Below are 229,534 nucleotides of genomic sequence, written 5' to 3'. Positions count from 1 at the left end.
GTCGTAACCTCACTTTTACCTAAAATTATGGGGGGTGGCAATTTTTTTGCTCAAAAATCCCTCTATCAAGGTATTTTATAGCCTATTTAATATAAAAGTTTTGACAATACGAAACAAGAAGGTGGAGATAAAAAATGGAAGCATTGATGATTGTCGCTATAAATATAGGTACTTTTTTTATGCCAATTTTATGTATTATCTTCTGTGTAAATTTAGTCTCTATATTAAAAAAAGTGAAAAATGATGAAAATACTGGAACTAATACATTTTGGTTGACTTCATCATTCACAATGATTATTTGGATCATAACATTTATAGGAATTGCAGGAATTTATTGAATTAGATAGTTTTGTGTTTTTAGGAAGGGAATGAGGTTAATATGAAGTTAATTAAGTTTGATATTTTCATAGTTGTATCTATGCTTATTTTAGATGTTTTTACTAACGTAAATAGAAATTTCCTGATCATTTTCGCTTTGATATTTACTGGTCGAGCTATTGGAATCTTGTACAGAAATCGAAAAACCAATTAGATGTTTTACTAGTGCGAATACATAAGTAGGTTCACAGTTAATATTGATGAAACCTTTTTTTATTGGCATCGTAAAATAAAGTAAAGTCACAGTATAAGAGCTACTCTATGAATATTGATCGAAAAAAATATCTAATTCTAATGCTACCAGCCCTTATCATTGCAACAACATTATTTATTTACCTACCTACTGACAAAAAAGGCTTCTCTACTTTTGTAATCTTAGCAGCTTGGGTTATTTACTATAGCTGGTTATATATTAAAAAAAGAGAAACCACTAAGTAAGTAAAATACAATAGAGCCCTATTTAAATTGTTGGATAGTTGTTATAAATGAAAAACACTTCATGATTTCTTTGTTTTTCAAAAAAGAATTTTAAGTAGGAAGAAGAATGGAAAACTAGAGGAGTAGACAATATGACTAAAGAAATGTTTGTACATATTAGTGGTGGAATGATCTATGCCAAATTAGTAGGAGAAAACAACAGAAAGCCAACAGTCATAATGGATGCTGGATATGGAGACTTTTCAAAGGCGTGGGATTCAGTTATTGGAGATGTTTCAAGACTCAGTCGTGTCTTAGTATATGATAGAGCTGGTCTTGGGAAAAGCGATAAAAATTCGAACCCTAGAACCACCCGTGAGATGGTAACAGAATTGAAGAAACTGCTTATTGAAGCTAAGGTTAAACCTCCCTACATATTAGTTGGACATTCATTTGGTGGAGTGAATATGCGGATGTTCGCAACCGAGTATCAAAATGATGTTTGTGGTCTCGTCTTGGTTGACTCCACACCTGAAGATTACAGACAAAGATTTCTCCCAACGATGTCAACAGAGTTTCAACAAGCCTATAACAATCAATTCATCATTGAAGGCAATTATGATGAATTTATGGAGAGCCTGAAGCAGGTAAAAGAAACGAAACGTTTATTAAATATCCCAGTTATTGTTCTTTCAGCTGGTAAGAAAGATCTTTATTCTAAGGAATCACAAGAATTATGGAATGCAATGCAGAGGGAGATACTTGAAATATCCACAAACGGTGAATTGATAATTGCTGAAAAAAGTGCTCATTATATACAAAATGATGAACCGGAATTGGTTGTCGACGCGATTAAAAAGCTGATTGACATCAATCATTGCTCTCTCAACTACTAAAGCAAGAAACAAAGAGAAGTAGTGTTGATGATTTTTTGAGGTTCTACAAACTTGGTAAAGCAGGAGGAAGAAATAATGAATAACTATGGCACTCTACATAAGTCAAACGGTCGGTATGCTTTAAGATTCGAACGAGTTTTCTCACATAATCCAGAAAAGGTTTTCCGTGTTATTACTAATCCTAGTGACTTCACCCAGTGGTACCCTTTTGCAACCGGAGAGATGGACCTTAGACTAGGTGGCAAGATTGCCTTCAACGACGGTGAAGGCACAACATATGAGGCAATCATCACAGAATTAGAACAGCCTTCTGTGATTGGATTTCGTGAAGTTGATGATTTGATCAACATTTCATTACAAGAAAAGGATCAGGGGTGCCTAATGACCTTCACCCATACCTTTGACGATGATTCATGGGCTGTTCAAACCGCAGCAGGTTGGCATAGATGTCTAGATGTCCTTCAGCAAATCGTCAACGGACAGACAGTTGAATGGAAAGATAATGCACCTGAATTAAGGGACTATTATCGAGAAGAATTTGAGCGAACCAGTTAAATTAGGATGGAAATGCTTCGTTAGAGACGATCAAAGATAATATAGGCATTTATAACAAATAAGGCGTATTTCTTATATAAGAGATGCGCTCTTTCTTTAGGAGTATATCTATTTAGCAGAACATAGAATGATATATAGTATTTTGGTATGCAAAGAATTTCAATTATATTTATTGGAGGAATGGCAGATGGATCATAGATATCCAATTGGAACGTTCGAATTTGAAGGTGAGATCACGAATGGTGTGATAAATGACTGGATAGATCAAATTGAAGAATTACCAAAATTATTAAGAGAAGCTGTGAAAGAGTTAAATAATGAACAGCTTGATACCCCCTACCGATCAGGAGGCTGGACTGTTCGACAAGTCATACACCATATTTCAGATAGCCATATGAATGCCTATGTTCGTTTTAAATTAGCCCTAACAGAAGAAAATCCTGTGATTAAACCATATGATGAAGGAAAATGGGCGGAATTATCTGATTACACAATGCCAATTGATCTCTCCCTCTCGCTTCTCGAAGCATTGCATAGTCGCCTAACGAACCTTTTGCGTAGCCTAAATATTGAAGATACAAAGAAGACATTTATACACCCAGATTCAGGTGAAGTTTCAATAGGATTAAATATAGGTATCTATGCTTGGCACGGTCGACATCACCTTGCACATATTACTTCCTTAATTAAGCATAAAGGGTGGTAAAGAAAGAACGCGAGGACAGCAATAATCATAGATAGAGGTGTTGGTATGAAATTCGTAGTTTCTCTAAATGCGCATCAACCGAATATGTGGGCTTATCAAGAAGGTTTTATCGAAGGCGATTTGAAGATTTATCTTCATGAGAGATTATACTTCCATGATCCCTACATCAATGTTGCTGAATTCGGGAATCAACTGGGAAAATGGCTGAACAAGGTTCAACAAGGTCTTCTGGAACAGATGAATTACACTTCGATTGATCATGATGAAGTCATTATGAGCTTTACTTATGAAAGAGCAGACACATGGAGGATTCACTCCATTTGGCAAGAATTCGAGTCTGATAAATTAATATCTACTGAGAATCTAGTAGAAGGCGTTAAGAATTATTTAGTCGATTTGAACCATGAACTGCATAAGATTAAGTACTGTATAAAAATGGATAAGTATTTGCGTTAGTTTTGAAGACCAAAGGGACTGTCCCTCCGGGGATTATTAGGGGGAGATTATTTGAACGTAGTAGAAAAACAGCTTCATTTCTCAAAAGAGTATGTAGATATTGATGGACATAAAAATGGACTTTTCATTGAGTCAACGAACGTTGAAAATCCTGTCCTCTTGTTTGTCCATGGAGGACCTGGATTCCCAGAATACTCTATCATAAAAAAATCAGGACTTGCATGGGCTGATGATTTCACCGTTTGTTATTGGGAACAACGAGGTTCAGGCATGTCTTATGATTCAAAGACTCAAGGTGAACTGACATTAGAAAGATTGATATCTGATACATTGTTCATCACAAATTATCTCAAGAAAAAGTACAACAAAAAGAAGATTTACCTTTGCGGACACTCTTGGGGCACATTACTTGGAAGTATCGTTGTTAGTCGAAGCCCTCAGGACTTTCATGCTTTCATTAGTATTGGACAGTTTGGAAGGCACTTTGAATCAAACAAGGATACATATGACTTTTTACTAGAAACAGCCATTAACCAAGGCGATAAAAAAGCCGAGAAAGATATACGTTCTGTCACCTTCGATCAAGATTTCTATAAAAGTCAGGGCTATCGTAGAATTCTAGGAAGGTATCTTAATACATACGGTGGTGGCATGAAAAGAACGGGATATTCTAATTGGCAAGCCATCAAAGATATTTTCACTTGTAACCACTATACATGGAAAGAACGTTTCAACGTACCTAAGGGAAGCTTTTTTAACTACGATTCATTAGCAGAAACAATGGCAAAAGCAGATGCTTCATTAATGGCACCTCGTTTTGACGTTCCTGTTTTTATTATGCATGGTGTGTTTGATTATCAAACCTCATACAACGAGGCAAAACGTTTTTACGAAAAGATCGAAGCTCCATTGAAAAAATTCTATACATTTGAGAACTCTGCTCATTCACCTTTCTTAGAAGAACAAGAGAAATTTATTCATATTCTAAGAAGTGAAGTTCTCAGTTCTTAGTGGTATCTTTTAGACCAAGGAGACTGTTCCTCGGTCCTATCTTTGCGATTGTGTATTGCAATTTAATTTTTTTTTGTTAATATCGTTTCATAGCTAACGATTTTGAAAACAATAAGGTGGTGGCTACTATTCATTCTTTTGATGATGATGGCGAATTGTTACCTGATGAAAAGGATACAATTAATCTATTAGCCAAGCTTCCTTTAGATTCACTTAACTTAGATGCTATTTCAGTCGTGACGAATATGTATCGTGTGGCTCAAGGGTTAAGAAACAAAATGGAGCGCGAAGTTTTATCCGAGTATGGGTTATCCTGGACTTCTTTTTCATTGCTATATGATTTGTGGATTTGGAAATCGGTAGAGACAAAGAAATTAGCAACCTCTGCTGGAGTGACTAAATCAACAATAAGTAATATTACAAAAACCCTAGAACGAAAAGAATTTTGTTATCGAAAGGTTGATAACAGAGATCGTCGGATCACTTACGTTACGATAACAGATAAAGGAAAAGAAGTCATGGAAGCATTATATCCTCAATTTCATCAAGCGGAAGTTGAGATTGTTTCAAGTTTAAGTTTGAATGAGCAAAAAAACATGTCAAAGCTATTAAGAAGAATCATAAGGGAAAATGATTTTTAAGATACAAAAATAAATAGGTAAAATGTGATGACAGGAAATTCAGTAGTAGTTATCTCACTGCAGACAGAGAGTCGATGGATGGTGCGAATCGACGCAAAGATAACTACGAATTACATTCCTTGAGCTTTCTTTGCAAAACGAACAGATAGCAAAGAACGGACGAGCCGTTAATCGTTGAGTGGAAGGATTCAATCCTTCAATTAGGGTGGTACCGCGTGCACAAGTTAAACCACGTCCCTTGTTTAAGGGATGTGGTTTTTTTATATTTAATTTTAGGAGGAAATGGGAATGAATCAGTTATTAGAGAAATTAAGCAAAGAGCAATTACATGAAGTGCAGCGACAAATGACACTTTACAGCCAGGGAGTTCAAGAAATTATTCCAACTGAAGAACTAGAGTACAAGGTAGCAAAATCCATTCTAGAGAACAAACCACTTAAGATTAAATTAGGCTTAGATCCTTCTGCCCCAGATGTTCACCTTGGTCATACCGTTGTTCTAAACAAGATGAGACAATTTCAGGAAAATGGTCACATTATTCAACTGATCATCGGAGATTTCACTGGTAAAATCGGCGATCCTACAGGTAAATCAATTGCCCGAAAACAATTAACAGATGAAGAAGTAAAGCATAATGCCCAAACCTATTTCGAACAATTTGCAAAGGTCATCGATATGGAAAAGGTTGAACTTCATTATAACTCCAAATGGTTGGCTGAATTAAAGTTTGAGGATGTCATCCAACTGGCTGGAAAGATTACTGTAGCAAGGCTATTAGAAAGAGATGATTTTGAAGAACGGATTGCATTAGGCAAGCCCATCTCACTCCACGAATTCTTCTACCCATTGATGCAAGGTTACGATTCGGTCAACCTGGAATCAGATATTGAACTTGGTGGGACCGATCAGCATTTCAACATTCTGATGGGAAGACACTACCAAGAGAAGTTTGGGAAGGAAAAGCAAGTGGCGATGCTCATGCCATTACTAGAAGGCCTTGATGGCGTTGAAAAGATGTCAAAATCCAAGAAAAACTACATCGGTATTGATGAAAGCCCGAACGAAATGTACGGGAAAGCAATGTCCATTCCTGATGAATTGATGATCAAATACTTCGAATTAGTGACAGATTTCGCACCTGAACAAATTCAAACCATGAAGAAGCAGCTTGAAACAGGAGAACTTCATCCAAGAGATGCTAAAATGCTACTAGGTAAGACCATTGTAAGAATGTACCACGGTAATGATGCAGCAGAGCAAGCAGAACACCATTTTATCTCTGTCTTCCAAAAACGTGTTATGCCTGTTGATATTCCTGAGATGGAGTGGAAAGGAAATAAAGAAATCTCAATCGTCGAGCTTCTAGTTGACCTAAACATGTTATCCTCTAAGAGTGAAGCCAGAAGAATGATTAGTAACAAAGGTGTAAGAGTGAATGGGGAACAAGTGGAAACTCCTGACCTACAGCTAACTATTACTGATGGCTTAATCATACAAGTAGGGAAACGTAAATTTATTAAATTAAAAATATAGATTGCTATAGGGTCGGGGGATAATCTCTCGACCCTTTTATACTTGTGATACGCACCCATTTCCGCACGAAAATGGGGCAATTTCATACTAGGTGAGTATACTGTAGTGAAAATACACATTATACAGAAAGGAAGTATGAATATGGACGCTAACAATGCGGCACCTTATATGAACAATTATGCAAATTCTGCACCTATCATGGGAGCTCACGATAACATGGCACCAGTAATGGGCGCTAATATGCCACCGCAGCCAACTTATACTGCACCTAGCTATGATCAAATGGCACCACAGCCAACCTACACTGCACCAATGTATGACCAAATGGCTCCTAGCTTCGGATATGCTGCACCAAGCTATGGTCACGCTTGTCCTGGACCTAGCAACAATTCATTTGTGTTAATTGTAGTCTTGTTTATCCTATTAATTATCATCGGTTCTTGCTACAATCCTAAGTGCTAGTGCCTTTTTAAGAAAAATATCTTCTTTACTATTGCCAATCAAAAACGCTTGGATCTGATATGATCCAAGCGATTCTTCATTTGCCTAATACCCCGATTGCCTTCCATAATTCCTCACAAGCATCCCGTTAGATTTCATCATCCCAAACCTCTCATAATAAGGAACTAACTCATCATCACAGCACAAATCGACCATGTAGATATCCTCAAGTTGCTTTAACATTCGCTCAACTAATTCCTTACCAATCCCTCTCCCCTTATACTCAGACAGAACTTCCAACAATGGAATATAAGCAGAGAGAACCCCATCACTTATCGCAGTAATAAATCCAACAACTTGATTCGTCTCATCATCTAACGCAATAACCACTTTACTGCTATTTTCTAACAATCTCAAATGCGTTTCCGGACTCGGTGGTTCCGGCCAACCCACGAAAAATCCATTCAACATCTCAGATGTAATATCATCAAGAGTATTTTTGTATATCATTTTATATCAACTCCATATTTATATTAGGCTGTTTTCGTAAACTTTGTTGCTATTAAACATATAAGAAAAAAACAAAGGAAAAAAATTACTTTTAATAGTATAATTATCATAATATTCGTTTAACCAACTTAATTAAATGTCAAAAAGAAATGAGGAAGAATAGAAATGTTATTACACACAGACATATTTGGCGAAGGAGAATCAATCATTTTTCTACATACAGGATTACAAACTGGTATGACTGATTTTGAAGAGCAAAGAGAATACTTCAAAGCGACACATAGAGTAATCTTGCCAGACTTAAGGGGGCATGGTAAATCTAAATCAAATGATGTTTCAAACTATTATTTGGACTCTGCTAGTGACTTATCAGAAACTTTAAATTATCTCGGGGTCCCATCCGCTCATATAGTAGGGTGTTCACTTGGTGCTCTTGTTGGATTGATTTTCGCCAAAAAATTTCCCGATAGGGTAAAAACATTGACTCTTTCAGGCATTTTGCCAGAAAAACCTTCTAATTGGTCAGAAATCCAAAGGATTGAATTCGAACGCTATACTTCGCTCCTTGAGAATAAGGAAATAGAAAGTTATTTCAATCAAGTTCATGGAGAAGGTTGGCAAGAACTTATTTACATGGCAAGAAAAGAGGATTCATATCCATTTGAAGAAACAGTTAATTTAGCAGATTTAAAGATGCCAGTTTTATTTGTAGTTGGAGAAGGGAACATAAACGAAACAAAAGGGGCTATTATTTATCCTCAAACTAATAAACTGATTCACGTCTCTATTATTCCTTTTGCTGCACATTTAGTCCATTCAGAACAGCCACAAATATACAATCTGATACTAAAAGATTTCTTGTCTAGGACCAGTAGTTAATATATGAGAAGTGAACCATTTGAAAGTCATATCATTGATATGGCTTTTTTGTGCAATCTAACACTATGTTTATACCTCTCGCAAATAATTTACGGTAATGTAATTCACCTTTTGACAAGCACTCAAAAGAAACCCCTTTACTCTTTCGTTTGTTGGTAACTTTTTATTCTGTTGTAAAAATTTGAACCAGTATAGGTAGTTGTCGAGATATTTAGTGGCTACTCCATTAAATCTATCCATCCAATTACCAAGGCGTTTATGAAAATTATTGACATGCTGAACATGGTATATGCCTTTTTTGACATACCCTTCTTTGCTAACGTTAATTGTTTCGTGCTTTAGACCTTTAACCAAAGCAAACTTTTTATAGTTTGTAGCTGTATCAGTACATAACAAAGCAGAGGGGTCTATATATTCCCCAATTACAGCATCTATTTCTTCTGCTCTTACACGACCACGACCAGCTTTTTGAACAACTACTTGACCGTTGCGGTCTTGTGCAACGACAACAGCAATTTTAAGACCACTAATACCTCTTTTTGGGTCTCTCCCACCACGTTCTTTGGGTTCTCTACCTTCAACCTTACGTCCCTTAAAAGACTCTTTGAAAAAGGTTTCATCACTTTCAACAATTCCCTTCAACCCTTGGAACCCTAACGAACGTAATGCAAATAAAACCTTGTGTCTCCAATAGAAACAAGTAGATATGTGAATTTTAAGTTCCTCAGCAATCTTGGGTAGGGTATAGCCCTCAACCATCATACGGAAGTATTTCGACCATTTCCCCAGATAACGTGAACCTGAAATAGGGGTATTGGTTAAGTCATTAAATGACTTATTGCAATCATGGCAGAAGTAACGCTGTCTCCCACGGTATTTACCATTACGCTTGACCTTAACACTTCCGCAATGAACACAACCGAGACCTTCGCTAAAACGTGTTTCTCTAATCGTAGTATATGTTTCTTCCATGCCATCTTCTTCGTTAGAGAAGAACTCTTCTTTTAAGCGATTAAATAGTGCAATTTGGTCTTTTTTCGGTAAATCCGTAAAGTCAGCATAAACATCTTCCAACATTCTAGACACCTCCCAAATCAGTATATTAGCACCTTTTAGGAGTATGGTTAAAATAGCAACAATCTATACGAAAAGAGCCTTATATTAAAATGGTAAGTAGTTGATATCGATCAATTGTAAAGTAACAAAATAGTGACCTCCAAACTGAATCTAATACACTAGGTATTCGACTTGAAATTTGGAAATCCTTTTATTTTCGTTTTAAACCACAGAGACTGTCCCACAAACCTACTTAACCGACCGTGCAATTTCAATCATTTCTTCTTTAGTGATTCGATGACTAGTCATTTCGATATAGGTACCATCCTGCTTCCAGCAAAGAATCCCACCTAATGGTTCATTCGCCCATTCTTGAAAATAGGCCGGTTGTTCATTAATAATAATACCATCCGTTCCCTTATAGGATTGAAATGGAGAGGCTGAACCTCTTTGATCCATCCCTAAAAACATGACTTCATCATTTTCATCCATATAGTGTAAACTAAAGCTTTGCACCACATTTGAATTTGGATAGGTTTTAATTTCTAAGGTCCAACTCTCTGGAATCCCTTCAGGAGCTAATACCTTAAAGGATACTTTCTCCTGAATCTCATCAATCGTCATACTATCATGATTATATTTTATTTCTCTCGCATGAATGTTCGCTGGGAAACAAATGACTAGCATAATAGCACTGATAAAATAAACCTTAAAAGCCATCTCAAAACCTCATTTCGATTGGAAATTTAAGAATAGTATATCCTTCCTTTTATACACTTATTAAAAGCGAATAGAAATCTATTTCATTGATTAAAATGATGCTATGATAATAACCATGGTGGTGCTAAAAATGAAGATTCCCGTTAGAGAACTCTACTATTTTGACGTCATTCAGAAATTGCCTTATCGAACAAAGACTATTTTAGGAGAATTGATTTTTCGAGGATCAAAGGATGGATTTATTGTTTTGAAAAAGAGGACAAGGGAGATTCAGCAATTAATCGAGTTAGGCTTAATAATAGATAACCCGATTTATCGTGGAAAAGGATTTAGTATATCGATCCTACCCATAGCCCCTCATCTTCACCGAGCTTATAAAAGGAAGTTCCAACGAGAAGGTGGAGTGGTGGTTGAGAAGGAGTCTGTTTGAAACACTTTAGACATTTATGTAGTTCTTATAAATAAAAACAAGCCTGTCCAAAGTAGCATGGGCAGGCCTTCCTATTATTTAAATGTAACATTTACCGTATAACCAATATTCTTAAAAAATTCCTTTAACACTTTTTCTGCATTTCTCTCAGCTGTATCTAGTAAACCAATAGATATCGCTTCTTTACGGATTTTTTCTTGTACCTCAGCGACCTTCTCTAAGCCCTCACCCATTTTAATATCAGCACGGAATAGCCCACCATGATCAACGGCATGTATTTTATCCATTTTTATTGAGGGGTCCTGGATGAGCTCTGCACGAGGAAGGGTAATATCAATTTCTTTTGTTTCTTCATTAATAACCATATCCTCAGAAGTAATTCCTTTCAAATCAACTCCAGCAATAACAGTCGCAGGTACAACTAATAATAGTTCTCGCTTTGTTCCTGGCAGATCAATCGAGATATCTTTCCCGAAAATCTTATTATCCTCTTCGTGTAGAACCTCTTTCATATGAGCTTCAACTGTGGCCAATGTGGCTAGCTCTTGAACTTGTTCGACAAACGTGACAGACTCTTGTTTGAAGGTACTGCCCGCAAATAGCCAAATTCCTCCTGAAGTTGCTACTAAACTAACAAGGATGGCCATGGCAAACATCATCTTCAATCTACCAGCTGCTTTAAAGAAAGACTTAACGATTCCTTTCGGTGGAGCCAAAGATTTTGAGTTATGATCTATCGCAATAGTTACAGCCGTTTGCTGTTGTACTTCGATTAATTCTTTTAATTGTCTTTCTAGCTGAGCAATTTTCTCGTCTTTTTCTTCTAAAATTTCTCTATTTGTATTCATTTTTTCACCTTTCATTTTAACCATTACATTGCTTATCCTATTAATCTACTAATTTGTTATGTGAGGAATTACTTAAATAATAGCACATCTATAGATATTTTTTACTAAAAAATAATATTGAGCCTAGGAACTCCTACCTCCTGTAGTTCATTATAACTGTTGGATTAAATAAATTGGAAAAGGGAAATCAGTTGATTTCCCTTTTTCTTTAATCCTTCTTAAAGTGATAAATCGCTTCTGAAATGATTTCAAGCTGGTTAACTATATTCGTTTTAGAATCAATAGTAGGGGCAACAATTTGGTCTGTAGGTAGATTAATTAGATGGATTAAGATTTGGCGGATTAATTTATCTCTTTTAATAGTGGGTTCAATTGTCATATGTAACAGAGTGGCATATTCTCTCATCTCGGATATCTTCATCATCTTTGTATCCCGAATAATTGCTTCAATTTTTTTAATCACTTTATATTTTTCTTCATCTTCCTTACGAACCTCTGATAATGCTTTTTTCAGATTCACCTGTTTTGTTGGCTTTTCTGGTTTGGATGACTCTGTTTGACTTATAGGTTGTTTGTCAGTAGTAGACTGATTAAGTTTATTTAATGCCAGTAAACAGTCCAACACCCCTTTATCGTCTGTAATTGAATCTTTAACACTATTAATCTCTTCAACTGTATATCTCTCATGAAGCAAAAGAATTTCAAGCAGTAACTGTTTTGTTTTCATACACCAATTCTCCTTGCAAAGGCTTCAGCAAAATCTGTAAATTCATCTTTGGTCCCACTCTTTGCATATTTTGTATTCAGAATGGAACTTACCTCTCTCACACTTCTTGAATAGGAATCACTGTGACTTATTTCTTCATCAAACACGAACAAATCATACTTCGCTGCTAGATCCTTTATTTCCCGCTTAGACTCTATTGATTCCCTTCCTGTTGTTACTACGTTAAATACAATACCTGCTACCTTTAAATCACTTCTGTCATACTCCATTTTAAATTCTTCAAGTGAACTCGATATGAGGGGGAGACCAATTGTAGATAGAAACTCTGGTTTCATTGGTACTAATACAAACTGACTAGCACGATAAGAAGCATCAGTAAACATCGACTCCGTTGGTGGACAATCAATAAGAATAAGGTCATATTGGTCTTTTACATATGAGAGGAAAACATCTAAGGCATGTTCTTTTCCACGTGGATTCTTTTGCATCTTAGAAAGCTTTAGGGAAGCTGGGATTAAATCAAGTGTTGTATCAAACTCTGACTGTACACGGTAAATAAACTTTTCCGGTGAATGAGTATCTGACGGCGGTGTCTTGACAGGTGTTGAATACACTTCAAACACATCTTTTGTGGTATACCTATTCTCATTTATGTAGTTCTTATACTTATCAGGTCCCATTAAATAATGACTAGCATTTGATTGTGGATCTAAATCAACTACAAGCACCCGCTTATCTTTTTGTGACCTCATGTACCATGCTAATTGTACTGTTAAGGTTGTCTTGCCGACTCCGCCTTTCATGTTGAAGACTGACACAGTAGTGGCCAAATGAATCCCCCCATTCATATATTCATCTAAGTTTATGTTGTAGATAATGGAAAATTCTTGAATGTAATAGTTGTGGTGGGTTTATGGTTTCAAAAAAAGGTAAATACGGCAAATTTTACGGTTGTACTAATTTCCCTAAATGTAAGAACACCATAAAAGCTGATAGCAATAGAAAAACGAGTTACTATTAAGTAGCTCGTTTCTTTGTTATTAATAAGCTTGAATTCCAAACTTCAATAGTTTCTTTGGCAAGATATCATCAAGGTTTTGTATATCACTATCTTCTACTTCAATTAAGTTAAAGCCATATTTTTCATAGATTGATAACTTGACCTTTTTTCTTTCGCGATATCTTTCATCATTCTCTAAACCCCAGTACTCTATGTATACTTTCCCTACTGGAAGATAAAAGTCACAGTAGACATCTTCTTCAATAGGTAACTTTCTCTCATAAGCATGAACAATTTCAGACATATATAACCAATTGTCTATTAGCATCTCAGCTCTTGAACGAACATAATGTCCATCTGCCGTTCTTAGCTTTGCCTCAAACTTCTCCCTGAAGCCTGTTTTTTCTTGAGTTTGTTCTGGCTTTTCCTCTGGTGTAGCTTCTCCCTGTACTTCTTTCATCGTTTCAATAATACGCTTATTAGTTAAAATAGCTTCATTCCAACACACAAAAGGAATACCCGTTTTATCATGTTCAAACTGCTTCCCACCAGCACTTTCTCCTAGCTTCGTGAGCACCCAGCCTTTTAAACTTTTTTGAATTAATCCAATTTCAGAAAGAATCGGGTTAATCCTAAATCTAGAAACACCAAAGTGAGTACTTAAGGCAGTAGCGGTTAATAAATTTTTATCTTCTTCAAGCTGTTTTAAGATACTATCAAACTTAAGGTTTTCATTCCAGGCAATATATTGTCCATGCTGGGGGTGTGTCTTCGTAATTCCCCCTTTAGCCTTTCCTTGCTCTGTTAGCGCCCATGTAGAATTTTCTTCTCTCCTAATTAATCCAGTACTCTCTAATAAACCAAATAGTTCCTTAGTAGGTATTTTCATTTCTTTGGAAAGTGCTGTCGTAGATAAAAACTTTGCCAAAATCCTTCATCCTTTCCCATTACACTGTAACTAACTGATCATACAAAATAATTTTACAGTATCTTACAAGACAAAGGAATACGAAAGTCGTAATTTCATATGAATGATTCCGTAACTTTTTACCTATGAAAAACCTAATCAAAAATTTTAACCCCTTGACTCCTTACATGATTAAAGAATTCCAAACCTTTTTACACGTTCACCTGCAACCTTAATACCTTGATAACTCGCTTGTCCTTGACCAAAGAAAGGAGTAGTTAAAAAGTACAAGTCTCTCATTTTAGAGATAGAAACCTTATATAGTACATATTCTTTACCTCGTGGGTCATTCCATTTTTCAACTACTTTGCTCGTAAAGTGGTTATTAAACTTTTTGGAAAATTTCCGATCATATGATACCAGTAATTTAACTTTTTGATTTTCTAACAGAGTTTTTTCAATGAGGTCGAATCTCTTAGAACCCACGTTCTTTATATACTCATTGCTTGTTGACCAAATGGAATTGTATACATCTATGGCTACATTTGACTTACGAGGTATTGGCAAAAACTCACATATAAAATGGTTGCTGTTTAATTTTCCTAGTTTCTTATCTTTAAATACATAAGATCTAATAGTTTCAGTTGTTGGTTCTATTCCTTCCAAAGTTAATAAAAAGGCAGCAATATAATTCCATACATTGGCCCCCTTAAAAGATTCTAAAGGAATACTATATAACTCCTCCCAAACATATTGAAAATCCATACTAGGTTTGAAAGTAGACCTTAACTTCAGACTATCCTCCAACGACTTTGTTTTTTGACGCCAGATTTCTGCTCCACCTTCCTCCATTCCCATGAACCATACAGGACCATTAATATTTCCATACCCTAACCAATTATAGAGACACATTTCTACTAATCTATTAAAATTCATGCGAACAAACCTCCACTTTTCTTTTTGTCACGTACTAGAAGACGAGCAATTTCTAGAATGGATTGCTTCTAAGCGTAATAACAAGCGTATATTAAAGCAATTGGAGATCGAAGAAGACGAATTGGAGGAACTTCGTATTGTCTAAATTGAAACGTTTGGCAACAAAAGAAGATGTGATTGTTGATATAGTAAATCCTCTAACAGACAAAGAAATTATTGACCGTCAAGAACAATACGACTTATTAGAACCTAAGAAGTTTGCAACTAGATATAACGATATGCTTTATAGACCTGTTTCATTTAACTGGATCGGAAAAACATTCACGATTCAGTACAACCACTGTAACGAACCTTTTTGTAAATGGCTTGGCGAAAACCAACACAAGTTTGAAGAGGTTAAAGGAAAGCCGAAGCGATATAAACTAGAAGGTAGTTCAAAAAGCAGAAGCAAAGTTATTCGTTGTAATCCAGATCCAATACACCCGACAAAAGGGAAGCCAACGCTTAATTGCAGTACCATTCCTCTTTCTAATTGGTCTATTGCAGAAGAAATTAAGCGATTAATACAAATCGAAACGGTACAAGATATTGAACCTGAATATGATTTTCATAGAGATAGTTGCCTGAATAATGGTATCACTCCTTTTGAAACCAAAAAGTTATTTTACAAGCAAGGAAAGAGTACCGCTGGTTCTCAAAGATGGCAATGTAAAACCTGTAAGAAAATCACTAATGTCCTTCCAACTAGAAAGCAATCGACAACCTACAACCAAAAGAGAAACGATGTCCTTCCGATGTTTGCTAAACTCCTCGTCAATAAAGTTCCTATCAATCGTGCTTGTGATATTTTAGAGATTGGTGCAGGAACCTATTATGACAAGTTAGAATGGTTGTATCGCAAATGTATTGAATTTCTTGACCGCCACGAAAGACCTGCATTTGAAAAGAAAGAATTCAAAGAGATTTGGCTTAATACAGACAAAATGCACTATTATCTCAATAATGTTCGTAAGAAAGGTCAAGGAGCAGAAAAATTTAGGGGATTGGAAGATTTGGTATTACCAACTTATATTGTCGTGACAGGTGACGTTCATTCACGCTATATTTTCCGTTCTGATATTGCCTATGACTGGGAGAAGTCATTTGATGAACTAAACATTGACACCAGACAATTCAAAGAGGATCATCTAAATGATTTTTGTAAGAAAAATGCCCGTTTAGATTTTCAACACTATCCGCAAGAACCATCTAAAAATGATATAGAAACAAAATTTGATTTCAACAAAGAAATGCGTGAAATCAAGAAAAGAAAGCAATATGTCAGTGGTTTGCACGTTAATTCAACTTATACCACTGTTGCCCATTATTGGCTTATTAAACGACTTGTGGGAGCTTCAGAATGGCGAATGATAAGTGATGATGACCGTTCCATTATGACCGCTTTCTATCGTGTTTTTGCGAAGGAAATCAAGCAATCTGACGCTCATCACTTTTTATGTTTAACAGACAGAAACAAAACGAAGAAAGATGCGTTAGAAGAATTCGATGATGCCAAGAAAGATTTATTAGATTGGGGGTTTCATAATGGTTACGATACGAAGAATATCGTGAAATTAGCAAAGTATCAGTTGACTGAACACTTTAATACTCATTCCTTCCATAAAACAATAACAACGCCAGGTTATTCGTATAATGAATGGGCGAATATTCCTATCGAACATCCACTTGCATCTAAAGACAAAGGGTTTCATAAAGTAGATTGCACAACCGACTTATCATCATATGAACCAAACGAGGTAGCAGAATTAATTATGAATGTGAATGATAATGCGATCAGTTCTTTCTTACAACAACTTCGTCGGAGGTTGAGCATCTTAGAAAGACCGATTGTGTCTGCTCGTAAAGATGGGAAAAGTTATATTTATGCGAACTTTAACCCTAAGTACGCTCAGATGGCAATTACGATTATGAGAACCTATTACAACTTTTGTTTGACCTATAATACAAAGCAAAGTGGAGAAACCGTTTCTAAAACCCCAGCTCAAAGACTAGGCATCACTGATAAAGAGTTCGATTGGAATGACATTATCTATTTAAGATAAACCAAGTACAAAATGCTTGGTTTATTTTTTTGAATTTTTCGAAGGTTTATGGGATTTTATGTTAAAATAATTGTATGAATGTTTGTTACAGCTTATTCAACTAACGAAGCAGGTTAGTGAAACTTTTTATGTCTGTATTCGCAACTATAAATAATAAGGGGGAGTAGTAGTTGAAAAAAATTGTAGGAATTACCATCACAACTATCATTGTGATTATTGGTGCTTTTTATCTATTAAATTCAAGAAGTAACACAACTTTTAATGAGGTTGTACTTGAAATGCCAGAAATAACATCTATCGAAATCATTAAGTCTTCCGCTGAAAAGGAAGTATTTATTGAAAATGAAAATGTTATTACGCAATTACTAAAACACTTCTCTGAGGCGGAATTAAAGGAAGATGAAGTGGGGTCAATTAACTTTGATGAATCCTACTGGCTAACTCTAAGAACAAATGGTGAGAGAAAATTGGGAATAACAGTTTACGACGAAAATTATTTAATGATATTCGATTATAGCACAAGTAATCAAACTAGTTACCGAATAATCAGTGGATTTGATTCGTCCAAAATAGAACAATATTTTGATTAAACGCTTAGTTTGTGAATGATTGTACTTAAAGGGAGCTTTAGTTGAAGAACAGGTCATTAGAATATAAAAACGCAGAGGAATGTTAAAACCTCTGCGTTTTCTTTTGTGATTTTGTTGTCTAAAATTATGTGATTTACACTGTTAATTCGTTTGTTATTTTGTGTTTTCTACTTCACAACAGAACTACTTACATTTAAATGAATGCTCCTTTTAACTAGTCTAATTCCCTTTCCTCTCAAAATGCCAATGCAGCCTATATTCACAAATTTCCTTAATCCACCCAAACAAGATTTCTTGTTCATCTGGATTCACGTCAATATTAAAGGAGAACTGATTATCTTCAAACTCCACAAGCCCCTTTGAACTTCCGCTCCATTTTATCATCGGCATTTTTACAATGAGCTTGCTTATCTTGTCCTCATCGTATTCCCAAAGACTCTTTGTTTCTTTATCGGAGAAATCGATACGTTTTCTGAACTCTTTTTCTGTTAAATATTGATGAAAGAACGGAGCAACTTCTTCTGGTGTAATTGGGTTATACCAATCTGCAGGTCCTCTAGTTAGCATCGCAAGTAAGACAACCATTTTATAACTTTTCGCCATCCCCGTTTTTTCAACTTCAATTAATAACTCCTCAAAACGGCGTAACACTACACTTTCCATTTCAGTTAACTCTTCCGCCCAATATAAAAACGAAATATACGATTTGAACTCCTGTTTATACTGAGTGGAATTTGACTCGCCTTTCAAATGTAATTCAAGATAGGTTGGACGTCTCCCTAACTCTAACTTCAAATAAAGATAATCCTGATGAAGCTTTTCTTTACGGGGCTGTTTTTTTCTAGCCAACTCTTTCAGGAGGTTAATGACATTGACCTCAAGTTTCACAGAACAGATCTCAGGGACACTCGGTGTAATATTCTTCTTCGTTCCTTCTCCACCAGCTGCATCGAATAAGGAAAGCTTAATATCCGCATTACGATAATTACCGATTAAATCAATAATTACACAACTCTCTTTATTCTCATTCAATCGCAGTCCTCTCCCAACCTGCTGGGTGAACACCGTTAATGATTCCGTCGGTCGAACAAATAGAAGGGTATCAATAACTGGGATATCTACTCCTTCATTAAATAAATCCACTGTAAAAATCGCATCAAGCTCTCTATCCTCAATCATTTCAATTGCTCGTTTGCGGCTGATGGATTGTTGCTTTGAATGCAAGCTAACTGTTCGATAGCCACTTTTATTAAAATGGGCCGAAAGAAAATCAGCTTGTTTAATAGAGGAACAAAAAACAATCGTTCTTGTTTGCTTATATTTATTCCATGCTGCAAGAATCTTATCTGCCATTTCATCACGAAGCTGAACCTTTTGCAATTCTTCCTCTGAATACCTATTCCCTAACCAGGTTATTTGCGAGTAATCCGTATCATCATACACCCCATAATACTGAAATGGAGCTAACCAACTGCGTTGAATCGCCTCTAGAAAATCTATACGATACGCGACATTCCCATCACATAACGCATAGACATCCTTGTTATCATTACGATCTGGAGTAGCTGTGATACCTAGAAGAAACTTCGGCTGAAAGTACTCTAACACACGCTGATATGAATCCGCAGCCGCATGGTGAAACTCATCAACTATGATTAAATCAAAATCTTCTCGATCAAACACCTCTAAATGCTGCTTCATGCTTAATGTATAAATCGAGGCAAACACGCCATCAGCCTGTCCATCCTTTTGCTTGCCATTATAAATCCCATACGTTCTATCAGGCATAATCTTCTGAAATGATCTTAGCGCTTGATGAAGGATTTCCTCACGATGAGCAATAAACAAAATCCGTGAAAACCTCTCTGCAAAGAACCCCGCTAAATATGTCTTCCCTAGTCCAGTCGCCATCACTACCAATGCACTTGTGTAATCCTCTTCAAACGTTTTCTCCAATTCATTCAATGCATCGATTTGAGCAAAACGAGGCTGGATTGTACCATAAGGGGCCTGATCTTCTTTTATAAGATCAACCCCGTCAATAGGTTGATCTTCAGTTGATAGCATGAGTTCAATTTCTTCTTGCTCCGTCCATTTATTCACTAGATTCGGGTACTTCTGATGGTACCTTTCATATTCTTTTTCATATAATTTGATTGTTTCATCATTTACTGAAATCGTCTGATCATGGTAAAACAACTTCGTGAACTGATCCAACGCTTCCAGATATCCCTCTTTCGAAGTTGACTCTCCAACTAACAGATTCCATTCCACTCCAGTCGTCATAGCAGACCTCGATAGATTCGATGAACCGACAACTAACATTCCATCCTGACCATCTTGAAAGATATACGCCTTTGGATGAAAGGATACGCCATTACTCCTCCATAACCGCACTTCAATATTGTTATGAATACTCGCCAATTCTTTCAATGCATCTGGTTGAGTCACAAATAAATAATCTCCCGTACAAATCTTAATATCTGCCCCTCTCTCAGCTGCTTCCCGAAGAGATTCACGTAACAAATGAGCACCTGACTTCATAGCAAAGGAAGTAAGGATAAAAATCGTGTTGGATTGATTAATCTGCTCAAGCAAATGTCCCCGAAGATTAGATGTAACAAGCCTTACCTCACTCATCTTCAACCTCAATCAAGAAAATCTTCTCATTAAATCCGCCTCTACTCTCAGCCTTCTCCTTACGAATTCTCTCTACCTCATCAATCGAAGAACCATGCCCTTCAGCTAAAGCATGAAGAATCTCCAGCACATCAGCAAGCTCCTCAAGAGCACTATCTCTATCAGTCGTGTTCATGTATTCCTCTAACTCTTCGTATGTTTTCTTTCTTAACTCTTCCATGTACTCATCATTTGATAGAATTCTTGTCGTGAATGTCTTTCCCGTTTTTCCAATGATTTCTGGGATTCGGTCGCGTACTAGTTTATTGTATGTTGGCATATGTACCTCTCCTTGTTATCTTCCTTATGTTTCCATTATAGCTAGAAAGAGACTCGAATGAAAATAGAGAATTTAGATAACTCTTTGTGATGATCACTGAATACCTAATTAACTAAAAATAATGATATGATAATAAAAAGAAGCTTTAGGAGGATTACCTTGAAAAAACTAGTAAAAGTTGTAGCTGCAATCGTAGAAAATGACCAAAATGAAATACTATGCGCACTAAGATCACCAAAAATGTCCATACCAAACATGTGGGAATTCCCAGGTGGAAAAGTTGAAAAAGATGAAGATATTTATTCTGCTTTAAAAAGAGAAATACAAGAAGAATTAAATTGTACAGTTGAAACAATTGATTTATTTCATGATAATACCCACGAATACGATACTTTTATCATTAATATTCTTTGCATTACATGTAAAATCACTGATGGTATACCTGTACCAAATGAACATTCGAAGCTAATTTGGCTAAAAAGAGAAAACCTTGAATCACTTAAATGGGCACCGGCCGATATTCCTGCTGTTGAAAAACTTGTTTATGAAAAATAGTCCTCTCATTATCGAGAAGACTATTTTCCTATTCTTTCGTTAGATAATTAAACAGCTTTGTCTCAATTGAATGCTCTAACACCAATTCAAGAGTAACTACAGGAAGCTCTTTACCATTTTCATTGTACATAACTGTTTGTTCAGCGGTTTCCTTTTTAGGATATGCCTCACCTAAGTAATAAAAGTCCGTTCCCTCAGCATCATCTTTCTTCACGAAAATATGTATATCAAAGCCTCTTTCATCAGCAAAGATGATCTTTTTTACTTCTTCTGATTCTAGAGTTCGATTACTCTTTGTAAAATACTTAATTAATGTTGGATTTAAGAACTCATCTCCATACTTTACACTTGAATCAATATCTTCGTCTTTGTGGTACGTAATGAAGATTGGGCATGTCCCATGCTTAGGCTTGTAGCCATACATAGTAGAACTTTCATCATTTTCCCAATTCAATAACTTACATGCATCCTTTCGAGAGTACTTCTGATACAATGTCAATGGATGTTCACAGGTGTAGTTTGAAGCTTTTTCTTTTGCAGAATGAAGAAGATCCTCAATAAGGAATCGGAAATAATCATTATCCAAACTTTGAATGATCGATTCATTAAATCTAAACACACCATTTTCAATAGTCGCAACAGGACGTTCCCCGTACTTCTTTTTATATCCTTGTGTAAAAAAGTCAAGACTATAAATTCTGATTACAGAGTTCAATGTTTCTTCATCTATGTAACATCCTATAGACTCTAGTTCATTTCGATAATCGTTTATTATAATTTCATCTCTTTGAAGTAAAAACTCTAGTAATACAATTTCATGTTTTCTTTTTCCATTAAGAACCTCTAATGAAAGAAATGTTAGAACCTGATTTTCATATGTTGAAATGCTTGGCACTTCTTCTTTTATCCTTAATAAAAATTGATAGTAATTAGAGTGCTCTTCAACTATAACAACCGGATCGATTGAGTTATGTTTTAAGAAATCAGCTAGATATGGGACTCGACCAATTCTATTTTTCAACTCTAAATACGCATCTCTCAACACTTTTAAAGAAGTTAGCTTGCTGTCATTTATTGCTTTAAAGACTTGCTTAGCTGCAATTTCCTCAAAATTAATTGTTGAAACACCCTTTATATAACTAGTGTCCTTCATACTTCGACGAACATTATCCTTATTCTGTGATTTATCTCCTGATAATGCAACAGGAATTAAATAGTTGTTACGATAGTTTCCTATGAAATCAATAATCGTTACAAACTGCTTCGAATCATGCTTTCGTAAACCTCGTCCTAATTGTTGAATGAAAATAATACTTGATTGAGTCTGTCTAAGCATGACCACCTGATTAACACTGGGAATGTCGATCCCTTCATTAAAAATATCAACCGTTATAATGTAGTCTAGCATTCCTGACTCTAACCGATTTACTTGACGAATTCGTTCATCTTGAGAATCGTCTCCAGTTAATGCAACGGTACGAAATCCTTTTTCATTCAAGGCTTGTGATAGCTTTTTTGCTTCTTCTTTTCCACTACAGAACATTAACCCTTTAACACTTGAACCTGAATGTCCATAATAATGAACCTTCTCAATGATATGATTCACTCTTTCCTCAGTTATAAGCTTTGATAATGTCATCGTATCATCAATCAACTCACCATTATATTCAAAATCTGTGACTCCAAAATAATGGAACGGACAAAGCATGTCCTCTTCAAGTGCCTCCTGAAGGCGTATTTCATAGGCAATGTTATAATCAAACAGCTCATAAATATTGAAATTATCTGTCCGCTCAGGTGTGGCAGTCATCCCCATTAAAAATTTCGGCTGAAAGTAATCAATCACTCTCAAATAAGAATCCGCACCAGCTCGATGAACCTCATCAATGAGCACATAGTCAAATTCAGTGGGGTCAAATTGATGTAACACACTTTCTTTTGAAATTGTTTGGATCGTTGCAAATAAGTACCTTACATCCGATTGCTTAGATGTTCCAGATAATATTCCGAAGTCCTTACTTAGACCACCTAATATTCTTTGAAAATCTGATTTGGCTTTTTGCAAAATTTGCTCTCTATGGACAATAAAGAGCATTCGCTTTGGAGCAAATCGACGAACATCAAATGCAGACAAGTATGTTTTTCCAGTCCCTGTTGCCGAAATTACTAGACCTTTATTGTTATTTTCCCGTACCATTTGAATGCTTTTCAATGCAGCTTCCTGCATTTTATTCGGGTTAATTTCTAATGCATCTTTTAGCGTGTTGAGCCGATACTCATCAGGAATTTCAATTACTTTTTCTAGATCAGGTATATACTCTCGTTCTATATAAGCCTGTTCGTATTGGTCAATCCATTCAGTAGTTAACTGTATCGAATTATCCCAAACATCCTCAAATTGTTGAATAAAATGATGAATAATTTCACCATTCTCATGAGAAGTTAGCTTCACATTCCATTCATAGTTTACCTTCAATGCATGAGCAGTTAAATTAGAACTCCCCACGATTAGAGAATAATGTAAATCATGCTGAAAGATATATCCCTTAGAATGAAATCCTTTCAAATCAGTTAGTCTTACCTCTACATTCGTAATCTTCTGAAGTTCTCGGAACACCTTTGGCTGATTAAATTGAAGAAATGTAGATGTCAGTATCCTCCCTTTAATCCCCTTTAGCTTCAAATCCCACAAATGAGATTTTAACGTAGCTAACCCGCTTTCAGTTATAAAAGCAACCGAAAAGAAGAAATCCTGACAGTTATTTAGTTCCTCAGTAAGAGACGTTAAGACGTTCTCACTCTTTTCTAAGTTATTAACAAGTAGCTTTGGTTTAAAAGTATCCGCTTTATTATGGAACTTATCAATAAATCCCTTGTATAAAGACTCTTTCAAGTTTTCTACGAAGTTTGCCATAATTACTCCAATCTCTTACAAATGTTCTAATATTTTCAACTTTTTTATTATACTTCAATTAGTTAAGAATTAATTAGGTAAATTGTAAGTTTGAATTATAGTATCTTTATCTAAGTGTATAACCAACCCCAAAAACAGCTTGAAGCTATTTTGAAATAAATCGAGATTATTCAATAGAAAATCAATAATACTAACCTTAATGGCTTTCACATATAGTATCATCAATTATTTTTGTTTATAGATAAAGCGAATTTATAAAACTACGAAAAAAATTGATTGGCATATGCTAATAAGTCTTCCTTTATGTCGTTAAAATTTTGTTGTAAATCAAGAGACACAACAAAAATTTGATTACCTTTAATGCGATAAGTATGGTTAGGTTGATTTAATGCGGTTGTTTTCGCATAAAGTAACATGCCTGCAACCGTTTCATCCGGCTCTTTTTTCCAATTATTTATATATGTAAATATTTGATAAAGGTTCCCGGATTTTTGTTTTGCAGCTCCGCCTTCAAACCTTGCTACCATATTCTCAGTATAAAATTTTCCATCCACAATCAATGTTTTTTTATTTTTTCGAAGTACAAGATCAGTTTGCATAATTGGTAATGCATCTGTGAACGCATCATCAACACTCCACTGAATTTGAGGACGAGATACATTGTATTTCGTTTCACGTTTAAAAAATGCATAAATGAACTTTTCATATAAAGACGATAATCTTTGTTCGTCGTGAACCTCTTTCATCATTTGAGATGAAGAGCTTTCATCAAATAATAACTGCTCATAGAGATATCTACAAACATCTACAATAAATTGATAGCGAATGTTTTGGCGGTTATATCTAACCTTTTTCCATAACTTCAAATCTAGCTCTACATCCGATACCTCTGTAAAATAAGGCAACAAACCGTAAAAAAATCTACGTTTTTTTTGATTTATCATATTTGAGCGAGATAGATAAACGAGTGTCGCTTTAATAATTTGATTTAACAATATATTTTCAGAGAACTCATCATAAACCACTGCAACTTTTTTATTTACCAGCGCATTTTTCTTTATCGTAGAATTGATGTCAATTTTCCCCTTAATAACATTGGAAGTCTCTTCAACACTTATATATTCTTTACTTAATCCTCCGCGAACCAAAACAGGTATACCCAACGATAAAATTTCTGAGTAAAGCTCTATGACGTGCTCAAACTTTTCTGTTCCGATTTGTTTATAATCGGAAATATGTAACGTTTGATATGCATAGGAAAGCATATAGTATATATTACGAATTGGAATATGATTATTTCTCTCCATCGTAACAACCTCTTAGTCGGTCAGCCCAATCGTTTGCCTTCTGTTCATCATCAAACCAATATTCGAATAACTGTGGAATAATTTCATATTCGATTACTTCCTCTACTCGATTTGCAGTAGATACTTTATAAGCATCACCTACAAAGTAGCTATGTCCAATTTGGAAGCCTGTACCTAGCTCTTCAACAATTTGATTATTTAAGCTTTTAATCTCATCAATAATACGATTTAAAGAATCTGGATTATCTAATTCGTTTACATATGACTTAAATGTCTCATTTTCGAACGCTGGTTTAACTTCAAAGAACGAAAATCTTCTTCTAAGTGCGTAATCTAATAATGCTAAGCTTCTATCTGCAGTATTCATCATTCCAATGATGTATAAATTCGATGGCACAGAAAACTTATCATTAGAATAAAGAAGATTGATTTTCTCTCCTCGCTTATCCGCTTCGATCAGCATCATTAATTCCCCAAATATTTTACTCATATTCCCGCGATTAATTTCATCAATAATAAAGAAGTAGTCTCGTTCTAGGTCTCGTTCTGCCTTTCTAGCAAACTTCACAAACGGACCTTGTTTCAGCTCAAACCCATCTCCTTCAGCTTTTGGACGGAACCCTTCAATGAAGTCCTCATAACTATAGCTTTGGTGGAACTGAACCATATGGATACGCGTTTCATCCTTTTCTTCCATCATTACATACGCTAACCGCTTGGCAATAAACGTTTTACCTACTCCCGGTGCACCTTTCAAAATAAGGTTCTTCTTATTTTCAAGTAGAGAAATTTGACGCACAAGCTCCTTCTTCTCAATAAAAACATCCTTAAGAAAATCCTCCAATGTAAAGGATTCATTTTCTTGTACAGTAGGCTTAGATTCAATAAAACGAATGTAGTAGTCAATTGAACTTCCCGATACGCCTTTATATTTTTTGTAGGATTCATCTGATAAAACAGCATCTTTCAACTGCTTTAGTTGCTCAATATCTGTTTCACCAAAAATTGGAGTATCAAAATGGTGCTCTATATCCTTTAATGCACTTACTTTTTGCGTAACAGTTTTATCATTCAAGCTAGCACCTGTTTCAGTAACTTGCTTGGATAACCAATTTCGAAATTCATTTACTTCAGCAATTTTTGGTTCAATAAAATCTTCATTCATTACTTGATCAATTTCTCGAATAAGAGTTGGATAAGGATTTAGACATGTTAACGTTTTTTGAGCAAAAGTCTGATGTAATTCCCACTTACCAACTTGAACCCATTCTACTTTTCTTCTATGTTTATACTCTGATGCTTCATCATCGAAATAATAATCTCCCGTAACAACTCCGCGTGCGAGGATTTTTTTAATTCCTTCTTTCACATATACAACGTCGCCTGTTTGAATTTCACGATAGAAATCCCACACAGCCTTTGTATCATTAACAGGGCGCACACCATCAGCTCTTTGCTCAGCTATTTTTCGTTCAATAGCTTCCTTTGAATCATAGTTATTTAAATCCCCTAAATAGTCCCAACCAAGTGCAATCATATTTTCTGAGTGGAACTGATCCCATAACCTCGAATATTCACCTGGTGAAATTACCCAATAATTAATGCTGTTATCAATTTCATCTTCTTGATTCGCAATTTTCTTCTCTTTTTTAGGGTAAGTTAAACTAGCATTTTCATCATAATATAGAAAAATTAAATATGATCGCATTAAAACGCCCCAGTCAGGTATCCCACCTAAATTATCAGGCTTACTTCTTACGCCACGATTAAATTCATCTTCCGCATATTTTTTTCTAAATTGAATTCTCGTCGTACCAAACTTTTTCGGATATCGAGGTGTGCTTTTACCAGTTACTAATCTCTCAATATCCTCATCACTTTGTTCCGTCATTTTTTGATAGATATTTTTAAATTCCGAATATGATTGATAATCAAAGAAATTTTCCTTATAGCCACTACCTAATCCAAACTTTTCTAACAGATGACCAAGTTTTTCAAGATATGGCGCGTACCACATACCTGTTTTTTCACCTAAATTTTCCGTAACCCAAGCTTTATATTTTTCTTTTTGATTATTTACAACATCATTCATAGCGTACCTCCAAAAAAGTGATTATTGCCATAAATTATAACACTGTACTACATTAAAAATGCATTTACTTCCATTTTTGTTCTCTAGCATATACTAGATGTAACTATGCTCGGAACAAAAAAATGAGGTTAGATCTACCAGTGAAGTATCGCTTTACTTCACTGGTGGATCTGACCCAAAACAAAATCGGCCTAAGCCCTATGGAATATAGAGCTAAAGCCGATTAGGTCATTTTTTATTATTTGCATCTACCTGACAGAGGGCAGTTAACCAGGCAGGGTGAGTTGTTTTTTGTTTAATGAGTATAGCTCGTGCATGTTTAGTAGAATTAGAAATATGCTGTAGTGTTGAAATTAAACTTCCCAACTACTAATAATCTCAGATACCTTACTTCCTTCTACGAAAAATACTGCAATATCAATAGAATCAAGAAATGGTTTGATTTTGTTTATTAATTCTCGATGATCTTTATTATCTGGAATTGCAATGGCTGTCTAATATATATATTCATCTAACTTGGGCATAGAGAGTGTCTCGGCTGTGGCAAATAGGAGTTCCGATATATGAACCTTTATTTGACTTCTATCAAATGGTATTCCGTACCTTTTTGAAGAAGAATCGGAACTAGTTTCTCCTATTGCCTCTATAAAAAGTCTTATGTCCTTGTTAGAGTTAGTTTTCTTAGCTATTACATCCTTTCCGGAATGCTTAATTTCTTTCTTTCGATTTATGATCACATATCCTCTTTCTTCTAAATCTTTGCATACAGCATCAATGACATCTATTTCTAATAACAAGGAAAACACGACCTTTCTCTTTTCATTTTCAGATATTATATGTAAGGGTTGATTAATATATTTTATTCTAGAAAATCGAAGACATATCCTTTTTCAGCCCCTTTATAATGGGCTTTTAATATAGTTATAGCAAACAGTCCCTCTAGTAAATTACCCACCTGCTGATCACTATCTTCAGATAAGCTTATTTCTCCCAGCCAAAGTATCTTTGTATTTTTTTCATTGAGATCTTCAACTTGGTAACCGATATCATTTAATAGTTGATATACATCATCCCAATGTGTTTTTGGTAGTCCTTTTGCATTAAACTTTAGTTCATAATAGGGCAGGAGTTCTTTTTTATTGGTGTTCAAATATTTATGGAACCCGTATTGTGTTGTTATTTGTTTCTTTCCCTTCCCAATTCTAGTAACTAGAAATCGAGATCTTTCATCAGCAAATGTTGATTTGTTGCCACGATACCCTATCGTTCCTAAATAAATCTCGCAAGGTATAGTATGCTGTTTGCTTATTAGTTCGTATTGAACTATATATCCTTGCCACGCCCCTTTAGCAGTTACACTCCATTCAGCTGGTTTTCCATCAACTCTTTTTATATGAACTTTACCATCATATAATGTTCTATCAAATTGATGGTTCTTGATTAAGGTCATAAACTCATCAGCTACTGATTGATTTTCTATGTTATTATTACTTAAACTAGGGCTAGCATCTATTGGTGCAAAGAATTGATAAGATGTATATGGGCCACCAAGTGGAGATGATGTTGCATTCAAATAATCTTGAAAACTCAATTTAGGGACCCCTACTGCTTTTTTATGTAATTTTCCTTCAATAAAAATAGATTCATACAAATTGAGATTATTTTTCATCAAATAATTGAATAACTCTTCCGTTTTAATCTCTTTCCACTCTATATTATTAGATAAACAAATGTCTTGTATGTCATCAGGAACTTCTTGAGCAATCAACACAGCTCTAATGTGTTTATCAACCTGTTTCTTTAGCCTTTCCCTATAATCTAGGATTTGTTCTACACTTTCCAATGTAATAAAATCCCTTTTCAACTCCGCTAATAAGAGATTACCACCTTTGTCAGCGAAGATTAAGTCCGTACGCCTGTTTTCTAATTGTCCCTGTCTCTCTAGTAGAACCAGTCCCTCATCAATTAATTCTGGGTGTATAACTAATATATCTTCAAACTCCTTTTCAGAAAGGATATACATATTGGGCTCCTCCTTACTTTGTAATATTTGTGTATATCATAATTATTATTTCAATTGGAATGTTATCCGGAATATTACAATTAGTTCAGTGGTATGTTTTATCTGTATCTTCTGGAATCAGAGGGTACTATTCAGCTTATGAACCTAAATATGAAATTTCAATAGAACTGAGGGGTGATTCTATATAGAAAAAGATAATAACTTCCTAGTTATTACTTCTGATGCATTAAACGATTATTTTAACAACTGGGAAAACTCGTTCACCAAATGTTTGTTCATTCTGAATACTTTTTAGCATACTTAGGAAGTACTCTATGTTATATACCCATAATTCTAGTATTAGATATCATAATGTAAATGACATTCATTTTTTTACGAATCTTTCCTGTAACAAGCTAGAGAAAATACTACAGCAGTAGTTCTAGAGTGGATATATTAAGGAAAGAGGGATCCACCAATAGTGCCAATCACTTTCTATGTGGTTTAAATATAGATAAAGTGACACCACGCTTTGTATGAGTTTTACCTATAATCTTATCCAGGTTATTTTCTATGTAGTTTAGTTGGTGGTGATTGATTTTTTCTGTAGCAACAATTTCATAACTCCATTTTGGAGGTTTTACAACATTTACATATTGTTTACCTATTCGAACGCGTTTGAAAACAAGGCGTATGGGTTCCCATAAAATAAAATGCTTTTCATACTTACCCTCATGTTCATTCTTTAAACGAGGCAATATTATATAAACATCACCTTTTATCCCGTTAGCTCGTTGAGAATTTATGTCTGCAGTTGCGGTTTTCCACGTAATATATGCCTTAAGATTCTTATAATCAAAATCAGTATCTTCTATCTTTTTCTTAGGATAATTCGGCTTTAATTTCCTCTGAAATAACTCCACTATTATAAAAGAAAAATCCCTATCTAAATCTGATAGAAAACGCCTTTCAAGCATTCTCACATCAACCCACCTATCCTTGGTATCTATCGTCTTTATTAAATCTCGAACTATTATAACAGCTACTGATTCACTACGTTCTAAATAAGCTATGTATGCTTCGTCATATGATTGTTGATTTCTTAAATTTTTCTGCTTAATTGCATAGCTACCATTCTTCTCTGACTTATCCGTGGCATACTCAATATACCTTTGGACATAGTGATCTCGGAATGATTCAGGAGGTACTTGTTCTTTTTTCTGCTGTTTGAAGCTTCTATTCAATGTACTTTTATGATTTTTTACTTTATCCGATGCTAGCATGTCATTTGTATATTTCTCACTACAGCCATAACATATTTTCCATTCTTTAATCCATTGGTGTTTTAAATCTAGCTGTCTGTTTTTTTTGAAGAAATCACGCACTTTGTTTTGCAATCTATTATTTTCATTTACTATTCGGTTTCCACAAATGATACAGTCCATAATAGCCTCTTTATCCTCTCTATTAGTTAAATAAAAAATATTACTATATAAAAACAGGGTCAGACCCCACTGAAGTACCGCTATACTCCACCGGAGGACTGACCCCAAAACTAAGGTCTGACTCATTTCGCAGTTCAAAATATGTAAATCCCTACAAGCCCAAAAAAAAGTTTAAAATGTTAAATCAGATGAGTTGGCTTTTCTATGTAAAGTAGTTATTTTTTCAAGTTTTCTTCATACATATCTTTTATCATTTTAGCAATTTGTTCGTTATCATAACTTTTACCTTGATATTCTGCTTCAGCTACTTTAGCCATCACTTCTATGTAAGATATTGCAAGTGCAGTTGTTAACATTGAAGCTGTACCACCACTAATTAGTCCTCCTGCAACAGTACCAACACCCGGGATCAATTTAAGTAAATTTGATACAATATATCTTCCTAAAAATGCTGCTCCACCACTACCTCCTATTGAGGCAACAATTCCACTTATTAGTGCCTTGTCTAAAGAAATCCCGAATATAGCAGTAATATGAGCTAACATACCTACTTGTATTGGAACTAACACAGCAGCATCAGAAAATGGTATTGGTGTAAATCCCGCTCCAAAACTACTAGCAATATAACCTGTTGACCATACTCTTGCTTCTTTTACCTTTTTATCTATATCTACTTTTTGGGCATTATTAAAAGACTTTTTTACTGATTCTGGTAATACTTCGTATGTTTTACCAACTAACTCTTTTAAACCATAAGAAGGAATAGAAATATCCTTAGATATCTTAAATTCTTCTGCTAGCACAGTCTGAACAGCTTTGACATTTAGGTTTAGTTCTTCAATTACCTTTTTGAATTCAAAAGAACTCTCACCAAAACTCTGTGTTAACACAAGGATTACAGGTACATTTTCAGCAAATGAATTTATTAGTTCTATTTCAGATTCTTCAATTCTATTGGAGTTTGAATTTATACAATACCAAATAGCATGTATATAATCCTTTTCATTACCCTTAAGATAAAGTTCCTTTATTTTCCCATTAATTTCATTAATAATTTCACCTTGAACTTCCTCTTTCAATTCTAATCCCTTGGTATCATAGATAGTAAGAGGAATATCAGTTTTTGTAATTTTTCTCAGATGTTGAGTTACTGGTTGTCCAATACCAGTTTCTGCTAGGTTTTCTCTAAATACGTTATTAATTAAGGTACTTTTTCCTATTCCTGTTTTGCCAATAATCATTATATTAACAGGCATTAGCTTCTTAATTTCTTCTTTAGTCTTATTAAATATTTCATCAATAATGTTAAAACCAGTTTGTGTTACCATATAAGCACCTCATATAATAAATATAGGAATTTTAAATTATAGAAATTTTACCATTATTTAAATATTCAATGATAAGTTTCTGTAAGTCAATAAGTTTGTTGCTAAGAAGTGATTAATTTCGAAATTTATTGAATAACTAACAAACTTTATTTTTTGGATAAAAAAAACGTGTTTTGAAAAATTGATTGTTCAAAACACGCTTTACATATATTTCAATTACACCATTCTTTTATAAATAAGTTTGATTATTTCATAATATTTGGCACATGATTGTTGAATATCATTTATTTATTGAATAGTATAGTTGTACTACGCAGTAAATAGAGCTGTTTTATTTTTGCTTATTCAATAAAAGCGCCCTTTTGTGGAAAATCCTATATGTTGTCAAAATAAGCAATCCTTTAGTTAAAGGGAAACAATTCATAAATAAGTTTTACTTTCGATAGCGAAACTCAATAATAGCCGTATACCAAGTCTTCATCCGAAAATTTCAGAACACACGTTTACCTAAAAAAAGCTCCCCTATATTTATCTCTAATGTTATTGTATTCTTTTTCACTTAGCACTGTAAGATGCTCAGGAGTTATTATCTGGGGATGGCATAATTCAAAATTTGTTTGTTGGGTCATTACGTCAAACTCTTCCATATCTAAAGATTGAATCCATTCAAATTGACTATCGATAGTTTTATTTTTTCTCTCTGGTTTTAGCCAAGGAACCTGTATTCCTGAAGCCATAATTACCACTGGTTGGTACGAACGATTTTTTATATGATTTAGAAAATCATTGTCCAACTCAACTGGAACTGAATACTCCTTTAAATAAAGATATAGGTTGATAGTATTTGAAATGTGTTCAGACCCATATTTGTTTCTTGAATATTTAACTGCTGTAATTTTGCTTGGCGATAAATAGACACTACCATATCTATAATTAAAATTTCCTGATGGTTGATTAACATATATTTTACAATGATTTAAATATATATGACCGGATATTACCCCCGGAATGTTCTTTGGCAAATACTCAATATACTCAAAACCTTTATGAATTAGTTTTTCAAGAGTTTCCATAGTGCCATACTTTTTTATTGGATCAACTGCACCTAATCCTTTTGTTAAAATCTCATCCAAAAATAAGGTAGAAGTTCCATGGAATAACGGAATTGTAAGTAGCCCATCTTTAATAAGTTGCATAACATTGTCCCTTCAATAGCATAAAATTTATATTTTTCAATTTATTATTCTTTTCCTTTTGTGTGATGACGGTTGATCCCTAGTGCCGTTTTACAAAACATTTGATATTTGTATTTTGTCTATAAGTTCTATATTTTTATTCAAGAAAATGGCCCTATTGTTGCACAGTATAAAGTCTACTCTGTAATAAAACAGTTACCCTAGAATCTGACCTTTCAAACTACCCCGAAACTACTTAACCAATTACTGCATTAGTCTCACTAAAACCAGTCGCTACTTCAATTACAACCTACCTCCTAAAAACCCCACCCACCACAGGAAACCCCACAAACTCCTTCCTCATCTCCCGAAACGAAACAACCCCATTCCCCCTAACAACCTCAAAATCTAGCGGATACTCATGACAATTCATAGGCTGATGCTGATATGTCTCCACATAAAAACGAGTCGCCTCTTCCGGACTATGCGCACAGATAAAAACAAATTCACGTGGATTCACTTTCAAAGAAAATAGACATTAAACCGATGAAATACCAACACATTCTTTTCTATCATTTCCGCTACCTTCTGATGATCCGCTTTATTCAGATCTAGTTGTGAGATATCATCCTGCAATGAAACCTTTTTATCTGATAGCAAATGGTATATGTAATGAGCCAACGTCGATTCTTCACTAATTAAACAATCATGGTACACATCTTTCACTAACATAATTAATCACCTCTATATATAATATGTTTTTTCTGTTTTACGGGTAATAAAGCTGGAACACGTAACTATATATGATTGGACCGGAAGGTCCGAGACTCCTGCGGGATATGCTACGATAGGTTCATCCCTGCACCAAGGAAAGATTGTACCTGGAGTGGAAATCATTTAATACCCCATGTATCAATTTGGACTTTCCACATAATCCTCAATCCTTTAATCGTACCCACTGGACCATTACGATTCTTTGAGACGATGATTTCTAGAGAGTGGTTGTCTGATTCTGTGTCATAGTACTTTTCTCGGTATAAGAATAGGATGACGTCGGCTTCTTGTTCAACACTTACTGATTCGCTGATATCTGACATCATTGGGCATTTGTTGTCTCTTGATTCGACTGATCGATTTAGTTGTGCTAAGCAGATGACAGGGCAGGCGAAGTCTTTGGCGAATGTTTTTAGGTTTCTTGATATTTCGGTTACTTGTAGGTGAACATTGCCGCCATAGAATTCGCTGGATTGGATCAGTGATAGGTAGTCGATTAGGATGAGTAGTTTTGGGTTGGATATTGGTACATGACTTTGCATGTTTTGGCTCTCACTTCAGCAACCTTTTGTGCGGCACGGTCGAAGATTTGGAAGTGAGTTTCACCTAGATTGCCTAGACGTTTGGCCATATTTCTTTTTGAGGTCGGCTTAAGAGTTCTTTTTGGTTTTTCATTTTTGCGCGAGTGAAAAAATGATTGGGGTATAATCTGCCCATCCTGATGATTTGACAAGGTTTAGCATGACATCGGTTTTCCCCATTGAATGACTGTATCTTTGATTAGATTCCCTCTTTCATCAAGCTTCCTAACAACGACTTTTCTTCAATACTCGCCAATCCTCACCTGCCATTAGATTTATTTCGAATTCTGTAGGTACATCTCGTCCCTTGATAGATTGCGATTGCTCGTCACTGGATTCTTATTGTTAGAGAGGTCAATTTCCTCAACCGTCAACAAGGATTCATTTTCCCAGTTCCTGAGAATGCCAATAACATAGTTCAATTTCCGTTTGTTATTCATACAAGCAATTTGCAGTGCCTTCATGATTACATCTTTTGGGTTTAGGAATTTAGAGTCATCTAACCACGACAACAACTGTTCTTTGCCATTGACGTTTGAGTAGCCAAAGCCATTTTGATCCCAGAATTCGATGATTTCGCTGACCGATTCTTTTTGTTGTTGTTTTTTATTTTCTTTTTGTTTTTCTTTTTCTTTTTGCCCACTTATCGTGTTACGAGTCGTTAATGTATCGTTAGTGGCTTCATCAATGTATGATGGGGAATCGTCTAGGGCAGAAATATCCTCGAAATCCTCTGCATCAATTTTAAAGAAAGATTTGAATAGAGCTTGAATATCTCCCTTCATAATGTGAGCTGCGACATATTCGATGAGTGATGTGTCCTCGACCTCCTTCAATTCAGAAAAAATACAATCCATGACTGGTTTGCCACCTTTATGCAGGTTATACTTTCCCCAGTTCTTGATCGCAATTTCTCTTGTTTCAGGGTTATAGCGAATCATTTGATGATGACGAATCATTCGGTCCATCAACGCATGAATCGTTTCAATTGAATAACCAGTATCAAAGGCCATTTGTTTTTTTGTGATTTTATAGATTCCTATTTGAGTAGTATGGGGATTTGTTAGGAGATAGAGAAAGAAGTATTTATCCTCAGGGGTCATTTCCTCCGACACAATCGGATTCTTCCAGAAATCAGTGCGAACCATTCTGTATTTTGCCATAACTAACACGATCCTTTCGTTTCCTTATAATTTGGTTTCATAGTAGTTATAGAGAATGACAGTGAGAAAAGGGACAGAGATGGTTAGTATTTTTGAAAATCAAAAAAAAATCACCTTCGCACAAAAGTGTGTAGGTGATTGATTGTTTCTAAAGTTTAATCTACTTCCTCATTCCAAAAAAATGATCACAAAAGATATGATTCTATAAATCTATTTCGAAATTTCCCTTTAGAATCATAGTGATGTAATAACTGTTGAAAATCACTAAGTTTTTCATAGCGTGATTGAACATCTTTAGGTGACATCGTGAATAGCTTTCCCCAATGTGGTCTAGGGTTAAAAGGTGCTAGTTGTTTCTCGATAACCGGGAGTATCGTTTCGACTAATGCCCAGTCTCGTTTCCAGGTAAAGTGGAACCCAACAGAATCTTGCTTGTAGAATGGACTCATCCACAAGTCATCTTTCGCAATTGTTCGAACCTCAGAAATGAGTAATGCTGGAGCCATCTGTTCCCTGATCTCATTCAATGCACATAACGCTTCATATCCATGTACCCTAGGAATCATGTACTCACTTTGCAACTCCTCACCTGCACTAGGCGTAAAACCAATTCTGAAATGTGGTAAGCGATCAAACCATGGACCTGATTTCCCAAGTTGTTCTGTACAATTTTCCGCCCCCATCCCCACTGGGTGTAGATTCTTTGTTGCAAGAGGTGCCCCGAAAAACGTAGGTTCCATGTTGACAGGCTGATCATCCATAACATAGTGTTTGAGCCAAACTTGATTCATTGTTTCATTCCGCCAATCAGTAAAGGAGCTGACACTATAAGCACTTGAATAGATATCGTTAAAATGCTCCTTATACTCAGTTAAAGGTACATTTTCATAAACGAATTGTTGTATGTCAAAAGCCGGTACGATGTCTAACGTTAAACGAGTAACGACGCCTAATCCACCAAGATTGACGACAACACCATCGAACTCTTCAGGATTGTGCTCCCTTGAAAAAGAAACAAGGTCTCCCTCAGCCGTTATAACGTCCATTTCTTGTACAGCTGTTGCTAGACAGCTGTTATCATTCCCCGAACCGTGAGTAGCGGTGGCACATGCTCCAGCTATCGATATATGCGGTAACGAAGCCAGATTTTTCAATCCATACCCTTCTTTTGCAAGGTAAAGGCACAAATCACTGTACTTGACTCCAGCCTCTACTGTCACCAGTTTCCGTTCGTGATCCAGTTGCACGATGTTGTTTAGATGTTGTAACGATATCATCATCGTAGATGAGTCTGCAATGCCATTGAAAGAATGACGGGAACCTACGACTTTTAGATGTTTGCTGCTAGCCACCAGTTGCTGTACCTGTTCCATTCTCTCTGGAAAATGCCAATTCGATGTACTATATGTATAATTACCTGCCCAGTTTCGTTGCTCGACCATTGGTTATTCCAATCTCCTTTTTAAGCTAAATTTACTTAAACCATACTAAGCTCTTTTTGTTCTATTATTAATATTCTAGTAGATGGTACGAAACCCTTCCGTATTTCTTAATTCTCTATAAATAAACGAAACATCCTGCTATGATTAAACGTATCAATAAGAAGATCTTAATTAAACTTGACCTTAAGTCTCAAACGTTACTAATTTAAAATTTGTCAGTGAGGTGTTCAACATGAGATATGTTATTGCTTTTATACTCAGCTTTTTTAGTTTTTTCACATTGCAATATTTTGATATTACAAATGTATTTACAATCGGGCTTGTATTTCTCTTGATCCTAGCTATTGTCTTTTTACCCGTTCTTCATACTGTTCTCTTTGAAACAAATATGGATAAAATTGAACGGTTTTTATTGAAAAATAAGAAGAATCCTAACTTTTATATGATTTATGCTTTGGCAAATGAGATCGATGATGAAGTTAAGGACATTACAGAAAAGCTTGTAAAGAAGTCTAAACAAGAGTCACGTCAAGCCATGTATAAGGTCGTTCAAGCTTTGTATTTCAAGGATGTAGCCGAGGCTAAATTACATATAAATCAAATCAAACCAGTGCATTATCGCTTATACTATCAAGCTAGCATCCTCTTAGAAGAAGGTGATTTGGATGGTGCCGTTGAGTTAATGGAAAAACTCCCAAGCCAATGGATGAAAGATGCCATCTTAGCCGAACATGCAAAGAAGCTTAACAACCTAGCAACAGCAAAGGATTATGCGAATAAGGCGATGTTACATTCAAAGGGATTACAACGGTATTTATTACACAAAACGTATGAACGAGAGTTTGGAACATAGATCCAAACGCAACAGACATACAAGTTCCATAACTTAGTTAGTTTATGAAAATAAAGTTTAATCAAAAAAGAATACATATTTGTATACATAGAAAAAACTCCCTCTAAGGATAAACAGATTTTTTATTAAACCTGTCTACCTTAAAGGGAGCATATTATAGTGTCAGGCACTCGAAACATTAAGCACTTTTGCTCATATCCTCATTTGTTGTCGTACTTTTTGATTTAGATAATTTATTTACTACTAGAGTAATCATAAATGCTGTTAAGAACGGAACAACCATTGCAATGATAAAACCAATCGCATTGTTTGCTAATAATGGTGCTGTAAATGTTGGTACATAAGCGGTTCCTCTTACATCAAACATCCCAACTAATGCGCCACCAATTCCAGCAGACACTAATGCACCAGCAAATATCCACTTACTTGAGAACATGAATGGATACGCAGATTCAACAAATGTACCAAACCCCATATTAATCGCAAATCCTGGTGCTGCAACAGCTGCTTCCCCTTTATCACGAGGGGAAATAATGTTTGCTAAGTTAATTCCCGCAGCCACCATCACAAGCCCTACCATGTCAACTGCCCCTAAGAAACTATTGCCAGTCTTCTCCATTTCGAGCAAGACAATGGGTAGAATTGCCGCATGATAAACACCGCCAAGAATAGCTGGCCAAATCAGGACGCCAGCAATTATCCCTGCCAAAATCGGATTAAACGCCACTGTTACCTCAATTGCTTGTTTAATAAGATCTCCTAATGTAAGTGCTAATGGACCAATTAAATAATAGATTAATAAACCTGATATGAGACCTGCAAACCCACCTGCTGCAATATTTACAGTCGTCATTGGAAATTTCCAACCGACAAACAATTGGAATAAAAATCTAACAAGTAGTCCTGCAATAATACCACCGATCATTCCACCAATAATCCCACTATCAACGGACAGCACACCAGCAATGACCCCTGCTACAATGGACACTTCATCTAATTCAGAAATTTGTTTTGCCGCAATGACTGCAATCACAACTGGCAAGGCACCAATTAGTACAGTAAATACATCACTAAGTATACCTAAGCCAGGAATTTTACTAAATGCCAAAACAAGAGCCAATGCAATAAATCCAGGAAGTGCGGACATCATGATCCCACGGATATTTATGTTCTTTATCCCTAAACCTTTTGTTGAATGAGCGCTATTTGTGCTATTTCCCAATATCGGTTGATAACTAACACCAAAATGCTTACTTAATGAAGTGACAAAAGATACAGCTCTTGTTCTATTCGTTGTTCCTGTTGTTCCAGATGTCGCAATCACGTTACCACCCTGTGAACTTACAAGAGCCATGGACGTCCCACCTGTTCCAACAATCGGAATCTTTGTCTCAGCTGCTGCAGCAAGAGCATGCTTATTCGCACCTTTTGGATCACCGCTCATGATAATCATTCCATCAATCTTGCCGTTCCTGATTTGATCTGCAATCTCTTTATCTACCGTTTCTACCTTTTTATTAATCTCTTCTAATGTTTGAACATCACTTTCAATAAATGATTGCCCTTTATCTACAGTCCAAAGAGAAGCTTTCGTAGTAGGTTTTGCTTTATCCATCGAATCTTGTGCTGCAATAAATTGTGTCGCAACAATTTCCATCTGTGCAGAGGTAGCTTGTAATTTCAATTCATGTAGCAACTTACTAGGATTTTTCCCACCAAGATTGTATAAATTGCCTCCGCTACTTCCTAAAATAACGATTCTCATTACCGAATCCCCCCACTTATCTATGTAATCTCTGTGAATGATTATCTTTTCTTTATTACTCTACCATAATAAAGTGATAAAATAAAAAGATTTTTTTGATAATTCATTTTTAACAAAATAAAAAGAACGCTTGGAGTTAAAACCAAACGTTCTTTTTTCTATTTGTAGAGCGATTTTTTGCTGCTAAAACCTCTGTGATTTAGCTTGATAGCTTTTCCACAGCATTGAACTACTTATTCCAAATTAAAGAAAACATACCCACCTAATAATCCTTCATAACGTAGTTGTGCTTTTTCTCCTGTTTTCACTAGATAAGCGATATACCCTTCTTTTTCATTTCCTACGTACATTTCAAAACTGAATTCAGGATCAGTTGTTCCATAAAGATTCCCACTATAAATATCTCCACTTTCACTAACCATATCAAAATTCATTATACCATCGATAAAAAAAGATAGGTCCTCGGTTTCTGATTCAACAAAATTCACTTTTGATTTTGCTAACACCCATTCATATCCTTCAGGAGCAGGCTCATTGAATTCATTCATGTCTAGTAGAAGTTGATATGCATTCTCTCCACGAATAACTTCTAGAACTGTTAAATCAAATTTAATTTTAAAAGCTTCACCTTCGTCATTGTATAATTCATCATCAACTGTAGCTGTTTTCTGAAAAGGTACAGGATTACTTCTTGAACCTATTTTAGACGCTTCTGATTCTTCTTGTTCTTGTTGCTCTTCTTGAGTCTCTTCTTGTTGTTGACTATTACCATCATTAACTGTTATATCTTTTGTATCTTGACCACAACCACTAAGTAATACTATCAGTGTTAACATAAAAGTAAATATTATTTTATTTGTACCTTGTTTCATTTTCCGATTCTCCCTTATATTCAGGATATTACTCTGAACCATCTTCTAAATCGTCTGGGTAAACAATCTGATCAAATATCTCTTCAGTTTCTTCATCCTTAACAAGGATTGTTACCTCATACTCATCAGGATTAACTCCATTATACAGTTGATAAATCATACCAGTTATCCCTAGGCTAAATACTCCGAAACCATCCATACTATTTTCATACTCAGTCTTGTCCACAACTAATATGAACTCCGAAAATGTGTTGTTATAAGTAATGTCTTTAATCGATGAGTATTCACCACTACTTTTCATATCTTCAAGGGAAAGAATCAAATCTTCTTTTAAGCCCTCCATCATTTCTTTATGCTTTGCTTTTGACATTTTGTATGTCAGAGAACCGTCCTCATTCAATGTAACTTCGTCTACCCCTTCAGCTTTTGCATCTGCGATTACTTTCTCTATATCTTCCCCTTCAAACAAAGAAGCTGGTAATGTAATTTCTACATTAAAAAGGCCTTTATCAACATTCACTTGGTCTTCTTTTCCATTTTCTGATTGACCTTCTGTTTCTTCTACCGAATTTTCATTCTCGACACTTTCTTCCCCATTTGTCCCACAAGCGGCCAAGAAACTTAACATTAGTACAAGCCATATGTAAATATACTTTTTCACATTATCATCTCCTAATCATTCAGTCATGTTATAGCTATTAAAAGTATAAAGGCTATATATTTCTTAATTTGCTAAAAATGTAACTTTTTATTCATTTTAAAAAAACAAAAAGCCGTCTTCTTCAATAATTGTAACGGTTCTTATGAATATTAGAATGATGAGTATAATTAAAAAAAGTCTCTGAAGCTTCTGAAGCAATTAAATACTATATCTTTATCTCGTGAAAAGTATTGCTCCCCTATTCCCATAACAACCTCAAAGGATTATGCGAATAAAACGGTATTATGTTTGAAGGGATTACAACGATATTTACTACAAAAATGTATGACAGATGCTTTAAAACAAGTGAAAATGATTCAGGATGGGAAGTTACCTAAGAAATCTGCAAGGGATTTTTTAAAAGAGTCTCGCAAAAGATAGTTGGTTATGTCAAAATATACGAGTGCACAAAAAGGACTTTCTGGTGGATTTAGAATAATAGAATACCTAGTAACAAGTGAGAATAAGGTCTACTTACTCGATATCTATTCTAAATCAGCAAAAGAGGACATTTCTAAAAACAGAATAGGCAATCTTATAAAAAATAATCCAGTTTTTAAAAAGTATATTAAAAAATAATCTCCAACAGTCTGTAGTTGTTCAGACTGTTTTTTATTTTTATAAAAGTGCCTGTCTCCTGCTTGGAAGAGACCCCGCTTTTTCCAATGGCAAAAGTACATTATAAAAATGCTGTATAAGATCGTTCAAGCATTGTATTTCAAGGATATAGCCGAGGCAAAATTACATATTAATCAAATCAAAGCAGTACATTATCGCTTATACTATAAATCTAGCATCCTCTTAGAAGAAGGTGATTTGGATGGTGCCGTTGAGTTAATGGAAAAACTCCCAAGCCAATGGATGAAGGATGCCATTTTAGACGAACATGCAAAGAAACTGGGCAACTTACCAACCGCAAAAGATTACGCGAATAAGGCGATGTTAAGTTAAAAAGGGTTACAACGGTATTTATTACATAAGACGTATGAACGAGAATTTGGGATATAGATCAAACAAGAACAAGCATTACTTTATGAAAAAAGGTGCCTGAAAAAGGTGCCAGTCACCCAAGTCATTAAAGCTTTAACGTACTAGGGGACTGCACCTTTTTTGCAAAGCTTCACTAATTGCAGTTTAAATTTAGGAGTAAAAGTACGACTCTGACGTGACATCATAGCATACTCTATAATACTTCCAAGTCTCTACTTTACTAACCGACCTTATTAATCAAACCTTCAATTTCTCAATAATACGATCAGCTACCTCTTGAGTATTTGATCTCCCTCCAATATCAGGTGTCTTAATTCCCTCTTCTATCGTTGACTCAATCGCACTCATTAATATATTCCCGAGCTCATGCTCGCCTATATGGTCAAGTAACATTTTCCCCGTCCATATCTGACCGATTGGATTGGCGATTCCTTTTCCATAAATATCAGGTGCTGAACCATGTACTGGCTCAAACATAGATGGAAATTTCCCATTAACATTGATATTGGCAGCAGGGGCTATCCCAATGCTCCCCATGATAGCCGCACTAATATCTGTCAAAATATCGCCAAATAAATTACTCGCTACGACGACATCAAAGTTTGATGGTCGTGTAATAAAGAATGCCGATAACGCATCTATATGGAATGAATTAGTCGATACTTCTGGATAATCAGTTGATACCTCTGTAAATACCTTATCCCAAAATGGCATCGTATGAACGATTCCATTCGATTTGGTCGCACTTGTTACAAGACCCTTTCTCGTTTTTGCTAGTTCAAATGCGTGTCTCATCGCTCTTTCTGAAGCTTTTCTTGTAAAAACAGCATTCTGAACGACAATTTCATCATCACCCTTATGAATCGATCCACCGATTTCACTATACTCACCTTCACTATTCTCACGCACCACGATGATATCAAAGTCATCTGGTGTTGAGATAGGCGAGTCAATCCCTCTGAAACGTTTTGCATGACGGATATTTAAACTTTGCTCAAACTCTCTCCTAATATTGATCAGTAAGCCCCACAGAGAAATATGATCAGGGACAAGCTTTGGATTTCCAACAGAGCCTAAGAAGATAGCATCACTATCTTTCAATTGATGAAGTCCGTCTTTAGGCATCATTTCTCCATGCTCTAAGTAATACTCACAACTCCACGGATGATGGACTTTTTCAAAGGAAAGTCCACCATGAATGTCAGCAACTTTATCTAGTACCCTTAGGGAATGTGGCATGATTTCCTTCCCTACACCATCACCAGGTATAACTGAAAGTTTAATCTTCTTCATTCTTCCTCATCTCCTTCATTTCTAATTCATATTCTAGTAACCTAGTTACTTACTAGTCTTAAATGAATGTTATTGAATTTTCGGATCAAAGATGTGTAGAGCTTTAATTGTGTACTTACTTCTATGATAAACTTTTTTGTTCTTGCTGGAATAAGGATTGTTGACCCTTTTCCACTCTTTTTTCTATTCCATTCGCCATAATCTTCCCAATTCCTTCTAAATAGATATAAAACAGATAAATTATCGTTTACCTTTAACTGAATGCTTTTTGTTATCTTCAACTTAAAATATTCCGTATCTGTGTATTTGATTAACTCCGTGATTGTATCATCGTCTTTTTCTTGTATGACATGAGGTTGAATAAAGCATTTAGAAAAAACTTCTTCTTTTGTAAACCTTTTTTAGTTAAAACAATCAGACATCTGATCATAGTCCACACCTAGATAACACATATTGTCATCCACTTTAAATCCTAACGAGGTTCTTTTTTTCAACAAACTTTGGGCTAGCCGCGTATTTCTTTACAGAGTCTCTATCAAGAGGGACAAAAATCGCTGAAGAATTAGAATATGGGGTTGTTGGCTGGAATGATGGAGCCCCATCAACAGCAGAAGCACCATTTGGTGGGTTGAAAGAAAGTGGAATCGGCCGCGAAGGTGGAAAGGAAGGCCTTGATGCTTTCTTAGAGACTAAATTTCTTTCTATTGCATTAAAACCATAGCTTTTAATAATAGCCACCCCTTTAATTGGTGGCTATTATTATTATTATTATTAATTCAAAACAAGTCCTGTCATTAGTCCTTCTGTATGCCATACTCAGCCTACTCAATATCCCGTCGTCTCTCCCCAAAATCCCTCTCAATCCCAACCTTCCAACTCCGATCAATCTTCTTCCCTTCACGAAGATTCGAAACGGCGTCGCTTACACTCTCGTAATTTAATTTAGTTCCGATGTTGTCGGCATGGTAGTCGACGGCGAAGTCTTCGTCGATTCCGAATTGGGCCGCTGTTGAGACTGCGTCAATATTTGCGCCTAGGAAGATAAAGTCCCAGCCGTATTTTTCTTTTTGATGCTTGATCATGTTCTTAATTTTCGTAGGAGTAAATTCTCGACTAGCGTTTTCCATTCCATCGGTTGTGATGACGAACAGGACTTTTTCTGCTCGCTCTGTTTCACTTGTGTATTTTTGGACGTTGGCTATTTTTTGAATAGAGAAGCCGATTGCATCCAATAAGGCGGTCGTTCCTCCTACCTCATAGTCCTCTTCTGTAATGGGAGAGATCCCTCTAGCGTTGATTCTGTCATGGACTAATTCAACCTGGTGATTAAATAGGACAGTCGTGACATATGCTTCCCCTGCTGCTTTTCGTTGCTTGTTCAGCATTGAATTATAGCCACCAATTGTGTCAGCTTCCAACCCAGCCATGGACCCGCTTTTATCTAAAATAAAGACAACTTCTGTTACATTCTTTTTCATTTTTATTTCCTCCACTCATCGTTTGATTAAGTGTAGGATACCAAGATTTCAACTGGTCATGGTCGCTTTGAAAGCGACATTTTAAGCACCAAGTAAAGGTTGTTCATAAGCAAATAAAGCTTCGTTAATTTCGTGAATATTATAGTTTCCTTGATTGATAAAAAACTCAATGATGATATCGAATTTACTACTATGTGACAAGGTATATCCTGCAGACGATAGCAATTCGTTTGTTTCATCCACATCTAATTTTAAAGCAATCGCAAAGGCTAGAGCGGTTTTCTTTTTGGGCGTGTACTCCATATCATTTCGTATCTTTGAAAACAAACGTCGATCAAGATTTGCCCTTTTATATGTCTCCACATCCGTCATTTCTTTTTCATCATTTAATGCAGCAAGCGTGTTGAAAAGGACTCATCCAGAGCCGCTATCAGATGCATTAAACTATCATTTGTAATGACTTCACTCTGTTTTTCATCGGCCCATGTCGACTCAATTTCTTGTAGTTGCTCCATGGCAAAACGCTCTTTGCGACGTTGAAATGTGAATTCTACTTCCTCAACATAATGCTCATCAATATATTCATCTATTGATGTGAATAGCTTTTTACTTAACCCGAAGGATGATTGATCAAACACAACTAAATAAACAAGCATGTCATGCTGTAATAAAAATGAACTAATAGTTGAAACTGCAATATGTAATGCCTCTTCTTTCGGATAGCCGTAGATACCAGTCGAAATCAACGGAAATGCGATTGATTCACATTGATATTTTTTTGCTAGCTCGAGAGAATGATCATACGAATTCCTTAACTGCTCTGCTTCCTTGTATGAGCCATCTTTCCAAATCGGTCCTACTGTATGAATAATGTATGTTGCCGGTAAGTTAAATCCATCGGTGATGACAGCTTGTCCCACTGGGCATTCACCTATCTCATCGCATGCATGCTGCAGCTCATTTACACCAGCAGCTCGGAAGATAGCACCACAAACACCGCCACCCATTTTCAACTTCTGATTGGCAGCATTTACAATCGCATCTACCTTCATTTTTGTAAGATCGTTACGGATGATTTCTAATGGCATGGTTTTGGGCTCCTTTCATTGGCTTTGGACAGTTCCTGTGGTACTTCATGTGTACTTTGATTTTATCATTTTAGGATTTATTGATGTATATTTTTGTAAATAAAAAGACAGAGTGAGTACTCAGGTTATGGTGCTGAGTTTTTTTTGACTGTGTTGTCATAGCCCATGAGAGCCTGTTCCTCTTGATTCGGAGGACCACGAGAATACTTTATCAGCATTCGAACAAAATAATCGTAATTTATCTGTATCCACAAACACATTGGAGGTTACCATATGACCATCATTTGGATTGCTTTAGTCAGCTTAGTAGCAACATTTCTGTTCGATTTTATAATCTTTAAAATTGAACATGAACGAGCAGTAGAAAAATCATGGCAAGAGCTTAATGATCGACTTGAAAAAGAAGGCAGACCGCGGTTAGATAAGAAGAAGAAAAAGCGTGGGAAGTAACACTCGGGGACGTTCCTCAAGTTCAATACAAGCTTGATCGTGGTCTGTCATGCATCGTATTGACAAGAATCAAATATATAAGGACGTTAGCAGGTAAAAAAATAAAAATAAGTCTGACTGCCAAGGATGAAATACCGAAAAATTCAGCAATCCCTCCACAAACTCCAGAAATAGACTTATCAGTTGATGATTTCGTTAATTTTTGTTTCACACTGTCCCCCCCTTATTTTCCATTTTATTCTATCATTCATTTGTGTTGATTAAACGATGAAAATTGTGAACACCTTGGGCAAATTGGGCAGTGTAAGAACCGTCCCTGATTCACTATGTTTGCTTTTAAAATTAAAAAGAGCTAGAATGAAATTATAAATCGTAATGATTACGTTTTAAATAAAGAAAATAAACAAAGGAGAGTATTAATGGCAAAAAAATCAAAAGTAGCAAAAGCAAAACAACGTCAAGAAATGGTTGAGAAATATGCTGCATTAAGAATGGAGTTAAAAGCAAAAGGTGATTATGAAGCATTACGCAAATTACCGCGGGATTCCTCCCCTACTCGTTTACATAATCGTTGTGAACTAACAGGAAGACCTAGAGGCTACATGAGAAAATTTAATATGTCTAGAATTGCCTTCCGAGAGTTGGCACATAAAGGCCAACTTCCAGGTATCAAGAAATCTAGTTGGTAATCTTTTTTTAGACACTTCTTTGAGAAAGAAAACTATAAAACAATTATCGATTGCAAATCGTAATGATTTTGATTTAGTGGAGGGGAATTAATTATGGCTACATGGGATTTAGGAAAAACAGAGCATCACGTTCTCATTTGTAATGGAAGTAGCTGCAATAAAGTAGGGGCTGAGGAACTCACGCAAGCACTTCGAAAAGAAATCTCCGCTCGTGGAGTAGATGAGACTATTCACACAACTCGGACTCGTTGTAATGGAAGATGCCTAGATAAGTGTGTTGTCATCGACTATCCAAAAGGAACATGGTATAAGGATTTAACCCCTGATGATGCCGCTCCTTTTATCGATTCATTACTAAACGATATAGACTACACTGTCAAAGTAAGTCATACCTTCTGTGGGCAAGGTTTTGAACGTGCAAACGGAGTTGCCACCGGAATAAGTAAAGACAAAGAAAAAGTAATCAAAGTATCAAAAATCATGTAAATGAAGGAGCAGAATGACAATGATAAACTCAAACAAAATTCCCGTTACGATTCTTACTGGATATTTAGGTGCAGGGAAAACAACCCTATTAAATCGGATTCTAACAGAAAAACATCATCAAAAGGTTGCAGTAATTGTTAATGAGTATGGTGAAGTTGGGATTGACAATCAATTAGTCGTTGATGCAGATGAGGAAATATTGGAAATGAACAATGGGTGCATCTGCTGTACGGTTCGAGGTGATTTAATTCGTATTCTGAGAACTCTTGTGTTTTCAATGGAGCAAGGGAACGTCAAATTTGATCGTGTATTAATTGAAACGACAGGTCTCGCTGATCCAGCACCTGTTGCTCAAACATTTTTTATGGATGAGTTACTATCAGAAATGTTTTATGTAGATAGTATTCTTACCGTAGTAGACAGCAAACATGTCATCAAACACCTTGATATCCATGATGAGGCTCAAGAGCAGATTGCATTTGCTGATGTCATTATCTTAAATAAAACAGATCTTGTGTCAGAAGATGACCTGAACTCTCTGGAGAAAAGAATCATCAATATGAATCCGGCGGCAAAGAGAATTCATGCTCAAAACTGTAATGTGCGGTTTTAGACATATTGGGCATCAATACATTTGATGTGAATCGCAAACTCGAAATCGAGCCACACTTTCTAGAAGATCATCACCATCATCATCATGATGATAAGGTATCCTCTGTTGCTTTCCGAGAAGAGAAGCCACTTGATTTAGAAAAAGTAGATCATTGGATGAGTTACCTCGTACGGGAAAAAGGAGAAGATTTATTACGGTACAAAGGCATTCTTCATATTAAAGGAATGGAACAACGTATTGTCTTCCAAGGTCTTCATATGTTGTTTTCAGGTACCCCAGATCGAAAATGGAAAGAAAATGAATCTAGGTTGAGCGAACTTGTTTTCATAGGGAAAGACTTAAAGAAAGATGAGTTGGAGAAACAATTTAAAAACTGTATCGCAAACTAACCCTTCTAAATATTCGATACTTAAAATGAGCTTTTGGACGTAATGAAAGGGGAAATGTGCAACTATGCTCGATCATCTGTATAGGCAAGTGATTATGGATCATTATAGACAAAAGAGAAATTTTGAGGAATTAAAGGGAGACCATATTCGTAAAGTTCATTACAAAAACCCTACTTGTGGTGATATCATGACATTATTTTTGCACCTTGAACAGGACCTAGTCCAACATGCAGCCTTCATTGGTGAAGGCTGTAGTATTAGTATGGCCTCTGCCTCCATGATGACCGAACTAATAACAAACAAAACATTAACAGAAATTACTGCCCTACGAAAAGCAATGGAGGAATTAATTCAAAATGGAACAATCACAGAAGAAGTCGACTTAGGAGATAGCTGGTCTTTACAAGGAGTTCATAACTTAAAAGCAAGACATAATTGTGCACTCATGACATGGCAAGCTTTAGATAAATTATTATCTGATGAAGAAGATTACCATTTTTCCTAATTTAATAGTTCATAAAAGCTGCTTCAATTGAAGAAACAGCTTTTATGAAATGATGACGTAATGCTTGATATCTCTATTATCATTTTTATTTAATTTATCAGTGCAGTCAATCCATTGGTACCTCCTTAGTTTCTCTTCTAGTTTCAAGTTAATTTCATCTTCAATCTGATGCATAAGATTTACAGTCTCTTCAATTGTCATAGAAAAGCGGTTGGCTGCTTGAAGGTGTGGAGAATGCTCTTTAAGAAAAGTTAAAAACTGCTCCTTTGTCTCAGATTGCTGTGCCAAGCTTTCCTCAATACTCTCAATAAATTGATATACCACTCTCTTCTTGTCAGGAAGGGAAGCTACGATACTTTTAACAAATATATCCATCATTTTATCATTTACCATCACAACCACCCTTTTTTCTTCATCTAATTTTAAGCTACGACTTATTGGGATCTACATTCGCTCATATAAATCATAATGGTTACGATTTATATGGATTATAATCTGTTCCTTTACTATGTCAAATCATGATGTATTACTCTTTATTACGCTATCCCCCTTCCAATGTGGAACTTGTGAACCGTTCTATTTCTAAGATTTGTGCAAAAACATCTTAAATTATAATTATGTAAGTAAATTTTAAAAAGAAGCAATTAAATGATCCCACGAAAAAAGAAGCGTCAAATGATCGCTTCTACTCCTAGTACTTATTTATCTAAATCATGTAACCCAGGGCTGTGTTCGTTAGGCATTTCTGGAAGTTCTGGTACAGGATACCCTTTTGGTGGTGGAACCACTTGAAGCGTGCCATCATTACGACTTGGAGTTTCACCTTGGAAGATTTGGCCCATTAAAGTTTCATCTAATCTGAAATTAAATTGAGCATTATGGAATCCCATTTCGACATATTTACGACATTCTGGATATTTATTAATATCATAATTTGGGACTGGGAAAAGTTTTGCCCAATCTACTCCTAATGTTTCCAACGCTTTTGCAAATGCATTCTGGTGTGCGTTATCTCTTACAATTAAGAAAGCTAATGTTTCTCTGAAGGTCTTATTTGAACTCATCTCATAAATACGTGATTTTTGAAGGACACCGGTTGATTCTAAAACGAGGTTGTCCAATAAATCGCTGATTAAATTACCATGACTGTACACATAGTTTCCATTCCACGGATTTCCAGCCGCATCTACCGGTAATGAAGATTGAGCCCCCATGATAAAGTGGTGTGGGTTTGCATCTTTAATGGCATCCTCAAGTGGCGCACCTGAAGGACCTTCAGAACCAACCGCATCTTCTCCAGAACCATTTAATAGTTGGTTAATCGTGGTTTGCACTAATTCCACATGGCTAATTTCTTCTAGAAATACACCTCTAATTAAATCACGGTACTGTTTCTGTTTTCCGCGGAAATTAGAACTTTGGAAGAAGAACTGCATCATCGTCCGCATTTCACCAAATCTCCCACCCAAAGCCTCCTGTAACACCTTAGCTGCAACCGGGTCTGGCTTATCAGGAACAATCATATTAATCAAATCTTCTCGATAAAAATACATGAATAACTCAACCTCCTTTTATTGTGATTACTTAGGTAGAATACCCATTCAAAAAAGAGGTTATTCGCAGAACCAATGGTGGTTTTGCCATCTTGTAGCTAATTGGGGCGGCTCTCATACTGTGGCTAATTGGGGACGGTTCTCATTTTAACATTTCATCTCACAATGGAGACGTTAAATATGTCCCTAACTACGGTCCATAAAATGGATTTTCTTCCATTTTATCATGAGATATAAATTCAATTGTTTTAGCTTGATACATCTTATCTTTGTATTCATACACAATAATAATATCACCAATGAACTCTGCGGGGGTTATTTGTGCACTTACTCTTACCATTAGTTTCTGATCAATTACCGCGTAATCAAGAATGCCACCAAAAGCGATATCCTCAAATAAATGTGAAGGATCAAGTGATTTAGTTTCTACAGTAGAAATTTTGTCATTAATGATGATTTCAGCTTTTTTCGTAGTTAATTTTGTCTTTGTGTTTTTATAAATAATTGCTAATGGGTGATCAACAAGAACTTCAATCAATCCATTTGTATATCTATAGACATATACCTCTTCGTCTCTAACACCTGTACCATGTCCTTTTGTTAACGCAATAATTAATTCCTTTTTTCTATCTTGGTCGATGTCTTGATAATATAATTCTGGGGCATAGGTTGGATTTGTCACATTCAACCAAAAAGGTCTTGAATAACGGTGACCTTTGAAAACTAATTTAAAATCTCTGTATAAGCCATCCATTTCCTTTGCATATAACGTTATATTTTCATCAACTAACTCTGAAACGACCTTATACTCACCTACCTTAGCCTCTGCTCTAGTAGACAAAAGGAAAAACACTAATAACAAGAAATAGCATTTCTTCATCGACAACACCTCGAACATAGCATTCCCTAATTTGGGACGGTTCTCACTTTGCCAATTCGCATTTGGCAGAGTGAGAACCGTCCCCGATTTGTTTATGAGATTTATGGGTAATATACAAAAAAGGAGGTGGACTTAGTGAAGAAAAATATCCTACTCACAATGCTGATATTATTCATAGCAGGAAGTTCTGCAGCCGCAGCTTCACAATCAACAAATGAAGACCAATCTCCTTTTGAGAAGGCGCTAGTTTCTTTGATGTTCGAGGATATCTATAAAGCGGTTGAAGAGAACTACGAATTCGATGGTGTTCAATCTTGGCAACATAAGGTAGTAAATTTAAAAATGAAAAACGATATAGAATTCGTTATAACCATTCAAATTGAAACGTTTATCGGTGCTCATAATATTATAGGAACTGATTATCTAACTTTTAAACGGGATGACGATGGTCTACAGCTAATTAATTATAAGCACGTCCCATCAAAAGACAAAAAGGAAATACTAGAGTGGTACTTTAATCGCTAATTGGGGACGGTTCTCATACTGCATTAATTGAATTTGCAATATAAGAACTCCCCCTCCTTGCCTCAAGAAGGAAAATACTCCATCGGTTCTGTACAATGCTTGTAACCATTTTTCTTATAATATTTAATGCTGTCATCACTTGGCCATACAATCACAAATTCATATTTATTTTCTTTCGTCCACTCATTTATCGTAGTAAGTAACCTGCTCCCAATCCCCTTGTTTCTATATTCTTGAATCGTATACACATTTGTCATATAAGCAAAGGGATACGTAACCCTACCAGGACGGGGTACTTTTTGTATTAATTCTATATAGATATGAGATACAATTTCTTCATTTTCCTCTGCAACCCAAATAAACCATCGATCACTTTTCAGTGCATTCTCTAAAAACTCTCTACATTCTTTATCAAACACATCAAATGAAGTATATCGAACTTGATTGCTTTCATCATGTTCAATCGTAAAATCCCATCTCATTCTGACTAATTGCTTTATGTCTTTTTCTTCTGCAAGTCTTATTTTCATCACTAATTCCTCCTTAGGGACGGTTCTTACTCGATATATTTCATATTTCCCCAATAGTGAAGATAATTTTTTATGTAGCTGAGTAAGAGCAAGACCCATCATCAATTTGTTATTTTATCGCACATTATACAAATGACATGTATGTATTCTGCTTATATCGAAGGGATTACAACTGCATTACAAGCTTTTTCATAAAATTCAATTGGGCCAGCTCCGCCAATAATTGCATATTCATAACCTATCTCACTCATATCCCTCAAACAGTGATGAAGAAGTGCATATCCAATTCCTTTCATTCTATTAGACTTGGATACTCCCATAGGTCCAAAATAACATTTTTTATTTTTATATATGTCGAAAGCAGCAAAACCTATAATATTATCATTCGCATCACATGCAAGATAAATTGAAGATTTATTTAATAAGAACCCATCACTAATGGTTTGAGACCATTCAGTTGAAAAATTATTTTTAACATACTCTATAAGACTTCTTGTATCTTCACTATTTGCTCTACGTACTAGATTTGTATTTATGTTTGGGAAAGTGTAGTTACCAAGGTGAGTAATCATATCTCTTGATGTTGTACCGAGGGTTAAAAGTAGTAATTTATCTTCTTCTGATAGATAGCCGTTTAAACTCCGACTTTTTACTAAAGCTTTCAGTAAATGTCCTTCATTTACATAAATTTGCTTATATCTTTCCATATATGTAATTGCCTCTCTAAAAATTTTTACAACTTCTTCAGTCACAGCAATATTGACATATTCTATTTCAGAAAAATCTATACTACTTTCATTTATGTTCTCGGCCAAATTCCTTAAATCGGACTTGTTCAGCTGTGTTTTCAATGATATCTCAGCAAATACACCAGATTTTTCATCTAAACAAGCGATTAGCAAGTGAACAGGATTTAAGGTTTTACAACTAGATAAACTGGCCTCACCTTCAGCCCTCTTCATTATCCTTATCATTCTATCAGTGAAACGAATATCTAGTTTACTCAAAATTAATCCCTCCCCCAAACTTTTTCCTTATTATACCATTCACAAACCGAAACAAACTAATAACTTATCTTTCGCCATCTACTTTTTAAGATTACTATATAAGTAAAGGCCATTCGGGGACGGTTCTCACACTTCTTTTTTCTAAATTTGGCAAACTAAGAACCGTCCCCAATTAAATTTATTTGTAACATTTCAGCTCAAAGTGTAACTAATAAGTGAAAGGGGGATTTTGGTGAAGCAAATAGAGAATTTATATAAATTGTATAAGCAAGATGTATATGTGTATCTACTTTCGTTGACTCATAATCCTACCCTTGCTGAAGATTTATTGTCGGAAACGTTTGTGAAAGCAATCTCATCAATCGGAAATTTCAAAGGGCAATCCTCCGTCAAGACCTGGCTTTTTGCGATTGCTCGTAATTCATGGCTTGAAAGGCTTCGGAAAGAGAAACCAGTCGTTGAATACAACGATTTGCTAGAACTATATGTATCTGACAATCATGCAGACCGCTTAGTAACGAACGAAACAATCGAACGAATCGAGAAATTATTACTTGAGAAAGATGAACGCACTCGAACGATTGTCAATATGCGAGTGGAAGGATATAGTTTCATAGAAATAGCACAAGCCGTTAATATCTCCGAGAGCTCTGCTAGAGTGATTGATTTTCGGACGAAGAAATGGATTAAGGCCATCTTGGAAAAGGAGGGACTCAGATGAAGTCAAAGATCACGTGTGAAGTCATACTCGATTTGATACCGCTTGTGAAAGACGGTGTAGCAAGTGAAGACAGTACAGCCATTGTTAATGAACATATTGAACATTGTGAGGCGTGTAAAGCTGAGTTCGATTTTTTTGAAACCGTGCCTACCGAACAGCCCTCAATTAAGGATAAAAAAATCATTGCCGCAATTAAACGTAGTGTATATATAACACAACTTACAATCCTTATTATTGGTGCGATTGTCGGAATTGCTCTTACTAACTCGTTTGGAATGTTTTACAACTTTTTAATCATGCCAATTATAGGGGCTGTTTCTCTTTTAGCTTTTAAAAGAAAATGGTATTTAGCGCCTATCATCATTTTGGGATTAAGTTATGTATGGCAATCCGTCGCATTTATTATCACCGAAGGCTTCCAGTGGGTTGCATTCTATAGCGGACTATTTTTCAGCTTGATCTACATGGCTTTAGTCTTATTAGGTTCAATCATTGCATTTCTTTTAAAATTTGCATTTAAGAAAGGTGAATATAAGTGAAAAAGAAACGACGACCTTTAAAAATACTTGCTGGTACAATTGCAATCCTCCTTATAGCTGGCTTACTTTTTATCACGAATGCCTTTGTAGGAAATCCGGTTTCAGCCGCACTAGCGAACAAGGCCATTAAACAATATGTAGAAATGAATTACTCCCACTTGGATCTTGACATTCCAAAATCAAGCTATAACTTTAAAGATGGAACTTACTCGTCAAGGGTCAAGTCCAAAAGTAGTATGGATACAAAATTCAGTATCTATTATCGTAGTGGAAAAGTGCAATGGGACGATTATGACGGCTATGTCTTAAATAAATTCAATACACTTGAAAGACTTTCAAGTGAGTATTCTGTGATTGCAAAAAATATTATTGCGACTGAACTCGGCTTTGAAAACAACAGGACTATGGTGATTTATGATCATGAAGACAATCTGAATGTGCTAGAGCTTGATATGAAGTTTGACAAAGCACTACCTATAGCGTCTGAGGTTGTACTCCGACTTGATTTGAAAGAACCCTCATTAGAGATGGTTGAAAAGATATTAATTGATGCCCATCAAGCATTCCTCACGAACGATTGTCACTTCAATCAATATTCACTATACACTGACGATGATGAATTGAGTGTAATGGTTAATGGCGTGACACCATCTCACATCGAAAGCGGAGAACTATTGACTCTTCTTGAAAAAGCCCGAAATAGTGATGATTTCGTAGACGGCATAAGTGTCTTCATTAAATAGCAAATTGGGGACGGTTCTCATGTTGCCACTCCCTCAGAAAACAATAAGAGACGGTTCTCCGCGCTGCCAATGCTACATTTGGCAGCGCAAGAACCGTCCCCAATTCGCCAACTACAACCCTAAGGTTTTATTCGGCACTTTAATTCTGAAGGTTATCTGATCATTTTTCAAATCAAAGCTTTGGACTTTGACCTTGAAGTTACTTTTGACATCCATTTGTGTGACGCCAATATAGATGGATTGATTGCTTGGATCGATGTTCACCCAGTCAGGTGTTGCTAATTCTTTCTTCACGTATTCAAGAATCTTCTTTTCTGGTAATTGTAACAACCCTAGTGACATATCCGACGTATATAAGACAAGGTCTCCATTTTCTTGAACCGCAGGCTCTAATGTAATTGAGAATGGGATATCCGTTTGAAAAGCTTCAATTGAACCCAATAATCGAACATTTTCACCACCAAAGTCTACAGTGTATTTATCACTTTGGTCCTTCATGAATTTATCAACATATTCATTGACTAACTCATTCAAATTCTGCTTACTTGAGGTGACTGTGAATTCAGCACCAGGTTCTTCTTCAATAAATGCTTTCTCAGGTATCTCTGTTTCCGAAACTGGCCAAAGCAATAGAACGAAGAATAGGATGAATAGTATCCCATTCGCTCCTGCTAACCCCAGAAATAACTGCTTCCATGTCGGTTTTCCTTTTAACTGTACTCGCATGATTTCACCTTCTATTCTGTTTCTGTCTCAGTCTCAGTCTCAGTCTCTTCATTAGGCAACTCGGCCTCTTCCTGATAATCATCCAGATACTCTAGCACTCGCTCTGCCATCAACTTATAACCACTCGTATTAGGGTGAAAATTATCATCAGCTAATAGATTGACCGTTGCATTGTGGAATAAATCTTTCGTAGGAATATATGATACATTTTCAAATTCTTCAGTGACTAACTCACCTGCAAAATTCCAATTATCAAGAATGAGATTTAATTGTTCAATATCACCGAATACGCGCTCAAATGGATTATAAAATCCGATCAAATAGATATGCATATCAGGATTTATTTCATTCATTTTCGTAAAAATGGCTCGTAATCTCTCTACATAGTTAATTTTTTCTTCTGCAAATGGCTCTAGATTAAGGTTTGTGTAATTACTACGAACCACCTTCATGATATCATTCGCACCGATTGTGATTAGGACAATGTCAGCATCCTTAATAGATGAGGCAATCTCTTCATTTTCCAGCCTGACTAATAATTGATCTGTACGGTTACCCCTTTTACCCAGGTTTTCAATAGAAATGTTGATGTTCTGATCTTCAAATGTGTGATTTAAAATCCCAACATAACCACCACTCTCCGTTTCATCACCAACACCTTCAGTTAATGAATCACCAATGGCAACAATCTTTTTCTCATCTCTAAAAAAACTAATTGCCCCTTCAATCATTTCTCTCACTTTTTCTTTAAATGTCTCTGCCACAGATTGTTCTTGAGTCGTATCCTCTTCTTGTGGTTCCTCTTCTTCGACCTCAGTATCAACTGAAGGATTTTCTGCTTGCTCTTCCTTAATATTTGATACAACGCTCACACTTTCTTCCTCAGGCAGAGTTTGATTCGACCCCGGAAGAAATATATAAAGAAGGAAACATGCGATGATAAGAATAGCTGCTACGATCCACACTTTATTTCCCTTCATTTCATCCACACCACCAAATTATATTAATATCATAATCTATATATCATTAAAGCCAACAAGTCATTCTATCATTCATTATATGATAAAGTAAGTGGATTTTAAAACCAACTTTGGGCAGGGCAAATCGGGGACGGTTCTCAATTTGCCGTTCTAAGTGGAATAAGCGAAGATTTTCCGCTTAAATGTAAAATAGAGCTCATATCGGGGTAAATAAGGGAAGATTTTTCGGTTATGCGCTGCAAAACCTGCTATTTTAGCTGTTATCCTGTAAATAGGCGGAATTTCTCCGCCTATTTAAGCTATTTTTCATACAAATAATCAAATAAGCGAAAATTCTCCGTCTATTTTCAACTCAATTCTGATCACCATACAGGGACGGTTCTCAATTTGCCTATACAAATCTTTCCGTTTGATACTTTTCGAGCATAACGAAAGCAGTTTAAGAACCGTCCCCAATTAGCTTTTTCTTTCTTTCCACCAACCATACGTTCAACACAAGTAGTAGTGTCATTAATACTATTGAGGCAATATGAACTATGAAAATCTCAGTAACGCTCATAGTATTAAATCGGCTCAAGACGTCCGAAATCGATAGAATCATAGGAAGCCAAATCGGAACCCATGTTTTACTCCAAAGTGCTGTTAATATGAAGAGACCACAGCAAATCACAATGACAACTAAATCTGACGTCTGATTACCGATGAAAAATGGATCAACTAATAAATGACCTCCAACCAGGAGAAGGATGGCTGAGATGGTAACAATAGAACTCGCAATCATTCCACCAACAAAGAACTTCTTCTTTGAATATTGCTTCCGTCCAGCTTGTTGTAAAAAGTACACGTAAATCACGAGTCCAAGCATTGCTAATATTGGAAAACCAATAACCTGGACGATGTTTAACTCAAACTCTCCCCTTATCGCTGAGCCAATTAAAAAATAGGCGATGACACCAAGAAAATAAAGTGGAAGGAGTTTGATGATTTGTTTATAATCTGATTTCATTTCATTTTTCAATGAAGCCATGTATTGTTCAGGTGTGTGCCCAACTATGTCATCGATGCTTCGACCATGCTTCTCTGCTTCGGTCAGATGGTCCGTTAATTCTTCAATTAATTCCTTAATTTCGCGCTCATTTTTTCCTGACATCAACAAGTACATTCTAAGATTATCAATGAATTCCTCACTTTTAGTCGAAAGCATATTCTTACACCCCTTGCATTTTCTTCTTCACTTTTAGCACGAGCAAAATAATTCCCCCAACTAGAAGCGATGCCCACCAGGAAAAATCAAATGCTGGACCGAACTCAGGTAGAAACTTCGCAACTAACAGCACTCCAGCCATCCCCATTGCCCCAACTAGTCCTGCTTTTATTGTGTCTATACGTGATTTACCTTTTTGTTCGCCCTTGAAGAGTGATCGCTGAACCAGCTTAAAAATATAGATAATCGTAAATATGACAAACCCCGCAATGACTAAGGCAATACATAACACTGAGATCGGGTAAACGAGGGTTTTCACCTCAGTAAATTGCAATAAGATAACGAATAAAATCCCTCTAATCACCAATAACCAACCAACGATATCAGCAACAATCCCTCCAACAAATGGGACTAGTTTTCGTTTCTCTTCTTTTGGAATATGTTCTATGATTTCATCAGCAAAGCCTTTCGGATCATCACCAAAGATGTCCTTCGCCGTTTTCCCTGCCTTTTGTCCATCTAACAAATGATCAAGTAGCTCCATTAACACCTCTTCTGACTGCTGTTCAGAAAGGCTAAATTGCAGTCGAATGTAAATGAGCATGTCACTATAATAAGCTTCATTCTCCGGAGTTAGCTCTTCCCTTTTTTTATTATTTTCTTCAATTAACTTTTTGGCGTTCATCCTTTTCTCCTCCCATTCATTAATTCGTTCACTGGTTTTGTAATTTGCTCCCATTCTTCAGTGATGGTATCTAACGCTTCTTGCCCCGCTTCTGTCAAAAAATAATACTTTCGGTTTGGCCCAGATTCAGAAGGTCGCATCTCACCTCGAATGAGTCCATTCTTTTGCAATCGTAATAAAATCGGATAAATCGTCCCTTCACTTACATCCGCTAAACCAATATTCAATAGCTTTTGTGAAAGTTCATACCCATAGACAGGCTCTTTCTCAATCACAGCCAACACACAACCGTCCAAAATTCCTTTTAATAATTGGCTTCTTATCGACATAATCATTATCCTTTCTCCACTAACTTGTTATACATGATAGCAGACCATAAAAAATATGTTAATTCATAGTAGTTGGTAAAACAAGATAGCCCTTATAAAAAACAGCTACTTGGTTATGCAAAATAGCTAATTTAAATATAAAATTATTCCATTTTTTTGTCAAGAGGCAACTTTCGGACGGTTCTTGATTTGCAAAATGGCAAATCAAGAACCGTCCCCAATTTTCCCGAAATATAGTATAATAAGTCGATTCAATATCATTTTATCACCCAGAGGAGGTAACAACTTGTTCTTTAAAAAATCAATACGCTCGAAATTATTTTCTATCCTATTGCTTGTTTCGATCATTCCACTGTTATTTGTGAGTATCGTTCTTTATTTTCAAACGAAGGATGGCTTTTCAGATATGTTAGTTGAAAACAATGCTGCAGCTAGACAATCTATCTCCACACAATTAGATGCTGTGTCTAACGAATTACTAGAGCTGACAAAGCTTTATGCAAATAATGAAGAGTTGGTACAAGCTTTTCTAAGCGAAGACCGATCTCAGCTTGATCGTGAAGTTCAAGAAGTATATCTGAGGCTAGAAAGTGAACATGGTCTTGATGTCTTCGAATTTGGTGACGCGAATGGGGTTGTTTTCTACAGAGGTCATAACCCAGAGAAATACGGAGATGATAAAAGCGATAAACATGCGATTCAAGCAGCGCTTAATGGAGAGGAACTATCAGGATTTGAGTTTGGTAGTAGTGGACTTGCTGTAAGGGCATTTGTTCCAATAAAAAATGGAAATGAAACAGTTGGTACTCTCCAAACTGGACTTAGCAGTGATTTTATTTACTCAATAACTGAATCCTTACACGATATTAACCTCAATATTGCCAATTCAGATGGTGAAATATTGGTTTCTTCTGTTGAACAAAACATTGCTACAAGTATGGCTAATACTGACATGATTAGTGAAGTTCTTAAAGGGAACGAGGTTTCTGAGAAGGATGATTCTAACTTAGAATCATATATCCCATTGTTTGACCCAACAAATACAGAGGTCATTGGGATCATTAATATTAGCCAAGATATTTCCATTGTAACCAAATCACAAAATACGATTATCTCTCTTCTACTTATCGTGGCAGTTGCTACGATTATAATCGTAGCATTGGTTGCTTGGATTTTTAGCAGAAGTTTTTCTAAACCAATTCAAGAAGTTACCGGCATAATGAATGAGATTTCTAGTGGAAATTTGAACGTCTCCCTATCAAAACAAACGAGGCAAGATGAAATTGGGCAATTGTACTCTTCTGTTAGTGACACACAAACCAATATTAGAAGAATGATTTCTAGTGTCACGGAGATGGCTGATGAAGTCAAAGAACAATCATCGTTAATGAGAACTTCCTCAGATGAAATTATGCAAGGAAGTCAGCAAGTCGCTATTACCATGCAGGAATTATCGAATGGAGCGGAATCTCAAGCATCCAATGCACTTGATTTAGCAAATACAATGAATGGATTTGCTGTTAAAATTGGAAACACCAATGAAAGTAGTAAAGAACTCGCGAATTTAGCAAATGGTGTAGCGAGTCTTACATCTGATGGCAAAGAGTTAATGAATTCTTCAATTAACCAGATGAATACCATTAACCAAATCGTGGATCAAGCGGTAGAACAAGTCGTAAGCTTAGATAAACGCACTGGAGAAATCAATAATCTTGTCGAAGTCATTCAAGATATCGCCGCACAAACTAATTTACTAGCTTTGAATGCAGCAATAGAAGCAGCAAGGGCTGGAGAAAGTGGAAGAGGCTTCGCAGTTGTTGCTGATGAAGTGAGAAAGCTTGCAGAGCAAGTAGCTAATTCAATAGTGGACATTAAGCAAATCGTAGAAGGGATTAAGGATGAATCTCATCTAGTTGTCACAGCGTTGGAAAATGGATATTCCCAAGTTGAAATTGGGACCACTCACATCAATTCGACTGGAAAGACGTTTGATGAAATCACAACTGCTATTTCAAACATGATTGCTAAAATAAATGTAACAACCGCTGACTTTGAAATCATAAAAAATGACTCGAACCAAATTGGCGTATTTATTGATAATATCGCATCAATTTCAGAAGAAGCTGCTGCTGGAATAGAACAAACATCAGCATCTGTTCAACAAACAACCAGTTCGATTGAACTCATTGCACAAAATTCGGATAGATTAGATCATTTATTGGAAAAACTACAAGAATTAACTAGACAATTCAAACTATAACTACCAATAGAACAAGCAAACTCGGGACGGTTCTTACGCTTCTTTTTTCCATGGCGAAAGGGACCGTTCTTGTTTTGCCAACACCAGCAAAACAAGAACCACCCCTAATTCACCTAAAACCCAAGCACTGGATGAGGTACGTATGGCTCTTCTAAGAAGGATACTTCCTCTTCAGTTAACTGAATGGATAATGCAGCAATAGCGTCATCCAAATGCGATTCTTTTGTTGCTCCTATGATTGGTGCAGTTACTGGATCTTTTTGGAGCACCCATGCAAGAGCTACTTGAGCGCGAGGAACACCACGCTTTTCGGCAAGTTCCGCAACTCGCTCAACAACTAGACGATCTGCTTCTGCTGTAGTAGCATAAAGTCTTTTTCCAAACTCATCGGTCTCTGAACGAGTAGTCGTTTCATCCCATTCACGTGTTAATTTCCCTCTAGCTAGTGGGCTCCAAGGAATCACGGCAATTTTCTCCGCACTGCAAAGTGGCAACATTTCTCTCTCTTCTTCTCGATATAGGAGGTTTAAGTGATTTTGCATTGAAACAAATCGGGTCCAGCCATTTTTTTCTGCAATATGGAGGGCTTTCAGGAACTGCCATGCATACATCGAAGAGGCTCCGATATATCTCGCTTTCCCTGCCTTGACAACATCATGCAGCGCCTCCATGGTCTCTTCGATTGGAGTATGTGGGTCCCAACGATGAATTTGATAGAGGTCAACATAATCTGTTCCAAGTCGCCGCAGGCTGTTATCAATCTCACTCATAATCGCTTTTCTGGAAAGTCCCGCACCGTTTGGACCAGCATGCATTCGACCATGCACCTTCGTCGCAAGGACAATCTCATCTCTATTTGCATAATCCTTCAACGCTCGCCCAACAATTTCCTCACTCGTCCCATCAGAATAGACATTCGCTGTGTCAAAAAAGTTAATCCCATAATCAAGAGCCTTCTTAATAAGAGGACGACTCTTTTCTTCATCAAGTACCCACCCATGACTCCCGCGCTCTGGCACACCAAAACTCATACAACCAATACAAAGGCGTGAGACATCCATTCCTGTATGACCAAACTTCACATAATCCATTGAACTAAAACCTACTTTCGATTGAGTTTTAAAAGATACAAAAGAGCTTTTAACTGTTCCCTACTAGAATAAGAAACACCTTACATTATTATTTTCCCTTTTCATGGGTCATTTTCCTGCTTGGCAAAACCGGGACGGTTCTCACGCTTCTTTTTAACCAAATTCCCGCAAATCAAGAACCGTCCCCAATTAGACTATTTCAAAGTCCCTCCATTCAGGTGGGAATAGCCGTAGATATTTCTGAGTTAGAAACCGATCATCAACAAGGACAATTACTCCTGTATCTGCCTCAGATCTAATTAATCGCCCTCCCGCTTGCAGTACCTTGTTCATTCCTGGATAGGTATACGCGTAATCATACCCATTCTTTCCGGTATCTTGGAAATAGTCCTTCATAATATTCCGCTCGAAACATAACTGTGGTAAACCTACTCCAACGACAATTACACCATTCAATCTGTCCCCTTTCAGGTCTACCCCTTCAGAGAAAATCCCTCCTAACACAGCAAATCCAATCAATGGTTCGGAGCTTTCTGGTTGAAACTCTCGTAAAAATTGTTCCCTTTCAGCCTCTGTCATACTGGGTTGTTGGATAATCACTTGAATGGAAGGGTCTCTTCCCACAAAATCATCATAGACGCTCTTCATATATTGATAAGAAGGGAAAAAGATTAAATAATTTCCAGGTCGCTGCATGACAAGCTTTGATAGCATATCTATGATTGGTCTCTTAGTATCGTCTCTGTCATGATATCGAGTCGATAACGGTTGGATGAATACGTCTGTTTGTTCCTTTGCAAATGGGGAAGGAATTGAAATCGTATAATCCTCTTGTGTGCCACCTAGCATATCCATGAAATACTGAAGTGGTAAAAGGGTTGCTGAGAAATAAACAGTCGATCGAAACTTCTTACTAATCTGCTGAATCAAAAAGGAAGGATCCAAACAAAACATTTTGATATGAACCTCATTTTTCTCAACTTCAACATATGTTACATATCGTTCGTCATATAGCTTAGCAATCCGGATATATCCTGTAGCTGCAAAAAAAGAATCTAATAGTAGTACTTCCTTACTCTCTGAAGAAGTTGATTGCACAAGCTCAAGTTCAGCTTGCATTACAAATTCTTCAAGTAATTTGATTAAGTCCTCTGGCACTTCCTTTAACACTTGTTCCTCTTTTACAGTACAAGCCTTCTTTAGTTCAATAAAATACTTATTTATTTGGTTCACAGATTCGTACAACGGTGACCCTTTATATTCACGTTTTAATAGTAGAAATGCTGACTTTTTTAACCCCGCTGAAAACATTTCCCTTGCTCGATCAACTAGATTATGAGCTTCATCAATTAGTAATGCCGTTTGTTTCTTATGTTCATCAAAAAAACGTTTCAAAGATACTTTCGGATCAAAAATATAGTTATAATCACAAATAATTGCATCTGCTACAAAGGCTAAATCTAGCGAAAATTCAAATGGACAAATGGTATGCTTTCTTGCATATTTCTCTATAGTGTCACGATTAATAAAGGTTTCTTGAGAAAAAATATCTAGCACAGCGTCATTGATTCGATCATAATATCCATTCGCAAATTCACAGTACTCTTTTTGGCAACGAGTTTCTTCTTTGAAACAAACTTTGTCCTTTGCCGTAAGTGTAACAGCACTCATACATAGACCTTTATTTTTCATAAGAGAAAAAGCTTCTTCAGCGGTTTGTCTTGTGATGGTTTTCGCGGTTAAATAAAAAATTCGTTCCAGCTTTCCTTCCCCCATCGCCTTAACAGCTGGGAAGATGGTTGAAATCGTTTTTCCAATACCAGTTGGAGCATTCGCAAATATGGTCTTCTCCTCTGATATGGTTTTATAAATCGCTCCAGCAAGCTTTCGCTGACCCTCACGATAGGTGTCAAAAGGAAATGCTAGGTTGTTTATACTTTCATCTCTTCGCAAACGATGCTCATGCATTAACATTGCATAGGGTGAATAACACTTCACCAACTCAATGACAAAATCTTCAAGTTCTCGCATTGTAAACTTCATTCGAAATTGCTTCTGCTCTTCTGTCACCACTTGCAGATATGTTAATTGAACATTCATTTCTTGGAGATGGTGATCCTTTGCATAGATGTACGCATAAACCCTCGCTTGAGCCCAGTGTATAGGATATGTATCCTCATCAATTCCACTTAAGTCCTTTGAGGTAGACTTAATTTCATCGATCACCATCTGATCATCACGTATAAGTAACCCATCACATCGCCCTTCAATCAAGAAATTCATCTTTTTATATTCGATTTCCGTCTTAAGGAATACTTCCTTTTGGTCTGTTTCTTGATACGTATTTTGAATTGCCTTATGTGCTTTTGTTCCTTCTGTAAGAGGGGTTGCAGTACGGAAATGATGATCAATACTTCCACTACTGAAGACATATTCAACTAATGAACGGACAGAAAGCTTAATTTCTGGAAGCATGTGATCACCTATTACCTTACTATCTAAATTTGAACTAATTATAAACCGAACGTATATTCCTAACCTATTATAAACTCCAGACACAAGCTAGGCAAATTGGGACGGTTCTTGGTTTGCCAACTTCCGCAAACCAAGAACCGACCCCAAACTAGTATTCAAGTTTCTTCTAAAAAGGAGCCTATTTTTTCATTCAACATAATTTCTTCATACCAGCCTAATTCTATATTATTCTCTCATTTTCCTTTTTATCATTTTGACAATCTAAGTATTAAAGTTCGAAACACATTGGTCTTGCGAAATTTGACAAAAAGAAGTGTGAGAACCGTCCCCAATTAACCAAATTTTTGTGCTATTCTATTTTTAACTAGCGAAGGAGGTATGTGTGAGGATGAATTCTTCAGAGTCAAGAAACCAAGACCAAGCGATTACAAAGGAGCAATTAACTCCAATCCAATGGGCCCAGAAGGCTTGTGACACATTAATGGCGAACTTTGAAGCGGAGATGCTTCCACCGGAACGCTTTCATTATCATCAGGGTGTTTTTTTATCTGGGATGGAGAAGTGCTGGAGACAGACAAAAGAGGAGAAATATTATGAGTATATTAAACGTTGGGTAGATAGCCATGTGCAAGACGATGGTACTATTGCGAAATTCAATTCAACTGAACTTGATGATATCCAGCCTGGTGTGCTGCTCTTTACCCTTTATGAGCAGACCGGAGATGAAAAGTATAAGAAAGCCTTATATAAGCTAGTTCCTCTACTACAATCTTGGAAGACGAATCCTTCAGGTGGATTTTGGCACAAGGATTATTGTCCAAATCAAATGTGGCTGGATGGATTATATATGGCAGGTCCGATAGCCGTTCAGTTTGGCAAGACCTTTGAAGAAAGCGATTACTTTGATATGATGGCCACTCAAGCGATTTTAATGGAGCAGCATACGAAGGATCCGAATACCGGCTTACTATACCATGGTTGGGATGAGACAAAAGAGGCTGATTGGGCAGATCCAGTTACAGGATTGGCTCCTGAGTTCTGGGGACGTGCGATTGGTTGGTATCCTGTGGCTTTATTAGAAATGTTTGATCATCTACCTGAAGATCATCAGGATAAACAAAAGCTTGTACATATTCTTCAAGATCTGCTGATTGCCTTAACCAATTACCAGGACCCTAAAAGCGGTCTATGGTACCAAGTGATTGACAAAACGAACCTATCTGATAATTGGCTAGAAAACTCTTGCACCTCCTTATTTGTTCAAGCCATCGCCAAAGCCGTCCGATTAGGGTATCTTGATAGGAAGTATCTGACGTACGCTTGGAAAGGATATCAAGGTGTTATTGATACACTAGATTTCGATGAGAATAACAATCTCCTCATTGGAAATATTTGTATTGGTACAGGGATTGGCGATTACGCACACTATATTGCCCGCCCAACTAGCACCAATGATCTTCACGGAGCCGGCGCATTTATTCTCATGTGTGTAGAAATGAGTCAAGCCGAACCAATTGGCTAATTGGGGACGGTTCTCATGTTTCATAGACAAAAGGAACGAGGAGTAGTTCATGAATATTCGTAGTTTAGAAGAATCAGATGCCAAGGTGTATCAAGAATTACGATTAAACGCCTTGAAACTCAATCCAGAGGCGTTTGGCTCGACGTATGAGAGAGAAGTTCATTTCAAACTTGAAACGGTAATAGAGCGACTGAAACCAACGGATGACAAATTTACGCTTGGGTACTTCAATGATGAACACTTAGTGGCTATTGTTACCTTTGTACGAGAAGGTGGTACAAAAACAGCCCACAAAGGGAATATTTATGGCATGTTCGTGATGCCAGAATTGCGTGGTCAAAACGTAGGAAAAACACTTCTGCTTGAATTAATTAAGAAAGCATCACATTATGATGGGTTAGAGCAAATCAATTTAACTGTGGTTTCAGATAATAAACCAGCAAAGAATCTATACATATCTCTTGGGTTCGAGGTATATGGAGTAGAAAAAAATGCTCTGAAATTTAATGGTCAATATTTTGATGAGGACCTAATGGTTTTAAAGCTTGGCTGATTTGGGACGGTTCTGATACTTCTTTTTGTTAAATTCCGCAAACTAAGAACCGTCCCCAAGCAGCCCAAAGCAGCAAAAAAGCAGATGATTTCACTAAATCATCTGCTTTTTACCTATCATTCATCACCTAAAGTATGAAACCCCTCTGGATCAATATAGGCTTTTATCTTTCTGATATTGTCTTCGTGGTCGAGTTCTTCCCCTTGATTAATATCTCCTCGTAAATTCATCGCTTCTGCTAATGTGTCATATGATTCATCGTTCGCGATAATAATATGTGCTTGAAAATTAGTTTCATTAATTTCATCATAGATCACCCGATAGACACTTTCAATTGTTTCTAGCGTGACATTGGGATGTTCTTTTACGACCATCTTAGATGATAGATATTCAGGTTGATAGCTATTCATGTACTCTTCTAACGTAATATCTACATTTGTCTCTTCCGCGCTACTCGTTTTCATCATATATGTATGAGACTCGACAACGATTCCACTCTTTTCGAACTCAGCTTTGAGCAATTCTTCAACCTTGTTACTCATTAATTCAGGAATCAAACTATCTGATACCATACTCCCCTCTTTATCTGTTGATGCACCAAATATAACATCCTTTTCAGGATATTCTACTCTATATGTATACTTGCCATTATTGTGACTGGCATGTGTCACTTCCACATCAATTCCATACTTTTCTTTCAATTGAACAACTAACTCATCTTTATTATCTAATGCTACTAAACTACAACCTACGACATTTAATAGTAAAAATAAAATAACTAGACATTGAAAGATTTTTGTCCTTTTCAAAAATGGTTTCATTACTATTACTCCTTCATCCACTGTGCTTAAGTTACATGATGTATTTTTAAGTCATTTTCCCAACAACAAGTGCCACACGCTCCTGCTCTTCGGCCTTATCCAGGTATTCAAATAATCCTACTCGATTTCCCCAAGGGTCAGAAACAGTTCCCCACTTCACAGGAACTTCTGGTCGTGAGTATATGTCAAAATGATCAAGTTGAAGTTTGTCTATGAGTCTCTCTCTTTCAGCTTCAATGTTCGATATTCCAAAACGCAAAGGTCCACTCCCCTCAGCAGGAATTCCTTCTGACACCTGTAGCCAACAACCAGGAATAAGCTCCCACTCTGCAAAACCCTCATGCGGAATGAAATCAGGCTTTCTATCCAAAAAGGTTTCATACCACACTTGACCATCATTCATATTAGCAACTCTAACCTGTATAGTCATCTCAAAAATCATGTCAAATCCCTCCTCTAACTGGGGACGGTTCTCACGCTTCCAACCCGCCTTCCATATTTTAGTATGTATAATAACCCAGATAGAATCAACAAAAAAAGCACTCACCCACCCAAAAGGGTAGATAAGTACTATTTTTCATCACTGATATTCTGGTAACCAATCCCCATGTGCCTCAATCAAATCATCACATAATGAAATGATATCATCGATGGAAAGCTCCGCTGCAGTATGTGGGTCTAGCAACGCTGCTTGGTAAATCTTAGCTTTCTGTTTTGTGAGGGCAGCTTCAATCGTCAATAGCTGAGTATTAATATTCGTACGATTAAGTGCTGCAAGCTGCTCTGGTAAATCTCCTACATAGGTAGGAGTAATCCCACTCGCGTCCACCAAGCATGGCACTTCGACTACTGCATTCTCTGGTAAATTACTTATCAACCTGCCTGTATTTAACACGTTTCCACCTATTTTGAAAGGCTTATTTGTTTCCATCGCCTCGATAATATACGATCCATACTCATGTGTGCGCCTATGTTGCAGGTTTTTATCATTCACAAGATCATCACGCATTTTCTTCCAACCCTCAATTTGGTTAATACAACGACGAGGATATTCATCCAATGGAATGTTATATCGATCAATTAACTCAGGGTATTTGCTTTTGATAAAATATGGATGGTACTCCGCATTATGCTCAGAGGATTCAGTTACATAATAACCGAACTTATCCATCAACTCAAAACGAACCATATCATCATGCTTTTCCTTTTGCTTCTCCTTCGCCCGCTTCTTGATTTCTGGATAGAGGTCCTCACCATTTCGAGTGATTTCTAATAACCAGGCCATATGATTAATTCCTGCAATCTTCCACTGAATCTGATCCTTTGGCATATCAAGTGAATCGAGTAAATGGTCCGTACAAATCTGAACACTGTGACATAGGCCAACCGTCTTAATTCCCTCCTGCAGCATCACATTTGTTAACACAGCCATCGGATTCGTATAATTTAAAAACCATGCATCTGGACAAACTTCCTTCATGTCACGAGCAAATTCTTGCATCACAGGGATTGTTCGTAGGTTTCTGAAAATCCCTCCAATTCCCAATGTATCTGCAATCGTTTGACGCAATCCATATTTCTTCGGGATTTCAAAATCAGTAATTGTACATGGATCATATCCACCAACTTGAATTGCATTAATTACATATGTCGCCCCACGTAACGCCTCTTTGCGATCATAGTATGCGGTTACATTAACAGTCGAGTTTAAGCTTTGTTTCATATTATTTAGCATCATCTCTGAATCTCGTAATCTTTCATGATCGATGTCAAACAAAGCAAATTCAAAATCCTGTAATGCTTCCACCGTCATACAATCACCAAGGACATTTTTTGCAAAAACAGTACTTCCTGCACCTAAAAAAGTAATTTTAGACATTTTCGTTCCCTCCATCAACACAGAAGTGTTTTGTTGTTATATCAACAATTTTAACGAGAAGAAAACGCTTATACAATCGTAAATAAAATTAATATAAGTAAAATATTGCTCTTTTTTCAATCAAGAAATAATTGATCGATAGGCATATATGACTGGCTATTTCGATACTCACTTGGTGTTACATCTAAGACACTTTTAAAGACTTTACTGAAATAATTTCCATTTGTATACCCAACAGCACTAGCGACTTCTTCAATCGACAAGTCCCTATTTTTCAATAAATCTAACGCCTGATTCATTCGAATTTTTGTCAAATACTTAATTGGCGTATCATTCACGGCTTTATGAAACAATCTTGTAAAATGATATTTAGATAATCCCGACACGCTCACAATATCATTCAATGACAAATCCTCCTGATAATGCGTCTCCATATATTTTATCGCTTTGGCAACAGCTAATGGTAACTTGGACCCTTTCCTCTGTTCATGCTCAAAGTATTGCATACACTCCATCAAAAAGGTATAAGCATGACCTGATGCCTCATAGGAATGATGGATTCCTTTCGTCTGAATCCTCTCTAATGAATGATAAATCTGTTTAATCGGTCTCGCATCTGTAGGCAACGTCAAAAGATGACCATGTCTCTCCGTTAACGTGTGATAGTAATGAATCGCTTCTTGCCCATATAAAGTAATATAAATAAATTCCCAATGACTCGAATCATCCGGCAAATAATAGCAGTGATCACTCGGAAGTTGCACTAGGAACGCATCTCCTTTTTTTAACGAGAATGTCTGCTCACCGATACGAATGGCACCCTTCCCACCTAACGTATACTGAAAGATGACCCTTCCATTCTCACTTCGCTTCATCCCATCCCACTCGTATACCTCATTTGCTCGATATTCCTTACCTATCGAATGGATTCCAGCCACACGCTCCTGCTGGTCCCCCCTCAACTTGAACCCATAAGAATGATAATTACGCTTCTCCACCATCAACTCACCTCCAAGGCTAATTGGGGACGGTTCTCACGCTTCCACGTCCACGCCCCTAAAAAACAAGCGTGACTAACTATTCCCCGCCCCTATTTCCTCACTACAATTGGTTCTAATTCAGCCATCGACGTGCTTATCTTTCGTTTCGCCAAAATCATGAATCCAACACCTATTAACAACACCGCACCCACGCCCAACGACACATTCGTCGAAAGATATTGTGAAATCGCTCCTGACAGAAAAGTCCCGAGTAACCCTAACACTCCCCCAATGACATAGGTTGCACTCTTCACCCTCGATAGCAGTTCATAAGGAGTGACTCCTTGATGCACTGAAGATTGTACGACAAATGCGACCGATAACGCTCCATCAAATAAGAACATCCCGACACAAGCAAGCCAATACACATTTGAACATAAGATCATCGCTACACCAAGTCCTGAAATCACTAATAGAACACTTAATAATGGCACCCAGCTAGCCTTTTTCAGCCACTTCATCACCACAACTCCGACAATATTTCCTACCCCTGCAAAGGCCAACAATACTCCCGTTTGTTCAACTGACAATTGTAAAATCGTACTCGCATGAATGATTACTGTTAGAACTATAAAAACCGTAGAAAAGCTTAATATAGAATAACTAATCGTACTAATCTTCTGCGCAGAATTGGCAGTTAAATAGGCAATCCCTTCAAATGACTGCTTGTAAAAATCAAAGACTCTCCCTTTACGAACTCCATCCTTCATTTCAGAATAGCTCTCAATCCTATCTTCATAATGAACGAGTCTTATATAAATCATTGACATCAGTGCTAATATTCCACAGGAAAACATGGTCCAGCCGACACCAGCCTTCGCCAATAAATAGCCTCCTATAATTGGGCCAATCAAAGTACAAATAGCATCAGCCCCCTCTAGCTTCGTGTGTGCCTCCACTAGATTCTGTCTCCCCGCTACCTTAGGAATCATCACATTAAACGCTGTTCTACTAACCAACCCAAGGATCCCCATCATAAACAATACACACGAAATGACTAAACTATTAATCTCTTCTTGAACAAACAGAAATGTGAGGATAAACACACAAACGGCATATAGCATATTTGCACCAGTTGCCACCTTCACCTTGTCCTTCCTCTCAATCCACGTACCGATAGGAATAGCAAAAATGATCGGTCCAAGCTGTTGTGAGAGTGCAACGAACCCAGTCACTAATGGAGATTTCGTCAATCCAAGAACAACAATCGGAATCAAAAGCTCCTTAAATCGAGAACTCAAAATAGAGGATAAGTTTGACAACCACATATTCATAAAATTCCTATTTAATAAAAAGTGCTGCATACACTCAGCTCCCAATAACTCGATTTACCCATGTAGACAGTCCCCATACTAAAAAAAGCCAGAGGGACTGTCCCTCCGACCCTTCTCACCAATCATTATAAGTATAACTTTTCTCCCCGCAAATTGGGTCATATTTCTCACAATAATCAAGGAGCTTTCTGCTTTTTTCTTCCAATGAAAACGCTGCTGTTGAAAAATATTCAACCACATCCTCCTTGCTTCGCATCTTCTGATCGTTTAAACAAAAAATCTCATTTTCATTGTCACCATATGGATTAAAATGTCCATGACGACACGATTGACAGCATGCTATGTGGACGCCTTCAGGAAGCTCTCTCTGCAAATACTTAATAGCCATTTCAATTGAGTCAGAAGCCTTTGATTGAACATCTTGATCCATCACTCGAACGTCCAAATGAATGTTCCGCCACTCATCTTCCCCAACTACACAGTAAAATAGCTTTGTCGGGAGAACCGAGATCTTTCCATTAATGATATAACGGACATTCAACGTATCTATTTTCAACCGAAAAACCTCCTACACTAAACCACGGGAGCTATCCCCGCGGTTCGCCAACTCCCCCTACTTCCCTTCAAGACAGCGATAAACCGCCATCATATCTTGCTTATTCAATTCACGAATCCGACTAAAGATCGGGATGTCGGCGACTTCCTCCGTTATTAGACTTGCATCAATAACATCCTTCACCTTCCCCGTCAACCAGGTCGATACCTCAACACCGTCAACGATTTCCTTACGACCTTCCTCATCAATCCCGCTCGCAGAACAGCTTATACAAGGAATCGTCACTTTATAAACACCATCATGCAAATTATCCTCTGTCAGAACCTTCTTCCCTTTACAGAACGGACATGGATGACTCGACTTAATCTTATTAATTTGTGTAACGATTTTTTTATAACCAAACGCTTCATACACATAGGTTAACTTCTTGAAGGTCCCATTGGTAAAATACTTGTCAATGATCGTCTCTCTCGTCTCCATTACATTTGGAAAATCACAGATCGTCACTTGATTTTTACGACTAATCGTTTCAATATTCCCCTTGATCTCTTCCCAGAATGGTAACGCATTTTGTAGAACCACTTCATAGCCAACAAAGCTACCTAGCTCCAGCTCTAACATTTTCAACTGAACTTTGGTTTCCCTTGGTAACAATGACACATCCTCAGTCAGGACCATCTCTCCGCCAACAATTGATTTTAACTTCAACAACTCAGGAAGTTCTCCAACCGTTTGAATCACGTCATCAAGCGGCATTTGTATGATCTCACGAATATCTGTATCCCCAAATCTTAATTTCTTATGGTGATTTAACACACTACCTTCACAGATTGGGCAAACAATCAGTTCTTTCGTTTCCTTCATCTTCTCTTTAATGATTGATTTCGAAATAAAGATATAACGCCCAATGATAAGATTGAAGCCTTCCCATGTTCTTCTCGTCTTTCCTTCTTTATCATAGAACGACTTCTCCCAATACCCATATAAAAAGGTATTCTTCTCATCTGCTGACATGTCATTGTAACTCTTACTTAAATCATGACCGAGTTCATTCTTTATCTCTTCAAACAGAAATTCCAGCTTCGCAAATTGGTAGAATTTCAATACCTCCATCACATCTGGGTGTAGCATTCCCTCCCAGAAAGGGACCGTTTTGTCTTGAATCACTACATCCATATCAAACGTTTCAATCACACGGCGACCAGAACAGCTTGGACAATGATTATTCTGTGTGTAGAAATCAAAGCTACTTGTGTCCTTATTCGTCGGATGTGCTGAGACGATATGATTAATCACACCACCGATTTCATAGAGAAAGCTATATTGGCTATATAAATGTCTTTCTAAATCAATCGCAATCACTGGGGCAATTTTATCAGATTCATATTCTCCATAAATAACACGTGCGATTGGCGATAAACTCTTTAGAATCCCACCCTTATAGACATGTTCTGCCATTTTAAAATAAGAGATTTGATTCTCACCTACATAGGTCACACCGTTCATATGATCCAATGCCGAAGAAATATGTAATGGCTCAACATCCTCTTCCTTCTTTTTCTGACGATAATAATCATCATGACTAACAACCGCAAGCTCTCTTACAGGCTCAATCTGTCTTTTTCCAAAATCAACGATAAAATCAGAGCTCTCCATCATATACGCATTATGCTCAATCATCATAATCGACACTGATTCATCCTCAAGAATCACCCTGACACTATCAATAAATTGGTTCAAGATATTTTGCGACAACCCCTTTGAAGGCTCATCAAAAATAAACAAAGTATGTGGGTTTCTTGCATTCGAAAATAACTCAGAAACTAAATGAACACATTGAAACTCACCAGTTGATAATGTTTGAGTTTTTCGTTCTAATGTCAAATAACCTAGTCCAAGCTTGATTAATAGACTTAGACGCTTATGGGCAATATCTTCATTCGGAAGCTCGTCAATTATATCCTCAATAGAGCGTTGGAACATATCATCAATCTCATCACTATACTTCGTCAGCTTCTTTTTTATATCTAAAAATGTTGCCACAGTTGATCTGCTCGTAATCGATTGGTTGCGATCCTGTCCAACCATGACTAGCTTATCCTTTGGATATCGCTTCTGAAAATCCTTAGCAATACATTCATTCACAAGCGTCGATTTACCACATCCAGACTCACCAGTAAAGGTGACAAGTCTATTTTTTGGAATCTGAATGTCTTTCATTTGAATATTACGACAGTAGAGATCATGAAAATGATAGAAATCAGTTGGTGCCACCGAATTTCGTTCCCACATAACCGGTTGTGGTCGAGGTGACTCTTCCACAATTTTCCCACCGTACTTTCCACTTCCTGGTCCAAAGAACAATGGATCATCCGCTGTTTCAAGCACCGTATCAGAATGATCAATCAGCCAAATTTGATTCTTATTCCCCAATTGTTCGATCTGTTCAAGAATTTTCAACAATGTTTCATGATCAAGGCCAACCGAGATTTCATCAATAATAATGACTGTATTTTCACTTGTAGCCATAAATTCAGCTAAGTAAAGTCGTGTTAATTCTCCACCTGACAAGGTCCCCATAATTCGATTCAAGCTCAAGTAACCAATATTCATATGGATAATGTTTTTTAGAATTTGTTGCTTCTCTTCACTAATATGTAGTTCCTCTGAAAGGGAATAAATCGCTTCAATACTTAAATTGTTAATATCTGAAATACTATGTGGTTTATTCAATAAGTCTATTTTTTTCTCCTCAACCTCTGGAGAATACCGTTTGCCACCACACTTTTTACATTCAACATTCTTCGTCGTACCACGTCCTTTACAACCAGGACACCAACCTAATGCATTATTAAAGGAAAATACCTCTGGTGAAACATGAAAATACTCTCCAAGTCGCATACGAATCTCTGTAAACACTCCTGTATGAGTGCCAATTGTTGAACGAGGATTCGATGAGATCGATGATTTTCCTAGAAAAAGCACTAAAGGCATGTCCTCCATCTTAATTGCACTAAAGTTTGTTTCCATGATTTTCGGAAACAAATACTGATACTCAGCCTTAGGCAATAAAGAAACAAGACGCTTCTTCGATTCCTCTCCAATCGTCTGGCAAAACGTCGTCTTTCCAGATCCAGACAGCCCAGCAATCCCTAACGATCGATCCTCCGGCAAATCAACATCTAAACGATGAATATTATTAGCTATTAATTGATTAATCTTCAATCGCCATCCACTCCATTCTCTAAATCTAGTATAGCCATGTTAGCACAACTTGAACCTTAGTAACAGTCCAAAAAAAACGGCTTAGTCCAATACCAAGCCGTTTCACATACTCTTTTACTATAACATTCTCCCAAGCGGACCATTCTCATCAATGATGTCCTGAAGGTCATACACAGAAATCGGAAACATCGGAAATCCATACACATAAGGCGTAATATCATATAATTGAAAATAAATAACAAGCGCCTTGTCTGCAATATAAAAATCCTGATCAGGCTTGATTGCTGTAAAAGGTTCAAATACAGGAATCTCACGTTGTTCAATTTGGGACCTAATGATCTCAGAAAGTCTCCCTACATAATCACTGCCAGGCTTAAACAAATCTTTCAACCTGCTAAGCTTCCTTTCTTTTAAATCAAATGTCAACGACTTGAGATACGTCATTCCATGTGCTGCTTGCTGATGGTACGTATAATTAGACATTGTGAGACTGAAGACATCACGTTGATTATTTTTCACTTCATATTCCCCAAGCATCTCCTCCACAGTTGCAGGCGTTTCTCCTGCTTGTGTATCAATCAACTGTTGAACAGCTTGAACAATCGTATGATTCATAAACCTTTCCATTGCTTGGTCACGCATTCCAAGGACTTGCGGGTAAAATACTGTTTTTTTCGGCCCACTACTTATCTTCGCGGTTTTAATCTTAACGGGAAATGAATTGACCATCTGAACCCATCCTTTATCATTTTTACCACATTATATTCTTCCCTTGGGTAAATGTACTTCCGTTGTAAGCTTCAGGAGTTTTTTATTTAGGCTGTTTTCGCATATATTGTTGCTTGTGATACCGCAGCCTGAATACACTCCGCGTCCTGTGGGAGCCTACTAGTCCCACGGGAGTCTCCGTGTATTCAGTCTGCTAGAAATCGATTCTCAATTAATTCACCTCAAAAAACAACAAACTTTGAGAAAACAGCCTTTATTTAAAATTATTCCATCATCGCAAACTTTATATTATAATTTTAAGAATATTAAAAAAGGAGGGAACCCCATGAACGATTGTTTTATCTGCAAGAAACATTCAGGTGCGATTCAAACTTCAGGAGTCACCATTTACGAGGACGAGTATGTCTATGTTGGGCATATTGATCGAACCGGTGAGCCTAATTACTTAGGGCATATTATGATCGATTTAAAAAGGCACGCTCCAACACTTGGTGATATGAATCCAGAAGAAGCGAAAGCATTCGGAGTAACCATTGCTAGAGTAAGTAAAGCCCTTATTCAATCCGAGAAAGCTGAACATATCTATTCATATGTCATGGGAGATGCGGTTCCTCACCTACATATGCACATCGTTCCTCGTTATCCAAACACACCGAAAGAATTCTGGGGACAAAATGCGGTCTATGATTGGACAGAGGCTCCAATGGGCAACAACCAAGACGTGATTGACCTATGTACTCGCATGAAATCCTACATCGAGAATCATCCATATGAGTAATCCCACCATAGAATTCAATTGGGTTGGAAGCCAAATCCCCTTCATCGATCAACCACATATTCACCGACTCAACCATATTGTCGTAGGTCGATATGGAGGTAACTCAAGTGCTGGCCAAACTAAGAATGAAGATGGGTGCTTAATCTGGTTTAACAAAAAAGGAGATTGGGAGTTTGTCATTCTAATGGATGCACACAACACAGCAGAAAGTGCTGAACTAATCGTAAAACAACTCACTCTCGAAAAAGACCAAATTCAACTTATTTTATCAATGCCTATTACTCATCAGACCTTTAAAAAATTAGAAGAAAAAATCTTATCGATCTTTCAATCTAATCAATTCTTATCAGCTTGTCGTACCATTACAGGAGAAACTGCTTGTTTAATTGTTGCAAGAAAAGATAAATATGTATGGTGGTTTTCCGTCGGGGACTGCGTTCTTTATCTCCTCCATGAGGAACTAGCCGCACTTGGCCAATATCAGGTAAACCAAAGGCAATTCTACGAATGGATTGGACAAGTTAATACGTTTGAGGAGCCAGTTCCTTGCTACAATGTTGGCATGAAGGAATTAAGAAAAGGGGACAACCGTCTTTTTCTGACAACAGATGGTTTAATAGAATGTCCAAATGACCCTTATTCAAATCCAATCACCATCTATCATACATTCAAGAATTCAAAACAAAATGATAGCATTTCGTCCATGTTCGAAACGTTAATAAAAAATGAGGTAAGAGATAGCACCACCATTGTTTCTTGGAACATACCTATTTTAAAGGAAGCAACAAAGCCAAGTAACGCATAACAAAAAGCACCGCAAGTACGGTGCTTTTGTCTTTTATATCATTTCACACTACTGGCTATAAACATAGAGGCATCTTTCTTCATGAAAATCTCGCTTCCATGATAGAACGTCTTCATCTCAATTGATCGAAAGCCAATCTCAGTCAAAATGGTTGTCAACTCTTCATGCGTAAATCCATTATGGACCTTCGGATGATAAATTTGATCATTCTTGTCAAAATCAACAATAATGAGCTTGCCACCATCATTTAAGAGATTAAACATCTCTTTTAAAATCTGTTTAGTATCTGGAATATGAAGTAGGACTAGCGACATTAATACAATGTCTGCCTTAAGTTCAGGCGTTTCTTGTGTAAAATCTGAATAAAGAACATTTGCATTCGTCAATCCACGACGAGAAATTTATCCCTCTGCCACTTCTAACATCTTTTTAGATGCATCAATCAACACCATTGAATCAACGACATCCGATAATTCCAAACTAACTAAGCCTGTACCACTTCCATAGTCTATCAAAGTTTTGGATTGACTATTTTGCAACTCTTTTCTCACTTCTTTAACGACCACTTTCGCTAATTCGATTCTCTCTTCTGTATCATATCGTTTTGCCATCTCTTCAAAAACGTTATTCTCCATCCTTCACTCTCCTAAATCATCTATATATAATCGTAATTATACCAAAACCAATCCTTTAAATGAAAAGCTGAATAGTTAATAAGGATTCTAGCATACTTATTACATGGATATTTCCTTTGGATGCGTGAATAAAGCGAGACCTCGCAGGAAAGAGGATGCTCGCCGGTCACCCCCAGGACGCGGAGTGTAGCTATATTCCCACGAAAGTCTAAGGTTATTCAATGAATGGCTCTGCTGGAATCATTTCTACTCTTTTATTCAACAAAAATAGCCCTCATTCCGACGAAACTTAGACATATTCCAACGAAAGTATAGCTTGATTCAACGAATGGCTCTGCTGGGATCATAACTACTCTTTTATTCAACGAAAATAGCGCTTATTCCGACGGAACTTAACCATAATCCAACGAAAGTATAGCTTGATTCAACGAATGGCCCCGCTGAGATCATATCTACTCTTTTATTCAACGAAAATAGCCCTCATTCCAACGAAACTTAGCCATATTCCAACGAAAGTATAGCTTGATTCAACGAATGGCTCTGCTGGGATCATATCTACTCTTTTATTCAACGAAAATAGCGCTTATTCCGACGGAACTTAACCATAATCCAACGAAAGTACAGCATTAATTCAACGAATGGCTCTGTTGGGATCATATCTACTCTTTTATTCAACGAAAATAGCGCTTATTCCGACGGAACTTAACCATAATCCAACGAAAGTACAGCATAATTCAACGAATGGCTCTGTTGGGATCATATCTACTCTTTTATTCAACGAAAATAGCGCTTATTCCGACGGAACTTAACCATAATCCAACGAAAGGGCAGCATAATTCAACGAATGGCTCTGCTGGGATCATAATCTACTCTTTTATTCAACGAAAATAGCCCTCATTCCAACGAAACTTAGCCATATTCCAACGAAAGTACATCATAATTCAACGAATAGCTCTGCTGGAACCATATCTACTCTTTTATTCCACGAAAATATCGTTCATTGCAACGAACTTCATTCAAACTGCAGCAAAATAAAAAACACCTACCAAATGAGAATAACATTTGATAGGCATATATGTTTTTTTCTCCTAGTTACATCATCCGACGTTGGAATCGTTCCTATTTTCCACAACACTTCTTATATTTTTTCCCGCTTCCGCAAATACATGGGTCATTTCGCCCGACTTTTGTTGCAGGTTGCTCAATCTCCGTTGAAGATGCCTGTTTTGGCGGTATAAATGAAGTTGTATTTAGTGGAAGTAACTGCTTGCGTTCATGCTTCGATAGTTCGAGTGGTGTATGTCCCTTAATCATCCATTGTCTTGTGTTATTAGATGCATCCATCACAAGCTCTGTTAACTGTTTAAGGAATTCGAATGAAGGAAACTCAAATAATGTTTGTAAATACTCGATAATTGGATTCGGACTTACTTCCTCATTAATAATCAAAATGATATCATCAGCGATTTCATCTAATTCCTGAGTTGATAGGTCATATCCTTCTTTCAGGAACTTCAATAGCTTGTCCATTTCCTTTGATTTATCAATATATCCAGATGTTCCCGCTTGAAGCAATTGCTTCTTGGTAAATGGATAATAATCTACATTTGGCCTCTGTCTATGATCCATTAATACCTCTTTTGGATCAATGATTCTTTCATCTGACATCAACGTTGCACTATAAGAAACTTCTTGATAATATTCAGAAGCAGCAGAAATCACTTTGTTAAAGTCATGAACATTCACTTGCTCACTTGAGAGACTCTCGACTTTTTCTCTAACCTTGAACGTTTCCATTACACCATAAAAATATAGCATTCCATGTGTTAATTGGATCCATTCCGTGTTTCGCTTCAACACTCTCTGTAATTCTACTTCATTTACAGTATCAAATAGCTCTACCACTTCTGTTGGCATCACTAACAGCTTACGATCATCTTCAATTATAGGGAAAACCATTCCATATCCCATAAGAGCTTCAATCTGATACAAAGGAACCTCATCAATCTCTACGAGAATACCACTCTTTTTAATCGATTTAAGAAATTTGTATCTTTCTAGATCTAACAGTGACAGGATTTGATTGAAATGAACAGGCATCGCCTCTGCTAATGCAACAGCAAGGTCTGCTTTTTTCAGGCCACTTACACCCTTAATCTCTAAATTCTTACGGATGATATCAAGCTCACTTTTTGTTAATAATCCTAACAAGCTTTGAAGCTCGTAAGATTGTGAACTCTTCTTCCAAATCCGCTTTTCTTCTTTCTCTAGTTGTGCTTGGTACGACTTTAATTCTTTAAGCAGCACCTTATCTTCTGTTATATTATTCATGAAAATCTCCTTCTTTAAAACAATAAGACAGCTCGAAGTGCCTCTTTTTTTTTCAGCACTATATTATACCACAAAATTGGCTAATTGGGGACGGTTCTCATGCTGCCTTCCTTGTTTCGACTAATTCGAGACTAACTCGGGACGGTTCTTACACTTCCATTCTTTACCTCGCATTCTAGTATCAGGAGGCAAGCTTCGTCCCAAAATAATCACTTCAGCCGTTGTGCTTTAAGAAAGGAAAGCAATCTATTATTCGTTTCTCCAGCCGCCGCCCCAATCCAAATTAAATGTCCCCATGTATCCAGAAGAGATAGTTCAGAAGATGAGATATGTTCATGAGCAAAATAGGGATGATCCAATGAAACTGAACCGTCATGATGACTATGCATAATAAGTGTCGGACATTTGATTGCTTGTAGTTCTTGTTCGGATACCTTATTGACCTGTTCCAAATCAATCATAAATCCTTCACCCGAACGTTGCCGATTATTCATTTTCCGGATTGCTTCCACATCATTCTGATGGAATTTTGCAGTCGCATCCTTGTATTTTAACTTACTAAATGATGGAAACATCTGCTGAAATATAAAACTAGGAAATGCGTTATTCATCATAGAAATCATCTTCCATGTATATTTTTCTACATTTGGACGAAAGATGACCTTGGCAGCTTTGTACTCTATATCCTTTGGAGTCAGCCATTCCTTTGTCACCGCAGATTGGAGGATTAATGACTGTACCTGATGGGGGTGCGTTGCTGCAAAATGAATTCCACTAGGACCACCTGCCGATATTGCAACTAAGTGAACCTTATCTATATGTAAGTGCTCTAGTAATTTTGAATAATACTCACAGGCCAATGATAAGCTCTCACCAATCTCCTTTGATGTCCCTCCATAGCCTGGTCTTGATGGAGTAATCATCATATAGCTATTCTCCACCAACACCTCATATCCAAACTCCTCACGACAATTCGAATGTCCTCCGTGCATGACCAAAATAGGTTCTCCAGTGCCAACTACTGAATATTCAATAGTTAGACCATCAATTGTTAGCATCTCAATCCTTCTTTTCACCAAGTCTCACTCCCTTTGGGGACGGTTCTGATGTTTCCTACCCATTGCAATCCCCATTTATATTATTCTATTTTTATCCCAATCTTCTCTCGTCAATTTCATATTAATAGAATCAATCCATTTCCCGTCGTACTCTAGATCATTTTTATCTACACTACCTACAACAAACCCGACTTTTTCATAGACATGTCTAGCTCTTGGATTGAACTCGAAGACACTTAAGGTTAATTGCTGTAGATTCGTATGTTTAAAGACGTAATCAATAAACAATTGAGTTGCTTCTGTTCCAAGTCCTCGGTCTCTTCCTCGTGGACCTATCAGAATTCTAAAATTCATACTCTGTTGCTTCTCATCATATAAATTGACAACCACTTCTCCAACCATCACATTCCGTGTCTTATCAACAATGGCTAAATCTAACCGATCCTTTTGCTCATTTCTGGTACGATACCAATTGATCAAAACATCTCGATCAAAATCACTCGAGCTCCCGGTCAATTTGATCACTTCAGGATCTGTAATGCATTCTTCAATTAAAGGCAGATCATCTTCATTAAACGGTCTTAGAATCACACGCTCTCCTCCTATTGACGGCTTTTCCTCAAGATTCACCATGCTTAACACACTCCTTTTGGCTAATTGGGGACGGTTCTGACGCTTCTTCCAGTGGAAAATCCGGTACACCAACCACTACATGCAATAAATTCTCCCCCTCCTATTCTCTACTAACCACTTTCCATAATCTTACTCTAACAATATCAAAGGCCTATAACAAAATACAGTTAAAAAAATTCATCACGACAATAAATAGTCATATGCAAGCATTCAAACCACCACACACGAAAAAGCCCTCCACCACCCGATGAAGGACCTCGTACATTCCACTCTAGTAGAAACCTATTTTATCTTCGGAAACTGACGCATATGATACGCTACCCGCTCAATCTCACCACTTTCATCCCTAACAAAGCGAATTAATTCCTTTTGATCTTTGACAATCGCAAGAAACAAATCCTGTCCGACACATTGAATCGGGAACGATGTCCCATGGGAACTGAACTCAAGTCCATCGTCAATGACATCAATCTTAAGTCCCATCCCTTCATTTGAAGCGTAGATTCCCTCATAATCTCGTAATTGCTCAGACGACATTTCATACTCCTCTGTTGAATAAGGAGTTGCCTCAACAGGACGACCCTCTAAATCATTTAGTGCTCCACTCATGATTGTCGTTGCAGGAACACCGGCTAGATTTGTTAGAATCATACCCGTAACTCCACGTTCAGGAATAATACAGAGTTGAGAAGCAATTGCTTTAAGATTTCCTCCATGTTCGACCAGAGTAGCACCATGATAATCAGGTGTAATCATAAAGCCATAGCCATAAAATCGACCTGGAGAACATTCAATATACGGGGTAATCATCTGTTCAACACTTTCTTCAGTTAGTATTCGCTTATCTCCAACCATCCCTTTCGTTCGGATGATTTCAGCATATTTAAGCATATCATTCACTGTTGATTTTAAGGCTCCAGCACCTCGCATTGACGGTGATTCCCACCAAACGGGGGCCTCATATACCTCCATCCCAGCTTCTACTTTTCTAGCAGCATAAAGGGAAGTGATATTTTCATAGTCTCCTAATTCCTCAATGACAAAACAAGAATGCTCCATCCCACAAGGATCCAGAATATAATCCTTTACAAATTGTTCAAACGAGATTCCACTTACTCGCTGCACAATTGTTCCTAATAAGGCATAGCAGTCATTCGAGTAACTAAACTCCGTTCCTGGCTCACCCAACAGGTCAAAATCTAATCCAGCGATGAATTCCATCAGCTGTTCATATGTATCAATTGGTGGCTGCTGATCATCCTTCACAATTTGTAAACCCGGATAATCCTGAGCTGACGGATCAATGTCTAGACTTCTTTTCTTCGCATAAATAAGCGATGGAAGGGGTGGAATTCCAGCTGAATGAGTCATGAAGTGGTGAATGGTCATCTTATCAGTTGCATCAGTTGGTGTTGAAAATTCAGGTAAGTATTTTACAACCGGATCATGTACAGAAAGCTTTCCTTGTTCTTGAAGAATCATAATTGCTACACAAGTGAATGATTTCGTCACCGAGGCGATTCCATAGACAGTATCCATCGTTACAGGTAACTGCTTCTCAATATTTCGGTATCCAAACCCTTTTTCGTAGACAACTTCCCCATTATGAGCGAACCCAATAGCTGTCCCTGGAATCTGATACTTCTGAATTAATTCTTCCGCATACGTTTCAAACGCACTCATTGTTACTTGACCATTCATTTCATTTCCCCCTTAAATTATCATGAATTATCCTCATTCTGATAAAATGAAAAATAATGCTCACTCGATTGATTATAGTATTCCACTCTTGCCTCAACATTTTCTTTGTCCGTCACCGTTACACTAGAAATCAACGCATTTAAAATCGAAAACAAGGGTGTCATTCCTTTCAAACTCGTTGGATTCGGTGTAATGACTTGAAACGTCGTGTCAGCCATCACTCCAACCGGAGATAGCTCATTATCTGTAACGGCAATAACCTTCGCTCCCTTTTCTTTAGCTGCCTTGACGAAAGAAACCGTCTGCTTCACATATCGCTGAAACGATAAGGCAATAATGAGCCAATCCTCATTAATTTCTGTTAAAAGATAGTTGGCATCATCAATATCACCTTTAAATAAAATGGTTTCTCCCTTAATGATATTTAAGGTATAGGCAAGCCAATTAGCTGGAGCATGAGAAGTTCTAAGTCCAACAACAACTATTTTTTTAGCACGCACAATCTCTTGCACAGCTTCTGAGAAAAGAGCTTCATCGATTTTTTCATAGGTTTGCTTAATATACTCAATATCCTGCTCCATCACCTTAGTAATCGTATTATTCTCCGTTTCAATTCCTTTTGTAAATGCTTGAAATGGGTCTTCACCATCAGGAAGAAGCAGTGCCTTACGGATATCCTCCTGCAAGGCTGCATAACCAGAATAACCTAATGCTGTACTACATCTAATCACAGTCGTCTCACTTGTTTCAGTCAATTTCCCTATTTCCTTGGCTGGATATAAAGCGATTAATTTAGGGTTATCAATAATAAAATTTGCTACATGCTTTAGTCGTTGAGATAAGTCGTTATAATGCTGTTTCACTTGTTGCTTAATTCTTTTCAATGGATTCTCTCCTATCATTTATGTATCTATGTTGAGTGATTATATTCGGGGTCATACAAATGACAGGATACCACATGTCCAGGACTTAGTTCTATAGCCCTAGGCGCAATCTCTGTACATATTTCCATACATGAACGGCAACGAGGATTAAATGTACAGCCAGTCGGTGGATTAGATGGGTTAGGGACATCACCAGTTAGGATAATTCGCTCCTTTTTAATTGTTGGATCTGGAACTGGTACAGCTGACATTAATGCTTGAGTATATGGATGTGATGGATTATTGAATAAATCATCCTTTGAAGCAAACTCTACCATCCGCCCTAAATACATTACACCGATTTTGTCACTTATATGTTTGACGACACTAAGATCATGAGCAATGAAAATATAAGTTAATCCCATTTGATCCTGAAGATCCTGGAAGAGATTAAGAATTTGTGCTTGGATTGACACGTCAAGAGCTGAAACAGGTTCATCCGCAATAATGAGCTTCGGATTCACCGCAATTGCCCGGGCAATTCCAATTCTTTGTCTTTGACCTCCACTAAATTCATGCGGATAACGTTCATACGCAGTTCGGTTAAGTCCTACTTTTTCCAGTAAATCGTATACCATTTTCTTCTGTTCTTTAGAATTTTTACCTATCCGATGAGTCGCTAAGGCTTCTTCTAAAATCGCTCCTACTTGAATTCGTGGATTTAAAGAGGCATAAGGATCCTGAAAGACAATTTGCATATCCTTCCGCAGTTTCCTTAATTCTTTTTTGTCCATTGAAGTCACTTCAACGCCGTTGTATTTAACCGAACCACTTGTTGGTTCAATAAGACGGAGAATACTACGACCAGTCGTAGATTTCCCACAACCACTTTCACCAACTAGCCCAAGAGTATCCCCCTCTTCTAAGGAAAAACTAATTCCATCCACAGCCTTCACATAGCCATTTGTTTTCTTGAGCAACCCGCTTTTTATCGGAAAATATGTTTTTAAATCCCCTACTTCAAGTAAAGTTGTCCCCATTATTCTCCCTCCTTTTTCTCATGAATCCAGCATCTAACCGTTTGTTTTCCTAAAGAAATAAGAGGTGGGTTCTTCTCTGCACAGATATCCATTGCATCCTTACATCGATTCCGAAATGGGCATCCCTTTGTAATCTCTCCTAGATTTGGAACGTTCCCAGTAATCGGATCTAATCGAGTTTGCTGCTTAACCATATTCGGGATCGAGTTAATTAACCCAATCGTATAGGGGTGCTTCGGCGATTTAAAAAGCGTGTACACATCAGCCTCTTCCACAATTTGCCCATAATACATGACCATGACTCTGTCAGCAATATCAGCAACTACCCCAAGATCATGAGTAATTAAGAGAATGGTTGTGCTATATTGCTTTTTCAATTCATTCATTAAATCGAGGATTTGTGCTTGTATTGTTACATCCAAGGCAGTCGTCGGTTCATCAGCAATCAGTAATTTAGGATTACAGGCCATCGCCATGGCGATCATGATTCTTTGTCTCATTCCACCAGATAATTGATGTGGGTATTCCTTAATGATCTTGTCTGGTCTTGGGATCCCGACTTTTTTCAGCATCTCAATCGTACGAATTATACGCTCTTCCTTCGTACAATCAGTGTGCAATTCTATAACTTCTCCAATTTGGTCTCCAATTTTATGAACTGGATTCAGTGAAGTCATCGGCTCTTGGAAAATCATCGAAATATCACTGCCACGGATTTTCCTCATATGCTTGGCTGCTAGCCCATTTAGTTGTTTGTCACCTAATTTAATCATGCCTTCAACTGTTCCAGAATGAGTGGGGATCAACCCCATAATTGAAAGTGAAGTCACACTTTTTCCACAACCAGATTCGCCAACTAGGGCAACCGTTTCACCTTCTTTTAAGCTGAAGCTAACATTATTGACTGCTGCCACTTGTTTCTTGTCATTTTTGAATTTAATATATAGTTCTTCTACTGTTAACAGGTTGGGTCTTTCATCGACATTCTGCGCGAGTACATCCGAATTTGCTTGTATAGCTGCCATCAAACTCCCCCCTCATTTATTTTAATCTCGGGTCAAGTGCGTCTCTTAATCCGTCTCCTAGTAGGTTAAATCCTAATACCACCATCATAATTGCAAAACCAGGGAATAAGGTCATCCACCAGGCATTTAAGAAGAAGGACTTTCCAACAAAAGCCATCGCGCCCCATTCTGGTGTTGGCGGCTGTGCACCTAGTCCTAAGAAGCTTAATGATGCTGCCGATAAAATACTTGTGCCAAATTGTAATGTTGATAGAACAATGACAGGTGACATAACGTTAGGGAGAATATGCTTCCAGATAATCTTGAAATCACTCACACCTAATGCCTTCACCGCCTCAATATATTCCTTTTCACGGATAGACAATACTGTTCCTCGAACCACCCTTACATATGAAGGGATCACAGAAATCGCGACTGCAATCATCGCATTTGTTAGACCTACCCCTAAGACAGCAATAATCGCAATGGCTAATAAGAGGGATGGAAATGCAAGTAAGATATCCATACATTGCATAATATAAATATCTAATTTACGGTAATAGCCTGAAATAACACCTAATAGCACACCAAAGATTCCTGCAATGGACACGGCGACAAGCCCCATCATTAATGATACTCGGCCACCATGAATCATCCGCGACATAATATCTCGACCGAATTCATCTGTACCTAGCCAATGCTCAGCTGAAGGCGCAATGAATCGATTCTCCATTTTCATTTCCTCAACTGGATAGGGAGCAATAAGAGGAGCAAACACGGCTGTGATGATAAAAAAAAGCAGGATACCAGCTCCAGCTAGAGCTCCTTTATTCTTTTTCAACCGACGCCACACCAAAGACCAATACGAATTTGGCTTAGCTTCTACTACTTCAGGTAGCACTTGATCGGTTTTGGATTCAGTAACTATTTGACTCAATATGTTCAGCCACCCTTCTATTCGTATTTAATCCTTGGGTCAATGGCACTATAAATGATATCAACAATTAAATTAACGATAATGAAGATAAATGCCATAAATAACACCAAGCCTTGGATCGTTGGCATATCTCGAGTTGCAATAGCATCAATCGCTAAGCTTCCTATACCAGGCAAAGCGAAGACCGTTTCCGTCACAACTGCCCCGGCTAACAAGTTCCCAAATTGCAAGCCGATCATTGTAATAACTGGAATCAACGCATTCTGTAATCCATGACCGAATATTAATCGAAGTACATTTACCCCTTTCGCCTCAGCCGTTCTCATATAATCCTGTTTAATGACTTCAAGCATACTAGAGCGCGTCATCCGAGCAATATTCCCAGCTGTCGCAAGACCTAAGGTAATCGATGGTAAAATCAATGAATAGATACCGTCATAACCTGAAATTGGGAAAATTGGAATTTGATAAGCAAAGAAGTAAATTAAAAAGAGTGCAATCCAGAAGCCTGGTGCAGAAATTCCCACTAATGAGACAAGCATAGCTAACTGATCATAGATTGTATTTTGTTTCACAGCAGCAATTGTCCCCATCACAATTCCTAAAATTGATCCAATAACTAAACTATAAATCGCTAATTGGAAGGTAACGGGAAAACGATTAATGATTTCGTCCAATACGAGTTGATTTGTTAAATATGATTTACCTAGATTCCCTTGTAGGGCATCACCGATAAAGCTGAAATACTGCACGAGAAGAGGTTTATCAAGCCCAAGACTTGCTTTTAAATTTGCAATCGCTTCTTCTGTTGCAAACTCACCAAGTATGTTTAACACGGGATCACCAGGAATTAAGTGAATCATCAAAAACACAAGGATTGAAACACCTATTAGAGTAATAAGCATGGTGAAGCTTCGTTTAAGTAAGTATTTCGTCAAGTGTACATTCCCCCCCTAAAAAAACGTTGTTATCAATTAAACAATAAAGTTGGGAAAGTACTTGTCACTTTCCCAACCGACAGCCAAAAGAACGATTATTTCTTCAACTTCACATCAGACCAGATAATAGTTCCTGTAATCGGATGGATTTTGAAGCCTTCTAAATCGCGATAAGCTGTCACATTCTCACGAACAAATAATGGTACCCATGGAGCTTCTTCCACTAGAATCATTTGTGCTTCTTCATACATCTTCATGCGTTCCTCATGATCCATTGTGATACGAGCTTCTTCTAGGATTTCAATTAATTCATCATTTTGATAGTGAACACGTGTTGAAAGGTCACGACCAAACATAGAGTGCAAAATATCAGCATCATACCAGCCAAAGTTCCATAACAACATTTCATGAACCCCTTCTGGACTCTGAGCACGAATGGTTGCATCCTCTTGAACTGAAATCTGCATATCAATGCCTACTTCCTTCAATTGGTTCTGTAATACTTGAGCAATACGCTGCATCGTTGGTTCCTGTGTCACCCAAAGTTCAACTGCTAGAGGATTTGATTCAGAGTATCCTGCTTCAGCTAATAACTTCTTAGACTCTTCTAAATCACGAGCATACATTTGTGCTGCTGTATCCTCTACTCCTTGGTTATAACCTGGAATTGTTGGAGGTAGTGGACCAAAGATTGGTTGTGCTGCACCCTCTAATGCAAAATCAACAATTGGAGCACGGTCAACAGCTAAAGCAATCGCCTTTCTCACTCTTATATCCTGGAATTTAGGCTTCTTATTATTCATTCCAAGGTATACATGTCCATTAGCCAATGTTCTTGCTAGCTCTGTATTTGGATCTGCTTCTAATTCAGCAATATAGTTTGGCGGAACAGACAGCATTACTTGTGTATTTCCACCTTTAAATTCTAGTAATCTCGTATCATCATCAGCGATAAAACGGAACAAGACTTCATCAAAGCCTGCGGCACCTTTATTTTCTGAATACGGTGCACCTAATGTGAACCCATCAAAGGATTCAAAGGTAATTGACGACCCTCTATTAATCTCTTTTACACTTAAAATCCCTGCAGAGCTTGCATGATTACCAAAGTCATCTCCATGCTCTTCAATCGCTGTTGGATCTAATGGAGCTAAATAAGCTGTTGTTGCATTACTTAAAAATGGAGCAAATGGTTCACTGAAATGCATCTCCAAAACCAGTTCATCTGCTACAACCATTTCCTCTAATGGCCCGACCATGTAAGCAGTTGGAGATGATTCCTTAAATCGTTCAAACGATATTTTTACTGCTTCAGCTGTAACAGGCGCTCCTGAATGGAAGGTTGCTCCTGACTTTAACGTGAAAGTTATGACTTTTCCATCTTCAGAAATATCGTATTTCTCTGCTAATGCAGGGATAATCGTACCATCCTCATCAAAACGAACTAGTGGTTCATAAAGATGTGTATTCGCATCATCTACCCATGTTGTTCTCTGTACATCCACTGTGTCTGGCTCTCTAACTGATGTCACTGTAATTGTTCCACCACTTGCTCCTGCATCGGTTGTCTCTTCTCCAGAATCAGTTCCAGTATCCCCTTCCCCTTCATTTGCTGTATTATCTGCCGACGTACATGCAGCCAAAAGTAAAACAAATAACAATGACAATAACATTAGTAAACTTTTTCTCTTCATCACTTTTCCACTCCCTATTTAGTCGCTACTTGTGATACTGCTTTTAACGGATAAACATCCGTCTTAAGATTCGTATAATCAAAGGTTGTGAAATCTAATGTTGATAAACCTGGTGAATCAACCGTAATGATTTTTGAACTATTTGGTTCAAATCCTGCTCGAAAATGTTGACTAGATTTTATTGCAATAATCTTATATTCTTTCACATCAATTCCATGTAAAAGAAAAATTTGTTCATCTAATGTTTGTGATTTTACAGAGCAAACAATGATATCTAAGCCATCACATTGTAAACGAACAGATCTGCCAAGATTGATTTTTCCACCCTTCCCCATTGGAGAAGATTGGATAAAACGACCATCCGTTAGGCACTTAACATAAGCCTTGAGTGCTATTGGTTCACCGTGCAAATCATCTGTTTTCCCTCCAAGAAGGACATCGACGCTGGAACCGATTCCAGCCTTGAATGCTATATCAACGACCTCAGGATCATACATGAATCCAAATGCAGCATTGCTCACTTTTTCTTCGATCAAAGCTCTTAATAGAAATGTCCCGTCACCAGGTGTTCCACCGCCTGGATTGTCTGACGTCTCATTTAAAACGACAGGATGGCCATCATAGCTTAATGCTTGGGCAATTCCTTCTTTTGGTGATGGTTTCTTTTGATAGAATTGGTCTTTTATTCCCCATATATAGGAGGAAACATCTCTGGCTGCTTCCTTTGCTAAATCGGGATGATCATTTGTTGTGACTAGAACTGTAACGCCAATATCAGCTATATTTGTGTAAGGAAATCCGTGATAGAAGGTACAATCTACAATCCTCTCATTTTCTTCCCACTCCGAGCAGCGTGCATTAATCTCACTAGCCGGAGGTAAATTCGTTGTCGATGTTGGAATAATCATGGGTAGTTTTGCTAGATACATAGTTGGTTTGAGGTCTTTTTGAATGATTGTTTTAGCTATATTCACTGCTTCTTTGCCAATTTCATAAGAATCAGTATGAGGATATAAGTTATTACCTAGAAGTACATCAGCCTCTTGAACCATTAATTGAGTGACGTTTGCGTGTAAATCAAGTGTGACTACTAATGGAATCTCGTAACCAATAACTGTACGGATTTCTTTGAGTAGTTCTCCTTCTAAATCTTCTGTGCTTTCTGTAACACCAGCTCCGTGTAATGCAAGACAAATGGCGTCATAAGAGGTTGCTTTTGTAATCGCTCCGATTAGTTCTTCCTTTAGAGCTTCATAAGCAAGAGAAGTAATCACACCGGCTGGATATGCGAATGTTGAGAATGTTGGAATCACTTCAATCCCTAATTGCTCCGCACGATCAATCATTCCACCGACATAATTTCTGACTTTCCGGTTCTTCGAAATCACAGCTTCTCCTACATCCCAACCCCAAAGCTTAAACGACTCTTCATCTGTTTTGACATTTGAAAAAGTGTTTGTCTCATGTGCAATTTGCCCAATTAGAATCTTCAATCACTGCACCCCCTGTTTTATGTAAATATCAAATCGTTGTTTAAACTTCACTTTTTATCATTTGTGAAGTCTATCATTTACGATGATTTTATTATACATAGCTTATCTGTAACTTACAATACATTTTTCAGAATATTTTTATTATTGTTGTTAGAATATCTTACACTCTTCCCTTAAGATGATGTGACAAAGTAGTCATATGCTGTCAATGCTAGCTTTGCGATGACTTCCTCTCCTTGAGGTATTGTCGGATTATCCTTTGAAAAGACTGCGATAACAAATAATCCCTTTTTATCTGGTAATTGAACAATCCCACAATCATTCACAACGCTTCCTAACGTACCTGACTTACACCCAACCAATGTACCTTTTGGCAAGAGCCGAGGAATTCTATTCCGAAGCTGTTGCTTTGTCATAATGTCAAAAATCTTAGCTGAAGCTTCCTCTGAAATGACTTTTTTTGTGACAATATGTTCTAGTAAAATCCCCATCTCAATTGGGGTGCTCACATTATTTTCAGTAGTCTCTTGATAGACAATCGAGTCTTGATCCATTTCATCATGATTTAACAAATGGTTGAGTTTTTGATAGTAGGTTAGAGAATAAGGCTTTGGCTCTAATCCGACACAGAGACTAAGAAGCTCCCAGCAATTAAATCGAATAAAGGTTTTCGATAATCCAAGCTCACTCATATACTCTTGAACTCTCTCTTTTCCCACAATCGATAGAACCTGATCTGTTGCAAGATTATCACTAACAATAATCATCATTGTCGCTAAATCCTTGATCGTCACCTCAACACCTGGTTCAAGCTCTTTAAAAATGCCTGAACCAGGTACTATGTCCTCACTAGTTAGCCTTACCCTTTGATTTAAATCGGTTCTCCCCTCCACAACATCACGCATAAGTGTGGCTAAGATTGGCACTTTAAAGACACTTGCTGTCTGAAATAGACGGTCACCATTAACACTTGCAGATTCCATCGTGATAAGATGCTTCACATAAACACCAAATGTCCCTTGTTGCTGCGCGACAACCCTCTCAATGCTTTCTTGTAAATTCATTTCCTACGCCTCCATTTTCAATTAGACATTTTGTGTACTTGCAACCTTTGGGAATTCACGATAATGACAGGTGATTCTCACAGCACGTCCTAACTCATCTCTATGAATCTGGATTAATTCGGTCATATCATTCACTATTGCTAGTAACAGATTTTCTCCAACTGCCTTCACCGAATGTGTTTCTCCTTGATACATAATCGTTGGCTTCCCATTACAAGTACCAATCGATACCTTCATCCCTTCATTTGAAACATACTCTCCAGCAAATTCCTCAAGAATTTCAATTGGTAGGATCACTTCATCTAAATCAGCATGTGAGACATTTGCCTCTCTACCTTGATAATCATTAATTGCTAGCTCCATGATTCTTGAGGCAGGGACACCTGCTAAATTCGTAAGCGTAACACCTGTTAAACCAACCTCAGGCAACACACTTAGTTGAGCAGCAATCGCTTTTAAATTCCCACCATGTTGCACTAATTTAGTCCCGAAATAGTCTGGTGAGATCATAAATCCATACCCATAATACTTACCTGGTTCAACCTCAATATGGTGACTCGTCATCAAATTTACGCTTTCTTCTGATAAAATTCGCTTGTCATTGACAACACCACGATTTCGAAAAATCTCCGCATATTTCAGCATATCTGCAGCTGTTGATTTCAAAAAACCTGCAGCTCTCATTGCTGGCGCGTCCCACCAGATTGGCGCTTGATACACACTTTTATTTCCCTCTATAACATCTAAGGCATAACTCATCGCAATATTTTTGTCATCACCATATTCTTCGATCGTAAAATAACTGCGCTCCATCCCACATGGCTTCAATATGTGATCATAGACATATTGCTCATATGTTTTATTACTTACTCGCTCGACAATGACTCCTAATAAAGCATAGCAATCATTTGAATAGCTAAAATGATCTCCGGGCTTACCTAGTAACTCGATATCAAGTTCTCCAATGAAACTCATTAATTGCTCATACGTATCTACATAACCAAGATCTACCTCATCTACTTGAAGTGTTTTATGATCCTTCACAGATGGATCCATTTCCCTTGACCGTCTAAGAGCATAATATAACGTTGAAAGTGGTGGTAATCCTGCCGAGTGAGTCATGAAATGATGAATGGTCATCTCATTTACCGTGCGATCATCCTTCAGGGTGAATTCAGGTAAATATTTTGTCACAGGGTCATAGACAGACAGCTTCTTCTGCTCATGTAATTGCATAATCGCAACACAAGTAAACGATTTTGTAATCGAACCAATACCAAATACAGTATCCTCATTAATCGGAAGAGCTTCTTCAATGTTACGGAACCCTAATCCCTTCCCATAAACCACTTCTCCATCTTGAGCAAGTGCTACGGAAGTACCTGGAATCACATACTTTTCAACCAAGCTATTTGCTTCCTCTTCAAAATCGCTTAAGTCAACCGGCTTACTTACCTTAAGGCCCCCATTTGATTGAATAAAATCAATGACCGTCTCAAAAAATAGTTCAGGTTCATCTGTTGGTACACTATGGCTACTTTCTTCAAAAATCTTGAGCGTACTATTTGGAATACATTCAGCTATTTGTTCTGACTCACTTACAGGGGTAATCCAGTCATGGCGCCCTGCCATTACAAGGGTTGGTATTTGAATAGTTGGAAGTTGATCAACGACATCATAAGTTCTGAGAAAATGTCCAAACCCTTCATTTAATGCTTCATATGAACGATGACCTAAAGGAGGTGTTTGAGCTTGACTTGCTTTTGCTTTCTGAGAATAGAGGGGAGCCATCACTCGATAGTATTCAGATAATTGTTCTAGAGATTGAAATGCTCCTCCCCATAACACATTTGCCATCCTTTTTTGATCGTCATTCCCATTTTCTTCAATAAATGCTTTTGCTTTTTCTAAAAAGCGTGAGCTAGCTGAAGTAGTCAACAACAAGAGCCCATTCAGATTTTCCTGATATTTAAGCCCATAGCTTAATGCAGTCATGCCCCCATAGGAATGTCCCAATATGTAAATCTTGTTCAAACCGAGATATTTTCTCAATGCTTCTATATCCTCTACATTATTTTCTAATGAGTACGTTTCTTGAGGGCCACGATTTGAAAGGCCACTTCCACGGTTATCGATATAAATCACTTGAGCTGCTTCTGCCAATTGACTAAAATGCGGCTTGAAGCCAAGATGTGTGCCACCTGGCCCGCCATGAAGTACAAAGCAAACTGGTTTCTCTACTAATTTCGCTCCATCCTTCCTCCAGCCAACCCCTTCGACATCAAAGAAAATCCTTGTACCATTTACCTCTGCATACATCTAAATCAGCCTCCTTTTTCAACTTTTTTTCCTGTCACCCAATCCGTTATTGGCCAAGTCTCTTATTCCCTCAGGTTATCTAATACTTACTTGATCTTTTTGCAAGACATAATAGTGGACTTCTGGATGCTGACCCTTTAATAAGCCTGTAACAACATACCCTTTGTCCAATGCCAATGTGAAAAGTTCTCGCAAATGATATCGCCACTCCATCGCTTCATTGAGGTCATTTAGCTTAATCTCTTGAATGTTCGTTGGAACTGGTACGAGATAACCCGCGTCATCTTTGATGTCTTCTTTGTTCAGTGGCTCTGTATAATCGTAAACAGACGTCTGAAGGGAAAGAGTATTAGTGAGTGCTCTTTCTACTCTTTTTGAGAAGAGGTCCCATTCAACTAGAAATCGATCAGATGGCAATCCTTTATTCAGCTTGTCATCCATTTCCCCATAGTACGCATGGATATACTTACTCGTATATCCGCCCAATTTCATCAGATTAAAATAGGCATTGCGAGCTTCTAATGGGTCATAAGTCCAAACCATTTTTTGATAGCCGCCATCTTTCATTGCCCATTCCCGCTGTTTCAGCTTTAACGCCAAGCCAACACCCGCATTTTGATAGCTTGGATGAACGGCCGTCATATGTGAGATCAAGTAAGCATGACCCTTTTTGAAACCTGGGAATCCGTAAGCAAAACCAACCACTTGTTCCTCGTGAAATGCGGCAATTATGACTCCTCCATGATGATGGGCTGCCACCAATTGGGGCAAGGGTGTTACCACATCATTACTCCAAATGAGCGCTTGAAACGCAACAATCGCTTTAATTTCCTCCAAGTCATGAACTTCCTTATATACAATCGAGCTTGTCATCGTCATCAAAGGAGTCCTCCTCATTAATTGGTTCGTATAAAAGCTTTTTCAGCAGAGTCTTTTGTGTATTCCTTTTCATTCAGTACTAGCTGACCTATTAGATGCTCATTCAAATCAAAACCAAAACCTGGCTTTTCAGGAACTGTGATGAAGCCTGGCCTCGTTAATGTCACCTCTGGAACAATGATATCCTCATTAAAATAGCGACTTGACGCAGACGTATCACCAGGAATCGTAAAATTCGCTAATGATGCCAATGCAATGTTATGAGCACGACCCACTCCCGCCTCTAACATCCCACCACACCAAACAGGAATATTGTGTTGCTCACATAAATCATGAATTTTTTTCGCTTCAGTTATGCCACCAACTCGCCCAACTTTAATATTAATAATCTTACAAGCTCCTATTTCAATGGCTTTTCTGGTGTCTTCAACAGAATGGATGCTTTCATCAAGACAAATCGGAGTGACTAATTCAGCTTGAAGCTTCGCATGATCAATGATGTCATCATGTGCCAATGGCTGTTCAATCATGAGTAAGTGAAATTGATCTAATTGTTTTAAGAGATCGATATCATCTAACGTATAAGCTGAATTAGCATCAGCCATTAATGGAATTGAATATCCAAATCGATCTCGAATGGCTTGAAGTGGTGCTAGATCCCAGCCCGGTTTGATTTTCACCTTTATTTTTCGATATCCCTCATCTAGGAATCTTTCAACTTTTTCTACTAGCTTCTCAATCGTTGGTTCAATCCCAATGCTCACGCCAACTTCGATTTCCTTAGACGTACCACCAATGGCTCCCGCTAACGATTGATTTGTTTGCTTACTATATAAATCCCATACCGCCATCTCTAATACTGCCTTAGCCATATTGTTTCGGCGTATGAATGAGAAGATTTCAGAAACCTCGCTCGGATGCTGAATCTCCTTATCTAGTAAAATAGGAATCAGAAACTCCTCCAGCATATTTATAACCGTCCCAGTTGTTTCCTCACTATAAATTGGATACGGCATCGCTACACTTTCACCAATCCCAACCTTGCCCCCACCATACACTCGAACAAGAATCATATCCTTCTTCACAACTTTTCCAAAGCTCGTTTCAAAAGGAGCCTTTAAAGGCATCTTTATTCGCTGCCATTTAATTTTCGTAATTTCCATGTAAACACTTCCTCTCACAGGGTGTGGTAAGTTTGCCCCAAGTTAGTGCAAACCACAATGAAGTTAATACTTCTATAATTTGCAATAACAGAAGTTTAAACTTTATAAATGCTATTATATTACACACATTCACAATTGCAAGACTTATTATTTAAATTTTTAGACTATTTAAAATAAAAAAACAACCAATCCTTTTTGAATTGGTTGACTAATTTGGTGGTTTGGCAAGCTCGGGACGGTTCTCACACTTCTTCTCCATCAAGATCCCCCGCCCATTCTTCTCGCCATTTCATTCGTTCATGCTCTTCTACTTGTTTTTCAAGCTTTTCATCCCATTGTTCAAGCATCGTATTCCAAATACGAGAATAGAAGAGGTCTTGTTCTTTGTTGTACAGGATAAATTCGACACAAGGGACTTCAACAGCATGCTGCTCGAAGCTCACGATCTGATCAACAACTATTTGAAAGCCATCCTCATCCAGCCCATCCTTACTCTCTGAAAGTACTTGGAGAAGCCCTTCTGTATCAGGTTCATTTTGATCATTTGAGTACCGAAATTCACCCAATTTCTCCTCTTCTCCTGTGTCTGAAACAGTCCTCTCAGACCAATAGCCATCATGTGTAGGACTATAGAATAGTTCCGTCTGCTCTTCGTCGAGTTCTTCTTCAACAATCCCAGTTTCTAATTGTTCTTGCCCTTTTCCTGTTAACCGATAGATCCCTTTATCGATTGACACTAAGCCCGTTCGTTCCATTTTTCTCATTAAATCTGCGATAAACAATTCTTCAACTAACAACATCTCGGACAAATTAGCTGCTCGCCTGATATCTGCCTCTGCGAATGTCAGCATCATCATTTTCATCAGAATATCCATCTTTGCCCTTCTTACCCGCTTATATGTCACATCTACACGCAAAACAGGTAAATACCAACTCTTAGATTCCTTTATCTGAACAGCTGAGTTCTCAAGTAACCCCGTTCGCAAACGCTTCGTCAGTTTGTCCATCTAATTCACCTCTTCAAGGATACGTAACCCGTCTTGTTTTTTCACTGTATTTAAGACATGCGTATACATCTTTCTGGCTTCAGATTGCTTTGTACGCTCTGTAAACATTTTGGTACTACCAATTAACACAAGAAGCTCTTTCGCGCGAGATAGTGCCACATTAAGTCTCCGGTAGTCCTTAGCAAATCCAATATCATCCTGTTTTGAATCATGATTACGCACCATGCTTAACAAAATAACATCCATTTCCATTCCTTGAAAACGGTCCACTGTTCCCGTTCGAATCGTCAAATGACGAAGCTGAAGCTCTTGATGTAGAATACGGTCGATTCTCTTCACTTGTTCTCCGTAAAAACTGATCACACCGATGCTTTTTTTAGCATCTATATCAATTAATCCAGCTTCTTTTGCCTGTTCTGTCGCATCATCCATCTCCTGAAGCACACGACGAATTTCATTCAACTCCGCTGGATTATAGAGACTCTTTCCACCCTTCATTCTTTCCTCAAAATAAGCGGACTCATTTGGCATATCTACCCACACTAAGTGACTGTTACGCTTAATAAGTGGCGATTCAAGCAAATGATCTCGGTCCAAATCAGAGTTCATCAATCCACATTGTAGGCGTTCATTTTCATGCTCATAAAATGGAGCAATCGTCTCCATGATGTTTTCGTGCATCCGGTACTGAATCGCGAGCATCGTTTTATTGCTTTTCGGAAGGTTTTTATAAAGTCGTTCAAACAATGATTCCTTCAAAAGCTTCTTCAATTCTGCAATCCCTTCAAAGTCCGCACTTTGCTCCGCCATTTCCTGGAGCGTCTCTTCTAAGGTGTCATTTCCTAAAAGCGGTGGCAGCTGATGATGGTCGCCAACCAAAATGATTTTCTTTCCTTTTAACATTGGTAAGAGTAGCTCAGGTGGTGTCGCTTTTGACACTTCATCAATAATAACCACATCAAACTCAGGATATTGATCAATAAAATCTTTTCGAGCTGAAGCCACACAGGTTGTCCCAATCACATTCGCATGCTTCACATACAGCTTACGAATCTCATCAAGGTCATGGTCATTTGCCTCTTCTAATAAGGATAACCACTTTCCTTGGATTGACTGAAACAATGGTAACCTCTGCTGTTCCTGCTTTAACGACTCTCTTTTAAATGATAAACTCGCTAAGCTTGTTAAAATCTTTTCATGCTCTTTCTCTGGTTCAGTTGCAAGAATTTCAGCTAAAGGAAGCAGCTCTGCTTCCTTCTCTTGAATGACCTTCTTCAGTTCATTCAAACGCTCCTCTATTTGCGCAACTTCATGGAACTTTGTATGAACCTCTGTGTTAGCATTCTCTCGCTTCCTACAATTGGCTTCCACCTGCAATGTAACTAACTGTACTTTCTCTTTCTTCTTTTCTAACTCAAGAGCTAGTTCTACTTTTCGAGGTAGCACTTCCTTTGCGTTAGAAATCACTTCCGTTGTTGCCATCATCTGATGATATTGAGTTTGAACAACGTCTAGCTCCTTCTGCTTTTGTTCCAAAGACCTAGTCCATTTTTGATAATATTGGTCGTTCTCCCGCTGCCTCTGCAGAAGCTGGTCAACCATCTCTTGCTTCATCCGCCCAAAAGCTTGCTGTGCCATCTGTTTATAAACATCAAATGATTGGAGACGTTCACGTTTTTTCCAAATAAAGAGTCTTCTACTATACAAACCTTCTAGATGCTCGATCAACATTTGTGGATAGACCGTAGTCCCCTCAGCCAATTTCCTTTTCAAATCGTTTAAAAATTGATCGATCTCTTGTGCGGAATAGACATGATTTGTCTGACGCGGCTGCATTTGTTCATATGAAACCCTGTTCTTTGTTAATATTGATTCAATATAAGAAATCGCACTAGTTAATCGATCATTATATTGTTTTAATTTTTCCAGTTGTTCAATTCCTTTCCGACTTTCTTCTAATTGATCAAAAGACTGAATCATATCTAACGTCCGTTTCAAATTCTGTTCTAGAATGATCCATTTTAGTCCGTCAATTTGTTTGATCATGTTTGTTTTCTCTAGTAATGCATCTAATTGCTTCGTTGCATCAGACCATTTATTACATTCCATTGTTGCTTGCTCAGCACTTTGCCTTGCTTCATGAAGTTTATCCGCTAGTTCCTGACAAGCAATGCTCTGCTGCAGCTCACTTATAACAAGTTGGGTGTCATCCCACTCTTTTTGAATTGTCTCACTGTCAGGCTCACTACGAAGAAAGGCTTGATCATGTTCGATCAGTTCATTCAACGCTTGAATATTTACCTTCATTTCCTGAATAAGTTTTGTTACCTTTTCTTTCTCCGATTCAATTTCCGTTATCTTTTGTTTTTGCTCGTCTGTAGTAGATTGGATGACTTGATACTTCTTCTCTGCATCCTGTTTTGCTTTGACCAAGACTTCAACCCGTGTAAGCTCTGACTCAAGCTGCTGTTGTTCCTGTTCATTTTCCGCCCATTCTGTTTCAATTTCTGTTTTTCTTTTTTTACCTGCCTCAAATTGCATTGAGACTTCTGTTAATGTATGATCTTTCCAATATTGACCTACATTTTCTTCAATGAATTTTTTTCCTTCTTCTTCAATACTTTCCGTCCGACCAACACGTAGGATGCGAATATCTTTATTGGCAAGTAACCGTCCAAGTGCATTATCAACCGCCAAATTCGACTGTGACGCAACCAAGGTTCGAAGGCCTGCCCTCGCATTTTGCAGACAGATTTCTGAGATAACCGTTGTTTTACCAGTACCAGGAGGTCCTTGAATCACATACAAGTCCTCAGCTGCCATCGCCCCTCTAACTGCTTCCTGTTGGAATTCATTCAAGCGATTGTGAAATTTAAGTGATACATTCTTCTTTGGCACTCTTACTGGTGGTTTATTTTCAAACAAAAGACGCTCAAGCTCTGGATTGGCAGCCAAGCCATTTTCCAAATGCTTAAATCCTTGTCGAAGTCGTTTCACCTGACTGAGCGTAGCAAAGTTACTAAACACAACCTCTTTTAGCTTCAAATTGAAACGTTGCTGTCTAGCCATATCCTCCATATATCCGTTCAATTCCACTTCAACCGTTTGGGCAGCTCGATTTGCCTTAAGCACCTTACCGACATCTTGGTCAATCCCATTTAGCTTCACACTTAGATCCTTAAGTGATTTCCATTCCTGTTCCTTCAGCTGGCACCCAGTAATCGTCATCCTACTAAAATCTCGATTGAAAGTGAGCCCTGTATATGGTGAGACCATATCAGGAATATCAGCCGAACGCTCCTGGATGTTTAAATAGCCTTCCCAGCTTGCAATCCGCTTTCTCACATACTCTGAGCTCTCCAAAGCAACAGGCATTTCATGGATCATCTGAAGTAAATCCAGTGGAACCGATTTGCCACGTTGCCCCTTCAAATCAAAGCCTAGTAGTACTGGCCGACGCCAATTTGTTTCCACCGCTGAATATCCTGGTCTTGTTGTCACATTCGTCGCGACTAACCTGTCCTTTTCCACTACACAATGTAGAACAAACACAAGATCATTCACTTTAGCTGTCAGTGCATTCTTTTTAGGATCAATAAATAAAGCAACTGATAGAGGCCGATCTGCTGTCTCTGGATATTTTTCTATAAATATATGAAACGATGTCTCTAACGAAAAAAACGAGTCCTCGGCCATTCCGAGCTCCCGCATCTTATCCTTCGCCTTATTCGTTAATGCTAACGGACATCGATATGTCGTATTAAATTTCATAACTTTGCCCACCTACTTATTTCATCGCACCTTTGATGAGTCGATTTCTACAAACTAGAATTATAGCATATTGTCCTACTTAATAGGGTGAATTCAGGGTGGTTATCTCGCTACCATGTTTTGGCTAACTAAGGGGGGCGGCTGGCTAATTTGGGTTTGGCTGGTGAATTGGGGTTGGCTGGTGAATTGGGGTTGGCTGGTGAATTGGGGACGGTTCTTAATTTGCCAAAAGCAACAAATCAAGAACTGGCACTATTAGGAATAAGCGGAGATTTTCCGCTTAAATCTAAAATGGAGCTCATTTCGGGGTGAATAAGGGAAAGTTTTCCGGTTATTTGCTAAAAAAACTACTATTTAGGCCATTTTCCAGTCAATAGACGGAATTTCTCCGCCTATTGAAGCTCTTTCTAATACTAAAAACCGAATAAGCGAAAATTCTCCGTTTATTTTCAACTCATGGTTAACCCGGAACGGTTCTTACGCTTCCTATTTACGAACAAGAGATGATATTGAATTATTATTTACATATAAACAAAAAGAAGCAAGGGGAAATGTTGTCCTCTTGCTTCTTCAATAAATGATTTTACATACCTTTTTGAACATCATCTAGACTAGGTATTGCTGATATCGCACCAATCCTCGTACAAACCAACGCTCCCACTTTATTGCTAAAAGTTATAGTCTTTTGCAGAAATTCAAAATCCTCGAATATTAACTTAGAATCTACTTTTGAAAATTGATATAGTGTAGCACCGACAAAGGCATCACCAGCACCTGTGGAATCAATAGATTCTACTACAATACTTGGAATAATTGCACCGTTTTTCCCATTCGAAATATATGTTCCTTTTTTCCCCAATGTAACAGCTATCACATTTGCTCCCAATTCATGAAGAAGCCTGGTTCCTTCACCCAAATGGTTAGTCCCTGTTATTACATACAATTCATCATCACTAACCTTAACAAAATCAGAAAAAGCAATCCCTTTTTTCGCTAAATCAACAAAGGTTGAAACCTCATCTTTCCAGAGATTCGATCGAAAGTTAGGGTCAAAAGAGATAAATTGCCCATTATCCTTACCTAACTTCATCGCCCTCAAGTAAGTAGATTGGAACGGATCATTTAGCAAAGCTGTAGCAGATCCAAAATGAAGAATAGACGCACTCTTCATTTTCAATAAATCAATATCTTCTTCTAGTAAGTATGCATCTGCTCCACGATTAAAAACAAAATCTCTTTCCCCATTTGCCTTCAATGATACAAAGGCTAGTGTGGTGGGGTGACAATCATCAAGGATAAGCATGGACGTATCAACATTTAATTTATCTAGTGTGTTTTTCAAAAAATGTCCAAATGGATCGTCACCTACTTTTCCACAGAACTGAGCATTTCCACCTAATTTCACAATCGTTGCACACACATTTGCAGGCGCTCCACCAGCTTGCTTTTCAAAGTTCTTCCCATCAACTAAATCAACTTCTACTTCTTTACAGAAAAAGTCAATTAATAATTCTCCGATACATAGAATTGATGAATTCATTTCGTCCTCCATTTCACAAACTCTCTAAAGTTATGTCCATATAGATTCTAACGGAGTAATATTCAAATCATAAATAGTTGTAGATTCTTCACTCGAAATCAACACCAACTCTTTCTTCCCGTCGCTTGGATAAATTAAGCTAGTAATAACAGATTGGCCATCATTTGCAAAAATTTCAATGGATGAAGTATCAACAAACATTTGAAGCTTCACCTTATTATTTACAGGTTTTAATGGTGCCTCTTGAACGATTGAAAAGGATTCCGAGAAACCAACTTCTCCAGAATCTGACCTGTCAACTAATAACATTTTTTTCACAAAATCATAAATGACGACCGTCTTATCCGTTTCCGAATGTTGTATAACTATATCAAACTTACCAGCATCACACTGTTCAAATGTGAGAACAATTTCATTTAATTGATTCTTAAGGGGTATCCTAACTGGACTAGCTGATTCAACCGTTAGCCCCTTGTATTCAATCGTTGCTTTTTTTATCGTATCCATCTCTTTTACTGGATGTTGAACAATACGAACTCCTTCCTCACTTGTTTTCAAGGATAACTCTCTAGGAAGTGTCATTGCACTTCTCCACTCTTTTGTAGGAACAACATTCGCATATCGCCAATTACTCATCCAGCCTATATAAATTCGACGACCATCTTCTACAGGGATATCTGACCAGCATACCCCTGCGTAATTATCTCTTCCATAATCTAACCATAGTACGGTTTCTTTTTTGTTATCATTTACAAATGTTGTACCGTCAAAACTACCAACAAAATATTGTGTTCTAGACCCTTCTTTAAATCTAGGATTATCCCCGATACTTACAAATAACACCCATTTTCGCTGTTCAGGATTTCCGTCTACTTCTAATTCGAATAAGTCAGGACATTCCCACACGCCATCATGTGAACCAGCTTGATGACCAAACTCACTGGCGAACTCCCAGTTTTTTAAATTAGTCGAAGTATATATGGTAATTGTTTGTCCAGAGGCTATAACCATAATCCATTTACACGTTTCTTTGTGCCAGAAAACTTTCGGATCACGAAAATCTATCACATCTGGATTTGAAAGTACTGGATTCCCTTCATATTTCATCCAGGTTCTTCCATTATTTATGCTATAAGCAATACTCTGTGTCTGACATGGACGATCTGATTCTGGATACTTTCCAGCACTTGTATAGATGGCAACTAAACCTGGTTCAGTATCATTAAAGAAACCTGATGTATTATTCCAATCAACGACCACACTCCCTGAAAAAATATCACCATGTTCATCTGGATGCAGAGCAATTGGTAGATGCTCCCAATGAATCATATCATTACTAACTGCGTGCCCCCAATGCATCGGTCCCCAGGTCGTACCAAAAGGATGATGCTGGTAAAATAGGTGATATTCTCCATTAAAATAGACCATTCCATTAGGATCATTCATCCATTTTTCTTCAGGTGAAAAATGAAATTGAGGTCGATATAATTCTTGATATTTCCTTGTTGCGTCTGTAGTCAATCTAGATCCGCTCCTTTTCAGAGAAAAATAAGAGTCTATTACTCTATTATGTTTAAAAAGGCTGTACTGTAATAAATCGTTGTACAGCCATAGTTTTTATTATTAATTATTGGTTTCTATCATAACCAGTTTGTTTAATTTCTAACCATTCTTGTAATCCTAAACGGTCTAATTCTACTAAATAATCAGCCCATTCTTCTTCTACTTTTCCATTTGTAATCCATTCAGCTCTTTTTCTATTTACATATGGAACTAAGTCTGCCTCTATTGTTGAAAGTTTATCTAATTCCTCTAATGAGAAGAAAACTTTTGGATACATATTCTCAGCTTTCATATCAGGAACCATTACTTCTTTCATTAAATCTAATCTCCAGGCAGCATCGTCCGGCTTTGTCGTTACTGTTCCATAATATTCATCTAATATCGCTAAAGGACCGGCAACAAATGTTTTTTGTCTTAATTCCCATGGTGATGTATCACCTAATGGCAAATGCTTTAACATCCCTGATGCATCTAATTCAAAAATATTCTGTTCTTTTTCATCCCCATAAGTACCCCAGTTATTTTGTACAGATTGAGTAGGGTCATAGAGTTGATCAATCCATTTTGCAGTTAACTCTAGGTTTTTATTTGCACTTGTGATGACCATACGATTTCTATCAAATCCCATTCCATTTGTTCTTGCTACATTTTTATGGCCATCTGGACCAGCAAGGGCTGGCATTAGTTCATATTTATCATTCATCCCTGTGATATTTCCTTTATCCCAGGTAAAATACACACCATATCGATCTTCTTTTCCTTTTGCAATATACGTATTCCAATCTTGTTCAAAGGCTTCTACATCGATTAATCCTTCTTCATATAATTCGTTAAGAAATTTCATCCCCTCTTTATACCCATCCTGCGTTACAGTATAAATGACTTCTCCATCATCACTTACTACTGTATGATCATAGTTATCACCAAGACCAAATGAACCAAATAAGAATGCTAGATCCTCTCCACCATGATTAATGATAAATGACATTGGAATTTCATCTGCTTCTCCATTACCATTTGGATCTTGTGTTTTAAATGCAATTAAAACTTCTTTTAATTCTTCTGTCGTAGTGGGCATTTCTAGCCCTAAATTATTTAACCATTCTACATTTATCCAAGGAAAACCATCAACAGAGTGAATACTTTCTTTTCCGGAACCTAGCTCCTCAATCCATGGAAATGAGTAGATATGGCCATCTGGAGCTGTCATCATTGCTCTATATTCTGGTGCTTCTTCTAACACTTTTTTTAAGTTTGGCATATGTTCATCTATTAAATCTTCAACAGCTATAACACTACCATCTTTAGCTAATTTTAATAAATCATAATCTCCTAAAGCGGCATCCAGAATAGCATCAGGAAGTTCACCGCTCGCGACAGCTAGATTTCTCTTTTCTATAAATGTATCCCAAGTATAATTTTTCCATTCAATATGAACACCAGTATCCTCTTCTAATCGTTGATAAATTAATTTTTCATTCGGGTCTTCTGGTGCTAATGGAGAACTTTGTGTCATAAATTTCAGCGTCACCTTTTCCTCTAATGGCAACGTAACATTTTCTAACTCATAATCCTCAGAAGAAGCACTCTTACTGTTATTACTACAACCCGCTACAACCAATACACCTGAAATGAATAAAGCTGACATTGTTTTCATTAACACTTTGTTCATAATTTCCCCTCACTTTTTCTTTTAATATTTATTTTAATGACCCTACCATAACACCTTTTTCAAAGTATTTTTGGAAGAATGGGTACATTACAATCAATGGTAAGCTTGCTAGAACGATAGATGAATATTTAATCATTTCTGAAATTCGTTGTAGCTCAGCCATAGCTAGTTGATCTGAAATCATACCAGGTTGGACTTCATTTTGGATAAGGATGGCACGTAACACTAACTGCAATGGGTAGAGTGCTTGATCTTCGAGGTAAATCATTGCGTCAAAGTAAGCATTCCATTGCCCGATGAAAGCATATAAGGCAATAACAAATATAATTGGTTTCGATAATGGCATCACAATTTTAAGGAATATTTTAAATTCAGATGCCCCATCTATTCTGGCAGCCTCTTTCAGTTCATTTGGAATCGCTTTAAAATAAGTCCTCGCTAAAATAATAAACCACACATTTATGGCATTAGGGATAATGATAGCCCAAATCGTATTTAGCATCCCTAGATCTTTGATCACTAAATAAGTTGGAATCAGTCCACCGTTAAAGAACATGGTTATTAGGAAAAATACCATTATTGTCTTTCTCCCAACTAGCTGATCTGCAGAAAGCGTATAACCTGCAAGAATACAAACTAAAACTGTGACAATGGTAAAACCAGCAGAATAAAGAATAGAATTTAGGAATCCTCTTACAATTGATCCATCCGTTAAAATCCTTCTATACCCCTCAAATGTCCAATCTGATGTACTAATAAAAATACCTTTCTTTAGTAAAGCATTAGGCTCCAGAAAAGAAGCAAGCAACACATATAAAAGAGGAAATAATACCAAAACCACAATTAAACATAATATAACTTTATTAATTAACAGGATGATTCTATCAGATCTTGAATTATTCATTTTTCACACTTCCTCCTTTCTATAAAAGGCCTTCACCTTCATTAAGTTTCTTTACTACTTGATTTACAAACACTAGTAAAATAACATTGATTACGGCATTAAATAGACCAACTGCCGTTGCAAATGAATAGTCCCCTGCTTGTAAACCTCTTTTGTATACATATGTTGGAATGATTTCTGAAGTTGGTATATTCATAGATGTTTGTAATAAGTAAGCCTTTTCAAAACCAATCGCCATGATCCCTCCGGCAGCTAAAATAAAAAGAACCGCCATGACTGGTTTTAATGTCGGCAAATCGATATGCCAAATTCGCTGTAATAGAGAAGCTCCATCTACTGTAGCTGCATCATGTAGTTGAGGATCTACGTTCGCAAGTGCTGCTACATAGATGATGGATGCCCATCCAGCACCTTGCCAAACACCTGACCAAATATAAATCGATCTAAATGCATCTGGATTAGACATAAATGAAATAGGTTTATCCATGAAAATAGATAATATGGCATTGATTGGTCCTGTTGGTGATAAAAACAAAAACACCATCCCAGAAATAACAACGACTGAAATGAAATGTGGAGCATAAAGAACTAATTGGATATTCTTTTTCACTTTTGCTCTTCTAATCTGATTCAACATAAGAGCTAATATAATGGGAATGGGAAAACCGATAATTAGTTCAAACGAACTCAATTTAAGCGTATTCATAAAAATCTGCATGAAATTGGGTGAGGTTAAAAAACTAGTGAAATGTTTAAGACCTACCCAATCACTTCCGATAATCCCCTTCATCGGACTAAAGTCTTTAAATGCAATGACCGCCCCATACATTGGTACGTACTTAAAAACGATTGTAAGAATGATTGCTGGTAATATGAGTAAATATAGAATGTAATTTTTCTTAACGTAGTCAATTTGAGTCTTTATCTTTAAGTTCGCTTTCTTTGGTGTAGATTTCCTATTTTCTGGTTTGACTAATTCTTGCATTTGTACTCCCCCCTATCTATTTCTTAAGCGTTTATAACATTTATCACCAAAGTTGATATCACCTTACAGTCTTAATATAACAACGAAGAAACATAAAAGATTTCACTTTCTTCGGGTCTTATATCTTAAAAATTCAAGATAATTTATTGATAGATTTTTTCTAGAAACGATACTTCTCACCATGAAGGTTAAACCTAATTTTTTTCACTACGTCCTTCATTTCCTTTCCCCTTTCTAACAAAAAAAAACCAGCCAAAGGCTAGTTTTTCCTATTAATTCCTGTTATTTTCAATTCGTAGAATTTCTTGATCAATTTTTCTTACTGCACGATTTGCGGCATCTAGTACATTTTCATTAGAGACACCCACCTCTAAAAAAAGCTCCCTTATTGTAGCACTTACCGTTGGATATATTGGAGTTACTGGACGATTTTTTGAATACTTTTGAGATTGAATTAAAAATATATTATGTGGATATTGGTTAAACTTAGGAAATTCTTTTACAACCGAGTACCTTGCAGGTATATCACCCGTTTTTTCAACGTATATCTTGATCCCTTCATAGCTAGTTGCAAATTTCACAAATTCCCATGCTTCTTCTGGATATTCTGTGTTCGTTGATATTCCTAAGGCCCAACCTCCGTTTGCAGCAACTTGTTTCTCTGCTATAGGTAAAGGAGCAATCCCGAAGTCCTCCCCTAATGTAAAGTCCGGAAAATTATTTTGCAAATGTTCTAAAGCCCAAGAGCCTTCTATGCTTATGGCTACCTTTTCTGTTGCAAATGGGTTTGGAGGCAACTCAAATGCTGCCACTTTATGTTTATGATATAAGTCCTGATAAAACTGGAGTGCTTTAAGCGATTTTGGAGAATTTAAATAGCCATCTGTTGTTCTCCCATCTTCACTTATTATTTCCGCGCCAAACTGCCACATGAGTGGAAGCTTAAAATAAGCAGGTGCTTCTCCTACTGGAAAACCCTGTGCAGGATCAATCCCGTATACTCCTTTTTCTAGGTCTGTAAGTTGCTTTGCTGCTTCTAATACTTCGTCCCAAGTCCAAGGTGAATTTGGGTTTTCAGAAGGAAATGGAATCCCTTTTTCTTTAAATAAATTCTTGTTATAAAACATAGCAATACTTGAATCTGCGATAGGTGCAAGATAGATTTCATCATTGTATATTAGTCCATTAAGAATGGTCATAGGGATATCTTCAAGATTCCCTTCCGCCTCCATCCAAGCATCTATTGACCTTATTGCATTTGCATTTGCATATGTTGCAAGGTTCGGGCTGTCAATTGCCATAATATCAGGTGTATTACCAGCAGCAACTTCAGTACGAAGTCGTATCTCGTAGTCCCCAAATGGAATTAAGCTCATATTAATCTTGATATGCGGATTCTTTTCTTCAAAAGCTTCAATAATAGCGATAAAGGCTTTATTTTCCGCTTCGTTACCTAAATTCCTCCAGAATGATAATTCAATTATTGGGTGATCCTGTTTTCCATCTTCGTCATCAGTTACTTGATTAGATGGTTCATCTCGAAATGTGCATCCCATTAATAAACTGGTAATGATAAAAAAAATCATCAAAAATAATTTTTTTTGATGCATGACTACCACCGCTCTTTTCCTTTATTGACTAGATACAAATTTTTTCTTTTCGGTATTCAACGGGAGTTTGTCCAACGTATTTTTTAAATACCGTTCCAAAATAGCTTGAATTAGAAAAGCCGACCAATTGTGCTACATCAATTATTTTCAGTTCTGAATCTAGTAATAATTCTCTTGCTTTATTGATCCTTAATTTAATTAAATAATCACTGTACGTTTGACCCACTTGATTTTTAAAAAGCTCTGATAAATAAGTACCATTAAGATGAAATTGCTTCGATAAGCTTGTTAAGGTAATATCATTTGCATAGTTTTTTTCTAGAAAACGACGAACACCTTCCACTATATGTGATCCATCAGAAGCACGAAGTCCTTTCACTTCTTGAATCACATTTTGAGCCAATGACATTAATTTATCTAACACCTTCGCTTGAGAATCATGTTCTAATATACTTTGCTGGCATAGCCATAACTCTTGTTGAATCTTTGATGTTTCAATCCCATATTTGATAACTAAAGACATCAAAAGTAGGAATATCCTATTTGCTAAAAACGTAAAGGAACCAATTGAATACTTCTTATGTTTCTCTAAAATAGATTCTACATTTAATTTAAAGGATTCAAATTCTATTTTTTCGATCGCGTTAATTAATTTTCTTTCAATTTCAGGAGAAAACTCTATCATTTCCTTATGGAAGTCACCTTCAATGACCTGATCGTAGCTTCCAATGTCACTATTACTCCAAGATAGTAAACTAGAGATATAGGCGTTTTTAATTTCAGGTAATCCTCTTACTACATTGCCAAGTCCAACAATCGTAACAAGTTTAAGATATCTCGTTACATTCCGTTGAATCTCTTTCACCAATTCTTTTGTTTTTAATTTATCTGACAACTGACTATATATAAGAAAATGAATCATATTCGAGTAACTTGGGTTGTGAAAACAGTATGCATTATTTGTCCCAGCAATTTCCTTGCAAATGGTTTGGAACGGAAGTCGCAATTCATTTAACTTCATATCATCCTTTCCAGGTTCTCTAATTTCAACTGTAATTAACTGAAAGTGTATATTTTCTTCCGTTAAATCTGATAACTGTAATTGATCAAGCCTTTCAATTACAGGTGATATTTCTGACCAGTCCTCTTTCACTAATTGTAATAAATATTGTTCTTGGAGTCCTTGAAGTAATTTCTGTCGTTCATTTCGAATTCTAGCATTCTCACTAAACTCACTTTTTTCTTTTTTTATTTCAATCCGTAGTCTAGATAAGGTTTCAATCAATTCATTTCGAACTACTGGTTTCAAAAGGTAATCCTTTACACCCGCTTGAATCGCAGATCGAACATATTCAAATTCTGAGTACCCAGACAAAACGATGATCCTAGAGCATGGATGTTTCTTTTGACACTCGATAAAGAATTCAATTCCATTCATAAGAGGCATTCTAATATCAGTTAGAATCACATCTATATTATGCTCCTCTAAGATGTTTAACGCTTCTTTACCGTTGGAGGCTTCTGCACATATTGAATACCCTTGATCTTCCCAGTTTATCTTCATTTTCAAGCCTTTACGGATTTGAAGTTCATCGTCAACAATCATCACCTTCAGCATATTCTTCACTCTCCCTCGGCCAGTTTAATGTATAACGTAATTTTTGTCCCTTCCCCAACCTGAGAATCAATCGTATACCAAAACCGATCTTCGTAGTATAGCTTCAAACGGCCAATGACATTTCTAAATCCAATTCCTCTACCTGTACTGTCCAATACTTCAGTTGATACCAAGCCATCGGTCTTTCCTTCTTCTAATAAATTCGCTACCACTTGTGGCGACATCCCAATTCCGTTATCTTCCACCACAATTGATAAGACATCGTCTGATTTCTTCGCACTTATTCTTATATTCGCGTACACTTTTCCTTCTAAACTATACTTCACTGCATTCTCAACTAATGGCTGTAAAATAAATTTAATAATACGAATCTTTCGAACTGAAGGGTCTTCATCAATGGTTATTGAGACATTATCTTCGTATCGGAGTTTAACAATTTCACAAAAATGATGAATATATTTTATTTCCTCTTCTAAACTCACTAAATCACTATTTGATTGAAGGGAATATCTCATCATTCTTCCAAGTGATTCACTCACATCCATTACCTCATGATTCCTACCTTGAGCTGCTAATCCTCCTAGGACTTCAAGCGTATTATTTAAAAAATGAGGATTTATTTGTAAAAGCAATGCTTTATACTCTGCATTTTTCCTTCTAATCTTTTCCTCATACTCGGTTTTTATTAACTTTTCCAATCGGTCAACCATATGACTAAACCCTTTAATCACATAGCCTACCTCACTTTGATTAGAGCTTATCAATGGCAGATGTTGTTTTCCTCCACTAAAGTCACCCTTTTCAATAAATCTCATCGACTTTGCTAGCTTAGCTAGTGGTCTGGCTATATTAGAAGAAAGTCCAATAGAGGCAAGAATCGTTAACAAGAATAAGAATAAACTAATGTACAATAAGTTTTTTTGTAATGAATTGATCTTTGAGAATAGTTCATCTTGCGGTACTTCACCAATAAGAACCCAATCTTTCACATGTAATCTTTGATAGAAAACCAAATGCTCATCATCACCATCAGTTATATTTATTACACCTTTACTACCGCTTTCCTTCTCTTTAAGTTGCTGAATACCACTTTCAATCACCGTTTGTTTCGTTAACACTTCCTGGTTTAAAACACTTTTACCATCCCAATTCAATAGATAGATTCGACCAGTCTCTCCTAGTTTGATTTCATTCAGAGCATCTTCTAGAAGGGAGGTTGGGAAATTCACTTTTATTACTCCTTTTCGCTCTAATGTGTTGATATCAAACAGGGGAAATAAGTAGCTATTGACTCTTCTACCTTCAAATGGCTCATAAAGATCTTCATGTGTGTCCATCCAGCGTTGAGCACCGTCTGAGAAGGCGTTAAACCAATTACTTGTTACGAATTCACGATTATTTACCCAGGTCGTTGTACCATCATTTAGAAAGATAGAAATAGAAATACCATTAGAGTTATTAACCATAATTGACGAAAGAAATTCTTTAATCTGGTTATTCATAATCACTTTTTCTTCAAGTTTTGTGGTACTTCCCATTTGTGAACTTAAAAGTTCCTGTGTTGTTGGATTAACAAGTACCTGCTTTGCCATTTCTTCCGCTTGGGTGGTAATGGAATTAATATATAGAGTGTATTGGTCCATTGTCTGAAGAGTCGATGTCTTAATTTGATCTTCCATCATACCAGTGGATTGATATGGAATAACTATAGATAACACAATAATTGGGACAATAACTAAAATGAAAAATGTTAACATTAATCTACTTCTTAACGAAAACAACAACCCACTAACCTCTTTTCTTCAACATTTAAAGGACCTTAAATGATAAGTTAACCCGCAATTATATTATATCTAGACATGCACAACTTTGGGATAAATTCTTAAAAAGAAGCTCCTCATTCAAGCGGAGCTTCTTTTCGTTTTTCAGCACGGTTGCTACCTGATTTATTTTGCTTTAGTTCAAATCTGACGAAAGAATCCACTGCTGCCTCTTTAAATGTGGACTAGAGGTGTTTAACATTAGCATTCCTTCCTCCGATACCTCAAGAGCCTTCCCATTATGAACAGATGTGATTCTCACAGTACCATTATCATTTTTTGTAATCAACCAGCGTTGGTTATGATAACCAAGGTAGTTGTACAACTGGATTTTATTTTGACCAGTATCCAGATCAAGTGCTTTTGTACCCTCAGCTCGTATAGAAAAAGAACCAAGCTCATCACCTGTTGGTATTAATGTCCATTTAGTAGCAATGTCAGCTTCAGATGTAGTTACTGGTTCACCATTCTGAGACTTAGCAGTAAATATAGCTTGGCCGCTCGCTAGATTCGTAAAGCTTGTAACAGTTAGATTCGCTTTAGACATATTGGTAACATGCACATTCTGATAGGTTGCTTGACCTCCAAATACATTTAACCCAAAATGCCCCTCAGCAAAGGTACCATCTTGGACGTCCATGATTTTTTGACCATCAACAATAATTTGGATATGAGGTCCCTTCGCTTCAATCTTAACTTGATAGGTTTTACCAGGCTGAATAAAGGCTGGAACTTTTTTAATCACCATCCGTTCCTGAAAACTACCATCTACTTTATAAAATAAACGAAATGCTTTCATATTAGGATCAAGATTGAAATAATATCCGTTTCTACCATCTTCACTAGCACGGAACAGAATGGAGCCTGCTCCACCTGATTCGCCTAACATCATCTCTGCTTCATACGTGAAATCTCCTGCGGTTTCCTTAGCTATATAGTTCGCATCACTTGTGTGGGTGCCACGGATTCCATTTTCAGTAAAGGTCCATTTGGAGGCTGCTAGATCTGATTTCCAGTCAGTTAGATTTGTATAGAACTCTCCTTCATATACTTTTACAACCACACTGGCTGAAATCTTTCCATTTGGCGTAGAACTAGTAATAATCGCCTCTCCTTTGCTACCAGCTTTAAGTACCGCTTTAGAGCCAGTCGAAGTATCCACCTTAACTACTTTTGGATCGCTAGATTTCCATTTAATCGGCTGTTGCCCTTTCCCTTTTCCATTCTCCACAGTAGCAGTTAAAGTTAGTGTATCTCCACTATTCATCTCCCGTTGATTAGTATCCATTACAATTGATGTATCCTGATTGGAGTTCTGGTTAAATGTATCAGCTAAAGAATGAACTTTTAATGATACAACATTCACATTGCCTCCCTTAGTATAGAAGCTCATACCCCGGCTTGATGGATTAGGGAAAATCACATCAGAAAAAACAACTTTTCCATCATTAGCAAAAACCTCTATGGACGAATCATCCACAAAGATGTTCAATTTAATACGTCCATTCTTAGGTGTTAATGGGGCTTCATGGTAAGTTGAGAAAAGACTGGAGAAGTCTGCTTCCCCCGACTTAGAACGATCGACAAATAATTGATTTTCCGATACTTTATATCCAACAACAGTTTTTTCGGTAGATCCCTCACGAACTTGAAAACCAAATTCTGTCGTACGACTAGTTGCAGGGATTTCTATCTCAGCTTCAATTTCAAATGCACCTGAAGTTACTTCTTTCAACAAGTTGGAAGCGTTGGTTGGGTTGACGTTCTTGTTTTGTGTATCGTAGAGGCTATTACGAATGGACTGTAGTTCCTTAATTGGAGCCTGTACCATTCTAATACCTTCCTCTGTTTTCACTAATCCCACTTCCCTTGGAATCGTCAATACGCCCTTCCAACCATTTGTTGGGAACGCAAATGGGTAATCCCAATTGGTCATCCAAGCAAGCATTACGCGTCGGTCGTCAGGCATATTAGCAAAGGACATCGATGCATAAAACTCCTTCCCATAATCCGTTCTTAGAACATCGCCTACCTTATTGTCATTAATGAATTTACCCTCAGATGTTAATTCTCCGATAAAATACTCCGCATCAGATCCTTGTGTTTTTTGATTTGCACCTGTGCTAATCATTAGTACCCATTTTTTCTCATCAGTACCTTCTACCTGAAGTTCGAAAAGATCCGGACACTCCCATACACCGCCACGTACATAGTCTCCATAACCAAAACGATCAGTAAGCTTCCAATCAATTAAATTTGTTGATGTGAAAAAGCGTATATGATCTCCTCCAGATACAACCATCACCCAACGGTTGTTTGCCTCATCTCGCACTACTTTTGGATCACGAAAATCCCAGCCTCCTGGATCATCTCCATTCTTTCCTGGATTCTCTATTACCATTGGATGCTCAGTTGAATAGTTCCAAGTGCGACCTTGATCAGTACTGTAGGCGAGGCCAATGCGTTGGTTACCATTAGGTCCATCTGGATTAAAGGAAGTGTAATACGCAATAAGTCCTTTTCCGCCGGAATTAGTGAATAGTCCTGATGTGTTATTCAAATCTGCAACTGCAGAACCAGACCAAACATGCCCATAGTCATTCCATGGCAACGCGATAGGAAGGCGCTTCCAATTCACCATATCCTTACTAACTGCATGTGCCCACTTGCCCCCATCTTGATGAAACAAATGATATTCACCTTCATAATAGACTAACCCATTGGGATCACTAACCGAACCTCGAGCTGGTGTATAATGATAATCTGGTCTATATTTCTCTGTGTAATAACTTGACTGTGGGATAAGATAGATATCCTGGAAATAGGCGGAGCCTGATGTCACGGTAAAACCAGCTAATCCTGACAGATTACTAGAGTCACTCACCTTTATAGCTCCTTCAGAATACCCATCAACATAAAGTTCGATTTCGTTCCCGTTAGCTATAATTTCTACATGGTGTATTGTATCTTCTTCGGATATATAAGTACGGTTAGACGTTTTCAGAACCGTTCCATCCGCCTTCTTTAAATGTGCTTTGATAGTGCTCCCTTCTTTAACAAGAGTAGCTTTATAGCCAGATGTCCCTTGCTCATTCGTACGAAATGTTAGTGATGCTTCCGTTGCTTCTTGATCAAAAGAAACATTTCCTTCTAGCACGAAATCTTCTGAGATATGATTGTAGATTTTCTTTGCTTCTGTCCCACCAAACGCATTTCCCTTCATCCCTTTAATGGACGGCTCCCAACTCCCTTCTTCATATATGACTGTTCCTAGATTAGTAGAAAGCTCACTCACCTTAATATTTTGAAATAAGGCTGAACCATCCCATACATTAAGCCCTAAGAACCCCTTCCCATATGTAGTTGTTTTCACATCAATGATTGGGGCATATTGGTTCTCCCAATAAACTTTTATTTGATCTTTTACCACCTTCACTTTGAGATGATAAATTCCACCATCCTCTATATGAACGTGATATTCCTCTTTTAATCTACTTTCATCACGAGCATCTCGTAGACGAACAAGCCCTGCATTTGGAACAATTTGCACCATGTATGATTCCCAACCATCCTCATTAGAACGAAATAGTAAAGTGGCATCCGCATTCTTGTCTATTATTTTCACATCAGCTTCATAGATAAAGTCCTCAGATATCACACTTGAAATAGCCATCACATTTTCTTTAGGTTCTGCTGAAAGCAATAGTCCTTGTTCTGTGTCCTTTAATGTTCCTTTTCCTTTAACTTCCCAACCCGATAGATTAGTAGTTGCTTTGTATCCGCTTTCAAATATACCCGTTCCCTCCTTTGTTTCTTTACTTACCACTTCGTTAGATTCATTTGCTCCCACTTTCGACGGATGAACTAGAATTGAACCTGTGGATGAAACGATAAGTACTGTTACTAAGAATAAAGATGACCATTTTAACAAAGCTTCTTTCATTTTTCGCCCTCTCTTCCAAATAAATTTAGAATACATTTTGAATCAGCATAGTCATAGAGGTCGATTCTTTCCGCTGGGTGCTGCACTTCCTACCACAGCTAGAAATAGAAAGTGCTTCACTTTAAATACATGCCTTGCTTACAATTTAGCAAAAATGTAAAACAAGGTCAACAACTATGTAAAAAATAATGTTTACATTTGTAACATTTATTATTACAAATAACTTTCCAATCGTATTCCATATAAACAATAGAACCCTAATCTTTCATGATTTATTTATATGTTACTAGTAAAATCACTTTTCTAATTCACATAATGAATAATTACTCAATTGGATTTTACATTTGCAAACGAAACTTTCCATTTGTAAGTTTATTATTGCTATTCTTCACAATCTATTATACATTTGGTATAGAAAGTAAGATTGTGCTTTACTAAGAATACGTTAAGTAAGGGTGGCATAAATAAATGGCGAAAGAAAAGACAACGATACAAGATATCGCCGATGCGCTTGGGATTTCTAGAAATACTGCTTCAAAGGCTTTGAACGGAAATAGCAATATACCTGAGGAAACACGAAACAAGGTATTAAAAAAAGCTATTGAGTTGAAATATAAGCAATTTGCTCTTATGGATAGCCATGCGATTCTTCCAAAAACTACAGGGAATATCGCATTATTAACAGCTAATCTTCCTAACACCTCTTCTCATTTTGGTTCCAAGTTAATAAGTGGACTTGAAAAACATATAAGCTCTCATGGATATAATTTGTCATTCCATATTGTTAGAGAGGTTAATCTAACTTCTTTATCCTTACCAAAAAATCTCGACGCATCAAATGTTGACGGCATTATATGTATTGAGTTATTTGATCTAGATTATAGTACTCTCATTACAAACCTTGGTATACCTACAGTGTTTATTGACTGTAATGCAACCATATATTTTTCCGAATTTAAAGCAGATTTGCTCTTAATGGAAAATCAGCATAGTAGCTATTTCCTTACAAAAAAGCTAATTGAAACTGGATACCAAAGCTTTGGATTTGTTGGAGATTATAATCATTGTCTTAGTTTTTATGAGAGATGGATGGGCTTTAATCATGCATTAACTGTCTCAGGAATTCACCTTGACCCAAGACAATGTCTCATTGGAGAAGATTCCAACTTCTCGAATCACTATTGGATTGAGGAACAATTGAAAAAGATGACAATCTTACCTTCTGTTTTTATCTGTGCTAATGATTTCATTGCTGTAACCTTAATGAAGGTACTCAAAGATATGAATATCTCGGTCCCTGACAATGTTGCTATCTCTGGATTTGATAACGGACCAGAAACCAGTATTGTAGATCCGCCATTAACAAGTGTACATATCTACAGTAATGAGATGGGTATAAAAGCAGCTGAGATGTTATTATCAAGAATAAGCAACCCAAAACAGCCGTATCAGATTACTCATATTACTACAAAGCCACTATTTCGTGAGTCTACTCCTATTAATTTCGGATGATAAATAGACTGTGGAACAGCTAAATTGTTATTAATCATCTACATCGTACATATTATATTTCCGTTTGATGGTGGCATATTGGGAACAATTAAATTTATCAGAACAAAAAGGCACAACCCGCAAAATTGCTGGTGTGCCTTTATCTTTTTACCAAATGATAGTGCTTTCAACAGTTTCAATCACAAAACACCTTTTATTTTAATGGATATCCCATTGTTGACATAAGTGCCAATTCAGGCTGAGTTGAGTCTAAACGGCTGTATTGGACGATAACTGGAAGATCACTTTCAACTTCGATTGAATATGGAACACCGACTGGAATCGATTTACCATTTAACTCCAATGAAGACGTTCTCAAATGATTGCTTCTTTTTCCCTTCATAACGACAGGAATTCGTTCAATCGGATCCTGATCCTCAAAGTAAATTGAGATATGAAGGTTTGCCTCCTGCTCATTCAGATTTAGGATACAAATAGACTCATGGCTTAACTGTTCTCCAGAGCTAAGTGGTGGAATATATCCATCTGGAATAATCCAATGTGTTTCACCTTTTCTAGTACTCATCAGAAATAACCTCCTATTAATCGAAAAATCATAGATTGATAACCTATATCTACTATATTGACATAACTATATGAATTTTCAAGTGAAATTTTTGTATCGAAAAGCGCTGTATAAAATGAGGAGTTTTGTTGAACTTCCACTTCTTTTGATAGCTTTTGTCAAGCAGAAGGAAAACACTGATAGGTACGGAGAATATAGAGGTATCAATCATATCTGAAACTACTATCTGAAAGGGAAGGTAAAGCCATGAATTCTACTCAATTTGTAAAAGCATATTCTATTAATGAGGTTTCTAAGAAAATTAATACGCCAACTGGTACAATTAGACAGTGGGAAAAAGATTTGAACGGGGTACTAATCATCCCACGTACAAAGCAAGGTGCCAGATTTTATACGGATAGAGAAATCGAATTACTTTTAAAAATAAAAGACATGCGCAATCAAAATGTTCATAAAAGTATGATACGAAAACTACTCGAGAAGTATCTTCACTCAACTTCGGAAGCAGCTTCTGAATCATTCGAACCTGAAGCCGAAGAGCCAACAAACAATGAAGTTCAATTAGTAGGAGACCCTACTCCCATCCAACAGGAGCAAGATGTCGAAGCAGTTAATTTTCGGATGGAAGCATTTAAACAAGAATTATTACAAGATATTAAGTATGAGATGACACAAAATAAACACGAAATTATTGATGAGCTCAAAAATGAATTGGTGAATCATTCGCTTCATACTATACAAGGTGTTTCAAAATCAATTCAAAGGTCAAATGATAAGAGAAAAGCTGAAGTGGAGCAATTATCAGAGAGTATTCATGAGGTTTCGGAACTCACTTCCGAACAATTCGAAGCCCTCTCTACCAAGGTTGCGAAGTATTCAGAAGGGACTTCCGAACAACTTGAAACCATCTCAACAAGCCTTGCGAAAGATTCAGAACGTACTTACGAAGGGATTTCAAAGCAAATAACACAATCAATTAAGGCAACAACCACTAGTAACAAGAAAACACTTGCTAAAGTTAACCATTCCATCGGGGATATGAGACATGAGCTAAATGAGTTCTCAAAATCACTAGGAAATGAACAAAAACAAATAGACCAAATCAAACAAGCTATTCAAGAACTTAAAGAACACACAGAAACCATTCACCAAAGAGAAGAAGTCTTTCAAGAACTAGTTACTAACTTCCGAGAAGTCGCAGCATCAAGAGAAAATAAACGCTGGTGGAAATTCTGGTAAAGAAGATTCGGGACGGTTCTCACGCTTCCTTTTGGAAGTGTGAGAACCGTCCCCACTTTGCCCACCTTGCCCCAACTAAATTAAAGGAAAATTCCATCCATATTTAGGATCCTTAAATGAAGGTGGGCGTTTAGATGATTTTGGCATTGACCAAGAATCCTCAATATATTCCATCTTCACTTTCTTATCTGAGTAATCCTTCAATAAAATCTTAACCTCTGGGTTGTATTCAAATCGCATCAACATGTAGCCTCCTTCATCATACTTTTCTATCCTATTCAGATTTATCCTATTTTGAGCATGTGCATACACTTCGTTGCAGATTCAGTTTAGGTATATGCACTAAAAATGAGCTTTGTGCATAGGGTATTGAGACTTACTTTACTTATGCAGGAGGTTCTTATGACTAAACATCATCCAAAACAACCAGGAGATCACTCTAACTACGATGAATATACAACAAAAGATGCGCAAAAAATGGAGCAAATAAAATATGCACAGGAAATGTTTGAGGCTAATAAACAAGTAGATCCGTATCCGTTATATCCTAACTACGGGAAAATTGTCCGTTATGAGGAAGTACCACTAAATGCACCTGAGCAACGTCAATTATGCCATCCAGGATTAGAAAATCTAATGGTGCCAAAGCCAATTATTGAGAACGACCATTATAAAGGGAGCGGTAAATTAAAAGGAAAAGTTGCATTAATTACAGGTGGAGACAGTGGAATTGGAGCATCTGTTGCCATTGCATTTGCAAAAGAAGGAGCAGATATTGCCATTGCTTATTTAAATGAGCATGCGGATGCAAACCGAACAAAAGCTCGAGTTGAGCAACTCGGACAGCGCTGTCTACTCATGCCAGGAGACTTACGAGAGAAGGAACAATGTATTGCGATTGTTGATAAAACGATTGAAACATTCGGGCAATTAGATATCCTTTGTAATCACGTCGGTATTCAATTTCAACAGCTAAGTCTAACCGATATTACAGATGAGCAATTTGATGATACTTTTAAAGTGAATATCTATTCTCACTTTTACACAACGAGAGCAGCTCTCCCACACATGAAGCCAGGCAGCTCGATTATCAATACGGCTTCTGTTGTTGCTTTTGCCGGTGAAGAACAGATGATTGATTACACAGCGACAAAGGCAGCAAATGTTGGATTCACACGAGCGCTTGCTAATAACGTGATTAAACAAGGAATTAGAGTGAATGCAGTCGCACCAGGTAGAACGTGGACACCTTTAATTCCAGCGAGCTTTACATCAGATGATGTTGCTGTATTTGGATCTGATAATCCAATGAAGCGACCAGCTCAGCCATTTGAATTAGCACCAACCTACGTATATTTAGCATCAGACGACTCTCGCTTTGTGACAGGGCAAACCCTTCACGTCAACGGCGGAGAAATCATGGGATAAAAAATTCGGGACGGTTCTCATGCTTCCAAAGAAGCGTGAGAACCGTCCCCATATCACCAAATTATGAACTACATCCACCCCCACAACTAGAGCAGCTAGATCCTCCTGAATCGCCACCAGAATCCCCACCAGAGTGATCATCTGAGGAGCATGCATATCCAGAGCAAGCATAACCATTTCCCTGTACCCCTTTTTGAAATTCATTTGGAATCAAGTCGCTCATAAACTCCTGATATTGAAATTCCTCATAGATTGAATAAAAAACAGCTGCACCCAGTGCATACGTTAATAACTGAGAATTCCCTATTGATGATGGTGCCTTCAAGTCAGGCCCATCTCCTTCCTGCTGCAACTGGTCTGCCTCATGAATTTGATTTTTCATTTGCTTGATTAACGCCTTTTTGACATCCAACCAATCTTCATTATCACGAAAATAAAGACGAAGAAGCTCTTCTTCAGAACGCTGTTTAAAGTCCTCGAGAGTTTCGCGTTTAATTGGATTCTGCAAAAAACCTCCCCAAATCAATCGACTATTCGTTGTTTGCTCAAACAGGCTTAAATAGACCCAATCGAAGAACGCCCTCTCTCCAGGAATCGGTGTGCTTTCCATATTAGGAATATGATGCAAGGTTTCACCATAAAATTCCTTTGAAAACTTTTCATAATCCCTTGTAAACATCAGCATCTCATGCCAAATATCATCTACTCTAGCACTAAACATCGGAACTGATCGCAATAAGCTATTCATGACAAAATAACGCTTCATTTCTAACAAAGTCCATTCAAATTCGTAATCTGCCAAGCTAGGACGTTCCCTCAACACCCGGTTTTTCACATTATCGAGGTAAAAAGAGGTTAAGGACTTATCCAAAGCATGAACTATAGGTACTCCACCTTCAATACGAATCCCTAAATTCTCCGGAATCGGTTCATTTCGTAGCCCTTTTCTTCGTGTTGCCCGTGGCTTGCTTTTACTCACAATTAAAGCCACGATCAAGACAAACACAATCACTCCAATTAACAGTCCTATCATATTTTTGTCCCCCTCACACTAGATGTTTGCAAATAAGGTAGACTATAAAACACGTTGATACATTCTAAGTCCTAGAAATACAGCCCACGCTTCGCCATCATGATTCACATAAAATGTCATCGGTCTTTCATTCTTTTTTATTACCAATGTTTGAGGCGTACTCGCCCTTAATTCAACAACCTCACCAAACGCCTCAGCCATTATCGCACCATTGTCGAGGTAAATTCGAATTCTACTATCATTCTCAGGTGCCCCGTACGTTCCAAGCAATGGCTGTAATTCATCCTCTGTTATTTCATAGATTGGCTCAACACCAGGCTGTTCTTCAAGTGCTACACCTAAAACAGTATTAACCGCCGCCTGCCAAATAGTTCTCACTGATACCCCAGTTACATTAGTTAACACAGAAATGACTAATTTCTCCTCAGGAATAAAGCCGAAATTCGAGGAAACACCCGGCTGACTACCACCATGTTCAACAAGACTGACTCCATGATAATCTGGTGTCGTTCTTAATGCATATCCATAATAAGAGGCACGATCTACTTGGAATCTAGGCTCTCGCATTTCCACAAGAACATCTTCCCTCATTCCAAGTGTATCCATGATATCCTTATCCAAATACACTTGCCCATATTTCAATAAATCTATCACCGTCGAGCGAACTCCTCCACCCACCTCATAATTTCCAAGTGACGGCCACGATGCTTCCACTAATCTATTTTCCTCAGATTGAAAGTTATATGGAACGGTCACATTCTCATATTTACTTACTTCTTCAAGACTATAAGTAGATCGAACCATTCCTAATGGATTTAAAATATGCCCAGTCATATACCTACGATAGAGACATCCTGTTACCTTTTCAATGATCGCTCCTAGTAATAAAAACGTATCATTGCAATAGCTTAAATATGTGCCTGGTTCACCTAATGGTGTGTAGCTAGAAGTAGCTAAATAATGGATATGTTCATTAAATTTATTTAATTCCTCTTTCCGATCCATTGGAGGTAAACCAACCGAATGTGTCAAGAGATGATGAATACGGACGGTACTCATATCCTCCAAATGAGGGAGTGTGAAGTCAGGCAAATAAGTAATCACCGGGTCATCCACATGAAGTTTCCCTTCAGACTGAAGCTTCATAATGGCCAATGCCGTCATTGACTTACTAATCGAAGCAATCCCAAAGATTGTATCCTTTGTGACAGGATCTTTTGTGACAATGTCACGATAACCAAATCCATTTTCATAGATGAGTTCACCGTCCTTTGAAACGGCAACCGCTACACCAGCAATATGTTCTTCTTTCATAAGTGCTTGAACATATTCTTCAAAGACAGACCACTTCAACATTTCCCCACACCCCTTAGCCATTCTTTTTTATAGTAAAATATCAAACTCGTTTTATCCCATATTCACTTTTCTTTTTTCTAAAAGCGGCTCACTGACACCCTTTACTCCTACAAGTCCCATCATCGTAAGGAAAATTTTTTGTGCTCCAAAATACGAATCAGTCGGGTCAAAATATTCATTTAATGTGTGTACGCCACCAAAATCTCCTCCGCCACCAAGCGTAACCGCAGGAATTCCTAAAAAGATTGGAACATTCGAATCCGTACTACTTGCATCACCTAAGATTCCTTCGAATCCAAGTGATTTTGATGCAGCAACCGAAGCTTGCACAATCGCTGCATCCGCACGTTGAGAACCAGCCGGTCGGTCTCCCACACGCTTCACATCAACCGTAATCACATCCGTCTGCCAACGTTCATTTTCTTCGTCTGCTGCCCTTTGCAAAATGTGCAGCACTTTCTTATCTAATTTCTCTAATTCTTCTTGTGAATTTGATCTAAGATCAACTAACATCGATGCTTCCTCAGCAATCGTATTCACCGATGTTCCACCATTAATCATCCCAACATTGAATGTTGTTTTTGGCTCAGCCGGCGTCTCTAGCTGTGAAATCATCGCAATCGCTCTTCCCAATGCATGAATCGTACTTGGCGTCCCAAAATTGCCAAAGCTATGACCACCTGGCCCTTTATATGTAACCTGATAACGTGCACTTCCTGTACCTAAATATGTAATTCTTTCAGGATCTCCCGGCTCAATTGAAATAAAGCCATCAATTTCGTCATTATCTTTGAAGAGCTCCTTCACTCCACGTAAATCGCCTAACCCCTCTTCACCAACCGTTGCTCCAAAAACAAGGTCACCTTCCGTCTCTATCCCAGCATGATTTAGCGCTCGAATTAAAGTAAGTACGACAGCTAAGCCTCTTCCATCATCTGAAATCCCAGGGGCATAAATTTTCCCATCCACTCGTTTCGCAACCGTATCTGTCCCCTCAGGAAACACAGTATCAAGATGGGCACAAACAACTAATGTAGGTCCATTTCCCGATCCAGGCCTTATCCCAAACACATTGCCAACGTCATCAACTTTTATATATTGAATACCCAATTGTTCCAATCTTTTCTTATAATCTGCTCCACGAGTATCTTCTGCAAAGGTTGGAGCTGGAATCGTTGTAATTTCAATCTGTTCCTCAGCCGTACGATCATTATCCTCTTTAAGAAACGCTAATGCTTCCTTCACATCAACATTCTCTGTCACACGTTGAAATACATTTTCTACTTTTTCCGATAAAATAAGGTCCTTCCCCATCGAAATCGATTCCTCCTCCATATTCTGAAAATAAAATATATTCTATAATTCTACTATACTACAATCTCTTCCAAATCAAAAACAATCAAGTCTGTCATGTAAAAGCATTTCTTGTGACACAAAAAAACCCATCCTTTAAGATGGGCTTTCAGTACTTTATAACGTTACACCAGATTTAAAGATGCCAATTTCTCTAAAATGATTAATCTCATTATTCACTTTTTCCCCACTAGCTACTTTAATAATATACGAGATAAAGTCATTTAACAGCTCTTCTTGAGATTCACCATCAATTAATGTACCTGCGTTAAAATCAATCCAATGAGGCTTTGTTTCATAAATTTGTGTATTCGATGAAACTTTGATTGTTGGAACAAATGTACCTAGAGGTGTTCCTCTTCCTGTTGTGAAAAGAACCAACTGACAACCTGCAGATGCAAGGGCTGATGCAGCAACTAAATCATTACCAGGTGCACTTAATAAATTCAGTCCATTTGTACGTAGGATTTCCCCATACTTTAGCACCTCAACAACCGGTGATGTCCCTGCCTTTTGCGTGCAACCAAGTGACTTATCCTCAAGCGTTGTAATCCCACCAGCTTTATTCCCTGGGGAGGGATTTTCATAGACAGGCTGATCATGCTTTTCAAAATAGCGCTTGAAATCATTAATCAAATCAACAATTTGTTCAAACACCTCTTCGTTTTTGGCTCGCTCCATTAACAGCTTCTCCGCTCCAAACATCTCTGGAACCTCAGTTAATACCGTCGTACCACCATTAGCTACTAAAAAGTCGGAGAATTGACCTAATAACGGGTTCGCTGTGATCCCTGAGAATCCGTCAGAGCCACCACACTTCAATCCAACCTTCAACTCTGAAATCGGAACATCCTCACGCTTATCTTCTTTAGCACTCTCGTAAATCTCAACTAATAGCTTAACGCCTTCTTCCACTTCATTCATCACTGCCTGTGAACGTAAAAACTTCACTCGCGATGAATCAAAGTCTCCAAGCTGCTCTCTAAATTCATCAATTTCATTATTCTCACAGCCTAATCCTAATACAAGCACTCCTCCTGCATTCGGATGCTTAACCGCATTTGATAGAATGGTTCTTGTATTAACATGATCATCCCCAAGCTGAGAACAACCATAATTATGCTTAAGAACATGAATATGCTCAAATGGCGCAATGCTTCCGACTTTTTCATGAAACTGTCTTATAATTTGGTCAGCAATCCCGTTTACACAGCCCACAGTTGGAACAATCCAAAGCTCATTACGTATTCCAACCCGTCCGTCTTTTCGACGGTATCCCTTGAAGGTATAGCTTTTGTTTTCGCTTCGTACTTTTGTGAGATTCGGAGCATACTGATACTCCTCCACACTAGATAAATTTGTCTTCGTATTATGAGTGTGTACCCATTGTCCGACTTCAATATCCTCTGTTGCATGACCAATTGGGAAGCTATATTTGATCACATCTTCCCCACGACGAATCGGTTTTACCGCAAATTTATGCCCTTTATTAATTGCTTCTTTGAGTTCGATGATTGTCCCATCTATATCCAATTGGACATTTTTATCAATTGGACGAATCGCTACTGCAACATTGTCTGACTCTTTGATTTTAATAAACGCTTTCATTTACTTCACCCTCTTCCTGCAAAAATTCAGCTAGAGCCTCTTGCATTCCCACGTTATGAATCAAGGTGACGTACCCTGTAACGACATCCGCAACGTATGAAAGGTCGATTCCCCATAATTCTTCCTTAGAAAGAACCGTCTTGACTAACTCTCCAATCTCAACCGATTCATCCTGCCACAGCTGTTGAAATAACGCCAATGTTGCTTCATCATCAACAAGCTTGATCTCTTCATCCCCACGTTTTCCTTTATAAAAATAAAGCAATGCACTTAATGAAAATAGGATTCCTTTTGGTAGTTGATTATAGCTTTTTTCATAATCAAGGAACGTTGGCATGACTCTTGTTTTGAATTTTGAGATGGAGTTTAACGATATACTCGCTAAATAATGATGAATGTATGGATTTCTAAAACGATTAATCACATCTTTAGCATATTCATGTAATTCATTTTTTGCATATGGTAATGTCGGGATAATCTCATCATTCATTACTTGTTCTATAAACGTTTTTGTTGCTTCGTTTGTCACTGCTTGTGAAACTGTATCTAATCCATAGAGATATGCCACTGGAGTCATCGCTGTATGAGCACCATTTAGCATTCTGACTTTCTTTGTTCTGTAAGAACTCAGATCATCTACTATATGAACATTCAGACCAGCCCGAGCCGCTGGGAATTCATCTTTAATCCATTCAGGACCTTCAATCACAAACAGTTCAAATTGTTCACCAACAACCATGAGCTGGTCTACATACCCTAACTCCGCTGTTTTTTCTTCGATCGAATCTTTTGGATAACCCGGTACAATTCTGTCCACTAATGTGTTACAGAACGTATTTGCCTTTTCAACCCATTCGATAAACTCCTCTTCAAGCTGCCACTCACGTGCAAATTGATTAACTATCCTCTTCAATTCAACCCCATTATTTTCAATTAATTCGCATGGGAAAATAATAAAACCTTTCTCAAGGTCCCCACTAAAAGCCTGGAATCTTTTATATAAAAATGCCGTCAACTTACCTGGAAAACTCTTTTGGGGTTGATCAGTTAATTTGTCGTCTGGATTAAATGCAATTCCAGCTTCAGTCGTGTTAGAAACGATAAAACGCAAATCCGGATTCTGAGCAAGCTTTAAATATTCTTCATACTCATCCTGTAGATTCAAGCCTCTGCTGATACTACGGATTACCTCATGCTCACTTACCGGTTTGTTGTCTTTAATTCCTTGCAAGTAAAGAGTGTAAAGCCCGTCTTGCTCATTCATAGTCTTAACTGTGCCACTTGATGTCGATTGCACCACCACCACTTGACCGTTAAATAGATTTTTTTTGTTCATGGTATGAATATGATAGTCAAAAAAAGCTCTCAAAAAATTACCTGTACCAAATTGTAGAACCCGTTCTGGATAAGCAACATAATCCTCTAGCAATTCTCTTTTCAAGTGTTCCAAATGAATACCTCCCACTTTTCGTGTTGCCGCAACGCAGAATAGTTGAATCATTTCTATGATTCAACTACTCTCGTTAGACTGCTACTCATAACTTGTGATACTCTATTTGTTCAAATCTGCTACTAACGCCTCTTCAAATTGAAAATATTCCTTTGCATTGTAGTAAGATACGCCTTGAATAATTTCACCGAGAAGGTCTGGGTCATTTGGAACCTCACCATTTTCAACCCATTCTCCAACCATCTGACAAATAAGTCTTCTGAAATACTCATGTCTTGTGTATGATAAGAAGCTTCTAGAATCCGTTAACATCCCAATGAATTGACTGAATAGCCCCACATTCGCAAGGGCCTTCATTTGATCTAGCATTCCGTCCTTATTATCATTGAACCACCATGCCGTACCAAATTGCATTTTCCCTCGGATTCCGCCTCCTTGGAAGCTACCGATGATACTAGCAAGCACTTGATTATCTTTTGGATTCAAAGAATATAGTATAGTCTTAGGAAGTGCATTTTCTTGTTCAAGCGTGTCTAGTAATTGAACCAATGGCTTTGATACAAGATCATCATTCATACTGTCATAGCCTGTATCTGGTCCTAATTGGCCGTACATTCTACTATTGTTGTTTCGCAGTGCATTGATATGGAACTGCATCGCCCAGCCTAAGCTCGCATATTTCTTACCTAAGAAAATGAGGGTAGAGGATTTATATTTCTTTTCCTCTTCTTCAGTTACTTTTTCACCCGAAAGCGCCTTCTTAAAGATATCATCGACTTCCTCTTGAGTCGCTGGAGCAAACATCATCACATCTATCGCATGGTCTGATACCTTTCCTCCAAGCTCATGGAAGAACTCAATTCTTGACTCAAGCGCTTGTAAGAACTCATCATATGAAGTAATCGAAACATTAGAGACATCTGACAGTAATTGTACCCACTGAAGGAAGCCTTCACGATTAATCTCTAATCCTTTATCCGGTCTGAAGCCTGGTAACACTTGTGGTTCGAAATCTTTATCTTGTTTAATTTTTTGGTGATACTCTAATGTATCTGTTGGATCATCTGTCGTTACGATCACATTAACCTTTGATTTAGTAATCAGCCCACGAACTGACAATTCATCTTCAGCTAATAAGGCATTCACTTTTTCCCAAATCATTGGTGCTGTTTTTTCATTTAAAATATCGTAAATACCAAAGAATCGTTGAAGCTCAAGATGAGTCCAATTATACAATGGATTTCCAATCGTCATAGGAACCGTTCTAGCCCAAGCCATGAACTTATCATAATCACTCGCTTGCCCAGTAATGAACTCCTCTTCAATTCCATTTGCACGCATCACACGCCACTTATAATGGTCACCATACAGCCAAGCTTCTGTGATGTTTTTAAATTTCTTATTTTCATAGATTTCCTGTGGACTAATATGACAATGATAGTCAATAATCGGTAAATCCTTCGCATACTGATGATATAAATCAACCGCTACATCGTTTGACAATAAAAAATTCTCACCCATAAATGGCTTCAATCTCTTCATCCCCTTTGCAGTTTAGGGACGGTTCTTGTTCTTCCTAATGTAGCCTTGAAAAGGAAGCATGAGAACCGTCCCGAATTAGCCTAGCTTAAAACTTAACTAATTGATCAACTTTGACTGGTTGCCCAGTATTTAATGAGATATTTCCTGCAATTCCTGTCAGGATTGACATTGCTCCATCAACATGTGAAGCTGCTCTGTTAAATTCGTCTTCAATCGGTGTACCAAAAAGGTCTTGAAGTAATATTGGGTCACCACCACCGTGGCCTCCTACTCCTTCTTCTACTTCCACTTCATATGGTGTGTCAAACATCGGCATTACCGTAATTGTCTTTTGCTGTAATTTACCTTCGTCTTCTTTCTTTCCACCTGAATTGATATAAGATTGTTCAACAACCTTTACTTCAATTCGTCCTTTGCTACCATTGAACGCAACAGTGTACCCTTCCCATGGTAAATATGCATTTAATGAATAGTTTAGAATCGCTTTATTTTTGTACTTAACCATTACACCTAATGTATCTTCAATATTAATTCCATCTCCGAATACACTTTGGTCACGCTGATAGCCATCTTCAACCTCAGCATCTAAGTACATCGCCTTCAAATGATCATTCTCTGATAATTGAATCGCAAATGGATCATCCATCGCTACTTCACTACCATGTGCACGTTGATAGAATTGAGTCACGCCTCTTGCTTCTGCATTTTCTTTGCCATAAAAGCGTAATCCACCTTGAGCATAAACTGTATCAGGAGTTGTGCCTAACCAGAAGTTTACTAAGTCAAAATGGTGAGTTGATTTATGAACTAATAATCCACCACTATTACGCTTATCACGATGCCATCTTCTGAAGTAATCCGCACCATGCTGAGTATTTAACGCCCATTCAAAATTCACTGAGAATACTTCACCAATCACACCATCTTTAATCAATCCTCTGATTTTCGTATTATGTGGTGCATAACGATAGTTGAAGGATACGCGAACCTCACGCCCAGTACGATTTACAGCATCAATGATTTCTTGGCATTTCTCAGCATCTATTGTCATTGGTTTTTCTGTTACAACATCACAGCCAAGCTCCAATGCCTTAATAATATAAGTATGGTGAGTACGGTCAACTGTCGTAACAATCACCGTATCTGGTTTTTCAATTTCAATCATTTTTTCAAAATCATGTGCAAGATACGTTGCAACCTGTGGATGATTATACTTTTCCTCTAATAAACGATTAGCATAATTCATTCTTGTTTGGTTGCTATCACAAAACGCGACTAATTCACTTGTTTCTCTATAATCACGCACAAGTGATCCATAGAAATATTCTGCTCTTCCACCAGTTCCAATTAGTACATATCTTTTTGCCATCAGAAAAAACTCCTTATTTATATATTACTCAGGGTTATGTATGCGCTTTAATTTCAATCAGCACAAAGCCCCAAGTTTTCTCATACCCACATTATATTTAAGAATTTCACACGTTTAAATATAAAAAACCGTTCATTTCTACTAAATAACAGTGTTTTTACAATAGTTCAAATAAACAGGTCCAAGTAATCCTGACGGTAATCTTGCATCATCCATTTCATTAGCACGACTATTCGTCACCTCAACCACAAGCTTGTTTGCCCCTTCATTCAGATACGTTGGGTTAATGTCAAATCGATAAGGTGACCACATCTTCACGCCAACCTCATGATTATTCACTGATACCTTGACAATTTCATACGCTTCACCTAAATCAAGCTCTACAGCTGCAATTGAGTCCGTTTCTTCCATTAAAAATTGATTTTCATAGACAACTGTTCCCGAGAAGGATTCAAACCCATCCCAATTCACCCAAGATTCCAACTGAAGGTCTTGCTTGCCATCAACACTCCAGTTCGTCTTTAGCGCTAACTGTTCCGAAGTATAGCTTGGCTCCTTCTCATCAGCAATGATTGGCTCTCGTTCACCATCAACCATAAACACAATGGATCCTCTTCGTTCAACATATAGAGGTGCAAAAAAGGCATTGTCATCTTGCTTTAAATGTACTGGAATGGTCTCAGCAGTCCAGGCATCCCACTTTTCAACATACCCTTTTTCCTTCACACGGAATGATCCTGCATAATTGTTTTCGCTTTCATTCACAAACAAGTAAAAGATCTTTCCATCCTTTTTCACCTTACTCACTCTAATATCCTTACTAGCTGGGAAAATACTTACCTCGTCCAGGTGAACTTCAGATAATACACGGACTACATCTTCAGGCTGTTGAATTAGCTTTGCACCTTGAATTCTAGATGCTTCCAAAGCCCCATCTTGAGCAATAACACTACCTCCAGCTTGAATGAACGATTCTAGCTTCTTAATGACAGCGTCCTCTAGCTTAGAACCATCCTCGATCACAATCGTTTGATAGACTTGCTTCTCAATCACAATACTTCCATCAACAACCTGACTGTTGGCTAAGAATAATGATTCCTCTAAATAATTGAATTCTACTTGATGTTCAAATAATGGTTTTGCGATTTTCCAAGGTAAATGATCTTCCTCACACAATATCGCAACTCCCGTCTGATTAATACTATCTGTCATTAACCAGCTGAGGCGCTTCATATATTGAGCATATTGCTTATAATATGGCCACCAAAGATTATTTGGACCAACATCTGGTGGTCTTTCATGACTTCGTCTCTCTCCTTCAATAGAATAATAGAAGGCATGTGGACAGAGAAGGTTCACACCTCTAACTAACAACCAATCCGTATACCACTTCATATCCCCAGGAGAAAGGGCCCATGGCGTTTCTTTACTACAAACACCCAAGAATTCATTTAGGTTTCTTCTTCTTCCACGATGACGTGCTGCATCAGCTGAACACTTACCAGCTGTTGAATGCTCACCCTCTAACCCCAAACCATCCTCTGGAGCAACCCATCGCCACACAACATCCTGACCTGGAATTTGAAACGGCTCTAGTAATCCAATGTCATCACTTGCCGCAGGATGTCCAGTCAAAGCAATCCCGTGAGCTGCACACCAATCACTAATTGGCTTATAATAAGCTTCTGTCAGTCTTTTATTAACCGTTTTACGATAGTTTTTCCGTAATGAATCCGTCTCATCTCCAGCATCTAACCATAATGCAGCCAAATGGACTTCCTCATTTCCATCCTCCTTATAAAAGGATAAAAACCCTCTTGTCCAAGGCTTTAACTCTTTTGAAGCGCCTCTTCCTAAGATATCAGGCTCATCCGTAAACATCGCAATTACAGTATCACCAAAATAATCCTTTAATGTGCGATAATACGTGTCATGTGTGATTTCAATAAAGGTGCTAACTGCCTCTGGGTTTAATAAATCAGCTGATGCAGGAGTATTCTCTTCCCCATCATCTTCTCCAAAGTGAATCCCTCGAATATTTCCACCTGAATAAACCTCGATAAATACAAGAATTGACCAATCATCTTGATCAGGCGGATTAAAGAATACGCTTCCATTATCAAGAGTTAATAATTGAGATGTTGATAAATCAATCACCCCCGTCTCTAGCTTCTTCACAGCCTGTGCTGAAACAAATGTATCTCTCTCGTTTAACTCAACCTTCACTTCATGTTCTTGAGTACAAGGATATTCCACCATTTTCAGCCCTCTGCTAGCGAATTTTGGATTACGTTTCACTACATAACCCTTCGCAGCACCTGATGGATACATCGCTTCATCATATAAAATAACGGACATTTCTAACCTTTTTGCTTCCTCAACAGCTGTTAAAACCAATTCCATAAAATCATCTGATAAATAAACAATTTCTTCTGGAATCCCTATCCTCGGATGTAGGACAAATCCTGTAACCCCTTTGGAGTGAAAATCATGAATTTGCCTTGTTATTTCCTCTTTTGTTAAGTGGTCATTCCAAAACCAGAATGGAATCGGAGTAAATTCCTCTGGAGGATTCAAGAATGTCTGCTGTAATGTGTTCGTCACTATATTAAACAACTCCTTCCTCTTCTTTATCGTCGTCATCTGTAAAAAAGGAAATAATAGTTTATCTCTATGTCTACATTAATCCTTAAAGGAATTTAAAACAATCAGACTTTTTTAACATTCGAAATATATGGGATAGTACTTTTTTTATTTATTGATACAAATTTGATGAGGGTTGATCTAATAAGGGTTCACGGGGTGTTTTATCCAATCACATAAAAAAGGATAAGGTGTTAATCATCACCTCATCCTTTAGTTTAAATAATTTGTTTGCGATTCATTTCTCTAAATTCACTTGGTGTAATTCCTTCTTGTTTTTTGAATATGCGATTGAAATAGCTGTGATTATAACCAATACTTTCTGCGACATCCTTGATTTTCGTATCGGTCTCCACTAGCAATTCCTTTGCCTTGGTTAATCTGATATTCGTTAAATAATCAATGAAATTCCATCCTGAAATTTCTTTAAATACTTTACTTAGAATCGATGGATTTAAATTCACTCGTTCAGCACATAAATCTAGTGAAATATCAGTCATATATTCCGCCTCAAGCATATCAATGACCTTCATGACAATAATCCGTAAACGCTGGTCCTGATTATTCGAGAGCTCATTTATGATGGGAACGATTACTTTTTTCTTAAACCAATGAGCCATATCATCAGGGTCCTTCAATTTGTAGAGTTCTTCATACAAGCTAGCACCCTCTTTAACAAAATCCTCAATCAAGCCTGACTGAAGAACAATGTGAAAGATGCTTCCTAATAGCTTCGGTGCACCTTGCTTCATCATTGCTTCACTCACATTTTGTTCAGCTAATGTCTTGAAGAATGTATCAACAAGTTGAATTGCTGCCTCCTGATTCCGTTGTCTAATAGCATGAGTAATTTCTTTTTCAAGATCGAATGGATATTCAAACGTGCACTTTCTATTAAGCAAGTTATCTAGCTTTGAAAGCTCAATAATTTGATTTTCCTCTTGTAAGTTACGGAAGCTTAATGCCCCTTTTATTTCTTCAAAGTGACTTGGAACAGATTTTAACGAATCATTCATTTTGCTTACCCCGATTAACACCTTCATCTTACAAATATTACTTATACATCCAATAAGCTCTTTGCTAAATTGAACAATTTGTTCATTCACTTCACTTTCAGATTCATCTGCATCGAATGAAACTAAAATTCCTAAAGATAGATCATGAAAATTAATAACATCTGCTTCTAATTGATAGGATTGCAATAATTCTTCTGCAATGTTCACTGCCGAAAAGGTCACTAATCCCTCTTCACCTTCTGAGAACCTTCCCCTAAATATCGAAAAGCCTATTAGTTGAACAAAGATGAGCACATGTTTTTTATCTGAGTAATCTGAACCGAACTGTTGCATCTGTTTCTGCAGGTCCTCTTCACGATATGTATACAAAGAACCTTGGAATAACTGAAGTAAAAATCCTTCCTTTAGATGCGGAAGCTGCTGCTTTAAACGATTCTGCAAATCAAGACTTTCTGTTGATAAATGATTTAGCTTTGTTTCAATAAACTCGAATTCATTTTTCATTTGAACTAAATTATTTTCACTAAACGAGCGTGTTAGCTTATCAATTGGGTCATATAATTTTCTTGACGCAATCAATGTAAGTAGAATCGCAGAAATAAAGACAAATAAGCTTAAATAGATAAATAATTTAGATATAAACACAACAGGTGCCGTAATATTTGTCAAAGGAGCAATTGATACGTAGTACCACTTTTCTCCCAATCTATTGAAATAATCATATGTTACGGTATATTTTATTTTTTCATAATGAAAAATGAATGGTTCCGGTCGATCAGGTCTTTGTTCGATTTCATCCATAATTGCTTGTTGTAAAGGGTCTGGCTTTGTTTGATCTTCCTTCCCAAATAACCATTGCTCATTTTCCTGTAAAAGAAAGACTGAGCCATTTTCATATGGTGATTGTAAAATCGATGAAAATTCATCCTTATCCAAAAAAACAATGAGCGAGCCAAATGGATCATACAAATTATTATCTACATTATGAACCATCGATAGTGATGCATATCGATCTTTATAACCGCTTTCAATGCTTGACACGGAGCGCGTCCAGGACATTTTCCTCTCACGCTTAAGCAGTTCACGATATCCTTCAATTTGATCTTCATTATCTAAATACGTATAACCATGCTTTGAATACACAGTTGGTTTCGGTTGATCTATATATAATTCAACTCGTCCAATTAATGGGTTATATCCTTCCATTGACACCAAGGTACTATAGATATCTCTAATTTTTTGGTAATCAAAGACAACATCTAGGCCACTATAATCCTTCATATTCGCTCTTAAAGCCCAGTTTGCCATAAATAATTCTAAATGATAAAACCTATTATCAATCGAATCAATCGTATTAGTCATATGGTTTTGATGTACTTTTTGTAGTTCATCTTCCATTTGGTTTTTGCTGACTATATAAAGTAAGAAACTAAAAATAATTCCAGGTACACTAGCTAATAACAAGAATAATACGAGATTTTTGCGATATTTTCCGTTTAAATGCAAAAAACGTGGCAACTTTTTTAGAATCCTTTTTTTCAACAATACCCCCCCTGTACTGAAAGCGCTTTATATAGTTAGTTTACCACAATTAATCTCTCAATCAATCAACAAAATAACACCCTAAGCAATAAGTTCTATTCCTTAGGGTGTTTTTCGTTTAGTTTTTCATCACCAATTGCCTTGTAATTTGAGTAGTCCTAGCAGTTCCCCAACAGTAAGATCAGCACTTGGGTTGAATTCTTCACTCAGCAAATATTGAATATTATCATGAAGCATGAACTCAACTTCAGGTCGTTTTAAATTCTTTACAATATTAAAAGTCGTAACATACAGCTTTCCTGCCCCTACCTTTGTTTCAAATGAATAGGCTAAATGCTTTCCTCGGTTATGATTATCAATCACTTCAACAATCGGTTTAATTTGTGGGACCGTTTCTAAATTAATGGCTGTTGCTCGATCGACCAAGTGAAACCAGTTCCAATTAGAACGTCCATCATGTGGAACATTTTTCAGTGATGGATGGTCATGAATAATCGTACCCATTGTCGTTCCGATTTGAGATGGAAACCAAATATAATTCCAAAATATCGGTAAAAACCTCGTTTTCACCTCATCAAATTGATTTCCTTCCTCAGCCATAATCCAAGCTTTCCCACCATCAAGCAAATACTGTAAGAGCTCGGTTGATAAATGGTCCGAAATGGCAAGATCGATTTCCTTTTCCTCTTTATAACTAAATCCATCAAATCCTATTTTACCTGTATATTTTGCTCCGAATAATGAGTTCCCTAAGCTGCCAACATCAGTCCAAATCCTCTCCACATCCTTATGAAGAGTTGGCCTTTCATAGGTCCAGAATTCCCAGTCGTTTGTGAACACTTTATTCGTACCAACTAGCTTTACTGTTAGATTAAGTGGATGGCTACCATTTGCAGGTGTATCTATTGCCAACACTGCAAGAGAACTCACATCCCCTGGTGTAATTTCAGTTACCCGGATCATGTCCGAGCTGAGAATTTGCTGATTTGACTTCAACTCCCAGATTAATTCACTATCCTTAAAAGAATCCTGACTGAAATTAGAGACATCAATTGTTACTCTCAGCTTTTCACCTGCATAATGCGTACGATTAATCGACCTCATCAGAATTACAACTTCATCATTAAATCCCTTGAATTGTTCAGGTGTAATCGTTCCTTTGGAATCCCAGAATGCATCTAACACCCCTGTTGTTGCATGCCCCTGTCCAGGAAAATCTCTAATGTCTAGTAATTGAATCCCTGAAAGACCCGCTGTTCTTCGGGCTCTTTCGATATTTTCTTTATAGGCTCTTGCTTGTAGAGTTCCTGAGGCTTCTATATATTCATCAATCCGCTCAAGCTGCCCCTTCTTTTCTAACGTTTTCAGCGTGGTTTCTAGCCAATGTGGTCGAAGAACACCTTGATATTTCTCAGCTTCTTGTGGGCGAACATACATCGTGAACTGTCCATGCTCGTGCGCAATAATTGGGCGATCCGATTGCATTGTTATGACATTATAATCTTCATATGTGTTTGGTGTTCCAGCATAATTATTCGTCAATGGTGGATGTGCATTGAGTGTCGGAACATAGAAATCACCTTCACGGTCATGAGCTGGAAGACGCCCAAACCCTGTATTATCAGTATACAATCTCGTTGAATCAAGCATTCTACATGTTCTTACTTGTTCATTTAAGGCAGGATGTCCTTGCTGTCCAATTAACTCATTACCAAGCGATAATAGAACAAATGAAGGGTGCTCATTTAGTGTTTCAATCACTCGCTCTAGCTCTCTTGATAAAAACTCATGAACCTCACTAATTGGTTCGACAGCTCGGTTCGTATACATTTTCGACCAATGTGGTAATTCCGTTTGAACAAGCATCCCCTCTTCATCTGCTGCCTCCCAAAAAGGCTTTGGCGGTGTCCAACCATGGAGTCGAACATGATTGAATCCATATTCCTTCACCGTTTGAAATTGCTTCAGGTAATCTTCCTTGTTCCAGCTAGGATAACCGGTTTGTGGAAAGATACAACAATCTACATATCCCCTCAGAAATTTCGGCACACCATTTAAGAGAATCTGCTTTCCATCTGCTTTAATCTCTCTTATCCCGACTTTCCGAGTTTGCTGATCAATAACTGCTGATTGAACAATAGATGCACTCATTTGGTAGAGATATGGATTATGATCATCCCAATAAATCATATCATCAGGGAGGTCAATCGCTACATGAACCTGATCAGAAACAATGAGCGCTTTTACATCACTAATCAGTTCTAGATCCTGATCAACGATTTGAATCGATAGAAAACCATTTGAATGAAGTAAATGACTATTTTTTATACTTACATGTACATCCATATATTTTTCTTCAAGTCTTGGATAGAATTTAATGTCTTGTATCCCTATCTTCGGTGATGCCTCCAAATACACGCCACCCGTGATTCCGCCCCAATTCGTTGCAGTATGGTAGGAATGAATATGACTATCATGAAGTGGATAGATCATATCATTATTGACATAGATAACCATTTTATTTGTTTGACCTATTTGTACAAACTCGGTTACATCGAATACATGGTCACTTACCAGACTTTCACCCTCACCAACAAATTGGCCATTCACCCATACTTTCGTTATCCAACGAACTCCTGAGATAACTAGTTTAATAGATTGATTTTCTAACTCCTCTGGGATCAGCAAATCTCTTTCATACCAAGCACTTCCCACATATTCGCGAAGCTTTTTCCACGTTCCAATTGGATTATGTGTAGAGGGCTCTCCAAAGCCTTGCTCCTCCCATGAACCTGGTACGTTGATTGTGGCTTTAGTTGATGAACCGATAACAGATTCTGCCTTATATTTATTGTTTGGATCTAATGTGAAATACCACTCACCATTCAATGAGAGTTTCTTTCTTGTCTCAACCTTTACCGCGTTACTCAACATAATCACTCCTCGATATTACAAGTTCATGCTCATGAATTACTTTTGTCTTAATTGATGAGATTTCTGCAATTTGCTTATTGATAATTTCTGCTCTTGCAGCCATCGGAGAATCGCTCTTAACAAAGCTTCCCTCCTTCAATGGAGAAATATAAAGATACATCCCCTTTTCTAACAGTTCTTCCTTATACTGCTTTAAGCCAATTTCCCATGTAGCCTGATTACAAAAATGATCGTGTATCAATTCTCCATCTATGAATGCATAACCAATGTCACCGACATAGTCAATCTGAAGCAGTAGCTCCTTTGTTCCTTCAAAAGCTTCAGGCTGGAACTGGATGATCGCTTTATTTTCGCCAACTATTCTAACATCCAATTGTGGTTCAGCTAATTTGATTGTTTTCTTATATTCATTAAAAACGCCCTCACCACTACAAGGCAGTTCAGCACCATCTAAACTAATAGAATCGCCTAAGCTAGGATATACCTTTAAATCAAGCTGCTCTATTCCCACACATTCCAGCCTTATTTTCTCATCACTAACAAGGACTGTGGCATTTGAAATAAGGACATGTTCTTTTCCTCTATAAGGAAACTTCCAAAACTGTAAGCTCTGTTCATTAGTCATCGTACAAATATGAAGAGTTTTTCCTGATGTTAGCGTAATATCAATTAAACTAAGTTCATGATCGCTTACCTTTATCAAGCTTTTGGATATAACCGAGCCCTTATGAACCTGAATATCTCGAATCTCGTCTCCTGCAAAACAATACTCCCCCTTCATCCCTTTAGGAATGAAGAAGAAATACGTTGTTTTCCCATCATGCTCTATACTAGTTATATATTGTGTCGTCGCATATTTTAGACGTAGCCCTTGTAAATTGAAGTTAAAAGGGAGAATACAGCATTCATCCTTTGCTAAGGACATTCCTCCTTGAAGTGGAAAACGAATATCCTCATTCTCAAGGTTCACCGTAATCGCAAAGTCTGTTTGATCCTTTGTCTCAACATGATCCTGATAATTATTGATAAAAACAAAACCAGAATCCCCACTAGCCCTCACTGCATATCGAAGTGTTTCAACATCACGCGGGTCCATGTTCGATGTATCATAAGGAAGAATCGTTTTTGTTTGACAGAACTCTTCTTCCACTGTTTTATAAAAATAGTGTTGGCGTTTCAACCTTTTATAGGAATCTCGTATTTGTCCAAACTCTCCGATTGGAGCCTGATAATCGTATGAGATTTTTGGTGTTGCATGTTCATTCAAAAATGGTGTCTTATCCCCTTTTGGATTTGATCCACCGTGGAATACATAATAGCCCACAAAATTACAGCCTCCAGCGACCTTCATCTCCGCCATTGCATCAACACTTTCATATGGTAGCTTGAAGCGATATTTATAGAAAACCGTCATCCCACCACCCATCTCACAGCAAGCAAACGGGAGGCTCTCTGGGGGATAAGTAGGAGTAAATCCGTAGTTTTCCAGTTTGTCATTATGATAGTCTCTAAAGATAAATTCAGGTGTAGCTGGGTGCTCCGATACGTCTCCGTAGAATATCCATGGCCAAAATGCATAACCTCCCCATAATGGCAGCACCTCTTCCACCGGAGCTGAAGCACCTCCCCAGCCAGTACTTGTATAGATTGGTGTTTCAATACCAGCTTCTATCGCTAATTCCTTCAATTTACTAATATGAGCATCCCCATCTCTTCCTGCTGGTAACCACTCAATACTTGTTCCATTCGTGATTTCCCATGGTGCACCTGCATGCTCATATTCATTCTCAATTTGAGTTCCAATAATTGGACCTCCATCTTTAAACAACAGCCCTTCAATTTGCCTTCCAATTTCCTGATAGAATCGATTCACAAATGCTAAATATTCTCCATCATTGGAACGGAGATCAAATGGGCGACCAAAAAGCCAGTCTGGCATTCCACCATTTCTTGCCTCCCCATGGGCAAATGGGCCAATTCTAAGGATGACACCTAACTCATGCTTTCCACATAGCTGTACAAATCGACGAAGGTCTTTATCACCGCTCCATTTAAATAATCCACGTTCCTCTTCATGATGGTTCCAAAAGACATATGTCGGGATAATTGTAATCCCCGCCATTTTCATCTTAATAATTTCATCTTCCCAAGCTTCACAACGATAGCGACTGTAATGGAACTCACCGCTAATCCCGAAATACGGGCGACCATTTTTCTCGAGATAATAATTCGTTAATTGATAGCTTTCCTCAAATTTATTTGTTCCACCAAGTTTTGTATTTAATGGATAAATCTCTTTTTTCGTATCGATGACCTTTATTTTATACTCTCTCATAAGGGTTTCCTTCCGGCATAAATGATTTATGAATCATTGCACCTTGGTGATTTTGATCAAGCTCTTGCACCTGATCAAGTAATTCTTGGGCATTCTTGATTTGATTCATTCCAAGGAATCCAAGTGCTTTCATATAAAGACAGTGAATTTCGTTTCTTTTATTTAAATCATCTTCAAAAACAAGAAAATCTGGTAGAGAAACTGCGAAATAGTCGATTCTTACATCATCAAAGATGTGCTTATCAGCATAAGTGATTAACTTATTAAATCTTCTTTTCGCTTCCTTCTTATTTTTTAGTTTAAGCCATGCTAACCCTTGATAGAAAATCATATCAGGTGGCTGATCGTTGTAATACATCGCACTAGCCGGCTCCTCCAATCCTCTCGAGGCAACTGTAAAGGCTTCAAGTACTTGCTCGTATTTCTGTATTCCCTCATAAGCACAGCCGATATAATAATAGATATTATTTTCTTGAGCTCCAGTTAGTTTTCCTTCACCAAGATTATGCGGATAAAAGAGTGCCTTTTCTAACGTTTTGAGTGCATCGTCATATTTTTGTTCAGTTATATATTTTTTTCCAAGCTCGACATGTGCTAATACATATTGACCCGTTACTTTCCCTTCTCCCCCTTCCCAAGGGTGGAAGATCCGATTGGTTAATAATTCAATTGCCTCTTCATGTTCACCTAACGTATTTAATAGGGTTATATATTCAAGAATTAAATCATCTCTCTCTACTACTAAGTCCATATGTGCCTGTAAGTGATTTAATCGCATGTCAGGTCGATAGCTTAGTTTTTTATATAATTGATCTAATTCAAATAAGATACGAGCGTCAGTCACATCCAGTTTAAAAGCGGTTTCAAGAGAAACCAAGGATGCTTCTGAATCGTGAAGAATATTGTAATAGGCTAACGCTAGGTTACGATGGACCGTTGCAAAACTTGGTTGAAGATCCCTTGATTTCTCCCAATTCTTCACTGCTTCTGCGTGTCGCTTCTTATCAAATAGTAAGCTCCCTACATAATAATGCGCCTTATCATCCTGTGGATTTTGAGTGATTGCATGCTCTAATACAATGAGTTCAAATAAGGTGTTTGGAAAACAGTAATCAGGAGAAGCCTGATTTCCCAACTCTAATTGATGCTGAGCATTCTCTTTCACACTTAATTTCTCATACAAATATGCTAATGTATAATGCACGATTGGATATGTCGTTTTCCCATCTGATACACGTGCAAGTATCTGAATCGCTTCTTCAAACAGACCACATTCTGTGTAATCAGCTGCTAGATGAATGTGATTATGAACATCAGCACGCATTAGTTTTTGTAGCTCCTTTAATATCTTCTCCGCTCCTGCCATTTCTCCCTGCTCTTTCAGAATAAGAAATAACTCATTATAAGCAGCAAAGTCAGCAATATCGAGCTTCAATGTTTCTTCAGCAAACTGTCTCGCTTCATCCAATCGTTGACATTTTCTTAATAGTGCTGTTTTAAGCAGCCGTCCTTTATAGTTCCGAGTATTACGGTTCAGTGATTGCTCAATTAACTCTAAAGCCTCTATGTTTGCTCCTTTTTCGCAAGCAATTTGTGCTAGTAATAAATAGCCACTATCCTGCCAAGCTGAAGACCAAATCGATTTATATAAATATCCATACGCCTCATCCAGTTTCCCTTGTAATTTAAGTGTTAGCCCAAGCTGATAAAAGGCTTCTGAATCATATGGATTTGGATTTCGTGATGTTATCGAATGAATCGCTTGACGAAAGTATTGTTCACTGTCTTCAAATAATCCTCTACGTAGTAATAGTCTTCCATAAGCTACATTGATCCGACTATCCTTCGGCTCCCGCTTTAATCCCTCTAAATAATAAGCATCCGGTTCAAAGGTTGCATGTCGGTACTGCTCTAAATGCAAGCCTGCAAAGTAAAGCTCCTCTGTTGTTCTTATTTCCTCAGGAGTAGTTAGCGGTTTAGCTGGCTCTGGAATTTCCTCTACCTGTTCTTTTTCAGGCTGATAAGAGATTAATAGACGACCAGTTTGATCCTTCACTTTTAAAATGAGGTCATGAGTCTGTTCTTCTTCCTCTAACTGTACCTCCATCTCAAATGGTTGAGTTGGTGAAATCGTTGTTGTTTCTTGAAGATAACTCTTACCAGTGCTTATTAATTCAATCACGGAGGCTTCGAAAACCGATGTTGCATAGACATGTACCTTAGCCCGCTTTGATTGTTCATCTACCTCTAAATTAACCGCTGCATCTATGGATGCATTTTTTACAACACCTATGTTCTTGTAAGGCATAAAATACTGCTTAAATGTTTTTTCCTCATAAGGAGCTAGCCAAGTGAAATCAGGCTGATTATCTGTAAATACACCTGTCATTAGTTCGATGTATGGTCCATCCTCATCAGTTAAATTCCTGTCCCAAGCTTGACCAAAGTCACCATTTCCCCATGTCCACTGCTTCTTCCCCGGAGAAATATGATGGTTAGCAACATGTAAGAGTCCTGCTTTTACACCATGGTCATATCCCCCAACGAAATTATATTTAGACTTGTATGCCATATATGATGTAGGGACGGGGATATTTTTGTAACGTGAAATATCTACGCCTTCTGAATAATCCATCTTATAATACGTCCCTGTTGCAATTGGAAACGTTGATACATCACGCTTGCCATGATCAAGGACTGCATGAACATCTGGTGGAAACACTGATTGCGTATGATCATTGACAGCAACCGCAGGATTTGCCCACCAAAGAAATGTTTGTGGTTCTGCAGTCCTGTTATAGAGTTGCGCTGAGATTTCTAGATACGCTTTGCCAGGATGTAATGTAAAACCTGATGTCACCTTCGTCCCATACATTCGGTCAATTTCACTCACCCAAACGGTGACACTACCATCCTCATTTTCCGATGTTTTGTACTCCACTGGACCAAACGTATTTGGTCGATGATGCTGTGGCCAATTAAATTCGATTCCACCAGAAATCCAAGGTCCAGCTAATCCAACAAGTGCTGGTTTAATCACACGGTTATAGTAAACAAAATCATAATTATTTGTCTTATCCAGGGCTCGATAAATTCTTCCACCAATTTCAGGCATCACTTCAATTCGAAGATATTCATTTTCCAAGATCACTAATTGATAGGTTTCTAGTTTCTTTTCATCCTTAATTTTGTCAATGACAGGATGTGGGTATACCTTCCCTGAACTCCCTTGATAGACTCTCTTCTCAAGAAACATTGGGTTCTTATTCGGTTCACCTACTCCATAGGTAGGAATCTCTCGCTGTTCTTCCCAAATTCGGGTCGTTCTTTGACGCTTTTCCATAAAATCACTCCTGATGATAACGCTTTTTTATACTCCTTACATTACCGATAGAATCGTAGATTAACAATTAATGAAGTTCTGTTTATGATGGACTATTTTCGGATTTTAAATTACGATAGAATGACAATTATTGTAGGAGTGAAGGAAATGATAAAGAAGCAGGATGGATTTGAATCTGAAAAGTTATTTATTCTTCCCGAATATGTTATCGATGATATTAGTAAACACCCTCTTATCAATCCACTATTCGTTACTGATATAGGTTATTTCCCTCTTGCCAAACACCATTACAGAGAACGATTTGATGGCTGTGACACTCATATTATTATTTATTGTGCGGAGGGTCGTGGATGGGTGGAGCTTCATAATGAAAAGAAATTCATCCTAGAAAGTCATATGCTGATGGTGATTCCAGCAGGGACTCCCCATCGCTACGGGGCAGATGAAGAGCATCCATGGAGTATTTATTGGTTCCACCTAAAAGGTGATGAAATGCTTTCATTTATCGATAGCTTTGGATTAAATGACGGACCCTTGCTAACGCCATTAAGCAGTTATGTCACTTTTACTGAATTGTTTGATCAATGCTTCCTCTCTCTTTCCGAGAAGCCCTATTCATTGATACACCATATTAGAATTTCACAGGCCATGAAATATTTACTAAGCTCACTTGGATTATCAAGTATACGGACAGGACAAGAGGAGCGAACTGAATTATATTTAGAAAAAGTCATTCATTATATGAACGATCATATCCATCGCTCCATTAAGCTTTCAGAGCTTGCAAAGGTTGCCGGATTATCAATTCAGCATTTAACTCACCTCTTCAAACAAGAAACAGGCTTTCCACCGATTGATTATTTTTTACGTTTAAAAATTCAGCGTGCCGGACAGCTACTTGATCTAAGTGACCAATCGATAAAAGAAATTGCAAGCACAATCGGAATTGTAGATCCTTATTACTTTTCAAGGATTTTCAAAAAAATAAACGGATGCTCACCTACTGAATATAGGAGCAGGAAAAAAGGTTGATTATGATAAGTTGATCTCTTTTTTCATAACTGCTCTTGCCTTACTAGCTTTATACCAATGAAAACAAAGGATGGAAATAAGGAATATATCTACAATATCACCACCATAATACATCAGCATGGCTCCACTTTCTGCCTGTTGTGCAGTGACACCTATTGGAGGATTAGCATAGATGTATTTTGATAAAATCCCATGACTGGTAGATGCTAGAACTAATATGATCGCACGAGTCAGAAATGGTGTTCGATGTGGTGTTGGGTCGATATAAATCATCGAGGCTATGTACAGGTATCCTGCGATGAATACATGAATGTGAATAAACAAATAAAGAAAAAGACGTTGATGCATCGCTGCATATAGCTCGGTCGTGTAGAGAATCCATAACCCTCCCATATTAATGACAGCAGCAACAAGTGGATTTATTAGAATTCGTAAAGGGAACGATTTTAATAATTTTGAAAGTTGTCGCGCTGCTCTCACATTTAGACTTCTCATTAGAAGTGTCATTGGTGCAGATAGGACAATTAAAAACGGAGCTACCATTCCAAGGAGGACGTGTCCAAGCATATGAAATGTAAAATCAACATGAGAACGATCCGCAATCGGACCTATAAATATAGCTGAGATACATAAAACTCCCAATCCCCATGAAAACAAGCGATAGGTTGGCCATCTTTTATAATGACGATTCGATAAAAAGACTGAAATAACATATACAGCTATTAATAAGCTAAACAGAATAACTAGGAGTAGAGTGTGCTCTAGACCAAAAATATGAGATGAATGTTCATTATGCATTCGTTTGTTGACTCCTTAATGTTTTTGTTTGACGAATCAGTAGAATACCGACCAACACCATGATGATGGCTAAACTATTCCAAATGACGTCGTAAATGATCACATGATCCACATAACGAATCTGATGAATTTTCATAAGCTTATGTTGAATGGTACCATCGTATAGTTGGAATACACCGCCACCAAGGAACACGCCACCAATCCATCTTTTTAACAAAAATCCATCTCTACGCTTCAAATCTGCTAGCAGGAATAGCCCCCCTATTGTTGCGAACCAACTAAAGGCATGAAACAATCCATCCGAGACCAGACCAATGCTTAATGTACTTTTATCATAAAAATGATGCCAATGTAGGAGTTGGTGAAACACAGTTTCATCGAAAAACGCCACCAGACCCAGACCAAATAGAATACCTGACCACAAGTTTCTTACCATATATTGATTCATTTCAGTAGACACGTTTTCAACCTCCAGACATCTACAAGCCTATTACAAATATTGACAACATCTATTGGATTTAGTCATTTGGATATTTTCTAAAAAAACAAGGCTGTTTTTGTACTAATTGTTGCCTTTTAAAACCGCAGCCGGAATACACTCCGCGTCCTGCGTGGGCCCACTATTCCCGCGGGAGTCTCCGTGTATTCCGGACTAGAGAATTTATTTATAATTTATTAAAGTCTTAAACAACAAACTTTTCGAAAATAGCCAAAAAGAAAGATTCTCCCTATCGAAGAATCTTCGTCACCTCTAGTTATTTGTTTTTTGAGCGAGGTCAGTTGCAGTCATTGCTGCCGTAAGGTCTACTTGTAGCTGCTCTCTAATTTCGTGAGGATGGTAGTAACCTTTGGAGATCATATAATTGGTGATGTTCTCATGAGTTTGGATTGCATCCTGCAATTGTTCCTTTAATACACTTCGTACTGTTGGAGTAGCAGCTTCTGTAATTGCGATTGTATAATTTCTAACAGATTCTTTTGCTGCAATTAAGAAGTCTGTTGCAATCACTTGCTCAGTCATACCGCCCATCCCAACTAAGTTTTGGATAAATTGATTCATTACTGTGCCTCCCTATTCGTGATGAGCTCCTGTAATTGTTTAATATGCTTCTGCCCTAAAGCGGCCTCATTTGCAAGTATTGCTTTGAGTTCCTCATCCGCTACCAAACCACTCATTAAGGTAGATTTTGTTAAACTAATATTTTTAATCGTTAACAATTCATGGACATCCAGAGTCTCGTGTAATCCTAAATACTGAACCATTCTGCTCACCCCATCCTTATTACTTTTCTCTTTTATATTCTCAAAAAGGCAAGGTCACTATTCCTACATCTACTTAGATTTGGGATTTTTGAAAATAACTTACTTCTTTTTGGAGAAAATATAGTTGTTATTTAAAAGTCGGAGGTGATGAAATGAATCAGGACAAATTAGCATTACATGAAACAGTAGAACTACACGAAATAATAAATATGAAAACCGTTTGTTTACTTCGTTCTAAATTAATGCAAGGTCTATGCTTCAATAATGAATTAAAGCAGTTAATGGAAAAAGATGTGAAACAAACCCAAGAGGATTTAAATGAACTACTTCCTTTTTACAAAAATAGTCAAATCATTCAATAACTCTGGAGGTGCCATACGTGCAGGATTACTTAGACCCTCGAAATGCTGAAGGCATGCCTGATTTAGCAGACTCAACATTTGCACTTGATTTCTTAATCTCAGTAAAAAATGGCATTCGTAACTACGGATTTGCGATTACAGAAACGACAGACCCTGAGCTTAGAAGGGTGATGGCAAAGCAATTAGAAAGAGCCATTGATTTACATGGAGAAATATCAGATCTTATGATCAAAAATAAATGGATACATCCATATCATTTTGAGGATCAATTCCCAATTGATTTAAAAGGAGTAGAAACTGCTGTTCAAATAGCACAAATGACGCTCTTCCCAAATGATACGGATCGCCGCGGAATGTTTGCCACACCAAATGAATAAAGGAGGGACATCATATGAAAGCTGTAACCTACCAAGGGATTAAAAACATCGAAGTCAGGGAAGTTCAGGCTCCTTCGATTCAAAAATCTGATGATATCGTTGTAAAAGTTACGTCTTCAGCTATTTGTGGATCTGACTTACATTTAATTCACGGAATGATTCCGAATACACCAACTGACTTTATCATTGGTCATGAACCAATGGGTACCGTAGAAGAAGTTGGACCAGAAGTGAAAAACTTAAAAAAAGGTGACAGAGTCATTATTCCCTTTAATGTGAGCTGTGGAAGTTGTTGGTATTGTCAGCATGACTTGACTAGTCAATGTGATAATTCTAACCCTCATGGAGACATGGGTGGATTTTTTGGCTATTCAGAGAACACGGGTGGTTTTCCTGGTGGTCAAGCGGAGTATATGCGTGTACCTTATGGAAACTTCACCCCTTTCAAAATTCCAGAAAACTGCGAGGTTGAAGATGAAAAGCTTGTATTACTAGCTGATGCGGCACCAACAGCCTATTGGTCAGTGGACCATGCTGGTGTGAAGGCTGGTGACACAGTCATTGTACTTGGATGTGGTCCTGTCGGCTTACTTTCACAAAAATTCGCATGGCTGAAAGGGGCAAAAAGGGTGATTGCTGTAGACTATATCGATTATCGCCTGCAGCATGCCAAGCGTACAAACAATGTAGAAATCATTAATTTCGAACAACATGAAAATACTGGAGAATACTTAAGAGAAATAACAAAAGGTGGCGCGGATGTTGTAATCGATGCAGTAGGAATGGACGGAAAGTGGACTCCTTTAGAGTTCTTAGCTACTGGTCTGAAGCTTCAAGGTGGGGCAATGGGTGCTCTTGTTATTGCCAGTCAAGCGGTGCGAAAAGGCGGTACGATTCAAATTACCGGAGTTTATGGTGGACGATATAATGGCTTTCCACTTGGTGATATCATGAATCGTAATGTTGATATCAAAACAGGACAGGCACCTGTGATTCCTTACATGCCATTCTTATACGATTTATTCGCAAATGGAAAAGTGGACCCTAGTGATATTGTTACACATGTCCTCCCATTAGACCAAGCAAAGCATGCATATGAAGTGTTTGATACGAAAACAGAGGATTGTATAAAAGTAATTTTAAAACCATGACGATTAAAAACCCAGTACAAATGCTGTGAAACTGGGTTTTTATAATGATTAAGGTTGGTTGATATTATTAATCACCTTCTATTTTCAAAACACTTTTCTTTTCATATCATCCTTATAGATTTACAATATATTCAAGTATTTCATTATAAAATAGGAGGTCTTCAAGTTGACAATATTAGTAACTGGGGCAACAGGTAAACTAGGTTCAAAAGTTGTAGATTTGCTATTACAGTCTGTTCCTGCTCATGAACTTGCTGTCAGTGTTCGTGATCCACAAAAAGCAGAGGGCTTGCGTGAACAAGGAGTAGATGTTAGACAAGGCGATTTTGACAAGCCTGAATCATTAGATACTGCATTCAAAGGAATTGAACGTTTGCTATTGATTTCTGCAGATGGAGACACCGAAACTCGAATTCGTCAACACTCTAACGCAGTAAAAGCCGCCAAGCAAGCAGGCGTTAAATTTATTGCATATACGAGCATTGCCAATGCACAGAAAAGCACTAATTTCCTTGCCGAGACACACAAAGCAACGGAAAAAGCCATTCAAAATACAGGTATTCCTTATTCTTTCTTACGTAATAATTGGTATTTAGAAAATGAAATTCCTAGTATTCAAGGAGTTCTAGCTGGAGCCCCTTGGGTAACATCTGCTGGAACTGGGAAAGTTGGTTGGGCACTACAGCAGGAATATGCCGAAGCAGCAGCTACAGTACTCACTAGTAAAAATCACGAGAATACAATTTATGAACTATCTGGCCCGTTATTAACTCAAGAAGAACTGGCGACTGCACTCGGGCAGGTAATAGGAAAAGAAGTACCTGTACAACAAGTTGATGACTCTACATATAGTAATTTAATGAAAAATGCTGGAGTACCTGATTTTCTCCTTCCAATGCTTGTAGCTATACAAAAAGATATTCGAGAGGGATCTCTCGAAGTTGAAAGTAATGATTTCGAGAAACTCTTAAAAAAACCAAATACGTCAATTACTGAAAAACTAACAAAGCTTATTGAAGATATTAGATAAACATTTTTGTTACATCAAAAAAAGTGAGGAACAAATGAATTCATTGTTCCCCACTTTCCTTATTTTTTAATGAATAACCTTAATCACGTCATTACCCGTAAAGGTGACACCATTATCGAGATAGCCTACGATTGAAGCTTCAATTTCTCCATTCATTTGATCAAATGCTTTGATTAAATCCTGTCGATTGAATTTCACCTTAAAGCTCGAAGTTTTTTCCTTTCCAGTAAGCTCTCCAAAAATGGATTGACCGTTTACAACTAATTTAACCGTATTTATATTACCAGTTACTTTAGCTGGTAATTCAACTGAAACAGTTACTGAATTCTGTCCACCATTACTCTTAAGATTTAGCGTTTTAGGTTGAATCGAAATAGAAGCGTTTTCCACTTTGCTTGTATAGATATTTGGATAAGGCGCTCCGTCCATATCATGTCCTAAGAAATACGATGGATGTGGTGGCTGATTATAGCCTACATTCTGCCAAGCAATCGCCACACGATACTGAGAGTCATGCATTAATGTTGGAATACGATGCTCAGTAACATCTGTTGTTGTATAGACACGTAATGCACTACTATCATTCAATCTCCAAATCGCTTCTTCTCTCCAGTCACCTAGAAGATCAGCTTGTAATGCTGGGTTACCCTTTGTCCAGTTGCTTGAAGTCACTTCAGTATCTGTAATTAAATTATCAAGACTATTTGTCTCATAATTCCATTTATCAATTTTCGCTGCACCTAATCCATATCTCGGACTGTCAACTGGTGCGGCTTCATCGAAATCATGGTCTAATAATTCACGAAGTAAATCACCATCCCACCAAATAGCAAAGTTTGATGTTGGAATATTGTCTCCGATTTTCTCACCTTGAGCTGTGTAGATTCCACCTGTACGTGAATTCCATGCTCCTCCAATTGCCCAGGCTTCAGCACCAGGGTAACGTGGGTCTACATCTGCAGCTAGACCTCTCCCAGTATCTGCACCTGTATGAATACCCCAAATGATTTCACCAGTTACTCCATCTCGGAATGAAAGGCCATATGGTGAATTACGATCTTCATGCACACCAAAAATCTCCAAACCAGGTCTAGAAGGATCTAAATCACTAACATGCTGTGCATCTCCATGTCCCCAGCCTGTTGTGTGTAAGCCTGTTCCATCATTATCAATCGCTGCAGCACCATAAATGATTTCATCTTTCCCATCACCATCTAAATCAGCAATACTCAAGCTATGGTTACCTTGTCCACTATAAGCTTCATTACCAGGCTTAGCGCTATCAAAGTCCCAAAGCTTTTCTAGTTCGCCATCTTTAAAGTTATAAGCTGTGACTACAGCCCTTGTATAATAACCTCTAGCCATAATAATGCTCGGTGTTTTCCCATCAAGATATGCCACACCTGCTAAGAAACGATCGACACGGTTTCCATAATCGTCGCCCCAATCACTGACTTTTCCTCGTGGTGGATAATAATCAGTTGTTGTAAGTGCTTTACCAGTTTCACCGTCAAAAACAGTCAAATATTCTGGACCACTTAGCACATAACCACCAGAGTTTCGATAATCTGCGTTCTTATCTCCGATGACCGTACCCTCACCATCAATTGTTCCATCAGCTGTTTTCAAGACAACCTCTGACTTCCCATCTCCATTGAAATCATAGACTAGAAATTGTGTATAGTGAGCTCCCGCACGGATGTTTTTCCCTAAATCCAATCTCCATAACAACTCACCATCTAGCTTATATGCATCGATAAACACATTACCAGTATGACCTGATTTAGAATTATCCTTTGAGTTAGAAGGATCCCATTTAAGAATGATTTCATATTCTCCATCACCATCTACATCACCAACGCTAGCATCATTGGCACTATACGTGTAGTCAACTCCATCAGGTGTTGTGCCACCTTCAGGCTTTTGGAGAGGTATATCAAAATACTGATTACTTAACACCGTTGTTTGGCTCTCTGTACCTTGCTCTTTTCCATTCAAAATTTCTCTCACTTCATATGTTGAATTGACAGTTCCTTTTGAATCAACAAAATTCGTACTTGTCGTGATTGGCTTATCATTCACTTTTTTCCCATCACGATATAAATTGAAGGCAATGTTGTCTGGATCTGTTCCAAGTAAACGCCAGCTTAAATAGACACCTTCATCTACCTTTACAGCTACAAGGTCACGCGACAGTTCTTCCATTTGACGAACCATCACATTAGCAATAGGTGATTTAAGAGACTGAGACTGCTCTGAGAATCCCCCTAAATTAACGGCACTCACTTTATAATAATAATTCGTTGTTGTTTGAACAGAATCTATATAAGATGGTTCCGTTGTCGTATTAATCAACGAATAAATTCCTTCTTTCGCTGTTGAACGATATACATAATAAATGACAGCATCTTTAATTGGGCTCCATGACAGTGATACTGAATCACTTGTTGCCTTTTTAAGAGTTAACCCAGTAGGTTCACTAGGAATTTTTGTATTTTGATCAAATACATTAACAGTAATCTCCCCACTTGGAGTGGACTCGATGTCTTCACTATTAATTTGAGTCACTGAATAATGATATGTAAAACCAAGTTGCGCTGTTGTATCTGTAAAACTAGCTGATTCTGTATTGCCAATTTTCAAAGCTTTCGTTTCACCTTCAAGTTTCCGATAAACATGATACCCTTTCGCACCAGCTACCTCATCCCATTTAAGTGAAACAGCTGATTCTACTCCAAGCTTAGTATCAGATACATCTAATCCCTCCGGAGCAACCATTGGAATCAGTTCAAGTGAATTGATTCGTCCATTATCACCAATCGCTACGTTTAGCTGTCCATCTGTAACCGTAACACTAGGAGATAATTCAGCAAAGCTCCCTGCACTAGAAGAGATCGAACCATATGATGTCCCTTCAATCGTAAAGCTTGTCCGATTAAATGCATCTGCGTCACCGGCTTGAATCTTAACTAAGTAGTCTCCATTTGGAACATCTACTTTAAATTCTTGTCCCGCTGCCAGCACAAAATCTCTTAACAGCTCGTCTGGTTTCCCACGGTCACGAAAGTCTACTCTTGCACTTAATCCATAGCCTTTTTCAGAACTATAAACAAGTGTATTGGCTACCTGTTGATACCCTTGTGCTACCGGACTTGTCTCTGATCCAAAATCAAATTTCAAATTCTTCGTTTCTGTATTCTCCTGCGCTGTAGCAGTTGTTGTAGCAAATGGTGCAATTCCTGAGAACATGGAAGTTAACATGACTGTACTAGTTAAGATTGATAATCTTTTGGTCAAACCTTTCCTCACTACAAATTCCTCCCTAATGTTAATCGCATTTTTTGACTACTAAGAATCTACGAATTTCTTACTTTCACCTCCCTCTCACATTTGTAACCCCTTACATTTCGTTGGATTCTAAGATGACAATCGATATCAGTTTAATGGGAATTGTAAGCTAATAACATGTAAAAAACAGATATTTTCATATAAAAAACAGTGATACTTCGATACACGAAACTATATACCCAATCCAAAAATCCTATAAAATAGAAATAATTCCCAACTACAGATAACAAAGGCTCACCATACTTTTTTTCAATAAAAAACGACTCTCTTCAAATTAGAAGAAAATCGTTTCCTTTTTTTCTATTTATTTCTCTAACAATCTATTAATCAACTCATCATCAGTCAGCTGCTTCGTCTTATTCGTTAATAACATGACTGTTTTTTCTCGTTCACTCGTAAGATATTGTTTTTCCCAGGTGTAAAATGATGGACTGTCACCTATTATTCGAATATATCTTCTTAATGTTTCAAGTGAATAATAGGTTAATGAAATATTGGTTAAACAATCATTATCATGAAAACCCTTCCATTTTGTAATTGTTGGGTTTTCCATCATAGCTAATGTCTCATCAATTTCTTTCATTGCCTCATTTACTAGCACAAAGGCCTCTAAATAATCATTAGCTTGAAACCTTTCAAATGCTTTTGAAAATGAATAAAGAGCTTTACAGCCGTTTTTATGAATCTGTACCTGAAGTAGAAACTGGTCGTGGATTCGTTTTTGTTCAATATCCTCACAAGTCCCGACTAAGCTTTTCCCATGCTCTAATAAGGTTTCCCACTGAGATACTTTACCTTCCACCTTCTGCTGAAACCATTTAAATTGTTCATTTAAGTTCAACTGTCCAGTTGCCCAAAATAAATCTTTTGCAGGCTCTACTCCCTTTGAAGCAATCCATTGATGAGCTAATTTACGAACTGCAAAATGATAGAATTGTTCTCCCGCTCTTTCATCTTCACATCCACCATACTGAATTATCGCCTCTAAATACTTATTTAAATACTCACTCATTTGTTGAGAATATGATGGATAGTAACGGGAAACATATTCTTTTTGAAATTGCTTTGAATCCGTATTTCCATTACTCCATAGCTTGCTAACAAAATCCAAATAGTAGAGATGTGGTCTTACATTCCCACAGTTAACTATTAGGAATTCACTCATGTTATGCTCAAACGCTTCCTTCAGCTCTTCTTCAACAAAACTCGTTGTATTAGGTAGCATCGTCAAATGATTAGATGCTTGTAGATCGTAAAACGTCACATGATAGTAGATTCCGTGTGGCCCTTTATCTGAAGTAGATGCAAGAGAAGGTACTCTTGGATTGTGGTCTCCTTGTCTTCTTGTGACCATCTTACCGTACCCACTATCAGCCCATATTTTAATGACTCCCTCAGGTAATTCTAGTAGCCCCTTCTTGTACAGTTCTGTGATTTCTCCATAGAGATTCACACAGCAGATGGGATCATCTTGATAGCTTGCGATCAATTCATACTGATCCCTCATGATTTCTGAGATCAATGCTCCGCGTTTTTCATCTGTGTCAAAAGTTGGGTCATCGATCCAAAACGGACGATCTCCCTGACCTCTAAAACCGATATTCCATATAACCTTTGCATCCTTCTGTTCAAGAATCGCTTCCTTCCACAATTGTTGGAACAATTCCTTGTGTTCAATATATGAAGCCTTTTTATCTGGATAGATTCTTGAGAACATTTGAGCACCAAGTGGCTCGGCATGATGATGTGTTACCCATAATCCCATTTGGATGGCAATGTTTTTATAGACTGGGTTTTCAATGTCCGTTCCAGGTATCACCATATTTCCATGACATCTTAATAATGACTCAAAAACCATTTCCCATACGTTGCTGTTTGAATTCTGATATTTCCAGGTTGAAATAAGTACCTCATCATTGATAAACCAGCCTCTAAATCTCACTTTCGCTTCCGTAGAAAGATAGGGAATAGGTCTAATGCTGACGGTTGATTTTTCCTCGGGCTCAAGATCATTCCAAAACCAGAATTTATCAACACCGAGAAACTGTTCACTGACATGAAGAATACCATAAATCATTCCTAATTCATCAGATGCAGATACTTTCATTTCAGTTAAATCATCCGCAAAGCTTATTTCATATTGTTCTTCTTTCAAACGTTTCTCATTTTCATGAAGGACGAACAATATTGTATTTTTATCGGTGTCATTTGCTTGCTGTAATACCTTATTTTTGTCTCTAGTTAATACATTTAAAAAGTGTGAAACTCCCTTCAGTTCAGGTCCTTGGTAGTCCAATCTCGTATCCTTGCTAAAAATAAAGTATTTACTAGGATTCATTAGTTTGTATCCTTTCTATTTTTTCTATAAGTTCTTTTGAAATCGAACGATTTTATGCTCAAATGGCCCAATTTCGATTATACCTTTTGAAAGGTTTGCACCAGTTAGTGCATCAGTCCCTGTAGTTGGCAGAGTGACGCTTCCACCTTTTCCATCCATGTTGATCATTACCCATACGTCTTCTTCATCATTATGTCTTGGAGCAACAATCGTTCCTTTAGTTACGTCCGTATGTAACTGGACGTTAGCCTCTTGTGCGTAATGATTCAACAATTCACTTACTAACAGGTCACCAGCCTCACCTTCTGGAAGGGAGCCTAACATCACAATTTTCCCTTGTCCTCTCTTATGTTCAGTAATAAATGCATCCCCAATCGAAATTCCTTCTTTAATAACCCCTACTGCTTTTGCTTCCTTCGGATTGAACACGGCACTCCATAAGCTTAAAGGTGCTTCTGTGTTCATAAATTCTCCGACAGACTCGGTCCCATCCATTGGATAAGTGTATAGTGTTTCAACACCTGCAATCTCTTCTATTGCGCCAAGTGCTGCATCAGTATGAATCGTATGATTCTCTGTTCGGCCTCCAGTTAGAGGACCCACCACCCATACTCCTCCATCTTCAACAAATGCTGTTGCCATGTCTAAATATTCACTTGATACATGATGTAGGAATGGTGTAAACAATAATTTATAGCCTTCTAGATTACTATGTTCAGGAATAAGATCACGATGATAACCGTTTGAAAGAACTCTCTCATAGAAGTTAATCATTAATGAACGATAGTCTAGACCTCTATGTGGCTCTGTTATAAAAAAGGCTCTAGAAATATCTGAATAAGTAATCGCTACCTCTGCTTGAGCTGGTCTTGTCGACAACATGATTGACTCAATTTCTTTACGTGCTGCCTCTACTTCCTGCACATTTTCAAAGCCTATTGTCGGTTTACCCCAAGCACTAATGACAGAGCCATGTGGTTGTTCACACCCTGATCGTTGTTGTCTCCAGAGCCAATAACAAAATGCTTCTGCACCCAATGCATAGGCAGCAACGGCTTCTGCTTTGAGATATCCATTTGGATGTGGAGCAGAATGACTCTCAAGTGATGCCGCGTGTGACGGACTTGTTTCCATAATCCAATAGTCTCGATCTTTTTTCAGATTTCTCCATAAATCGTTATTGAATAAGTAAGAAGCAAAATTACTCTTTTCTGCATACGTATCAAATGATGCGAAATCTAAATTCTCAAAGATTCTTTCATTATCAACGTGAAAGAATGTCGTGCTGTTATGTGTAATAGGAGCCGAAGAATACTTTCGAATAATCGCTGCTTGCTCATCAGCAAATTCTGCAATCTTCTCAAATGAAAAGAGCTGATACATTGTTCTTAATGATGAGTTATGCAGAAATGGTGCTTTCTTTGGTTGTGGTATCTGATCAAATCGATGATAGTATTGACTCCAGATATCAGTTCCCCATGCTTCATTTAACTGATCAATCGTTCCATATTTCTCTTCTAACCATTGATGCCAAAGTGATTTACATGTTTCACAATAGCACTCACTTACATGGCATTTAAATTCGTTATCCAGTTGCCATGCAATCACTTCTGGGAAGTGACCAACAGCTTTTGCTATTTCCTCGGTAATAATTGCCGATTTTTCTCGAAAAACAGGGTTATTTGTACAAATCTGCTGTCTAGATCCATGGACCATGACATTTCCCTCTTGATCTACGTGCATACGTTCAGGGTGATTATGTGTTAACCAAATGGGTGGAGTCGGAGTTGGAGTACACATCACTGTTTCAATTCCATGTTCATTTAACCTTTTAATCATATTTGCAAAGAACGTAAGGTCGATGTTCCCTTCTTCCTTTTCCATCGTTGACCATGCAAACTCACCTATTCTGGCTACATTAATTCCTGCTTCAAGCATAAGCTTGATATCTTGTTCGATTGCTTCTTCCGTCCAAAGCTCAGGATAGTATGCTGCACCATGATATAATTTTTTTGTCATTATTATTCACCTATCTTTTCTGTTTTTAAAGTTAATATTTTTATATATACCCACAGCCTGAATACACACTCCGCGTCCTGTGGGGCAACACACATCCCACGGGAGTCTCCGTGTATTCAAGCTGCTATTCAGGCCTTCTCCAAATGTTATAAACGATAAACTAAACTCGTTTACCTCTTAGCCTTATAATCTCAAACATAGATTCAAAGAATGTAGCTCGAATTTCTTTAGTTCTTCTACTACTAATTTAGCAATAAGATTCGCTCCGAATTCTTGAAAGTGAGTGTTATCATATACACCATTTGGAAAGTTTAGAAACTCTCCAGGGACACCCCACATGAAGAGTGATTTTGACCTTTCCGGTCCTAGTTCTTCATAAAGAGTCTTCGTCTTTTCAGCTAAATCAACTAGCAAGACTCCTTCTTCTGCTGCTAGCTCCTTCATGGCTACAAGATAATCTCCATGACTATCGATTATTTTTCCTTCCACATCGAAATTTCGACGATGGACCGATGTGAAAAGAATTGGAGTCGCCATTCGTTTTCGAGCTTCATCAATATAAACCATTAGGTATTCCTTATAGGTTGTCAAAGCATCTGTATGGCGAGCTAGATCAGGCTTTTGATCATTATGTCCAAACTGGATGAACAAGAAATCTCCAGACTTCATCTCGTGAAGGATTGGATCTAATCTCCCTTCCTCAATAAAGCTTTTAGAGCTTCTTCCTGAATAAGCATGATTACAAACGACGCCATCTGCTTTAATGAATTGAGGGAGACATTGCCCCCACCCTGCATATGGATATCCTTCTATCGGTTGATCAGCAACTGTCGAATCACCAGCTAGAAAAAGTGAAACTGCTTCAGGCGCTGGTTTGATTTCGATTGCATTGATACGAGGTGCACCACCAAAGAAGGTAAGCTTTATCTGCCCCTCATTAACCCGGACGGTAAAACTATCATGTACAAAATGATTTGGATACGTATTCAATTCTTGAATCATCACTTGACTATCATTGAATTTAATTGTTGTATTAGTTTCTAAGATGGCATCACCTACTGTAACAGTAATGGTATACAATCCATTAGGTATATCCACAATAAATGTGTTTCCAAGCGGAATACAAAAATCACTTACAAGCGGCTTTGGTGTTCTGCGATCAACCATACACATTTTGTCCGCATGAATAAAACCAAAACCAGTCTCTTTTTGATAGACACTACTCTCTGATACTTTCGTATAACCTGGGTAAGCATCTGCCAGTCCAAAATCAAATAAATAGTTCTTTGACATCCCTTTTCCTCCTTTGGGATATAAAGGAAAAACCACGATCATTTTTCGTGGTTTTTTTAATCTTTTCATCTACCTAAAGCGCATTTCAAAAATTCTTTTCACAACAAGATCAATCAAATTTAAGTGTCGGCATCGTTTGCCTGCCTTCTTGATTTATCTGTTTTTCAATATCTCTTCAGCCTGCTCCCGAAACATTTTAGCTCCCTCTTCAGGCGTAATTTTCTTAAATAAGATTTGGTTAGAAATTTCTTTAAGTACTTCCATCACATGTGAACTTCCTTCAGGATCAGGTGGATATGTTTCATTTGTCATCTTAGATGCTCGATTCACATAATCCAACATCTTAACTTCACCTTCTGTAAGTACAGATTTCATTTCTTCTGATACTTTTGAAGAAACGGGTACTCCGCGCTCAGCCTTCATTATTTTGTTTGCTTCGACATTGTTAACAAAAAAATCAATGAATTTCGCTGCCTCTTCCTTCACCTTAGAGCTTTTTGGAATTGAAAATAGCATACTAGGCTTTAGAAATAACGCTTCATTGTTAAGATGCTCTGGTGGTAAATGAAGTGTTAACGGTGCATCTGTAAGCTGATCAAATCCAGCATACTGATTTGAATAATTCCATGTTAATGCTGATGTTCCTTGAACAATAAAATCGTATTCCATCCCTCTTACTACCTCTGATTCATCAGGAGTCGGGATTGCTCCTCCATCAATCATTTTTAGCTGTCTGTTAAAGTAATCAATAAATAATTGATCATCTGAATAGGCAAGTCCTGTTCCCTCATCATTATAAAACTGCTCACCTTTTGTTCTTAAATAATATGGAAAAAAAACATCTGGTGGATTCATTGCATTTGACCCATAGACGCCAGTCTTCCGTTTAATTTCTAGTGTTAAGTGTTCCATTTCATCCCATGACCACTCATCTTCATCTATGGCTACTCCTGCTTGATTTAGCAGGTGGTCATTTGAGATAACTGATAAAACATTAATTCCAATCGTAAATCCGAATAGCTTGTCTTTGATTTTCCCACTTGAAATGACACTTTTTTCAATCGCAGAAGTATCGATAATTCCTTCTTCAATATAGGGTGTTAAATCTTCTAGCATACCCTTCTCACCATATTCAGCCAAATACGCAAGATCCATTTGGATGACGTCTGGAAGTTGATTTCCCGCAGCCATTGGAGCTAAGTTTTTCCAATAATCACTCCAATCGGCAAATACAGGTTCAATATTTATATTTGGATGCTCTTGTTCATACAGTTCAATCATCCTTGTTGTGTACTCATGTCTCGGTTGACTTCCCCACCATGAAACCTTAATTGTGATCGGTTCATCATCTTGTTCGTTCTGTGATGATCTACCATCACTACAAGCTGTAGTGAGCAATAGAATCAACGTGAGGAAAAAAGGCAAATGTTTTATCACGAAGACCATCCTTTTGTAAATGTTAACTAATGTTAGTTTATTAGATGTTATCCTCTATCTAAATTGAATTTTTAGAGAACATTGTATAAAAAACAGGGGGTTATCCTTTTAGTTAATTGTAAACATTTACAATGATAAGGTCTACTTCCTATTAATTAACTTAATAGGTTTTGTTTCTCTAGCTCTTTTGCCATCGCCTTTTCATATTTACGGTTAACATGCTCAAATGCGTTCATTGCTGGTTTCATCATCATTAATGCAAACACATTTCCACTACATATGATAAGAAGCGGCGGGGCAAATGATAATAGAATCATAAATCCAATCCCACAAACAAGGATCATTAATGTTGATAGAGGCCTCATTACCATAACAACAAATGAGTTTTTAAGAACATCTCTTATGCTCATTTCATAATGAACATACATTGGAAAGACATAAAACAATGTACAAATAAAAAGAATCAAAATGAGAAGAAAAGGAACGAATAAGAAACTTTGCACTTCAGGTGAAGCTTGCCTTAGAAAAAGAAAATCAATGAAGACAACAAGTCCTACGGATGAAATAACGCCTCCAAGCAAATTACTTTTCTTAAATTCCTTTTTGTAAGAGTTCCAAAACACTTTTGTAACGGAAGCCTCAAAATCTCCCATTGCCCACTTTCTTACTACTGAAAACATTGCAACAGTAGCTGGATAGAAACCAAGTACAATGAGACCAAGGAATGTGAAGAAGATCCATAGTATATTAAGCAGTGCCAATCTTGAAATCCATTCCAGAACATTATTTACAGCACCCATAAATCCATGTGTTTCCACCATAATTACTCATTCCCTTTTTTATAGATTCAATCATTCATACATTGCTGGATTTAGAGGGCTAGCTTTAGAAAGCTTAACCCTTTAATCCACTTGTGCTAATTCCTTCAACAACATGTCTTTGGAATAAGAAGAAGATTACAAATACTGGTACTAGAGAAACAATTGACATGGCAAACATTGCACCCCAGTTTGAAACTGTTTCATTACTTAAGAACATATTTAATGCCATTGATACTGTGTATTTATCAGGACTATTCAAGTATAGAACTGGTCCTAATAGGTTATCCCAAGTCCAATAGAATGAGAAGATCGCTGCAGTTGCTAATGCTGGTTTAATTAACGGTAAAATAATCTTATAGAAGATTTTAAATGGTCCACAACCGTCAATTGTTGCAGCTTCGTCCAATTCTCTTGGAATTGATTTAATAAATTGTACGAGTAAGAAGATGAAGAACGGATGTCCGAAATACGCTGGAACTGCAATCGGTTTTATCGAGTCTAACCATCCAAGCTTCGCAAAAATGATGTATTGAGGAATCATAACAACCTCATATGGTAACATTAGCGTTACCATCATTAATGCAAACCAAAATCCTTTTCCAAAGAATGATAGTCTTGCAAATCCATATGCAATGAAAGCTGAGGAAATCACTTGACCTACCATGGTAAAAATTACTAGAATCACCGTATTCTTAATAAATACGCCAAACGTGTTTCCACCAATTCCTTCCCAACCTTTGAAATAGTTTTCGATAATCCAAGGATCTGGAATCAATGATTTTGCAGTTACGAAAATCGTATCACTTGGTTTAAATGAACTCATTAATAACCAAATTACTGGATAAAGCATAAGAACTGCAAACGTACCAACTAACAAATGGTAGATCCACCATTTTGGTGACTTAACATTTGGAGCTCTCATTCCTTTTAGTTTTGCAAATGGTTTTACATTTTGTTCGGTTTGCATATTATTTCCCCCCTTCAGATTCATAATGAACCCAGAACTTCGATGAGAAGAAGATGATTGCGGTTAGAATTCCAACGATAATTAGCATGATCCAAGCCATTGCTGACGCATATCCCATATTGAAGAATTCAAAACCTTGAATGAATAGGTATAGTGAGTAAAGAAGTGTTCCGTCTAATGGACCACCTGTTCCTTTTGAAATAATGAATGCTGGAACAAAGGTCATAAATGCAGCAATTGTTTGCATGATTGTGTTGAATAAGATAACTGGAGTTAACATTGGTAGAGTAATCTTTGTTAACTTTTGGAAATAATTCGCTCCATCCACACTCGCTGCTTCGTAATACGTAACTGGAATGCTTTTCAGACCAGCTAAGAAAATTAACATGGATGAACCAAACTGCCAAACTGATAGGAAGATAAGCATCCAAAGTGCTGCAGTAGGATCTCCAAACCAGCGAACATCTGGAATACCTAAGAATCCTAGTAATAGATTGATAATCCCTTCATCTCCGAAGATGTTACGCCACATGATTGCGACTGCAACACTTCCTCCAATTAAAGAAGGTAAATAGAATAATGAACGATAAAGTCCAACAGCTCTTGACGCTGTATTTAGTATCATTGCGACCATAAGTGCGAATGCAAGTCTCATTGGAACTCCGGCAAATACATAAATGAGAGTAACTTTTAGAGATTGCCAGTATCTTGGATCAGCTGTGAACATTTTCTTGTAGTTTTCTAATCCTATCCATGTCGGATCTCCGAATAGGTTATATTTTGTAAATGAAAAATATAAGGAAGCTAGGATTGGGATTAAGGTAAATGCCAGAAATCCAATGATAAAAGGACTTATGAATAAATAGCCTGTTAAATTTTGCTTGGTAGCACGTGAATTCATACGATCATTTCCTTTCTAGGCTAAATTACATCCTATGATAAAGGATGATAGCTGACCAACCTTTGATCAGCTATCAGTCCCCTTTTTGTTATTATTTATTCTGAGCTAGAATACTTTCTGCTTGTTGTCTAAATTGAACTGCAGCATCTTCTACTGAAAGCTGACCATAGTTCATTTGTTCAGAGAAGCGATCAAGTGACTCAATAATTTCACCCGCTCCGATTGGATCTGGACCATCGAAGTTTGAACTGTTTTGTTCAGCCCATTCAACGCTTTCAAACACTTGAACTTGTTCAGGTGAAAGAACTGGCTTAAGCGCTTCCTTCACAGCAGAAGAACCAGGAATACCACGATCTCCTAAAACTAATTTGTTTGCTTCTTCATTGTTTACAAAGAAATCAATGAATTTAGCAGCTTCTTCTTTGTGCTTTGAGTTATTAGCAACTGACCAGAACATACCAGGCTTTAGATATAAACCATCAGCTGTGTTCGGCCCAGGCATATTATGAATTTTTAGTGGTCTGTTTGCTACTTGTTGTAAACCAACGAACTGATTAGACCATTGCCAAATACCGATTGCATTTTCTTTAACTACAGGATCATCTTCAATTCCTTTTACTTGTGCTAAGTAGTCAGGAGTTGGAACTGCACCTTCTTTAACTAAATCAGAAAGCATTCCGAAGAAGTCAATAAATAGTTGGTCGTCATCATAACCTAATCCAGTGCCATCAGCGTTATAAAGAGTTTTACCTTGTGTTCTTAGATAGTAATTGAAGAATACATCAGCTTTCATACCAGTATCTGCAAAGATTCCAGCATCTTTTGCTTTTAGTGCCATCTCTTTGTAGTCATCCCAAGTCCAGTTTTCATCTAGAGCGTCGATTCCAACGCTTTTTAAGATTGCTTCATCATAGTGAAAACCAACTACGTTAACTCCAGTGTTAAATCCGTATAATTGATCACCGATTTTTCCACCATCGATGTAGTTATCAGTGAAGTTTGTTACATCAATTTGGTTCCCAATATAAGGAGTTAGATCTGTTAATTGCCCATTCTCTGCATATTGAGAGAAGTATGATAAGTCCATTTGGATGATATCAGGCAATTGTGATGCTGAAGCTTGAGGTGCTAACTTCTTCCAGTAGTCATCCCAGCTAGCATATTCAGCTTGAATTTTTACACCAGGGTTTTCTTTTTCGTACATTTCAATAACCTTTAGTGTGTAATCATGTCTAGGCTCTGATCCCCACCAAGCAATACGAAGTTTAACTTCTTCTGTCTTTCCATCGCCTGAACCACTTCCTGAATCAGAAGGTTCACTTGAAGTACCACTATTACATGCTGCTAAAGTGAATACCAATAAAACTGATAAAAACAACATTAACCATTTTTTCATTCTTATTTCCCCCTTTTTTCTTTTTTGTCAGCGTTTACATTTCTTATTTTATAGGCTTTTGTATTCTTTTAACATGTAAAAAACAGAGTACACTGTTTAAAAATCAGTGAACTCTTTCTCCTAAAATTTATATTTAGTAAATACAAAAAAACTCATTATCTATTTTAAGATAATGAGCCAGAGTTAGTTTGCTTTTTTGTAATCAGTTGGAGAATATCCAGTTAGCTTTTTAAATACTTGACTAAAGTATTGCGGGTTATCGCCAAACCCGATCATCTCTGCTATTTCAAAAACTTTAACCTCTTCCATCTGATGAATTTGCTCTATCGCTTTATTCACTCTCATTTGGGTCACATAGCTAGAAAACTTCTGGCCCATCTCCTGCTTAAAGAGTTTCCCTAAATAATCAGCATTCATATAGACCTTATTAGCTACCCATTTAAGTGAAAGATCAGTATTTGCGACATTTTGCTCAACAAGATCAATGATTTTTTGAATGATCACAGAATGGTTAGACTTATGTCTGTCATAATGTACCTGAGTTATCTCCTTTGCAGCAGAAAGAAAGAACTCTTCCATTTGTTGTATCGTATCCATTTCAATCAGCTTCGACATTTTATCAATATAACTCTGAATTTTAATAGAGTCAGAGTTTTGAATGATGGCAAGAAATACTTGCATCACATGAGCACGAACTACATTAATCGGGAATCTTCTCTCAGTTAGATCATGAAAGAAGCACGTAATCTCAGCTTCTACTTTTTCTAGATTGCCTGACTTAATAAACATGCTCAAGCTTTGACCATCATACTCGTAATTGTTGACCATATATTGATCTTTATGGATATCATTTTTCGTAATAATACTTCCTTCACCTAAATAAAAGCGATGATTCAAACATTCTAGAGCTTCTAAATAAAGGTTTCTCACTCTCGCAATACAATCATATTCACTGATTGCCACAGTCATATCCATTCTGTATATCTCGTAAAAATGATCTCTTAATTGCTCAATCTTCAATTGAAGATGATTAAATTCCTGTTCATTTACAAGGAACAAGACATTATCGCCTATACTTGTTGATAGAATCGATTTAGAGAATAAATCCTCTCCGAGATTTTCAATCACAAACATATGCTCATAATGAAATTCCCCTTCGATTCGAAACATAATAAGACGAATATATTCTTCTTGGAAATTCATTCTTAGAAGTTTTTCATAGAAATAGATGCCTCTATTATTCTCTTGCTTGCTTGAAATAAATTCTTTTAACAATTGCTTTTTGACTAATGGCTGTACTTGATCAAGTCGGCTCTTCGTTTCAATTAGAAATTCTGCTCGTTTTGCATCACGATTTAAATCTTCAATAACCTTCGATAGCGCATCTGCAATACTTTTCTCATTACATGGCTTAAGTAAGTAATGTTGCACTCCAAAAGCCATCGCTTGCTTCGCATAATTAAAATCATTAAAGCCTGACAAAATGATAAATTTGATAGAAGGAAATTCCTTTGACATCATCTCAACTAGTTCAAGACCATTCATTCCTGGCATTTTTATATCACAAATCACTATATCTGGTTGTTCTCTTCTTATAAATTCACAGCCTTCTATTCCATTTCTAGCTTTTCCTATCAGCTTAGTCCCCAAATCCTCCCACTTAATGATTTGTGATATTCCTTCTAAAATTATTCTTTCATCATCAACCAATAATACTTTGTACATGATCCCACCTCTTCTGATATGGAATAATTATACTTACCTTTGTTCCTTTGTTAAGTTCGCTATCAATCGATAATCCATATTCTGGTCCGAATACAAATTTGATTCTTGAATCAATATTACGTAAACCAATGCCAGTTCCTCTTGTTTTCATTTTACCAGTTCGTACCAATCCAAGATGCTCTTCGTCCATTCCTGGACCATTATCTTCAACATTGAGATGAAGATGGTCTCCCACTCTTATCAATGAAACTTGAATCTTACATTCCTCAATCATCGTTTCTAACCCATAATTAATCGCATTTTCAACAAGTGGTTGAATGACCAATTTCGGTAAGACACAGTCCTTAACGTCTTCATCTACATTTAACGAAAAATCAAGTCGCTCTTCAAAACGGAATTTCTGAATGGTTACATAATGCTCAACCATCTTCACCTCTTCTTGAACTGTGATGACATCTTCTTTGATACTTATCGCATTTCTGAGTAAAAAACCAAGAGATTCCACCATTTGCGATATTTGCTGTTGATTATTCAACTTTGCTAACCAATTAATCGATTCCAGAGAATTATAGAGAAAGTGTGGATTAATTTGAGACTGCAACGCCTTAAATTCTGTATCCTTTATTAATAATTGTTTTTCGTAATTTTCTTTAATCAGTTCATTAATATGCTCAATCATGTGAAAGAAATTACGATGTAAGATCCCTACCTCATCATCTGATTGAGATGGTGTGAATGTATCATTGACCTTAAAGTCGCCTTTTTGAACAAATTTCATCGCTGAGACTAAATTCTCAATTGGATTTGTAATTCTTTTTGAAAACCTAATGACTAATAAGATAGATGAAATCATAATGGTTATAAATAAAATGATTACCATATACTTTATTGCAGTTACCTTTGCAAACATGGAGCCAAATGGAACAATTCCCCAATATGTCCAATCCATATAAGGAGATTTAGAATAGGTGATAAAGTGACTGCGCCCTAAAAGGTTTTGTATACTGTAACCTTGTGAATCACTTGCTGAAAGTTGAAGTCTATTTGGGTTAATGGTCGGATCTTCCACGAAAAAGAAATCGTCCCCTTTAGAAATGGCAATAAACCCTTCACCTTCCCATTTCGTAGAAAGCTCCTTTACAATCTCATGTAATCTTACTTCCACAATTAACGTTCCAAGATGCTCGAACTTTAACCTCTTATACGATCTAATTTCCCTCGTAGAAAAAATAGAGTTATTGGAGCTTTTTAGGGACATCCAAATATTGCTTCCATTCTCGTACTCTGCTGCATTTATAAGCTGCATCTTTGATTCATATAAATGTTTAGAGGGGGATCTACCAGCTCTAAATTCTTTCCCATTTCGATCGAATAGATGGATTGATTGAATATACTTCTCTGATCCAATATAACTAGTAAGCTTCTCCCAAATTTCTTGTTCAATTCGGTACTTATCATACTTTGTCAAACTCTCACTAGATTCAATTAAAGCATTTTGGATGACAGTATCAGTCGCTACCCTGTAAGTAACATCCTCTATATTCTTAAGTTCATCTTCTATTCGATTTGAAGACATTATTAGTACTTGTGATGATTTGCCATATATTTGTTCATCATAAGTGTTAAATGCAACTTGAAAGCCAATGATGATAAAAAATAGACAAACAAGTAACAGGATCAAAATAAATAAGATCAGCTTATATTTAATTTTTAAGTGTTTATATTCTGTTGGTTTTAACAATTTTAAGTTCTTCATCATTTTCATCAATTAGAACCCCAACCTTAGATTTTTACTACGACTATACAGGAAACGCTTTCATTTAAACCAAAAATATTGGTCATATACTTACGATTTAATACACCAGAGTTCAATTGTAAAGAATCAACTTCTGAATGATTAATCGCTCCTTACACAAATAGTATATAAACTATTAGATTATTAATCCATACTATCTATATTGACATAATTGCAAGATTTTTCAAGTTGTTTTTTAATATACTTAAATTTGGAAATGACAAACAGAGTACACTTACCAGTCTTATTGTCATTTGACATGATTTATTAGTCAGATTTACTGACAGAATGATTTATTATTATAGGATTTTCATTTACAATAATGAATAATTGGTTAGTGAAAGGACGAAGGCTATGATTAGTAAAGCTGATGTAATTGAAAGATTAAGTACTTTAATAGGAGAAGAATTAACGAGCGAGAAGCTCCACGAAGGCTTGTTCTGTGAAGATAAACATCAAAAGATACGACGACGTTTTCATTTTGGTACACATACTTATGTAACATATACGATACATCTAGAATCAGATCAGGAAAATGCTTCATTTGCAGCTATAACGATTCCTGGAAATCCAAATAGCTTCAGAGTGGGCCTTAAAGAGGTTGACGGGAAACTACTCATCAATTCAGCACCTAGAATTAATTATTCGTACCTCTAAACAACTAGTTCAAACAAAGGAGATTTACATATGAATCACTTCAACTTATCATTCCCAAAGGACTTTTTATGGGGTGGTGCAACTGCTGCAAATCAAATAGAAGGAGCTTATAACATAGGGGGAAAGGGGTTATCCGTTGATGACGTATTAGAACGCATTAACCCAAAAGACCGTGATAAAGGACTCCATCTTCCATTCCCTTCTTCTACTGATATAAAAGAAGCATTGGAAAATCAGGAGTCACGACATTTCCCTAAACGTTACGGAATTGATTTTTACCATCGTTATAAGGAAGATATCGCTTTATTTAAGGAGATGGGCTTTAAGACATTCCGAATTTCAATTGCTTGGACCCGTATTTTTCCAAATGGAATTGAAGCTGAGCCAAATGAAGCAGGACTGGCTTTTTATGATGATTTATTAGATGAATTGCTATATAATGATATTCAGCCGATTGTCACTTTGTCTCACTATGAAATGCCTCTCCATTTATCAATGGAATACGGTGGTTGGACAAATCGCAAAGTGATTGATTATTTTGTTCGTTATGCTGAAACGGTTTTAGATCGTTATAAGAAGAAAGTAAAGTATTGGATTACATTTAATGAAATTAATTCGATTTTGATGAGTCCGTTTATTAGTGGTGGGATCTTAAGTGATCAAGTAAAGGATGATCATGTTCTTCAGGCAACATACCAAGCCGCCCATCATCAATTTATAGCAAGTGCATTGGCTGTTGAAGCTTGTCACCGCCTCGTTCCTGATGGACAAATTGGATGTATGGTGCTTGGGATGATCAACTACCCAAATAGCCCACATCCAGAAGATGTGCTTGCAGCTTTTCAAGATCAACATAAAACCTTCTTCTTTACAGATGTTCAAGTTCGAGGTCATTATCCAGCCTATATGAATCGTTTCTTTGCTGAACATGGGGTTAGGATTGAAACACAGCCTGATGATGCAGCAATCCTGCAAAATAACCTTGTAGACTTTGTGTCACTTAGTTATTATATGTCAACGGTTGCAGCTAGACCTGAAACCGCTGGTGAGCAGGCAGCTGGAAACATTCTTACCAATATGAAGAATCCATACTTGAGTGCTTCAGATTGGGGTTGGCAAATCGACCCTGTTGGGCTCCGTACGCTTCTAAATATGTTCTATGAGCGCTATGAAAAGCCACTTTTCATTGTGGAAAATGGACTAGGTGCCTTTGACAAAGTAGAGGAAGATGGAAGGATCCATGACCAATACCGAATCAATTATCTAAAACAGCATATTGAACAAATGAAAGAAGCAATTGGAGATGGTGTTGAGTTACTAGGTTATACCTCATGGGGGCCAATTGATTTAGTAAGCTTCTCTACCTCTGAGATGTCTAAGCGCTATGGTTTTATCCATGTTGACTTAGACGATGAAGGGAACGGAACACTCAAAAGACGCCGTAAGGATAGCTTTTATTGGTATAAAAAAGTGATTGCAAGTAATGGAGAGAACTTATAAATATCATCTAATTTCATAAACTTCCATTCACGGGCCTCAACTTCATAAATAAAAGTTATTTTGATAATACTACATAGTAAGAATCTTGATTGTACTGTTTATTTAGACTGTTAGAAGGAAGCGTGAGAACCGTCCCTACGCTTCCTTGGAGGTGAAGAAATGTCTACTAGAGAGGAACCTTATTACATAACAGAATCAAAGCGATTGTGTGAGGCTAGTGGGATGGATCCAAATATCATTGCCAAGCCCAAAAGGTTTATGACCAAAGAAGAACTCCAGAGCAAACGGCAGGCATATAGTGAAATCTTGTCAGTTGTTAACTTCTTTTCTCATAAACTGCTTGATTCTTTGAAAGGGACACCTATATTGGTCGTAATCTCTGATGCGGAAGGCTATTTATTGGATATGGTCGGTGATGAATCAATTAAATCCACAATTGAGCAATTTGGCATAAAAGAAGGTAGTCTCTTTACTCAAGAAGATACTGGGACAAGCGTTGTAAGTCTGGCCCTTCAACAAAAGCATCCTATTACCTTAATTGGTGAAGATCACTATCATAGTTTTCTTTATGAGGTTGCTTGTTATGGTGCAGCATTTCATTATAAAGATGAAGACCATCTTCTTGGAAGTGTTTCGATTATGATGCCGATTCACTTTCAAAACCCTCTTTTTTTGGCAATGCTTTCGCAGAATGTCGATGTCATTGAACGTGAATTATTGCTACGGAAGCAAAATCGAAAGCTGAACATTATGAATCAAATTATGTTAAGCAGAACAAGAAATGGCATTGTTATTACGGATGAAAAAGGGATAACCACTGAGTTTAATGACTTTGCCCAAAAAATTTCAAATCACACTCGAGAAGATGTTATTGGAAGAAGTATTCTCGATTCAGACATTACAGGAGAATACTTCAAAAAGGTGATTGAGCACCAAGAACGATATGAGAATGTCGAGCTTATGTTCGAAAATTCCAATGGTAAACCAGTTGTTGTATTATTTGACGCTCAGCCTATTTATGAAGAGAACAAAATGGTTGGAGCTTTTGGACAATTCCGTGATATCACTGATAGATATTTAATTGAGGAGAAGTACAACTATTTAGCTTATCATGATGATCTTACTGGATTACCAAATAGAAGATTCATTCAAAAGGAAATCGAAGCTCTCATTGACAAGAAAGACCCTTCTCTTGCGATCATGTTTTTAGACTTAGATCGCTTCAAAGTCATTAATGATAACTTCGGCCATTCTAATGGTGACATTCTACTAAAAGAAGTAACGAGACGATTGAAAAGATGTTTAGGAAAAAACGATCAGCTTGCTAGAATGGGTGGAGACGAATTCATTTTTCTATTAAAAAATGTGAAGAGTGAAAAAGATGTCATTACAAAAGCTAGAAAAATATTAAATCAATTTACCAAGCCTTTTAATGTGAAATCAAATTATTTTCACACAACTGTCAGCATTGGTATTGCGATCTACCCTGATAAACCTATCTCATTAGAAGAATTTATGATTAATGCTGATAATGCGATGTATCAGGCCAAATCACAAGGGAAAAATCGATTCTTTATTTTCAAACCTGATATTCTTAGTCACCTGCGAGAAGAATCCAAGCTTGAGACTGAATTACGTAATGCCTTAGAAAATAATGAGCTTGTGATACATTATCAACCACAAATCTGTAATGAAACTGAAAGTCTTGTTGGATTAGAAGCTCTTATTAGATGGAATCATCCAACACTTGGGTTAATATACCCCGATAAATTTATACGCCTCGCTGAAGAAAGTGGTGTGATCACTGAAATTGGTGAGTGGATTATCAAAGAGGTTTGTATTCAAAATAAAAAGTGGCAAAAAGCAGGTATTGAACCTGTAAAAATTGCTGTGAATCTTTCTGCACAACAATTCTTGAAAGATAATTTAGTTTCATTTGTGCAAAGTGTGCTTGAAGAAACCGATCTTGATCCAACATATTTAGTCTTAGAAATAACCGAATCAATGGCTATGGATGTTAATTATGCCTTAAGGGTATTAGAGGAACTCAAGGCTATTGGAATTAGTATTAGTATGGATGATTTCGGGACAGGCTATAGCTCCTTAAGCTATTTGAAACAGTTTCCAATCGATTATTTAAAAATTGATCGTTCATTTGTGAAGGATATTTTAAAGGATGTTAACGACAAGAATATTGTAAAAGCAATCATTACATTAGCTCATAACCTACACCTTAAAGTAATTGCAGAAGGTGTTGAAACTGAAGAACAATTAACCTTTTTAAAAAATAATAATTGTGATTCCTTCCAAGGATATTTATTTTGTAAGCCAATACCTGTTGAACAACTGCAGGCATGTCAATTCTTTAAAGAGAGGTGAATTTATAATGGTTGAAACTTGCGCTACCATCTTGGCAAAAAACTTCAAAAGATGGGGAATTGATCAAATTTTCGGGATACCAGGTAAGCCTATTTCTCCTTTAATTTATGCGTCTGATGCAAATGGAGTTCAATTCATTCTAGCTAAGCATGAAACAGGAGCTGGTTATGCTGCTGCTGGTTATTCCCTTATGAATAAAAAATTAGGTGTGGCACTTGGTACCTCTGGTCCAGGTGGAACGAATCTTTTAACTGCTGCTGGTCAAGCTAACGCATCACATTTGCCAGTATTAATCATTACTGGGCATCCTGGTTCAAAGGGAACTGGAAAGCCAATGGGACAAGACTCCTCTATATTCGGGACTGATTTAGTAAAGATGTTTGAACCTGTTACAAAATTCAGTGCCAGAGTCGAACAAGGTGCGATGCTACAGCCACTTTTACAACATGCATTGGAAAAAGCATATTCAGGAGTAAAAGGGCCTGTTCATTTATCAATTGCATTCGATGTTTTATTAGAAGAAATTGAACCATTCGAGCTTGATTTACCAGAGATTCGTCAAATGGTTTCACCTTTGCTCGATGAAGTAAAAGAACTTCTTAATACGGCAAAACGCCCCCTAATGTTTTTAGGAAAAGGGGTTCATTCAAGTCAAGCGTATGATGAAGTTAGGCATCTTGCTGAGCATTGGAATATCCCAGTCATGACAACACCTGGAGGAAAAGGAACATTCGTTAGTAACCATAAGCTTTCCTTAGGTGCCTTTGGTTTAGGTGGTACACCTGAAGCTGGTGAATTCCTACAACAAGGTGGAATCGACTTGTTACTTGTCATTGGCTCAAAGCTAAGTGATATGTCAACCGCTGGATTTGCCCCGTCGATGTATCCAAAGCAATTAATCCATTTTGACTATGATCAAACCTTTATTGGAAAAACAGTCCAGGTACCTACATTACCTATTCTAGGGGACATTCGTTCAAACCTTCAATTACTGCTAAAAGATGTACCAAAGAGCGATTCTTCTGCTTTTGATCAACCAAAGCAGTTATTACAAGTTGAAGAAACGAATCAAGCAGAGTTGATGTCAGCAGAAACAACCATCAAGGTCATTCGAAATGCATTACCAGATGAGGCCATTTTGTTTGGAGACGATGGCAGTCATACATTTTATGGAATCAAATATTATGATATTTTCAAGCCTGGAAGCTTCTTTTTTGATGATATTTTTGGGGCGATGGGGCATGCTATAGGTTATTCAATAGGAGCAAAAGTGGCAGCACCTGATGAAGTTATTGTATGCTTAGTCGGAGATGGCTGTATGTTCATGCATGGTACTGAAATCTCAACTGCCATGAACTATCAAGTTCCTGTCCTCTATATCGTCATTAATAATGGTCGATTAGATATGGTTGAAAAAGGCATGAAAAAAATGAATGGAAAATCAATTGGAGCTATTTATGAAACTCCGTTAAATGTTTCTTTATTTGCTCAATCCATGGGCTTGCAGGCCTATAGAAGTAATAATCCAATTGAATTAAAGGAAGCAATCTTCAAAGCACTACAACACACTCAAGATACGAATCAACCAGCAGTGGTTGAAGTCATTGTAGATCCTGAAGAAATTCCACCAACAATGGGGAGGCAATAACGTTGGAAAAGAACAACACCAGTTATGAGACAGGAATCTCAACATTAAAAGAAATGTTTTCTCAAGATACAATAAACCAAATGGAAGGGATTAAAAACATTTCTCCTGACCTCTGGCAAATGATTGTCGGATTTGGTTTTGGTGATGTATATGGTCGCCCTGGTCTATCATTAGAACAAAAGGAAATCATCACATTAACTACCCTTATTACACAGGGTGCCTTCGAACAGTTTGAAGTTCATGTGCATGGCGCCTTAAAAGTTGGATTATCAAAAGAGGATATCATTGAGATCATCATCCAATGTGCAGCTTACTGCGGATTCCCAAAAGCCGTTCAAGCCATGGGCATCGCAGGCAAAATATTTGAAAGCTATAAGTAGGGACGGTTCTTACGCTTCCATATATGCAAAAAAAGCAATCGAATAATATCGATTGCTTTTTTTATATCAAACTATTAATTATGAATATAACTTAGGACTTCTTTCCTTGCATTACTATCTGTTTTAAATGCTCCACGGACTGCTGATGTCACTGTTTTCGCACCAGGTTTTTTAACCCCACGCATTGTCATACACATATGCTCTGCTTCAACGACCACCATTACGCCATGTGGCTCTAGTGTTTCCATCATTGTATCTGCTACTGTCGAGGTGATCCGCTCCTGTAGTTGTGGACGACGTGAAACAGCCTCAACTGCTCTTGCCATCTTACTTAATCCTGCCACACGACCATTTCTAGGTATGTATGCCACATGTGCAACCCCATAGAATGGAACAAGATGATGCTCACACATCGAGTGAAATGGAATATCCTTCACTAATACAAGCTCCTCATGGTCTTCACTAAAAATCGTTTCAAAATAGTCTTTAGGGTCAATCGTTAATCCAGAGAATACTTCCTCATACATTTTTGCCACACGTTTTGGCGTATCTAGAAGACCCTCTCTATTTGGATCTTCGCCAACCGCTTCTAATATTAATCTAACTGCCTCTTCAATTTGGGCATGATTTACTTTTGCCATTTTACTTCCTCCTACCCCTTATCTACAAAATCTTGTTCTCTCTCATACCGAAATTATACGCCACGCTTATTCCCCCAAATATAGGTATGAAGCTGAGGTAGTACTTTTACGTCGTTTAATTCAGTATCTTGCATAACCTTGTTGATTAACCACTCATATTTTTGTAGTAAATGATTGACTAGATGTCTATCATCAGTTGTTTTATTATCATCATTCCCTACCTGCAAGAAAAATGGTACCTCTGGATATAGCAGATGCACTTTTTTTGCATAAGCATAATCCAAGTCATTAAACACAACAACCTTTAAGCTCAAATTATTAGTAGGATTCCCAACTTTTAGATTGTTAATAATCATGCTCAGCACTTCGAAATCAGTCACCATTCCAGAACTGGGTGGCTTTGGAGAGATCGTTAATTCATCAATCTCCAAAAACCAATCCTGCCATTTGCTTCCTTGTGTCTCTAAACCAATCTTCATATTATTTTCTTTTAAAATTACAATTAAGTCACTTAGATTCCTTAGTAAGCCAGGATTTCCCCCTGAGATGGTTACAAAAGAAAAGCGGTTTCCACCAACTGAAACTAGTTCTTCCCAAATCTCTTCTGCATCCATCTGTTTGATTAGCTCTTTTCCTGAACCATCCCAAGTAAATGCAGAATCGCACCAGGAGCAGGAATAATCACAGCCAGCCGTTCGAACAAACATTGTTTTTTGTCCAATGACCATCCCTTCTCCTTGAATCGTTGGGCCAAATATCTCCATGACAGGTAGCTTACTCAACTTCCATCCACTCCCGTCTTGCTTCTCCATAACTAGTAGGAGTTTCATAGAGACGAACAAATTCAACTCTTGCTCCTATATATTGTTGCTTTCGATCAGCTTTATTTAATGCTTCTTTCATTTTTTCATATATCCATACTACCATGTTTTCGGCTGTAGTGTTCATTGGTGGTAGGGTTTCATTTAAATAGCGATGATCGAGATAGACTTCAATCTCATTCTTCCAGATTTCTTTGATATCACCAAAGTCAATGAATAGTCCGCGTTCATCTACATAACCACTAATCCCAAAAATCACTTTGTATGTATGTCCATGTAAATTCATACATTTACCATCATAAGCGTGCAAATGGTGGGCTGCATCAAAAGTGAATTCCTTACTGACCATTATTCTCTTGTTATGGTACTTCAACTGCTCACGCATAATATCTTTATCTATGACCTGAAGCTTTTCTACTATACGAAAATCAGTCATCGCTTATTGCCCCTTTCGAATAGCTAAATAATCCTCAAGACCTTTTTGACGGAGCTTACATGCAGGGCACTCACCACAACCATCAGACACAATTCCATTATAACAAGTTAATGTTTTTTCACGAACGAAATCAAATGCACCTAATTCATCTGCCATCTTCCACGTTTCCTCTTTGTTAATCCACATGAGTGGAGTATGAATAACAAATTGTTCGTCCATCGAGAGATTTAGAGTGACATTTAATGATTTAATAAATATATCACGGCAGTCTGGATATCCGCTGAAATCAGTTTCACAGACACCTGTTACAATATGCTTTGCTTTTACCTGACTTGCTAGCACACCCGCAAATGACATAAATAACAGATTTCGTCCTGGAACAAACGTATTAGGAAGTTCTCCTTCTACACCATCTTGAACAGCGATATCATCTCTAGTTAATGCATTGGGAGCCAATTGATTTAAAAGGGACATATCTAAAATATGATGCTTAATCCCTAATTCCTGCGTTATATTTCTTGCACATTCAATTTCTGTAATGTGTCGTTGATTATAATTAAACGTTACTGCTTCTACTTCTCTAAATTGCTGCATTGCCCAGAATAAGCAAGTCGTACTATCTTGACCTCCGCTAAAAACAACAACCGCTTTTTCATTTTTCATCATCCAAAATTTCTCCTTTTACACAAAAAAACAGCACCACTAAGAATGCAGTCCTGTTTTCCTTAGTTTTTTTTAGAGGGTAGCTAGAACCTCCACCGCAAATGCGGATTTCAAATTTAGTTTCCGTTTCATTATAACATAGTCGTGCTAATTTTTTTATTCTAAGTAAATTTCATTAACTCGGAATGGATGGTGCTTGATGTTTATCATAGTCAACTCTATTCATTTCTGATTTTCCATTTACCATAATGACGTACAATATTCCTTGTAGAAAAATCGTTCCAAATAGAACGAAAAAGATTAAGTTTGGTGAGACTGAATGAAAGAAGATAAAACAAAGGACTGAAATCGTACGTCCCAAATTCACAAGCCACTCCCGGTAGACTAACATTTCCGTTCGAAGTCCAGAGCGCTTCGGCAGAACCTCTACTACCTTCAAGAAATACCCAAAATATGACACACTTAATAAGGCCTTACAAATTTCATTCGCAATGATGAAAACGAATACAGAAAACAGATTCACATTAAACAATAAAGGAGCTGCTGCAATGACATATAGAATCCATGTATATAAGACCGTCTGATGCTGCTTCTCAAACGGATTATGCTTGGAATGCCATAAGCTAGAAACAATCGCAATGACTCCAAGAAGAATTGTTGTTAGTCCAACTAAAAACTCACTATTTAACTCTTGGTATATCAGCAGCATTGGTAAGAAGAAAATCAATCCTTCACATCCACCCCAAATGATCCATCCGGGCCACATTTTCTTCATAGTAAAGAACCGTCTATTAAAACGAAAAATCAATGGAATACGCAAATTCCGTTTTGCATAGTGATCTCTAGGTAGCTTAAAACTTAAAATAAATCCAGTGATAAACAGAATCGTTGCAAGCGTGAAAATAACTGTATAACCTATTAAGGAATCAAACCTTGTAATGACAAAACCTGCAAATGCAGGGCCAGTTGTTGTCACAGTCCCTAACACAGCCATTTGTTTTCCCATAAATGCAGATCTGTCTTTTGTTTCCACAATATCATATAAGATAACAAAAAAGCCTAACCAATACATTCCTGTAGAAAATCCACTAAGTACACCAATCCAGAAAGGAATAGTTGCCACTGTTTCTTGCAAAAGGACAACTAATATATAGAAAAAAGCGGTTAGTGCAATCCCAAGCTGATAGCTAAAGAGGCGATCGAACTTTTTAGCTATTTTACCTCCAACCCAAAAAGCAAGTGGACCAAATAAAAACGTACCAATCATATAAATCGCGTTCACATTCATATCATTGCTAATACGCCACAAATATAAATTTAAAAACAAACCAGCCATAGTTGATGCTAACCCGTATGCACCATGAATCCAAAGTAATCGTTTTTGATGGCTATTCATGATATGAAGTCCTCCTGTTCTCTGATGAGAGAAATCTAATTAGCTAACGATTTGAATCAAAAATGGACGATCTAGTAGTTTGAAAGACATATTGATTGGTCAGTCTCTCACTCCTATTATTAAAACTTTCTTTGGTTTAAATTTAAGCTAACAAATGTCGGTAGTCAATTTGATTATTTATAAAATTATGGAGATTTTTTGTCCAGTCTCTCCGCTACTCAAAAAACTGTCTACCTTATTGATTTCCCCAAAACTGTCAGAGCTGAAAATAGACGTCAAAATTTCGCTTATTTAATCATTCTTTTTAAAAATAGCTTAAATAGAGGAAGAATTTCCTCCTATTGTCTCAAAATCATGCTAAAATGACAGGCTTCGCTTTACTTAACCGGAAAATCTTCCCTTATTCTGATTTGCTTGTTACTTAATTTAGGACGGAGACATCCTACTTAACAAGGGAGATTTGAGTTTCATCTTAAAATCCAAGTAATCTTCATTTTAAAACACTAAGAGATAAACCACCTTATCCCAATCAGCGAACTTTATATAAATAAAGGCTGTTTTCGTATGTATTGTTGCTTTGAATACCGCAGCCTGAATACACTCCGCGTCCTGTGGGGTAACCGGTGAGCCTCCTCGTCGCTAACGCTCCTGCGGGGTCTCACTTAGGCTACGCATCCCACGGGAGTCTCCGTGTATTCAGGCTGCTAGAAATCTATTTTTAATTAATTTATCTCAAAAAACAACAAACTTTGAGAAAACAGCCTAAATAAAAAAACTCGCCAATTACTTTAGCGAGTTTTACTTATTATTCAATACTGTTAATATCTCAGTTATATAAACACATATTTTTGAGAAAAAGCTTAAGCGTCTTTCATATTGAAATTAAACTGTTTTCCTATCTTGATGGGTTTCAAGGATGTCTCCATAACGTTCTTTTTCAATTTGCTGTAGGGTTTTCCCTTGTGTATTTGGTGCCATAAAGATACCAATGATCATATGGATTACTAAAAAGACAATCATAACCATACCTGCTACGGTAAAGCCAAGTGTATCCATCAATAATGGTAACATAAACGACCAAATGGCAATTCCAGTTCTAACGATAAAATACATAAGCCCTTGTGCACTTGCACGATAACGTGTTGGGAATAGTTCACTCGTCCATAAAGCATAGAAGGCTTGAGCACCAATACCAGCAGCTGCCCCCCAAAGGATAACGAACGAGATTAAAGTTGGCCACGTCATCGGCATGAAGGTTAAGATAATCCAAGCAACTACCCCCATTCCAGCACCGATTCCAAATAACGATTTTCTACTTACTTTGTCACCAAGCTTCATAAATAAAAAGTATGTCGTTACAACAGTTATTAACCATAAAAATGATTGTAAGATATTCGCTTGTGCTGTACTTAGGCCTCCAACATTTTCATAGATGTATGGCATAAAGTATCCCATGGCTCCTGCTGTTAAATTCCAGAATAAGTAGATTCCTATTAATAAGACAAGAGCTTGACGATTTGCTTTTAATGTAAATAATTCCTTAAGTACATTTGGTTTAATCTTGCCCTCAATCGCTTCTTGCTTTTCCTTTTCTTGTTGCTCTTCCCAAATTTTTGATTCATCTAAACCACGTCTAATATACCAAGTCGCAAAAGCAATCACTAGTAAGTGAAGAAAAATAAGTCTTGAACCAAGCAATCCAAGTGGAGCCAAAATAACGGCTAGCGCGAATGTTAAAGTTGGTCCAATCGACCAGGCAAGTTGTGCTGTTCCAACATGTGCGGCCCGCTTATGTTGTGGAGATTCCTCTGCGATATAAGTCCATGATACTGGCACCCCTGCACCAACAGCTAATCCAGTAATAATTGTACCGATTAACAGCATCGGGAAATTTACCGAAGCCGCAATTAACGCAACACCAATCATATAAACTAATAAATCATAGCTAAAGATAAATTTTCTTCCATACTTATCGGTTAAAGGTCCACCAATTAACGCCCCAATCGCAGCACCGAAAGCGTTTGCACTTAATGCACTTAACAACCCGATTCCCATGCTATCAATATTTAGATACGCTTGCCAAAGTGTCAAACTACTTGCAGCAGCTATAATCGAACCTGCTTCAATATAGTTTGCCATCGCAACTGCAATCGTCGCTTTCCAACCGCTTACATTTTTCGCAGCAAATTTCTTATTTGCCATTGGAATTTCCTCCTCTTTTTGTTTGCTTTCATGACAGTTTTTATTATTTAAACTAGTTTATACTAATCTCTAAACCTAGAATAATTGAACTTTATTGTTAGTGGTAGGAGACAAAACTAAGGTATAGGGGACAATTTTATGGACTTGAAAGGGGTTTCATTAAATCGCATAAAAAATAAGACAGCACTTCATGTGACACTGTCTTATCAATTATTTATTCACTATTATATTTCCCATGAACCATTCGGTATTGAGAAGGAGACTTTCCTTGCCACTGCTTGAATAATTTACTAAAATACTTTGTATCCTGATAGCCGAGCATCTTAGAAATATCATATACTTTTAAATCTGACATCTCTAATAGTTCCTTCGCCTTCTTTAATCGGCACTTTGTCACGTAATCGAGTACAGTTTCTCCTGTCTGAGCTTTAAATAAATTACTAAAATAGGTTGGACTCATAAATACATGATCAGCGATTTGTTTAATTGTTATAGCTTCACCAAGATTTTGATTAATCCATTCTTTGGCCTGACTAATCGGACTAGAATCACGCTCTTTTAATTTGGCAATTCCTTTCTTCACCTTCAATACCCAGTTCTTTACTCCATCCTTTAACTGCTGGAAGTTACCTGCGTATCTAGTAATTTGAAGGGCCTCTGATAATAATTTTGATTCCTCTGTAAATCCATCAAAATCCATCCAGTGGTCTATGATTCTAATCGCTAGCAAGTGGATCGCGTTTTCGATCATATATGGAGATTCTGCCATTTCCAATTCACGGAATAACATTTGCAATGCTCTAATAGTCTCTCCATCTTCAACATTTTCCATTGTAGAAATGATTTGCTGAACATTTTTAAAAGTGGTGAAATGTAATCCTTTCTCTAGTTCTTCCTTAGTCCTGTCGCTTTGTTTATTCATGTAAAAAACATGATTTCCACCAGTAACAATTCTTCGCTGAATCAATATTCGTAATTCATCACGTACCTTCTGGATCTCACTCAGATCATGTAACTGAATCCCAACACCTATAGATACAGTAATGGGTGTTAAACGATGTATCTCGATCTTAACATCATTAATAAATTGATGTATCATAGCCTCTGAAACAATATTATTTTCATGCTCGGTGTATAATAACAGCCAATAGTTAAATTTTCCTGCTCTCCACCACCAAGCATGGACCCCTTGCCCTTCTAGTTGCTCTCTATTTAACTTTGAAATGACCTCTTGAATGGTTTGATTACAGATTTCCCAATCATTAATCTCCATCCTTCTTGAACCAGGTATAAACTGATCAATTCCAATATAGATTAGCCTATACAACCCACTAGGAAAATGTCGGTTCCAGTCAATTTGTGGTTGATCTATTTCAGCACTCCATGTCACTTCACTTAGTAACTGAGTTTGCTGTGTTTTTTGTAATAAAACTGCCTTTTCTTGTACCTCTTCCCATTTTTGCTCTTTATCTCTTTTAACTATGATTTTCTCTTTCACTTCACTTAACTGGATTCGAAACTGTGTCCTATCTACAGGCTTTAAAATATAATCAACAGATCCTTCACGCATGGCTGTTTGTAAATAGCTGAACTCATCATACCCACTGACAATCATTGGAAAGTAATCATAGCTTTCATTCAGTTTTTTAACTAACGTTAACCCATCCATCTCCGGCATCCGTACGTCAGTAATTAATAGATCAAACTTAAGTTTCACTTGATTAATAGCTTCATAAGCTTCAAGCCCATCAGAGAATGAACCAACCACTTCCCACTCATCCCCACAGGATAGAACCTGTCGCTCCAGTGCTCTACGTATCCTTGATTCATCATCAACAATGATTGTTTTAATACTCTCCATGCTGCACCTCCCCTGCTCCTAATTGATCATTCTCAATATCTTTATGATGGATCACTGGTATCCGAATGGTAATCTCGGTTCCATCCTCTTTTTTACTATCAATCTCTAAACCGAACTCTATTCCAAACATCATTTTGATTCTTGAATGAACATTAGTAACCCCAAATCCTGAATCACTTTTAAGCATTTGTTCAGAATTCAATTTTTGCATAAGACTTGCAAGTGTAGTTTCTTCTATTCCTGGACCATTATCAGAAATACATAAATCAATATATTCAGTTCCTTCTTGACCAATCGTTTTTTTGATAATGATTGTTAGCTTGAGACTTTTTCGGTGCTCTAAGCCATACTTAATGGAATTCTCTACAATAGGCTGTAGAATAAATTTTGGCGTATAGTAATCTTCTTTTTCTAGATTATTAGTAATATCAAACATTATTCTATCCTCGAAACGAAACTTTTGTAATGTTAGATAATGTTGAATATGCTCAACTTCATCTTTCATAGGGACAAGATTGTCCTTATTACTAAGAGAATACCTTAGCATTTTTCCAAGGATGGCTACCATATCTACAACAAGATCCTGTTCCCCTTCTTCAACGGCTGAACCAACCGATTCTAAGGTGTTATAGATAAAGTGAGGGTTAATTTGTGATTGAAGCGCATACAATTCTGCTTCCTTTTGACTGATCCTGATTTGATAATTCTTATGAATTAACTCTTTAATCTTATGTAGCATTGATCTGAAGCTATTAGCAAGAACTCCAACTTCATCTTTAGCGTCAATCGGAATATCTACGTCAAAATTCCCTTTTTCTACATCCTTCATTCGTTTTGCTAACAAATTAATAGGACGAGTTACCGACATTGCCAGAAAAATAGAAATGATGGTTGTAATCAAAACAAGAATCATAAATATAATAACACTCACATTCCGTACAACATCTGTTCCTTCTGTTAAATATTTCAGTGGAATACTATGGACAATTATCCACTTGTTTTTTTGCGTTTGATTGACACTTATTAATGTCCGTTCAATTTCCTTTTTCGTTCGAAAACTTCCATTTAACAACGGATATTCATTCATTTCATGAAAAGTTGTACCAATCCTGGATTCATCCGTATGATAAACAATTTGCCCCTGTTCATCCATAACCCACATGGTCGCATTTTCTTCTTCGTCCACATCCTGAAGGACATCCTTAATAAAGTCCACTTTTACAGCTAAAATCAATGTCCCTAGATTATCACGATTATCTAAATCCTTTAATTCTTTGATTAATAGAATATATGGAGTGTCATCTTCAAATCTCAAATCAACTTGATGGGGTAGCACTATTTTCACTTCATCATCTAAATCATATGGTTCCCCATAAGGAAGGTAATTGTCTTCAAGATGAAACCCTTCATATTCAAGCGTCGTACTAACAAAAGCTCGATTATTAGATAATAAAAAAGCACCAAGAATTTCCGATTTACTTCTCCCTAAATAAGTACTCGAGAGAAAACTTTCAACAGTAAATTTATCCTCTAAAAGGGCGGATTGTTCTTTATAAGGGCTACTTCTTAGAACTGCAATGACATCCCTTGAATTGTAAATTAAATTAGGCAAATTCTCCAAATCATTGATTTCATTCTCAATATTTTGATTCGCTTGTTTTAATAATCTTGGAATATACTCCCCGACCTCTTCTTCAATCGATTTTATGTTTTGATAGTAAATCGCTAATCCCAATACTGCCATAGGGATAAGGGTTAGGAGAACATAGGTAATCATGAGTTTTGTTTTTAATGGTAGATTAGTAAGCTTGGATGACTTCCACTTTCTAGAAATCATATTCGTCTATATTCTCCTTTGTTATATCAATTGGTGGACCCATAATGATGGTATCGTTCTCCATTTTAATCACACCGACATTTGCGATTCGTTGATTATCAACGATCTGTTTCCCTTCAAGTATGTGTAACATCACACTAACAGTTAAATACCCAAGTTTTTTAGGACTCCAAAGAGTAATCATTTCTGCTGTTCCATCTTTTATATACGATCTCATCAAATTCGGTGTAGATAAACCGACAACTTTGATCTCTCCTACTTTCTCTAAGTCTTTTAATGCTTGAGATGCAGCTGGAGGCCCAACAGATGAACTACCGATAATGCCCTTCATATGAGGATGTTCCTTAATCATTTCTATAGCTGCTTTGTATGCCCTATTGGGATTGTCATTTGTTTCTACCACTTCTAACAAGGTCATATTGGGATAATATTCTAATTGGTGGACCTTCATCCACTGAATCCATTGATTTGTGTTAGCTGCCTCTAAAGAATCTGTTAAAATCCCAAACTCTCCCTTTTCTCCAATACTAGCTGCTAATTTATCAACAATATGTCTGCCAAGCAATTCTGGATCTACCATACTAATGTGTAATTCCCTATCTTCAGGTTTTGTATCTGAGTCCCATGTCAAAATTTTGATTCCATTTAATTTGGCTTTCTGCAAGACCGGGCCAAGTTTTACAGGATCAATCGCTGAAATCGCGATGGCATCTACCTTCATTTCAACAAAATTTTCAATTAGCTCTTCTTGCTGTTTCCAATCCGTGATAATAGGTCCTTTATAAATAACATGGATACCTAAATCCTCCCCTGCCTCTAAAGCACCTTCCTGGGCCGCATTAAAATAGGGTATCCCCTCAACCTTAGGAATCATGGCAACTGTATAATCATTCTTTCTGTCAATTTGCTCATTCCTTTGGGTATTTTCTATTCCGTTATAGATTACTTCATATTTTTCTGTATCAAACATTTTTGCTGAACAACCTGTTATCAAAATTAGTACAGTAAAAACTAAGAATATCTTTGAATCCATCTTTCTCCCCCGGTGAGCATAATTTATATCACAAAACGAAAAGTGCTTACGCTTTCATTTTTCTCTTCTTCATTCATGAGTTCTTAGTTTAATTATGTCAAACTTTAAATTTATTTGAAATGTTTTTTTTGAATTTGGCTGTTTTCGTATATATTGTTGCTTGCTTTGAATACCGCATCCTGGATACACTCCGCGTCCTGTGGGAGCCAACGAATCCCACGGGAGTCTCCATGTATTCAGGCTGCTAGAAATCTACTTTCAATTAATTTATCTCAAAAAACAACAAAGTTTGAGAAAACAGCCTTGAATTTAAATATGAACTAGTTACACCATCCCATTTTCAAAAGCATATGATAAGTTGACATTTTATAATTGGGAGGAATCTAGATTGGGTCCAAGTCAGTATGACTATCATTATGATGAATCATATTCTCGTTCACAACACGACATTAGGTTAGCACAGGAGATTCATAAAGCGATTAATGGAGAGTATAGTGCAATTGCATGTTATGAAAGATTGGCCACTATGGCGCCAACAGAAGCTGTACGGAATCAATTATTAGAAATCAGACAGGATGAAATTCATCATTTTGAAGAGTTTTGTAGAATTTATAATCATATTACGGGGCGAGCTGCTCATCCACAAATAACTGAGACATGCCCAAATACCTACAGTGATGGGATAGAATTTGCATTTAAAGATGAGCAAGAAACAGTGGATTTCTACTTGTCGATGGCTGATGTAGCAAAAAACATACTTATTAAAAAGGCATTTAAACGAGCAGCAGCAGATGAACAAAATCATGCAGTTTGGTTTTTGTATTTTATACAAAAAAACAAATGATCATTATTGTATGATCGTATGATTAAAGAGCAGAGTTGCCTCTGCTCTTATGAAATACTTACGGCTGAATTCAATTGTTCTGTAGAGGCTGTGACAGTATCCATAGCTTGACCAATTTCACTAATCGTTTGCACTAAATAATCAATTTCTCGCATTACCTCTTCAACACGTTCAACACTGAGATTCATGGAATCACTTATATTGCTGAATACATCATTTGTGCTGATTGACTTCTGTCTTCCTTCTTCTACTGCATTATTCACATTCTTTAACGCATTTGCTACATTGATTGTATATTCATTCGAAATTTCAATTAATGACTCTATGTTTGTAATAGATATTTTCGTTTGATCTGCAAGCTTTCTAATTTCATCTGCTACCACCGTAAAACCTTTTCCATGTTCTCCCGCTCTTGCCGCTTCTATAGCAGAGTTCAACGCTAGTAAATTAGTTTTATTTGCGATATCCTCTACTATTTTTATCACGTCTTGTATTTCCCGTGATGAAGACATTAGCTTCTCAACCATTTCGACCATCTGCTTTGTAAAGGTGAGCATCAACTCGATTTGTAAAGTTAACTCGCTCAACTCAGACTTTCCATCAGTTGCGAATTTCTGTGCAAGCTGCGATTGCTCATTTGTCTGTAGAACTAGCTTATTCACATCATTGCTGCTCCCAACTAAGGTTTCAACCGATGCTGATGTTTCTTGGACAATTGCCACTAAATCAGAACTAACATCAAGCACTGCTCCTTTTATCTCTTCTTTTACTTGTTCATTTTGAGCTTCAATGTTACTTATATTTTCAGCTTCATAAGACTCTAGAACAATTTGCTGTTCTAGACTAAGAATTTTCGTTATTGCTGAAATAATCAAATGTACTTCCTCAATATCTTCTGAATGTTTAAAAACAAGGGATATCAATGAAGCTTGTAGGTTTTGGAAAGCCCCCATATACCATGCAGGCTTCAAACCAATATGAAAGTGTATTTTAGCTACTCTTTCTCTTTTAATAAGGAATTCTTGGTTAAGCTGCCCATTAAAAAGATCAATAATGTGATCACTTAAAGTTTTCCGAAGACGCTCAACCGTACTATGGTCTTCGATTATTTTCTTAAGCTCATCAATTTCAATAATTGTACGATAAAAGTCATTTACTAGATTTGTTATATTTTGTTCTACTATAGGTTGAATCGCATGAATCACATGCAAATCTTCTTCTGTTAAATGAATCATTTTAATCTTTGATTCTAGTTTCTCATCAGTTATTTGCATTCTCATCTGTTTAACTTGAATATTAGTTAATAACAGCTTTTTTGACTTTTTCCAACTAATCGCCATTGGCATCCCCCTATAAATGAATCTACATTGTTCGACATTTTTCTCAAATGCATAATCATATTCTAGTTCTTTTTACCCAACAAAGAAATACAATTTTCAAAAAAATATAATATTTTTTCATTAAATCGCTTTCATATCAGGATTTTATTGAAAATCAAAAAACCTAGGCTAAGTAGAGTAACACTACTTAAGACCTAGGTTCATTCTATTCATGCCTTATTTAATTAACCTTTACCAAACCTTCAACCGCTTTTTGTAAAGAAATTCTTGCTTCTGCTACTTTGTCTGTTGTACTTTGTGGGTTCTTTAACACTTGTTTCGCATTCATTAATTCTTTATGAAAGACTTTCCAGCTGTCCTTGGTGTATTCTTTATGGTTTCTTGCTTCATTTTCATCATACAATGTCTGAAGCGTTTCTTTGCTTACCTCAACCTTATTTACTCCATTTATCACATCGAGTCCATCAAAGATATACGTACCACCTTTTATCACTATTCGTGCAGTGTGTTTTGTATCCTTAAGTCCTCGAAGTGAATAAGATGTTTGTCTGTCTCCTTTTGCATAAACCCTATAATCTTCATCGATTAAAATATCGTCTACGTATACATCAATTAAAGCGTCAGAGGTAGCACCAAATAAATTGAACCCTGATCCTTCAAAATGGAAGACCATGCTACTATTTGATCCTTCTATTATCGGAGTACTATAAATATTTACTCCCCGATAGTCCATATAGGTATCTAATCTTTCATTATCTTTCAGTGATACTTTCAATGTGTGCGGTTTTTCTTCAAGACCTCTTACAGAATACCTTACACCAGTGCTTGAATTCACGGCAAAGTCTCCTACCTCTTCACCATCAAGCTCAAAATGATATTTTGTTTTATCTCCTGTTCCTGAAAGATAATCTATCCCTGAACCAGTAAAGTTAATTAAAATATACGGCTCGTCATCAAAATTTGCCCAAGCATTCGTATTATTTGATCCCCACACATTATTCTTTCTAAATGCATAAACAGTATTTTCTTCATTGCCTATTTTCGATTCATCATCCTGAACCTTGACGATATCATTTGGACCGATTTTTTTAACAGCTAATATTGGGTCTGTTGTCTCTATTTCAGCTTTACTAAAGCTTGTATAGCTTTCTTTTGCTACAACTCTAAGTGTGTGTTCTTTATCTTCTAGTTGATCAGCAGACCAAACCATCTGTTCAATCTCACTATTGTTCAGATAATTAGCTTGTCCAACTAGCTCACCATCAAGATACACATCAGCTGTTCCATTTGATGGATTTGTGACACCATAAAGTCTAATTTCAGTGCCTTTAAATGTAATTTCAAATGATGCTCCATTAGAGCCCCAGCTATTAGAATTATTTGAACCCCAGCTACCTGTATATACGACTTTATTTAACGTACCTTTTTCAGTTGCTGTGTCTCTGTGCCCAACAGTTACCCCATTCCAAACAGGAATATCTGTACTTGCTGTCATTTGTGTACGGTTAAAATGTGCATAACCTGCTTGTGTATAATCCCACTTTCCAATGTATCCGATTGGATTCAATGAATCGATATTGTTGAGGGCTACTTCTTCTGAGTCATATTTCTTCCCTTGAGCACTATCATACTTTTCGGATTCATAGGTATAACCTTTAATCGGATCGATACGTAAGTTGTCAAATAGAGTTTCATAATATCCTGATCCAATCACTACCCGACCAGACATCACTGTTTGATCCTTGTCTGTGTATGATGCAATTTCTTTCCCATCCAAGTATAGTGTAAACTGATTTTCCTTTGCTTCAAATCCTAAGTTATGCCATATTTTGTTATCAAACTTATCGATTTTTCCATTCTTAACTACATTCCCAAGTTTAAGAATTTCATAGCGACCATCAGAGTATACTCGAGCATTGTATGGAGCATGTGAATCTGTTCCCCCAGCTTTCACTTGTCGCACACCAATTAAGGCATAGTTACTTCTGCCATTAACCTCAGGCGTATGGGTATCTAATAAGAAATCATAAGATACTTTATAGTTGACCCAACGGAAATCACCAATGGTTGTGTTCGGATTACTATTTGAAGCAGATCCGTCTGTACCTCCCCAAACTGCCCAGTCTGCCCCAATGATGTCATGAGTAATTTTCTGCTGCAGCATATTTCCATGAGCCTTTGCATCAGGTATTTTTAAATCAGCACGTTCGGCACTACCACTTGCGACTGGTTTCGTTGCCTTTTTTACAACCTCAAAAGCAGCAAGCTGATCGGTTGTATAACGTGGTGTTCCTCCACGACGGTCAACATAATCTCTTCCTTTTTCATCAACAGGATAATTTTTGTATTCAAAATCGTCTGTATATGGTAACGGAAGAATCGTGTCCTTTGATACATCAACCGGGTCTGATTGATATTCGAAGCCTTCGACCTCTGATTCCTTATCTAATGTAGAAATGGTTACAATCGAATACGGTTTCACCTCAAGCTCATATTCACCATTCTTTGGAGTGATTACATCTACATTTTTGAACCAGTTTGCATCATATGCTTGTCCTGCATCTGGACCACGTGTTTCCCAAACATACATTGGTGCATTTTCTTTACCATTAAGGTTTTTTGCGTTGATCTTATAGTGACGTGTTTGCTTTGTATTATTAGCAAACACAGTTGTATAATCATCGGTTTCTGGATCTTTTAATGTTAAGTAATTATGAGTACTCGTATCGACATCAACACCACCATCGAAGAAGTTCCCATCACTATATGTCGCATCTTTCACATACATCCAGCGCTCATTCTCAGGTGTCGTATGGTCATCATATCCAACGAAATTCATTACATGACGAACCCCTTGAACTCCACCATCTACTTCATAGAAACCTGACCATGGATCGAACGCACTAATTAAGTGCTTCGGATTGTAGGCAGACCCTTCATAAAAAGCAGCGACTGATGGTTGAAAGTCAAACGAAACTGCATTCAGTGGAAGGTTTCCTGCACCAGTCCATGAATACACAGATATGATACGAGAGGTAACATCAATTATTCCTGCTTTTCCTCCAAGTCCATTATAATGCGGCTCCATATTTTCACGGTACCTTGCATTAACCATCGGTGCAATACCCTCTGACACCCAATTTTCTTTTGGCTTTTTCCCTTCTGCAATGAGCTTTTCTTGTAACTGCTTCATCTCATTTGAACCAGTTAAGCCATAATGAGAACTGATAATATCTATTTCATCAATCAGATCTGGATTATCTAAAAGTGTACGACTTATCGTTGCAGTATCTCGATAACCATCAGCAGCTACTAGCTTAATATGTTTGTAGTCTGAATCATAATTAGGCTCTTCTTTAATTTTTGTCGTAAAGTATTTCAGCCACTCTACTTCATTTCTACCATTATTACCTTGAGCTCTTTCATTTTGCGAAATACCAACATAATCTAACTTAAAGCCATATTCTTCATATACCGCATCTATTGTTTGTTTATACCATTGGTAACGATTTTCATACTCTTTGTTTGCAGCACCATTCCATGTAAAACGCGGCTCTCCCCAGCGTAGAATCTCTGTCGTGATATCCGGGTTAATTGATTTGGCATCAGCTGCAAATTGGAAACCTGCTCCTCTCAATACATTTGCAGGTTCATCTGCATAACGCATAGTTGCAGGCTCAGTTCCTGAAGATGAATTGACATCTGCACCTAACTCTACTTTGACATGAGCTAATCCAGCCCCTGTATCTTTATTAAATAACTGATTCATAATTTCCCAATAAGCCTCTGGGTGCTCTTCTTTGTAATCTAGCATCAAACGAGATGTGTTATTTGCCGTAACTGTCCCGAAGCCTTTAAATCGGTTATATTCATCTACTTTGTTTCCATCAATTGTTAATGTTTTTGTAATCACTTCCGCCTTCGATTCCATTGGTTCTACAAAGGCTAATGATCCAAATACCATTGAAGTCGCACATAACGTTCCAATAAGTTTTTTTAACTTTCCCCTTTTCCTTGCCATACGGTTTATCGTTCCTTCCCCTTCGCTAAAAACGATCAACTTTTGCTTTAGCGACTCTAGTTTTTTAATCTAGTTTTAGAATAATAATCATATGTAAGAGTTCATGATGTACGATCATTTCTTGTCTTTCTATGAAGCAGTGCTAAAAAACTTTTGACTAAATATAAATTGCTTACTAATCCCTCCTTTACACATATTTCAGACAAATACAAATACTACCTAATGTATCTTCTCTTTCAACGAGGAAACAATGGTAGCGTTTTCATTATTTCATATTAAGAATCTTTTTATATACAATTATATTGACTTTATATACGATTATTTTTACTTATTGTTCTATTAATAAAGAGGCTGGAACAAAGTTTTTTGTCCCAGCCTTCTTACTTCATTTCAACGTCTACTTTCCCATGAACAGAGTTTTTGACGGTTTTATCTTCATTATCTGTTTCAATCTAATAAAATGACGTAGTCCCTAGGAAACACTCCAATTTTCATTCTCCAGAAGGAACTTTAATTGTAGTTGATGTAGCTAACGGATTTCCGAAATTTGGTGTTCCATCAGAATTCCAAGTGAATTTCTGAATTCTCATGCTTCGTTTTTGACTTCCACCATTTGATTCAGAAATGGCGTGATATACAATCCAATCCTCAGTACCATCTGGAGATTTCGTGAATCCATTATGTCCTGGCGCATAAACCTCATTTTCAATACTCTTCTTAAACACAGGTTGGTTAGTTTTATACCATGCCTCAGGATTTATTACGTCCGTATCATCTGAAGCCGTTAACATTCCAAGACAATAATCATCAGACCAAGTGGTGCTCGCTGAGTAGACTAAGAACAGCTTATGATTCCGTTGCAACATGACTGGCCCTTCATTAATTGCCATTCCACCTTGTTTTTCCCACTCGTACTCAGGCTTTGATATTAATACATTCGGTCCAGTTAATGTCCATGGATTCTCCATTTTAGCAATATATAATGCTGATCCATACTCTGGAAAATTGCCATAACCTGCATAAACAAAATAGAGGTCACCCTTATGTTGAAAAATCGTTCCATCCAAACCAGGATATTCTGTATTCACAAATCCTTTCTCGACCCATTTGTCCTCAAAAGGGTCTGCTGATGGATTCTCCAACACAAACACTTTTCTTGTTTGATCGTCGCCTAATCCATCATTTGCGGTGAAATAGATATACCATTTCCCATTTACCTTATGGATTTCTGGCGCCCATATATTTGCACAATTGATTCCCTCTGCCGGTGCATTCCATAAGGTTTGGCATTCTCCTTTGTGAATTTCACTCAATGTCTTTGACTTCCATAGTTCAAGCTTTGTCCCCCTAGTTACCATCAAATAATAAGTGTCATAATCTTTGTAGACCCAGGGATCTGCTCCAGGATCTAGAAGTGGGTTATGAAACGTATCCTTCATCATCCCTTGCCTCCTTCGGCTTACTCTCAACCTTTCCCTTTATTACATGAACCTGCCAGCAATCTTTAGTTAGTAAGAAATAACTATAATTGCTGGCATGAATAGCTACTTAGAGAACTGAATATAGTCTAGTTCCAACAAACCAGTAGTTTGTGATAATGCAATAGTGTGGGCTCCTTGTTCTAGCTCTATAGGGATAGACACAGTGCCCCATGAATTCTCACTTGTAGGAATGTACTCTATCTTACTAATCTGTTTCCCATCAATTAAAATGTTCTTAGTAGTCACTTCATTTGTTTGATTTTGATAGGTTACTAGTAGGTGATATGTTCCTGCCTCATCCATTTTTATACGATATTCAATCGAGCTATCTCTCTGATCAAAGCTATCAAAGCTTACCTTTTGCTTATTCGATGCAGCGAAGGTATTATTAATTGTTACATTGTTAAGTACCGCATGCTCTGCCTCATAGCGATATTCTGGCTGCTTTGGAACAATTTCAATAAAATCTAATTCAGTAAATAAATCCCCTTTTGAGATTCTAATTTTATTCTCTTGTTTTGATAAGCTAATCTCTTTCTCAACAAAATACCAGCTATCCCAACCATAGCTATCGTAAACAACATCACCGACACTCACATCATTCACAGATACCTTATGTGTTGTTTTCTCTCCCATACCATTTGCATATCGGATTTTCAAGGTATACTCTCCTGGTGGCACGTTTACATCAAATTCTACAAAGCTATCTGCAAAGTCTATATAACCAACCTTTTTTCCATTTGAAGCTGATGTATTCGATACGATTCTTGCACGATTAACAGTCGCATCCTCCGCTTCGAACTTATATCCGACTGGAAGTTTAGGTGTTAATGTTCCTGCTAGTTCACCTGATGGAACAGCTTGTAATGTGCCAGTAGCCACTGGTGTGCCAAAGTTTGGCGTTCCATCTTGATTCCAAGTAAATTGTTGCATTCTTACATTTCGATCCCAACCAGATCCATTAAATTTAGCAGCGTGGTAAATAATCCAATCCTCTGTCCCATCTGGAGACTTAAAAAAGCCATTATGACCAGGACCAAATACCCCAACCTCAGGAGCCTTTACAAAGACTGGTTCTGAGCTCTTTTCCCATGCATTTGGATCAAGAGGATTTGACCCTATGAGTGTCAACATCCCTAATTTATAATCATCTGTCCAACTTCCACTAGCTGAGTAAATCATAAATAGCTGACCATCTGGATTCTGTAAAAATTGTGGCCCCTCATTGACATGTGGTTCCCCAATTTTCTCCCAATCAAACTCTGGACGTGATAATTCCACTCTTTCTCCACTCACTGTCCAAGGATTTATCATTGAGGCAATATAAATGTCTTGACGCACATTTACATCCCCTTCCCATCCAGACCATGTAAAATAGTATTTTCCTTCGTAATTCAAAATCGAACCATCAATTGCCCACTTGTCATCAGGTGTCGTGATTTTTCCATAAGTCGTTCCGTCTGGATAGGAATAAGTACTAAACGGATCTGACGTCTCTGATTGCAAGACATGCATTCGTTGTTTTTCCATGTCTCCACCAGATGCCGCAAAGTAGATATACCATTTCCCTTCGATAAAATGCATCTCAGGTGCCCAGATGTGAGAATCATTAGGTGCACCATTCTCTGGAGTCCAAACGACTTTACTTTCAGCGTTTTGTAAGCCAGAAATCGTTTTAGATTTCCAAATTGTAATATTATTTCCTGTTGTATTTGTGTAATAATAATATCCATCGTTATGTCTTACTATCCACGGATCCGCTCCATTCCCTATAATTGGATTCTCAAATATCTGCTTTGGAACTTCTTCATAGTAAAAAGTAATATGACCGATATCCGGCTGTTTGCCGCCACCATTTTTAGGGGCATGTAAACCATTATCCATTGTGTCCTCCTGATTATAGCTATAAAGATTTCCGGCATTACCACCCTTAACAAATACATACTTAATCCCAAGATTAGATTGCCAACCGAAGGTTTTAGAATCATCAAAATTGAGATTAATATTGCCATTAAGATAGGATCCACTTTTATCTTTATGGCCTTCTAATTCAAGCTTAAATTGCTTTAACCCTTTTAGATTCTTTGGTATCTGTTTGTCATTACCAATAATTTTGACTGGTGTTGAAGACGCTAGAATGCTAGATTCATTTACAATAAACAAAGTGAACACTAAGAAAATAAGAAGTACAATACTTACAGTTTTTTTCATAAATGAACTCCTTTAATAATTTATTTATAAGTCACTTCTTGTTGTCAAATTCATCTAATCATGTACAACTCTATTCTGCCTATTCTCTTTTGGTTTACCTGCTAATATCATAATAAAATACGTGATCACAAATAGGAGAAAAATCGTAAAGAATAGTCCTCTCCACGGCCCTATAATAAACGACTCAAGTACACTCGCTAAAGAAAATATAATTACGTTACTGATTATTAAATAGAAAAGGACATTTTCACCCATGATTTTGAGGAATCCTGCCCCTATTCCCCACCGATTCAATAATCTCGACACTAAATAATAGATATATAAGAAGAAACTGGGACCAACAATCCAAAAGATGCTTGGTGGAAACCTTCCTGGTAGCTGCCCTTTGTAAACCGCTAAATAAACAATAAATATAATCGTTCCGAGTGATGAGGCAAATACGTATCTCCATTGAAACCCAATCTGAAATTTCCCAAAATACATTCCTATTAAATAATAGGGCATGTATTGGATGACCGGAAATGTAGGAAATAGATCTGTACCAATCAGTATCCCTAAATAAGTAGATTCCACTTGACTATAATTGATGAAAGTAGTTACTAGAAGAAGTAATGAGAAGCCCAATATAGCTTTCGGTCGTCTGGATAACCATATAAATATTGGAAAAAAGACAAGTCCGATAAAGATAATTAGAGTAAAGGAAACTAAAAACTCTGACCAACCCGGGATTACCTGTAATAGAACGATTGGCATGACCGTTTCGAATGTTAGTGGTAAGCGTCCAATGAAGACTTGAAACGCTAATCCTGAAATATAAAATGCAACAATTGTTTTTAAACCAGTAAAAAACATTTTCTTACCTACTAAGCTGAATGGTTTACTATAATAAGCAAGCTGATTAACATAGCCAAAACAAAAAACAAATCCAGAGAAAGTGATTAAATTAAAAAACTCCGTACTGATATGAATGGATGGGAACATAGAAGGATCGCTAAAAAACTGCAAAGCATGTGTATATACCATTCCAATGACTAATAAGCCTTTGAAATAGTCAATTGAATGATCTCGTACTTTACTTATTTGTACCACTTCCCTAAATGATGATTAATTTTGCAGTTGATAGTTTGTTAGTTTGGCAATTGATTTATTTTTAGCTAGTGCTAGAATCCCTGCTGATAAAAACAAAATTGACGCTAAGATATCCATCACAAAGTATGAAGCTAAGCCTAAAGAAATAAACCAAATGGGTTTCTTAACCTCTGTTTGATCATCCTTTAATGTTCTAGCTAACACAAAGTTCAGAATCCCAAGAATGACAAAGAGCATCCCAAAGGAAACGGAGAACATATATAAACTACCAAAGATTGACTCCGCCGCCTCAAGGTTTACAAAAGAAGTATATGAATCTTTTAATCCTTCACTTTTGATATATGATGCATATACAAATATGGTAAGAAGACCCGTTGTTATTTGCCAAATAGAACCAATCATAATTAATCTTCTTTCTAGCTTTCTATTCACTTCAAAACCTCCTTTTAGAATGGAAAGATTCCCCTAATTATCCTTTAACTCCTGATGACAAGGAGAGTGATTCCATAAAGTATTTCTGTGTGAATAAATACAGAATAAATGTTGGTACAATGGCAATCAGCGCCCCAGTTAAGGCATGAGCAATTTCAAGTGTTCCATACATTCCTTGAAGCAATTTCAATCCTGGAGTAATTGGCATCATTTCAACATCATTAAACACAATCGACGGCCAAAGGAAGTCATTCCATGCACCAGTAAATGTAAACAATGCTACGACAGTTAATACAGGTCTTATAAGCGGTAATATTAACCTGGTGAAAATTTGAAAGTCAGAAGCCCCATCTACACGTGCAGATTCATCGAAATCCATTGGAATCCCTAACATAAACTGTCTTACTAGGAAAATACTAAATACCCCAGCAGTCCCTGGAACAATAGCTGCTAAGTAATTATTTACCCATCCAAATGTATCAACAATTTTGTAAAGCGGAATAAGATTTACAACAGCAGGAAACATCATCGTTGCCATTAAAAAGACAAATATTGCATCTCTTCCCTTGAATTTCATTCTTGCATAACCATAGCCTGCTAATGAAACAAGAACTAACACTAGAACAGTTTGTGATACCGAAATAATCATTGAATTCATAAACCACTTTGCCACTGGAGCACTTGTATTTGCAAAGAGAACATCCTGATAGTTACCAATAACCCAATTAATCGGTAAAAATGTAAAAGCATTTGACTGTATGTCCGCTTCACTCTTGAATGAAGACAAGACAGTATACAATAGTGGAACAACCCATATTAGCGCCATTATTACTAAAAATATTAATGAGATATACTTAGATAGCTTTTGTCTCTCCATGGTAAGCACCTCCTAATTACGTTGTCTTAAAAAGAAGAATTGAATGGCCGAAACAATCATAATACAAATTCCTAGAATGACTGCCATTGCTGATCCAATACCAGCAATTGAAATACCTGAACCAAATGCATTCTCTTGAATGTACATTAACAATACTGTGGTAGAGCTTGTTGGCCCACCTTTTGTTAACATGAGCGGCTGTCCATATACATTAAATTGAGCAATGGTCGTAATAACGACGGTATATAATATTTGCGCTCTAATTCCTGGTAAAGTAATCCTAAAGAATTTCTGAACACTATTTGCTCCATCAATCGACGCAGCTTCGTATAGATCCTTTGGTATCCCATTTAGCGCTGCTTGGTAGATAATCATATTCGCACCAATTGTCCACCAAACAGTGACAGTTACTAATGTGAACCAAGCATAGGGCTGAGTTGCCAGCCAGTTCGTATCACTATTTAAGTAATGATTGAGAGGTCCAAAGGAAACACTATACAGCATTGAAAAGATGATCATTACTGCTGAAACTGAAAATAACGTTGGCATGTAAAACAATGCTTGAAAAAACTTCATTCCTTTAGGTTTTGTATTAAGTCCTGCCGCTAATAACAATGGAACAATAATACAAGCTGGTACTGTAAAAAGAACAAATTTAAATGTATTTCCCAGACCTGTCCGTAATTGTTCGTAGAAGGTTGAATTTGTGTTAAATAAAATTTCTTGGTAGTTAGCAAACCCAATAAACTCTGGATCCCCAATTAGATCCCAGTTTGTGAATGAAATGTATATACCAAATATCGTCGGAAATAAGAAAAAGATACCAAACAAAATAAGGTGGGGACCTATATAAAGGAATGGTGAAAGTGTTAAACGTTGCTTACTCTTATTTCTCACCAATTCTTTAGACATATTAACTTTCTTATCTGTGCCAGTATTTATCATATTATTAACTCCTATTCTTCTGTAATCGAATAGAGAGAGAATTCCTTATGAATTTATAAGGAATCCTCAATAGTTTATTAGCTTTGAATAAAGTTACTTTTTATTATTTGCTGCTATCTTATCCTCAACCGCTTTTTGTGCCTTTTGCAAACCTTCATCAATATCAAGCTTTCCAAATATTGCATCCCCTACTAACTTATCAACCTCTTCAGCTACGAAGCCATTATACTTATAATCAAAGATTTTAAGTGACTTCTGTAACTCAGGATCTTCGATTAAGAATGAATGTGGTAGCTCCTTAAATTCAGGATTTTCTAAAGTTGATAATGACGCTGGATTTTGTCCTGCCTGTGCCCAAGGAAGTGAATTTTCTCTGATATAGTCAAGAAAGTCCATCATACCCTTTATTTTTTCTTCAGATCGACTTTCGTCCTTGAACATCACGAATTGGTGAGAGGAAGTCCAGTTTACAATGTTGTCAGGTGAAACCTGTGGGAAGTTTGTTATACCCCAATCTAAGCTTTCCACATCATTTAAACTATTTTGCATCCAAATCCCCTCTGGATAAAAAATTGCTTTATTCGACTTAAATAACTGACCAGCATCTTCCCCATCTTTATTCGTAATCTTGTCATCAACCAATCCTTTTAATAACTCAAGTGCCTCCTTCGCTTCTGGAGTATTTAGCGTTGGGGTTTCACCATCACTTGTAATATCTCCACCTAATTGATGATAAATTGATAAGAATGTTGGACGAGTCCAAGTAACTACTGTACCTACAACCCCGTCATTTTTAGAAACTTCTCCCGCTGTTCTAATTTCATCAAATGTAACCACATTATCATCAAGTGCATTTGGTGCATATTTTTCTAGTAACTCCTTGTTATAGTACAAAACAAAGCTATGAACATCTAATGGAACACTGTATCTACTACCATTAATATCCCCAATGTTCCATCCAGCTGGCACATAGTTATCTTCACTTATGTCAGGGAAGTCAGCTAGTACATCATCATAAGTTGCTAGCATCTCATTATCAACAAACTGTTTAATTCTTTCAGCATGCACTACGGTCAAATCCGGAATCCCCTTTCCAGAATTTACAACTGTAGGGATTTTTGTATACATATCATCTGCTTCGATTGAAACATTCTTAATCTTGAATTCTGGATTTGTCTTATTGTATGCATCTACGATTTGTTTCATATTCTCACCGTCAGGACCTGTAAATACATTCCAAAATAGAATTTCGTTTTTAGATGACCCAGAGCTAGATGAACTACAACCAGATAATGCCATAGCAAACATGAAAAGTAATGAAAACATTAATACTGCCTTTTTCATTTGTAATTACCCCCTAAGAAATGTGAATTTAATTTAAAGCTAAATCAAAATAAACCCCTTCCTGTTATCCACCACCCTAATTAAAGCGTTTACATAGAAGCGTAAAAGGTTGTTCATTCTTGCCATTTATATAAATCCCTGACTGAAAATCAACTAGATTTCAGTCAAAGAGATCTAACATGAATAAAGCTACTCAGACTTTGAATCGTTACTTTATTGTTTTTAAATGCCACATATCATTTATTCTCCGAATCTCTTTTAAGTCACATTTAGATTTCCGGTCATATGTCAACAGTCCATTAATCTCCTGTTCCACATCTGTAAGCTGTGTATAGCAATAACCATGTAATGAATAGGATTCGTATACTGCTTTCATGACTCTTTCATAATCAATGATATAGTCCTCTTCATTTGTAACAGACGTATATCCCCAACCACTTTCATCTCCCACTTTGAATCCAATCCCACCAAACTCTGTTAATAGGATTGGTTCACCACAATGTTTGAATCCTATTGCATAGATTCCTCTCCCAGCTGATCTTGAATGAAGAAGAGTATCGGTAGTTGATAATGAATCTCGGAATTCATCATACTTCTCTACTTCATCTATGTGGCCATGATTATAATTGTGAATTGCACAAATATCGGTCCTCGTCATTTCCCAACCGTCATTGGAAATCACTAATCTAGTTTTATCAACTGAATGGATGAGATGATACATTGCTAGCGAGTGATGCTGTTGCTGTTCATTATTAGCAATTGATGGCACTCCCCAGCTTTCATTAATGGGGACCCAAGTAACTATACAGGGATGATTATAATCTCGCTCTATTATTTCAAGCCATTCATTTGTTAAACGTGCAACCGCATTCTCACTATAGGAAGGAGAAGCTGCACATTCTCCCCATACTAAGAAGCCTATTTTGTCTGCCCAATATAGAAATCGAGAATCCTCAACCTTTTGATGCTTCCTACAACCATTAAATCCCATTTCCTTTGCTAATTCGATATCCTTTTTTAGATCTTGATCAGTGGGTGCGGTTAATAATCCTTCTGGCCAGTATCCCTGGTCAAGTACTAGTTTTTGATAGTATGGTTTGTTATTTAAGTACACCATCCCATTTTCAGTATGTATTTTTCTCATCCCGAAATAAGATGTAATTTCATCGATGACAACATCCCCATCTTTCAAACAAATCGTTACATCGAATAAATGTGGATTTTCTGGTGACCAATTCCATCCAACACCATGAAATCCTGTTCTAAATATTTTCCGATTATAGAGATTAATAGACCTTTTCGTATAACCTTCATATATTTTCACAGAATCATTTGCAACATTTTCGTCTTTAAAGCTAATATCAATTTCAACTCTTTTATTTACATATTCACCTAAAATGTCAAGCTCAATTGATATTTCACCAGTATCAATATCAGGAGTAAATCTTACTATTTTTATGTGAGTTTTATTTACTGCCTCTAGCCATACGGTTTGCCATATCCCCGTTGTCCGTGTATACCAAATCCCAGCTGAATTCTCCATCCAAAACTGTTTGCCACGAGGTATCGTTTCGTCTGCTGATGGATCTTCTACTCTAACAACTACGGATTGTTTCCCTTCAATTAAATAGTTCGTAATATCGAATGAAAATGGTGTATGTCCTCCTTCATGAGAACCTACTAAATGGCCATTAATGAACACCATAGCTCGATAATCAACTGCTCCAAAATGCAAGATTATTTGCTTATTTAACATCGATTCAGGAACTTCAAACTCCCTACGATACCATACCCAATCATGAAAACTAGAATCATGAATACCGCTAAGCTTTGTTTGATAAGCAAATGGCACGTTGATTTTTTTTGTATATGTTGAATTTTGACGATACCACTTTTCGTCTAGCCCAATATTCTTATCATCAAATTCAAATTCCCATTCTCCGTTTAAATTTTGCCAATCATCTCTTACTAACTGAGGTCTTGGGTATTCAGTTCGCCACATTCTGTTATACTCCTTTTTTATATAAATAGGAATTATTTACCGTTAATTTCTTTGATCTTACTTAAATCTACTTTTGGATTTCTATCTTCATCCAAAAGACCATTCACTTCTTGTTGAACATCCGTAATTTGCGTATAACAAAACCCACTTATATATGGCATGTTTTTGATTGCTTGAGTAATAGATTCATAGCGATATAGAAAATCCTCTTCACTCTTAACTTGATTTCCATAGCCCCAACCTTTTTCCGAATTAAAAGCAATTCCACCATACTCACTGATAATAATTGGTTGCCCTCGATATTCATAGCCCATTGCCATAGCGTGTTTATGTTTATTAAAAGCAATTTGGTTATTAACGACTTTTTCTTTATCATGATAACGTGCTGAAAATTCATCGCCATATTCTACATAATCATGGAGTGTTAGGATGTCTGAAATCGTATGCTCCCAACCATCATTTACAATCACTGGTCTCATATGATCAATTGCTTTCGTAAGATGATAAATTCCTTCCGTAAACTGTTGTTGCTTTTTATCTGTAAAGATATTTTTCACACCCCAGGACTCATTAAATGGTGTCCATGTAATGATACTTGGATGATTATATTGTTGTTTAACTACCTCAATCCATTCCTCAGTAAAGTTTTGAATCGCTTCATCTGAAAATTCGTAGGTGGCAGCCATTTCTGACCAAACAAGAAGTCCTTTTCTATCTGCCCAATAAAGGAATCGTTGATCCTCCACCTTCATGTGCTTTCTTACTCCGTTAAACCCCATTTCTAAGGTTTTATCAATATCACGGGTAATTGCTTCCTCTGATGGTGGTGTTAAATGTGATTCCCCCCAGTATCCCTGATCAAGTAATAATTTTTGATAAAGAGGTGTATTATTAAGCAGAATATTTCCATTCTCGATTGAAATCTTTCTCATTCCAAAATAAGATTGTACACGGTCAATGATTTCATCATCTTTATACAAGGTAAATTCCACATCATATAAATTAGGATCCTGTGGACTCCAGTGAAGGACTCGCCACGCATAAAATTCACTTGCAATATTTGTAGAGAGTGTCATTGTAGAACGGTCTACAGGTTGCTCTATCGATTTTATTTGCTGGCCATTAAAGGAAATAGATGTCTTCAAGAGTAAGCTGGAATCAATGTTTCCTGTGATCTTATAGGAAAACTCAACTGCCTCTGTATCGATATCTGGTGTAATCTTCACTGACTCAACATGAACTTCATTTAGAAACTCAAGCCAAACAGTTTGCCAAATCCCAGTCGTCTGAACGTACCAACAACCAAAATTTGTTTCCATCCAACGTTGTTTTCCTCTTGGTTGAAAACAGCTTTGACTATCTTCACATTTAACGACAATATTTAATTCATTAGAATCATTTAAGTAGTCAGTGATATTAAAAGAAAATGCGATTTGTCCACCTTTTCGTTCACCTACATAATGACCATTTATCCATAATTTTGTAACATAATCAGCTGCTTGAAAATGGAATAGCAGCTTCTTGTCATCGAATTCATTTGGTATAGTTATCCTTCGTTGATACCAAATATTAGGACAGAAAACTTCTTCACCAATTCCACTAGCTTTTGTCTCATATGTAAAAGGAACAATGATTTTTTGATCAAAAACCTTTGTATTACTGTACCATTTAGCTTTCTCACCTTGATTATTCTTATCAAATTTAAAATTCCACTCACCATTTAAGTTGATCCAATCAGTTCTTACAAACTGTGGTCGTGGATATTCCTTCCTAGGAATATTTATCGTCTCCATGTCATTTAACTCCTTTAACTTAATAAATTTAAAAAAAGAATGAAAGACTTACACGGCATATCCCAATTTTGAACTCATTTTATTTAATACAGATATTCTGTTTAATTACAACTTATCTGTATTTAATCATAGAATACGCTTTCATTTCGAAATAGTCAATCTTTTTTTGGAAAATACTTGTTTAATAGTTCCAAATTTTACAATACAAAAAATCCATCAAATATGAATTGATGGATTAATAGAGAGCTTCAATTATCACTAAACGTCATTTTTAATTTAATATCCTGAGGGTGATCACCAAATTCTTTGCCAAATATGTTAAAGCCACCTTTATGAACCGCATCATCTTTGATACCGATTCGAAAGGTTAGAAATTGATTCTCTAACAAATTTAAATCATTTAGCTTTATATCAGATAAGCTAACATCGTCAATCGTTGTTTGGTGGTTTGTTACCTTCCATGTTTTCAATACCCCATATTGAGTACTTGTCGTCTCACTCCATGATACCGGATTGAGTTTTCCAGGACGATCGCCATAATCTCCAGGACTAGTCCATGTTCCAATATCAATACCATTCAACCATACTGTGATGTCAGATGGCCAATTATGGTCATAATTAGGTGCTTCTGAGCAAATTTCTAATGAGATTTGCAATTCCTTAATCTTTGTGTCCGCAGGTATGGCGAGTGGAAATTTATATTCAAAATAACCTTTTCTTGTCCATAATAATTGAGCATTGGTTCGCACTGGACTATAGAAATGAACAGGTTCATCTTCTGGAATGATGATTCCTTCGTGATTAGCTATGCCACATGTTGGTGAAGCATGAAAATCGATATATTGTCCAATTGGCATCTCTAATTCATAATATTTATTATCCTTTTCTTGATCTTTTACGGCATTTAACTGAATATGAATGTCATCAAAATTACGTGCACAAACCTTCATAGCGCCTCTAGTAGCTGGCCTGAGCTCTGTCAAAATTAAACCACAGTCCTCTAACACTTTCACATGTGCAGCGATGGTAGAAACTGGTTTATCCAAGCTTTCTGATAACTCATGTACATTCATGGTTCCTTTGTTTAATAAATAAATAATCTTCAAGCGAACTTCTGATGATAAAGCATGAGCAACCTTTTGTAAATTACTCAAATTATAAATCGATAATTCTAGCATAATACTCTACCCCAATCCTATATCAACAAAGTAGTTATAAATTAAATATAAACCATTTTTTTGTATTAATACAAACTTTTAATATTAATTATTAGTTTGAATGTTGATTCATACAAAATTTTAGTACTAAAACATTTTTCTGAAAGAGTAATATTAAAAAACCTGCCCATTAGGACAGGTTTCATATTATAACAACTGAAAGCGAAATTCTAATTGAACAATCGATTTAGGTTCATTTACTTTAAAATCTAGCATTAGTAATTTTTCTACTTTACCAGAGTGATTGATAAATTCAGCCTCTTGATAATCAAAATCTAGCATACTTCTATCAAATATAATTTTCAGTTTTCGTTTACCTTTCAATATCACACCATCCTGCTCTTCAGTGACATGAAGAACTGGAGCTATGAAGCGTTCAATAATGCAGGATGGTGTTTCTTTGAATAAATAGGCATCTGACAAAATGAGTTTTCTATTGTCATCTTTCTTCTTCCAGCTAAATGTTCTAACCAACTTTTCCAGTGACTTAATTTCATAAGCTTTTGTCATTTCGATTTCCACTCGATCGATGTCATCGTGCAATGAGACATCTGTGATTGTCGCGAAATGTGAGATTCCTTCAGCTTGAAACTGATTATTTATAATCGGTACAGAATGCCCTTGTGAACCATTACATAAGAATGAATAACGCTCCTCACCGAAATAACCATCACAGTACATCCCACTTCCTAAATCCTTAAGCAAAGTTTCACCATCTGCTTGTAGAATAAAGTGACCTATATCGTTATGATTATGAGGTTCGTCATTATGTCCACCCTTACAAGCAAAAACTAATCGATCATTCCTCGAAATAAGCCACTGTGAATCGCTCATATAATAAGTTGCATTTTGCCAAGGCTTCCCTGTTTCATTCTCATTAAACCACAGTAGATTTCTGAAGGCTGGTGCCCATCTGCTGCAATGGTCTGCTGTAAAAGGAGCACGAAGGTCTTCTTCCGGCACCTCTACATCTGAGTAGATATCCTTTAAATAATGACTTAATCCTAAAAACACTGTTGCTTTCTCCGTTGAATCGGAAAAGTTCACAACCTGATTTCTATGAATGAAACATTTTTGTTGAAATAAGGCGATGTGATGTACTTTTTCTGAGGTAAATAAATTTAATGCCCCATCCGTTTTTTTCTTTAATAAATCAGCAAAATACGTAAAATAGCCGAAACCATATTGCCAGTATCCATAGCCTTCCATACACGTACCATCTTCATTGAATCCCTGTAAATAATAATTCAGCGAATGAAGAACACGTTCTAGTATACTAGTTAGCCTTTCTTCATCATTGATAAGGTGTAAGGCAGCAGCTCCAATAGACCCTGCACATACTGCCGCCCAATTATGAGTGGAAGTTTCCCAATGAAAGCTAGGCTGATTACAGAAAGGTAATAATACTCGACGATAAATCTCCTCAACCATTCGTTTTTGTATGAGCGGATCAAGGAAATTCTCCGTTAATTTATATATTTCACTTAGAGTAAAAGCTGTTTCGGAAGCAAATAAATCAATCGTATATTGTTGGTTATAAATGGACCCAAGCATTGTTTCATCAAAGCTTGAATCCATCTCAGGACTATTTTTTAAATGAGCAGGTAAACACCAAGTATATTCATTACAGATTGACCAAATAGAATCTTGAAGCTGCTCTTGATAAATTGATTGATTAGGCTCAATCAACGTCATTAAAGCAAAAACATTCAGTCGATTTCTTTTTTCAAAATAAACCTTCTCGTACTCTAGGCGTAATCCTTTGTCACGAAAGATAGAAAACGTAGAGAATGGGATTTCATGGACTGGTTCCTGTAGTAACCTCTCAGCTTCTTCTATGATTTCTGCAAGTAATGGCTGATAAGCTGGATTTGTTTTAATAGATTTGAACCATTCGTCTTGCTCCACTTTATTTGAAAATAATAGAGATCCTTTTTGTTTTCCGATCACTTTTTTTATTTCATCTATTTTTGTAAACAACTGTGAACTCACCTCGACTCGTTCAGCAATATCTCGATTGGATGACCGGCTTCCATACAAATAGTTATTTTTAAATCAGTTACTTCAACTGTCGGGATCTGTTCCCATGACTTTTTACTATTCACTTCTCCATACACAGCACTTACTAGCAGGCTTGTGCCAGGGTGAATTCTCGTTTTGATGGTTGGAATCACTGTGCGAGAGTTTAATAGGTTTGTATTAGCATTAGGGAAGATTAACTCAGCTTTCCCACCACCAAATAAACGTTTGATTCCACAAGCACCTACTGGCATATTGGCAAGACATTCTTGCTCTTGTTCAATACGTTCGAGATTTACCTTCCCAACTTTATCCTCGATACCTAGCGCAAATCCTCCATCAGCAGTATCTAAAAGTCGATTTGTTTGAATCTCATGAACTCGAATATGCCAAGGATTCCCTGGAATAAGCCATGTTTTCACCTCAACATCGTGCCATGGCTTCCATTTTGTGAAGATATAATCTTCAGTTATGTTATATTCTTCACTTAGTCTTTTTACACGGTAAATATTGTCCCCTTCGCTCAATGCAAGCATTGAATCAAAGGCACCCTGAGCAAGCCCCCACTCTGCTCGGGGAACACTAAATCCAAAAACATTCGAATAAGCAAACTTTTCATATTTAGCAGAAGTATGCGTATGTTCATTTGTTCCACTATGCCCTGAGTTAAATGCAACAAGGTGCTCACTTTCTTCATCTCGACAAAACACTAAATGCGGTTCTTTTTGAATTGATTTCTCTTTTAGCATTGGTAATGGTTCTTCCTCGACCTGCCAAAATGGATGTTCTTCTGTAAGAGCTAAAGGTAAAAATGTTTTCAATGCCCAGTAAGGAGAACCTGGAGAATTGTAGTTTTCTGCCATAACTAAATTTGGATATGCATATCCTATTGTTAGAAGGCCGTTGTCATCTAGAATTTCTTGATCAAACCACCAACGGAGATTTCTAAGAATTAATCCTTTCATCACACCGAGTGAGAATGGTTTGATATCAGCAAATACTGCAGCACTCCAGAACGAAGACTGGGCAAATCGATAGGTTAAGCTTCTACCATATGGAAGTGCTGAACCATCTTTAGCAAACCAATAGATAAAATCTTGCGCGAATTCCTCTGCTCTAGACTTATACTTTTCGGAACGTACAGGATCTTCCTTCTCCATAACCTTTGCATAAATCAACCCGTAAAAATGAATCGCAAATGGGATGTAATATTCACTATGACCGTCGATTCCGTCCGAATACCACCCATTTGATAAATAAAACTCATCAATTCGATTTAAATTATCTTCTACTTTTTGTCGATCATAAGGCTCACCAACATGCTTTAACCCTAAATTAACAAGGATCGGAAAGAACAACCAGTTACAATCCCAGACTGGATGTTCATTAATTTGTTGGAGCCATGTACTAAAATGATGTTTTTCTTCAACACTTAACGGTTCCCATATTTTATCTGGGATGAGTAGAAGTGCTAGACCATAAACAGCCATCTCTACCATTCGTTGATCGTAATCATTGATTTCTCCCCAATACTCTTCATGAGTTGGATTTGTTCCATTCTTGATTCCTTGAAGATGCAAATCCCATATCTCATACTCTTCATTTGTACCAGCGAGAAATGGAGCAAGCCCCCATAACACTCTAGAGAAGCCTTCCATTTCAGCTACAGAATCAGAATATGCTGCACCGGTCTTTCCTAATCGTAATCTTGCACGTCCATTGCTGTAATAAGGCTTTAATGGATCACAAATTTGTTTTAATAGATTCGCAACATCTTCTCTTGTTTTAATTGGATTCGTTGCAACAGGGGAATCACTTATCATCATTTGTTCAGTCACTCCTTATTTATTGTTCATAACCGCAATCTATCGATTTACCAAAATAGTTCCTTATAACCTTTTAAAGTAGATAATCCTTCTACAAAGTAGTAATCGCCGTATATAAGTGGTACGTCTATATTTTTTCCTTCAGGGTAATGACTTGTTCCATGTAGAATTAAACCGTCCTGACCTTGATTATCCCAATCACCGTAGTTCTCATATAATGACTTAAGAATTTTTACTCCTGCATCTTTGTAGATTCCCGCTTCTATTGAATCTACCTGTTGAGATATATGCAGTAATCCGCATGCAGCAATCGCTCCTGCTGATGAATCCCGATATTTTGTCACCTCTTCAGGAAGTCTGAAGTCCCAATGCGGTACTGAGTCATCTGGTAAATTTGCGATAAAGAAATGGGAAACTTTTTTTGCTGCTTGTAGATACTTATCTTCTTTTGTATATTGGAATAACAATGATAAGCCGTATACAGCCCATGATGCCCCTCTTGACCATGCTGATTCAGGTGCAAATCCTTGTCCGCCAATCGCCTCTATTTTCTCACCCGTTTCTGGATCAAATCGAATGATATGGTGAACCGAGCCATCTTCGCGAATAAAATGAGCCAATACCGTTTCACCGTGTTTCTTTGCTACATGACTAAATCGCGGATCGCCAGTGACCTCAGACGCCCAAAATAAGAGTGGTAGATTCATTAAACAATCAATAATGGCCCAGCCAGAGTTTTCGTCCCCTTCACGCCAAGGATTCCACGCACGAATATAGTTACCTTCAGAATTAAATCTTCCCATTAACAAGTTTGCTACTAAAAGTGCGCGTCTTTTTGACTCTTCATCTCCTAGCAGCTTATATCTCGCAACACTAGTTAATGTCCACATGAATCCCATGTCGTGGTCGAGCTTATAATAATCTGTAATGACTTGATCTAATCGTTCCTCACATTGCTCTGCAATTTCTTTTAATGACTCATCCTTTGTATCTCTGTGAACTAACCAAAGGAGACCTGGCCAGAATCCAGCGGTCCACCAATAAGGCTCCTCACATTTATATGTTCCATCTACACTTGCATGCGGAAAGTTAGCGCCAATCTTTTTACTCGTTCTCACTACTTTTTCGTTTACTTTTAGTATGGCTTCATCAACCCATTGTAAATGATTTGTCATGTGATCCTCACCTTTTCGCTTATTTATACTTTTTCTCCTCTAAATTCGATTGGGGTGACTCCAGTATAATTTCTAAATACTTTTATAAAATAACTCTGATTATCGTAGCCTAGTCGTTCACAAATTTTCCCTACTGGATCAATCGTTTGCTCAAGTAATTCTTTTGCTCGATTAATCTTCGCTTTTGTGACGTACTCAACAAACGTTTCTCCAACCTCTTTTTTGAATAACCGACTAAAATAACTTGAATTCAAATAAAGGTGCTTTGCTACTTCATCTAATGTGATTTTCTTTTCCAAATTCAGTGACACATATTTAAAGGCTTCGATTACTTCTTTGCGTTGAGTCCTTGTAGAGATTTCGTCAACTGAAGAAAGAAGTGCGCCAAAGTAGGTAATAAGCCATTTTTTCATTTCTTCTATTGAATCGATCTCTACCATTTCTTCATGAAGAATCTCTGCAGAATATTTCGTCCCAAAAATTTGAAGCGTCTTCATTTTCACTTTTACATCTAATAGGAGTTTTAACACCCAGTCCTTTACACTTTCTTGAGAGTACTGCTTTTCTCTAAATTCATCAGTCCATTTTGTAACAAATGAATCGATTTTTTTAGCATCTCTTTCTATAATGAATTGCCTTATTTCAATAGATGCCTCATCATACCAAGCAAATAATCCTTCCGTAATTGCTTTATCAGCTCGTTTTTTTTCAATACTTCCCTTACTCATATAAAAACGTTGATTAGTGCTCTTTAATAAGCTATCAAGTTCTACTTTAAATGCAGGAAGATGATGATCAAGCACCTCTCCTACTATAAAAGACAATGAAATATTTAATGTATTTAATACGTTTTGTTGTATTTTTTTCATGCACTCATTTGCTTTTCCATAACAATCTTTTTTTACATTTGAACTATAAGGGAAGAACAAAAATGACTCCTTATTACCAAGTGTAAAGTGAACAATGTCTTGATTGTATTCCTGTAACACTTCACCAATTACGTTTTGAATCGAAAACACTAAAGTGTCTTCAGTAAGATAAAGATTCTTTGCCAATCGGTACTCTTGAATCGTGCATAGTACAGGAATATATGCTTGTTTTTTTAATGATAAGCCAAATGAATTTGCCTCTTCATACCATTCTTTGTCATCATAGATTGGTTGATATATAGATTTCCTAATGAACTCTTTTTTGATTGATTCACGGTTTCGCTCGACGATATGCTCTAACTTACAGCTTTTTAAATTTTTTTCCTTTTCTATGTCAAGATTTTCCTTTAGTTTTATTAATACTGTTGATAAGTCCTTGGGATTAAGGGTATCTTTAAGTAAATAATCTTGCACTTTGAGCTGTAATGCCTGTCTTGCAAACTCGAACTCACTATGGCAAGTTAATACACAGACTTGAATGGTTGGCCTTGATTCCTTTATATGTTTGATTAGCTCTATTCCATTCATCTTAGGCATGCCAATATCAGTGATTAATATATCTGGCATTTCCTGGAATGCATGCTGAAGTGCACTAGCTCCGTTTTCATGAATACTTTGAAGCTTCAATCCAAGCTGCTCCCATTCAATTGTTTCTGACAATAACTCTAATACTGGATAGTCATCATCCACTAGCATCACTTTATACATAAGGTATGTTACCTCCTCTAGAAACTAACATAATCACCTTTGTACCGCTTCCTTCTACACTATGAACTTCCATTTTGAAAGATTCACCAAAGGTCATTCGCATTCTTTCATATACATTAGAGATTCCTAGACTTGAGAAACCTTTTTTGTTTGTTACAAGGCTAGGGTCTTTGTGTATCACTAGATTTTGCCGAAGTCTTTGTAGGGTTTCCTCATCCATGCCTTGGCCATTATCCTGTACAATTACGACAAAATCATTTTGTTGGATATATGCTTCAAGTGATATTGTCCCTGCACTTTGATTTAACCCATGAATCATTGAGTTTTCAATAATAGGCTGTAGAATAAAGCGTGGAATCACTTCCATATAGGCCTCACGCGATACTTCAATATCAAAGGTCACTTTTTCCTTCTGGCGCATATTCATGAGCTTAACAAAATCCTCGACAATTTCTACTTCTTCTTTAAAAGTAATCATGCCTTTGTCCTTATCAATTGTCAGCCTTAACAATTTTGAAAGTGAACTGATCATTTCTGCACTATCATAATCACCTTTTCTCATCACCTTCATTCTGATTGAATTCAGTACATTGAAGAGAAAATGAGGATTAATCTGTGCCTGTAACATCGCAAATTCTGCTTTCCGTTTTCTTTTATGGGTTTCTGTTATTTCTAGAATCATCTCATTAATTCGATCTAACATTTGATCAAATGAGTTTGAGAGTTGACCAATTTCATCCTCTGTTTGTATGTTGGAGCGAACTGTTAAATTACCACCTTGTATCGCCGCCGCTACATTTCTTAAATGGACAAGTGGCCTTGTAATCGTTTGTAGTACAGAAGTTAATAGAAGAAAGAAAATGATGAATGAAATCAATTGAGCAAAGAATACTTTGTCAAAGATTGTGTTTATTTTACTAATAGCTTCCTTATATGGATTTATAGAAATTAGCTTCCATCCTGTATTTGCTATGGGATGATCTGCATAAAGATAGTCTTCGTTTGATATTTCAATAATGTTTGAAAAGCTATCCTTCTGTATTTGTTCCAAATAGGGAAACAATCTACCAATTTGATCATTATTTTTGTGAGATATTATCTCATTTGTAGTTGAATCAATTAGTAAGATCTCACCACTACCTGGTATACTTTCAAAAGCTTGTTTAATTTTACTTTCCATTATAGTGACAATCACGTAGCCATAAATTTTTAAATTCGCATCACTTAATGTTCGTGCTACAGAAATCTGATAAGGATTCCTCATTACCTCTGATTTAAAAACCGTCGGCTTACTTCCAATCCATACTGCCTCATAGCCATGGACATCTTCTAATTCCTTAAACCATGATTCATGAAATAAGTTCTCCGGGTCATAATCATATACCGGGTAGTTTGTATAGTGCTTTCCATTTCGTAGAAGAATGGTCACATATGATTTTTCACCTAGTAACGTAATATTATCAATTGTTTTTGCAACTTTTTGATTTTCAATATAATCCTCATATTTCTGATTTTCAGGTAAGTCAGAGTGATTAATAGCATCTTCTCTTGCATTTTTCTTTAAAATGGTATTAATCTCTGAATCTAATTGTACAAAATTAGCCGCGTATAGCATGTCTTCAAGTATTTTTGAAACATATTCACCCGCTAACTTCAGCTCACGATCAGCATTTGAAATCGCTTGTTCTTTCATTGCATCTTTTGTTAAATAACTATTAAAAAATAAAGTCATAATAGCTGGAATAACAACACATATGACAGAAGTCAAAATGACTTTAAAACGAAAAGAATGGGGCGTCAGCTTTTGCTGAATCCGATTCCACATAACCCAACCTCCTCTAGTCGAAAACCTTAGATGTTCGCCAAAGAAAGCGCAACCATCTTCGTTTCTCTTATACTATCACGAAATGATTTATTCTAATAGTAAAAGAAAAAGAAGGGGGCAGAAACGGTCTACGCCCCAACACTATTTTTTTATCAATCTATTATTTGTTGTTATCGATAATTTCTTGTACACGCTCTTGAGTTGAATTTACAGTTGCATCAACATCTTGATCGCCTAAGATTAATTTTTCATATTCATCATTAATAACTTTGTAAATCTCTGATTGATACTCAACTGGTGGAATAATCTTAGATGATTGAGCACTCTTTAGTACTCTTAATAGAGAATCTTTATCTACTTTCTCTGGACTTACAGTTCCTGCTAGGATACCATCAATAATTGTTCCAAGGTCATCTTCACTTACACCATTCCATGAAGGAACGTTTTTACCTTGTACAATTTGTCCTTCTGTTGTATACCAACGAATAAATGTATATGCTTCTTCTTTAAGATCTGAATTTGCAGCTACTGCCATAAAGTCAGTTGTTACAGGAGTATAACCAGGTGCACCTGCTTCATTTGTTGGATATGGTGCAACAGCTACATTAAAGTCTAATGGGAATTGATCAGTTCCACCTAATTCAGTATTCATCCAGCTTCCAATTAGGATTGTACTTGCATCTTGAGCAAAGAATTGATTACGATAGTGAAGTTTTTGTGAAATAATATCTGTGTAAGGTACAGCCGATTTATCTACTTTTTCCATTTGTACACGCATCTCTAATGTTTTACGGAAAAGTGGGCTATCAATGTTTGATGTACCATCTGCTTTTACGAATTCAGTATTATCCTCTTCACTTGCTAGAGCCAACTTCATAAATTCCATCCAACCGCCACCCTGTGGTCCGTGGAAGAATGTTCCATAATGATCATCTGTCGTTAACTGCTTCGCATAATCCATAAAGTCATCCCAAGTCCATTCAGTTGGAACTTCAAGACCCGCTGCATCTAAATGATCCTTATTAAGTAAGACATACCAAGGATTGAATTTTCCAGGAAGTGCATAATAGCTATCATTTAATTTCGTATCTACTTTGTATTCCTCAGTTAATACATATCCATCTTTCTCAATAAATTCATCAATAGGTGCTACCATTCCTAATGCCACACGTTGAGCATAACTAGCTGGATCACTGAACATTAATACATCTAATTGTTCTCCAGAAGCAGCAGCTAAATCAAGTTTTTGAAGTGATTCTTGGGTATCACCCTTTTCACTAAGAATAACTAGATCTACATTAATCTTTGGATATTCTTCTTCAAAGGCTGCAATTGTTTCTGCCCAGTTATAACTTGCTTCGTTACCATGAGTATGGAATTTAATCGTCACTGTTTCTTCTGAAGATCCATTATCACTGCCACCACTTGTACCAGTTGTCGTATTTCCTCCATCTCCTGAGCATGCAGCTAAGCTACCAAGTAAAATCGTTGATGCAAAAATCGTTGATAAAAACTTTTTCATTTTTAATTCCCCCTTCTCTTTTTGTAAGCCCTTACTTTGTATTCACTTAGAAAACCCTTACATCACGAATTATAACAAAGGGCTTTCTATCTGATATGAAAATAATTTTACCTAAACTATAACTATTTTGACTTTCATTTCTATTTTTAGATGATTTATCCTTTTACTCCACCTAATGCAATGCCATCTATTACTTGTTTTTGTCCAATCACAAAGATAATTAATAAAGGTAAGATCGCTGATACAGCGGCTGCCATGATGAGTGAATAAAACTCTCCATTAATAGTTGTGAATTTCTGCATCGCCAGCTGGATTGTATAAAGAGCGTCAGTACGTAAGAAGATTAATGGATTTTGATAATCATTCCATGTCCAGATGAATCTCAAAATTGCGTACGTTGCAACAGCTGGACGAACAATTGGTAGAGCAATCATCCAGAAAATTCTCCAATGACCTGCGCCATCAATCTTTGCAGCTTCAATATATTCATTATGAATCCCCATAAAGAATTGTCTAAGCATAAATGTTCCAAGTACACTAAAGCTACCTAATAAGACAAGTCCTAGATGACTATCAAACAATCCAATATTACGATATAGAATAAACTGTGGAACTAAGCTTGCTTGTGGTGGAACCATATAAGTTGCTAATACGATGATAAACAGCCACTTACCAGCTGGGAAGTTAACTTTTGAAAAACCGTATGCTGCCATCGCAGAGATAGTACATGACACAACAGTCGTTGAGACTGCTACTTTAATAGAATTCCAGTAGTAGACATAAAACGGAAACTGCCCGAACCAAACTTCTTGATAGTTATTAATCCCATTCCATCGCTCTGGAATCCATTGAATTGGAAATGTAAATACATCTGCTTCTATTTTAAACGAAGTAGAAAGCATCCAAGCAAAAGGTAATAAAAACATGATACTAACTATAAAAACAATAACTGTAGTTATAAGCTTTGGTATACTTAATTTCTTTAACATGAAGTTTCCTCCCCTCAATAATTAACCCATTTCTTTTGACCGAGCCACTGAAAAATAGTGATCAAGAATACGATAAAGAATAAGATGACGGCCATAGCTGATGAATAACCAATATCTAAGTTAACAAATGCAGTATCATACAAATGCCATACAAGCATACTTGTTGAATGTAATGGACCACCTTTTGTTAGTACAGCAATAAGATCAAATACCTTAAATGTAGAAATGATTCCTGTTATTAGTAAGAAAAATGATGTTGGTGATACCATCGGGAATGTAATCTTTCTGAATTTATCCCAGGAGTTTGCTCCATCCATTTCAGCTGCTTCATATAACTCTTTCGGAATTGATTGAAGACCTGCAATATAAATAATTAGATTGAACCCAACTGATATCCAAACTTGAATTAACATAACAGAGAATAAAGCAAACTGTGGGTCTGCAATCCACTTTGGAGGATCTGTAATACCAAGTGACATTAATGTTTGGTTAATTGGTCCTGCTGAAGGGTGAAATAGTACTTGCCATACTACAGCAATTGCAACAACACTAGAGATATATGGCATGAAGAAGGCTACTTTAAAGTAACTCTTCATGTAAACGCTTTTATCAATGACAACAGCTAACACAAGGGAGATGATCATACAGATTGGTACTGTAAATAAGAATATCCCATTATTTAAGAGCGATTTCAAGAAAACCCTGTCATTAAACAACTCTTTAAAATTATCCAGCCCCACCCACTTCAGCTGATCAATATTCTGTATAAATTTCCAATCAGCAAAGCTTAGAGTAAAGGTCGCGAAGATTGGTAATAGGACCAAGATTGACACACCAATTAGCATTGGAGCTACAAAAAGAACCCCCGCTAGATTTTCAGATTTTTGAAGAGATGATTTTTTCTTATTTGAAGTTTCACGCTTCACCTTTGAGGAACTAGTTATTTCTGCCTTTGTACTCATAGATTTTCTCCTCTCATTTAATATAACTCTATTATATGAAAATAAAATTGCTAACACTTAACGCTATTTTGATGAGATATGCAATTATTTTTACTTTTTTTACAAAAGGCTGTTTTCTCAAAGTTTGTTGTTGTTTTGAGACGAATTATTAAGAATGAGATTTCTAGCAGACTGAATACACTCAAGATTCCCGTGGGATGCGTGTGTCCCCACAGGACGCGGAGTGTATTTAAGGCTGCGGTATTAAAAGCAACAATATATACGAAAACAGCCTTAAAAAAATACTCTTCAGACGTTAACATGACAAATAACGTCTGAAGAGAGTAAAGTAAGATCCCTAATTGGCTTTTGGTTTAATTGTCGCAAAGATTGAATAGGAAAAGTACATAAGTACAAAACTTAACCCGCTCCCAAAGAAGAGTAGCGCTACCCCTGGAAACATAATACTAATTAATATCCCTGTTGCGATCGCTAGTGCCATGATGATTGTGCGAATGGGAAAAGATGAACCTAATAGTATGGCAGATTTATAATAATGAAAGATACTTCCCTCAAAATGCACATACACCGGGAATATATATATAAGTACAACTGATAGTAAAATAGAAATGATGATAAAACACACTAATAGGATATAATGAAGCATACCACTCATTGCATGGATTAAAACCCAATCAACATACATAATTCCTAGAATAAAAATAAGTGAAAACGATAGTAGATTTGACTTTTTAAACTCTCTTTTATAAATTGACCAGAAGGTAGAGAATATTGGTAGATCACTCTCTCCCATAACTAGCTTTCTGACGATAGAAAACATCGCTACTGTGGATGGGGCAATTCCAATGACGATAAAGCCTACGAGTGTAAAGAACATCCATAAGAGATTGATATATGCTAGCTTAGAAATCCAATCAAAGATTCGGAATAATCCACCTGTTAAACCTGTTGTCTCCATAGTTATCCCTCCATTAAAGGACATTATAGCTTTATTTTAATTGAAAACGCTTTAAATTCTTTTGTACTTTTTTTACTTCTTTTAAAAAATTTTTACATCTTTACATTCTACAACTCCATTTAAGAGAATTGTAAAGTAATTCTGTTACTGCCTCATCCATCATCGCCACTTTGCTATGTCCAGGTGTAATACAAATAACTCGTCCTTTACCATATTCATGTGACCATCCTGCAATGGAGCTTCCATCTTGTGAAATGGCACGGAGAAATACATTGGTGTGCTGCTCATCACACGTAACAAAATAATGCTCATCTTTCATTTCAAATGGTTGGATGTCAGTAATTGTGTTAGTATTTTCTACTGGGAAATAGGAAACAACTTGTTGTTCCGACGGATGATAATCAAATTTCCCACGAACCATTGAATAATAGTTTCCTACCATTTCATATGACGAAAGCCCTGAATGCCATACGAACCAGCCTCCACCATTATTCACATACTCACAAACCTCCTTTTCAATCTTTAAATCCATCCAATAGCTAGTAGGACTTTCAACCGGATTTAATTGATTTGCCTTAGAAAGAATGACTGCATCAGGACGATCTTTTAGTTTAACCATTAACTCTTCATATGTAATGTACTCTACCTCTACCGGATTCCCCTCTTCAATCCCCCTTTTAACCACAGCATTAAGGGCTTCTACTCTACTCACTTCTTCATGATAATAATCTCCTAGAATGGCAAGAACTCGTTTCATCAGTACACTCTCCTTCCATAAAAATAAGTGCCTAAAACCTTTGACTATGACTTCATAGTAAGGGTCTTAGGCACTTTTATCAATTATTTTAATTCATCCATTGCTACAGGATCCATGTCTGTGAAGGTATAGTTCTCTCCAGCCATTGCCCAAATGAATGTGTAATTGCTAGTTCCTACACCAGAATGAATAGACCATGGTGGTGAAAGAACGGCTTGCTCATTCTGAACCACGATATGACGTGTTTCATTTGGCTCACCCATGAAATGGAAAACTCTTGAATTTTCGTCCATATCGAAATATAGATACACTTCCATACGACGATCATGAAGATGAGCTGGCATTGTATTCCACATATTATTAGGCTCTAACAAAGTCATTCCCATCATTAATTGACAGCTTTGAAGGCCATCAGCATGAATATATTTGTAAATTGTACGCTTATTTGATTCACTATCTGAACCTAAATGCGTCGGCTGTGCATCTTCAATCGGTGCTTTCTTAGTTGGATATTTCTTATGTGCTGGTGTTGAAACAAGATAGAATTTAGCTGGATCAGCCGCATTACTACTTTCAAATAATACTTCTTTATTTCCTAAGCCTACATATAAACAATCTCTTTTGTTTAATGTATGTGCTTCTCCATCAACTAATACAGTACCCTCTGCTCCAATATTAATGATCCCGACTTCTCTTCTTTCTAAGAAGTATTCAGTCTTAAGTGTATCTTGGTCTTCAAGCTTAAGAGCTTGACCTGTTGGAATCGCTCCTCCAGTTACAACACGATCATAATGAGAGTATGTCATATTGATTTCTCCTGGAACAAACAGTGATTCCATTAGAAAGTCACTTCTTAATCGTTCTGTTTTATATGTAAGAAAATCTGTTGGATTTGTCGTATGTCTGATTTCCATTTGATATTACCCCTTTCGAAATGAAGTATCTTAAGAACTCAACCATCCACCATCAACACATAAGATATGTCCATTGACATAGCTTGAAGCATCTGATGCTAAGAAGATAACTGCTCCTTTTAAATCTTCTGGTGTTCCCCAACGTCCTTGAGGAATTCTTGATGTAATGTATTCATTTCGTTCTTCGTTCGAACGAAGCTGTGCTGTATTATCAGTAACCATATATCCTGGGGCAATCCCATTAACATTTACACCCCGTTTGGACCATTCATTTGCTAATGACTTTGTTAAACCTGCAATCGCATGCTTACTTGCTGTATAAGCAGGTACTCTTAATCCACCTTGGAAGGATAACATCGATGCTACATTAATAATTCTACCTGAACCATTTTCAAGCATATGCTTACCTACGTCTCTGCATAATTTAAAAACAGAGTTTTGGTTCACATTAATGACGTCAAACCAATCTTCATCGGAATAATTTTCTGCATCTGATCTGCGAATAATTCCAGCATTGTTAACCAAAATATCAATCTTATCAGTTAAAGCAAGCGCCTCTGTTACTAGCTTTGCAGTAGCTCCATCTTCAGATAAATCGATATTTATTTGATGAAATGTTCCACCAATCGCTTCAATTTGCTTGCGCGTTTCAGACATATCACTTATTCCAGCCCCAATGACGACTGCACCAGCTTCAGCGAGACCTACAGCCATACCTTGCCCTAAACCACGACTAGCTCCTGTTAATAAAGCTACTTTACCTTTTAATGAAAAAAGGGATGCCATATATCTTACCTCCTCTAGTTTACTTTTGTTTCAAAATGTTCATTAATGTTCAATATAGTTTGTATTATATCACAAATAAAAAAGATGACAACGGTTAATTCTTCGTAGTCATCCTAATCTAAACGATATTAAATAGGTGCAATATGTATACTCATTTGTTTACTCTCAAGTTTCTTATGTGCTGCCTTATCAAGAGTTGAATCAGTGACAATTTCATCAACTTCTTCAATGGAGGCAAACTGAATAAGTGCCACCTTTTCAAATTTTGTTGCATCTGCTAATAAAGTAATATGGTCAGCAGAAGCAATAATTTGTTTCTTCCAATCCGCATGAATGCTATTAAAAACAGTTAATCCATGTTCAATTGATATGCCTGTCGTTCCAAAAAACAAACGATTTACTCTCATTCTCTTTAACATATCGGTGGCTTGAGCTCCCATTAAAGAGGAAGAATCATCAATTCTAGTTCCACCTAACACCAATAATTGAACATTTGGTTTACTGAGTAATACGTTAGCAATCTTCAGATCATTCGTAATTACTGTTATTGGAAAATCTCCTAATAATTCAGCAAGTTCAATCGTTGTACTTCCCCCATCCATCAAAATGGTTTCATTTGGTTTAATCAGTTTTAAGGCAACCTTTGCAATGGCATGTTTTGCCTCACTGTAGCCTGATTGGCGTTGTGCAATTGGCAGCATTTCCCCTTCAAGCTCTTCTAATATGGCACCACCATGTATCCTTTTTAAGAGTCCTCGATCCTCAAGTAACTCAAGATCCCCTCTAATTGTTTTTTCAGTGACCCCTAACAGTTTACTTAGCTCTGAAACTCTTATTACTTTATATTTATTTAATTGATCCAAAATTCGTTCATGCCGTTCAACTGCAAGCATCATTAGTTCCTCCGATAGTTACTAATCTATAGATAGTGTTAAAGTGTTAAATTGTTCTTTTTTTATCTTTTTTGTTCGTTTATTACAATAGTATATAGTTTCTAGTATGATTTCTCCACTATTTTTTATTAGTAAATTATTCAAAAAAAGAAGGCCGGTTAAACGTTGCAATCTGCATACGATTAAACAGCCTTCTATTTCATATACGTTGTTCATAGCCTTGATGAACAGTTGTTGAAATTAACCCTACTACTACAGGATACAGGTAATTTATAATATTACCGTCTCTTTGCTTAATTTCATCAATTCCCTTACTTAGTTCGTGAATATCTTTGTATGTTAATTTTTCTTTGAAAAGTTCTTCTATCTTTGTTCGATTTACTAAATACGTTTTGTTCTTAATTTTCACCTTAAATTGTATAACTTGGTGTTCACCAATTGATAATAATAATTTGTTCATTTTCATTACTCTCCTCTCAATTTAAACATTGAAATTTGAGTCTGTGCACCAAAGAATATTGCGATTTATTCATTTCTAAGAATGAATTCCAGTTTTGTTTTCGCTTCGATATAATCCATTCTCAAGCCTGTTAAGAACTCTAGATTGTAGTCTCCTTTTGCTTCCATTTTTAATAAATGAAAGATACGAGGTTTTTCATGTTGTAGGATTGTCATGATTTCAATCGTTGGCAAAACTATCGTGGAATTTCTAGTTGATCTTATTAGCTGTCTTAAAAAACTCTTGAAGTAGTGAATGGACTCCGCTTGGTCTGGATATTCTTCCATCAATTTACAGAACTTTTGAAGTTGTTTCTTTAGTTCTTCCGTATTTTTAGTCATCTTAATCCCCCCGTAAATAAATTACGGGTTACCAAATAAACCTATGAGGTAGCCCGGCTATCATCGCATTTTCCTTCATACATTAGACCCGTGGTTTTGCGTCCTTACCTTTCAGTAAGTTTGCCATTTTTCTCTTTTTTGTAAATAAAATACTTCTTATTACATGGACAAATTATACCCTTCATATGACTTTTGGTATACAAAAACTTTCAAAATCTGACATTAATAGTTATAAAGAACTATAATAATTCCAATTAATTCTATTACTTTAACATTATTAAACCACACGCTACTATAATCCTTGTTTAACAAACAAAAAGGCTGCACCAAAGTCATTTTAACAGTGACTTTCAGCACAGCCTCATCAGTATTAATTCAATCGTTTTCTTCTAATTAAAACAAAACTTCCAATTGCTAATAACACTAAACCTATTAATAAGCCATTATATAGATTTGTTGCGGTATTAGGTAATTGTGCTCCTTCTTGACCTTCTTTGTCTGTGTTGATGTCTTGATTATCGGTAGACTTTTCTCCACCATCCTCTTGCTCATCCGTCACTTGATCTTCTGGAACAATGATCGTATCTTCATCATCGCTAGGAATCTCCTCTGCTGGTGATTCTTCAGTGATTTCCTCTTCCCCTTGATTACCATCTCCAGGGATTTCTTCATTTTCCACGTCTTCTCCTGGTGTTTCTTCGTTTCCATCCTCTTTTCCATCATTATATTCACCGACATGATACAGATAGAAATCGTCAATTGTTCCCCAAGCACCTGCATCAGCCTTAACTCTAGCACCAATGGTGATTGTTCCATCCAAAATCAGGATGTCAGATAGCTCAGGATTTTGCCAATTTACCCAACCATTCACACCAGTTTCTGCTTTATATTCTTCTCCATTAACTTTAGCATACAGATACATTTCAGGGTGATTCGCATCTCCGCCTTGAATAAACATTGAGAGATTATAGTACCCTGGTTCTAAACCAGTAATTGTTTGCTCTACCTTGAAGTCTACTCCTTCACCAGAATAGTAATGTAAAGAATACTCTCCAGATTTTGCATCTGATGCTTTTTGTTGATATGTTGCATGCGGTGTTACACCTTCATCATATAGAAGGTTCCACATGCTGCGATCATTGTCTTCAAAGCTTGGATTCAATGTAAAGTTTTCTGGATTAATCGTTAAGCGTGCTTTAACTGTCAAATCACCATCAACAATTCCAGAGATGACATAAGTGCCTGCACCATTTGCAATCGCCTGATCTAATGCATTCTGATCCCATGTTACCGAAGCTTGCCCTTCACTACCATCATTGTAGACAACAGTTACAGTATTCGGTAGAGAAATCTCATCTCCTAAAATAGCACTTACTGTTACATCTTTCACTTCATCAATTTGCAATGGCGCAACTGCTCCTGTATCCACATATTTAAATACATTTAAAGAAGGTAGTGGAGAACCGTTAAAATCAAACAATGCTTGGTTATCAACTGCACTTCCACCATACCACGCACCTGCATCATGTGGATCATATTCTGCTGCAAAACTCGTTGCCCATCCAGACCCATACTTTTCCCAGATTGCTTTATTTTCTGTTAGATTTTCTGCTGGTCCTACAGGTATCCAAGCTGGTTCCCAGTAAAATACACCTATTCCTGCTTCACCTACATTTACAACTGCTTCAATCACATCTCTTACTGCCGTTGCTTGTCCTTGAACAGTAACTGGGTAATTTAGCGTTTGGCCAGAGCTCTGTGGCGCAGTATTCCCATGACCATCACCATCTTCAGCTGTATATGCATAAGAAGTTTCAGCCACCATAACCTGCTTATCATACGTATCTGCAACATGCTTCAATACCGATGTTAAATTACTTAATGTACCATGCCAGAAAGGATAATATGAGCTTGCAAATACATCATAATCAACATTATTCGTATCTAGTGTCTTTGCAATTGTTGCATATCTACCAGACGACTCTGGATTAGTAAAATGTAACGCTACTAAAATACTAGAATCTAATTCCCTAATTGCTCTACTTCCTTCATTAAATAGAGCACTCATCTTAGTCCAGTCACTTTCTCCAGCCACTGCACCATTTGTTTCATTTCCTACCTGAACCATGCCGATATCGATACCTTCATCGATCATAGCTTGTAAGCTATCTTTCGTATAAGAATATAACGCTTCCTTTTTATCCTCGAAGCTTAAATCCTTCCAAGCTTTTGGTGCCTGTTGTTTAGCTGGATCTGCCCAGAAGTCTGAGTAATGGAAATCAACAAGTAATTTCATTCCATTAGCTGTCGCTCTCTTTCCAATTTCAATCGCTGTTTCTAAATCATTATTTCCTCCACCATACCCATTTCCTTGGGTATCATAAGGGTCATTCCATACACGAACACGGATATAGTTTACTCCAGCATCTGCTAAAGTTGTAAAGATATCTTGTTCTTGACCTTGTTCATTATAAAACTTCACACCACTATTTTCTAAAGCAATAATACTAGAATTATCAACACCCTTGATAAAATCTTCACTTAATCCTTCTACTTTCTCTACAAAAATATCAGCTTCAACTGGTTGTGGACCATTTCCACTCCCATTAAGAGATGTTAATTGAACACTATCAAGATATCCCCAAGCTCCGGCTACTCCAGTTACAGTCGCACCTACTTGAACATCTGATTGATCCTCAGACACCTCAAACTGAACACTAACTGTTCCCCAATTATTATAGCCAGTAGTTGTCACTGCTTCAGTTGTCTTTTCACCTGCAAAAACACTTACAGCTCCAAGCTCTCCCATCGATTTAACTGACAACTGATAGCTTCCAGCTGGAAGACTTGAAATCGTTTGTGCAATCGTAAATGATTGAGCTGCATCCGATTTATCGTTGATCCAATATTTGAATGCATGATTTCCCTCATCAGGAGTCATCCACTCATCGTCTGCGTATGCAAAATGAGATAAATCTACCAAATCCCAATCATCAGTGGTAACATTCCAAGACCCATCACTCCAGAAATCAGCTTCGAATCCCCCATTGGTTATGTAATTCTTTGAGGTTTGAGCCGAAACACCAGAAGTGTTTGCAAAAAACGAACTAAATACGATTAAAAAAGCCAATAACAATGCTATACTCTTTCTACTTTTCCCCATATTTCCTCACCTTTACTATTAATTTTGGATAAACTATTACTATATTAAAACTTACCAATAGTAAGCGTTTCCACCTATCCTCAAAAAAACTCACTGAACAATAACTAGATCTATAGATAGATTGGTAGTTTACTCTCATTCAGTGAGTTCAATGTAAGGGGAGAAGCCCCCCTTACTTAATTCGTTCTTGTTTTCTCAACAATTCGAACTTCATATTTTTCTAATGTCAATTCTCCAGTGATCTTCTCACCTGTCACAACATCTTTTACTTCATAGTCAAATGCGATTGGTTGCTTTTCTTCAGTAAAGTTCATGACAAAAAGATAGTCAGAATCTGGAGCTTGTCTTACTTGAACTGAAACGCCTTCACCATGCTTAACAGAAGCAACAGGTTCAAGCGATAATTCAGTAATTAACCCTTGATAGAAATCCTGTTGGAAGGCATGCTCTAAGCGTCCACCAATATAATATGCTTTTCCTGCTTCATATTTATGACTAGTAACAGCTGGAGTTTCTGCATAGAAATCATCTTCATAGACAGCTTCTACGTTTGCAGAATCTACTTCTATTAATGTTGCATAATCCTTTAACACATAGCTTTTGCCATTAAATGTAACGGCATTTTGGTCTTTAGG

The 229,534-nt window shown here is 37.0% G+C and carries 187 protein-coding genes, 7 pseudogenes, 2 riboswitches and 1 other annotated feature (1 of these 197 only partly in view); of the genes and pseudogenes, 49 read left to right on the top strand and 145 right to left on the bottom strand.

Annotation, left to right across the window (positions count from 1 at the left end):
- The first annotated feature begins 134 nt into the window (after positions 1-134).
- From F7888_RS07540 to F7888_RS22905, 10 genes are all read left to right on the top strand, one after another.
- The gene (locus F7888_RS07540; protein ID WP_191778544.1) at positions 135-338 is read left to right on the top strand and encodes a hypothetical protein; all 204 of its coding nucleotides are present in this window, start codon (positions 135-137) and stop codon (positions 336-338) included.
- A gap of 301 nt (positions 339-639) precedes the next feature.
- Positions 640-816, top strand: a complete 177-nt coding sequence (locus F7888_RS07535) for a hypothetical protein (protein WP_191778543.1) — start codon at positions 640-642, stop codon at positions 814-816.
- 131 nt (positions 817-947) lie between these two features.
- Positions 948-1,691: an alpha/beta fold hydrolase gene (locus F7888_RS07530; RefSeq protein WP_191778542.1), complete on the top strand. Its 744-nt coding sequence runs from the start codon at positions 948-950 to the stop codon at positions 1,689-1,691.
- A 75-nt stretch (positions 1,692-1,766) separates the two neighbouring features.
- A complete protein-coding gene (locus F7888_RS07525; RefSeq protein WP_191778541.1) occupies positions 1,767-2,246 on the top strand; it encodes an SRPBCC family protein in 480 nt (159 codons plus the stop codon).
- A gap of 187 nt (positions 2,247-2,433) precedes the next feature.
- Positions 2,434-2,952 carry a YfiT family bacillithiol transferase gene (locus tag F7888_RS07520; protein WP_191778540.1) on the top strand — a complete coding sequence of 173 codons (519 nt, stop codon included), beginning with the start codon at positions 2,434-2,436 and terminating at the stop codon, positions 2,950-2,952.
- A 45-nt stretch (positions 2,953-2,997) separates the two neighbouring features.
- Positions 2,998-3,408, top strand: coding sequence for a DUF7878 domain-containing protein (locus F7888_RS07515; protein WP_191778539.1), 411 nt, complete (start codon positions 2,998-3,000; stop codon positions 3,406-3,408).
- Positions 3,409-3,459: 51 nt separating this feature from the next.
- On the top strand, positions 3,460-4,419 hold the full coding sequence (locus tag F7888_RS07510) for an alpha/beta fold hydrolase (RefSeq protein ID WP_191778538.1): 960 nt from the start codon (positions 3,460-3,462) through the stop codon (positions 4,417-4,419).
- A gap of 116 nt (positions 4,420-4,535) precedes the next feature.
- Entirely contained in the window at positions 4,536-5,060 is a 525-nt protein-coding gene (locus tag F7888_RS07505; protein WP_318246244.1) for a MarR family transcriptional regulator, read from the top strand.
- 18 nt (positions 5,061-5,078) lie between these two features.
- Positions 5,079-5,302, top strand: a binding site (T-box leader).
- A 46-nt stretch (positions 5,303-5,348) separates the two neighbouring features.
- Positions 5,349-6,593, top strand: a complete 1,245-nt coding sequence (gene tyrS, locus F7888_RS07500; protein ID WP_191778537.1) for a tyrosine--tRNA ligase — start codon at positions 5,349-5,351, stop codon at positions 6,591-6,593.
- A gap of 141 nt (positions 6,594-6,734) precedes the next feature.
- Entirely contained in the window at positions 6,735-7,055 is a 321-nt protein-coding gene (locus F7888_RS22905) for a YjcZ family sporulation protein (RefSeq protein WP_318246243.1), read from the top strand.
- 84 nt (positions 7,056-7,139) lie between these two features.
- Here F7888_RS22905 and F7888_RS07490 read toward each other — a convergent pair whose 3' ends face one another.
- The gene (locus F7888_RS07490; protein WP_191778536.1) at positions 7,140-7,544 is read right to left on the bottom strand and encodes a GNAT family N-acetyltransferase; all 405 of its coding nucleotides are present in this window, start codon (positions 7,542-7,544) and stop codon (positions 7,140-7,142) included.
- 165 nt (positions 7,545-7,709) lie between these two features.
- On the opposite strand from F7888_RS07490, the gene F7888_RS07485 reads away from it, so the two are divergent.
- On the top strand, positions 7,710-8,423 hold the full coding sequence (locus tag F7888_RS07485; protein ID WP_191778535.1) for an alpha/beta fold hydrolase: 714 nt from the start codon (positions 7,710-7,712) through the stop codon (positions 8,421-8,423).
- Positions 8,424-8,492: 69 nt separating this feature from the next.
- On the opposite strand, the gene F7888_RS07480 is transcribed toward F7888_RS07485, so the two are convergent.
- Entirely contained in the window at positions 8,493-9,500 is a 1,008-nt protein-coding gene (locus F7888_RS07480) for an IS1595 family transposase (protein ID WP_191778534.1), read from the bottom strand.
- Between the two features lie 228 nt (positions 9,501-9,728).
- Positions 9,729-10,199 carry a DUF4367 domain-containing protein gene (locus tag F7888_RS07475; RefSeq protein ID WP_191778533.1) on the bottom strand — a complete coding sequence of 157 codons (471 nt, stop codon included), beginning with the start codon at positions 10,197-10,199 and terminating at the stop codon, positions 9,729-9,731.
- A gap of 130 nt (positions 10,200-10,329) precedes the next feature.
- Between F7888_RS07475 and F7888_RS07470 the strand changes: the two genes are divergently transcribed.
- Positions 10,330-10,629, top strand: a complete 300-nt coding sequence (locus tag F7888_RS07470; protein WP_191778532.1) for a hypothetical protein — start codon at positions 10,330-10,332, stop codon at positions 10,627-10,629.
- A gap of 74 nt (positions 10,630-10,703) precedes the next feature.
- Here F7888_RS07470 and F7888_RS07465 read toward each other — a convergent pair whose 3' ends face one another.
- The 3 genes from F7888_RS07465 to F7888_RS07455 all read right to left on the bottom strand — a co-directional run bounded on the left by F7888_RS07465 (position 10,704) and on the right by F7888_RS07455 (position 13,034).
- Positions 10,704-11,501 carry a DUF4230 domain-containing protein gene (locus F7888_RS07465; RefSeq protein WP_225228648.1) on the bottom strand — a complete coding sequence of 266 codons (798 nt, stop codon included), beginning with the start codon at positions 11,499-11,501 and terminating at the stop codon, positions 10,704-10,706.
- 184 nt (positions 11,502-11,685) lie between these two features.
- Entirely contained in the window at positions 11,686-12,204 is a 519-nt protein-coding gene (locus tag F7888_RS07460) for a hypothetical protein (RefSeq protein ID WP_191778531.1), read from the bottom strand.
- A complete protein-coding gene (locus F7888_RS07455) occupies positions 12,201-13,034 on the bottom strand; it encodes a ParA family protein (RefSeq protein ID WP_191778530.1) in 834 nt (277 codons plus the stop codon). The genes F7888_RS07460 and F7888_RS07455 overlap by 4 nt, the downstream gene beginning before the upstream one ends.
- 53 nt (positions 13,035-13,087) lie before the next feature.
- On the opposite strand from F7888_RS07455, the gene F7888_RS07450 reads away from it, so the two are divergent.
- Positions 13,088-13,225, top strand: coding sequence for a topoisomerase DNA-binding C4 zinc finger domain-containing protein (locus tag F7888_RS07450; RefSeq protein WP_318246248.1), 138 nt, complete (start codon positions 13,088-13,090; stop codon positions 13,223-13,225).
- 19 nt (positions 13,226-13,244) lie between these two features.
- On the opposite strand, the gene F7888_RS07445 is transcribed toward F7888_RS07450, so the two are convergent.
- Entirely contained in the window at positions 13,245-14,132 is an 888-nt protein-coding gene (locus F7888_RS07445) for a glycerol kinase (RefSeq protein WP_225228647.1), read from the bottom strand.
- 171 nt (positions 14,133-14,303) lie between these two features.
- Positions 14,304-15,047, bottom strand: coding sequence for a hypothetical protein (locus F7888_RS07440; RefSeq protein ID WP_225228646.1), 744 nt, complete (start codon positions 15,045-15,047; stop codon positions 14,304-14,306).
- A 137-nt stretch (positions 15,048-15,184) separates the two neighbouring features.
- Between F7888_RS07440 and F7888_RS07435 the strand changes: the two genes are divergently transcribed.
- Together F7888_RS07435 and F7888_RS07430 are read left to right on the top strand one after the other, a co-directional pair.
- Positions 15,185-17,149 carry an insertion element protein gene (locus tag F7888_RS07435; protein ID WP_191778528.1) on the top strand — a complete coding sequence of 655 codons (1,965 nt, stop codon included), beginning with the start codon at positions 15,185-15,187 and terminating at the stop codon, positions 17,147-17,149.
- 170 nt (positions 17,150-17,319) lie between these two features.
- Positions 17,320-17,739 (top strand): DUF5301 domain-containing protein, encoded by a 420-nt coding sequence (locus tag F7888_RS07430; protein WP_191778527.1) that lies wholly within the window; start codon positions 17,320-17,322, stop codon positions 17,737-17,739.
- A gap of 219 nt (positions 17,740-17,958) precedes the next feature.
- On the opposite strand, the gene F7888_RS07425 is transcribed toward F7888_RS07430, so the two are convergent.
- Both F7888_RS07425 and F7888_RS07420 read right to left on the bottom strand, forming a co-directional pair.
- Entirely contained in the window at positions 17,959-20,379 is a 2,421-nt protein-coding gene (locus tag F7888_RS07425; RefSeq protein WP_191778526.1) for a DEAD/DEAH box helicase family protein, read from the bottom strand.
- On the bottom strand, positions 20,372-20,698 hold the full coding sequence (locus tag F7888_RS07420; protein ID WP_191778525.1) for a nucleoside triphosphate pyrophosphohydrolase: 327 nt from the start codon (positions 20,696-20,698) through the stop codon (positions 20,372-20,374). The genes F7888_RS07425 and F7888_RS07420 overlap by 8 nt, the downstream gene beginning before the upstream one ends.
- A 159-nt stretch (positions 20,699-20,857) precedes the next feature.
- On the opposite strand from F7888_RS07420, the gene F7888_RS07415 reads away from it, so the two are divergent.
- A complete protein-coding gene (locus tag F7888_RS07415; RefSeq protein ID WP_191778524.1) occupies positions 20,858-21,253 on the top strand; it encodes a (deoxy)nucleoside triphosphate pyrophosphohydrolase in 396 nt (131 codons plus the stop codon).
- A 28-nt stretch (positions 21,254-21,281) separates the two neighbouring features.
- Here F7888_RS07415 and F7888_RS07410 read toward each other — a convergent pair whose 3' ends face one another.
- The 12 genes from F7888_RS07410 to F7888_RS07355 form a co-directional block, all read right to left on the bottom strand.
- Complete coding sequence (locus F7888_RS07410; protein WP_191778523.1) at positions 21,282-24,167, bottom strand: DUF3427 domain-containing protein; 2,886 nt, start codon at positions 24,165-24,167, stop codon at positions 21,282-21,284.
- A gap of 260 nt (positions 24,168-24,427) precedes the next feature.
- Entirely contained in the window at positions 24,428-25,474 is a 1,047-nt protein-coding gene (locus F7888_RS07405; RefSeq protein WP_191778522.1) for a 5-methylcytosine restriction system specificity protein McrC, read from the bottom strand.
- Positions 25,461-27,566, bottom strand: a complete 2,106-nt coding sequence (locus F7888_RS07400) for an AAA family ATPase (RefSeq protein ID WP_191778521.1) — start codon at positions 27,564-27,566, stop codon at positions 25,461-25,463. Before F7888_RS07400 ends, F7888_RS07405 begins: the two co-directional genes overlap by 14 nt.
- A 494-nt stretch (positions 27,567-28,060) precedes the next feature.
- Positions 28,061-28,363, bottom strand: a complete 303-nt coding sequence (locus F7888_RS07395; RefSeq protein ID WP_191778520.1) for a hypothetical protein — start codon at positions 28,361-28,363, stop codon at positions 28,061-28,063.
- A gap of 62 nt (positions 28,364-28,425) precedes the next feature.
- Positions 28,426-29,589 carry an endonuclease NucS domain-containing protein gene (locus F7888_RS07390; protein ID WP_191778519.1) on the bottom strand — a complete coding sequence of 388 codons (1,164 nt, stop codon included), beginning with the start codon at positions 29,587-29,589 and terminating at the stop codon, positions 28,426-28,428.
- Between the two features lie 467 nt (positions 29,590-30,056).
- The gene (locus F7888_RS07385; protein ID WP_191778518.1) at positions 30,057-31,013 is read right to left on the bottom strand and encodes a hypothetical protein; all 957 of its coding nucleotides are present in this window, start codon (positions 31,011-31,013) and stop codon (positions 30,057-30,059) included.
- A gap of 215 nt (positions 31,014-31,228) precedes the next feature.
- Positions 31,229-32,341, bottom strand: a complete 1,113-nt coding sequence (locus F7888_RS07380) for a YcjF family protein (RefSeq protein ID WP_191778517.1) — start codon at positions 32,339-32,341, stop codon at positions 31,229-31,231.
- Between the two features lie 503 nt (positions 32,342-32,844).
- On the bottom strand, positions 32,845-33,537 hold the full coding sequence (locus F7888_RS07375) for a hypothetical protein (RefSeq protein ID WP_191778516.1): 693 nt from the start codon (positions 33,535-33,537) through the stop codon (positions 32,845-32,847).
- A 501-nt stretch (positions 33,538-34,038) separates the two neighbouring features.
- Positions 34,039-34,248: a hypothetical protein gene (locus tag F7888_RS22495; protein WP_225228645.1), complete on the bottom strand. Its 210-nt coding sequence runs from the start codon at positions 34,246-34,248 to the stop codon at positions 34,039-34,041.
- A gap of 161 nt (positions 34,249-34,409) precedes the next feature.
- Complete coding sequence (locus F7888_RS07365; protein ID WP_191778515.1) at positions 34,410-34,832, bottom strand: DnaB-like helicase C-terminal domain-containing protein; 423 nt, start codon at positions 34,830-34,832, stop codon at positions 34,410-34,412.
- 314 nt (positions 34,833-35,146) lie between these two features.
- On the bottom strand, positions 35,147-36,034 hold the full coding sequence (locus F7888_RS07360; RefSeq protein ID WP_191778514.1) for a DnaD domain-containing protein: 888 nt from the start codon (positions 36,032-36,034) through the stop codon (positions 35,147-35,149).
- A 185-nt stretch (positions 36,035-36,219) separates the two neighbouring features.
- Positions 36,220-37,476, bottom strand: coding sequence for an FAD-binding protein (locus F7888_RS07355; protein ID WP_191778513.1), 1,257 nt, complete (start codon positions 37,474-37,476; stop codon positions 36,220-36,222).
- A 232-nt stretch (positions 37,477-37,708) separates the two neighbouring features.
- On the opposite strand from F7888_RS07355, the gene F7888_RS07350 reads away from it, so the two are divergent.
- Positions 37,709-38,329 carry a hypothetical protein gene (locus tag F7888_RS07350; RefSeq protein ID WP_191778512.1) on the top strand — a complete coding sequence of 207 codons (621 nt, stop codon included), beginning with the start codon at positions 37,709-37,711 and terminating at the stop codon, positions 38,327-38,329.
- A gap of 178 nt (positions 38,330-38,507) precedes the next feature.
- Here the strand turns inward: F7888_RS07350 and F7888_RS07345 are convergent, their stop codons facing one another.
- The 3 genes from F7888_RS07345 to F7888_RS07335 form a co-directional block, all read right to left on the bottom strand.
- Positions 38,508-40,094 carry a PTS sugar transporter gene (locus F7888_RS07345; RefSeq protein WP_191778511.1) on the bottom strand — a complete coding sequence of 529 codons (1,587 nt, stop codon included), beginning with the start codon at positions 40,092-40,094 and terminating at the stop codon, positions 38,508-38,510.
- Positions 40,095-40,327: 233 nt separating this feature from the next.
- Positions 40,328-40,966, bottom strand: coding sequence for a hypothetical protein (locus F7888_RS07340; protein ID WP_225228644.1), 639 nt, complete (start codon positions 40,964-40,966; stop codon positions 40,328-40,330).
- 28 nt (positions 40,967-40,994) lie between these two features.
- Positions 40,995-41,627 (bottom strand): hypothetical protein, encoded by a 633-nt coding sequence (locus F7888_RS07335; RefSeq protein WP_191778510.1) that lies wholly within the window; start codon positions 41,625-41,627, stop codon positions 40,995-40,997.
- Between the two features lie 726 nt (positions 41,628-42,353).
- Here F7888_RS07335 and F7888_RS07330 point away from each other — a divergent pair.
- On the top strand, positions 42,354-42,617 hold the full coding sequence (locus F7888_RS07330; RefSeq protein ID WP_191778509.1) for a hypothetical protein: 264 nt from the start codon (positions 42,354-42,356) through the stop codon (positions 42,615-42,617).
- Between the two features lie 276 nt (positions 42,618-42,893).
- Here F7888_RS07330 and F7888_RS07325 read toward each other — a convergent pair whose 3' ends face one another.
- A complete protein-coding gene (locus F7888_RS07325) occupies positions 42,894-43,949 on the bottom strand; it encodes a tartrate dehydrogenase (RefSeq protein ID WP_191778508.1) in 1,056 nt (351 codons plus the stop codon).
- Between the two features lie 493 nt (positions 43,950-44,442).
- On the opposite strand from F7888_RS07325, the pseudogene F7888_RS07320 reads away from it, so the two are divergent.
- A pseudogene (locus F7888_RS07320) lies at positions 44,443-44,670 on the top strand (aldehyde dehydrogenase family protein); the annotation flags it as partial.
- 100 nt (positions 44,671-44,770) lie between these two features.
- On the opposite strand, the gene F7888_RS07315 reads toward F7888_RS07320, so the two are convergent.
- Positions 44,771-45,427 (bottom strand): vWA domain-containing protein, encoded by a 657-nt coding sequence (locus tag F7888_RS07315; RefSeq protein ID WP_191778507.1) that lies wholly within the window; start codon positions 45,425-45,427, stop codon positions 44,771-44,773.
- Positions 45,428-45,508: 81 nt separating this feature from the next.
- Positions 45,509-46,515, bottom strand: a pseudogene (locus F7888_RS07310) (macro domain-containing protein).
- Between the two features lie 273 nt (positions 46,516-46,788).
- On the opposite strand from F7888_RS07310, the gene F7888_RS07305 reads away from it, so the two are divergent.
- On the top strand, positions 46,789-46,965 hold the full coding sequence (locus F7888_RS07305; RefSeq protein ID WP_191778506.1) for a hypothetical protein: 177 nt from the start codon (positions 46,789-46,791) through the stop codon (positions 46,963-46,965).
- Between the two features lie 22 nt (positions 46,966-46,987).
- Here the strand turns inward: F7888_RS07305 and F7888_RS07300 are convergent, their stop codons facing one another.
- Positions 46,988-47,176 (bottom strand): PspC domain-containing protein, encoded by a 189-nt coding sequence (locus F7888_RS07300; protein WP_191778505.1) that lies wholly within the window; start codon positions 47,174-47,176, stop codon positions 46,988-46,990.
- Positions 47,177-47,384: 208 nt separating this feature from the next.
- Here F7888_RS07300 and rpsN point away from each other — a divergent pair, with 208 nt between their 5' ends.
- The 4 genes and pseudogenes from rpsN (at position 47,385) to sufU (ending at position 49,647) form a co-directional block, all read left to right on the top strand.
- A complete protein-coding gene (gene rpsN, locus F7888_RS07295; RefSeq protein WP_191778504.1) occupies positions 47,385-47,654 on the top strand; it encodes a 30S ribosomal protein S14 in 270 nt (89 codons plus the stop codon).
- A gap of 93 nt (positions 47,655-47,747) precedes the next feature.
- The gene (locus F7888_RS07290; RefSeq protein WP_191778503.1) at positions 47,748-48,140 is read left to right on the top strand and encodes a (2Fe-2S) ferredoxin domain-containing protein; all 393 of its coding nucleotides are present in this window, start codon (positions 47,748-47,750) and stop codon (positions 48,138-48,140) included.
- A 13-nt stretch (positions 48,141-48,153) separates the two neighbouring features.
- Positions 48,154-49,142 (top strand): annotated as a pseudogene (locus F7888_RS07285) (CobW family GTP-binding protein).
- 64 nt (positions 49,143-49,206) lie between these two features.
- Positions 49,207-49,647: a Fe-S cluster assembly sulfur transfer protein SufU gene (sufU, locus tag F7888_RS07280; RefSeq protein WP_191778502.1), complete on the top strand. Its 441-nt coding sequence runs from the start codon at positions 49,207-49,209 to the stop codon at positions 49,645-49,647.
- 42 nt (positions 49,648-49,689) lie between these two features.
- On the opposite strand, the gene F7888_RS07275 is transcribed toward sufU, so the two are convergent.
- From F7888_RS07275 to F7888_RS07265, 3 genes are all read right to left on the bottom strand, one after another.
- Positions 49,690-50,040, bottom strand: coding sequence for a hypothetical protein (locus F7888_RS07275; RefSeq protein WP_191778501.1), 351 nt, complete (start codon positions 50,038-50,040; stop codon positions 49,690-49,692).
- A 305-nt stretch (positions 50,041-50,345) separates the two neighbouring features.
- The gene (locus F7888_RS07270; protein ID WP_191778500.1) at positions 50,346-51,200 is read right to left on the bottom strand and encodes a manganese catalase family protein; all 855 of its coding nucleotides are present in this window, start codon (positions 51,198-51,200) and stop codon (positions 50,346-50,348) included.
- Between the two features lie 190 nt (positions 51,201-51,390).
- Positions 51,391-52,080, bottom strand: a complete 690-nt coding sequence (locus F7888_RS07265; protein WP_225228643.1) for a hypothetical protein — start codon at positions 52,078-52,080, stop codon at positions 51,391-51,393.
- A 135-nt stretch (positions 52,081-52,215) separates the two neighbouring features.
- On the opposite strand from F7888_RS07265, the gene F7888_RS07260 reads away from it, so the two are divergent.
- Positions 52,216-52,605 (top strand): DUF3888 domain-containing protein, encoded by a 390-nt coding sequence (locus tag F7888_RS07260; RefSeq protein ID WP_191778499.1) that lies wholly within the window; start codon positions 52,216-52,218, stop codon positions 52,603-52,605.
- Positions 52,606-52,667: 62 nt separating this feature from the next.
- Here the strand turns inward: F7888_RS07260 and F7888_RS07255 are convergent, their stop codons facing one another.
- Positions 52,668-53,135, bottom strand: a complete 468-nt coding sequence (locus tag F7888_RS07255) for a GNAT family N-acetyltransferase (RefSeq protein ID WP_191778498.1) — start codon at positions 53,133-53,135, stop codon at positions 52,668-52,670.
- 152 nt (positions 53,136-53,287) lie between these two features.
- Complete coding sequence (locus F7888_RS07250) at positions 53,288-54,142, bottom strand: GNAT family N-acetyltransferase (RefSeq protein WP_225228642.1); 855 nt, start codon at positions 54,140-54,142, stop codon at positions 53,288-53,290.
- 232 nt (positions 54,143-54,374) lie between these two features.
- On the opposite strand from F7888_RS07250, the gene F7888_RS07245 reads away from it, so the two are divergent.
- From F7888_RS07245 to F7888_RS07235, 3 genes are read left to right on the top strand one after another with little or no spacing between them, the layout of a single operon-like run.
- On the top strand, positions 54,375-54,863 hold the full coding sequence (locus F7888_RS07245) for an RNA polymerase sigma factor (RefSeq protein ID WP_191778497.1): 489 nt from the start codon (positions 54,375-54,377) through the stop codon (positions 54,861-54,863).
- Positions 54,860-55,402 (top strand): zf-HC2 domain-containing protein, encoded by a 543-nt coding sequence (locus tag F7888_RS07240; RefSeq protein WP_191778496.1) that lies wholly within the window; start codon positions 54,860-54,862, stop codon positions 55,400-55,402. Before F7888_RS07245 ends, F7888_RS07240 begins: the two co-directional genes overlap by 4 nt.
- A complete protein-coding gene (locus F7888_RS07235) occupies positions 55,399-56,145 on the top strand; it encodes a YfjL-like protein (RefSeq protein ID WP_191778495.1) in 747 nt (248 codons plus the stop codon). Before F7888_RS07240 ends, F7888_RS07235 begins: the two co-directional genes overlap by 4 nt.
- A 111-nt stretch (positions 56,146-56,256) precedes the next feature.
- On the opposite strand, the gene F7888_RS07230 is transcribed toward F7888_RS07235, so the two are convergent.
- The 5 genes from F7888_RS07230 to F7888_RS07210 all read right to left on the bottom strand — a co-directional run bounded on the left by F7888_RS07230 (position 56,257) and on the right by F7888_RS07210 (position 60,069).
- Complete coding sequence (locus F7888_RS07230) at positions 56,257-56,871, bottom strand: YpmS family protein (protein ID WP_191778494.1); 615 nt, start codon at positions 56,869-56,871, stop codon at positions 56,257-56,259.
- A gap of 11 nt (positions 56,872-56,882) precedes the next feature.
- Positions 56,883-57,851, bottom strand: coding sequence for an SGNH/GDSL hydrolase family protein (locus F7888_RS07225; protein WP_191778493.1), 969 nt, complete (start codon positions 57,849-57,851; stop codon positions 56,883-56,885).
- Positions 57,852-58,290: 439 nt separating this feature from the next.
- A complete protein-coding gene (locus F7888_RS07220) occupies positions 58,291-59,055 on the bottom strand; it encodes a DUF1129 family protein (RefSeq protein WP_191778492.1) in 765 nt (254 codons plus the stop codon).
- A 4-nt stretch (positions 59,056-59,059) separates the two neighbouring features.
- On the bottom strand, positions 59,060-59,740 hold the full coding sequence (locus tag F7888_RS07215) for a DUF1129 family protein (protein WP_191778491.1): 681 nt from the start codon (positions 59,738-59,740) through the stop codon (positions 59,060-59,062).
- Entirely contained in the window at positions 59,737-60,069 is a 333-nt protein-coding gene (locus tag F7888_RS07210) for a PadR family transcriptional regulator (protein WP_191778569.1), read from the bottom strand. Before F7888_RS07210 ends, F7888_RS07215 begins: the two co-directional genes overlap by 4 nt.
- Before the next feature lie 196 nt (positions 60,070-60,265).
- On the opposite strand from F7888_RS07210, the pseudogene F7888_RS23050 reads away from it, so the two are divergent.
- Together F7888_RS23050 and F7888_RS23045 are read left to right on the top strand one after the other, a co-directional pair.
- Positions 60,266-61,387 (top strand): annotated as a pseudogene (locus tag F7888_RS23050) (cache domain-containing protein); the annotation flags it as partial.
- A gap of 15 nt (positions 61,388-61,402) precedes the next feature.
- Positions 61,403-62,329 carry a methyl-accepting chemotaxis protein gene (locus tag F7888_RS23045; protein ID WP_412095985.1) on the top strand — a complete coding sequence of 309 codons (927 nt, stop codon included), beginning with the start codon at positions 61,403-61,405 and terminating at the stop codon, positions 62,327-62,329.
- Between the two features lie 113 nt (positions 62,330-62,442).
- Here F7888_RS23045 and F7888_RS07200 read toward each other — a convergent pair whose 3' ends face one another.
- Together F7888_RS07200 and F7888_RS07195 are read right to left on the bottom strand one after the other, a co-directional pair.
- Positions 62,443-63,420 (bottom strand): aldo/keto reductase, encoded by a 978-nt coding sequence (locus F7888_RS07200; RefSeq protein WP_191778489.1) that lies wholly within the window; start codon positions 63,418-63,420, stop codon positions 62,443-62,445.
- A gap of 189 nt (positions 63,421-63,609) precedes the next feature.
- Complete coding sequence (locus tag F7888_RS07195) at positions 63,610-65,895, bottom strand: ATP-dependent DNA helicase (protein ID WP_191778488.1); 2,286 nt, start codon at positions 65,893-65,895, stop codon at positions 63,610-63,612.
- Between the two features lie 388 nt (positions 65,896-66,283).
- Between F7888_RS07195 and F7888_RS07190 the strand changes: the two genes are divergently transcribed.
- Both F7888_RS07190 and F7888_RS07185 read left to right on the top strand, forming a co-directional pair.
- A complete protein-coding gene (locus F7888_RS07190) occupies positions 66,284-67,417 on the top strand; it encodes a glycoside hydrolase family 88/105 protein (RefSeq protein WP_191778487.1) in 1,134 nt (377 codons plus the stop codon).
- Positions 67,418-67,466: 49 nt separating this feature from the next.
- A complete protein-coding gene (locus tag F7888_RS07185) occupies positions 67,467-67,970 on the top strand; it encodes a GNAT family N-acetyltransferase (protein ID WP_191778486.1) in 504 nt (167 codons plus the stop codon).
- A gap of 116 nt (positions 67,971-68,086) precedes the next feature.
- Here F7888_RS07185 and F7888_RS07180 read toward each other — a convergent pair whose 3' ends face one another.
- The 8 genes from F7888_RS07180 to F7888_RS07145 all read right to left on the bottom strand — a co-directional run bounded on the left by F7888_RS07180 (position 68,087) and on the right by F7888_RS07145 (position 77,494).
- Positions 68,087-68,791: a hypothetical protein gene (locus F7888_RS07180; RefSeq protein WP_191778485.1), complete on the bottom strand. Its 705-nt coding sequence runs from the start codon at positions 68,789-68,791 to the stop codon at positions 68,087-68,089.
- 46 nt (positions 68,792-68,837) lie between these two features.
- Positions 68,838-69,233, bottom strand: coding sequence for a VOC family protein (locus F7888_RS07175; RefSeq protein ID WP_191778484.1), 396 nt, complete (start codon positions 69,231-69,233; stop codon positions 68,838-68,840).
- 138 nt (positions 69,234-69,371) lie between these two features.
- Positions 69,372-70,670: an alpha-glucosidase/alpha-galactosidase gene (gene melA, locus F7888_RS07170; protein WP_191778483.1), complete on the bottom strand. Its 1,299-nt coding sequence runs from the start codon at positions 70,668-70,670 to the stop codon at positions 69,372-69,374.
- A 116-nt stretch (positions 70,671-70,786) separates the two neighbouring features.
- Positions 70,787-71,671, bottom strand: a complete 885-nt coding sequence (locus F7888_RS07165; protein WP_191778482.1) for an AraC family transcriptional regulator — start codon at positions 71,669-71,671, stop codon at positions 70,787-70,789.
- A gap of 89 nt (positions 71,672-71,760) precedes the next feature.
- Complete coding sequence (locus F7888_RS07160; protein WP_191778481.1) at positions 71,761-73,014, bottom strand: MFS transporter; 1,254 nt, start codon at positions 73,012-73,014, stop codon at positions 71,761-71,763.
- Positions 73,015-73,099: 85 nt separating this feature from the next.
- Positions 73,100-73,540, bottom strand: a complete 441-nt coding sequence (locus tag F7888_RS07155; RefSeq protein ID WP_191778480.1) for a hypothetical protein — start codon at positions 73,538-73,540, stop codon at positions 73,100-73,102.
- Positions 73,541-73,597: 57 nt separating this feature from the next.
- Positions 73,598-76,765, bottom strand: coding sequence for an ATP-binding cassette domain-containing protein (locus F7888_RS07150; protein WP_191778479.1), 3,168 nt, complete (start codon positions 76,763-76,765; stop codon positions 73,598-73,600).
- Between the two features lie 117 nt (positions 76,766-76,882).
- Positions 76,883-77,494 (bottom strand): DUF3298 and DUF4163 domain-containing protein, encoded by a 612-nt coding sequence (locus F7888_RS07145; RefSeq protein WP_191778478.1) that lies wholly within the window; start codon positions 77,492-77,494, stop codon positions 76,883-76,885.
- A gap of 325 nt (positions 77,495-77,819) precedes the next feature.
- Between F7888_RS07145 and F7888_RS07140 the strand changes: the two genes are divergently transcribed.
- Both F7888_RS07140 and F7888_RS07135 read left to right on the top strand, forming a co-directional pair.
- Complete coding sequence (locus tag F7888_RS07140; protein ID WP_191778477.1) at positions 77,820-78,272, top strand: HIT family protein; 453 nt, start codon at positions 77,820-77,822, stop codon at positions 78,270-78,272.
- On the top strand, positions 78,265-79,077 hold the full coding sequence (locus tag F7888_RS07135) for a protein phosphatase 2C domain-containing protein (RefSeq protein ID WP_191778476.1): 813 nt from the start codon (positions 78,265-78,267) through the stop codon (positions 79,075-79,077). The genes F7888_RS07140 and F7888_RS07135 overlap by 8 nt, the downstream gene beginning before the upstream one ends.
- A gap of 38 nt (positions 79,078-79,115) precedes the next feature.
- Here F7888_RS07135 and F7888_RS07130 read toward each other — a convergent pair.
- The 18 genes and pseudogenes from F7888_RS07130 to F7888_RS07040 all read right to left on the bottom strand — a co-directional run bounded on the left by F7888_RS07130 (position 79,116) and on the right by F7888_RS07040 (position 103,607).
- Positions 79,116-79,712 (bottom strand): annotated as a pseudogene (locus tag F7888_RS07130) (class I SAM-dependent methyltransferase).
- 1,119 nt (positions 79,713-80,831) lie between these two features.
- A complete protein-coding gene (locus F7888_RS07125; protein WP_191778475.1) occupies positions 80,832-82,043 on the bottom strand; it encodes an SEC-C metal-binding domain-containing protein in 1,212 nt (403 codons plus the stop codon).
- A 209-nt stretch (positions 82,044-82,252) separates the two neighbouring features.
- Positions 82,253-83,119, bottom strand: a complete 867-nt coding sequence (locus F7888_RS07120; RefSeq protein ID WP_191778474.1) for an alpha/beta fold hydrolase — start codon at positions 83,117-83,119, stop codon at positions 82,253-82,255.
- Positions 83,120-83,176: 57 nt separating this feature from the next.
- A complete protein-coding gene (locus F7888_RS07115; RefSeq protein WP_191778473.1) occupies positions 83,177-83,734 on the bottom strand; it encodes a GNAT family N-acetyltransferase in 558 nt (185 codons plus the stop codon).
- 282 nt (positions 83,735-84,016) lie between these two features.
- Positions 84,017-85,435 carry a serine hydrolase domain-containing protein gene (locus tag F7888_RS07110; RefSeq protein ID WP_191778472.1) on the bottom strand — a complete coding sequence of 473 codons (1,419 nt, stop codon included), beginning with the start codon at positions 85,433-85,435 and terminating at the stop codon, positions 84,017-84,019.
- A 20-nt stretch (positions 85,436-85,455) separates the two neighbouring features.
- On the bottom strand, positions 85,456-86,319 hold the full coding sequence (locus F7888_RS07105; protein WP_191778471.1) for a MurR/RpiR family transcriptional regulator: 864 nt from the start codon (positions 86,317-86,319) through the stop codon (positions 85,456-85,458).
- Between the two features lie 26 nt (positions 86,320-86,345).
- Positions 86,346-87,338 carry an ABC transporter ATP-binding protein gene (locus F7888_RS07100; protein ID WP_191778470.1) on the bottom strand — a complete coding sequence of 331 codons (993 nt, stop codon included), beginning with the start codon at positions 87,336-87,338 and terminating at the stop codon, positions 86,346-86,348.
- Positions 87,338-88,363 (bottom strand): ABC transporter ATP-binding protein, encoded by a 1,026-nt coding sequence (locus F7888_RS07095; protein WP_191778469.1) that lies wholly within the window; start codon positions 88,361-88,363, stop codon positions 87,338-87,340. Before F7888_RS07095 ends, F7888_RS07100 begins: the two co-directional genes overlap by 1 nt.
- Positions 88,364-88,379: 16 nt before the next feature.
- On the bottom strand, positions 88,380-89,270 hold the full coding sequence (locus F7888_RS07090; protein WP_318246247.1) for an ABC transporter permease: 891 nt from the start codon (positions 89,268-89,270) through the stop codon (positions 88,380-88,382).
- Positions 89,271-89,296: 26 nt separating this feature from the next.
- Positions 89,297-90,217: an ABC transporter permease gene (locus tag F7888_RS07085; RefSeq protein ID WP_191778468.1), complete on the bottom strand. Its 921-nt coding sequence runs from the start codon at positions 90,215-90,217 to the stop codon at positions 89,297-89,299.
- Positions 90,218-90,312: 95 nt separating this feature from the next.
- On the bottom strand, positions 90,313-91,911 hold the full coding sequence (locus tag F7888_RS07080; RefSeq protein WP_191778467.1) for an ABC transporter substrate-binding protein: 1,599 nt from the start codon (positions 91,909-91,911) through the stop codon (positions 90,313-90,315).
- Between the two features lie 14 nt (positions 91,912-91,925).
- Positions 91,926-93,404, bottom strand: a complete 1,479-nt coding sequence (locus F7888_RS07075) for a M81 family metallopeptidase (protein WP_191778466.1) — start codon at positions 93,402-93,404, stop codon at positions 91,926-91,928.
- Between the two features lie 173 nt (positions 93,405-93,577).
- Positions 93,578-94,468 (bottom strand): serine hydrolase, encoded by an 891-nt coding sequence (locus F7888_RS07070; RefSeq protein ID WP_191778465.1) that lies wholly within the window; start codon positions 94,466-94,468, stop codon positions 93,578-93,580.
- A gap of 21 nt (positions 94,469-94,489) precedes the next feature.
- Entirely contained in the window at positions 94,490-96,787 is a 2,298-nt protein-coding gene (locus F7888_RS22490; RefSeq protein ID WP_225228639.1) for an alpha/beta fold hydrolase, read from the bottom strand.
- 75 nt (positions 96,788-96,862) lie between these two features.
- Positions 96,863-97,666 (bottom strand): GNAT family N-acetyltransferase, encoded by an 804-nt coding sequence (locus tag F7888_RS07055; RefSeq protein ID WP_191778464.1) that lies wholly within the window; start codon positions 97,664-97,666, stop codon positions 96,863-96,865.
- 17 nt (positions 97,667-97,683) lie between these two features.
- Entirely contained in the window at positions 97,684-98,829 is a 1,146-nt protein-coding gene (gene menC, locus F7888_RS07050) for an o-succinylbenzoate synthase (protein ID WP_191778463.1), read from the bottom strand.
- 242 nt (positions 98,830-99,071) lie between these two features.
- Positions 99,072-99,836 carry a hypothetical protein gene (locus tag F7888_RS07045; protein WP_191778462.1) on the bottom strand — a complete coding sequence of 255 codons (765 nt, stop codon included), beginning with the start codon at positions 99,834-99,836 and terminating at the stop codon, positions 99,072-99,074.
- A complete protein-coding gene (locus F7888_RS07040) occupies positions 99,837-103,607 on the bottom strand; it encodes an AAA domain-containing protein (protein WP_191778461.1) in 3,771 nt (1,256 codons plus the stop codon).
- Between the two features lie 150 nt (positions 103,608-103,757).
- On the opposite strand from F7888_RS07040, the gene F7888_RS07035 reads away from it, so the two are divergent.
- Positions 103,758-103,919 (top strand): hypothetical protein, encoded by a 162-nt coding sequence (locus tag F7888_RS07035; RefSeq protein WP_191778460.1) that lies wholly within the window; start codon positions 103,758-103,760, stop codon positions 103,917-103,919.
- Between the two features lie 271 nt (positions 103,920-104,190).
- Here F7888_RS07035 and F7888_RS07030 read toward each other — a convergent pair whose 3' ends face one another.
- The 9 genes from F7888_RS07030 to F7888_RS06990 form a co-directional block, all read right to left on the bottom strand.
- Positions 104,191-105,147, bottom strand: a complete 957-nt coding sequence (locus F7888_RS07030; RefSeq protein ID WP_191778459.1) for a carbohydrate kinase family protein — start codon at positions 105,145-105,147, stop codon at positions 104,191-104,193.
- Positions 105,148-105,177: 30 nt separating this feature from the next.
- Positions 105,178-106,668, bottom strand: coding sequence for a glycoside hydrolase family 32 protein (locus F7888_RS07025; RefSeq protein WP_225228638.1), 1,491 nt, complete (start codon positions 106,666-106,668; stop codon positions 105,178-105,180).
- 106 nt (positions 106,669-106,774) lie between these two features.
- A complete protein-coding gene (locus F7888_RS07020; RefSeq protein ID WP_225228637.1) occupies positions 106,775-108,382 on the bottom strand; it encodes an ABC transporter substrate-binding protein in 1,608 nt (535 codons plus the stop codon).
- A gap of 28 nt (positions 108,383-108,410) precedes the next feature.
- Entirely contained in the window at positions 108,411-109,286 is an 876-nt protein-coding gene (locus F7888_RS07015) for a carbohydrate ABC transporter permease (protein WP_101729752.1), read from the bottom strand.
- 19 nt (positions 109,287-109,305) lie between these two features.
- Positions 109,306-110,271, bottom strand: coding sequence for an ABC transporter permease (locus F7888_RS07010; protein WP_191778458.1), 966 nt, complete (start codon positions 110,269-110,271; stop codon positions 109,306-109,308).
- A 272-nt stretch (positions 110,272-110,543) separates the two neighbouring features.
- Positions 110,544-111,881 (bottom strand): ABC transporter substrate-binding protein, encoded by a 1,338-nt coding sequence (locus F7888_RS07005; RefSeq protein WP_191778457.1) that lies wholly within the window; start codon positions 111,879-111,881, stop codon positions 110,544-110,546.
- Positions 111,882-111,909: 28 nt separating this feature from the next.
- A complete protein-coding gene (locus tag F7888_RS07000) occupies positions 111,910-113,499 on the bottom strand; it encodes a response regulator transcription factor (RefSeq protein WP_225228636.1) in 1,590 nt (529 codons plus the stop codon).
- Between the two features lie 5 nt (positions 113,500-113,504).
- Positions 113,505-115,283 carry a sensor histidine kinase gene (locus tag F7888_RS06995; protein ID WP_191778456.1) on the bottom strand — a complete coding sequence of 593 codons (1,779 nt, stop codon included), beginning with the start codon at positions 115,281-115,283 and terminating at the stop codon, positions 113,505-113,507.
- A 172-nt stretch (positions 115,284-115,455) separates the two neighbouring features.
- A complete protein-coding gene (locus F7888_RS06990; protein ID WP_191778455.1) occupies positions 115,456-119,262 on the bottom strand; it encodes a GH32 C-terminal domain-containing protein in 3,807 nt (1,268 codons plus the stop codon).
- A 468-nt stretch (positions 119,263-119,730) separates the two neighbouring features.
- On the opposite strand from F7888_RS06990, the gene F7888_RS06985 reads away from it, so the two are divergent.
- The gene (locus tag F7888_RS06985) at positions 119,731-120,774 is read left to right on the top strand and encodes a LacI family DNA-binding transcriptional regulator (RefSeq protein ID WP_191778454.1); all 1,044 of its coding nucleotides are present in this window, start codon (positions 119,731-119,733) and stop codon (positions 120,772-120,774) included.
- A 193-nt stretch (positions 120,775-120,967) separates the two neighbouring features.
- Here F7888_RS06985 and F7888_RS06980 read toward each other — a convergent pair whose 3' ends face one another.
- Entirely contained in the window at positions 120,968-121,339 is a 372-nt protein-coding gene (locus tag F7888_RS06980) for a sensory rhodopsin transducer (RefSeq protein WP_191778453.1), read from the bottom strand.
- A 246-nt stretch (positions 121,340-121,585) separates the two neighbouring features.
- On the opposite strand from F7888_RS06980, the gene F7888_RS06975 reads away from it, so the two are divergent.
- A complete protein-coding gene (locus tag F7888_RS06975) occupies positions 121,586-122,578 on the top strand; it encodes a MerR family transcriptional regulator (RefSeq protein ID WP_191778452.1) in 993 nt (330 codons plus the stop codon).
- A 75-nt stretch (positions 122,579-122,653) separates the two neighbouring features.
- Here F7888_RS06975 and F7888_RS06970 read toward each other — a convergent pair whose 3' ends face one another.
- Positions 122,654-122,821 (bottom strand): hypothetical protein, encoded by a 168-nt coding sequence (locus F7888_RS06970; RefSeq protein WP_191778579.1) that lies wholly within the window; start codon positions 122,819-122,821, stop codon positions 122,654-122,656.
- 234 nt (positions 122,822-123,055) lie between these two features.
- Between F7888_RS06970 and F7888_RS06965 the strand changes: the two genes are divergently transcribed.
- The gene (locus tag F7888_RS06965; protein ID WP_225228658.1) at positions 123,056-124,006 is read left to right on the top strand and encodes an SDR family oxidoreductase; all 951 of its coding nucleotides are present in this window, start codon (positions 123,056-123,058) and stop codon (positions 124,004-124,006) included.
- 61 nt (positions 124,007-124,067) lie between these two features.
- Here F7888_RS06965 and F7888_RS06960 read toward each other — a convergent pair whose 3' ends face one another.
- From F7888_RS06960 to F7888_RS06905, 12 genes are all read right to left on the bottom strand, one after another.
- Positions 124,068-125,039 (bottom strand): glycine-rich domain-containing protein, encoded by a 972-nt coding sequence (locus F7888_RS06960; protein WP_191778450.1) that lies wholly within the window; start codon positions 125,037-125,039, stop codon positions 124,068-124,070.
- 42 nt (positions 125,040-125,081) lie between these two features.
- Positions 125,082-126,395: a serine hydrolase domain-containing protein gene (locus F7888_RS06955; RefSeq protein ID WP_191778449.1), complete on the bottom strand. Its 1,314-nt coding sequence runs from the start codon at positions 126,393-126,395 to the stop codon at positions 125,082-125,084.
- 51 nt (positions 126,396-126,446) lie between these two features.
- Positions 126,447-127,709: a M20/M25/M40 family metallo-hydrolase gene (locus F7888_RS06950; RefSeq protein WP_191778448.1), complete on the bottom strand. Its 1,263-nt coding sequence runs from the start codon at positions 127,707-127,709 to the stop codon at positions 126,447-126,449.
- Positions 127,710-127,865: 156 nt separating this feature from the next.
- Positions 127,866-129,356 (bottom strand): UxaA family hydrolase, encoded by a 1,491-nt coding sequence (locus F7888_RS06945; protein WP_191778447.1) that lies wholly within the window; start codon positions 129,354-129,356, stop codon positions 127,866-127,868.
- On the bottom strand, positions 129,340-130,806 hold the full coding sequence (locus F7888_RS06940; RefSeq protein ID WP_225228635.1) for a tagaturonate reductase: 1,467 nt from the start codon (positions 130,804-130,806) through the stop codon (positions 129,340-129,342). The genes F7888_RS06945 and F7888_RS06940 overlap by 17 nt, the downstream gene beginning before the upstream one ends.
- 102 nt (positions 130,807-130,908) lie before the next feature.
- The gene (uxaC, locus tag F7888_RS06935; RefSeq protein ID WP_191778563.1) at positions 130,909-132,327 is read right to left on the bottom strand and encodes a glucuronate isomerase; all 1,419 of its coding nucleotides are present in this window, start codon (positions 132,325-132,327) and stop codon (positions 130,909-130,911) included.
- A gap of 106 nt (positions 132,328-132,433) precedes the next feature.
- Positions 132,434-133,717: a Gfo/Idh/MocA family protein gene (locus F7888_RS06930; RefSeq protein WP_191778445.1), complete on the bottom strand. Its 1,284-nt coding sequence runs from the start codon at positions 133,715-133,717 to the stop codon at positions 132,434-132,436.
- Positions 133,718-133,858: 141 nt separating this feature from the next.
- Positions 133,859-136,321 carry a glycosyl hydrolase gene (locus F7888_RS06925; protein ID WP_318246238.1) on the bottom strand — a complete coding sequence of 821 codons (2,463 nt, stop codon included), beginning with the start codon at positions 136,319-136,321 and terminating at the stop codon, positions 133,859-133,861.
- Positions 136,322-136,578: 257 nt separating this feature from the next.
- A complete protein-coding gene (locus F7888_RS06920; RefSeq protein ID WP_191778443.1) occupies positions 136,579-138,918 on the bottom strand; it encodes a helix-turn-helix transcriptional regulator in 2,340 nt (779 codons plus the stop codon).
- A 129-nt stretch (positions 138,919-139,047) separates the two neighbouring features.
- Positions 139,048-141,849 (bottom strand): glycoside hydrolase family 2 protein, encoded by a 2,802-nt coding sequence (locus tag F7888_RS06915; RefSeq protein ID WP_191778442.1) that lies wholly within the window; start codon positions 141,847-141,849, stop codon positions 139,048-139,050.
- The gene (locus F7888_RS06910; RefSeq protein WP_191778441.1) at positions 141,842-144,187 is read right to left on the bottom strand and encodes a beta-galactosidase; all 2,346 of its coding nucleotides are present in this window, start codon (positions 144,185-144,187) and stop codon (positions 141,842-141,844) included. The genes F7888_RS06915 and F7888_RS06910 overlap by 8 nt, the downstream gene beginning before the upstream one ends.
- Positions 144,174-147,530 carry a DUF5107 domain-containing protein gene (locus tag F7888_RS06905; RefSeq protein ID WP_191778440.1) on the bottom strand — a complete coding sequence of 1,119 codons (3,357 nt, stop codon included), beginning with the start codon at positions 147,528-147,530 and terminating at the stop codon, positions 144,174-144,176. The genes F7888_RS06910 and F7888_RS06905 overlap by 14 nt, the downstream gene beginning before the upstream one ends.
- A gap of 147 nt (positions 147,531-147,677) precedes the next feature.
- On the opposite strand from F7888_RS06905, the gene F7888_RS06900 reads away from it, so the two are divergent.
- Entirely contained in the window at positions 147,678-148,562 is an 885-nt protein-coding gene (locus tag F7888_RS06900) for an AraC family transcriptional regulator (protein ID WP_191778439.1), read from the top strand.
- Here F7888_RS06900 and F7888_RS06895 read toward each other — a convergent pair whose 3' ends face one another.
- The 4 genes from F7888_RS06895 to F7888_RS06880 form a co-directional block, all read right to left on the bottom strand.
- Positions 148,563-149,360: a cytochrome c oxidase assembly protein gene (locus F7888_RS06895; protein WP_191778438.1), complete on the bottom strand. Its 798-nt coding sequence runs from the start codon at positions 149,358-149,360 to the stop codon at positions 148,563-148,565.
- Complete coding sequence (locus F7888_RS06890) at positions 149,353-149,808, bottom strand: DUF2243 domain-containing protein (protein ID WP_191778562.1); 456 nt, start codon at positions 149,806-149,808, stop codon at positions 149,353-149,355. The genes F7888_RS06895 and F7888_RS06890 overlap by 8 nt, the downstream gene beginning before the upstream one ends.
- Before the next feature lie 303 nt (positions 149,809-150,111).
- Positions 150,112-150,420 (bottom strand): spore coat protein, encoded by a 309-nt coding sequence (locus F7888_RS06885; RefSeq protein WP_191778437.1) that lies wholly within the window; start codon positions 150,418-150,420, stop codon positions 150,112-150,114.
- Positions 150,420-150,623 (bottom strand): hypothetical protein, encoded by a 204-nt coding sequence (locus F7888_RS06880; protein WP_191778436.1) that lies wholly within the window; start codon positions 150,621-150,623, stop codon positions 150,420-150,422. The genes F7888_RS06885 and F7888_RS06880 overlap by 1 nt, the downstream gene beginning before the upstream one ends.
- Positions 150,624-150,775: 152 nt before the next feature.
- Here F7888_RS06880 and F7888_RS06875 point away from each other — a divergent pair, with 152 nt between their 5' ends.
- The 4 genes from F7888_RS06875 (at position 150,776) to F7888_RS06860 (ending at position 153,543) form a co-directional block, all read left to right on the top strand.
- Complete coding sequence (locus F7888_RS06875) at positions 150,776-150,985, top strand: spore coat protein (RefSeq protein WP_191778435.1); 210 nt, start codon at positions 150,776-150,778, stop codon at positions 150,983-150,985.
- Between the two features lie 17 nt (positions 150,986-151,002).
- The gene (locus F7888_RS06870) at positions 151,003-151,362 is read left to right on the top strand and encodes a spore coat protein (RefSeq protein WP_318246236.1); all 360 of its coding nucleotides are present in this window, start codon (positions 151,003-151,005) and stop codon (positions 151,360-151,362) included.
- 14 nt (positions 151,363-151,376) lie between these two features.
- Positions 151,377-152,513, top strand: a complete 1,137-nt coding sequence (locus F7888_RS06865; RefSeq protein ID WP_191778434.1) for a zinc-dependent alcohol dehydrogenase — start codon at positions 151,377-151,379, stop codon at positions 152,511-152,513.
- A 166-nt stretch (positions 152,514-152,679) separates the two neighbouring features.
- Positions 152,680-153,543, top strand: coding sequence for an SDR family oxidoreductase (locus F7888_RS06860; protein ID WP_191778433.1), 864 nt, complete (start codon positions 152,680-152,682; stop codon positions 153,541-153,543).
- A gap of 66 nt (positions 153,544-153,609) precedes the next feature.
- Here F7888_RS06860 and F7888_RS06855 read toward each other — a convergent pair whose 3' ends face one another.
- The 11 genes from F7888_RS06855 to F7888_RS06805 form a co-directional block, all read right to left on the bottom strand.
- Complete coding sequence (locus F7888_RS06855) at positions 153,610-156,852, bottom strand: rhamnogalacturonan lyase family protein (RefSeq protein WP_318246235.1); 3,243 nt, start codon at positions 156,850-156,852, stop codon at positions 153,610-153,612.
- A 343-nt stretch (positions 156,853-157,195) separates the two neighbouring features.
- A complete protein-coding gene (locus F7888_RS06850) occupies positions 157,196-159,229 on the bottom strand; it encodes a glycosyl hydrolase 115 family protein (protein WP_191778432.1) in 2,034 nt (677 codons plus the stop codon).
- 24 nt (positions 159,230-159,253) lie between these two features.
- On the bottom strand, positions 159,254-161,248 hold the full coding sequence (locus F7888_RS06845; RefSeq protein ID WP_191778431.1) for a beta-galactosidase: 1,995 nt from the start codon (positions 161,246-161,248) through the stop codon (positions 159,254-159,256).
- 183 nt (positions 161,249-161,431) lie between these two features.
- Positions 161,432-162,541, bottom strand: a complete 1,110-nt coding sequence (locus F7888_RS06840; RefSeq protein WP_191778430.1) for a rhamnogalacturonan acetylesterase — start codon at positions 162,539-162,541, stop codon at positions 161,432-161,434.
- A 153-nt stretch (positions 162,542-162,694) separates the two neighbouring features.
- Entirely contained in the window at positions 162,695-163,987 is a 1,293-nt protein-coding gene (locus F7888_RS06835) for an ABC transporter substrate-binding protein (RefSeq protein WP_191778429.1), read from the bottom strand.
- Between the two features lie 146 nt (positions 163,988-164,133).
- Positions 164,134-164,799: a YesL family protein gene (locus F7888_RS06830; RefSeq protein WP_191778428.1), complete on the bottom strand. Its 666-nt coding sequence runs from the start codon at positions 164,797-164,799 to the stop codon at positions 164,134-164,136.
- Positions 164,800-164,872: 73 nt separating this feature from the next.
- The gene (locus tag F7888_RS06825) at positions 164,873-165,721 is read right to left on the bottom strand and encodes a carbohydrate ABC transporter permease (protein ID WP_191778559.1); all 849 of its coding nucleotides are present in this window, start codon (positions 165,719-165,721) and stop codon (positions 164,873-164,875) included.
- A 46-nt stretch (positions 165,722-165,767) separates the two neighbouring features.
- Positions 165,768-166,667, bottom strand: coding sequence for a carbohydrate ABC transporter permease (locus F7888_RS06820; RefSeq protein ID WP_191778427.1), 900 nt, complete (start codon positions 166,665-166,667; stop codon positions 165,768-165,770).
- Between the two features lie 91 nt (positions 166,668-166,758).
- Complete coding sequence (locus F7888_RS06815) at positions 166,759-168,063, bottom strand: ABC transporter substrate-binding protein (protein WP_191778426.1); 1,305 nt, start codon at positions 168,061-168,063, stop codon at positions 166,759-166,761.
- A 183-nt stretch (positions 168,064-168,246) separates the two neighbouring features.
- Entirely contained in the window at positions 168,247-169,788 is a 1,542-nt protein-coding gene (locus F7888_RS22895; protein WP_191778425.1) for a response regulator, read from the bottom strand.
- Complete coding sequence (locus F7888_RS06805) at positions 169,766-171,553, bottom strand: cache domain-containing sensor histidine kinase (protein ID WP_225228634.1); 1,788 nt, start codon at positions 171,551-171,553, stop codon at positions 169,766-169,768. Before F7888_RS06805 ends, F7888_RS22895 begins: the two co-directional genes overlap by 23 nt.
- A gap of 384 nt (positions 171,554-171,937) precedes the next feature.
- On the opposite strand from F7888_RS06805, the gene F7888_RS06800 reads away from it, so the two are divergent.
- The 5 genes from F7888_RS06800 (at position 171,938) to F7888_RS06780 (ending at position 178,147) form a co-directional block, all read left to right on the top strand.
- On the top strand, positions 171,938-172,240 hold the full coding sequence (locus F7888_RS06800; RefSeq protein WP_191778424.1) for a hypothetical protein: 303 nt from the start codon (positions 171,938-171,940) through the stop codon (positions 172,238-172,240).
- A 30-nt stretch (positions 172,241-172,270) separates the two neighbouring features.
- Complete coding sequence (locus tag F7888_RS06795) at positions 172,271-173,740, top strand: glycoside hydrolase family 1 protein (RefSeq protein WP_191778423.1); 1,470 nt, start codon at positions 172,271-172,273, stop codon at positions 173,738-173,740.
- 159 nt (positions 173,741-173,899) lie between these two features.
- Positions 173,900-176,119 carry an EAL domain-containing protein gene (locus tag F7888_RS06790; protein WP_191778422.1) on the top strand — a complete coding sequence of 740 codons (2,220 nt, stop codon included), beginning with the start codon at positions 173,900-173,902 and terminating at the stop codon, positions 176,117-176,119.
- A 7-nt stretch (positions 176,120-176,126) separates the two neighbouring features.
- A complete protein-coding gene (locus tag F7888_RS06785; RefSeq protein ID WP_191778421.1) occupies positions 176,127-177,767 on the top strand; it encodes a thiamine pyrophosphate-binding protein in 1,641 nt (546 codons plus the stop codon).
- Between the two features lie 2 nt (positions 177,768-177,769).
- Positions 177,770-178,147 carry a carboxymuconolactone decarboxylase family protein gene (locus tag F7888_RS06780; RefSeq protein ID WP_225228633.1) on the top strand — a complete coding sequence of 126 codons (378 nt, stop codon included), beginning with the start codon at positions 177,770-177,772 and terminating at the stop codon, positions 178,145-178,147.
- 74 nt (positions 178,148-178,221) lie between these two features.
- On the opposite strand, the gene folE is transcribed toward F7888_RS06780, so the two are convergent.
- The 9 genes from folE to F7888_RS06735 form a co-directional block, all read right to left on the bottom strand.
- The gene (gene folE / locus F7888_RS06775; RefSeq protein ID WP_191778420.1) at positions 178,222-178,788 is read right to left on the bottom strand and encodes a GTP cyclohydrolase I FolE; all 567 of its coding nucleotides are present in this window, start codon (positions 178,786-178,788) and stop codon (positions 178,222-178,224) included.
- Between the two features lie 53 nt (positions 178,789-178,841).
- Positions 178,842-179,570 (bottom strand): 7-carboxy-7-deazaguanine synthase QueE, encoded by a 729-nt coding sequence (queE, locus tag F7888_RS06770; protein ID WP_191778419.1) that lies wholly within the window; start codon positions 179,568-179,570, stop codon positions 178,842-178,844.
- Positions 179,563-180,045, bottom strand: a complete 483-nt coding sequence (gene queD / locus F7888_RS06765; RefSeq protein ID WP_191778418.1) for a 6-carboxytetrahydropterin synthase QueD — start codon at positions 180,043-180,045, stop codon at positions 179,563-179,565. Before queD ends, queE begins: the two co-directional genes overlap by 8 nt.
- A 3-nt stretch (positions 180,046-180,048) precedes the next feature.
- Positions 180,049-180,708, bottom strand: coding sequence for a 7-cyano-7-deazaguanine synthase QueC (gene queC / locus F7888_RS06760; protein WP_191778556.1), 660 nt, complete (start codon positions 180,706-180,708; stop codon positions 180,049-180,051).
- Between the two features lie 56 nt (positions 180,709-180,764).
- Positions 180,765-180,807, bottom strand: a riboswitch (PreQ1 riboswitch).
- Positions 180,808-180,883: 76 nt separating this feature from the next.
- Complete coding sequence (locus F7888_RS06755; RefSeq protein ID WP_191778417.1) at positions 180,884-182,104, bottom strand: MFS transporter; 1,221 nt, start codon at positions 182,102-182,104, stop codon at positions 180,884-180,886.
- Positions 182,105-182,986: 882 nt separating this feature from the next.
- Positions 182,987-184,306, bottom strand: a complete 1,320-nt coding sequence (locus F7888_RS06750) for an MFS transporter (RefSeq protein WP_191778416.1) — start codon at positions 184,304-184,306, stop codon at positions 182,987-182,989.
- Between the two features lie 214 nt (positions 184,307-184,520).
- Positions 184,521-186,167, bottom strand: a complete 1,647-nt coding sequence (locus F7888_RS06745) for a response regulator transcription factor (protein ID WP_191778415.1) — start codon at positions 186,165-186,167, stop codon at positions 184,521-184,523.
- A complete protein-coding gene (locus F7888_RS06740) occupies positions 186,154-188,004 on the bottom strand; it encodes a cache domain-containing sensor histidine kinase (RefSeq protein WP_191778414.1) in 1,851 nt (616 codons plus the stop codon). The genes F7888_RS06745 and F7888_RS06740 overlap by 14 nt, the downstream gene beginning before the upstream one ends.
- Positions 187,994-189,037, bottom strand: a complete 1,044-nt coding sequence (locus F7888_RS06735) for an autoinducer 2 ABC transporter substrate-binding protein (protein ID WP_191778413.1) — start codon at positions 189,035-189,037, stop codon at positions 187,994-187,996. Before F7888_RS06735 ends, F7888_RS06740 begins: the two co-directional genes overlap by 11 nt.
- 388 nt (positions 189,038-189,425) lie before the next feature.
- Between F7888_RS06735 and F7888_RS06730 the strand changes: the two genes are divergently transcribed.
- Positions 189,426-189,881, top strand: a complete 456-nt coding sequence (locus tag F7888_RS06730; RefSeq protein WP_191778412.1) for a ferritin-like domain-containing protein — start codon at positions 189,426-189,428, stop codon at positions 189,879-189,881.
- Between the two features lie 47 nt (positions 189,882-189,928).
- Here the strand turns inward: F7888_RS06730 and F7888_RS23040 are convergent, their stop codons facing one another.
- The 31 genes and pseudogenes from F7888_RS23040 to F7888_RS06585 all read right to left on the bottom strand — a co-directional run.
- Positions 189,929-190,408, bottom strand: coding sequence for a methyl-accepting chemotaxis protein (locus tag F7888_RS23040; RefSeq protein ID WP_412095983.1), 480 nt, complete (start codon positions 190,406-190,408; stop codon positions 189,929-189,931).
- A gap of 285 nt (positions 190,409-190,693) precedes the next feature.
- Positions 190,694-191,155 (bottom strand): annotated as a pseudogene (locus F7888_RS23035) (protoglobin domain-containing protein); the annotation flags it as partial.
- 286 nt (positions 191,156-191,441) lie between these two features.
- Complete coding sequence (locus F7888_RS06720) at positions 191,442-195,242, bottom strand: S-layer protein (RefSeq protein ID WP_191778410.1); 3,801 nt, start codon at positions 195,240-195,242, stop codon at positions 191,442-191,444.
- Between the two features lie 491 nt (positions 195,243-195,733).
- Complete coding sequence (locus F7888_RS06715) at positions 195,734-196,684, bottom strand: glycoside hydrolase family 43 protein (protein WP_191778409.1); 951 nt, start codon at positions 196,682-196,684, stop codon at positions 195,734-195,736.
- A gap of 102 nt (positions 196,685-196,786) precedes the next feature.
- A complete protein-coding gene (locus F7888_RS06710) occupies positions 196,787-198,934 on the bottom strand; it encodes a family 43 glycosylhydrolase (RefSeq protein ID WP_191778408.1) in 2,148 nt (715 codons plus the stop codon).
- 54 nt (positions 198,935-198,988) lie between these two features.
- Positions 198,989-200,023 carry an acyltransferase family protein gene (locus F7888_RS06705; protein ID WP_191778407.1) on the bottom strand — a complete coding sequence of 345 codons (1,035 nt, stop codon included), beginning with the start codon at positions 200,021-200,023 and terminating at the stop codon, positions 198,989-198,991.
- Between the two features lie 15 nt (positions 200,024-200,038).
- Positions 200,039-200,455 (bottom strand): hypothetical protein, encoded by a 417-nt coding sequence (locus tag F7888_RS06700; RefSeq protein ID WP_191778406.1) that lies wholly within the window; start codon positions 200,453-200,455, stop codon positions 200,039-200,041.
- Positions 200,456-200,492: 37 nt separating this feature from the next.
- Positions 200,493-201,332: a carbohydrate ABC transporter permease gene (locus F7888_RS06695; RefSeq protein ID WP_191778405.1), complete on the bottom strand. Its 840-nt coding sequence runs from the start codon at positions 201,330-201,332 to the stop codon at positions 200,493-200,495.
- A 12-nt stretch (positions 201,333-201,344) separates the two neighbouring features.
- On the bottom strand, positions 201,345-202,277 hold the full coding sequence (locus F7888_RS06690; RefSeq protein ID WP_191778404.1) for a carbohydrate ABC transporter permease: 933 nt from the start codon (positions 202,275-202,277) through the stop codon (positions 201,345-201,347).
- Positions 202,278-202,370: 93 nt separating this feature from the next.
- On the bottom strand, positions 202,371-203,621 hold the full coding sequence (locus F7888_RS06685) for an extracellular solute-binding protein (RefSeq protein ID WP_191778403.1): 1,251 nt from the start codon (positions 203,619-203,621) through the stop codon (positions 202,371-202,373).
- Between the two features lie 208 nt (positions 203,622-203,829).
- Positions 203,830-205,623 (bottom strand): glycoside hydrolase family 2 protein, encoded by a 1,794-nt coding sequence (locus F7888_RS06680; RefSeq protein ID WP_191778402.1) that lies wholly within the window; start codon positions 205,621-205,623, stop codon positions 203,830-203,832.
- Positions 205,624-205,655: 32 nt separating this feature from the next.
- Positions 205,656-207,416 carry a glycoside hydrolase family 2 protein gene (locus tag F7888_RS06675; protein WP_191778401.1) on the bottom strand — a complete coding sequence of 587 codons (1,761 nt, stop codon included), beginning with the start codon at positions 207,414-207,416 and terminating at the stop codon, positions 205,656-205,658.
- Positions 207,417-207,664: 248 nt separating this feature from the next.
- A complete protein-coding gene (locus F7888_RS06670) occupies positions 207,665-208,594 on the bottom strand; it encodes an ArsR/SmtB family transcription factor (RefSeq protein WP_191778400.1) in 930 nt (309 codons plus the stop codon).
- A gap of 186 nt (positions 208,595-208,780) precedes the next feature.
- A complete protein-coding gene (locus F7888_RS06665) occupies positions 208,781-210,613 on the bottom strand; it encodes a heparinase II/III family protein (protein ID WP_191778399.1) in 1,833 nt (610 codons plus the stop codon).
- An 8-nt stretch (positions 210,614-210,621) separates the two neighbouring features.
- Positions 210,622-212,478, bottom strand: coding sequence for a DUF2264 domain-containing protein (locus F7888_RS06660; protein ID WP_225228632.1), 1,857 nt, complete (start codon positions 212,476-212,478; stop codon positions 210,622-210,624).
- Positions 212,479-212,525: 47 nt separating this feature from the next.
- The gene (locus F7888_RS06655; protein WP_191778398.1) at positions 212,526-213,653 is read right to left on the bottom strand and encodes a glycoside hydrolase family 88 protein; all 1,128 of its coding nucleotides are present in this window, start codon (positions 213,651-213,653) and stop codon (positions 212,526-212,528) included.
- A 23-nt stretch (positions 213,654-213,676) separates the two neighbouring features.
- Positions 213,677-215,290, bottom strand: a complete 1,614-nt coding sequence (locus F7888_RS06650; protein WP_191778397.1) for a response regulator transcription factor — start codon at positions 215,288-215,290, stop codon at positions 213,677-213,679.
- Positions 215,283-217,115 carry a cache domain-containing sensor histidine kinase gene (locus F7888_RS06645; RefSeq protein WP_191778396.1) on the bottom strand — a complete coding sequence of 611 codons (1,833 nt, stop codon included), beginning with the start codon at positions 217,113-217,115 and terminating at the stop codon, positions 215,283-215,285. Before F7888_RS06645 ends, F7888_RS06650 begins: the two co-directional genes overlap by 8 nt.
- Positions 217,116-217,275: 160 nt before the next feature.
- The gene (locus tag F7888_RS06640) at positions 217,276-218,637 is read right to left on the bottom strand and encodes an ABC transporter substrate-binding protein (RefSeq protein ID WP_191778395.1); all 1,362 of its coding nucleotides are present in this window, start codon (positions 218,635-218,637) and stop codon (positions 217,276-217,278) included.
- Between the two features lie 155 nt (positions 218,638-218,792).
- Complete coding sequence (locus F7888_RS06635; RefSeq protein ID WP_191778394.1) at positions 218,793-219,626, bottom strand: carbohydrate ABC transporter permease; 834 nt, start codon at positions 219,624-219,626, stop codon at positions 218,793-218,795.
- A 14-nt stretch (positions 219,627-219,640) separates the two neighbouring features.
- A complete protein-coding gene (locus F7888_RS06630) occupies positions 219,641-220,588 on the bottom strand; it encodes a carbohydrate ABC transporter permease (RefSeq protein WP_191778393.1) in 948 nt (315 codons plus the stop codon).
- A 337-nt stretch (positions 220,589-220,925) separates the two neighbouring features.
- Positions 220,926-221,546: a YesL family protein gene (locus F7888_RS06625; RefSeq protein ID WP_191778392.1), complete on the bottom strand. Its 621-nt coding sequence runs from the start codon at positions 221,544-221,546 to the stop codon at positions 220,926-220,928.
- Positions 221,547-221,646: 100 nt separating this feature from the next.
- Positions 221,647-222,303, bottom strand: a complete 657-nt coding sequence (locus tag F7888_RS06620; protein WP_191778391.1) for a ThuA domain-containing protein — start codon at positions 222,301-222,303, stop codon at positions 221,647-221,649.
- An 83-nt stretch (positions 222,304-222,386) separates the two neighbouring features.
- Entirely contained in the window at positions 222,387-223,217 is an 831-nt protein-coding gene (gene kduI, locus F7888_RS06615) for a 5-dehydro-4-deoxy-D-glucuronate isomerase (protein WP_191778390.1), read from the bottom strand.
- 30 nt (positions 223,218-223,247) lie between these two features.
- A complete protein-coding gene (kduD, locus tag F7888_RS06610; protein ID WP_191778389.1) occupies positions 223,248-224,003 on the bottom strand; it encodes a 2-dehydro-3-deoxy-D-gluconate 5-dehydrogenase KduD in 756 nt (251 codons plus the stop codon).
- A gap of 128 nt (positions 224,004-224,131) precedes the next feature.
- The gene (locus tag F7888_RS06605; RefSeq protein WP_225228631.1) at positions 224,132-224,899 is read right to left on the bottom strand and encodes a DeoR/GlpR family DNA-binding transcription regulator; all 768 of its coding nucleotides are present in this window, start codon (positions 224,897-224,899) and stop codon (positions 224,132-224,134) included.
- 196 nt (positions 224,900-225,095) lie between these two features.
- The gene (locus F7888_RS06600) at positions 225,096-225,362 is read right to left on the bottom strand and encodes a hypothetical protein (RefSeq protein WP_191778388.1); all 267 of its coding nucleotides are present in this window, start codon (positions 225,360-225,362) and stop codon (positions 225,096-225,098) included.
- A gap of 59 nt (positions 225,363-225,421) precedes the next feature.
- The gene (locus F7888_RS06595) at positions 225,422-225,736 is read right to left on the bottom strand and encodes a hypothetical protein (RefSeq protein WP_191778387.1); all 315 of its coding nucleotides are present in this window, start codon (positions 225,734-225,736) and stop codon (positions 225,422-225,424) included.
- A gap of 44 nt (positions 225,737-225,780) precedes the next feature.
- Positions 225,781-225,871: riboswitch (cyclic di-GMP riboswitch) on the bottom strand.
- 235 nt (positions 225,872-226,106) lie between these two features.
- Positions 226,107-227,126 (bottom strand): Ig-like domain-containing protein, encoded by a 1,020-nt coding sequence (locus F7888_RS22475; protein WP_318246246.1) that lies wholly within the window; start codon positions 227,124-227,126, stop codon positions 226,107-226,109.
- A 21-nt stretch (positions 227,127-227,147) separates the two neighbouring features.
- Positions 227,148-228,308 (bottom strand): annotated as a pseudogene (locus F7888_RS22470) (arabinogalactan endo-1,4-beta-galactosidase); the annotation flags it as partial.
- Between the two features lie 767 nt (positions 228,309-229,075).
- Positions 229,076-229,534 carry the 3' portion of a beta-galactosidase gene (locus F7888_RS06585; RefSeq protein WP_191778553.1) on the bottom strand. The gene runs 1,611 nt beyond the window's last position, so the window shows 459 of its 2,070 coding nt (coding positions 1,612-2,070); its start codon lies beyond the right edge, outside the window — the gene reads right to left on this strand; it ends in the stop codon at positions 229,076-229,078.

This window comes from Litchfieldia stipae, assembly GCF_014837155.1.
Taxonomy (GTDB): Bacteria; Bacillota; Bacilli; order Bacillales; family Bacillaceae_L; genus Litchfieldia.
The sequence above is the reverse complement of the archived record's forward strand: the minus strand, read 5'-3'. Positions and strand labels throughout refer to the sequence as shown.

What these genes read in the sequence shown, in the direction of transcription:
- F7888_RS07530 (WP_191778542.1), top strand. Translation starts at nt 948, where the DNA reads ATGACTAAAGAAATGTTTGTACATATTAGTGGTGGAATGATCTATGCC.
- F7888_RS07190 (WP_191778487.1), top strand. Translation starts at nt 66,284, where the DNA reads ATGAATTCTTCAGAGTCAAGAAACCAAGACCAAGCGATTACAAAGGAG.
- F7888_RS07355 (WP_191778513.1), bottom strand. Translation starts at nt 37,476, where the DNA reads ATGGTCGAGCAACGAAACTGGGCAGGTAATTATACATATAGTACATCG.
- F7888_RS07385 (WP_191778518.1), bottom strand. Translation starts at nt 31,013, where the DNA reads ATGGACTGTATCATTTGTGGAAACCGAATAGTAAATGAAAATAATAGA.
- F7888_RS22490 (WP_225228639.1), bottom strand. Translation starts at nt 96,787, where the DNA reads ATGTATGCAGAGGTAAATGGTACAAGGATTTTCTTTGATGTCGAAGGG.
- kduD (WP_191778389.1), bottom strand. Translation starts at nt 224,003, where the DNA reads ATGGCATCCCTTTTTTCATTAAAAGGTAAAGTAGCTTTATTAACAGGA.
- queC (WP_191778556.1), bottom strand. Translation starts at nt 180,708, where the DNA reads ATGAAAAATGAAAAAGCGGTTGTTGTTTTTAGCGGAGGTCAAGATAGT.
- F7888_RS07045 (WP_191778462.1), bottom strand. Translation starts at nt 99,836, where the DNA reads ATGGACAAACTGACGAAGCGTTTGCGAACGGGGTTACTTGAGAACTCA.
- F7888_RS06745 (WP_191778415.1), bottom strand. Translation starts at nt 186,167, where the DNA reads ATGGAGAGTATTAAAACAATCATTGTTGATGATGAATCAAGGATACGT.
- F7888_RS07540 (WP_191778544.1), top strand. Translation starts at nt 135, where the DNA reads ATGGAAGCATTGATGATTGTCGCTATAAATATAGGTACTTTTTTTATG.
- F7888_RS07400 (WP_191778521.1), bottom strand. Translation starts at nt 27,566, where the DNA reads ATGAATGATGTTGTAAATAATCAAAAAGAAAAATATAAAGCTTGGGTT.
- F7888_RS07490 (WP_191778536.1), bottom strand. Translation starts at nt 7,544, where the DNA reads ATGATATACAAAAATACTCTTGATGATATTACATCTGAGATGTTGAAT.
- F7888_RS07080 (WP_191778467.1), bottom strand. Translation starts at nt 91,911, where the DNA reads ATGAAGAGAAAAAGTTTACTAATGTTATTGTCATTGTTATTTGTTTTA.
- F7888_RS06625 (WP_191778392.1), bottom strand. Translation starts at nt 221,546, where the DNA reads ATGGAGACAACAGGTTTAACAGGTGGATTATTCCGAATCTTTGATTGG.
- F7888_RS06865 (WP_191778434.1), top strand. Translation starts at nt 151,377, where the DNA reads ATGAAAGCTGTAACCTACCAAGGGATTAAAAACATCGAAGTCAGGGAA.
- F7888_RS07180 (WP_191778485.1), bottom strand. Translation starts at nt 68,791, where the DNA reads ATGAAACCATTTTTGAAAAGGACAAAAATCTTTCAATGTCTAGTTATT.
- F7888_RS06900 (WP_191778439.1), top strand. Translation starts at nt 147,678, where the DNA reads ATGATAAAGAAGCAGGATGGATTTGAATCTGAAAAGTTATTTATTCTT.
- F7888_RS07265 (WP_225228643.1), bottom strand. Translation starts at nt 52,080, where the DNA reads ATGAAGAAATGCTATTTCTTGTTATTAGTGTTTTTCCTTTTGTCTACT.
- F7888_RS07005 (WP_191778457.1), bottom strand. Translation starts at nt 111,881, where the DNA reads ATGCATCAAAAAAAATTATTTTTGATGATTTTTTTTATCATTACCAGT.
- F7888_RS07100 (WP_191778470.1), bottom strand. Translation starts at nt 87,338, where the DNA reads ATGGGGACAACTTTACTTGAAGTAGGGGATTTAAAAACATATTTTCCG.
- queD (WP_191778418.1), bottom strand. Translation starts at nt 180,045, where the DNA reads ATGACTGATTTTCGTATAGTAGAAAAGCTTCAGGTCATAGATAAAGAT.
- F7888_RS07020 (WP_225228637.1), bottom strand. Translation starts at nt 108,382, where the DNA reads ATGAACAAAGTGTTAATGAAAACAATGTCAGCTTTATTCATTTCAGGT.
- F7888_RS07380 (WP_191778517.1), bottom strand. Translation starts at nt 32,341, where the DNA reads ATGGTAACACAAACTGGTTTTAACATTATTGATGAAATATTTAATAAG.
- F7888_RS06820 (WP_191778427.1), bottom strand. Translation starts at nt 166,667, where the DNA reads ATGAATTCACGTGCTACCAAGCAAAATTTAACAGGCTATTTATTCATA.
- F7888_RS06805 (WP_225228634.1), bottom strand. Translation starts at nt 171,553, where the DNA reads ATGAAAATGATGAAGAACTTAAAATTGTTAAAACCAACAGAATATAAA.
- F7888_RS07175 (WP_191778484.1), bottom strand. Translation starts at nt 69,233, where the DNA reads ATGATTTTTGAGATGACTATACAGGTTAGAGTTGCTAATATGAATGAT.
- F7888_RS07290 (WP_191778503.1), top strand. Translation starts at nt 47,748, where the DNA reads ATGGCTACATGGGATTTAGGAAAAACAGAGCATCACGTTCTCATTTGT.
- F7888_RS07365 (WP_191778515.1), bottom strand. Translation starts at nt 34,832, where the DNA reads ATGCAAAGTCATGTACCAATATCCAACCCAAAACTACTCATCCTAATC.
- rpsN (WP_191778504.1), top strand. Translation starts at nt 47,385, where the DNA reads ATGGCAAAAAAATCAAAAGTAGCAAAAGCAAAACAACGTCAAGAAATG.
- F7888_RS07240 (WP_191778496.1), top strand. Translation starts at nt 54,860, where the DNA reads ATGAAGTCAAAGATCACGTGTGAAGTCATACTCGATTTGATACCGCTT.
- F7888_RS23040 (WP_412095983.1), bottom strand. Translation starts at nt 190,408, where the DNA reads ATGGTTGAGAAGCTAATGTCTTCATCACGGGAAATACAAGACGTGATA.
- F7888_RS23045 (WP_412095985.1), top strand. Translation starts at nt 61,403, where the DNA reads ATGATTTCTAGTGTCACGGAGATGGCTGATGAAGTCAAAGAACAATCA.
- F7888_RS07055 (WP_191778464.1), bottom strand. Translation starts at nt 97,666, where the DNA reads ATGACGATGACAAGCTCGATTGTATATAAGGAAGTTCATGACTTGGAG.
- F7888_RS06655 (WP_191778398.1), bottom strand. Translation starts at nt 213,653, where the DNA reads ATGACAAATCATTTACAATGGGTTGATGAAGCCATACTAAAAGTAAAC.
- F7888_RS22495 (WP_225228645.1), bottom strand. Translation starts at nt 34,248, where the DNA reads ATGTTAGTGAAAGATGTGTACCATGATTGTTTAATTAGTGAAGAATCG.
- F7888_RS07275 (WP_191778501.1), bottom strand. Translation starts at nt 50,040, where the DNA reads ATGGTAAATGATAAAATGATGGATATATTTGTTAAAAGTATCGTAGCT.
- F7888_RS07195 (WP_191778488.1), bottom strand. Translation starts at nt 65,895, where the DNA reads ATGCTTCCAGAAATTAAGCTTTCTGTCCGTTCATTAGTTGAATATGTC.
- F7888_RS06885 (WP_191778437.1), bottom strand. Translation starts at nt 150,420, where the DNA reads ATGAATCAATTTATCCAAAACTTAGTTGGGATGGGCGGTATGACTGAG.
- F7888_RS07480 (WP_191778534.1), bottom strand. Translation starts at nt 9,500, where the DNA reads ATGTTGGAAGATGTTTATGCTGACTTTACGGATTTACCGAAAAAAGAC.
- F7888_RS06895 (WP_191778438.1), bottom strand. Translation starts at nt 149,360, where the DNA reads ATGCATAATGAACATTCATCTCATATTTTTGGTCTAGAGCACACTCTA.
- F7888_RS07485 (WP_191778535.1), top strand. Translation starts at nt 7,710, where the DNA reads ATGTTATTACACACAGACATATTTGGCGAAGGAGAATCAATCATTTTT.
- F7888_RS07000 (WP_225228636.1), bottom strand. Translation starts at nt 113,499, where the DNA reads ATGCTGAAGGTGATGATTGTTGACGATGAACTTCAAATCCGTAAAGGC.
- folE (WP_191778420.1), bottom strand. Translation starts at nt 178,788, where the DNA reads ATGGCAAAAGTAAATCATGCCCAAATTGAAGAGGCAGTTAGATTAATA.
- F7888_RS06845 (WP_191778431.1), bottom strand. Translation starts at nt 161,248, where the DNA reads ATGACAAAAAAATTATATCATGGTGCAGCATACTATCCTGAGCTTTGG.
- F7888_RS07135 (WP_191778476.1), top strand. Translation starts at nt 78,265, where the DNA reads ATGAGTAATCCCACCATAGAATTCAATTGGGTTGGAAGCCAAATCCCC.
- F7888_RS06650 (WP_191778397.1), bottom strand. Translation starts at nt 215,290, where the DNA reads ATGTATAAAGTGATGCTAGTGGATGATGACTATCCAGTATTAGAGTTA.
- F7888_RS07420 (WP_191778525.1), bottom strand. Translation starts at nt 20,698, where the DNA reads ATGCCAACATACAATAAACTAGTACGCGACCGAATCCCAGAAATCATT.
- F7888_RS07330 (WP_191778509.1), top strand. Translation starts at nt 42,354, where the DNA reads ATGCTGTATAAGATCGTTCAAGCATTGTATTTCAAGGATATAGCCGAG.
- F7888_RS07145 (WP_191778478.1), bottom strand. Translation starts at nt 77,494, where the DNA reads ATGGTCAATTCATTTCCCGTTAAGATTAAAACCGCGAAGATAAGTAGT.
- F7888_RS06740 (WP_191778414.1), bottom strand. Translation starts at nt 188,004, where the DNA reads ATGATTTCTAGAAAGTGGAAGTCATCCAAGCTTACTAATCTACCATTA.
- F7888_RS07030 (WP_191778459.1), bottom strand. Translation starts at nt 105,147, where the DNA reads ATGAATTCATCAATTCTATGTATCGGAGAATTATTAATTGACTTTTTC.
- F7888_RS07230 (WP_191778494.1), bottom strand. Translation starts at nt 56,871, where the DNA reads ATGCGAGTACAGTTAAAAGGAAAACCGACATGGAAGCAGTTATTTCTG.
- F7888_RS07410 (WP_191778523.1), bottom strand. Translation starts at nt 24,167, where the DNA reads ATGGCAAACTTCGTAGAAAACTTGAAAGAGTCTTTATACAAGGGATTT.
- F7888_RS22895 (WP_191778425.1), bottom strand. Translation starts at nt 169,788, where the DNA reads ATGTACAAAGTATTATTGGTTGATGATGAAAGAATAATTTTAGAAGGA.
- F7888_RS07440 (WP_225228646.1), bottom strand. Translation starts at nt 15,047, where the DNA reads ATGAATTTTAATAGATTAGTAGAAATGTGTCTCTATAATTGGTTAGGG.
- F7888_RS07255 (WP_191778498.1), bottom strand. Translation starts at nt 53,135, where the DNA reads ATGAAAATAAGACTTGCAGAAGAAAAAGACATAAAGCAATTAGTCAGA.
- F7888_RS06600 (WP_191778388.1), bottom strand. Translation starts at nt 225,362, where the DNA reads ATGAAAATGAACAAATTATTATTATCAATTGGTGAACACCAAGTTATA.
- F7888_RS07390 (WP_191778519.1), bottom strand. Translation starts at nt 29,589, where the DNA reads ATGTATATCCTTTCTGAAAAGGAGTTTGAAGATATATTAGTTATACAC.
- F7888_RS07015 (WP_101729752.1), bottom strand. Translation starts at nt 109,286, where the DNA reads ATGAATAATTCAAGATCTGATAGAATCATCCTGTTAATTAATAAAGTT.
- F7888_RS06795 (WP_191778423.1), top strand. Translation starts at nt 172,271, where the DNA reads ATGAATCACTTCAACTTATCATTCCCAAAGGACTTTTTATGGGGTGGT.
- F7888_RS06660 (WP_225228632.1), bottom strand. Translation starts at nt 212,478, where the DNA reads ATGATGATAAGTGATTCCCCTGTTGCAACGAATCCAATTAAAACAAGA.
- F7888_RS07210 (WP_191778569.1), bottom strand. Translation starts at nt 60,069, where the DNA reads ATGTCGATAAGAAGCCAATTATTAAAAGGAATTTTGGACGGTTGTGTG.
- F7888_RS06835 (WP_191778429.1), bottom strand. Translation starts at nt 163,987, where the DNA reads ATGGTCTTCGTGATAAAACATTTGCCTTTTTTCCTCACGTTGATTCTA.
- F7888_RS07160 (WP_191778481.1), bottom strand. Translation starts at nt 73,014, where the DNA reads ATGCAGCACTTTTTATTAAATAGGAATTTTATGAATATGTGGTTGTCA.
- F7888_RS06690 (WP_191778404.1), bottom strand. Translation starts at nt 202,277, where the DNA reads ATGATAAATACTGGCACAGATAAGAAAGTTAATATGTCTAAAGAATTG.
- F7888_RS07345 (WP_191778511.1), bottom strand. Translation starts at nt 40,094, where the DNA reads ATGAGAATCGTTATTTTAGGAAGTAGCGGAGGCAATTTATACAATCTT.
- F7888_RS07520 (WP_191778540.1), top strand. Translation starts at nt 2,434, where the DNA reads ATGGATCATAGATATCCAATTGGAACGTTCGAATTTGAAGGTGAGATC.
- F7888_RS07270 (WP_191778500.1), bottom strand. Translation starts at nt 51,200, where the DNA reads ATGTATTTTTATCGAGAAGATTTGATTAATATGATTGTTCCTGATAAG.
- uxaC (WP_191778563.1), bottom strand. Translation starts at nt 132,327, where the DNA reads ATGGGTGAGAATTTTTTATTGTCAAACGATGTAGCGGTTGATTTATAT.
- F7888_RS06670 (WP_191778400.1), bottom strand. Translation starts at nt 208,594, where the DNA reads ATGCTAGAATTATCGATTTATAATTTGAGTAATTTACAAAAGGTTGCT.
- F7888_RS07095 (WP_191778469.1), bottom strand. Translation starts at nt 88,363, where the DNA reads ATGGCAGCTATACAAGCAAATTCGGATGTACTCGCGCAGAATGTCGAT.
- F7888_RS06825 (WP_191778559.1), bottom strand. Translation starts at nt 165,721, where the DNA reads ATGAGAGCTCCAAATGTTAAGTCACCAAAATGGTGGATCTACCATTTG.
- F7888_RS06790 (WP_191778422.1), top strand. Translation starts at nt 173,900, where the DNA reads ATGTCTACTAGAGAGGAACCTTATTACATAACAGAATCAAAGCGATTG.
- F7888_RS07070 (WP_191778465.1), bottom strand. Translation starts at nt 94,468, where the DNA reads ATGAATTTACAAGAAAGCATTGAGAGGGTTGTCGCGCAGCAACAAGGG.
- F7888_RS07535 (WP_191778543.1), top strand. Translation starts at nt 640, where the DNA reads ATGAATATTGATCGAAAAAAATATCTAATTCTAATGCTACCAGCCCTT.
- F7888_RS06785 (WP_191778421.1), top strand. Translation starts at nt 176,127, where the DNA reads ATGGTTGAAACTTGCGCTACCATCTTGGCAAAAAACTTCAAAAGATGG.
- F7888_RS07340 (WP_225228644.1), bottom strand. Translation starts at nt 40,966, where the DNA reads ATGAAACAAGGTACAAATAAAATAATATTTACTTTTATGTTAACACTG.
- F7888_RS07425 (WP_191778526.1), bottom strand. Translation starts at nt 20,379, where the DNA reads ATGAGTGAGGTAAGGCTTGTTACATCTAATCTTCGGGGACATTTGCTT.
- melA (WP_191778483.1), bottom strand. Translation starts at nt 70,670, where the DNA reads ATGTCTAAAATTACTTTTTTAGGTGCAGGAAGTACTGTTTTTGCAAAA.
- F7888_RS06645 (WP_191778396.1), bottom strand. Translation starts at nt 217,115, where the DNA reads ATGTGGAATCGGATTCAGCAAAAGCTGACGCCCCATTCTTTTCGTTTT.
- F7888_RS06990 (WP_191778455.1), bottom strand. Translation starts at nt 119,262, where the DNA reads ATGAAAGAAGCTTTGTTAAAATGGTCATCTTTATTCTTAGTAACAGTA.
- F7888_RS06975 (WP_191778452.1), top strand. Translation starts at nt 121,586, where the DNA reads ATGAATTCTACTCAATTTGTAAAAGCATATTCTATTAATGAGGTTTCT.
- F7888_RS06890 (WP_191778562.1), bottom strand. Translation starts at nt 149,808, where the DNA reads ATGAATCAATATATGGTAAGAAACTTGTGGTCAGGTATTCTATTTGGT.
- F7888_RS07185 (WP_191778486.1), top strand. Translation starts at nt 67,467, where the DNA reads ATGAATATTCGTAGTTTAGAAGAATCAGATGCCAAGGTGTATCAAGAA.
- F7888_RS07375 (WP_191778516.1), bottom strand. Translation starts at nt 33,537, where the DNA reads ATGCAACTTATTAAAGATGGGCTACTTACAATTCCGTTATTCCATGGA.
- F7888_RS06605 (WP_225228631.1), bottom strand. Translation starts at nt 224,899, where the DNA reads ATGATGCTTGCAGTTGAACGGCATGAACGAATTTTGGATCAATTAAAT.
- F7888_RS06875 (WP_191778435.1), top strand. Translation starts at nt 150,776, where the DNA reads ATGAATCAGGACAAATTAGCATTACATGAAACAGTAGAACTACACGAA.
- F7888_RS06800 (WP_191778424.1), top strand. Translation starts at nt 171,938, where the DNA reads ATGATTAGTAAAGCTGATGTAATTGAAAGATTAAGTACTTTAATAGGA.
- F7888_RS06905 (WP_191778440.1), bottom strand. Translation starts at nt 147,530, where the DNA reads ATGGAAAAGCGTCAAAGAACGACCCGAATTTGGGAAGAACAGCGAGAG.
- kduI (WP_191778390.1), bottom strand. Translation starts at nt 223,217, where the DNA reads ATGGAAATCAGACATACGACAAATCCAACAGATTTTCTTACATATAAA.
- F7888_RS06710 (WP_191778408.1), bottom strand. Translation starts at nt 198,934, where the DNA reads ATGAAAAAAACTGTAAGTATTGTACTTCTTATTTTCTTAGTGTTCACT.
- F7888_RS06960 (WP_191778450.1), bottom strand. Translation starts at nt 125,039, where the DNA reads ATGATAGGACTGTTAATTGGAGTGATTGTGTTTGTCTTGATCGTGGCT.
- F7888_RS06620 (WP_191778391.1), bottom strand. Translation starts at nt 222,303, where the DNA reads ATGAAACGAGTTCTTGCCATTCTAGGAGATTATTATCATGAAGAAGTG.
- F7888_RS07140 (WP_191778477.1), top strand. Translation starts at nt 77,820, where the DNA reads ATGAACGATTGTTTTATCTGCAAGAAACATTCAGGTGCGATTCAAACT.
- F7888_RS07360 (WP_191778514.1), bottom strand. Translation starts at nt 36,034, where the DNA reads ATGGCAAAATACAGAATGGTTCGCACTGATTTCTGGAAGAATCCGATT.
- F7888_RS06695 (WP_191778405.1), bottom strand. Translation starts at nt 201,332, where the DNA reads ATGGAGAGACAAAAGCTATCTAAGTATATCTCATTAATATTTTTAGTA.
- menC (WP_191778463.1), bottom strand. Translation starts at nt 98,829, where the DNA reads ATGGAAATTACGAAAATTAAATGGCAGCGAATAAAGATGCCTTTAAAG.
- F7888_RS06840 (WP_191778430.1), bottom strand. Translation starts at nt 162,541, where the DNA reads ATGTCAAAGAACTATTTATTTGATTTTGGACTGGCAGATGCTTACCCA.
- F7888_RS06850 (WP_191778432.1), bottom strand. Translation starts at nt 159,229, where the DNA reads ATGAATCCTAGTAAATACTTTATTTTTAGCAAGGATACGAGATTGGAC.
- F7888_RS07405 (WP_191778522.1), bottom strand. Translation starts at nt 25,474, where the DNA reads ATGGAGAGAAATAATCATATTCCAATTCGTAATATATACTATATGCTT.
- F7888_RS07165 (WP_191778482.1), bottom strand. Translation starts at nt 71,671, where the DNA reads ATGGTGGAGAAGCGTAATTATCATTCTTATGGGTTCAAGTTGAGGGGG.
- F7888_RS06945 (WP_191778447.1), bottom strand. Translation starts at nt 129,356, where the DNA reads ATGAAAGCGTTTATTAAAATCAAAGAGTCAGACAATGTTGCAGTAGCG.
- F7888_RS07350 (WP_191778512.1), top strand. Translation starts at nt 37,709, where the DNA reads ATGAGATATGTTATTGCTTTTATACTCAGCTTTTTTAGTTTTTTCACA.
- F7888_RS07515 (WP_191778539.1), top strand. Translation starts at nt 2,998, where the DNA reads ATGAAATTCGTAGTTTCTCTAAATGCGCATCAACCGAATATGTGGGCT.
- F7888_RS07200 (WP_191778489.1), bottom strand. Translation starts at nt 63,420, where the DNA reads ATGGATTATGTGAAGTTTGGTCATACAGGAATGGATGTCTCACGCCTT.
- F7888_RS06815 (WP_191778426.1), bottom strand. Translation starts at nt 168,063, where the DNA reads ATGAAAAAATGGTTAATGTTGTTTTTATCAGTTTTATTGGTATTCACT.
- F7888_RS07125 (WP_191778475.1), bottom strand. Translation starts at nt 82,043, where the DNA reads ATGAATAATATAACAGAAGATAAGGTGCTGCTTAAAGAATTAAAGTCG.
- F7888_RS06720 (WP_191778410.1), bottom strand. Translation starts at nt 195,242, where the DNA reads ATGGCAAGGAAAAGGGGAAAGTTAAAAAAACTTATTGGAACGTTATGT.
- F7888_RS06910 (WP_191778441.1), bottom strand. Translation starts at nt 144,187, where the DNA reads ATGAGAGAGTATAAAATAAAGGTCATCGATACGAAAAAAGAGATTTAT.
- F7888_RS06640 (WP_191778395.1), bottom strand. Translation starts at nt 218,637, where the DNA reads ATGAAAAAGTTTTTATCAACGATTTTTGCATCAACGATTTTACTTGGT.
- F7888_RS06635 (WP_191778394.1), bottom strand. Translation starts at nt 219,626, where the DNA reads ATGTTAAAGAAATTAAGTATACCAAAGCTTATAACTACAGTTATTGTT.
- F7888_RS07115 (WP_191778473.1), bottom strand. Translation starts at nt 83,734, where the DNA reads ATGGTGAATCTTGAGGAAAAGCCGTCAATAGGAGGAGAGCGTGTGATT.
- F7888_RS07470 (WP_191778532.1), top strand. Translation starts at nt 10,330, where the DNA reads ATGAAGATTCCCGTTAGAGAACTCTACTATTTTGACGTCATTCAGAAA.
- F7888_RS06930 (WP_191778445.1), bottom strand. Translation starts at nt 133,717, where the DNA reads ATGGCAAAAAGATATGTACTAATTGGAACTGGTGGAAGAGCAGAATAT.
- F7888_RS07010 (WP_191778458.1), bottom strand. Translation starts at nt 110,271, where the DNA reads ATGCAAGAATTAGTCAAACCAGAAAATAGGAAATCTACACCAAAGAAA.
- F7888_RS22905 (WP_318246243.1), top strand. Translation starts at nt 6,735, where the DNA reads ATGGACGCTAACAATGCGGCACCTTATATGAACAATTATGCAAATTCT.
- F7888_RS06950 (WP_191778448.1), bottom strand. Translation starts at nt 127,709, where the DNA reads ATGGGGAAGGACCTTATTTTATCGGAAAAAGTAGAAAATGTATTTCAA.
- F7888_RS06685 (WP_191778403.1), bottom strand. Translation starts at nt 203,621, where the DNA reads ATGAAAAAGGCAGTATTAATGTTTTCATTACTTTTCATGTTTGCTATG.
- F7888_RS06965 (WP_225228658.1), top strand. Translation starts at nt 123,056, where the DNA reads ATGGAGCAAATAAAATATGCACAGGAAATGTTTGAGGCTAATAAACAA.
- F7888_RS07110 (WP_191778472.1), bottom strand. Translation starts at nt 85,435, where the DNA reads ATGAATGGTCAAGTAACAATGAGTGCGTTTGAAACGTATGCGGAAGAA.
- F7888_RS07220 (WP_191778492.1), bottom strand. Translation starts at nt 59,055, where the DNA reads ATGCTTTCGACTAAAAGTGAGGAATTCATTGATAATCTTAGAATGTAC.
- F7888_RS07465 (WP_225228648.1), bottom strand. Translation starts at nt 11,501, where the DNA reads ATGGTTAAAATGAAAGGTGAAAAAATGAATACAAATAGAGAAATTTTA.
- F7888_RS07325 (WP_191778508.1), bottom strand. Translation starts at nt 43,949, where the DNA reads ATGAAGAAGATTAAACTTTCAGTTATACCTGGTGATGGTGTAGGGAAG.
- F7888_RS06750 (WP_191778416.1), bottom strand. Translation starts at nt 184,306, where the DNA reads ATGGCAAATAAGAAATTTGCTGCGAAAAATGTAAGCGGTTGGAAAGCG.
- F7888_RS06830 (WP_191778428.1), bottom strand. Translation starts at nt 164,799, where the DNA reads ATGGTGGAAACACATGGATTTATGGGTGCTGTAAATAATGTTCTGGAA.
- F7888_RS07315 (WP_191778507.1), bottom strand. Translation starts at nt 45,427, where the DNA reads ATGAAAAAGAATGTAACAGAAGTTGTCTTTATTTTAGATAAAAGCGGG.
- F7888_RS06735 (WP_191778413.1), bottom strand. Translation starts at nt 189,037, where the DNA reads ATGGATTCAAAGATATTCTTAGTTTTTACTGTACTAATTTTGATAACA.
- F7888_RS06980 (WP_191778453.1), bottom strand. Translation starts at nt 121,339, where the DNA reads ATGAGTACTAGAAAAGGTGAAACACATTGGATTATTCCAGATGGATAT.
- F7888_RS06985 (WP_191778454.1), top strand. Translation starts at nt 119,731, where the DNA reads ATGGCGAAAGAAAAGACAACGATACAAGATATCGCCGATGCGCTTGGG.
- F7888_RS07215 (WP_191778491.1), bottom strand. Translation starts at nt 59,740, where the DNA reads ATGAACGCCAAAAAGTTAATTGAAGAAAATAATAAAAAAAGGGAAGAG.
- sufU (WP_191778502.1), top strand. Translation starts at nt 49,207, where the DNA reads ATGCTCGATCATCTGTATAGGCAAGTGATTATGGATCATTATAGACAA.
- F7888_RS07225 (WP_191778493.1), bottom strand. Translation starts at nt 57,851, where the DNA reads ATGAAGGGAAATAAAGTGTGGATCGTAGCAGCTATTCTTATCATCGCA.
- F7888_RS07475 (WP_191778533.1), bottom strand. Translation starts at nt 10,199, where the DNA reads ATGGCTTTTAAGGTTTATTTTATCAGTGCTATTATGCTAGTCATTTGT.
- F7888_RS06630 (WP_191778393.1), bottom strand. Translation starts at nt 220,588, where the DNA reads ATGAGTACAAAGGCAGAAATAACTAGTTCCTCAAAGGTGAAGCGTGAA.
- F7888_RS06675 (WP_191778401.1), bottom strand. Translation starts at nt 207,416, where the DNA reads ATGGAGACGATAAATATTCCTAGGAAGGAATATCCACGACCACAGTTT.
- F7888_RS06880 (WP_191778436.1), bottom strand. Translation starts at nt 150,623, where the DNA reads ATGGTTCAGTATTTAGGATTACACGAGACTCTGGATGTCCATGAATTG.
- F7888_RS07525 (WP_191778541.1), top strand. Translation starts at nt 1,767, where the DNA reads ATGAATAACTATGGCACTCTACATAAGTCAAACGGTCGGTATGCTTTA.
- F7888_RS07040 (WP_191778461.1), bottom strand. Translation starts at nt 103,607, where the DNA reads ATGAAATTTAATACGACATATCGATGTCCGTTAGCATTAACGAATAAG.
- tyrS (WP_191778537.1), top strand. Translation starts at nt 5,349, where the DNA reads ATGAATCAGTTATTAGAGAAATTAAGCAAAGAGCAATTACATGAAGTG.
- F7888_RS07460 (WP_191778531.1), bottom strand. Translation starts at nt 12,204, where the DNA reads ATGAAAACAAAACAGTTACTGCTTGAAATTCTTTTGCTTCATGAGAGA.
- F7888_RS06595 (WP_191778387.1), bottom strand. Translation starts at nt 225,736, where the DNA reads ATGACTAAAAATACGGAAGAACTAAAGAAACAACTTCAAAAGTTCTGT.
- F7888_RS06715 (WP_191778409.1), bottom strand. Translation starts at nt 196,684, where the DNA reads ATGATGAAGGATACGTTTCATAACCCACTTCTAGATCCTGGAGCAGAT.
- F7888_RS06955 (WP_191778449.1), bottom strand. Translation starts at nt 126,395, where the DNA reads ATGTTGAAGTGGTCTGTCTTTGAAGAATATGTTCAAGCACTTATGAAA.
- F7888_RS07305 (WP_191778506.1), top strand. Translation starts at nt 46,789, where the DNA reads ATGACCATCATTTGGATTGCTTTAGTCAGCTTAGTAGCAACATTTCTG.
- F7888_RS06755 (WP_191778417.1), bottom strand. Translation starts at nt 182,104, where the DNA reads ATGAATAGCCATCAAAAACGATTACTTTGGATTCATGGTGCATACGGG.
- F7888_RS06680 (WP_191778402.1), bottom strand. Translation starts at nt 205,623, where the DNA reads ATGTGGCGAACTGAATACCCAAGACCTCAGTTAGTAAGAGATGATTGG.